We start from the raw sequence: 223,131 nt of genomic DNA on the forward strand, positions 1-223,131 counted from the left end.
GGCGACAAAGCCGTTGCCACCAGGTTTGTTCTCGACCAGCACGCCCTTGCCCCAGGCGCGCGAGAGTTTGTCGGCTACCAGTCGAGCCACGCCTTCAGGGCCGCTGCCCACCGGGAACGGCGTGATGATGCGCACGGGCCGGTTCGGAAAATCCTGGGCCAGCGCAAAACGGCTGAGGCTGCCCAGTGTGCTGGCGCCAACGGCGGCGGCGATGAGTTGGCGGCGTTGCACGCCGGCTTGAAGTTGGGTCATGTGGTCTCCTGCTGCCAGGCGTGGGCTGGCATCGAAAAAAAGGGTGCAGAGCCTGGCCCTGCACCCGTCAAGCCTGATGCTGAGTCAGGTCCCCGGAGGAAGCTCGGGTGCGGGCTTCAGAAGCGGTGCAGCACACCGAGTTGCAGGCCGTTGATGGTGCGGCCGTTGACATCGGTGCCGGCGAAGTTGGTGCCCAGAGCGGCCGAACCCGCCGGCCGGAAGCCCGCCGCGCTGCTGTTGCGCAGGGTTTCGTACGAGGCCGACAAGGTGGTGCGCTTGGACAGCGAGTAGTACGCACCCACGGCGCCGCCACTGGCGTTGTGTCCGGCACCGGATTGGTCGTTGATGCGGCCCCACAACGCCCCCACACGCAGTGCATCGGTCACGCGGTAGTCGGCCGAGAGCTGAAAGATGTCGTAGGTGCGGTTGACCGAGGTTGAGGTCCAGGTCACCACGCCGCCCGTGTTGCCTAGCACGCTGCCGGCATCGTTGCCGTTGGCGTTCGACGCGATGTTGTTCGAGCGCACATAGGCCGCATACACCTTACCCTTGCCATAGTCGTAGTTGGCATACAGATAGTGATAGAACACCGCCGCATCGATGACCGATTTCTGCGGCGCCTTGGCGCTCAGGCCGGCGTAGCCCACGCGCACCGGGCCGTTGAGGTAATCGGCGGCCAGTTGCACGATGGGGGTGCTGACCTGGGTGCCCGATGTGCTGGCCTGTTGCTGGGCGAAATGCGCCTCGACCTGCACTCCGGCCCAGCGCGGCGAGATGTAGGCCACATCGTTGTCAAAGCGGGCAGGCACGCCGAAGTTGTTGATGACCGAGCCCAGGGTGCGGGCGGTGAAGTCGGTGTAGTCGCCACGGGTGAAGGGCGCCGAGTTTTGCCGACCGATGCGCAACTCGCCAAGCCCTTCTTGTGACAAGCCGACCCAGCTCTGGCGGTCGAAGGCGCGACTGGCATCAGCCGTGGCGCCGGTGTTGGTGCTCAGGCCCAGCTCGAGTTGGAACCGGGCCTGCAGACCGGCACCCAGGTCTTCGTTGCCCCGGAAACCCAGTCGGCTGCGCAGGTCCTTGCCGTCTTGCAGGGCATTGACGTGCGCACCGCTGGAACTGCTCATGTGGTTGAAGTACTGGTCGATGCTGCCGTAGATGCTGACGCTGCTGCTTTGCGCCTGTGCGCCCGCGGCAGCCAGTGCCAGCGTGCCCAGCGCGAGGCCGCGGGTGACCTGCCGAAGGGAGGCCTGCTCGCCTGCAGGCCGGGATTGAGGGGCGGTGGTTTTATTCAAGTCTGTCTCCTGTTGAACCTTGTCGAATCCGGAAAAGCGGGTTGCCCACTTCTCTGGGGCCGGAGTTTGCGCAAGGTCAAGCAGACTGCAAAGATGCCGCCACGGGCATCGTGATCACGTGAGGTTATAGCGGGGGTCGGATAAGGGGGTGTCGCCTCGATTCACGTGGTGGGCCGCCCGGTGCAGGTGGGCGATGAAGTGGCGCAGCACGGGCGACGGCACCGAATCGCTGCGCAGGATGGCACCGACCTGGAGCTCGTAGCCCACCTCGGCCAGTTCGATGATGGACACGAACTGGGCCACGATGGGCAGGCGGGCAATCTGGATCGGCATCAGGGCCACGTAGTCGCCCGAGGCCACCAGCGACAGCAGCGCCAGGGTCGAGTTGACGATGGCACCGATCTTCGGCGCGGTCAGGCCGTGGTGCTCAAAGAACAGTTTGGCGTAGCCCGATTCGCTGTTGGAGCCGGTGTACACCCAGCGGGCCGTTTGCAGGTCGGCCAGTTCCTTGGCCTTGAGCCAGGGGCTGCCCTTGCGCACCGTGGCCACCATGGTGGTCTTGATCAGGGGTTCGACAAAGAACTCGCCCGTGGCCAGGTCATCGGGAATGCCACCGATGGTGATGTCGACCTCGCCCGAGCGCAGCTTGTGCAATTGGGCGACATACAGCTCTTCAGCCACGCGCAGGCGGATGTCGGGGAACTCCTGCACGAAGGTGCGCAGGGTTTCGGGAACCAGGAGCATCACCGCCAAAGGCACGGCACCCACGCGCAACTCGCCGATCAGGCGCCCGTCCATCTGGTTGATTTCGTCGACCGCCGAGCGCAATTCGCGTTGCGCCTTCACCGCGCGTTCGTACAAGACCTTGCCTTGGGCAGTCGGTGTGACCCCCCGCGAACTGCGGGTCAGCAGTGTGGTCGCGAGTTCGATCTCCAACTCGCGGATCATTTTGGTGAGCGCCGGCTGCGACACGCCAGCACGCCGGGCTGCGCTGCGCAGGCTGCCCTCTTCGATGGCTGCCACCAGGGCATTGAGCGTGACCAGTTTCATGCGATGTCTCCTGGGATGGGGTGTTGCGCTTTGATGCACATCACTTTATCAATCACCCCAGGTTATCGCCGACTGTGTTTTGTGATCACTTTCGGGCCTAAGTGCCTGTTCAGGATCGCGCACGACCCGTGGGAGATCGGAGACCGGCGCTGAAGCCCGGGCCGAATCAGGGCAAGGCAGCGGTGACCACCATCTCGATGCGCCAACCGGGGCCAGCCAATGCGGCCTGCACGGTGGCGCGCGGCGGGGCGTTGCCGGCAGGCACCCAGGCGTCCCAGACGGCGTTCATGCCGGCAAAGTCGTTCAGATCGGGCAAGAAGATCTGGGCCATCAGGATGCGGCTCTTGTCGGTGCCGGCGCGCTCCAGCAGGGCGTCCACCGCAGCCAGCACCTGGGCGGTCTGGCCCTGGATGTCGAGGCTGGCGTCTTCGGGTATCTGGCCGGCCAGGTACACGGTGCCATTGTGGATGGCCATATCGGACAGGCGAGCGCCGACGTCAAAACGTTGAATCATGAAAAACAATCCTTGCGATGCGGGTGTGTTGTGGGGGTGCGCCCCCAGGCGGCTCGGTCCCGTGCTGCACTGCGAGCCTGCCTGGCAGGACTGCCAAGCATACGGCGTGGTGATGGCGGGTTAGCGCAGAACGCAAGCGCTGCCGGTATCGGCGCGCGAAAAAGGCGCGAGACTTTGTGTCTTGCGCTGCCCGATGAGGCCATGGCGGTGGCCATCAACTGGCTTGGGTGACGGGGCCGCTGGCCTGCATCACACAGCGCGCAGCCGCCAGGTCCCACCCGGCCCAGCCGCAACTCTTGAAGAAGACCGGGCCACCCTGCTGCACTGCCCTGCCCGCCCAGGCTGGTCGATTCAGGATCAGATCGGCCAGTGTGGGCAGTTGAGTGACGTCGATGCCCGCCTGCAGCAGGTCGCCGGCTTCATGGTCGGCATCGCGGGTGTCGACCACCATGGTGCCAATGGCCGCCAGGTTCCGGCAGACATCGGCCCGCCATTCAACCATCCGGGGGGTGAACGCCCCGACCGCCGCTACAAAGGCATCCTGGCGCGGCATGGCGCTCAGCGCCACTTGCTGGGCCGGTGTGCAGCTGACCACCAAGGGGCAGTGGGCCAGGGCGGCATCTGCGTCCGGTGCGTGGTGGGCCCGCAGTCCCAGGGCTTGGGCGTGCACGATCAAGGCGTGTGCGCTGGCTTTGCTGCGCGAATTGACCCACACCTCGCGCACGCCCAGGCCGCTGTGAAAGGCTTCCAGATGGGCCCGCCCCTGAACCCCGGCACCCACGATCAGCAAGGGGCCCTGCAGGTTTGGAGCCAATTTCTGTGCGGCCAGCAGCGACACGGCCGCGGTGCGGCGGGCCGTAACGGTGGGCCCATCAAGCAAGGCCATGCGACGGCCATTGACACTGTCGAACACCACGATGTCCCCCTGGATGGCAGGCAGCCCACGTGCCGAGTTGTCGGCCACAAAGGTGATGAGCTTGGTGATGGCCAGTCGGGCATCGCAGGCCGGCATCACGAAAAGCGAGCCCCCTGAGGGCAGGGGCTGCACGATGCGGGCAGGAACCTGCACCGTGGGGTCCCGCAGCAAGGCCTCGATGGCCAAGGCCAGGGTGGGATAAGGCAGGGCCTGGGCGGTCGCGTCGGGGTTGAGCAGTAGGGCAGGCATGGCGCGTGGCGTGCTGTGGCGTGAAGGCCGTTGTTTTATCAAAAAAGCCAATTGGGTTCGGAGGCGGATCTCGAATCGCTGAAAGTGCTCGTGCTGGATACAACAAGAAACATAAATACTGGCTATGTGTCCTCTTTGTATCAAAACGTGAGGCATTATTTCGCCGATAAGCGGTGCTCAATCGATTTGACAGCCCGTGGGCTGCATGCATCCCCGATGTGCTGGACTGGAGCGCCTGGGGTATCAACAATGCCACAAGGAGCGCCATGTCCGTGTTCGATCATGATGTGCTGAAGGGCTCTGAATGCTGGCCTGATCTGGCGGATCCAGAGCCTTCGCTGCCGGCCGGGCTGGACCTGGTGCAAGGGGCTCAGGGCTTGGCCGGCTTGGGTTTGCTGGGCAGCCTGGCGGCCTGCGGCGGCGGCGGTGAAAGCGCCGACGCCACACTGGGATCGCGTGAGGGCGTGGCGCCCCTGGCCACGCAGGTTCTACCGACAATGGCCGAAGCCGCCCGGTTTCTGACCCAGGCCACTCCAGGCTATACCGCGGCAGACTTGTCGGCGGTGGCCAGCACCGGCTACAGCGCGTGGTTGAACAAGCAGTTTGCGCTACCGCGCAGCCAAAGCCACTGCGATTGGCTGAACGCACGTGGCTACAACGCCGCAAGCAATATCTTCAGTACGGCTGGGCTGGACAATACGATCTGGCGCAAGCTGATCAGTTCGGGGGATCCCTTGCGGCAGCGAATGGTGCTGGCCTTGTCCGAGATCTGTGTGGTGTCGGTGCTGGGGGTGAATGCCTCGTGGCGTCAGTACGCGGTGGGCCACTATCTGGACTTGCTGGAGGCCAATGCCTTTGGCAACTACCGCAAGTTGTTGCAGGACATTTCGCTGAGCCCCGCCATGGCTTACTACCTGACCTTTCGCGGCAGCGCCAAGGCCAACCCCAAGACTGGCAGCGAGCCCGACGAGAACTATGCCCGCGAGTTGATGCAACTGTTCACCATCGGCTTGGTGCAGCTCAATGCCGACGGTACGGTGAAAACACGCGCCAACGGAACGGCCCTCGAGACCTACACCCAGGCCGATGTCAGCGGTCTGGCCCGGGTGTTCACGGGTTGGAACGTGGATGTGGCGGGCCTGAGCAGCCCCTACCCCGCCGAATTTCAGCAGCGGCCCCTGGTGTCGGTGGCCTCGCAATACGAGACTGGCAGCAAGACCTTTCTGGGCAAGACCATTGCCGCGGGCACGCCTGCGATGGAGGCCCTGAATCAGGCGCTGGACACCTTGTTCCAGCACCCGAACCTGCCACCCTTCATCAGCCGACAACTGATCCAGCGCTTCGTCACCAGCAACCCCAGCCCGGCCTATGTGGCCCGCGTCAGCGCGGTGTTTGCCAACAACGGGGCCGGGGTGCGCGGCGACCTGCAGGCCGTGCTCAAGGCCATCTTGCTAGACACCGAGGCGCGCAGTGCCACCACGGCGGCCCTGCCTACCTATGGCAAGTTGCGGGAGCCTGTGATGCGTTTTCTGGCCTGGGCCCGGGCCTATCGGGCCAGTTCGGCCACGGACACCTGGGCGGTGGGGGATTTGTCCGATCCGGCCACCCGCCTGGGCCAGAGCCCGATGCGCTCGGGGTCGGTGTTCAATTTCTTTCGGCCCGGCTACGTGCCCCCTGGCACGGCACTGGCCAGTCAGGGTTTGGTGGGGCCTGAGTTTCAGATCGCCAACGAATCGTCTGTGGCGGGTTACGTCAACTACATGCAACGCATGGTGACTGGCAGCGGGGCGGGGGATCTGACCCCCGATTACAGCAGCCTGCTGCCACTGGCTGCCGATGCGGCCGCCCTGTTGGCCGAAATCAACCGGGTGCTGGCCGGCGGACAGCTGTCGGCGCAGACACTGAATCTGATCCAGGCGGCGGTCACCACCCTGCCCTCCAGCAACCAGCCGAACGCCCTCCGGCGTATCCAGGCCGCCCTGACCTTGGTCTTGGCGTCCCCCGAATTCATTGTGCAGAAATAAGGCAGGATGGCCATGAACCACTTCCCTCAGCTGGCGCCGGACAATGCATCCCGCCGGGCCTTTCTGCAGCGTGGCGCCGCCTTGTCGGTGGCAGCAGGTGCCACGCCATTTGCCATGAGCCTGGCCGCGATGGGCGAGGCCGCTGCCGCCACGGCGACCGATTACAAGGCACTGGTCTGCGTGTTTCTGTATGGCGGCAACGACTATGCCAACACGCTGGTCACCTACGACCCGACCAGCTACAACGCCATGCTGCAGTATCGGGCACCTCTGGCCATTGCCCGGGACAGTCTGACCCCCTTGGTGTTGAACCCGACCACTCCTTTGCCTGGTGGGCGCGAATATGCGCTGGCACCTGGCCTGGATCCACTGGTGCCCCTGTTCCACGCCGGGAAGATGTCGGTGCTGCTCAATGTGGGCAGCCTGATCCAGCCCACCAGCAAAGCCCAATATCAGGCGGGCTCGGTGCCTTTGCCGCCCAAGCTGTTTTCGCACAACGATCAGCAGTCTTTCTGGCAGTCGTCGTCACCCGAAGGGGCGGCCTCGGGTTGGGGTGGGCGCTTGGGCGACCTGTTTGCTTCGGGCAATGGCAATGCCACGTTCACCTGCATCGGCGTGGGGGGCAATGCGGTCTACCTTTCCGGCCACAGTGCGGTGCAGTACCAGGTGTCCAGCAGTGGTTCGGTGGCCGTGAACGGCGTGCAGTCGCCCTTGTTTGGGTCGGCCACCTGCTCACGCACGCTGCAGCAACTCATGACGGCGAACCGGGTTCACCTGTTTGAAAACGAATACGCCCGTGTGGCATCGCGCTCGATTGCGGCCAACAGCCAACTGAGCTCTGCTTTGGCGGGCGTCACCTTGAGCACCCCCTTTCCCACGGGCAACAGCCTGGCCGATCAGCTCAAGCTGGTGGCGCGCATGGTGGCGGCGCGCTCCAGCCTGGGCGCCAGGCGGCAGGTCTTTTTTGTCTCTCTTGGCGGATTTGACACTCACGATGGCCTGGTCACCCAGCACCCGGGCTTGATGAAGACCCTGGGCGACGCGCTCGGAGCGTTCCACCAGGCGACGGTGGAGCTGGGCGTTTCCCGGCAGGTGACGGCTTTCACGGCTTCAGATTTCGGCCGAACCTTGGTGGGCAACAACGATGGCAGCGACCATGGCTGGGGCAGCATGCATTGGGTGGTGGGCGATGCCGTGAACGGGCGCTCATTTGTGGGTACCCCGCCGGTGGTGGCCAATGGCGGGCCGGACGATGTTGGCCAGGGGCGTCTGCTGCCCGGCTTGTCGGTCGATCAATACGGCGCGACGCTGGCCACCTGGTTCGGTGTGTCGGCCACGGACCTGACCAGCGTGATGCCGAATCTCTCGAACTTCAGCACACCCAATCTCGGGTTCATGGGCGCTTGAACCCGCTTTGGCCGAACCTGCTCAAAGCCATTGGCCGGAGCCCGGTGCCGGCATGGGCACGGGCGCCTGCCACGACCAGTCGCCGCCGGCCAGCACCATGCTGAGCAAAAAACTCAGCACGCCGATGAACATGCTGGCAAAGAACGCCGTCCAGAAGCCTGAGAGCTGAAAACCCTTCACCAGCGCAGAGACCAGCATCAGCATCAAGGCGTTGAGCACCAGCACAAAGATGCCCAGAGTGAGCACCGTGAGCGGCAGGGTGAGCACGAACAGCATTGGCCGCACCACGGCATTGGCAAAGCCCAGCAGCAGCGCAGCCACGACCAGCGAACCGGTGTCGGCAAAGCGCAGGCCTTTGAACACATGGCTGGCTACCCAGAGCGAGAGCGAAGTGATGGCCCATTGGATGAAGAAACTGGGCAGCGAGTCGAGCATGGCAAGGTTCCGGGTCAGGACGAGTGACCATCATACGCAGGCCCGACCCTGCCACCGCCGACTTCAGCCTGCGCGTTGCTTCAGCGAACGCTGATCTGGGCGCGCACCTCGCCCCCCTTGTTGGCCGCAGTGTGAACGTTGGCATACCACTTGCCTGCCAGCAGGTCGGCGGCTTGCGCTGGGGTCAGGGTGGCGCTGCCTTCGATGGGGCTGGTGCTGCCGCTGAAGGGGATGACCACGCCTGCATTGCTGCCGGGGGCGGCCGGTCCATGGAAGTGAGCCGCTGTGGCGGGTCCACTGAGACCCGTGAAGCTGACCTTCCAGCTCAGCACCTGGGTGGTTTTGTCAAAGCGGGCCTCTACGGTGCCGGAGCCTGCGGTGTTGACCGGGGGCACCTCGCTGGCGCCGCTGAGGTTGCCCACCAATACCACGGTGTTGCTGTTGCCCATGGAGAGTGCGCTGCACCCTCCGAGGGCCAGGGTCAGTCCGACGGTCAAGGCGGCGCTTTTCAGCAGATGGCGAGTACGCATGGTGGGTCTCCTGTGGGGTCGGGCCGTTGGATCCACCAGAAGTGGGTGGGTCTGCAACAGCCCGTTGCAATCTAGCACGACTGCCCCTTGCCATGTGGCATGGGGTTTGCCGTCTTGTTGCCTCAGCGGTCCAGTGCCGGACGCTTGGGGTTGAATTGCCAGCCCGGGATCAGGTACTGCATGGCCACGGCGTCATCGCGTGAGCCCAGGCCGTGCTGCAGATACAGCTGATGGGCCTTCTCGACCTCGGCCATGTCCAGCTCGACGCCCAGGCCCGGCTTTTGTGGGACCTGCACCTTGCCGTCCACGATCTGCAAGGGGTCGCGGGTAAGGCGTTGGCCGTCCTGCCAGATCCAATGGGTGTCGATGGCGGTGACCTTGCCGGGGGCGGCGGCACCCACGTGGGTGAACATGGCCAGCGACACATCGAAGTGGTTGTTGGAGTGTGAACCCCAGGTCAAGCCCCAGTCGCGGCAGGTCTGGGCCACCCGCACGCTGCCCGCCATGGTCCAGAAGTGGGGGTCGGCCAGCGGGATGTCGACTGATTGAAGGGCCAGGGCGTGGCTCAGTTGGCGCCAATCGGTGGCGATCATGTTGGTGGCGGTCGGCAGGCCAGTGGCGCGGCGGAACTCGGCCATCACCTCGCGGCCCGAGAAGCCTTCCTCAGCACCGCAGGGGTCTTCGGCGTAGGCCACGACCCCTCGCATGTCGCGCATGAGGCGGATCGCATCTTTCAGCAGCCAGCCCCCGTTCGGGTCCAGGGTGACCCGTGCTTCGGGGAAGCGTTCGTGCAGGGCGCGCACGGCCTCCACCTCTTCATCGGCCCGCAGCACGCCACCCTTGAGCTTGAAGTCATTGAAGCCGTAGCGCTCGCGTGCGGCCTCGGCCAGTCGAACGATGGCTTCAGGGTTCAGGGCTTTTTCGTGACGCAGGCGCGACCAGGCATCGGGTGCGCCTGGCTCGCTCTGGTAGGGCAGATCGGTCTGGCGGCGGTCACCCACATAGAACAGATAGCCCAGCATCTCGACTTCCTGGCGTTGTTGGCCTTCGCCCAGCAGGGCCGCCACCGGCACACCCAGGTGTTGGCCCAGCAGGTCCAGCAACGCCGATTCGATGGCGGTGACGGCATGGATGGTGGTGCGCAGGTCGAAGGTCTGCAGGCCGCGGCCCCCGCTGTCTCGGTCGGCGAAGCGCTGCTGGACCTCCTGCAGCACGCGTTGCTGTGAGCCCAACGCCTGGCCCACGACCAGTTCGCGGGCGTCTGCCAGGGTTTGGCGGATTTTTTCGCCCCCAGGTACTTCGCCCACGCCGGTGCGGCCGGCGCTGTCGGTCAGGACCAGCAGGTTGCGGGTGAAGAATGGGCCGTGCGCGCCGCTCAGATTCAACAGCATGCTGTCGCGCCCTGCCACGGGGATGACGCGGAGTTCGGTGATGGTGGGGGTGGAGTGAAGGGTCATGTCGGAGCCTGTGCAAAAGGCAAAAAGGGCATCAATTTGCCTGATAAAGGTTTTGATAGAGCGTTGGTAGCGCTACCATTTGAATGAATGATAACGCTACCATTTGCGCTTGACAAGGGGCAGACAGGTGAAGGCGTTGCCCTCAGGTGCTGCCTCGTTCAATGATGTTGAAGCCAATGTCGACCACCGTGTGGGCGACATCGCGGCCTTCGGCCCGCTCGATGATGAAGCGGGCGGCCTGACGCCCCATGGCGGCACCGTCGATCTGTACGGTGCTGAGCGCGGGCTCGACATCGGCCGCGAAATCCAGGTCGCCAAAGCCCATCACAGCCAGTTGCGCTGGCACAGCCCGGCTTTGGGCCTGGGCTTCGGTCAGGACGCCCAGGGCCAGCAGATCGGAACTGCAGAACACGGCATCCACGGACGGCTGATCCTGAAGCAGTTGGCGCAAGGCCAGTCGACCGCTTTTGAGGGTGGTGGGCGCGGCCACCGTCACCACCGCAACGGAGGGTTGGCCACAGGCCCTGGCGGTTTGAACAAAGGCTTCTTGGCGCCGTTGTGAGCGGGGGTCATCGCCTGCCACCATGGCCCAACGCCGGAAGCCCTTGGCGTGAAAGAACCCGGCCACCGACCGCCCTACCCCCTCGTGCGAGAAGCCCACCAACATGTCAATGGGGTGGTCGCTCAGGTCCCAGGTCTCCACCACCGGGATGCCGGCGGCCTGCAGGCGCTGCCGCGCCTGGGGCGAGTGCAGTGTGCCGGTCAGCACCATGCCGTCCGGGCGGCGTCCAATCAGGGCTTCGAGCATCCGGTCTTCGCCTGTGCTGGGATCGGCATAGCCAGTTTGCCCGAGCATCAGTTGGTAACCCTGTTCGGCCAGTGCCAGGGTCAGTGACTGGATGGTTTGCAGAAACACGGGCCCGGCCATGGTGGGCACCAGTGCGGCCACCAGGCGACTGCGGGTGGAGGCCAGGCCGCCAGCGAGGCGATTGGGCACATAGCCCAGGGCCTGAACCGCTTCACCGACCCGCACGCGCACGTCGGGCGACACTTTGTCGGGCGAATTGAGGGCGCGCGATGCAGTGATGGGCGCCACGCCGGCCCGCAGGGCCACCTCATGCAAGGTGACGGCGCCACTGCCACGGCGGGGGCGCTTGGAGGGGCTGGGGGCGAAGCTCATCGCCCGGATTCTAGTCAGCCCTGATGGACAGGAGGGCCTTGGACGCCGAGCGCCTGGCCACTCGCTCAGAACGAGGTCCAGTCGTCCTCACTGCCGGCTTTGGGGGCCGCACTGGCGGTGGCCGAGGGCAAGGCGGCGCGCGGGCTGGCGGGGGCTGGTGATTTGCTGGCGCCGATGCTGGGGCGCGGTGCACTGCGCAACGCCGCAGAAGCTGGCGCGGCAGCGGCGCGGGGTGCCTGGGCCATTGGACGGGCGGCTGGGGCATGGCCCTGGCCCAGATTGAACACGGCCACCACCTCGGTCAGGCGCTGGGCCTGATCGCGCAATGAGGCCGCTGCGGCTGCACTTTCTTCCACCAGAGCGGCGTTTTGCTGGGTCATCTGGTCGAGTTGGCCGACGGCCGCATTCACTTGCGAGATGCCCGAGCGCTGCTCGTCGGACGACGCCGTGATTTCGCCGATCAGATCAGTGACACGGCGCACGCTGCTGACGATCTCGGCCATGGCAGAGCCCGCGTCGGCAACCTGCTGTGAGCCGGACTCGACGTTTTCGACCGAGGCGTTGATCAGCGTCTTGATCTCTTTGGCGGCTTCGGCGCTGCGGCCCGCGAGGCTGCGCACCTCACCTGCCACCACGGCAAAGCCCCGGCCTTGTTCCCCGGCGCGTGCGGCTTCCACCGCTGCATTCAAAGCCAGGATGTTGGTTTGGAACGCAATGCCATCGATCACACCGATGATGTCGCTGATCTTGCGTGAGCTGTCGGTGATCTGCTGCATGCTGCTCACCACCTGGGCAACCACCTCGCCACCCCGGGTGGCCGCGTGGGCTGCCGTGCCGGCCAACTGGTTGGCCTGGCGGGCCGTGTCGGCCGACTGGTTCACGGTGCTGGTCAGTTGCTCCATGCTGGCCGCCGTTTGTTGCAGGTTGCTGGCGGTCTGCTCGGTGCGTGAAGACAGGTCCTGGTTGCCGTTGGCAATCTCCACGGAGGCGACGGTCAGCGCGTCGACGCCGGTGCGTACCTCGCCCACCACCGAGCGCAACTGGGTGGACATGCCCGACATCGCATTGAGCAGCACGCCGAATTCGTCCTGGCGTTCGGTGCGGGTGTCGTGGGTGAGGTCGCCCTTGGCAATGCTCTGGGCCAGGTCCACGGCTTGAGCCAGCGGCTGCGCGATCGAGCGAACCAGTTGTGCGGCAATGACCAGCACACCGAAAGCAACGATCAGGCCGGTGACCGTGTTGGTGATGGCATTCTGACGGCGAGCGTCCTGGGCGTCCTGGACGGTGGCATCGCGGTTTTTCTCCAGCATCTGCACGAACTCACGTTGGTGTTGCAGATAGGCCGTGGTCAGGGGCACCAGTTCTTTTTCAGCGGCATCCCGGGCGCCTGCCAGGTCGCCTGCTTTCTTGAGTTCGTTGGCCTTGCCCAGGGCCGCCAGCACGGGCTTGCGCTCGTTGCTCAGGTTGTCGAGTGCCGCCTTTTCGTCGGATCGGGTGATGAGGTCCGCCATGGTCTTGAGCATCTTGGTGTTGCGTTCGACCAGGGTCTTGCCGTCATTGGTGAGGCGTTGCGAGCTTTGCTCATCCGTGGACAGCACGGCCGCCACCGTGATGGCCAGGGCGGCCGAGGTACCGTCGTTCCAGCGTGTGGCGGCTACCACCTTGACATCGGTGCTGACGACCTCTTCGAGGGCTGCGTTCAGGCTTGCATTGGATCGGTATTGTGACCAGCCTGACAGCACCATCATCAGCACGATGAGGACCGAGAACGTGACCCACAGACGCGTCTTGACACTGATGTTATTGATTTGCATGACTGTCTCCTTGGCCTGAGTGGCCCACTTTGGGATGATTGCGGGATGATATAGATGAAAAATATGATTTTACAATTTGTTTATATGTCACGGACGCCTCGCCGGCGATGGTCTGGGTCAAATGTTGCTGAGATCGCACAAGAAACGGGTTTTCAGTATCGCCATCAACAGGCCGCAGGCGCATAGCGCAACACCTGATTCTTCCCGGCTGTCTTGGCTTGATAGAGTGCCGCATCGGCCTGCTGAATCAGGCTTTCGCAATCGTCGTCAAGCGGCGTCGCGGTGCTGACACCCAGGCTGATGGTGCATCGGACATGGTGGGGTGACTCGGTGTTGCGGGCCGCAACCAACAGCTCGTGCGCCAGGGTCAACGCGGTATCGGCGACGGTGTTGCCCAGGACCAGGATGAATTCTTCGCCTCCCCAGCGCACGGCCAGGTCGCCTGGCCGGCGAGCACTGCGTGCGACCAGTCCTGCGATTTGTTTGAGGCATTCATCACCGGCGACGTGGCCATGTTGATCATTGACCTTTTTGAAATCATCGATATCCAGCAATATCAGACTGATGGGCGTTTTTTCGCGGCGGTTGCGTTGCCATTCAGAGGGCAGAAACTGCATCAAATGCCGTCGATTGGCCAGGCCCGTGAGTGGATCGAGCAGTGACAATTTCTCAACTTGTTGTTCTGCCAGCTTGCGTTGGGTGATATTGCTGTGGATGATGACAAAGAGCTCGCCTGAGCACCCCGTCAAGCCAACCACATTCATCAAAAACCAGCGTTTTTCGTCGGCGCTGTGGCATGGGTACTCATGCGAAAAGCCGGGCTGATGGCCGTCAATGACAGCAGCCAGTCCACGTTGGATCCTTTGGGCATCGGTTTCATGGCTCAGGGCGGCCTTGGCGCAGATGTCCAGGTAGTTGGCCTTCAGCCAGTCTTCCTGGGGAAGTCCATTGTTGGCGCCGAATCGAATCCAGGCCTCATTCACATAAACAATCTGCCCGTTTTTTTGAATGACGGCAATCTCTTGCTCGATTGAATCCAGGATGGCATAGGGAAAGCCTGAGCCCTTATCCCGACCTTCAAGTGGAAAACCTGGATCCATGAAAGGCGAATTATTGACGGACATCAAGAATAAATGGCTGAACTGAAGAGTGCGCGCGCAACTTGTTTGAGAATAATGCAAGAACAGCGCTTTGGCGATCGATATTGAGTGGACGAAGTCGCATGAACCACTGGCCTGCGTGATCAAAAACCCCGGCCTGCTTCTGTCAGCCCGTAAACTGTGCCCATGACCCCGCGATTCACACAAGCCATCACCCTTGCCGCCACGGCCCATGAAGGCCAGTTGCGCAAAGGCACTGCGATCCCGTACATCACTCACCCGGTGGCCGTGGCGGGCTTGGTGGCTCAGTACGGGGGGGATGAAGATCAGCAAATTGCTGCGTTGCTGCACGACGCGCTGGAGGATGGCGGGCAGCAATATGCGGCTCAGATCGGCGAGCGTTTTGGTCCACGGGTGCTGGCCATGGTGCAGGCGTGTACCGACGGCGTGCCCGATGCTCAGGGTCACAAGGCGCCTTGGACCGAGCGCAAACGCGCTTATCTGCTACACCTGAAGAACGCCAGCGACGATGCCTTGCTGGTGTCCGGTTGTGACAAGCTGAACAATGCCCGAGCCATCCTGGACGATTTGGTCACCATCGGTCCGTCGGTATTTGACCGTTTCAATGCCAAGCTCGATGGCGCTGTCTGGTACTACGAGGCCTTGTCCCACCTGTTCACCGAGCGCAAGGCGCCGATGGCCAAGGCTTTGGCCGATACCTTGCTGAAGATCAAGCGGCTGGTGCCCGGCCCATGAGCCGGTCGCGGCGCGCGCCTCAGGCCCGTGCCCAGACCAGCAGCAGGTTGTTGGCGGGCAGGGCGATGCGTTCACGCAGGCGCAGGCCGGCCTCCTCCGCCGCCGAGGCCACATCTTTGAGTTGACGCAAGCCCCAGGCCGGGTTTCGACTGCGCAGGTCGCTATCAAAGGCCAGGTTGCCCGGGGCGGTGGGTGTGTTCTCTTCCAGGTAGGGGCCGTAGGTGATCAAAACCCCCTGCTCCGCAAGATGGCGCGCGGCCCCTTGCATCAATGCGGCGGTGCAGGCCCACGGGGCGATGTGGATCATGTTGGCGCAGAAAACGGCGTCCACGCTGTCGGGCAAGGTTTCTGGCCAGGGCTTGCTCAGCACATCCAGTTGTACGGGGGGGCGAACTCTGTCCAGGCCTTCGCACCAGGCTCGGATGGAGTCGAGGGACCGGGCCTCGAAATCGGTCGGTTGCCACTCCCAGCCTGGCAAGCCCGTGCTGAAGGCCGCGGCGTGTTGCCCGGTGCCGCTGGCGATTTCCAGCATCAGACCCTGGGCTGGCAATGAGGCCTGCAACTGGGTCAGGATGGGGGCGGCATTGCGATCCGCGGCGGGGCTGTGCAATCGAGCGTCTGGAGCAAGCATCGCTTTAGGGTGTGGGTGGGTGGAACGGGTTGCCTAGAATACCCGCAGGCCCGAATGTGGCCCGACGGAGTGAACAGATGGATGACCGTACTTTGCCCCCAGCGATGCGTCTTTCGATGGCCCGACGGAGACGGTTCATGACGACGGCGTTGGTTGGTGCATTGGGGTATGCGTTGGCCGAAGGGGCTTCGGCTGGCCCGCTGCTGGACCGGCTTCGCGAGCGGCGCATGGCCGCCGGCCAGGCCCAGGCGCCAAGTGCTGTTTCAAACCAAAGCCCCCGTCTGGCCAACGTGTCGTACGGACCCGATCCGGCTCAGGTGTATGACGTCTATTTGCCCAGTGGCGGAGCCCGTACCCCGGGGGCGCCGGTCATTTTCATGGTGCATGGCGGCGCCTGGGCGGTGGGTGACAAAGCCATGAGCCGGGTGGTTGACGCCAAGGTGGCGCGCTGGGGGGCTCGGGGCTTTGTGCTGGTGTCGGTCAATTATCGGATGCTGCCCGATGTACCGCCCGATGGTCAGTTGCGCGACGTGGCATTGGCGCTGGCGCATGCCCAGGCGCAGGCGGGTGATTGGGGCGGCGATCCAGGGCAGTTCGTGCTCATGGGGCACTCGGCAGGCGCCCACCTGGTGGCCTTGCTGGCGAGCGCGAGGCCCACCCGCCCCGGTCTGGGCGGGCCACCCGTGCTGGGGACGGTGGCTCTCGACAGTGCCGCCATGGATGTGGAGCGCGTCATGACACATCCTCACCTGCGGCTGTACGACCGGCCGTTCGGCGCGGACCCAGGCTATTGGCGGGCCATGTCGCCCATGCATCAATTGCACCCAGGGGCCGCCCCGGTGTTGGCGGTCTGCTCGATGCGGCGTGAAGACGCCTGTGCGCAGGCCCAGGCGTTTGTGGCGCGTGCCTTGCAGTTGGGTGTTCGCGCCCAATGGCTGGGCCAAGACCTGAGCCATGGCGACATCAATGCCACATTGGGCCAGGACAACGAGTACACCCACGCGGTCGAAGCGTTCATGGCCACGCTGAGCCCCGGCATCGCGCAGCACCTGAGCCGCTGAGTTGCATCAGTGCTGGCTGCGGGGGGGGCGATGGGTCAGAGCTCGGTCGAATCACGGTCTGCGTGCACTTCGTGTACCAGAAGCAACTGGCAGGTGCCGGGCATCTGATTCAGATACAGCCGCACGTCATAGGCGCCGGCAGCCCAGGCCGTGGAGGCCTGAGCTGTCTGTGCATCGCCATTGGCTGCACCGGCGTGGCCCAGGCGCTGGTTGATTCTGACCACCAGGGTTTGATATTGGCTGGCCGCCTGGCAGCGGGCCGGATCCGCGCGCCAACGCTCTTCGATGTGCACCACGGCTTGGTTACGCGCAAAGAACAAGGTCTCCAATCGGCCCTGGTCCAGGGTGACGCTGGGCAAGGCCCACCAGGCTTTCAGACCCCGGGGCCCGGTCTGTGGGCGGCGCAGACGCTGGATCTCGGGGACTGCGGTGGGCAAGGCGGCTTCGCTCAGGCCGAGCCATTGCGCCATGGGGGCGATGGGCCATGCCCTGTCCTCGGCCTGGGCGGCGTGCCATGGCGCTGACGCGGCGCCAAGCAACAGCGTGAGTGTGGTCAGGACTTTGCCCAATGGAGTCCTGAATCGGTGGGGTGTTTGAGGCGAGGATACTTGCATCGGGATGGGAGTCTAGCGAATTGCGCCTTCGACAACATGAAGGCGCAGCGCATGATGCCCTCACGGTGTTGCCTGTTGGCCTGATGATTCCGTGCAAGGTCAGACCACGCACCCCACGTGCTTGGGACGCCTTCCAGGCACCATGAGGTTGGTTGTCTTGGCCCACTCGACCCACTGCGCGCGTGACCGCGGAATTGTTGCAATTTTGAAGACAGTCAAAACCGCAGATCTGGGTTTATCGCGTGATTTCAAGCCAGTAAAGTGCCCCATCGTGCCCAAGACAAGCGGGCCGGCCAACAAACGGAGGTATGGGTTTGGAAATTGGCATTTACACCTTTGGTGATCTGCCGGGCGGGCTCTCGGGATCTCAGGGGCAACTGGCTGCAAAACAACGACTTGACGAAGTGCTGGCCGCCGCTCGCCTGGCCGATGAGGCTGGGCTGCAGGTGTTCGGGGTGGGCGAGCACCACCGCAGCGACTACGCCATCTCGGCTCACGCGGTGGTGTTGGGTGCCGTGGCGAGTGTGACACGACAGATCCGGCTGACCAGCGCGGTCACCATCCTCAGTTCGGCTGACCCGGTGCGGGTGTTCGAGGAATTTGCCACGCTGGACTTGTTGTCGGGTGGGCGCGCGGAGTTGATGGCGGGGCGGGGGGCCTTTGTAGAGTCGTTTCCCTTGTTCGGTTGCGAGCTGAGCGACTACGACACCTTGTATGAAGAAAAACTGGCGTTGTTGTTGCAATTGCGGCGCCAGGCCCGGGTGAGCTGGCGCGGTCGGCATCGCCCGGCCCTGCACGATGCCGAGGTGGCGCCGCGCCCTCTGCAGCCTCTGCTGCCGGTGTGGGTGGCCGCGGGCGGGACTCCCGCCAGCGCTGTGCGGGCTGGCCAGGCGGGTCTGCCCTTGAACCTGGCCAACATCGGCGGGCAACCGGCGCAGTTCAAGCCCTTCATCGACCTGTACCGGGAGACCGGGCTGCGGGCCGGTCATGCCCTGGGCGACTTGAAGGTGGCTGTGTCGGGGCACCTGCATGTGCAGCGTGACGCCCAGCAGGCCCGCGACGAGTTTTATGGGCATTACAGCCACTACATGCGGCACAACCTGCCTCAACGCGATCATGGCTGGCAGGTGTCACGCTCAGCCTATGAACAACTGGCCAGCCCGCATGGCTCCTTGTTTGTCGGCAGCCCGCAGCAGATCGTGGACAAGATCCTGTATGAGCATGAGTTGTTCGGGCACCAGCGCTTTCTGGCCCAGATCGACATTGGCGGCCTGCCTTTTGCCAAAGTGGCCCGGTCGATTGAACTGCTGGCCACCGAAGTCATGCCGGCCGTGCGCAAGGCCTTGGCTGGCAACGTCACCCCTTGATTTCTGGAGAACCTGATGTCTGATGAAAACCCTGTTTCCAACGCAAATGCTGCGACACGCATGCCCACGTGGTTCATTCCGCATGGTGGTGGCCCTTGCTTCTTCATGGACTGGAACCCACCCGATGCCTGGGACAAGATGGCAGCCTTCCTGAAGGGGCAGTCGGCCACGTTGCCAGCGGCGCCAAAGGCCATCCTGTTGGTGTCCGCCCATTGGCTGGAGCCGCAGTTCGGTGTGACTTCGGCGGCTCAGCCCGAGTTGATTTATGACTACTACGGCTTCCCTACACACACTTACGAGTTGACATACCCGGCACCGGGCGACCCCGCCTTGGCCGACCGGGTGACCGAGTTGCTCGGCCAAGCGGGGGTGCCGGCTCAGGGCCACCCCGGCCGCGGCTTTGATCATGGCATGTTCATTCCGCTGATGCTGATGTTTCCGCAGGCCAGCATCCCGGTGGTGCAACTGTCACTGACCAGCGATCTGAATCCCGAGGCCCACCTGCGTGCCGGTCAGGCGCTGGCCCCGCTGCGGGATGAGGGTGTCTTGATTGTGGGCAGCGGCATGAGTTTTCACAACATGCGGGGCTATGGCGACCCGCGCTTTGGCCCGGTGTCGGACACGTTTGACGCCTGGTTGGGACAGGCCGTCGAGGCGGCACCCGCTCAGCGCCATCAGTCCCTGGCCGGTTGGGCCCAGGCCCCGGCGGCTCGCCTGTGCCATCCGCCACGGGCCGAGGAGCATTTGTTGCCCTTGATGGTGGTGGCTGGCGCGGCCGGGCAGGATCTGGGACGACGTGTGTTCTCCGATCGGGTGATGGAAACCACTTTGTCGGCGTTCAGCTTCGGCTGACGGCCGCCCTCCCCCTGGTCAGCAGGCTGCGCCGGTATCATCGCCGGATGCCCAAGACCGAGCAATCCGCCACTGCGCCAAACCTCACGCCACAGCCCGTCGACCTGGAGAAGACCACGCTGGTCTTGCGCCGCTTTCGGGTGGTCTTCAACGCGGTGCGCAGCCACTTTCAACAGGTCGAGAACCAGGCCGGTTTGGGTGGCGCCCAGATCTGGGCGTTGAGCGTGGTACGTGATCGCCCGGGCATCGGGGTATCAGGCCTGGCGGCTGCCATGGACATCCATCAATCCACCGCCAGCAATCTGGTTCGTGCGATGCTCAAGCGATCACTGATCCAGGCCGTGAAAGGCCTGACGGATCGGCGCAGCATCGAACTGTCCATTCTTCCGGCAGGCCTTGAAGTGCTGGGCCGGGTGTCAGGCCCTTTTGAAGGGGTGTTGCCCACGGCCTTGGCTCAATTGCCAGCCGAGACGGTGGACCGCCTTGAACAGGATCTGCGGGCCCTGATTGCGGTTCTGCATGCCGACGAGACGGCCGAACAGACGCCATTGGCCCATCTCTAATCTCTAGTTCGTGCAAACGCTGATTTCGTACCGGTGAACTCAGAGGGTGCCGGTCTCAGGTCGGTTTGCTTGAGGATCAAGGCAACTTTACATCGTGTTGAGATGTAAATGTATTTGTGCAAATGTTATGATTTTGAGTTGGATCTGTCGCTGCTATCCGGATCCAAGCTTTTGACGGAGTCATGCCATGAAATCTATTTCCTCCCTCGCTGCGCTGAGCGCGGTGGTGGTCCTGTTATCTGCCTGCAGCAGTGCGCCCAAGGCGACTGCTCCCGAGTCGTCCCCTGTGGCGACCCAGGCCCCTGCTCCGGCAGCCCCGGCGGCCCAAGCCCAGTCTGCGGTGGCCCAGGTGGTGGTGCCTGATTACCTGGACCCGAACAACCCCTTGTCCAAAGACCGCAGCGTGTACTTTGGCTATGACGATTTCAGTGTCGCCACCAAGTACCAGCCCGTGGTTGAACGCCATGGCAAGTATCTGGCTCAACATGCCAGCGTGCAGATTCGCGTCGAAGGCAATGCCGACGAACGCGGCAGCGCTGAATACAACCTGGCGCTGGGCCAAAAGCGTGCCGATGCCACTGTCCGTGCCTTGCGTGTGTACGGTGTGAAAGACAGCCAGCTGGAAGCTGTGAGCTGGGGCAAGGAAAAGCCCCGTGCCGAAGGCCACACCGAAGCGGCCTGGGCCGAGAACCGGCGCGTCGACCTGGGCTACCCAAGCCACTGAGCGTCACTCTTGGGTCGGGGTCCGTCCCGACAGGTACAGATCTTTACCGGCGGGACGGAACTTCTTAAGACGCGCTCCCTAGCATCGCCCTCCAATGATGGAGGTGTGCGATGCGAGTTGACAAAGACAGTTGGGGGTGGGCGTTGGGGCCCGTGATTGTGGCTGCGGCCCTGTCGGCCTGTGGGGGCGGCAGCAGTTCGAGTTCCAGCAGTTCTGATTCCAGTTCGAGCTCAGGTTCGGGATCCAGCGACAGCTCGGTCGCTGCGCCAAGTATCACGACACAACCCGTGTCCCAGACTGTCGCGGCCGGCAGTTCGACCAGTTTTTCGGTGGTGGCATCCGGTGACGGTACTCTGACCTACCAGTGGTACAAGGATTCCAACGCTGTATCAGGCGCGACATCGTCAGCCTATGCCTTGAGCAGCGTGAGCACCACCGATGCAGGCAGCTACTACGTGATCGTGAGCAACAGCGCGGGCTCTGCGACCAGCAACACGGCCACCCTGACGGTCAGCAGCAGCACAAGTACGGCTTGCGACAGCACCTACCTGAGCAATGTGATCAGCGCCATCTCTGCCTTTGAGACAGCATTGGGCAGCAGTTTGACGGCCTCGGCCAGCTATTCATCCTCCAGCTATACAAGTGCCCAGCTCAACGTCTACAAGACCAACTGGTCCAATCTGCCGCCCGGGGCGATCAGCTTCAGCCGTCCAGGTATCACCCTGTCCCAGTTGAGCTCGGCCAGCCAGATCGCCGCCTTCAATACCCTGGCCAAGACAGCGCTCAGCTCGGCCGGCTATGCCGACTTCCAAGGGGTGTTGGCTGCTGACGATTACCTGGGCTACACCAAGAACGCCAATGGCTATGGGGCTGAGCTTTACCACGTGGCGGTGGTCGGCACGCCATCCATCACAGGCAGTTGGACATTGATGTTCGGAGGTCACCACATGGCGTTCAACCTCAACTTCAACCAAGGCTGTGCTTACCCCACACCGCATCACATCGGGGTCGAGCCACGCACCTCTTTTGCGACCAACAGCCACACCAGCTACAACTTCTACAACTCAGGCTCCTACCAAGTACTGGCGGACAAGGCCAATGCCATGGGCGCGGTGTTCAGTAATTTGAGCAGCACCTTGTTGTCCAGCGCCTTCCTGACGGGGCAGACTTTCTCCGACGTCCTGATCGGCCCGGTCGAGGCCAACACGGGCAGTTACGCCAAGGTGACGGCCAAGCTGGATGCGGTGGCCGCCAGTAGCAACCGCGGTGTGCTGGTGTCCAGCCTTTCCAGTGCCCAGCAGGCTTATGTGACTGCTGCTATTCAGCAGTACCTCAACGATTACGACAGTGCCACTGCTGCGCGCATGCTCGCGGAATACGAAGCGGCCTACAGCAGCACTTATGTGGCCTGGGCGAATGCCTCCGGCAGCTATAGCAGCACGGGGCCCGACGTCAGCGCCAATGGCACCTACATGCGCATCGATGGCCCTCGCGTGTGGGTTGAGATCGCGGTGCAGAGCGGCGTGGTGATCACCAATCAAACCCATTACCACATGATGTTCCGCGACAAGTCTTATGACTACTACAACCGACTGGGCAGCTGAGCGTGAGCGGGAGGAGCTCGCGCCACCTGGTGCGCCTGGTCTGGGGGATGTGCCTGGGCCTGGGGTGGGTGCTTGGGGCCGCTCATGCCCATGACGTTCCACCCAGCACCTTGATGCTGGATTTGGGCCAGAACAGCATCCAGGTGGACATGGATGTTCCGCTGAGTGAACTGGTCGTCGCGCTGGGTCAACCGTTGCCGAATGAACCGGCGATGTGGTTGCAGACCCAGCATCTGGTTCTACAGAGGTATTTTGAAAACCACTGGGGGCTGCAAGCCGCAGATGGCAGGGCTTACGCCGTTCAACTGATGTCGATGCAGCTGAAAGCACACGACAATCCCCGCTGGCGCAGCCAATTGGGCTTGCAGATGCGATGGCAGGCCCACCCCCCGGAGGGCGTATCAACCGAGTCGTTCGCGCTGGAATACGCGGCTGTGATCGAGCATGTGTTGAACCACGAGGCACTCGTCTATGTGCGCCGGGATCTGCGCCACGGCCTGCTGGGCGAGCAGGCTGTGTTGATTGGCAGTGCAGGCTTTGGCAGCACGCACGTCCGTGTGGATGCCGAGCCCGGCAGTTGGTGGTCAGCAGGTAGCCTGCTGTTCATGCGGGGCATGCGCCACATTGCCGAGGGCACCGATCACCTGCTTTTTTTGTTGGCGCTGCTGTTGTGTGCGCCGCTGCAGGCCAGCCAAGGGCGTTGGGTGGCTGGCAAGCCGGTGCGCGCCACGGTTCGCAGTGTGGTGGGCATCATCAGCGGCTTCACCTTGGGTCATTCATTGAGCCTGGCCCTGGCCGCCACGGGATGGATTCGCATGCCGGCGGCCTGGGTCGAGTCGCTGGTGGCCGTGTCGATCCTGGTGTCCTGCAGCCAAGCTTGGCGCCCCTGGTTGGGCACTCACGCTCTGGGGTTGGCGGGTGTATTCGGTTTGGTGCACGGCTTCGCCTTCGCTGAGGCCTTGAGTGGCCTGGAGTTTGACGGTACGACCCTGGCCGTCTGCCTGCTGGGGTTCAACTTGGGTATCGAAGCCATGCAACTGGTGGTGATGGCGCTCACCCTGCCCCTGTTGTTGGCAGCCAGCGAAAGCCGCTTCGCCCAGGGACTGAGGTTGACATTGGCATCGGGCGCCGGCGCTTGTGCCCTGGCTTGGCTGTTGGAGCGAACGCTAGGCTGGAGCAATCCCTTGCAGGGCTTGTTGGTCCAACTGGCACCACCGCCGGCTTGGCTGGTCTGGGGCCTGGGATTGGCAAGCCTGGGCTGCGTCGGCGATCGACTGAGGGGCCTTCGGCGGACGGCTGTTCCGGATCAGCAACGCGCCATTCAGTCGAAGCCCGGGTAGGCGCCCGTGCCTTCGGGCCAGGGGGTCAGCACTTCGAACCCGGTTTCGGTCACCGCGACCATGTGCTCCCACTGAGCAGACAGGGAGCGGTCGCGGGTGATGACGGTCCAGCCATCGGCCAACTCGCGGGTTTCGCGTTTGCCAGCATTCAACATGGGCTCGATGGTGAAAATCATGCCGGGCTCCAGGCGCAGACCTTGACCGCGTTGGCCGTAGTGCAGCACCTGGGGCTCGTCGTGGTAGACCTGCCCGATACCGTGCCCGCAGTACTCGCGCACCACACTGAAACGTTCTCGGTGGGCCACGGTCTGGATGGCATGGCCCACGTCGCCCAGCGTGGCCCCGGGGCGCACCTGAAGGATGCCGGCTCGCATGGCCTCATAAGTGGTGTCGACCAGCCGGCGCGCCAAAGGGCTGGGCTTGCCCACGCAATACATGCGGCTGCAGTCGCCAAACCAGCCGTCCTTGATCACGGCAACGTCGATGTTGACGATGTCGCCGTCTTTGAGCACCTGCTGCTCTGATGGGATGCCATGGCAAACCACGTGGTTGATTGAGGCGCAGATCGTCTTGGGAAAACCGTGATACCCCACATTGGCGGGCACGGCGTTTTGCACGTTCACGATGTGGTCATGGCAGAGGCGGTCCAGGGTTTCGGTGCTGACACCGGCTTGCACGTGGGGCGTGATCACGTGCAGCAGATCGGCCGCCAGCGCGGCCGCGATGCGGGCCTGAGCCAATTCGGAGGCTGTGCGGAGAGGGACTTTGCGATTCATGGTGCCACCGTGCTGGGGGTTCTGCGGGTGAGTGCTTCAGGGCGCATCAGCAAGGTCAGCCCCTGCTCACCGGTCTGGGCGGCGCGAAGCAATGCTTGACAGATGTCGCCGTAGCGAAGGTCAGGGTGGAGTTCGGACAGCATGCCGATGCGGATCCAGTGCTCGGCCTGGGCATTGATGGAGCGACTGAGGGCGTCGCTGGCAATGCGCAACTCCTCATGAAGCGTATCTGAGATCTTGACCAGGCCCATGGAGCCACCTTATATGATTTATATACGGAGCGTATTTTATTTGTAATTTCAATACCCTGGCGATGCAGTGGGCATGGGGGCCTGTGCCTCGTCACCTTGAGCGATCTTGAAGACCTGTCTGGTATGTCGAAGATATCAATTTGCGGCTCATGTGTAATGTGCATCGATATAGAAAGAGGTTCTCACTGCACCGTTAGTTATCACTGATGAGCCCTTCAGCACACTGTGGCACGCCGATTGCGTCATTTTGTAGCATCCAAATTGATTCAGGATTTCCCCAATCGTTGGCACACCAGAGGTTGAGGGGGCATTTGATGGGGCTATATTCAGGTTTTGCCAAATTGCAAGTGCGGCAGACTCCGTAGATGCCATAAATGACACCTTTCAAACGCCTCCGACTCCTGTTGATCACAGGACTTGCGCTCAGCAATGTGTTGGTGGTGCTCATGTCAGGCTACGCCTTGCAGCAGACTTGGCAACAGACACAAATTCGGGTGGCCGTCCAGACGCAGAACGTGGCCAACGCGATCGATCAGAGCGTGTCGGACAGCATCGACAAGATCGATCTGGTGCTGCGCGGTTTCGTGGATGATGCCCAAGCCCAACTACAACGGGGCGGTCTGGATGAAGACGCGCTGCGAGCCAGCATGACCCGCTACGAGCAGCGCATGCCCGAAGTTGAGTACTTTCGCGTCACCGACCGGGACGGCTTCGTGGTGGTTGGCAACCAGGTCAACAAGCATGAGAAGGTCAGCGCGGCGGATCGCGATTACTTCAAGGTTTTGAGTCAACAGCCTGACATGGGTCTGTATGTGTCCAAGCCCTTGGCAGGCAAGATCATCAAGATCCCGATGATTGTGTTTGCCCGGGCCTTCAAAGACCCGGCGGGCCGCTTCGCTGGCCTGGCCTACGGCATCATCAGTGTGGAGCATTTCAGGCACCTGTTGTCCCGTTTCCAGATGGGGCCGCATGGCAGCGTGATCCTGCGCGATCAAGATTTGGGCTTGATCGCGCGGGCACCTGCCATTGCGGAAGACCCCGCAGGACAGATCGGCAATCAACAGGTCTCGCCGGAGTTGCGATCAGGCGTGGCTTCTGGCGTTCAGGCGGACACCATCCTCAACTCGGGAGGGGGCGATGGCGTTCAGCGCACCATCACTTTCCATCGCTTGGCCAAGGCACCGATGATCGTCATTGCCGGGCTCGCCACCCAGGATTACCTTGCATCATGGCATCGAGAGTTGTTCAAGGCAGCAGCTGTTGTGCTGAGTTTCCTGACGCTGTCCATTCTGTTTGCCTACTTCTTGCTGCGCATGATCCAGCGCGGCAAGGCCCTGGAGTTGGCGCACGAGGCCGCGCTCAACCGTCTGCTCAAGATCGCGAGTCGCTTGCCTGGCATGGTATTTGAGTTTCAGATGACCCCCGACGGGGCCTTCAGTTTTCCCTACGCGAGTGATGCCATCCGGGACATCTACCGCCAGGATCCGAGCGCCGTTCGTCACGACGCGAACGCTGTCTTCGAGGTGTTTCACCCTGATGATGTCGAGTCGATTCGCAGTTCATTCATGCGGTCTGCAGACGAACTCACGCTGTGGCAGCACGAATATCGCGTGCGTTACGCCGATGGCACTGAACGTTGGTTGCTTGGCAACGCCAAGCCTGAGCGAGGCTTGGACGGCACGGTCACCTGGCATGGCTTCATCACGGACATCACCAAGCGGAAACAGGTTGAATCGGCGTTGGTGGAGAGTGAGGCTTTGTTCAGGTTGATCTTCAATCACAACCTGGATGCGGCCTTGCTGACGAGACCCAACGGCACCATCGTGTCCGCGAACCTCGAAGCCCAGCGCATGTTTGGCTACAACGAAGAGGATTTCAGGCATTTGGGTCGGGAGGGCTTGGTGGACGCCAGTGACCCTCGGCTGCCTGCGGCCTTGGCCCAGCGTGCCAAGGAAGGCTGGTTCCGGGGTGAGTTGACCATGATTGCCAACGATGGTCGCCGGTTTCCGGCCGAATTGTCATCGTCGGTCTTTCGCAGCAGTGATGGCAGCGAAATGACCAGCCTGCTGATCCGAGACATCACCGAACTGAAGCGGCTTGAGCAACAACTGCGCATCGATGCCACGGTCTTTGAATCCCAAGAGGGCATGCTGGTCACCGACGCCCAGGGCACGATCCTGCGGGTCAACAAGGCGTTTTGCGCCATCACTGGCTACGGCGCCGATGAGGTGGTGGGGCAGACCAGCCACATGCTCAAGTCTGGCCGCCACGATGCGGCGTTCTACATTGACTTGTGGCGCAAGCTCAAAAAGCATGGCTACTGGGAGGGCGAGATCTGGAACCGCCGCAAGAACAACAGCATCTATCCCGAGTGGCTGACGATCACGGCGGTCAAGGGGCGCGATGACCAGGTGATGAACTACGTGGGCACCCTGACTGACATCACGGTGCGCAAGCAGGCTGAAGAGGAAATCAAGACCCTTGCCTTCTACGATCCGTTGACTCAGTTGCCGAATCGACGCCTGCTGCTGGATCGCCTGCACCACGCCATGGCTGCCAGCTCCAGGAGCGGCCAGTCATGCGCCCTGTTGTTCATCGACCTGGACAATTTCAAAACCCTCAACGACACCCGTGGGCACGACGTAGGGGACATGTTGCTGCAACAGGTGGCGCAGCGCCTGCGCACCTGTGTGCGCGAAGGCGACACGGTGTCGCGCATCGGTGGGGACGAATTCGTGGTCATTCTGGAAGGCCTGCCTGCCAACGCCCTGGACGCGGCCAGTCTGGCCGAGCAGGTGGGAGAAGAGATTCGCCGTGAGCTGGGTCGCCCGTACATGCTTGGAGGCCACAGTCACCACAGCAGCCCCAGCATCGGGGCGGCCATGTTCAGTGGACACCAGTTCTCCAGCGATGAACTGCTGAAACGGGGTGATCTGGCCATGTACGAAGCCAAAGCCGCCGGACGCAATACCCTGCGCTTTTTTGATCCGCAGATGCAGGCCCAGGTCAGTGAACGGGCCCGCCTGGAGGCAGAGTTGCGCCAGGGCTTGCGTGAACACCAGATGCTGCTGCACTACCAGCCCCAGGTCGATTTGCAGGGGCAGATCGTGGGTGTGGAGGCCCTGGTTCGCTGGCAGCATCCCAACCGTGGCCTGGTCTTTCCAGGGGCTTTCATCAGTCTGGCCGAGGAAACCCGGCTCATCCTTGAACTGGGCGAATGGGTGCTGGAAACTGCCTGCTGCCAATTGGCAGCCTGGGGCCCTCAACCCGAACGCTGTGAATTGAGCATTGCCGTCAACGTCAGTGCGCAGCAGTTTCACCAGCGGGACTTTGTGCAGCGTGTGCAAGGAAGCCTGGAGCGAACGGGCGCCGACCCGAGGCGACTGAAGCTGGAACTGACCGAGAGCCTGTTGGTGCAAGACCTGCCCGATGTGGTGCACAAGATGAGCCAGCTGCAGGCTTTGGGGATTCGTTTCTCGTTGGACGATTTCGGTACGGGTTACTCGTCGCTGGCTTACCTCAAGCAACTGCCACTGGACCAGTTGAAGATCGATCAGTCTTTTGTGCGGGACGTGCTGGTCGATGCAAACGCCGCCACCCTGGCGCGTGCCATCATGAGCCTGGCTGACAGCCTGGCGTTGCAGGTGATCGCTGAGGGCGTTGAAACGGTTGACCAACGTGATTTTCTGGAGCGCAGTGGTTGCCGCTATTTCCAGGGTTACTACTTCAGCCGCCCTCTTCCTCTGCCCGCATTGGAGGCCCTGCTGGGCGAACCTGCTCACCGCTCAGGCCCCCCCGCACGCTGAACTTAACCGCAGGGTGCGCTCAACGCCGGGGGCGCTCAGGCCTCGCTACCTGGTTTGCTCTGTGGCGGGTTCTGCGACAGCCAGACATCAAAGGCTTCCTTGGCATTGCGCCGCAGTGCCGGCTTGAAGGTCTCTTTGTCGCTCAGGTACAGGCAATGACGGATCACGGTGTAGGGGTTGAATTTGAGGCCGTCATTGCGCTCTTCAAAGTACTGTTTGTAGCGCTTCACGGTTCCGATCTGGTGGCGCACCATCGAATTGAATTCACTGCGGCTGATGGCGACCGACCAGGATTTGATGCTGTCAACAAATCCATCAACCTTGGCGGGTTCGAAGACAAAGTCCTTGAAGAAATGGTTCACGATCTTCAAGAAGGTGAAGGCATTGAGTTCGCTGGAGGCATGAGCATCGCGCGTGGCGATCCGACCGTCGGGTGGGGCATCCTGCAAGGCAAACTCATCGGGGGCCGACTGCAATCCTGCCTCGGTTTCATCGCGGATCTGTCGAAACTCCCGATCTGCCAATTCAAACAAGGCCGCCAACACATTGATGCGGCGTTTGAGCGGGCTGGGGATTGATTTCTTGTACTTGATCTGGTGGTCCAGCACGCTCCAGGAGTCCTGGATGATGGTGCGCACCTGCAGCTCGAACTGCGCGACAGGCAGCTCAAATCCAGCCTGCAGCCCGACATCCTCGGCTCGATAGGCCAGGTCAAGGTGCAGCCCCTTGTAGCCAAAGGAGTCATCAGTGCCTTCAACCTTGGCGATCTTGTCGGTGATCTCGATGACATTGAAGCAAGGCCTGATGAGCTCGGCCACCTTCCAGATTTCATCTTCATACAAGCAAACCACCCGCAGCCCGATCAGATCAGTCAGGTGATCGCGTATTGAATAGGGCTGATTGGCTTCTTCCAGCGCATAGCGGTATTTGCTGGTGAATTTGCGCAGGCACTCGTCCTGGTCTTTCACCCGGCCTTCCACCTTCACACCCGCGATGCCGTTGCCTCGACTCAACAACTCGCCAATCTGCTTTTGCAACCCCAGGCAAATGGTGCTGAGCCGTGAGGACTGGGCCGCATAGAACGCGGTGAAAAGCTGTTCTTCCTGTTCGAAGTGCAGGGACGCCATGGGGAATAACGGGTGAATTGAACGGGGTCGGGGTCGTCACGGGGAGCCGTCTGGCCAGCTGTCACGGCCTGCCGCAATGGCGCAAGCCTTGCAAAGGCCGGTTCCCCATTTTGGGGTACTTTACACGGGCTACAGCACTCGCAGTCTCAGAATGAGGCCCAGCCTGCGTCCCCTGTCGGGGCCGCGGCGGCAGTGCCTGGATCCGGCCGCGGATCGGGGCGGGTTGTGGCGCGCCGCTCAGGGCCCTGGTAGGGCTTGCTGGGGGGCAGTGGTGAACGGGTGGCCCTGGGCGTGGTCACGCTAACGGCGGGCCTGGACCCGCCTTGAGGCCCTTGGGCCAGCTTGAAGACCGCGACCGATTGCACCAGGCGTTCGGCCTGGGTGCGCAGGCTGATGGCGGCGGCGGCCGACTCTTCAACCAGCGCCGCGTTCTGTTGGGTGGCGTGGTCCATCTGCGCCACCGCCTCGCCGACCTGGCCCAGGCCCGCACTCTGCTCGGTACTGGCCGAACTGATTTCACCCATCAGCCGAGCCAGTTCCCGAATGGCGGCGACCACTTCGTCCATGGTATGGCCCGCTCGATCCACCAGGGCACTGCCCTGCTCCACCCGCTCGACGCTGGCGCTGATCAGGCTCTTGATTTCGCGAGCCGCCTCGGCGCTGCGGCTGGCCAGGCTTCGCACCTCGCCCGCCACCACGGCAAAGCCCCTGCCCTGCTCTCCGGCGCGGGCCGCCTCGACCGCCGCATTGAGTGCAAGGATGTTGGTCTGGAAGGCAATGCTGTCGATGACCGCGATGATGTCACTGATTTTTTGTGAGCTTTCGTTGATGCCCTTCATGGTCTGCACCACCTCGTGGACCACCACGCCCCCCCGCTCGGCCACTTGAGAGGCGGTCCTGGCTCGCTCATTGGCGTTGCGGGCCGTCTCGGCGTTTTGCTTCACGGTGGATCCCAGTTGCTCCATCGACGCCGCGGTCTGTTGCAGCGCAGAGGCCTGCTGTTCGGTTCTGGAGGACAGGTCGTTGTTGCCCTGGGCGATTTCGGCACTGGTGTTGGCCACGCCGTCGGCGTTGTGGCGTACGTCGCGCACAATCCCGGCCAGATGGGCTTGCATGTCAGCCAGCGAGCGCAGCAAAAGGCCCGATTCGTCCTTGGCGCTGCTTTCAATGGCCTGGGCCAGATCGCCTTTGGCGATGGCCTGAGCCACCTGCACCGCTCGCCCGACTGGCAGGGTGACCGAACGGGTGATGCGCCAGGCCAGCCACAAGCCCACAAGCACGGCGGCCAAGGCACTGCCGCCCAGCCAGTAAAGGCTGCGCTCAGCCAAGGCCAGGCTGTTTTGAGTTTCTACCTCGACCCGTTGGGTGACGGCCTGTTTGAGCTGGGTCAGCCGCTGCTCATAGGCCTTGAAAAGCGGTTGCAGACGCTGGTCAACCTGGTCGGCTACGTTCTGGCCGCCGTCTTGTTGCTTCTGGAGTTCTGCGCGGGTCACGCGGTAGGCCTCTCGGGCCTGCAGCGCGTGGGCGAAAGACGCCTGTTCGGGGCCAGGCAGCATCAAGGATCGGATCCGCTCAATGCGCTGGCTTTGCGCATTGACGACCGACGCCATGTCACGTCGGGTCTTGTCAAGGTACGCCGGGTTGTCTGCCTTGAAGCTGGCTTCTGTGCGCAACCAGTTCATCTGCAGGTCATTGAACCATTCCTGCACCAGGGCTTGACGCTCCATTTCGACGGTGGAAAGGGCTTGATTGGCTTGTCGCAGTGCCTGGATCCGGGTCATTCCAAGCACCGTGATCAACAAGGCCATCATCAGCAGCAGCCCGAAGGCAAAGGTCAGTCGAGCACCCAGTTTCCAATCGTTCCAGCGCATGCATACCCCCTGTACAAATCGATTTGTATCTGCGCTCAATGTAACTTCATTGCGCCTTATCAGGCGTTCTTTTTCCTGACCTGTCCGCGTACTGTTGTGCACCGGCATACGCTGTCAGCCATGATGGCCGCCCTTGCTCAAGGGCAGATGTAAAGGCCTTGACCGCCCGAATTCTTGGCCTCGTACATGGCCGCATCGGCCAGGGCCAGCAGTTGCGAGGGCTGCCTGCCATGCTTGGGATACAGCACCACGCCCATGCTGGTGCTGACCTGAACCACCTCACCCGAGGGCAGCTCGATCGGTTCACGCACACTGGCCAGTGCCCGCCGCAAAATCGGCTCGCATTCCGTGAGGTTCATGATGGGGGTGATCAACATCACAAACTCATCGCCCCCCAGGCGCGCCACCGTGTCGTTGGCCCTGACGGCGGACTGCAACCGACGTGCCACCTCCTTGAGCAGAAAATCACCCGCGCCGTGCCCATGGGTGTCATTCACCGGCTTGAAGCCATCCAGATCAAGGTAGCAGACCACCCCCATGCCACCCACTCGATCGTCGAGCGCAAAGGCCTGCCGCATGCGATCAGACAAAAGCAGGCGATTCGGCAACCCGGTCAGCGGGTCGTGAAAGGCGATGTGTTCGACCTGCTGCTGGTATTGCTTCATTTCCGAGATGTCCTGCATCAGCCACAGGGACACCCCGTCAGCCTCGGAAAGCTGAAGGCTGTTCATGTCGATCCAGATGGGGTCCCCATTCTTGCGAGCCAACTGGACCTGTTTGCGGAAATGGGCGCCGCTGCGGATCAGCGGGTAGGCCTCGCGCCCTATCTCCTCGTAAGAGGCATCGTCCAGGTACAGGCAACGGGCAGGCTGTTCCAGCAACTCGTCCGGGCCATAGCCAAAGATGCGTTCCAAGGCCTTGTTTTTCCAGATCAGTCGACGGTCCTTGAATTTGGCCAGGCCCACCAAGTCGTTGTCGAGCATGGCCTTCTGTTCATGGACCAATGCACGCATCTGGGTGCGGACACCATAGAGTTCGGTGATGTCGTGCATCACTGAGCGGCTCATCAAAAACCGTCCCTGGTCGTCCCGCAGGGCGGTGGACGAAACGCTGACCCGGCGTCTCACCCCGGTTGCGCTGATCAGGTCACACTCGATGGCGCGACTTTGCTCTTCATGCTTGAAGCGCTCATAGTGATGATTGAATTTGCTTCGGTCCTCTTCATTGAAGAAGTCCGTCGGCCCCAGGCGATGCAGCACCTCCTCAGCCGTGCAGGCCAGCCAGGACAAGGTCACCTGATTGAGTGCAATGAACCGGCCGTGTTCATCCAAGGAGCAATAGCCACATGGCGCATGGTCATATAAATCCTGCAGGCGCTCGGCCGTGGCGCTCAACTCCTGCTCCAGCAATTTCTGTGGCGTGACGTCGCGCCCGACCGTCAACACCTCAATCAACTGTCCCTGGCTGTCAAAGGTGGCCCGGTTGTTGAACTGCGCCCAACGGATCGTCCCCTGCCCATCCAGGATGCGGTTCTCGACCGTGACCACCGGATAATCAGGTTTCAGCTTGCTCAGTTCAGCGGTCACCAGCGGCAGATCTTCAGGGAGCACCATCGGAGCCCATGCAGTGTTCAGCACCGCGTCCGCGTCGACACCAAACAGCCTGCAAAAAGCCTGATTCACATAAGTCAGGCGATGGTCATGGCTGTAGCGGCAGATGAGTTCCGTCTGGTCTTCCAGGATGGACCGGTAGTGCTGTTCACTCAGGTACAGCTGCTCGGTACGCTCTGCAATCTTCTGCTCCAGCGTGGCATTGGCTTGCTGCAATTGACGGCGACGCTCAATCAAGGTGCGGGTCATGCTGCGCAAGGACAAGCTCAGGCGTTGCAGCTCGGCGCTAGGCGTATTCATTTCCAGGTTGACGTCTTCGTCACCCGCCTCGATCCGTTGAGCCGCCTCTGCCAGCACCTCGATCGGGTGGCTGAAACGGCGGGCCAGCACGTAAACAAGCCCCATCACCAACAACAGCAATGCAGCAGCCCCCAACAGCATCCGTTGGCGCGCCTCTTCGACCGGGGCGAGCGCAATGGCCAGGGGTTGGCGCAAGACCACCCGCCAGCCAAGGTCGGTTTCGGTGCGGCTGCGCACGCGCAGCGCGCTGGTCAGGTAGTTTTGGTCGGTACCGCCCCACTGGGTGACCGCATACGGTTGTTCGTCCACCAGCAACGAAAATGGTGCCAATGGTGCGCCAATGGCACTGTAGGGATGCAAGATTTCGCCGCGGCCATCCAGAATGAACACCTCGCTGCCATTCAATTGAGCGGCCCCACCTTGGGCGGAGCGGATCACCTCGTTGATCCAGCTCAGTGTCACGTGGGCGGCTATCACACCGCGCACCTGGCCATCACTGGCCCGCAGCGGCGCAGCAAAATCAAGAAAACGCAGAGGTTCGGAACTGTCCTGCGGCGGAAGCAGGCGCTCCAGCATGACGGCTTGATGGGCATCGCCTACGTAACGTCCCTGCTGACCGCCGCTGAACCAGGGACGTTGGCGCACATCGGCTCCGCGCACAAGTCCCGCTGTCGCTGCTTGTACCTGTCCTTGAGCATCCGCCACGCCGATCCACGAATAGTTCGGAAACGAGCGTCGGATTTCGTTCAGGTAAGGCTCAATCCAATCTGCACTCAAGGGACCGGTCTGGAAATTGGGCAGGCGCGAAAGCATCGCAATCTCTCGGTCACGCTCGTGTAGGCTTTCTGCCAGGGCGTTGGCGACGGCCTGTGATCGTTGATGAAGGGCTTCACCCTGGTCCTTGGTGATGCGTTCTGTCAGGTACTGGCCCATGTAGAACTCACCGAGGCCCACAACCACAAAGTAGAGCGCGCCAAAAATCAGGGACAGCTGCATCCAGAAGGACCCAAACCAAGAACGGGGGCCTGTCATCTCTGGATTGTTTGCTCCCGGCGGTTTTAGGTTGACCATTTGTAGATTTTCGCTTGATCTGCCTTGGTATGACAGGTTAGCACCCACCGCCTTGAAGTGGCAGGGATAAAACCACCTGGTTTTGCATTGGGAAGCGCATGAATCACGGAGGCATGCCACGGGATGCCATGGTTTGGGCGCTTGATTTTTGTACCTGCTGTAAAACCCATGCACATTACATTTAAGGCACCAAAGCCAACCCCATGCCTTGCACTGCCCGTGGCGCAAGGCACCCGGACAGCCCAGCAAACCGAACCCCATGCTCGCGTCTGCCTCGCCCTTTCACAGGGCCTCTGCCGATGCGCCTATTTCAGGTTCTCTGCAGACATCAACACCACTTTGTCGACCGCAAAGTTCACCCGGATGCTGCGGGTTGAGTCACCCCATTGGCAGGATCGAATCCCCAAGGTCTCATCACAATGGGCCGGGTCACCCACAATTTGCCGAACCTCGTCGTAGGTCTGCCCGACCTTGATGCGGTTGTAGTTCTCAAGGCTGACCTTGTTGCCACAGGCGCTCAGCAAGGCCACCCCCAACACCACACAGGCCCCCTTGGCAAATTTGAAACATTCAGACATCACATCTCCTAGTTGAACAGGCCTACAAGCCAGCGATCCAAAAGCAACTCGCCCCTCGACTCAGCGCTCGAAACCCATTGATCGCCTCATTTTGGCCCCCGGTCAGCGCATCAACGCCATACAGCGGGTCTCAATCCGCCAAATTGAACACATCAGCCCTCATTTTCTCTGCCCCTCCTCCAAACTCAGATATAGACCATCGGATACATCTTGGTATGCTTGTATCAATATCTAAAAGTAGCCGGTGTGCCCTGCCTGCAAAGGCAAACAACCGGAAATGGGAGTGTCATCGAAATGATTCGCGCGCGAGAGTTCGCTCTCAGTGATCGCCTGCTGGACTGGAGCGCCACCCTGCCGTGGTGGCTGGATTGCGTCGTGGCCGTTCTGTTGTTTGCCTTGCTCCAGACGCTGAGCCAGAACGCCCATCAACCCCTGCCTCACTCGACCTCCCATGAGGTCTTGACAGACATGGTGCTTTACGGCCGTTATGCCGTGCCTGCCGTGTTCCTGATCATGGCCGCCGCTTCGTTCTGGCGCCGAAACCAACGCCAACGTCTTTTGCAACAGGCCGCCGTCAACCCGGCGGCCGACGTGTTGAACCAACTCAATCGGCGGGACTTCGAACAACTGGTGGCCGAGGCATTTCGCCTTCAGGGCTACGAGGTCGATGACATGAACGGCCACGCGCCGGACGATGGCATGGATCTGGTGCTCTGGAAAGACGGCCAGAAATCCCTGGTCCAGTGCAAACCGTGGAAGTCGTACCGTGTGGGGGTTGAAGTGGTCCGAGAGTTGACCGGCATCATGCACGCGGTGGGGGCCGATTCGGCTTTTCTGGTGACCTCAGGCAACTTCACCCGTGCGGCCCGTCAATTCGCAGCGGGCCGCCCGGTCAGGCTTCTGGATGGACAGGCCCTGCGCCATTGGATTGCCCATGTGCGCTCAAACCCGGTCACCCAATCGAACAGCACCCAGCAGGCCGCGCCGGTCCGCTCGAAATCGGGCCTGCTTGCCGTGCGCCACGGAGAGGTTCAACCCCCGCTGGATGCCGCCGCGCTGCTGGCTCTGGCGCAAGCCCGTGAAGCCGTGATCCCCTCCTGCCCGCGCTGTGGCAAGGCCATGCAACGCCAGGCAGCACGCCTGGACACGTCAGACGAACAATCCTTCTGGGGCTGCACCGCTTTTCCCGCCTGCCGAGGCGTGAGGGACCTGCTCCAGAGCCCCACCCACTGACCCTAACGGCAGCAGATACCTCCCATTTGGCACGGTGGTGACAGGGGCGAGCCTCCGCCGATCTGCAAGCACCTTCGAGCCGCGACATACTTGGCGGGATGGAAAGGCCACCTGATGCCGATCCCCACCGCATTCAAGACGCGAGGACCGCTTGCAAGAACAACACGCCCCCAAACCCAAAGACCCTCTCGATTACCCCTTTGAGACGGTACCGCCGCGCGGCACCACGCTGGAGCTTGCCCCCGGCGTGCACTGGATCCGCATGCCACTGCCCTATGCACTGGATCACATCAACCTTTGGGCGCTCGACGACGACGCCGGATGGGCGATTGTCGACACCGGCACCCGCACCGACGAAAACGCCCAGGTCTGGCGCGAGCTCTTTGCCCATGCACCAGACCAGCGCGGCATCACCCGCATCTTTGTCACCCACATGCACCCCGACCACGTGGGCATGGCCGGCTGGCTGACACGCAAGTTCAACGCCCGCCTCTGGATGACCCGGCTCGAATACATGAGCTGCCGCGTGATGGTGTCCGACACCGGGCGAGAGGCCCCGCCCGAGGCCATCGAGTTCTTCCGCCAGGCTGGCTGGGGCGAGGCCGCCATCGAACGCTACCGCCTGCGCTTTGGCAACTTCGGCAAGCACATCCACGCGCTGCCCGAAAGCTTCAGGCGCCTGCGCGACGGCGAGACGCTGCGCATCGGTCAGCACGACTGGCGCATCATCGTCGGCACGGGCCACTCACCTGAACACGCCTGCCTGTATTGCGCCGACCTGAAGGTGTTGATTTCAGGCGACCAGGTGCTGCCGCGCATTTCCTCCAACGTCTCGGTCCACCCGACCGAACCCGACGCCGACCCCATGAGCGAATGGATGGCCTCGATCGAGAAACTGCGCCGCGAAGTGCCCGATGATGTGCTGGTGCTGCCCTCGCACAACGAGCCCTTTCGGGGCCTGCACTTGCGCCTGGACCGCCTTGCCGAAGGCCAGCACAAAGCGTTCAACCGCCTGCGTGAAGCCTTGGGCAGCGAGCCGCGCCGGGTGGTGGACGTGTTTGGTGCACTGTTCTCGCGCCCCATCGCCGAAACCGACAGCGGCCTGCTGGGCATGGCCACCGGTGAAACCCTGGCCTGCCTCAACTACCTGATCGGCCGTGGAGAAGCCACCCGCACCTTGCGCGATGGCGTCAACTGGTATGCACTGAAAACTGCCTCGGCGGCCTGATACGGACACGCCCGATCTGGCGTCAAAGTGCAGAGCCGGGCCTCGGCAGGCCCTGGCTGGCGGGGGCGATCAGTCCACCAAGCCCACGTAGACGTTTTGCACGTCATCGTTGGCATCAATGGCGGACAGGAAGGATTCCACCTCCTCCAGTTGCTCTGCGCTCAGGTCCGAGGCCTTCACCGGGTTTTTGGGCTTGTAACCCAGCTTGGCGCTCAGCACCGTGAAACCATGTGCAGGCAGGGCACGGCTCACCAGGTCCAGATCGGTTGGATCGGTCATGAACACGGTCACGCCATCCTCGTCAGCCGGCTCGAAATCCTGGGCGCCGGCTTCAATGGCAGCCAGTTCAGCATCTGCACCCGCCGCAGCGGGTTCGGCCTCGATCAGGCCCAGGTGGTTGAAATCCCAGGACACCGAGCCCGAGGTGCCCAATTGCCCTTTTCGGAACAACACGCGCATTTCCGGCGCGGTACGGTTCACGTTGTCGGTCAGGCACTCCACCATCACCGGAACGCGCTGCGGACCGTAACCCTCGTACATCACATGCTCGAAGCTGACGTTTTCACCCGTCAGACCAGCGCCCTTCTTGATGGCCCGCTCCAGCGTGTCCTTGGGCATGGACACCTTGCGTGCCTGCTCCACCACCAGGCGCAGGCGCGAATTGGCGGCCGGATCAGCACCGCCGCGAGCGGCCACCATGATTTCCTTGGCCAGCTTGCCGAACAGCTTGCCTTTGGCATCTGCAACCTGTGCCTTGCCTTTTGCTTTCCACTGCGCGCCCATGTCTGAAATTCCTTGTGTTGTCGGGCACACCGCGGTGCCCATTGGGGGTCAAGCCTGTGCTTTTTGCGGACTGCACACAAGCCCTGAAGGGGGAAGGTTATACACCGAGCCGGTCGGCAGACTTGGCTGAGCGGTCAGACTTGTCGCAAATTCCAGCCTCCTGCACGCGCCTTTTCAATCCGCGCACCAAAGCAATACGGCCTACAATTTTGTGGATACATGCTTTCCGAGGCGCCGCCACCGCAGCACTTGGAGCCCAGAACACCGCCGTCAAAACACCATGCTTCACCCTTTTTCTGGCCCCCGGCCCCAGTGCCAGAGCGTTTCCGGCTGGCTGCCCACGGCCTGGCTGGTCGCCGGTCTGCTGGCCAGCGGTGGCGCAACGGCCCAGACCGAGTTCAAGGACATCAAACCCGACGATGTCACCGTGGTGTTTGGGAACGAACAGATCGAAATCAGCCTGGACACCCAGGCCCCCGTTCCCGCCGCCCAAGCCTGGGCGGTGCTGACCGATTACGAGCACATGAGCCAGTTCCTGCCGGGGCTGGAGCTCAGCGAAGTGGCCAACCGCCAGGGCAACACCTTGCGCGTGCATCAGCGCGGCAGCACGCGCGCCGGCATCCTTCACTTTGATTACGAAAACGTGCGTGATGTCAGCCTCACGCCCCAACGCCTGATCACCACCCACGGTGTGTCCGGCGATGTGAAACGGCTCGACAGCAGCACCGAACTGAGGCCCCGCGAAGGGGGGGTGCAACTGCGCTACCACGTCGCTTTCGAGCCGACCCGGCCCCTGCCTTCGTTTCTCGGCAACTCGGCCCTGAAACGGCAAACCGCCGACAATTTCAACGCCTTCATCCGTGAGATGATCCGGCGCCAAGACAACGCATCGCGCCGCAGCGCATCAGGCCCCACCCCATCCAGCAACGCCAGCCCGCCCGACACCCGGGCCATGGCCCCTGAAGGCTCCCCAGGATCCGCACCATGAACAGCCCCATCCACAACGAACTGTTTCACCGCTTCACCGACCTGTTTGCTCAACTCGGCTTGGCTTCCGACCCCCATTCCATCGCGACCTTCATCGGTCACCATGCCCCGCTGGCCGACGACCTGGAACTGGCCGACGCCCCGTTCTGGACCCCCTCCCAGGCCACCTTCCTGCGTGAGCAGCGCTTGCAGGATGCCGACTGGGCTGAACTGGTCGACCAACTGAACCTGGCCCTGCGCTGACCGAACCGGCTCAGCCGGCCAAGGGGGCCGCGCCCGCGAGGCAAGGCAACAGCGAAAAGTCCAGCACCGAGCTGACCATCCCCTGCATGACCGGCACCAGGCTTCGCGCATCGCCCCGGCGCCACTGAAACGCATACTGCAGCGTCCCCAATTCGGGCTCAACCTCAAGGCGGCACAAGCCCAGCCCGTCAATCCAGCCCTCGGGCAGAAAACCCACTCCCACCCCCTCGCGCAACATGCCCGCCACAGCGGCCCAGCTGTTGCACTGGATGCGCTCCCGCGGCTCGGCCAGGCCTTGGGCCAGCAACCAGTCGTCCAGCAAGCGCGTGGTGCCGGCCTGGGGTGGCAACGTGATCAATGGGCAGCGCACAAGCAGGCCTGCCACCGAGGCCGCAGACGAAACGGCCAGATGAGGCGACGCCGCCCAGGCAAAGCGCGCTGCGCCCACCGATTGCGACACCAGGGCGCTGCGCGACGAGCGACCGGCGATCACCGCAAAATCCAACTCGCCCTCGGCCAGGCGCCGTTCCAGCACCCCGCCCACATCCACACAGGCCTCCAGGGTGAGGCCTGGGTGCAAACGCCTTGTCCCAGCCACCAGGGCGGGCAACCAGGTCAATGCCGACAGATCACCCACCCCAAAACGGCAGTGACCTGACAAGGCCCCGGTCTCTGCCAAGCTGCGTCCCAGGTCAGCCACGGCGTTGAGCACCCTCAACGCCGCCGGCAACAGGCGCCGCCCCGACTCGGTCAGCACCGCTTTGTGACCCGTTCGGTCAAACAGCGCCTGACCCAGCGCACCCTCCAGCTCGCTGATCCGTTTGGACAGAGACGACACCGACAGGTGAAGGCGCTCGGCGGCGGTGCTGAAGTTGCTGCAGGTGGCGGCCCACCAGAAAGCCTCCAGTTGCTTGACCGAGGGTGTGGCCATCTATTTTCCATTTAGAGAACATATTTCTTCTGAATATATCGCTTTCTTTCGCCTACATCGGCTTCTACAGTGCAGCTCATTCCTTTGCACAGAAGCCCTCATGCACGCCACGCCCACCCACCCCAACCCAGCCCAAGCGGCCAGCACGGCCTCATCGACCCCGGCTTCCAGGGTGTTGCGCCGCATGCTGTCCCTGCAGGATTTCGAGGCCGCCGCTCGCAGGCGCCTGCCTCGACCGATCTTTGGCTACATCGCTGGCGCTGCCGAGGACAACCGCTCTCTGCAGGACAACCGTACCGTGTTCGATGAGTACGCCTTCGTCACCCGGGTGCTGCGCGACGTGTCGCAGCGCAGCCAGGGCGTTGAACTGTGGGGTCGACGCTACCGCTCCCCGTTTGCCATCGCCCCCATGGGCATCAACGCCCTGTCCACCTACCGTGGCGACGTGGTGCTGGCCCAGGCGGCACAAGTCGAAGGCATTGCATCGATCATGAGCGGTACCTCGTTGATCCCGATGGAAACCGTGGCCCAGACCTGCCCTGGCACCTGGTTCCAGGCCTACCTGCCGGGAGATCAGGACCGGATCGATGCGCTGATCGACCGGGTCGAGCGTGCCGGCTTTGACACCCTGGTGATCACGGTCGACATCCCCATCTCGGCCAACCGCGAAAACAACATCCGCACCGGCTTTTCGACCCCGTTGCGCCCCAGCCTGCGCCTGGCCATCGATGGCGTGCTGCGTCCGGGCTGGGTGATCGGCACCTTCGCCCGCACGCTGCTGCGCCATGGCATGCCCCATTTCGAGAACTCGTTTGCCACCCGGGGTGCCCCCATCGTGTCCTCCACGGTGCTGCGAGATTTCTCGGCCCGCGATCACCTGAACTGGCAACACCTGCAGCGCATTCGTCAACGTTGGCGGGGCCGCCTGGTGGTCAAGGGGGTGCTCAGCGTGGCCGATGCCCTGGCGGCACAGCAGGCGGGTGCCGACGGTGTGATCCTGTCCAACCACGGCGGGCGCCAGTTGGACGGCGCGACCTCACCGATGCGGGTGCTCGGGGATGTGGTCCAGGCCCTGGGCCCCAACTACCCGGTGCTGATCGACGGCGGCTTTCGCCGCGGCTCGGATGTGCTCAAGGCCTTGGCGCTGGGTGCACGCATGGTGCTGGTGGGCCGGCCCTTCAACTATGCCGCCGCCGTGGCAGGCGAGGCAGGCGTGCGCCACGCGATCGGCCTGCTGCGCGATGAGGTGGATCGCAATCTGGCCATGCTGGGGTTGAACCAGCTGAGCGAACTCGGCCCGGACACCCTGATCCGCAAGCGCTGAACACGCCAACGACTGCCCCATTCAATCAACACGGAGACTGCACCATGCCCCTCGTTAACCCCCTCGATTGCGCGACTTCAAGAACCCTGACCCGGCGCACCGGTCTTCTGGCCGCCCTGCTGCTGGCCGCGCCTGCCATGGCTGCGGAGCCCTACCCCAGCAAGCCTGTGCGCCTGATCGTGCCCTTTGCGCCCGGTGGCACCACCGACCTGGTGGCGCGGGCCATTTCCCAGCGCACCGGCGAAGCACTGGGCCAGCCCCTGGTGATTGACAACAAGGGCGGCGGTGGCGGCTCGATTGGTGCCCATGAAGCCGCCCGTGCACTGCCCGACGGCTACACCCTGGGGGTGGGCACGGTGTCCACCACCGCCACCAACCCAGCCATCAATCCGCGCCTGCCCTACAACCCACTGACCGATTTCACGCCCATCAGCAACATCGCGGCCACCCCCAACGTGCTGGTGGTCAGCCCCAGCTTCAAGGCGCAAAGCTTTGCCAGCTTTGTGGACGAAGTCCGCAAGAACCCCAACCGCTACAGCTACGGCACCGCGGGCACCGGCTCGATCGGCCACCTGTTGATGGAACTGATGGCCAGCAAGACCGGCCTGACGCTGACCCACGTGCCCTACCGCGGATCGGGACCGGCCCTGAATGATGCGATTGCAGGGCAGATCCCCATCGTGTTCGACAACCTGCCTTCGGCGCTGCCTTTCATCAAAAGCGGCCGCCTGACCGCGCTGGCGGTGGCCGCCCCCAGGCGCCTGGCCCAGTTGCCCCAGGTGCCCACTTTTGCCGAACTCAAGCTGGAGGAGGTGAACCGCACGGCCTTCTATGGCCTGGTCGGCCCCAAGGGCCTGCCACCCGAGATCGTCAAACGGGTACACGCCGCCGTGCAAAAGGCGCTGTCGGCGCCTGAGGTGCGCCGACAGATCGAGGACACCGGTTCGCAGGTCATCGGCAATCGCCCTGAGGAGTTCGCCCAGGAGATCGCACTCGAAAACGCGGTCTACAAAAAGATTGCGGCCGAGCGCCACATCAGCGCCGATTGATCGCCCCCCATGCCCAAAGCCCAGGTTGCTGGGGCACCAGCGGCCACAGCTCGCTCAGTCACGCATGTGGGCGTATTCCACCAAACCAGCGTACTGCCGGCTTTCGCGGGCCATCAGCACCGACAGGTCTTCGTGCCCGTTGCCCAGCACATTGCCACCTTCCTCCAGCTTGCGGCGCACGCCCGGGTCTTGCAGCACCTCCTGCAGCGCCTGACTCAGGCGTTGGGTGATGGTGGGTGGCAGGTGGGCCGGGCCCATCAGGGCAAACCAGCCGCTGAGCTCGTAGCCCTTCAAGCCCGGCACCTCACCGATCGTGGGTACTTTGGGCAAGGCCGACAGACGCTGAGCGCCGGTGCAGCCCAGCGCCGTGATGCGCCCACTCTGCAAGAACGGCAGCGCCGCTGGCACCGACAGCATGGCCAGGTCCAGGTTGCCGCCCGCCAGATCGCTGGTCAATGAAGCCACGCCCCGGTAGGGGATGTGGGTCATGAAAATGCCCGCACGCTGCTTGAGCAACTCGCCAGCAAAATGCAAGGTCGAGCCCACACCCGAGCTGCCATAGCTGAGCTGCCCGGGTTTGCGCCGCGCCAGCTCGATCAGTTCAGGCAAGGTCTTGACCGCTGCACGGGGCCCCGCCACCAGCAACACCGGCGCCGTGGCGATCAGACCCAGCGGCGTCATGTCCTTCTGGGCGTCGTAGCGCTGGGCCGGGTTGACCAGGCGGGTGGCCACCAACTCATTGCTTGAGCCCACCAGCAAGGTGTACCCGTCAGCCGGGCTGCTGACCACGCGCTGGGCCGCGATGGCACCGGCCGCGCCGCCCTGGTTGTCGATCACGACCGGGGTTTTCAGGCGCTGGCCCAAGGCATCGCCCACCAGACGCCCCACATAGTCGACCGAGCCCCCGGGCGGGTAGCCGATCACGATCTTGATGGGTTTGTCTGGGTAGGCCGGCTGGGCCAGCGCCGACAGTCCGGGGGACAGCAGGCTGCCTGCCAGCAGGCCGCCCAGTGTGCGGCGATTCAGGGAGAACGGCGAATTCATGCTCATGGTGAGGGTTCCGATGCGGCGCAGACTCAGGCTGCCTTGGACAAAAAGCGTTCGGCCAGGCGCACCCAGTAGGTCGCGGCCAGCGGCAGGATGGCGTCGTTGAAGTCGTAGCCCGGGTTGTGCACCATGCAGCCCCCGCTGCCGTGCTGATCCCCCACGCCGTTGCCCACGATGAAATAGCTGCCGGGACATTGCTCCAGCATGAACGAAAAGTCTTCGCTGCCCGTGAGCGGCTGCACGTTCTCCATCACGCCCTGCGGGCCCAGCCAATCCAGCGCCACCTGGCGTGCAAATTCAGTGCTGGCCGGATCGTTCACCAAAGCCGGGTAGCGCCAGTGGTAGTCCACTTCGGCGACACAGCCCAGGGCCACGGCCTGGGCCTGAGCCAGTTCGGTGATGCGCTCGCGCAACTGTGCCCGCACCTCGGGCCGGTAGGCCCGCACCGACAGCTTGAGCGCCACCGATTCGGGGATCACATTCGGGGCATCGCCGGCATGGATGGCGCCCACGCTGACCACGGCCATGTCACGCGGGTCCACGTTGCGCGCCACCACGGTCTGCAGCGCCAGGATCAAGGTGGCAGCGGCCACCACCGGGTCACGCGACTGGTGCGGTGCCGAACCATGACCACCCTGCCCTTTCACGGTGATCAGTACCGTGTCAGACGAGGCCATGAACGACCCCGCCTTGAAGCCGAACTGGCCCACCGGAAAACCCGGCATGTTGTGCAGCGCAAAGATTGCATCGCAGGGGAACCGCTTGAACAATCCGTCTTCGATCATCCGGCGGCCGCCCCCCAGGCCCTCTTCGGCCGGTTGGAAGATCAGGTTCAGCGTGCCCTCAAACACCCCCTGTGTGGCCAGATGGCGGGCTGCGGCCAGCAGTGTGGCGGTATGGCCATCATGGCCGCAGGCGTGCATCTTGCCGGCGTGTCGGCTGGCGTAGGGCAGGCCCGTGTTCTCGGTGATTGGCAAGGCGTCCATGTCGGCCCGCAAGCCCAGCCGGCGTCCGCCGGCGCCCTTGCACAAGGTGCCCACCACCCCGGTGCCGCCCAGGCCACGGTGCACCTCATAACCCCACTCGCTCAGACGCTGGGCCACCAGGTCGCTGGTCGCCAGCTCCTCGAAAGCCAGCTCGGGATGGGCGTGCAGGTGATGGCGCAGCGCCACCATCTCGGATTCGATGGCGCGAATGCCGGGGGCCACAGGATCGGCCGCAGCCGACGCTGGAAGTGTTGGGACAGTGCTCATGGGGAATCTGATCGGGCCAAGGCCGGGATGGGAAAGACCGCAGTCTAGAAAGCCCCCCGGGCCCCCATAAGACAGGGACAACCTGCCCCGAAAGGTAGTTCCTGTCAGACGAACGCTCGGCCCAGGCACAATCCCTGCTGCCCAGGGCTGAAGGCTTTGCCATGAAACTGCACCAAATCCGCTACCTGATCGCCGTCGCCAGCCAAGGCAGCATCCGCGCCGCAGCGCGCTCTCTGAGCCTGACCCAAGCCACCCTCACCCAGGCCCTGCGCGAACTCGAAGAGGGCCAGCAGATGCCCTTGTTCGTGCGCCAGAGCTCAGGCCTGGCCCTGACCGAAGCCGGTGCGGCCCTGCTGCGCCACGCCCGCCTGATCGCCGATCAACTGGACCATGCCGAGGCCGAAATGGCCAGCCTGCGCCAAGCCGGGCGTGTGGAACGCCTGAGCGTTGGCGTCACCCCCTGGATCGCCCAGAGCATTCTGCCCAGCGTGGTGCAGGCCTTCACCCAAGACCAGCCCCAGGTGCGGCTGGAGCTGTTCGATGGTCTTTCAGCCGTGTCGCTGCCTCGCTTGCGCGAAGGCGCCTTGGACCTGCTGTTGGGCCGCCTGCCCGAACCCGGCGCGGCCCACGACCTGCATGTCACCCCCTTGTTCAGGTACGAAGTCACCGTGGGCGCCCGCGCCGGCCACCCACTGGCCCAGGCCCGCTCGATGCAAGCCCTGCGCGAGGCCCGCTGGCTGCTGAACTACGCACCTCAGGAGGAGGCCGCGATGTTCCATACTTTGTTCGAGCAGCATGGCCTGCCGATCCCCCATGGGCGCATCCACCTGGCCCAATCAGCCGCCCTGATGCTCAAGCTGGTGGCCAGCACCGACATGCTCACCCTGCTGCCCTGGCCCTTGATCGAATGCGAAGGCGCCCACGGCCTGCTGGTGCCGCTGAACCTGGACACCCGATTCGCCCCGCGCGAGATCGGCGTGCTGCGGCGCCGCCAGGCCCCGCTCAGCGCCCCGGCCGAGCGCTTTCTGCACCACCTGATGGACCAACTGCGCCAATGCCAGAGTTCGTCTGACGGCATGCTGCAGCGCGTGTTCCGATCGATTGATCTGCTCGACACGGGCCATCGCTCATCGTGAAGAGCAGCCCGGCCGGCCCCTTCAAAGGCTGCGCCGGTTCCACAAAATCGCCAGCGCCGCCAGCACCGCCGGGGCCGCCAGCGCCATGAAGATCCCGTCAAAGCCCCAGCCCTGGCTCAGCAACACACCGCCGATGGACGAACCCAGGATGCTGCCCAGGCGGCCCACGCCCAGCATCCAACTCACCCCCGTGGCGCGGGCGACCGTGGGATAGCAGCCCGGCGCGAAGCCGTTCAGGCCGGTTTGCGCACCACTGAGGCAAAAGCCCACGGCCATGACCAGCCACACGATGGATTCGGACATCAAGCCATTGAAGCCCATCACCACCAGGGCCACGGCGCCCAGCAGGTAGGCGCCCGCCATCACCCGGTTCGGGTTCATGCGGCCCATCAGCCAACCCACCAGCAGGGCGCCCACGGTACCGCCCAGTTGGAACATGGCGGTCACATTGGCGGCGCGGTCAATGCTCATGCCTGCGTCTTTCATCATGGTGGGCAGCCAGCTGGTGGTCAGGTAGATCACCAGCAGGCCCATGAAGTAGGTCACCCACAAGGTGGCTGTGCGCAGCCTGAAGCCACGTTCGAACAACACCGCCAGGGGCTGGCGCGCCGGCACCTCGGCCTCACCCGAGACATAGCTCGTCACGCCCGCCAGCGGGGCCCGGCAGACCCGGCTCAGCACCGCTGTGATGCGCTCGGCCGACATGTTGCGGGCCACCATGAAGCGGGCCGATTCGGGCAGGTACACATACAGCACCGGCAGCAGAAGCAAGGGCAAGGCGCCCCCCAGCAGCAGCACCGAACGCCAGCCGGCGTGCGGAATCAGGGCCGCGGCGGCAAAGCCGACCAGGGCCGAACCCAGGTTGAAGCCGGTGAACATGGCCGCCACCAGAAAGGCGCGACGCCGCTCGGGCACGTACTCGGACAACAAGGTGGTGGTGTTGGGCATGGCAGCGCCCAGGCCCAGGCCGGTCAGAAAGCGCAGCGCCGCCATCTGGGTCGTGTCGTGGGCCAAGGGCGTGAGCAGGGTACACAGGCCAAAGCCCAGCACCGAGCCCATCAGCACGCGGCGCCGCCCCCACCAGTCCGACGAGGAGCCGGCCAGCACGGCCCCCACGGCCAGCCCGATCGGAGCCGCCCCCATCACCATGCCGAAGGCCGGCCGCGAGATGCCCCACTCGGCCAGGATGGAGGGCGCGACAAAGCCCATGATGGCCACATCCATGCCGTCCACGGCCACGATGAAAAAGCACAGCAGGACCAACACCCACTGATTGGGGGAAAGCGCTCGTGCGTTGATGAACTCCCTGACGTTCAGGGTCGTTGTTGCATGGCTCATGAAGTCTCCGTGTTGTTGTTCCGGTCCGAATCGAAGGGGCTCAGGTGTTCCAGCTCAGGGTCTTGCTGTCCTGGCCCGCCACCGAGTACAGGGCCCCGGGGGCATTGCGGGTCTTCTGGAAATCCTCCAGCGACTCCCCCCGCATGGCGGCATAGATGTGCAGGTTGGACACCCCGATCACGGCGCCCAGCTTTTCGAGCATGAAAAAGATCACGCCGTAATGGATCAGGCCGCGCCAGTTGCGCTCGCGCACCAGATCCCGCTCCTCGGGCGTGAGGCCGGCCTGCTCGAAGGCCGCCTCGGGGTCGGCCATGAAGGCCTGGCGGTGCGCCGGCACGATCAGCGCGTGCAAAAAGCGGTTCAGCCGGTAGGCCTTGACGCTGCGGGCCAGGTCGAAGGGGTAGGTGCCGCTCAGGCCGCCGGCACCGGCCAACTCCTTGGCCATGTGGGCACGATGGCGCTCGATCTCGCCCGCCACCGGGCCCACCGAGGCCTGGTTCTCGTAGATGGCGGTGGCGATGCCGGTCATCGAAGGCAGGTAGTAGCTCTGATGCACCTTGCGCACATTGGCCGACAAAGCCCCGCGCATGATCAGCCACATGATGACCTCGGCTCCTTCCAGCCCGCCCAGGCTGGCGAACTCGGCCTGGGTCATGCCAGCCAGGCGCTCGGGGTCTTGCTCGATCAGGTCCAGAAAGCGCTGATCCCAGGCCGGGTTGTTGAAGCCGGCGCGTTCACCATGCACCTGGTGCGACAGGCCGCCCGTGGCCACCACCGCCACCTTCAGGTCTTCGGGGTAGCTCTCGATGGCCCGGCGCAGGGCCTGGCCCAGTTTGTAGCAACGGCGCGCCGAAGGCACCGGGAACTGCAGCACCCCCACCTGCAAGGGCACGATCTGCACCGGCCAGGCCGGCTCATGCGGGCACAGCATCGACAAGGGCGAAAAGCAGCCATGGTCAAGCGGCTTGTCCTGAAAAAACGACATGTCAAACTCATCGGCCACCAGTGACTGCCCCACGTGCCGGGCCAGGGCCGAATGCCCCCCCACTGGCGGCAGATCGCGCGCGCCGCCCCCCTCGTCAGCCACCTCGTAGCGCTCGCCCACCCCCAGGGCAAAGGCCGAGTAGTGGTCAAAGAAGAACGAGGTGACGTGGTCGTTGTAGATCACCAACAGCACGTCGGGCTGGCGCTCGGCGATCCACTGCTGTACCGGCTGGAAGGCTTCGAAGATCGGTGCCCACACCGGGTCGTGCTGCTTGTCGCGGTCAAAGGCAAAGCCGATGGTGGGGGTATGCGAGGTGGCGATGGCGCCGATGATCTGTGCCATGGTTTGCTTTCGGAATGCGGTCCTGGGGAAGGCCGCCCGCCAAGGCAGCCCGTGTTGAGCGCCGGATTCTCGACAAGCCGGCCCCAGCCGAAAAGATGTCGGGCATCAAGGCGCGATACCCGGCGGTTATCGGTCCGCTCGGCCCCCACCGTGCTCTTCACGGCCTTTGAGCCACCTGCTGCGCGGGCCTCATGCATTCAGCGACTATCCATGCGCCCAAATATTCGCCCCTTCCCGAAGCAGGCTTTTTATATTGAACGCTCACGCGGCTTGCCCGCCATACACCTCGCCCCCCATGACCCGCTTCACTGCTTCGCCTGATCGCTACACCCGAATCCCTTACCGCCGCACCGGCCACAGCGGACTTCAACTGCCGGCGCTCTCGCTGGGCCTGTGGCACAACTTTGGCGACACCACCCCATTGAGCACCCAGCGCGAACTGCTGCGCACCGCCTTTGACCTGGGTATCAACCACTTTGACCTCGCCAACAACTACGGGCCCCCCTATGGCAGCGCCGAAACCAACTTTGGCCGCTTGCTGCGTGAGGATTTCAAGCCCTACCGCGATGAGCTGATCATCTCCAGCAAAGCCGGTTGGGACATGTGGCCTGGACCCTACGGCCAAGGCGGCGGCAGCCGCAAGCATGTGCTGGCCAGCCTGGACCAGAGCCTGCAGCGCCTGGGCCTGGACTATGTGGACATCTTCTACTCGCACCGCTTTGACCAGCATACCCCGCTGGAAGAGACTGCCTCCGCCCTGGCGCAAGCCGTGCAACAGGGCAAGGCCCTCTATGTCGGGGTGTCCTCCTACTCGGCCACCAAGACGCGCGAAATCGCGGCCCTGCTGCAAAGCTGGAAGGTGCCGCTGCTGATCCACCAGCCGGCGTACAACCTGTTCAACCGCTGGATCGAAAAGGACCTGCTCGACGCCACCGACGAACTCGGTGCCGGTGTGATCGCCTTCACGCCCCTGGCGCAAGGTCTGCTCACCGACAAATACCTGGCCGGCCCACCGGCCGATGCCCGCATCAACCGCCCCGGCGGCCAGTCGCTCAAGCCAGCCCACCTCTCGGAAGCCAATCTGGCGCGCGCCCGCGCCTTGAATGAGATCGCCCGCCGCCGCGGCCAGAGCCTGGCCCAACTGGCGCTGACCTGGACGCTGCGCGACCCGCGGGTGACCTCGGCCCTGATCGGCGCCAGCACCGTCGCGCAACTGCGTGAAAACGTAGCCGCCCTGACCCAGCCCCCGCTGAGCCCGGTCGAACTGGCCGAGATTGACCAACACGCCGTCGAAGGGGGCATCAACCTGTGGGAAAAGCCCTCGACCGACTGGGTCTGAAGCCCCGCCCTGAAACCGCCAGCCCCCTTGGAACAAGACCATGCCCCAGACCGTCAACGCCCGTTCGGCCCCTCACCTGCTGCCGGAGGACGGGTCGAACCCAGGCCTCAACAGGGCCCGCTTCTGGCTCGACCTGACCCAGGCCCTGGGCATCGCCGTGCTGCTCGTCAGCGCCTTGTTCCTGATCATGGGCTTTCTGATCATGCCGGGCGTGCCCTGGGCGTGATCTCTGACTATCGATATGCAAGCTCCTTCGTTCACGTGACCCGGGCTTGATGCGACATTGCAAGCATGCAGACGCTGAGGTGAAGCCCCTGGCCCCCCAAAGGGCTTGACCACAGCAGCCCCGAATGGCTCGCGGGGGTGAGCTGTGTCCGGTCACAGACCGGACCTTCCTGATGGCCGCCAGAAGTCTCTTTCTGGCGGCCTCTTTTTTGCCCTGGCCCTGGACCGTGTGTCAGCCCGTCGCCTCGTCTCGCAAGACCTGCACTTCGACGCGATGCATCGGTATGCCAACCAGCCCGTGAACCGTCGATCCGTTGTCCGAGCGCAGGTGTAGCGCATCATGGATCCATTGCAGATGCACATGCTGCGCCTGCGAACCCTCGGCCACGGCCACCACCGTGCTGTAGTCCCCACTGAGCAGGTCTGGCATGTCAAATGAGAAGGTTACCCGGACACGGTCGCCCGCCCGCAAGGCATTGGATTCGGAGAACTGGCTGATGCGCGTGTTGTCGCCGAACAAAGCCTGACCGGTCCGGTCTTTGACCATGAAGCCGATCAAAGGGCTAACCACACGTCGCTCGAACGCCACCTCGATGTCGAGCAAAACCGTCTGCCTGGCGACCACGTGCTGGATGTCCCGGCCCTCGCTGTCACGCATGCTCACCCGGTTCACGCTGGCCCCACCCAGGCCGGCCCCCGCATCCTGCAGAGGCATGGGCAAAAAATGCACCCGGCAGGCCTGGCTCGCATCCGCGCTTGCGGGCGGTGCAGGCAGCACCACAAAGCGTCCGGCCTCTTCACCGATACCCCCCAACGTCGTGGCTTGGGGCGCTGTCAGCATCGCCTTGTGACTTGACAACAAGTCATCCAGATAGGCTTGGCAAACATCCTTCGTAGGGCCGTCCTGAATCAAGCGCCCTCCCTCCAACCAGAGCACGCGGTCGCAGAGGGCCTTGATGGCCTCCGTGTCGTGGCTCACCATCAACACGGTGCCGTGCTGCATGAAATTGCGCAGAAAGCGCATGCACTTCTGGGTGAAGAAAGCATCCCCCACCGCCAGCGCCTCATCCACGACAAGGATGTCGGCATCCACATGAGCAATGACCGAGAAAGCCAGCCGCACAGCCATGCCACTCGAGTAGGTCTTGACCGGCTGATCCAGAAAATCTCCGATGTCGGCGAAAGCAACGATTTCGTCGAAGCGGGTCAGCGTCTGCTCACGGCTGAGTCCGAGCACGCTCGCGTAGAGCAGCACGTTCTCTCGGCCTGAAAACTCGGGGTTGAAGCCCGAACCCAGCTCCAGCAGGGCGGCCACGCGCCCATGGATGTCAACGGCCCCGACCGATGGATGAAGGGTCCCGCACAGCAGTTGCAACAGCGTCGACTTGCCGGAGCCATTGCGACCAATGATGCCAACGGTTTCACCCCGACGCACGCAGAGGTTCAGCCCCTGCAAGGCGGTGAACGAGCGATGGCGGGGCGCCAGCGGCCGTCTGGACCAGGCATTCCATTGATCGATGCCAAACTGCCAGAGGCGATCCACGGGTCGCGCGTAGATTTGATACTGCTTGCCCAGGTCGACAGCCCGGATCACGATCGGCTCAGAGGACATCGGCGAATCCCTTGCGGGTCTTCTGGAAGAAGACAAAGCCAAGCCAGGCCACCACGGCGGCGATCAGCGCGTATAGCAGCAAACTGCCCCATTGCGGTGGCTGGGCCCAGATCAGGCAACGACGGGTCTGCTCGATCACCAAGGTCAAGGGATTGAGCTTCAGCCAAATCTGCAGAGACTCAGGGGCCGCTTCCATGGGGTAGAAGACCGGGGCCAGGAACATCAACCCGGCCGTGGCCAATGTCGTGATCGACGAGAGATCGCGCAAAAACACCCCGGCGGCGGCCAATAGCCAGGCCAGCCCCAGCAGCAGCAACATGAAGGGCGCGAGCACCAGAGGAAGCTGCAGCACATGCCATGACAATTCAACACCCAACAGCCACAGGGCCGCCAGCAGCACCCCCAGGTTCAGCAGACATTGGAACAGGCCCGCCAGCAAAGGCACCACGGGCAGCACCTCCAGCGGAAACATGACCTTCTTGACGTAACTGGTGTGCTCGGCAATCAGGCCTGGGGTGCGGGTGGTGATCTCTGCCATCCATCCATGAAGGCTGGTGCCTACGAAAAGCACGACGGCAAACAGCCCCTCGGTATCGGTCTGGCCGCCCCATCGGGCCTTGAAGATCCCCGAAAAGACCAGAGTGTAGACCGCCAGCATGAAAAGCGGTGTCAGCAGCGACCACAGCACGCCCAGCACCGAGGCTCGGTAGCGTTGGCTGATCTCGCGCAAACTGAGCTGTAGCACCAGGTGGCGATGGTGCCAGATCGTCTGGACGGCGGCCCATGGCGAGGTCGGTGGCGAAGCATGTGGATTCATGATGTAACAGCGGTGGCGCCGCCGTGCAGCGGTTCTGAAAACAGGTGCCCGGCCCAGCGTCGGCGCTCTGCTTGTGAGGTCAGCCCACGCCACGCCAGGACTTCCTCCGCATCAAAGCACAGAGGCCAATGGCCGGCCACGGGGCTGGGTTCGTAGTCCAGCGCGTCGAAGAGGGCTGTCCAGTGGGCGCCAAAGGCCTTGAACCACTCGGTCTGCCAGGCACTGCGCCATTCGTACCTCAGGCCGCGGCGGTTGAACTGGCGAGCGGCTGGATCATGGCGCAACAGTTGTTCCTCGACCTTCTGCAGGCGGTCGACCTCGGAGGCCGCCACCGCCCGGGCCAGCCCGGCCGGATCCGGATCCAGCCCCATCCAGCGACAGGCCTCGGCCAACTGAGCTTGTGGCTCGGATTTCCAGTCTTCGAAGCGCAGACGCTTGAAGCGGGTCGGATGGTGCTGGCACCAGGCCAACCAACTGCGCAGGTGCAGCCAGAGCAGGTCGATGTGGGAGACGGGCCCGCCGAAAAAGGGCATCTTCAAAAAAGCCTCGAAGGGCGTGTCGGGCTTGATCTGACGGTTGCGAATCTGTCGCTGCCACTCCGAATACAAGGCGTCCCGGGGGTCGCGCACGATGAACACCGTGCGCAACGTGAGGTCACACTGCCAGGGAAAGCCATGGCTGAATCGGGGCTGCAGCGACAGATCGAACACCTGCAGCCGGCCCGTCTGCAGGCTGGCCAGGGTCTGCTGCCACGGGCCATGCTCGGCCACATACCGATAGCGGCCATCGTCTTGCAAGGTCCACTCAGTGCGAGTGTCAAAGCCCCAGAGCTCCCACAGCGGCACACCCAACTCGATCAAGGCATTGGCCAGCCAAGCCGCGCCACAGGGGAACTGCGGCGAGACGATGTTCAGGTTGAAGGTTGAGCTGTCCATCAGAGCAGCCCCGATCTCTGCCTGCACAGCGCACGCCAAAGAGCCAGGGCCTGATCAAGGTGCAGAGTTCGGGAACCCTCCGCAAAATCCTGCCGCAGGACCAGTTCGGGCCGGATGGGGTACTCGGCCGCCACATCGATCCCCACCACGTGGGGCAAGGGCACACCGCCCGGTGGTCCATACAAGGCCGGCTTGCGCCTGCGCAGCAAATCGAGATCCGCCTGCAACAAGATCTCGGCATAGGGCACCGGGCCGGCGCGGGACCAGGCCTGCACGTCGTGCCGAAGGGAGATGGTGGCTACGATGACCGGAATGCCTTGAAGCGCCGCCCATCGCGCCATGCGGGCGATGCGCCAGGCCCGCTGCTGACGCAACCCGGGACGATGGGAAGCCTGCTCCTCAGGGGCCTCCAGCAGTTGACGCAGTTCATCACCGTCGAGCAACAAGGGGCGCTGTCCCTGCGCACGCAAGACGGTGGCCAGGGCCTGAGCCAGCGTCGACTTGCCGACCCCCGAAAGCCCGGTGATCCACAGAATCGGCGCCTGCGACAGGTCGGGCGTCTCAGATTCTGAAGTCATGGCTGAACCCAGGTTCCGACAACGCCGCCTCGACCACGGCCAGATCGTGAGCCGAATCGATCTCAACCCAGCCGCCAGCCACCGCCACACAGGCAATCTGCCGGCCTGCCTCGACCAGGTGCTGCAGCAGGCCGGTCATGTCGAGCCGATCCACCGCAGCGTCACCTTGATCGGCCGCCAGCCGACTCAGGCATGAAGCGATCCAATGCCAACCGCTCGGTGAGGTTCTCAACAGCCCCATGTACTGTCCCTGGATGTCATTCAATGATGTGGCGCGAAAGCCGATACGGGTGAGCACGCCTTCATGCGACTGAAGCACCTCCGCATCCGCAAGCGGGTCGGCAAAACGCCGCTGCCACAAGGACAGCCATTGCTGATCTACCGGAAGGCTCAGAGGGGCCGGGCCCGCCATCACGGCGCGGCGGATCGCTGCGGCGCTGTAAGCCCCATCCCCATAGACCACCAGCGTGGGGGCTCGTTCCAGCCAGTCTGCGGCCAGTTGAAGGCTGCGGACCATGTTCGACTCGTGCCATCGCGGGTTGAAGCGCAGATCGGGCGACCACCCAGCCAGACAGTTGGCTTGCCAACCGGTCACGATCAGCACCCGATCTATGCCGTTGGCGCGCAGCGAGCGCAGTGTCCAGCTCAGCAGTGGCTGCCCAGCCAGGGGCACCAGGCATTTGGGACGGAGCGCCGTCAGCTCATCCATGCGGCTGCCCCGGCCAGCCGCCAACACCACGGCCTGTCGGATCTCGGAGGCACTCATGTGCGAGCCGTCCAGAGCCGGCTGGTGTAAGGCACGGCCAGCACCTCGACCGAGCCCAGCAACTGCTCGATGCCAGCCAGGATGGCAGGCAACCTGGCGCCAGCCTGCCGCCGCAATGTCGCATGGGAATGCCAGGCCTCCATCCAGGCCTGCCTGCCAATCTCGACCACGAATCGTTGCTCGTCCGCACTGATGTCATGCCAACGCCCATGAGCCAACAGATCCGGCTCCGGTGAATGCCGGCGGCGACCCAGCTCATAGTCCGGCAGGTGCCGCCGGATCAGTTCCTCCACCGCCTGCTGCAGCGGGTCGTCCAGATTGCGGTGGTTCCAGATGGCCAGCCAATGCCCGCCCGGCTTGAGAACCCGCACGCATTCATCGAGCGCCAGCGGCGCCGGCAGCACATTGAAAGAAGACCCAAAGGCGACCAGCTCGCAGCTCTGGCTCTTGACGGGCAGTGCTTCGCCCCTCGCCGCCAGCCAGCGAGCCCGGCGATCCAAGCCTTTCGAGAAGGCAACCGCCCGCATGCGCTCATTGGGCTCAAGTGCCGTCAGATCCAGGCCTTGGTCACACAGCAAGGCGGTGAGTTTGCCCGTGCCGGCGCCAACCTCCAGGGCCGGCGTTCCGGCCTGACAGCCCAAGCGCGACAGCGTGCGCTGAACCAGTTCAGCCGAATAATCGGCCCGCTGGTCGTAGCTGGCGGCCAGGTCTGTGTAGTCCCACTCAAGGGCTGGATTCTGGATCATCGTTTCAAGGTCCTCGAGCGTCAGCAAACGTGAAAATCTGGGTCAGCCATGACCGGGTCAGGTCAGCCGCACCCTGCGGGCGTTCCGGGTGCCACATCAGGCCCAGCCAGGGCAGATCGCAATGGCGCATGGCCTCCACACTGCCATCCACGGCCAACGCCGTGGCCTGCCAGCCTTCTGCCACCTCGCGGATTCCCCAACGATGCCAGGAGTTCACGATCTGATCCGGCCAATGCGTCTGCAGCCGATGGGGTTGGCCGACATGGTCTTCGATCGGGATGAGCGTGCCTCCGGCCTCCCGGTGCAGCATCTGCATGCCACGACACACCCCCAAGACGGGCCATCGCTGCGTCCGGGCATGCTGCAGCAACTTCAACTCCAGCGCATCCCGGATGGCGGAACTGTCTACGTCCTCACCGCCGGTCAGGACCAGCGCATTGATGCCCCAGTCAGCCAACCAATGCAGGGCATGCATCGGATCGGAAAAATTTGGCAATGGTATGAACTGCGCCCACGAGGCGTTGGCACAAAACCAGTCGGACCACTCGGCATCCAGCGCATCGCGGGCGCTGCTCGTGGCACTGCCGGGCAGCCGTCGCTGGGTCACCGCAACCCGCCAACGTGTCGCCGGTGCCGACGTCAGTGGAGCCATAGCCCACCCCCCGCGGGATCGATGGTGGCCCGACGGGCCTTTTTTGCCTTTACCAGCACCTGCTCGCCACATCCAATGGCCGCAGCCAGCCCCCGCTCCGCACAGCGGATGGCCATGTGCGAATTCGCGCCACCCCAGACGGTGATCAAACCGGCGATCGGGTGGGTGAACAACCAATCGAAGCCTGGATCGGCCTGCTGCAGCAAGACAATCGCATTCTGCAGCTCGGTGGCGGGATGGTCTGGCCGGGGCTCAAGTACCAGGTGCCCCCTGACCGCCCGCCCGCCTATGAAGTTCGGCATGGTGCTGTAGCTGTCGACCACATGACGCTGTGCGGGATCCCACAGCACAGGGCGCACCATTTGCATGGCTTGACCCGCATGGAGCATTTGGGCCTCATGCGCCCAGTCACCCAACGATGACCCGTGCCCCTGGGGATCTGCCAATCCAGTCATCAACTGATCCAGTCTGAGCCACGAAGCAGTTTCACGGTCAAGGCCCATGCCCTGGAATTCAAGCGCAATCAACTCCAGAGCCATCGAAAGGTCAGCGCTGAAAACCTGCTTGGCCCACTCTCTGGCACTGGCGGTGGCCTGCACGAACTCAACCCAATCGCAGGCGGTCAGGGGCAGCTCAGCCTCTCGCAGCAGTCCCGTCAAAGAACGGGTCTCGGCTTGGCTCGGGAGGAAGGCGCCAGCCTCGACACCGGTGACAAATTCACCAACTAAGAGATTTGCAGAGACAGGAGCCTCCAGGATATCGAACAAGCCAGGACGCATAAGCGCATTCAGCCCCGCATGCCCCGGTGGCGAGAAGCTGGCAAAACGCTGGCGCGCCACTGCTTTCAGCCACAGTGCCCGGTCGGGCGCCAGCGCTTCACGTTGGACGGCAGAACGAAGCTGGGCTTCCCCAATGAATGCGAGGCGTGCAAGTACCGCAAATGAATGACTTCCCTGACGGCTGCGCTGCAATCGTTCGCGCCAGCCCATCGGCTCCTGCGGCGCCATCGACAGTTGACAGATGCGCAGCCAATGCTGCCTGAACGTGGAACCTGCGTCGGCGGACGTCAAGCGACGGGCCAATTGGCCCAGCCCCTCCTCCCATTGGCTCCAGCCTTTGACGCCAAGCACATCAGACCACTGCGCGGCCAGATCCGATCGACACTTCAGATCACGGATCGTTCTGTAGACCTCGAACTCCACCTTGTCGTGCAGTTCGGGGCGGGCTTGCAGCGTGGTGACGAAATGCTGGACCAAGCGAGCACGCAGTTCGCCAGGAAGGCCAGCAGGCAGCAGGGAGTTGGCACTGCGGCGCACATCCACCATCGGACGCCCCAGCCAAACATGCAGCAGCGAGAGCCCCCCTTTGGGTGCAGGTGCGTAGCCCAACTCTGTCCGCGCCTGCCACCAAACATCTTCGGAGATCAGGTATTGGAACAATGACAGCGCCAGCGGTCTTGGATGAGCCCCAAGCAATTCCGCCGGGTTCCAGTCGGCCATCAAAGACAGCACGGTCTGCGGACCAGCGACTTCAGGAGCAGGGTCCGGCTCGAAAAGGAACCCCAGTTCGGGGAAAACCACCTTGCGCGCCTGGCGCCGCCATTGAGACAGAACGATGGGGCGAACCTGGAGCAGATACGCGCTCGGATCTGCTCCAGCCCTGTCACCCGCCCCTAGGGCAAACTCGATCTCAAGGGGCTGCCCGTGATGGATCACTTCAACCTCGCGCAGCAAATCCAGCGCTTGTCGCACGCCGGCACTGAGCTGTTGACGAGCCTCAGGCAGGTCAACAACCTCGCGCTGAATGGCATGCAACCTGCCAGTGGAACGTCCCGCCGTCACCGAAGCGGTATCCCCATCGGATACTTCAATGCAGTACCAGGGCGCACCGTCATGAATTCGGTGGGTGGACGCTACACCGGCCATGGCGACCTTCTCGACCATGTGCTGAACCAGTACCTGGTCGTCCGGCACACCGGGCAACGAGAGGAACACATCTTCGATGGCGGCCTCCAGACGGTGCGCATCCACATTCAAGTGGCTCCTGAAACGCCCAGCCTGTGAAGAATCCACCTGATCTTCAGACGCCGCGTCACTGCGCACAGCCAGCAAGCTGCCGCCCAACTCATCATGGCATTGCTGCAGAAAATGCTGCCGTGACGATCGCCATTGCCTCAACGAAACCACCCGAAATGCGGGGATCTCCGCATGAGCAAGCCGGGCCTGAAGACGGCGCAAGCCAGCGGACTTGCCAAATGATCCCAGAGGGGAGTCGACGGTTTTCAACATGAAGGACTGGCGCCTTTCCCAGCGGGCTTCGGCTGTCTTTGCAACCGATCTCCCACCCAGCCGGGTGTATCGCACTCATTTTGTGAACGGGGTGGCCACTCCAAGTGCCCTGATTTCAGGATCTGACGATCTCCAAGGGCCATGTTATCACCAGACAAATTCCCCACTCCGGAAGCGAAGCAGCCCCAACAGGCGATCACCACCCAAGCGAAATAGTGCCGGCAAAACCCTGGCCGACATCCTTCCAGGATGTGTGCAAAATCGAGCGACGCAACACCGAGGAGACACCCCATGCAAGCCCGCCGAAGAACCGCCCTGAGCCTGCTGGCCCTGACCGCGGCCATGGCCACCGCTACCGTCCTGGCCCAAGACAGCAAGTACCCCAGCAAACCCGTGACCTTGGTGGTCCCCCAGGTGGCAGGGGGCGCCAACGATGCGATCGCGCGCATCGTGGCCCAGAAGCTGTCGGAGACGCTGGGCCAGCAGTTCATCGTCGACAACCGTCCCGGCGCGGGTGGCAACATCGGCACCGCCACCACCGCCCGGGCCAAGCCCGATGGCTACACCTTGCTGCTGACGGCCGACAGCGCCTATGTGATCAATCCGGCGCTTTACAAGTCCACCGGCTTCGACCCCCTGAAGGATTTCGAGCCTGTGGGCACCGTGGCCTCTTCGGGCTACGTGGTGGTGGCCAACCCTCATTTCGCGCCCAACAACATCGCCGAACTGATCACGGCCGCCAAGGCCGCGCCGGGCAAGATCAACATCGCCTCGGCCGGGAACGGCACGGTGAACCACTTGTTTGGCGAAATGCTGGGCAAGGCGGCTGGCATCGACATGACCCATGTGCCCTACAAGGGCGCCTCGGCCGCCGTGACCGACCTGGTGGGCGGCACGGTACAGGTCTCGGTGCAAAGCCTGCCCTCGTCCATCTCCTTCATCAAGGGCGGCAAGCTCAAGGTGCTGGGGGTGGTTAACGAAAAGCGCATCGCGGCCCTGCCCGACGTGCCGACCGTGGGCGAGACCGTGAAAAACCTGGGCTACACCCCCTGGTACGGGGTGTTTGCACCGGCTGGCACGCCCAAGGCCATCGTGGCCCAGTTGCAGATCGCCATTGGCCAGGTACTGGACGCGCCCGATGTGCGCGAAAAGCTGGCCGGTATCGGCTGCGAGCCCTTGAAGATCGGGCCCGAGCCACTTGCTGCCCTGATCCGCAAAGAGCTGCCGCGCTGGGCCAAGGTGGTCAAAGAGGCCGACGTCACCCTCGATTGAAGCTACAAGTTAACTGATTTCTCACAGAACTTTACCGCCGCATGGCCAGGGTGACCGCCTGCAGGGCCGGAAGTAGCTGAGGCCGACGATACACTCGATCAGCCCCTTTTCAGGGGCTTTTTTCTTTGCTGCCCGCACGTTGGCGGGCCCCGGCCATGTCTGTATCACTTCCAACAACCCATCGCCTGCGGGCTCAAATCTGCGCCTGCACAGCAGCCTGGGCGTTCACCCTTGCAGGTACTGCCGCAGCACAAATCTCCCAGCCCGCCCCCACGCCGACCTTCAGCGCCACGGCGCAGCCCGGCCAGTGGACGCTGAGCCTCTCGCCCTTCACTCAGCACTGGCACGACGATCCCGCCCACCGCCACGTTTACCTGGCCGGCCTGGAACGCACCGGGCCTGGGGGCAGCTTCACGGGCGTGAGCTTGTTCCGAAACTCCTTCGGCCAGCCCGCCGCGTACGCCTACCGGGGCTGGCAGTGGCACCCCTGGGCAGCACACCCCAACCTGTACACCAAGCTCAGCGTCGGCGTGATCTATGGCTACCTGCCCCCCTACAACGACAAGGTGCCGCTGAACTACCACGGCTTCTCGCCGGGCCTGATCCCGGCCCTGGGCTACCGCCTGGGCGACCAGGATGCGATCCAGATCAATCTGCTGGGCACTGCGGGCTTCATGCTGGCCTACAACCACACGCTGTGATGGCGGTGGGGGGCCCGCCCAACGCCCCCACGCCAAGGACCGCCCCGCCCAGCAAGCACTGTTTCTTTTGATTTCCGCCTGCAGGACGCTAGAAGATCAAATTGGGACGCCGAAAGGGCGAAAGCGGTAACAAAAGGTAGACAATTCAGCACCGCCGCACCGGCCTTGCTCCGTCTCCCTCACTTCAAGCCATGACCCGCCAACCCCTGCGCGCGCTGCGAGCTCTTGTCAAAGCCTGCCGCGCTCATTGGAGATCGGGCATGGAGCAGCACAGTGATCCGGCCACGCTGAAGGAGGTGCCGACCGATGCGCCCATCGGTTTCAAGGCCTGTATCACCGCATCAAACCTGAACGCATGAGCACCTCTCGCCCACCCTCCCCAGCTTGGCTAACCGAAACGCTTCGGACATGGCTGCAAGCAAACGCTGATGCAATTGATCTGGGCCAGGGTCCGACCGAGGAGCTGCTGCCTCGTCTGGGCCAGGCGGGCCTGCTGCGTATCGGCGTGCCCAGCGCCCTGGGGGGCGCCGATGCCACCATCGGCGACGCCATCGAGGCCATCGCCCAGGTGGCCGAACACTCGTTGACGGCGGCTTTTGTCCTCTGGGCCCAGCGCGCCTTCATCGATTACGTGGTGAACAGCGAGAGCCCGGCCCCGCGCGAGCGGTGGCTGCCCCAGTTGCTGACAGGCGAGTTGGCCGGCGCCACCGGTTTGTCGAATGCGATGAAGTTTCTGTCGCAGATCGAACAGCTGCAGGTCCAGGCCCGACCCGACCCCGAGCAGCCCGGTGACCTGCGCCTGGACGGCCGCCTGCCCTGGGTCACCAACCTGCAGCCCCAGGGCTATGTGGTGGCCGCCGCAGTGGACATGGGCGCGGGCCAAGCCCTGGCCGTGGTGGCCATCGAGAGCGAACGCTGTGGCCTCCACCGCTCGGCCGATCTCGATCTGCTGGCGCTGAACGGAAGCCGCACGGCTGAACTTCAACTGAAGGACCTGGCACTGCCAGCCAATCAGGTCCTGTCTCACCATGGACCTGACTTTTTGCGCCGGCTGCGCCCTCACTTCCTGGGCATGCAATGCGGGATGTCGATCGGGCTGGCCCGTGGGGCCCTGGCGGCCAGCCATGTCGCCTGTGACTCGCGCCCCAGCCTGCAAGCCCCCTGGCAGGCGCTGGAGCGCGATTTGAAGCAGGCCACTGCCGCGCTGCAGGCCGGTGTGGCCTCGGGCCAGTACGTCACCCAGGTGGCCCCCTTGTTCGAGCTGCGCATCGCCTTGGCCGGTCTGGTGCAGGCCGCTGTACAACTGGAGCTTCAGGCCACGGGTGGCCGCGCCTACCTGAAAGGCCAAGACAAGGGCTTTGCACGCCGCTGGCTCGAAGCCGCATTCGTACCCGTGGTCACGCCCAGCCTGACCCAGTTGCAGGCCGAGTTGGCGCGCCAACGCGCCCAGACCCCCCCCATTTCATCGGCGACCTCCTCCGGGGCGACAACATGACGACCGAGATGAGCCCCCCGCTCCAACCCAATGCCGACAGCCCTGAACCCGCTCTGTGCGCCCGGGGCCTGAGCCGCCGCTGGCCCGGCAGGGCCTTGCCGGTGTTCGGCCCGCTGGACCTGCAGATCGCCCCGCGGGAGATCGTCTGCCTGTTGGGCGGCAGCGGCTGCGGCAAATCCACCCTGTTGCGCGCCCTCGCAGGCCTGGAGCCCCCCCACGAAGGCTGTGTGGAATTCATGGGGCAGGCACTGACTCAACCGCACCCGAGGGCGGTGGTGGTGTTCCAGCAGCCCAGCCTGCTGCCCTGGCTGAATGTGCAGGCCAACGTGGGTTTCGGGCTGGATTTCAAGCACCAGCCCGCCAGCACCCGGTCCGAACGAGAGCGCCGCATCAGCGATGCGCTGGCCGCGGTCGGCCTGGCCGGCAAAGGTGGCCTGTACCCGAGCCAGCTGTCGGGCGGCATGGCCCAGCGCGTGGCCCTGGCTCGTGCCCTGGCGCGCGAGCCGGCCCTGCTGCTGGCTGATGAGCCCTTCTCGGCAGTCGACGCCATCACCCGCACCGAGTTGCAAGACCTGCTGGTCGAGGTGGTGCACCGCTGGCACAGCGCCGCCTTGCTGGTCACCCACGACATTGACGAAGCCCTGCTGGTGGCCGACCGCATCGTGCTGATGGGCGGCCACCCCGGCGAACCGGCCCGTCTGGTGCGGGAATGGACCGTGGGCCTGAGTCGCCCCCGCCTGCACCACCCGGCCGAACTGACCCGGCTGCGGCTTGACATCCTGGCCGCCCTGCAAGACCTGCGGGCCGCGCACTGACTGATGCGCCCAGTTCACCCCATTCAACACTGATTGACCATGAACCTCGACTCCCGCCCGAATTACCAGCACCTGTGTGCCACCTCCGACTGCGGCTGCGGCATGAGCCGGCGCGACCTGTTGCGCCTGGGCGCCCTGACCAGCGCCAGCGTGGTCGCCCCCTTGCTGGCCGCCGGCGACGCCCGGGCCCAGGCCTTCAAGGGCGACGACCAGCCCGTGCGCATCGGCTACCTGCCCATCACCGATGCCACCCCGCTGCTGGTGGCCCACCAGCGCCGCTTTTTCGAGGCCGAAGGCCTGCGCACGGAGGCGCCGCGGCTGTTCCGGTCGTGGCCCCAATTGGTCGAGGCCTTCATCGCGGGCCAGGTGAATGTGGTGCACCTGCTGTCGCCCACCACCTTGTGGGTGCGCTATGGCAGCAAGTTCCCGGCCCGCGTGGTGGCCTGGAACCACGTCAACGGCTCGGCCCTGACGGTGGCCAACGACATCCAGTCGGTAGCCCAGTTGGAGGGCAAGACGGTGGCCATCCCGTTCTGGTATTCGATCCACAACATCGTGCTGCAGCAACTGCTGCGCCAGCACGGGCTGACGGTCGTCAATCGCCCCCGCGGCGAGGCGCTAAAGCCCGGGCAGGTGAACCTGGCGGTGCTGTCTCCACCCGAGATGGTGTCGGCCTTGGCCGCGCGCTCCATCGCAGGATTCATCGTGGCCGAGCCCTACAACGCCGCCGCGGAGAGCCTCAAGGTCGGCCACGTGCTTCGCTTTGTGGGCGACATCTGGAAGAACCATGCCTGCTGCCTGGTGACCCTGGCCGAGCGTGACCTGGTCGAACGCCCCGAGTGGGCCCAGCGGGTGACCACGGGCCTGGTCAAGGCCCAGCTCTGGACCCGCAACAACCAGTTGGAGACCGCCAAACTGCTTTCCAACACCGGCGAGGGCAAGTACACGCCGCACACCCTGCCCGTGCTGTCCAAGGTACTGGCTGCCACCGACTACAGCGAGTACGAAAAGGCCGGCATCATCAAAAACAAAGGCTGGAACCAGCGCCGCATCGACTTCCAGCCCTACCCTTACCCCTCGTACACCGAGCAGTTGGTGCGCTCTCTTCGCGAGACCACCATGGAGGGCGACAACCGTTTCCTGCAAACACTGGACCCTGCCTTTGTGGCCCGCGACCTGGTGGACGACCGCTTTGTGCGCCAGGCCCTGCAAAGTGTGGGCGGCCTGCCCGCCTTCGGTCTGAGTGCCGATTTCACCCGACGCGAGGCGCTGAACCCATGACGACCTGGCTGGCGCGTTTGGGTTGGCCCCTGCTGGGCTTTGCCGGGGCGGGGCTGCTGTGGCAGCTCGGGGCCGGGCATCTGTCGGATGTCGAGGCCATCAACCAGGCCTTCTCGCCGCAGGCCGGGCTGAGCACGCTGTGGGCGCTGCTGGGTGAGGCCAGCTTCTGGGGCCACATCGGCACCAGCCTGCAGCGCATCGGCATGGCCCTGGCAGGTGCGTTGCTGATCGGGCTGCCGCTGGGCCTGCTGACGGGGCTGTCGCCACGCTTTGCACGCATCACAGGCACGTTGTTCCAGTTTCTGCGCATGGTGTCCCCGCTGTCCTGGATGCCGCTGGCCGTGATGGCGCTGGGCCTGGGCAATGGCGCGGTGGTGTTTTTGCTGGTCTTCGCCGGGGTCTGGCCCATCGTGCTGAACACGGCAGCCGGCGTGGCAGCCCTCGACCGGCATTGGTTGCAACTGGCCGCCAGCCTGTCGGCCACCCGCTGGGAGCTGATCAGCCGGGTGGTGCTGCCGGGCATTCTGGCCCATGTGCTCACGGGCTTTCGCCTGGCTCTGGGTGTGGCCTGGATCGTGTTGGTGCCGGCCGAGATGCTGGGGGTGTCTTCGGGTTTGGGCTACTTCATCCTCGATGCCCGTGATCGCCTGGCCTACCAGGAACTGACCGCCGCCATCGTGGTGATCGGTGCGCTGGGCTTTGCCCTGGACAGCCTGGCCCGCACCCTGATCGGGCGCTGGACCCACGCCGGCCCCGGGCAACGATGACCCCACCCAGGCGTGCTGTGCTTATGCGCACAGCGCGCTAGCAAGGGCGAAATGGGCGCATGCAAGAGGAGCCCAGGCGGCTAGGCTGGAGCCCACAAGCCAGCGTGGCCGGCCCCGGGCCACTGCCTGGTATCCCAACAGCCCAGACGCCCCTTGCCCATGATCGACACCCCGACCCGACGCCGCCTCTTGCAGGCCGGCTTGGCCTTGCCTGCCACCTTGTGCCTGACCCCACTGCAGGCGGCCGACGCCGACCGCCTGCGCATCGGCTACCAGAAGTCATCCACCCTGATGATCTACCTGAAGTCCAAGGGCGTGCTGGAGAAGGCACTGGCGCCCTGGAACGTGAACGTGCAATGGCACGAGTTCAACTCGGGCCTGCCCCTGCTGGAGGCCTTGAACGTGGGCGCCATCGACCTGAGCGCCGACGTGGCCGATGCGGTGCCCCCGTTCGCGCTGGCCGCTGGCGCGCAGCTGACCTACTACGCGATCGAAACCCCCTCGCCCCAGGCCCAGGCCATCGTGGTTCGCAAGGACTCGCCCGTGACCAGCGTGGCTCAGTTGAAGGGGCAGAAGGTGGCCTTTGCCAAAGGGGCCGGGGCGCATTACCTGCTGCTGGAGGCGCTGGCGCGCGATGGCCTGAGCATCCAGGACATCGAGCCGGCCTACCTCAGCCCGGCCGACGCCCGCGCCGCCTTCGAGACCGGCAAGGTGGCGGCCTGGGTGATCTGGGACCCCTTCCTGGCGGCCGTGCAACGCCAGTCGGGCGCCCGCATCCTGGTCGACGGCAGCAGGCTGTCGGCCTACCGGCGCTTCTACCTGGCGGCCACGCCCTACGCCCAACACCGCCCCGACGTACTGGGCCTGGTGTATGGCGAGCTGCAGCGCGCCGGCCACTGGATCAAGCACAACCCCAACCAGGCCGCCGAATGGCATGCCCCGGTGATCGGTCTGGACGCGGCCACCGTCGAGGTAGCCAACCAGCGCCGCAGCTACCAGGTGCAGCCACCCGACGCCGAAGCCCTGGCCGAACAGCAGCGCATTGCCGACGCCTTCAGCCAAGCCAACATCATTCCGCGCAAGGTGCGCATTGCCGACTCGCCGGTGTGGCGCCCGGGAGCCTGAGCACCGTGCTGCGCCGGCGGCTCAGGGCTACGACCAACGCAGGGTACAGCGGTCACCCACCGCCTGACGCTCTACCGTGATGGCGCTGAGCTGGGGCAGCACCGGGGCCAGTTGGCGGCCGATGAACAGGCACAGGTTCTCCAATGTGGCGGGGCCCAGATCGGGCACTTCGTCGAGGAAGTGGTGGTCAAGCTGCTCACGCAGGCGGGCGATTTCGGCCCGCACAAAGCCCAGATCCACCACCATGCCGGTGACAGGGTCGGGTGCACCGCTCACATGCACTTCGGCGTGGTAGGTGTGGCCATGGATTCGGCGGCTGCCTTCGGCCTCGATCTGGCGCTGCAAGGTGTGGGCGGCATCAAAGAAAAAGCGCTGTGACAGTTCGAACACCGCGCCCTGGCGCGGAAAAGGCTTGGCTGGGGCGAGGCTCATCGGATGTCCAGAACTTTGTGGGTTTGCACCGACAGGCGCCAGCGCGGCTGGGCCTGGCAGTAGGCGATGCAGGCGCGGGTGTTGGCGCGTTGGTTGGCGTTGTCCATGGGCTGCAGCAGAAAATGCTCGAAGTCCAGGGTCTGCAGTTCGACCGGATTCAGCCCGGCCTGTGGGTAGACCAGCTTGAGCTCGTGCCCCCTGCGTTGCACCAGAGGCGCTCCGGCCTTGGGGCTGACACAGATCCAGTCAATGCCGGGTGGGGCCGGCAGGCTGCCATTGGTTTCCACCGCCACTTCAAAGCCTTGTTCGTGCAAGGCCTCCGTCAGGGCCTGGTCCACCTGCAGCAGGGGCTCGCCGCCCGTCAACACCACGTATCGATGGCCCTGGCCCTGGGGCCATTGGGCGACGATCAAGGCGGCCAAAGCCTGAGCGTCTGCAAACCGGCCACCCAAGGTGCCATCGGTGCCCACAAAATCGGTATCGCAGAAGCGGCACACGGCCGTGGCACGGTCGGCTTCTCGCCCACTCCACAGATTGCAGCCGGCAAAGCGGCAAAACACCGCGGGGCGGCCCGCACGCAGGCCTTCACCTTGCAGGGTGTAAAAGATTTCCTTCACCGCGTAGCTCATGCCGCCTCCTGAGCGCACATGGGCGTGATCAAGATCTGACCAGGAAGAACGGCGGGGGATTGGGGGCAGAAAACGACAGGTAGCCGCACAGCGTGCAGCGACGAGGTTTTGAACATGGTGTTCCTCTACATGGCCCCGGGCGTGAACGACATGAACCTTGGCCGGGGCGGCAAGAGGCGGCATTTTAGCTGAAGGCTCAGCCGCTTCGCGGGCAAGCCTCAGTCAAGAGCGGGGCTCAGCGTGGGCTTGGCCACCATGCAAACAGGCGCCGCCACCAGGGCTGAGGCGCCGGCACCGGCGCGCGAGCCCGTTTGCGACTGGCCCGCCGCTGGTTGTGAGCCCTTGCGGAGGGTGGCTTCGCCATCTCCCACCCGCCCAGGGGCTGAGGCTCGACCGTCATCAGATCAGAGTCGTACTGATTGATTTCACTGGTCACAAAGTGCTCAGCGATGAAGGACTCTGCGCGACGATCGCCCCGGTGAAAGCTGTCGTCCAGACGACTGATCACATCGGCATCGTCCTCCTCCGACATCACCGAGTCCAGAAACTTGACTTCAAGACCTACTGATTTCATGACATTCCTACCCTTTTTTTAGTCGGCTCCAATGTCACCCCCTTGGGCGCTCATTCGAACCGCTTATCAAATAAGTGTCACAGCCAGAACCGTCAGTACGCAACTATCAAAATTGATGGTTATGGGTCTACAAGACCGCTCGCCGAACCCGGCGCGAGGCCATCGGTGTTCATGCCCAGGATCAAGCGAGGCGAGCCATGCTTCTGTTGTAGCGCTTCTGCACCAGACATCCACTATCGAAAGTGATAGTTGCGACCACCGCCAGTTTGGAAAGAATCGACTCGCTTGTTACAAAGCATTCGGTCAACGGCATCACGCTGCCAGCGGTTCCCACTTCAGTCACCAAGAATGTCCATGCAGGCGCTGAGTTTGACAAACCCTTTGAGCCGGTCTGAAAGGGTTGAATATGTTCGTCTTGATTGAGGGGCTGTTGGCGCTGGCCGTGGCGGGCCTGGTGTTGGTGATCGCCCTGCCCACACTGCACGCCCAAACTCCGCCCAGCCGCACCGAGATGTCTGCCCAGTACCTCCTGGCCCTCAGCCAAGTGCTGGAGCGTGGTTACCAACAGACCCAGCGTTACCCCAGCCAGGTGATGGCCGACTTTCCGGACCTGAGCACCGACAGGATCTCCGGCGTTGGCGTGCCGCCTGGACCGGCATTTCGTTTTTCGCTGCATTCCAGCCCCCAAGCCTACACCCTGACCGCAAGTGCCCAGAACGGCTTGCAATGCACGCTGACGCTCAATCAGGCGGGGGCTCGATCGATGAAAGGCGCCGATTGCGGCACCTTGCGTTGGTGACGGCCCTCTAAAAGGCCACTTGGCTCAAAACCCAACAAGACCCTTGCCTGATGACTGGATCATGAAGGCGAGCCCCAGCACACCCATATCACTTACGAAAAAATAATTCCATCCGATTTGAATGAGCCGTGGATTTTCAGCCAGATTTTCAATGAAAACCACGCAAATCAATCCATCCACGGGACAGTGCCAAAGCCACGGCATGGGCCTTGGAGGCAGCGTGCATTTTGGAAATGGCATTTTTGAGGTGAAATGCCACCGTCGCTTCGGACACCGTTAATATTTTCGCGGTGTCGGCGCCGGTTTTGCCAAGCGCCGCCCATTTCAGGCATTCAAGCTCACGGGGTGTCAACGTCTGATCTTTGACGTGCTCAAGCGCCGCCTTGAAAATGCGCATCAAGGAAATGCGATTGGCGGCCAGAATCAGGCGCGACGCATTCATCAAGCCACCTTCGGTTGACGCGGAACCGTCCTCTTGCGTCAGCGACAGGACCAGCCGATGCGGCAGACCGACTCCCGCAGGAAACTCCATGACCTGTCGCGTCTTGATGCGCACCCCTTCCGGGAGATCAAAGGTCTGAAAATCAGTGGAGGGCCCCTGTCGCGCGGCTTCCGACGGATCCGCCTGCGTCAATTCCTGCCGGGATGCCGCGCCGAAGATGAAGTCTTTGTCGGGCACGTTGACCACACTGGAACGGCCATCATCGATATTTGAAAACCACAAGCGACGGGCTTCACCAGAAACCGCCCAGTACTCAACCATCAGATCCAATCGATCCACATCGAGCATCTGGGCGATTTTCACCAACAGACCACGCACCGACTCCAAGTCAGTTGCTTTGGACAACTGAGAGATCGTGGCGATCAGATGATGTTCTGTGGGAGGCATGAGCAAATGAATGAAATGCCGCGTGGAAATCAGCAATGGGCGCAACAAGCGCCCATTTCCAATTTGCCACCAGTATCCCCGACAGGAAAATGACGTGGCAGTTCAGCGGTACGAGAAGATTTTGGGCACCAGCACAAGCGAGTGGGATTGGATTCCCTCCCGCTCGTCGTTTTGTGATTCTAGCCAGAAACCACGGCGGCCATTGAATGCCACCCTCATCAAGAAGGAAAAACCCGCATCATCCGCCCGTTGCCCTCCCGTCGCCCGCCTCAAACCACAGATTGACCAGTGCCGGACAGGCCGGCCACGCCGGTGTGCGGAACCTCAGGGGGGTGGGTGACGATGCTGTCCAGCGCCGGCAACGGTGGTTTGAGTGCCGCCAGGTCGGGCAGCGGTCGACGCAGCACAGGTGAGGCCGCGAAGGCCTGCTCCATGGCGCGCGCAGCCGAGAGCAGCTCCAGGTCGCCCCGGAAGCGCCCCACCACCTGCAGGCCGAACGGCATGCCCAATGGGTCGGTACCACAAGGCAGACTGATGGCCGGGTGGGTGGTGAGGGTGATCACATAGGTCAGCGCCAACCAGCGGTAGTAGTTGGCCTGGGCTTTGCCGTCGATGGTGTCGGCGTGCGGCAGCATCCAGGGAAACGGAGACACCGGCGTGGTGGGTGTGAGCAGCAGATCGTAGTCGGCATACACCGCCTGGAACCGGTTGAGGATGCGGGTCTGCTCGGCCTGCGCCCAGGCGCTGTCGAGCAGGCTCATGCGCATGCCGATCTCATAGTTGGCGCGTGGGTTGGGGCCCAGGCTGGCGGGGTCGCGCTCATAGGCGTCTCGGGTACCGGCCACAAAGGCCTCGGCGCGCAACACATCAAAACAGCGGTGCACATCGCCCAATTCAAGATTCACCTCGTCGCAGCGGGCAAACAGGTGTCGCATGGCCTCCATCTTGGCCAGGAAGGTGGCGCGGATGACCGGGTCCACATCGCAAGATCCCAAATCAGTGCTGTAGGCCACGCGCAAGCGGCCCAGATCGCCCATCGGAGGGCGCAGGAAACTCAGCGGATCCAGCGGGTAGCTCAGTGGGTCACCCGGGTGCATGCCGGCCGATGCGGCCATCTGCAGGCAGGCATCGTCCACGGTGCGCCCCATGGGGCCGACCACCGAGATTGGCGTCCAGCCCAGCAACTTGCGCACGCTGGGCACCACACCGGGCGAGGGGCGCAGGCCCACCACACCGCATTTGGCGGCCGGGATGCGCAGCGAGCCACCCGTATCAGAGCCGGTGCACACCGGCAGCATATCGGTCGCCAGCGCCGCCGCAGAGCCCCCGGAGGAGCCCCCCGCATTGAGGTTCGGGTTGAAGGGGTTGCCAGTGGCCCCCCACACCGGGTTGCGTGAATTGGCACCCGCCCCCATCTCAGGCACATTGGTCTTGCCGGTCACGATGGCGCCAGCGCGGCGCAGGCGGGCCACCAACTCGATGTCCTGGGCCGGGATGTTGTTACGGTAATTCGGCGAGCCGAACGTGCTCAGCAGCCCGGCGGTGGGCTCCAGGTCTTTCACCCCCAATGGCAGGCCGTGCAGCAAGCCCAGGGCTTCGCCACGCAGCACCGCCTGCTCTGCCGCTCGGGCCTCGACCCGGGCGCGGTCATAGCATTTGGCGGTGACCGCATTGATGCTGGGGTTGACGGTCTCGATGCGCTCGATGCAGGCTTCGAGCAATTCAACGGGTGAAATCTGGCCTTGTGCGATCAGCTCGCGCAGCTCAACGGCAGAGCGGGTGACCAGGTCGGAGGGAGTCGATGCAGTCATGGGCAGGGTCTGGGGTGATCGATCGTGAAGGGAGAGACAGGCCTCAATCGGGCTCAATAGGCCTCAATCGGCCTCAATCGGCCTGGATGTTGGCGCGCGCGGCGGTGGCGCGCATCAGTGGCAGTTCACTTTCGATCAGGGCCGAGGCTTCGGCCGCGGTGGAGAAACTGGGCTCCAGCCCCTGGTCGCTCAAGGCCTTGCGCACGCCCGGGTCGGCCAGGGTGTCGCCCAGGGCTTTTTGCAGCTTGGCCTTGACGGGTGCCGGGGCGCCGCGCGGCGTCAGCAGCATGACCCAGGATTCGAGTTTCACGTCGGGGTAGCCCAACTCGGCAAAGGTGGGCACATTCGGCAAGGCACTCAGGCGCTTGGGCGAGGCCACGGCCAGGGCCTTGATCTTGCCGGTCTTGAGCTGTGGCAAGGTGGCAGTGACGGTGTCGAAAGCCAGCGGCACCTGGCCGCCCAGCAGATCGGTCATGGCGGGGGCGCTGCCCTTGTAGGGAATGTGCGTGACCTTGAGGCCCATGGCGTAGAAGGCCATTTCAGCCACAAAGTGCGAGCTGGTGCCGGCGCCAAAGGAGGCATACGAATACTTGTCGGGCGCAGCCTTCACCGCGGCTTTCAGATCGGCCAGGTTCTGCACCGGCACCTGGGCATTGGCCAGCAAGACCAAGCCAGCACGGGTGATCATGCCGACGGGCTCGAAACTCTTGACGGAGTCATACGGCAGGTTCTTGCGCACCGCCGGGTTCAGCGTGAGCGTGGAACCCGGGCCCATGAACAAGGTGTAGCCATCCGGGGCCGCCTTGGCCACATAGGCCGCGCCAATGGCGGTGCCCGCCCCGGGCCGGTTGTCCACCACGATGGGGGCGCCCAGGCGCTCACCCAGCTTGGGTGCAATGGCGCGCGCTACCACGTCGGTACTGCCGCCCGGCGGGAACGGCACCACCAGCGTGATCGGGTGGGCGGGGTAGACCGCCTCGGCACCCGCCATGCCGGCGCACAGCGCCCATCCCGCCAGGCCCAGGATGTTCAGGGTGGCACGGCGACTCAAAGCAGAAGAAAAAGACAGCTTCATGGCAAAGGCTCCAGACGACTTGAAAGAGTGGGTTCAAGCCATGTTAGGCAGCCTAGAGCCCTCCAGCAACGGCAATCCAAACAAACCTGCGTTGCGAACAGCGCAATTCATGTGGTGCCGTGGCACCCACCCTAGCGCATGCGGTCGAGGTTGTACTCGGCATCGCGTACCCGGTCACGGGCACGGCGCAGGTTGCGGTCGTTGTCCGACAGGTCGTCGCGCAGCTTCTTGCGCGCTTCGTCATTGCCTGCGTTGCGCAGCTTGCTTTCAAGATCGATGCGCCGGTTGTCCAGGCTGCGCACCTGCTCCCTTGAGTCGCGCACCTCGCGCCCCACGTTGACCCGACGGCGAAACTCGCCATCGATGGCCGCGGGGCAAACCCCGTTGTAGTACTTACCGTCCAGCCCCAGCCGCACCGCATTGGGCATTTGGCAATAGCTGAGCAGCCCCTGATCGCGCCCGGCCACATAGGCCCGGGTGTCCACGACGACCTTGGCTTCGGCACAGTCCTTGGACAGATCGTTGAGCTTGGACAGCGGCGCACCCGCCATGCCGTCACGCAGGCCCACATCGCTCCAGCGGGCCACCTTGCACTCCTCGACACTCATGGTGGAACAACCGGCCAGCAGGCCCAGGCTGCCGATCGAGATCGCGAGCCAGAAAATCAACTTCCTCATGCGCATTGCCTCCAATGGTGATTTGTTCGGCCCAGTTGGCCCGAATGACGAATCGGTGTGTACACAGCCCCACGGGCCCCACCCCCGGTGGCCGATGATAGGAGATCAGATACATTGCGTTGCAATTTTGGAGTGCGCAGCATCCTGCTTAACATGTCGGGCTCGCCTGCCTGCGCCGCAAAGCGCCTTGTTTTCCGATGAACCGCCCCGCCATGAATCACCAAGCCTTGCAAGACACGTCCTTGCGCTATTTCCTGGAGGTGGTGCAGACCGGCTCGGTGACCGAAGCGGCAGCACGCCTGCAGGTGGCTCCCTCCGCTGTCAGCCGGCACATTGCCCGGCTGGAGGCCGAGCTGGATACCTTGCTGTTCGAGCGGCGCGCGCGCGGCATGGTGCCCAACGCCGCAGGCGAGTTGCTGGCCACCCACGCCCGCCGCGCCTGGCAAGACATTGAGCGGGTGGCCGACGAAATCCAGGCCTTGCGAGGCCTGAAAAGCGGCGTGGTGCGGGTGGCCTGCACCGAAGGCTTTGCGTCCGAATTCGTGCCGGGACTGATCGCAGATTTTCAGCGCCAGTACCAGGGCATCCGCTTCGGCCTGCAAGTCAGCCTGCAGGCCCAGGTGCCCGAAAAGGTTCGCCAGGGAGAGGTGGATATCGGCATCACCGTGAGCACAGTGTCCGAGCGCGGCATCAGCGTCGCGCTGCGGCATCCCTCCCCCATCATCGCGGTGCTGTACCCCGAACACCCACTGGCGGGCCGCAGGCAACTCACGCTGGCGCAACTGGTGGGCCATGCGGTCGCCCTGCCGGGGCCGGACTCCACCTTGCGTCAGCTGTTTGACATCAGCTGCAGCCGCCAGGGCCTGAACTTCGAGGCGGTGTTTGAATGCGATCGGCTCGATCCCTGCCTGTCCTTTGTGCGCTCGCGCGGCGGCATCACCTTGAACGGCGAACTGGCGCTGCGCGAGCGCCTGCGCCGCGGCGAGGTGGTGGGCATCCCGCTGCGCGACCGCGAAATGAACGAGCGCCATTTCGAAGTGCAGACCCTGGCGGGCCGCACCCTGCCGCGTGCCGCCAAGGCCTTTCTGGACCACCTTCTGGAGGCGCTGGGCCAGCAGGAATGAGGCTTGAGGCATGCCCGACGCCATGGCCCCTGCAAGCCCAGGCCGCACCACAGCGCCATACCGGTTGGCTGACCTCGGATGGGGCCGCGGAGACTTCGCACCAGCACCCGCAACGCGAGCCGGTGCAAACGCTCGGCAAGGCCACCTCTGACGGGCCACAATAGACCAGTCGGCCTGGGTGAGCCCAAGCCGCTCACCCAACGATCGCCATGAACCAACTCGACTCTCTGCGTGCCCTGCTGGCCGTCATCGACCTGGGCGGCTTTGCCGCCGCAGCGCGAGCGCTTGATACCTCGCCCGCCAAGGTCACGCGACTGATCCAGGACCTGGAGAAGACCCTCAACACCCGGCTGCTGCAGCGCACCACGCGGACCTCGTCACTGACCGAGGCCGGAGAACTCTACGCAGCCCGCATCCGCCCGGTGATCGATGCACTGGATGCCGCGAATGACGAGGTGAGCACCAGCGGCCGCCTGCCCAGCGGGGTGCTGAAGGTGCGCTCGTCTCTGGACTTTGCCGCGGCCCAGTTGATCCCGCGAGTCTCTCGCCTGCAGCGCCTGTACCCCAAACTCGAAGTTGAGATCAACACCAGCGATCGGTTGCTGGAGTCGCCCGACCTCGAGTCGGACCTGACTGTGCTGTTCTCACGCAACGGCCTGCCGGACGGTGATTTCGTGGCCCGCAAGCTGGGCACCACCACCGGTGTGATGTGCGCCTCGCCGCACTACCTGAAGACCCATCCGGCACCTGAACACCCCTCGGATCTGGTGCACCACGAGTGCTTGCTGCCCTCAGGCAAGGACCTGCCCCATTCCTTTCTGCTGGCTTCGTCCGAACCGGCCGCCCCCCAGCATTTCGAATTCCGCCCCGGGCCGGCCAAGTTCCACTCCAACAGCTCGGAAGCGCTCTACCACGCAGCCTTGCAGGGCCTGGGACTGGTCGGCATGCTGTCGGTTCATGCCCAGCCCTACATCCGCAGCGGGGCCTTGGTACGCGTGTTGCCGCAATGGATAGGAGACCGATGGCAGGTATGGGCCGGCTACGCCGGCCGGAAACACGTGCCCCGCAAGGTCCAGGCCTTGCTGGAGTTTCTGCAGACCGAGTTTGGTGACCCAGAACTGGACCCCTGGTTGCTTTGACGCATGCCGCGATCGGTGAGGCTTGAAATCCCGACGCACCAGCAAGGCCGGAGGCATTCCACGCCAGCAGCCTTCAGGGGGGCGCCAAACCGTGAACAGCCCTACTCACTGTTACATTCAAAATTGATAGTAACAATCATGTAAGCGTAAGATAAAAATCATTTTGTGAGGTCATCATGCGCCCATCCCTTTTGCTGCCTTTCATGTTGAGCGCCATGGCCTGGGCCTCGGCGGCTCAGGCCCAGGCCCCCGCCGACACGCAACAAGCCAAGAATCGTTACAAGCAAGACTTGCAAATCTGCGCCAGCGAAACCAGCGCCGACAGCCGCATGCAATGCAAGCGCGACGCCAAGACCGAATACGACCAGGCCCTGGCCACCCTCAAAGCCAGCCAGCCTGTCACGGCGCCCGAGCACGCGGGCCCGGCGGGCTGTGCCGATTGCGGCACGGTGAGTTCAGTCAGTCAGGTCGAGCGTGAGGGCGAAGGCAGCGCCTTGGGCCTGATCGCGGGCGGCGTGGCCGGTGCGGTGCTGGGCCATCAGGTGGGTGGCGGCTTTGGCAAAGACCTGGCCACCGTGGCGGGTGCTGCAGGGGGCGCCTATGCGGGCCGCGAAGTCGAGAAAAAGGTCAAGAGCCACAAGATCTGGGTGGTTGCCGTGCGATTCAACGGCAACAGCACCCAGCGTTATGAGTTCCAGAACGACCCGGGCTTCAAGGTGGGTGACGCCGTCAAAAAATCGAATAAATCGATTGTGCGGCCCTGACACCCGTCATTGACGATACGCGGGATGGGTGTCGCCATCATGCCCCCCCGGTCCAATTGATCTGCCCATGAAAACCACAGCACTTTTCGCAGGCTCATTGCTGGCCGCCTTGCCTTTGCTGGCAGCCGCTCAATCGCTGAAATGCGGCAACGACTTCACCCAGCTCGGCATGAGCAAGCTCGATGTGCTGCAGAAATGCGGCCAGCCCCTGGTCACCGACAGTTTCTGCAAGCCCACCGACCCGGCGCGCGCCCCGGCCCAGAGTGTGGCCGGCAGCTGCGAAAAGGTGGAAGAACTGCTCTACAACCCGGGCTATGGGCAGTTCATGACCGTGTTGCGCTTCGAGAGCGGCGCCCTCAAGGAAGTGCGCTACGGCGACCGGGCCCGCTAGCCCAGGCCAGGCTCGACCGCCCGACCTGGATCAACCCTCCACGTCGAACTTCACACCCTGGGCCAGCGGCAGCTCGCGCGAGTAGTTGATGGTGTTGGTGGCCCGGCGCATGTAGGCCTTCCAGCTGTCCGAGCCGGCTTCGCGGCCACCGCCGGTTTCTTTCTCGCCGCCAAAAGCGCCACCGATCTCGGCGCCGCTGGGGCCGATGTTGACGTTGGCGATGCCACAGTCCGAGCCCACGGCCGACATGAAGCGCTCGGCCTCGCGCAGGTCCAGCGTGAAGATCGACGACGACAGGCCCGCACCCACTGCGTTGTTCAGCGCAATCGCTTCGTCCAGATCGGTGTAGCGCTGCACGTACAGGATGGGGGCAAAGGTTTCATGCAGCATGGGGCCGCTTTGGGCCGGCATTTCCACCAGCGCGGGGCGGGCGTAACAGGCCGACTCGCCAGCCTCGGTCAACACCCGCTCGCCGCCGTGCACCACGGCGCCCAGTTCGCGAGCCTGCTGCAGCGCCTGCTGCATGGCGCCCAGTGCGGCCGCGTCGATCAACGGGCCGACCAGCACGCCGTCTTCACGCGGGTCGCCCACCCGCACGCTGGCATAGGCCTTGATCAGGCGCGGCACCAGGGCGTCGTACACCGAGTCGTGCACAAACAACCGGCGCAAGGTGGTGCAACGCTGGCCTGCGGTGCCCATGGCCGCAAAGGCGATGCCGCGCAGGGCCAGGTCCAGGTCGGCGCTGGGGGCCACGATGGCGGCGTTGTTGCCGCCCAGCTCCAGGATGGCGCGGGCAAATCGGGCCGCCAGCTTGGGGCCCACGGCGCGCCCCATCGCGGTAGATCCGGTGGCCGACACCAGGGCCACCCGGGGGTCGTCCACCAGGGCGGCACCCACATCACGTTCACCGAGCAGCAGGGGCAGCAGCCCTTCAGGGGCCGTGCCGAAGCGGCTCAGGGCGCGCTGAACAATGGCCTGGGTGGCCAGCGCCGTGAGCGGTGTTTTCTCGGAGGGCTTCCAGACCACCGAGTTGCCGCAGACCAGGGCCAGCGCGGCATTCCACGACCACACCGCCACCGGAAAATTGAAGGCCGAAATCACCCCGCACACGCCCAGCGGGTGCCAGGTTTCCATCATGCGATGGCCGGGGCGCTCGGTGGCGATGGTCAGGCCGTGCAATTGGCGCGACAAACCTACCGCGAAATCACAGATGTCGATCATCTCCTGCACTTCGCCCTCACCTTCGGACGGGCTCTTGCCCACCTCCAGGGTGACCAATTGGCCCAGCAGGGCCTTGTGGGTGCGCAGTTCTTCTCCAATCAGCCGCACCAGCTCGCCGCGGCGCGGGGCCGGGGTTTCGCGCCAGGCCAGAAATGCCTGCTGGGCCTGCCCGATCACAGCCGCCACCTCAGCCGCCTGCTGCAGCGGCAATTGGGCCATCACCTCGCCCGTGATCGGCGAGCGCACGATCAAACCGCCCGGCTGGCGGTATTGGGTGGGTGCCACGCCCAAGGCCCCCATCAAACGGTCCAGTTCCTGGGGGGCCGGAGGAAATCCGCTGGACAGCGGAGAGGAAGGGGAGGACAGGCTGATGGTGCTGCTCATGAACGTCTTTCGGGTGAGGCTCGGAAGGCCGCACTATCGCGCAAACCAACGCCCCTGCCTATCGACGTTTGCGAAAGACTTGATGTTCAAACAGAATCAAGTCTACTCAAACATCCCACAGATTAGCGTTTCATCATTCTCTGACAGCATCATGAGGCGATCCCTGCATCGGGCTCTGCGGGCTGTGTCCAGGGCTCGGCCAGGCTTTGTGAGGGGCGCCGCAACACCGGATCGAAAGGGTTGATGCGCGGGCCGATCTGGGCCGCCTCACGCTGCAGCAAGGCCACCACGGTGGGCAAGCGCTCGGGGTTGAGCCGGTCGGCGATCGTGCCCACGCTGAGGGCAGCCACGGCCCGGCCATCGGCCCCCAGCACCGGCACCGCCACCCCGGCCATGCCATCGAGCAGGCCGGTGTTGCGCCCGGCATAGCCGAGTTGGCGCACCCTTTCGACCTCGGTGCGCAGGTAGACCTCGTCATACACCCCGAACTCGCGAACCCGCGACAAATTGAAGCGGATCACCTCCTCGCGTTCGTCTTCGGGCAAAAACGCCAGGATGGCCAGCGCCCCCTGGCCCACCCCCAGGGCCACCCGCCCACCAATGTCGCCCGTGAACGAGCGGATCGGAAACGGCCCCTCGGCCCGGTCCAGGCACACCGCGTCAAAGCCGCTGCGCACCAGCAGGAAAAGTGTGTCGCCCAGGCTGGCGCAAAGGCGCAGCAGGGCCGGCCGGCACAGTGCGCGCAGCCCGCCCGTGTTGCCGGCCTGTGCGGCCAGGGCAAAGAAATCGACGCTCAGCCGGTACAGCTTGCTGCGGCCGTCCTGCTCCACCATGCCTTCGGCCACCAGGGCCTGCAGCAAGCGGTGCGTGGTGGCCTGGGTCAGGCCCACGGCCTGCGCCAAATGGGTGACCCGCGCACCTTCCGGGGGCACGCGGCTCAGCGCCCGGATCACCGCAAACACGCGTTGCACACCACCGGTGCCAGTTTCTGCTTCTGCCATCTTCACCTCGTTGGAATGGACCCGAGGCATTCAACCCCAGTTATTTCATTTAACGGAATATTTTATAAATATCTTCTGTTTAATGGAATATCCCATTGTTTCGGGCCCGGGTATTGCAATAGATTGAAAAAAGAACGAGCGACTTTCCAGCTTCCACTCTTCATCGACGCCGATGCCCCCGGGCATCTGCTGAAAGGCTTTCACGATGTCCTTTTTGCAACTGCACGACCTGTGCAAAAACTACGGCGCCACCCGGGCCGTGAGTGACCTGAACCTGCAGGTGGAGCAAGGCGAATTCGTTTCGCTGCTCGGCCCTTCGGGCTGCGGCAAGACCACCACCTTGCAGATGATTGCCGGCATCGAGGCGGTCAGCAGCGGCCGCATCGTGCTGGATGGCCAGGACATCACCCACACCAAGACCAGCAGCCGCGGCCTGGGCATCGTGTTCCAGACCTACGCCCTGTTTCCGCACATGACTGTGGCCGAGAACGTGGGCTTTGGCCTGGAGATGCGGCACTGCCCCAAGGCCGAACGCGATCAGCGCGTCGCCGAAGCCCTGGCCCTGGTGCGGCTGGACCAGCATGGCCAACGCTACCCGCGCCAGTTGTCGGGCGGGCAGCGCCAGCGCGTGGCGCTGGCACGTGCCCTGGTGATCCGCCCGCCGGTGCTGCTGCTCGACGAGCCCCTGTCCAATCTGGACGCCAAGCTGCGCGAAGAGATGCAGTTCGAGCTGCGCCGCATCCAGCGCCAGGTGGGCACCACCACGGTGATGGTCACCCACGACCAGTCAGAGGCCCTGTCCGTGAGCGACCGGGTGGTGGTGATGGAGGCTGGGCGCATCACCCAGGTCGACCACCCCGAGGCGGTGTACGAGCACCCGGGCAACCGCTTCATTGCCACCTTTGTGGGCAAGGCCAATCTGATCCCGGCCCAGGTGGTGGCCGGCGAGCACGGGCCTGAGATCAGCCTGGGGCCCTTGCGCCTGGCGCTGCCCGGCCTGCACCATGCCCCGGGCAGCCGCGTGTTGGTCGGCCTGCGCCCCGAGAAACTGCGCCTGTGCGCCCCCGGCCAGGGCCGGCTGGGCGCCAAGGTGCTGGAGCGCTTCTTTCTGGGCAGCCAGTGGATGTACCGACTGAACAGCGCCCTGGGGGAATTGCTGCTGCTGGCGCCCAACGATGGTGGCAGCCCCCTGGCCGTGGGCGCTGACGCAGGCATCGACTGGCCACTGCATGTGACCCGCGTGCTGGAAGCCTCGGGCGCCGCCGCCGCGCTGACAGCCACTGAGGCCATGGCATGAAAAAGCCCGTCCCCTGGCTGCTCAGCGGGCCCGCACTGTGTCTGTTCGCCACGCTGCTGGTCACGCCGCTGTTGCTGACCGCCGTGCTCTCGTTCAACGGCTTTGACTACGCCACCGGCGTGAAAGAGGGTGAGTACACCCTGGCCCATTACGCCCACCTGTTCAGCGACAGCTATTACCTGGGCATTTTCTGGCGCACCTTCTGGATGGCGGGGCTGACCACCCTGATCTGCATGGCCGTGGGCGCGCCCCAGGCCTATGTGCTGAGCCGCATGGGCAGCCCCTGGCGCTCGATCCTGTTGCTGGTGGTGCTGGCGCCGCTGCTGGTGTCGGTGGTGGTGCGGGCCTTTGGCTGGTCGATGCTGCTGGGCCCTGAAGGCCTGGTCAACCAAGCCTTGATGGCCCTGGGCCTGGGCCGCGTCAAGCTGCTGTACACCGAGGCGGCCGTGGTGATCGCCCTGGTGCATGTGATGCTGCCCTTCATGGTGATCCCGGTCTGGACCTCGCTGCAAAAGCTCGACCCCAGCGTGGAGCATGCCGCCGCCTCGTTGCAGGCCAGTCCCTTCACCATCGTGCGCCGCATCGTGCTGCCCCAGGTGATGCCCGGCATCCTGTCGGGCAGTCTGATCGTGTTCGGCCTGTCGGCCAGCTCGTTTGCCATCCCGGGCCTGCTGGGCGGGCGCCGGCTGAAGATGGTGGCCACCATCGTCTACGACGAATACCTGCACGAACTGAACTGGCCCCAGGGCGCGGCGGTGGCCCTGACCCTGCTCGTGGCCAACCTGATCGTGATGCTGAGCTACAACCGACTGGTTGAGCGCCGTTACCAGAAAGCCTTGGGGTGAATCCGCCATGAGTACCACTGCAAACCTCAATGCCTCCGGGCGCATCCCGGGCAAAAATGGCCCCCTGGCCCTGCTGTTCAACGCCCTGGTGGTCAGCTTCATGCTGGCCCCGCTGCTGATCGTCTGTGTGGTCGCCTTCACGCCCGAGAACACCCTGACCCTGCCGCGCCACGGCCTGTCGCTGCGTTGGTTCAAGGCCGTGTTCGAGCACCCCGACTTTGTGGCCTCGTTCTGGAACAGCCTGTGGCTGGCCCTGGGCTCGGCCACGCTGTCCACCGTGCTGGCCGTGCCCGCTGGCCTGGCGCTCACGCGCTACACCTTTCGAGGGCGGGAGCTGATCAACGCGCTGTTCCTGTCGCCGCTGATCATTCCGCACCTGGTGCTGGGCGTGGCCCTGCTGCGCCTGTCCAGCCTGGTGGGTGCCGCGGGCAGCTTCGGCTTTCTGCTGCTCGCGCATGCCCTGGTGGTGACGCCCTATGTGTTGCGCCTGGTGCTGGCCTCGCTGGTGGGCTTTGACCGCAGCATCGAGCAGGCCGCGCTGTCGCTGGGGGCCTCGCCCTGGCGCAGTTTTGTGCGCATCACCCTGCCCATGATCCTGCCCGGGGTGAGCGGTGGCTGGCTGCTGGCCTTCATCAACAGTTTTGATGAGGTCACGTTGTCGATCTTTGTCACCTCGCCGTCCACCGTCACGCTGCCGGTGCGCATGTACATGTACGCCACCGAATCCATCGACCCCCTGATGGCGGCCGTGTCGGCCCTGATGGTCGGGCTGACCGCCGTCGCCATGCTGGTGCTGGACCGCCTCTATGGCCTCGACAAAGTGCTGGTCGGAGGTCACCGATGAACCCCCATGCCCTGAAGAAGACCGGCCCCGGCCTGTTGCACCGTGTGGCCGAAACCGGCCGCACCCCGCTGACCGTGCAGGTGGATGGCCAGCCCGTGCAGGCCCTGGCCGGCGACACCGTGCTGACCGCCATCCTGCAGCACCAGGCCTCCTTGCGCCACAACGAGTTCAGCGGCCAGCCGCGAGCCGGTTTCTGCCAGATGGGTGCCTGCCAGGACTGCTGGGTGCGCACGCCAGAAGGCCGGCGCCTGCGCGCCTGCACCACCCTGGTCAGCCCTGGCCTGAGCGTGCTGACCCATGCCGAGGAGAGCCCGCTGTGAACGCCCCTCGCCTTCAACCCGACCCCAAGGCCCCCGTGGTGATCGTGGGCGCCGGCCCCGCCGGCATCCGCGCCGCCCAGACCCTGGTCGCCCACGGCCTGCGGCCCATCCTGATCGATGAAGCCGCGCGTGGCGGCGGCCAGATCTACCGCCAGCCCCCGGCAGGGTTCTCTCGCCCGCCCGAAGCCCTGTATGGCTTCGAGGCCGGCCGCGCCCGCGCCGTGCATGCGGCCTGGCAAGCGCTGCTGCCCCGGGTGGACTACCGCCCCGAACAATTGGTGTGGAACGCTGGCCCGGGCTGGCTCGACGTGCTGCAAGGCGAGCGCAGCCAGCGCCTGGCCTGGTCGCACCTGGTGGTGGCCACCGGCGCCACCGACCGCGTACTGCCCCTGCCAGGCTGGACGCTGCCCGGCGTCTACACCCTGGGCGGGGCCCAGGTGGCCTTGAAATACCAGGGCTGCAGCATCGGGCAGCGCGTGCTGCTGACCGGTACCGGCCCCCTGCTCTACCTGGTGGCCTACCAGATCGCCAAGGCCGGCCGCGCCCACGGTGTGCAGGTGGCCGGGGTGCTCGACACGGCCGGTTGGGCCGGCAAGATCGCCGCGCTGCCCGCCTTGCTGAACCAGCCCGCCACCCTGGCCAAGGGGCAGTACTTTCTGGCCTGGCTGCTGGCCCACGGGGTGCCGGTGCACTGGGGCGTGCAGCCCTTGCAGGTACTGGGCAGCGAGCGCGTCGAAGGCCTGCGCTGGCAGGATCGCCAGGGCCGCGAGCACAGTACCGCAGCCGACGGTCTGGCCCTCGGCCATGCCCTGCGCTCGGAGACCCAACTGGCCGATCTGCTGGACTGCCGCTTTGAATTCAATGCCCTGAACCGGGCCCACCTGCCGGTGCGCGACGCCGCCGGGCGCAGCAGCGTGGCGGGCGTGTACCTGGCCGGCGATGGTGCCGGCATCCAGGGCGCTGATGCGGCCGAATGGGCCGGCGAACGCGCCGCCCTGGCCCTGTTGGAAGACCGCCAGGGCTTGGCCCCGGGCCCGCGCAGCCGCGCGCTCGACGCCAAGCTGGCCGGCATCGCACGTTTTCGCCAGGGGCTGGAGACCGCCTTCCCCTTCCCCACCGATTGGGCGGCGCACGCCCCCGATGAGCTGGTGGTATGCCGATGCGAAAACATCACGGCAGGCGAACTGCGCCAGCAGGTCAAAGACACCGGCGCCCCCGAGTTGAACCGCCTCAAGGCGCTCAGCCGCGTCGGCATGGGCCGTTGCCAGGGCCGCATGTGTGGCGCGGCCGCCGCCGAGATCCTGGCCCACGCCAGCGGCCAGCCCATCGAACAGGTGGGCCGGCTGCGCGCCCAGGCCCCCATCAAACCCCTGCCCCTGATGGCCCAGGCCAGCCAGCTTGGGCCAGACCCTGCCCCGGAGACCGACTGATGCAGACCCTTGATTGCGATGTGCTGGTGGTGGGGGGCGGCATTGTGGGCAGCTCGGCGGCGCTGGCGCTGGCCCGCATGGGCAGCCAGGTGGTGCTGATCGAACGCGATCTGTGTGGCTCGCGCTCCAGCGGTGTCAACTTTGGCGGTGTGCGGCGGCAGGGCCGGCCCATGAATCAATTGCCCTTGGCCCAGCGGGCCCACGGCATCTGGGGTCGCCTGCCCGATCTGATCGGCACCGACGGCGAATACCAGCGCAGCGGCCACCTCAAACTGGCCCGCAGCGAGGCCGATCTGGCCGCGCTGGAACGCTATCGCGAGCAAAGCGCCGCATTTGACCTGGGCCTGCAGGTGTTGGGCCGCTCCGAGGTGCACCGCCGCTGGCCCTGGCTGGGCGAGGTGGCGGTGGGCGGCTCGCTGTGCCCCGAAGACGGGCAAGCCAACCCGCGCCTGGTGTCGCCGGCTTTTGCCCGGGCGGCCGAGCGCGCCGGTGCCCGCGTGCTGGAGCGCACCCCACTGATCGCACTGGCCCACGATGGCCAACGCTTTGTGGCCGAGGCCGGCCCCGACGGGCAGGCCCACTGGCGTCTGCGCGCGCCCCAGTTGATCAACTGCGCCGGCGCCTGGGCAGGCCAGTTGGCGGCCCAGTTCGGCGAGCCTGTGCCCCTGGTTTCGGGCCACCCAGCCATGGCTGTGACCGAGCCCCTGCCCTTTTTTGCCCCGGTCAGCCTGGGCGTGGAGGGCGGCGGCATCTATGGCCGCCAGGTACAGCGCGGCAACTTTGTGTTGGGCGGCGGCTCGGGCCTGGCCCTGGACGGCCAGCGCGCCCGCAGCAGCAGTGAGGCCCTGCTCAAGCTGACCCAGCAGGCCATCGAACTGCTGCCCGCACTGCGCGGCGCCCACATCATCCGTACCTGGAGCGGCACCGAAGGCTACCTGCCCGACCGCCAGCCCGTCTTGGGCCCCAGCCACCAGCGCAGCGGCCTGTGGCATGGCTTCGGCTTTGCCGGCGCCGGTTTCCAGATCGGCCCGGCGGCCGGCGAGGTGCTGGCCGAGCTGGTGCACCAAGGCCACAGCAGCACCCCGCTCGAGGGCTTTGACATCGCCCGTTTCCAGCCCGCCACGGCGGCCCTGGCCTGATCACCCCTGCCTTTTCATTCACCCCGACCTTCCCCCAACCAGCCAACAAGGACCACAGCATGAAAACCACCCCCTCTGTGCAAGCAAGCCGTTTCAGCCGCCTGGCCTGGGCGAGCGCCGCCCTGTGCGCCACCACCTTGGGCAGCCACGCCATGGCCGACACCAAAACCCTGTACATCGGCATGAACGGGGGCCAGATGGAGAAGGCCTACACCCAGTACGTGTTCCCGGCCTTCGAGAAGGCCTATGGGGCCAAGGTGGTGGTGGTGCCGGGCACCTCGTCCGACATCCTGGCCAAGGCCCAGGCCAACAAGGACAAGCCCCAGATGCATGTGATGTTTCTGGACGACGGCATCATGGCGCGCGCCATCAACATGGGCCTGTGCGAGAAACAGCGTGACACCCCGGTGCTGAAAGACATCTACCCCGCCGCCCGCCTGAAGAACGACATGGCCACCGGCGTGAGCCTGGGCATGACCGGCCTAGCCTACAACAAGAAGATGTTCACCGAAAAGGGCTGGGCTGCGCCCACGTCCTGGATGGACCTGGCCGACCCCAAGTTCAAGGGCAAGGTGGTGTTCCAGTCGATGCCATCCTCCACCTTCGGGCTGCACGGCTTCTTGATGTTCAACCGCATCCAGGGCGGCACCGACAAAAACGTCGAACCCGGCTTCAAAGCCTGGGCCAACACCATCGGCCCCAATGTGCTCGAGTACATCCCCAGCTCGGCCAAGATCTCTGAAATGGTGCAGACCGGCGAGGCCGCCCTGTTCCCCCTCACCCCCACCGCCGTCGCCGGGCTCAAGGCCAAGGGCATTCCGGTGGAATACGCCCAGCCCAAAGAGGGCTCCGTGGTGCTGATGGTGGCCCAGTGCGTGATCGCCAAGAACAGCGAGCCCGAACTGGCCCAGAAGCTGACCGAGTTCCTGCTGTCGCCCCTGGCCCAGGCCAATGTGCTGCAGTTTGGCGACCAGATCCCCACCAACCCCAAGGCGCCCGTGGTGGGCAATGGGGTTGAACAGGTCAAGCTGATCAACGGCTACATGAAAAACGCCATCACCGTGGACTGGGACGCCATCAACGAACAGCGCCCGGGCTGGAACAGCCGGTGGAACAAGACGATCGAGCGTTGATACAGCTGGGTAGCTGGAGCCATGGCGGGGCTCCAGCGACCCAAGGACTTACAAGGCCTCGGGCCATGAGCGCGAATCACGCCAAGAGACGATGCCCCATGGGTGCCGGCCTCCGTGGCCACTGGAGATGACGCCTTGCAGAAACGCTGAACACCTTCGGTCGCGAGGGGGCGAGGCTTCAAACCTGTGGGCCGGCCCATCGGTTGATCCCAGAGGGGACATGGATCAAACGGGCATCATCGTCAACACGCCTAGACCCATTGGAGCCGTTCAAGAATGCGTGCCTGGCCGACCCGTACGCTACCCACTTCCCCAATGATCGCCTCTGACAGGCGTTGGCAAGCCACGCCGTGCGCTGGCCAAATAAAAGATGGCCGACTTGATTTCGTAGTCTGTCACAGACGCGTACCCCGGCCCCCGCCGGCTGCTTGCAGCTCATCCGCGTATCAACGTGGAGTTGGCGTTGCCGCTGTTCCTCATCACACTGACGGGCCAGTACATGCCCGGCATGCTCGTGCTGCGCAACGACGGCTTCAAGACCAACGCCAACCCTGTCGTGGCAACGCCAGGCCTGGGATCGCCGTTGATGGCGCCGTTTGGCTCGCATGCCTTCAACATTGCCGCCATCACGGCGGCGATTGCGACAGGCCGTGAGGCGCATGTGGCGCTGCTTGCCAGCGCGCTGGCCTGCGCCCCCGGCAAACGGGCAAACGGGCAAACGGCAACGGCAACGGCAACGGCATGCAAAGGTGCTGCTTCAAAGGCCCGACGGGGTGTTCGCTCGAACACGGCGTTGACTGTGGTGAGGGGCAAACCCCAATCGCAATGCGGGTCCTTGTGGTGGCTTTATTTGCCTGTTCGCGGTGAGGTGCAGTGGCTGATCCACCAATGCACAGTCAGATGTGGCGATCGAGGGGGCCCAGTTGGCCGACGCCGATTAATTCCGTTCTTTGGTGACCGATGATTTGAATACGTCAACACCGCTGAAGTACTTTTCCGCCATTTGTTCCTCTGATGAACTTAATTTGCTCAAATTAGAACATTTTTCAGGGGCAATAATTTTTTCCACCCTAAAAGTTGCCAACAATGTTTTATTTTGGTAAAAACTCACTCGGATCACATTTGTGATGAGCCACACCACAAATCACCAACCGAACTTACCGTCCAGACAAACGTCGATTTTCACTGTCTTTCCGAGTACCTGCCAGACTCTTAAAAAGAATAGTGTTGAACGGCATTGAACCATTAAATTCTGAACACACGCCAATCTTTGATTGGCTGAGGTGAATGGGGAATTGCATGTCAATCGCCATCAAAAACACCCCTGAATCAAAACCATCAGCAATGGTTATTTTTTATTAGCTCTTGGATGCACATAAATCATGAAGAAAACTTTTAATCGTGCTCTGTTTGCGGGCTTTTTCACCTTGATAAGTGCCTCAGCATTTGCCACCACAGCGCTCACGGGGTTCAGCAGCACCAGCAGCGCTGCCAGCGGTGTAGGTGACGTGACGATCACATTCACAACGACAGACGCCAATTTTGGCGGGGCTCCAAACGGTGGTTGGTATGTTTCGCTGCAATTGCCTGCGGGGATGACCACAGGCAGTACCTACGCAACCGAAGCAGACTGTGCTGTGAATGCGGTCAATTTTTCACCCGTCCCCCCCGTCACGCCACGATGCGCATTGAGCGCGGGAGGTGCTTTGTACGTCGCCAACACCAACCCCGGCACCTCCCATGTCATGGGTGCAGGAACGTACACCATCACGATTCACAATGTGACCAACCCCAGCACACCCGGGACCTATTCTTTGCAATCACTGTCCGACTACGATGCAAACACAGGTGCGGTGATTTCAAACGCCACGGCGCTGAGTAATTTCAATGTCGTCATCGCTGCTGCAGCTTCCTCCATCCCGACACTCTCCGAATATGGCATGGCGGTTCTCTCCTGTCTGATGGCCCTCCTCTTTTTCAAACGGAAAAATCTGGCGCCTCGATCAAACCCAAACAAATCCTCGATTGCCTGAACCTGAAAATCATCTTGATCTGAAGACGGGCTGTCATTTTCTTTCTGCCCGTCGACGGGCAGTCTGAGCGGTGGGGTTGCAGGCCATTGAGATGTGTCGCACCCTCAACGGTGCTCGGACATCTACAGCCCCTCACGCTGAGTTACACCCAGATGTGCATCCGTCAAAATGGCGAGATAGCCTGCCGCCTTGGCTTGATCATCGGGCCCTCACCGCGGCAAAAGCGCGTGCGTGGCATCACCTCAAGTCCATTTTTCGCAAGAAGCCCGGACGTGGCTTCAAGCCCCCCAGGGCAAACGGGAGCCGCTCCACGACGACAGAACGACGTCTTCGGCTCACGGTTTGCACCCAGCAGAATTTCTCCGGGCACCAGCCCCAAGATGTTGTGTGACCGGATCTGGGCACCCTGCCAGGCCTGAGTTAAGCTCGCCAGCCCCGCCTCACCCGCCCAGACCTCACCATGTCCACGCCCCCTGCCCCTCCAGCCCAGCGCCACAACCCCTTGCATGGGCTGACCCTGGAGGCCATCGTCACCGCGCTGGTCGATTTTTACGGCTGGGACGAGTTGGCCCACCTGGTGCCCATCCGCTGCTTTGCGCTCAACCCCAGCGTCAAGTCGAGCCTGACCTTTTTGCGCAAGACGCCCTGGGCGCGTGAAAAGGTCGAAAGCCTTTACCTGTTCATGCTGCGTGAGCAGCGCCGCGCCGGTCAAGCTGGCGACTGAGGCGCTGCGGCACCCCCTCAATCAGGCCTTGGGGCCGTGGTCCAGATAGGCCGACACACGCTCGCCCCAGCGCTCTTCCGGAAAGTAATCCCACACGGCATGGTGCTGGGTGGCCCAGTTGTCCCAGAACAGCAGGGTGCCGGGTTCCCACTTCACACGCACCTGGAAGGCCAGGTTGCGCTCGATGTGGCGGTACAGTTGCTGTAACACAGACTGGCTCTCGTGGCGGCTGAGCTGCACGATGTGTGAGGTGAAGGCCTCGTTCACGTACAGGAACTTCTGCCCGGTGAAGGGATGGCGCGCCACCACTGGGTGCTCGGTGGCCGGAAAGGCCTTGCCGGGCTCGGGTTGGCTGCCGTAGCCGGCCGTCCAGGCGGTCGAGCCATCGTGCACCGCGGTCAAGCCGTCAAGAAAGGCCTTGTAGGGCGCCGACAGCGACTCATAGGCCAGCACCAGGTTGGCAAAGGCCGTGTCGCCGCCCCCCGACTCGGGCAGGCGCGTGACATGCAAAAAAGAACCCCAGATGGGGTTGGCATCGCACGACACATCGTGGTGCCAGGCGTCGCCGGCGGTGAAGCGCGACTGCGGCCCGGTGTGCCAGGCCAGCACCTCGGGGTCGTCGGTGCCGCCGGCCACGGCGCGACTCTTGGCCAACAAATGGCGGTGCAACGTGCCAAAGCGGCGTGCAAAGCGCTTGTGCGACGCCAAATCCAAGGTCTGCCCGCGGAAGGCCAGCACCAGGTTCTCGCCGATCGCGCGGCGGATCTCGGCCAACTGCTCGTCAGGCAGGTCGCGTGACAGGTCCACACCCTGGATCTCGGCACCGATCGTGGGTGCCAGGCGCGTCAGCTTGAAGGTCTTGTAGGGTGCGCGGGGCAATGCATGCCAGGCTTCGATGGCCTGCTTGTCGTTGAAGTCTTGGTAGAAGCTCATGGTGTTTGCTCGGTCTGGAAATGGTTCAACAGGGATGGATCACCGGAGCACAGCGGGCCTTTGCAGGCGCTGCCTACCCCCGGTTCGAGCCGAATCTAGCGCCGCGCCTGCATCGAACTTCGACCCATTTCAGATAAGAAAAAGTGATTCCGGCCAGATCTTGAAAGCTTGAGAAATCGCAAAAGACGCGCTGCGTCCGAGCACCCGAGCCTTGTCGCTGATCAAGGGCCCATTCCCTGCTCTATGGCTGGGCTGTGCCCAGATCCATGCGCCCCCGCGCCGCGCCCATGCTTTCGGCATCGCCTCTGGCCCGTTGTAACGGGTCATTGCACCTGTCTGCGCGGCGGGCCCGGTGAGTTCACCTACACTCGCCGACAAACCCTGCGCCGGAGCAGGGCGGCTGACAGCCATCCCAAGGCCGCTGAGCTCGCCTTCCCCCTGCCAAACCCGTCACCATGCACGCCCTCATCCCGAGTTCATTTTTTGCCCTGATCGATGCCGACCTGGCTCAGGTCGGCACGCTGATCCAGCAACGTCTCAACACCGATGTGGCCTTGATTGCCTATGCGGCACAGCACATCGCCCAATCACCCGAACAGCGCGTACGCCCTGCCCTGGCGCTGGTCTGTGCCCAGGCCTTGGGAGACCGAGGGGCAAGCCAGCAGGTGCTGGCGGCAGCCGTCGAACTGATCCACGCCGCACTGGCCCTGCACCATGAGGTAGACCTGCCCGCCGAAGAGGCCCCTGCCGGCCTGGGCAATGCACCGAGCGTGCTGCTGGGCGATCTGCTCTACACCGGGGCCTTCCGGGCCATTGTGGAGTTGGGCGACATGCGTGTACTGCGCGTGCTGGCAGATGCCACCAACCAGGTGGCCGAGGGCTCGGTGATGTACCAGCAGACCTACCAGACCCCGGATCCCCCAGCTCAGTCGGATGACGCCGGTGACCGGCACCAGCGCATCACCCAGGCCCGGACGGCCTCGCTGTTCGAGGCCGGGGCACGCTGCGCCGCCATTCTGGCCGGTGCTCCGCCCGAGGTTGAAGCCGCCCTGGCTGCCTATGGCCAAAGCTGGGGCCTGGTGTGGCAACTGAACCGCGAAAGCCGGCCTGATCTGGCGCCCCCGGGCCGCCCGGCCCGACTGACCCAAGCCGCCCTGGCCGCCGCCCTGGCGCGGGCGCAGGCGGCACTGAACCAGGCCAAACAAGGGCTCAGCCTGCTGCCCGAATCGCCCTGCCAGCAGGCACTGCTGGCCGACAGCGCGCTGGCTTGAACGGCAGGCCAAGGGCCTCCCACGCTGCGCCCTGGGTCACGTCATTGCCCTCCGGCGGGTTTTGAGTGACAAACATATAATTGGCATCCCAATCATTTTGTGAGATGCCCGGCCTGCGCGAACCGGCCTGCCCAAGGTGGCGCGGGGCCCATCGCGCTGCCATGGCAGCACTTCATGCCTTCATCCGACAAGCCGGCACGTGCCGTGTTCGGTGCCTTGGTGTCTTCCACGGCACGCCAATGGCGCCGGGCCATCAATCGCCAATTGCAACCCCTCGGCCTGACCGAAGCCACCTGGCTCCCGCTGTGGCATGTGGCGCGTGCCAGCCAGCCCATGCGCCAAAAGGACCTGGCTGCCCTGCTCTCACTGGACACCTCGTCCGTGGTGCGCCTGCTGGACGAGCTACAAGCCACCGGCCTGATCGAGCGCCGCGAGGGCGAAGACCGACGTGCCAAGATCCTGCACGTGACACCGGCAGGCCAGGCCATCGTCGCTCAGGTCGGGCGCCAGACCGAACAAGTGCGCGCCACCCTGCTGGCCGGCATTGACGACAGCGCCCTGAACACGGCCGTGCAGGTGCTGGAGCAGGTGTTGAGCACCCTGGCCGCGCTCGATGGGGGCGAGGCCGCTGAAACCGCCGAGGATGCCTGACGTGCACCGCCCCCTGCCCCCCTTGTGGCTGCTGGTGCTGATCACGTTCAGCGGCACGGTGGCCATGCACATCTTCGTGCCCGCCCTGCCCCAGGCGGCCCTCAGCCTGAACGCCGAACCAGGCCCCATTCAGCTGACGATCAGCCTGTACATCCTGGGCCTGGCCGTGGGCCAGCCCATCTACGGGCCCCTGTCCGACAGTTACGGGCGCCGACCGGTGCTGATGGTGGGTCTGGCCCTGTTCACGCTGGGGGGGCTGCTGTCGCTTTGGGCCCCGGATGTCCGCCTGCTGGCGGCCGCACGCTTTGTGCAGGCCCTGGGCGGCTGCGCTGGTCTGGTGCTGGGCCGGGCGATCGTGCGCGACAGCTCAGGCATGACGCAATCGGTGCGGCGCCTGGCCATGATCAACCTCATCACCATGATCGGCCCCGGCCTGGCCCCGCTGCTGGGCCAGACGGTGAGCGACTGGCTGGGCTGGCGCTTCATCTTTGTGCTGCTGATCGGGCTGGGCCTGCTCAACCTGTTGCTGACCTGGCGCATCCTGCCCGAGACCGGCGAGCCCAGCGGGCAATTCCGTCCAGCCAAGCTGCAGCGCGACTACGGGCGGCTGCTCAGTTCACGCCCCTACATGGCCCTGGCCATCGGCGGCGGCTGTGCCACCACTTCGATTTATGCGTTTCTGGCCTCGGCGCCCTTCATCTTTGTGCAAGAGATGCACCGGCCACCGCACGAAGTGGCTCTGTACCTGGGCCTGCTGGTGGCCGGGCTCTCACTGGGCAACGCCCTGGCCAGCAGGCTGATCGGCCGCGTGAGTGTGGAGCACCTGATGTTGCGCGCCAATGCGCTCAGCCTGGCCAGCGCCGTGCTGCTGTTGGCCGTGCTGCTGGCCGGCCTTTTGCAATGGTGGCTGGTGCTGGCCCTGCTGCTGATGTTCAACGTAGGCGCCGGCATGACCAGCCCTGCGGCGCTGACCCGCACTCTGAGCGTGCACCCTGACCTGGTGGGCTCGGCCGCCGGGCTGTACGGCGCCATTCAGATGATGGTGGGTGCCTTGTGCACCGCAGCCGTGGGGTTGGGGCACGACCCCGCCCTGGCCATGGCCACGGTGCTGATCGTGGCCAGCATCGTCAGCCAGCTGGGTTTTCGGGATGCGCTGGGCCGGCCGCAGCGCTGACCCTGCGCCGGCAAGGGCCGCAGGCCTGCGCGAAAATGGCACCATGCCCAGCCCACAGCCCCCCAGCAACGATCCCATGCCCACCCCGCCCGTGCAGCCTGAACTCGAGGCTTGCTGCGGCAATGGCTGTGACCCCTGCATTTTTGACCTGCACGATCTGGCCATGGACGATTACCGTCAGGCTCTGCGGGCCTGGCAGGCGCGCCAGCCACAGCCCCCACAGGCCTGAAACCGGACGCGCCCTGGGCACGCACTTGTGGCAGATTTGCAGCACGTGCAAGCCCCCGTGTTCGCCTGAAGGAAAGCAAACCGGGAAAATCACACGCTGATCTGCATTTTGGTTACATTAAGTAACAGCAGTTCAGACCCGTCCTCCGACGAAGACGAGGCCTGAACGCGCCAAATACGAAGTCTGACTGATCCATGCCGATTTTGCGCGATGTTGCCGACGACCTGACGGTGAGACGAGTCGAAATCCTGGTCTCTCAATCCCGTTTGGGTACCTTGGCAGCGTTGTGCCTGTGCGGCCTGTTTGGCTTCACCCTGGTGGAGCAGGTGGGCTGGGCTGCCTACGGCAGCTGGTATGCGGTGGTGGCCGGTGGTTACCTGTTGCGGCAGTGGTATTACCACATGCACCTGCGCCGGCAGGGCCCCACACCAGACACGCTGAACACCATGGCAGCCATCAACACGGTCACGGGTACCCTGGCGGTGTCTTGCCTGCCCTTGTTCTCGGGCTCCCTGAGCATTGTCGACCTGGCCTTGCTGTCGGCCCTGGTGGTGGGTTGGGCGGCCGTCTCGGTCACGGTGTTGTCGGCCAGGCCGCGCATCTATGGTGTTTTTCTGATCCTGAGCCTGGGTTCCGTGCTGTATGCGTGGCAGGGGCATGTTCAGCTCCACGCCTTGCTGACCCTGGCGGCCAGCCTGTTCTTCGGCGGTGTCTTGCTGCTCAACGTGTGCCGGATGATGGAGCGCCAGCAGCGGTCTGAGTTCGAGCACCAGAAAGCCATCACAGACAGCCTGACTCAGTTGCCCAACCGCGAAGGCATCCGTGCCGATGGCGATGCCAACCTGCGCCAGGGCAATGACCAATTGGTCCTGGTGCTGGACCTGGACCGCTTCAAGGCCATCAACGACGCGCTGGGCTATGAATTTGGCGATGCCGTGTTGATCGAGGCAGCCCGGCGTCTGCACAGCATCCCCGGGGTCAAGGTGGGGCGGCTGCATGCCTCCCAGTTCTGCCTGCTGACCTCCAGCAATGCCGAGACCAGTTCACTGATCGAGCAGGTTCACGCCCGGTTTGCCGACCCCCTGAACGTGCTCGGCGAGCCGGTGGACATCAGCTTCACCGTGGGCGTGGCGGTGGCGCCCAGGCACGGGCAGAGCATGCAGCACCTGATCCGGGCCGCGGCCATTGCCACCCATGCAGCGCAACGGGTCAACGCCGACTGGCTGACGTTTTCGGACAGCATGGAGTTGAGCTCCCGCGCCGACCTGAGCCTGCTGTCCAAGCTCAAGGACGCGGTGACCCAGAACCAGCTCGAAATGCACCTGCAACCCAAGGTGCGCATCGCCGACGGCAGCATCGAGTCGGCAGAGGCCCTGATCCGCTGGCGGCACCCTGAACGCGGGCTGGTGCCGCCCAGCGAGTTCATTCCCTTTGCCGAACAGACAGGCAGCATCCGCATGCTGACCGAGTGGATGCTCAAGAAGGCCCTGCTGGTCTGCGCACAGCAGCGCGCCTCGGGGCGGCCGATCCAGATCTCGGTCAACATCAGTGCCAGCGACCTGCGCGATGACCGCCTTGGCCGCCAGGCCCAGGAACTGGCGGCCCGCCTGAATGCCAACCCGCAGGACATCCGCTTTGAAGTGACGGAAAGCAGCGTGATGGACGACCCGGACACCGCGCTCAAGCACCTGCATGCCTTGCGCCAGGCAGGTTTCAGCCTGTCCATCGATGACTTTGGCACCGGCTACTCGTCACTGGCCTACCTGCAGAAGATGCCGGTTCAGGAACTCAAGGTGGACCGATCCTTCGTCAAGGGCGTGCAGGTGGGCAGCTCGGCCGAGGTGCTGCTCGACTCGATCTGCACGCTGGCCCACCGCATGGGCCTGAGCATCGTGGCCGAGGGGGTGGAAACCGCCGAAGAGTGGGCCATCGTGAAACGCCTGGGCTGCGAGTACGTGCAAGGCTGGTATGTCACCAAGGCCATGCCTGTGGAAGCGTTCTGGGACTGGCGGCAACTGAACGAGCCGGTGATTCCGCCCGGGCTCTGAGCCCCACCGCAGCCAGCCCCCATCAAACCGATTGCGGCCTTCAGATTCAGGAGCGAACTTGCCCATGACCCCTGTGCGCTACGTCTGCCTGTCGGATCTCCACCTCGGGGCCCCGGACAGCACCCTCACGCAGCTCAATGCTGCCGGCGAATTCGATGCCGGGCACCCCAGCCCCACGCTGCTGCATTTCGCTTCGTCGCTGAGGCGCACCCTGCGCCACCTGGCCCAGGCGGGCCAAAGCCCAACACCGCCCACCCTGGTCCTGCTGGGCGACATCCTGGACCTGGGCATCTCGCCGATGGGCCAGGTGACGCGCGTGTTCGCCCAGTTCGTCGAGGCCTTGTTCCCCCTGGGCCAGGCGCCCGTGCTGTCCCCCACGGTGCTGTTGGTGCCCGGCAACCACGATCACCACCTGTGGCGCATGGCCCAGGACACCCTGTTTGTCGACGCCCTGCGCCAAGGCCAGACCCACGACGACCTGATCGACCACTCCGAGTACCGCGACCGGCCACCGGGTTCCGAGATTCCCTGCGACATGCTGACCGCCATCCTGCGCCGGCACCTGCCCGACGAGCCCCTGGCCCGAGTGCACATCGCCTACCCCAACCTCTGCCTGATCACGCCCGACCGAAAGCGCGGCGTGGTGCTGCACCACGGCCACTACATCGACCCGACCTACCGGCTGATGAGCACCATCAACGGCCTGATGTCCGGCCAGTCGATGGGCGAGTTGAGCGCCGAGACACTGGAGCAGGAAAACGGCGCCTGGGTCGATTTTCTGTGGTCCGACCTGGGCAGCGCCGGCGATACCGGGCGCGAAGCCTTCTCGCTGTACCAGATCATGAACAACGCCGGGGCCTCGCACGCCTATGCCGACCAGTTCCGCGAGCGGTTGCTGGACCAGGTGGCCACCCAACTCGGCTTCAGCGGCAGCATGCCGCTGTACCAGGGCATCACGCTGCGCCAGTTGGTCGGGGCCCTGATCGAACTCACCCTGACCCGCAACGCCCAGGGCCAGCGCAACAACTTTCTCGACCTATTGCCCCCCGACGACCTGAAGAACCTGCGCGCCTTCATCAGCGGGCCGGCGCTTCATGACCTGCAAGCGGCCCTGCGCTCCAACCCGGCCGCGGTCCAGGCATTGCCCGACTTTGATCTGTCATTCGTCTACGGCCACACCCACAAGCCGTTTCAGCAAGAAGTGGTGATCGAGGGCCTGAACCAGCCGGTGGCCGTCTACAACACCGGCGGCTGGGTGCTGGACCAACCCACCATGACCTTCACCCAGGGGGCCTCGGCAGTGTTCATCAACGAGGCCATGGACGTGGCCGCGCTGCGCCTGTTCAACGACCCCGTGGCCGATCACATGGCGCCCGTGCGGGCCGAAGGCCTGCAGAACTTTCGCGACCGGCACAACCCCTTGCTGAGCGCCTTGCAGGCCGCGGTGGCCGCCACCGAGGCCGACTGGGCGGTCTTCTCAAGCTGCGCGCGCGACAAGCTCGAAGCCCTGGCCGCGGCGGCGCTGAACGCCCGCTCCATGGCCCACCCCTACCAGAAAGGAGCCCGGTCATGATGCGCAGAATCGCCCAGGACATGGGTCAGTGTCTGGGCCAGGGCCAGACACTGCTCCGGCCGTCGTACGAGGTTGTGGTGGTCGGCTCGGGCTATGGTGCCGGCGTGGCCGCCTCACGGCTGGCACGCGCTGGCCGCAAGGTCGCCTTGCTGGAGCGTGGGCTGGAACACCTGCCCGGCGAGTTTCCAGCCTCGCTCAACCAGGCCCGGGAGGCCATGCGGGTGGACACCGCCGGCCAGACCCTCGGCTCGCCCACCGGGCTCTACCAGCTGCACGTGCATGCCGACATGCTGGCCATGGTGGGCAACGGCCTGGGCGGCACTTCCCTGATCAATGCCAACGTGTCACTCGAGGCCGACCCCGAGTTGCTGCGCAGTGCGGCCTGGCCGCAGCCCTTCCGGGATGACCCGCAACTGCTGGCCCCCTACCTGGCGCGGGCCCGCGCCACGCTGGAACCTCGCACCTACCCGCTCAACCGCCCCACGCCGGCCAAGCTGGCGGCGCTGCGGCAGTCGGCCAGCCACCTGGACAAGCCTTTCCAGCGGGTGCCGATCAATGTCACGTTCGAAGATCGGGTCAACCCCTTTGGCGTGACCCAGCCCGCCTGCAACGATTGCGGCGACTGCACCAGCGGCTGCAACGTGGGGGCCAAGAACACGGTGCAGATGAATTACCTGCCCGACGCCGAACGCCACGGCGCCAGCCTGTTCACCGGTGTGAGCGTGAGCCATGTCAGCCGCGAGGGCTCCCGGTGGCGCGTGCACTACCGCGCCACCGCCCAGCCGGAGAGCCCGCTGTCCAGCGTGCTGGCCGACGTGGTGGTGCTGGGGGCCGGCAGCCTGGGCTCGACCGAGATCCTGCTGCGCTCGCGCGAACAGGGCCTGCCCCTGTCGGGCCGGTTGGGGGCCTCCTTTTCAGGCAACGGCGATGTGCTGGGCCTGGCCTATGACGCGGGCTGGTCGCCCCAGGCCGCCGAGGCGGCGCAGGCCAATGCCCTGGCAGACGGCCAGCCGAGCACCGACGAGGACACCCCGCCTGAACCTGCCGTGGCCGATGTGCCCGGCCTCCACGGCGTGGGCCTGGGCCTGCGCAAGCCGGTCGAAGGCGCGCTGCCCGGCCCCTGCATCACCGGCGTGATCGACCTGCGCCAGGAGCCCGATCCCAAAGACCGGCTGGTCATCGAAGAAGGTGTAATCCCCGGCGCCCTGGCCCTGGCGCTGGCGCCAGCACTGTTCTTTGCCTCGGCCCAACTCAATACTGGGTTTGAGTACGGGGCGGAGGATGGCAAACGCAAGCTGCTCGATGCCAAGGCCATCGGCGATGCCGTCCAGCAAGACCCCGGCCAACTCGCCGACATGGCCTACCGCGGCGCGGTGGACCGTACTCAGACCTTTCTGGTGATGAGCCTGGACGATGCCCAAGGCCAGCTGCAGCTCAGCAACGACCGGCTTCGCATCGACTGGCCCCATGCCGGGCGCTCGGCCGTGATCGAGCGCGACAACCAGTGGCTGCGCCGCGCCAGCGAAGGCATTCAGGGCCAATTCATCGCCAACCCCTTGTGGACCGAGGGCATGGGCCAGAAGCTGGTCACGGTGCACCCCCTGGGCGGCTGTGCCATGGGCGACGACGCAGCCCACGGCGTGGTCAACCACCAATGCCAGGTCTTTGCCGGGCCGCACGGTGACGCCGTGCACGAGGGGCTGTATGTGTGCGATGGCGCGGTGATCCCGGCCGCCGTGGGCGTCAACCCCCTGCTGACCATCACTGCCGTGGCCGAACGCGCCTGCCAACGTCTGGCCGATCAGCGGGGCTGGACCATCCAGTGGGGAGAGCCCCCAGCCGCCTCTGCTCCAGCCAGCCCGACGGCCAGCCACACGGCAGCGACGCCCGACAGCCTCTGGGGGCGCCTGAAAGCCGCCTGGGAAGAAGAGCTTCAAGCCGCCGAGCACGCGCTGCAGCAAGCCGGCCAGAGCCTGATCCACGAGCTGATCCAGCCGCTGGAAGACGGAGTGCTGGACTGGGCCAAGGCCGAAGGCGCGGCCGTGTTGAAAACCGCGATCGCGCGCTATCCGCAACTGCTGAGCCCCGCCTTCTCGTTCTCCGAACGCATGGCCGGATGGGTCAGCACCGAAGCCCTGACACAAAGCGCCCCGGGGGGCCAGCGTCACGACTTCGAAAATGCCCACGCCTGGGGGCGCCGCCGCGGACAGGCCCTCAGCCTGGATCTGCGGGTGCACACACAGGACTTGCATCGGCTCAACAGCCACCCAGATCACCCCGCCGACCTCGACGGCCTGGTGCATTGCGCCGCCCTCGACCCGGAGCCCATGGCGATCCGCCAGGGGCGCTTTGAACTGCTTCGCACCGATGCACAGCAGGTGGAGACCTGGCTCATGGTGTACGACATGACGCTGGAGCGCACGCAAGGACGCGGCCCACTCCACCTGCGCGGCCACAAGCGACTGCACCAGAGCGCCACCTCATCGAGCTGGCAAGACCTGACCACGCTGTATGTGGAGGTGCATGACCAGCAGGGTGGCCCCCTGTTGGCCCAGGGCATCGCCACGCTGGCGCTGGACGACCTGCTCAAACAGCTCACCACCTTGAAACTGGAGGCCGTCACGCCCCTGGCTCGACAGATGCAGGCCCACCAGCCGGGGCTGCTGGACACCATCCACCTGCTCTACCTGGAGCAGTTCGCGGGCTTCTTCGGCATGACCGTGTTCCAGGCCTATGGGGGCCTGCTGGCCTGCCTCAACGACTTTCCAGGCAAGGCCCTGCCTCAATGGGCCGGCCGGCCCCTCAAGGCACCGGCCCCGGTGACCCACAGCGTGCCGCTGGACGACGGCTTTTCGATCCGGCTCACCCGTTACCCCGGCCGCAAGGGCCCGGTGATCCTGGCGCCGGGCTTCTCGATCCGGGCCTCCTCATTTGCCACCGACACGGTGGACGAGAACCTGGTCGAGGCCCTGTGCCGTGACGGATTTGACGTGTGGCTGCTCGACTACCGGGGCAGCATCGACTCGGGCAGCCCGCTCAAGCCCTACACCATCAGTGACATCGCCCGCCATGACTGGCCTGCCGCCGTGCGCCATGTACTGGCCCAGACAGGGCAGCCCGACCTGCAGGTGATCGCGCACTGCGTGGGCTCGATGACCTTGCTGATGGCCTTGCTGCAGGGCATGCCCGGGGTTCGGTCGGTGATCGCCTCGCAGCTCACGCTGCACCCGATCACCAACTGGCTCAACGACCTGAAAAGCGAGCTCGGCGTGTCGCGTCTGCTGCAGCAAATGCCCGAGTTCAACGGCCATGTGGACTTCGTGCCGGGGGACAGCGACTTTGATCGGCAGCTGGACGCCGTGCTCTGGGGCGTGCCCGTGCCCGAAGGCGAGGCCTGCAAGAACCCGGTGTGCCGCCGTCTGTTTGCCATCATGGGCCCTTCGTACCGGCACGATCAGCTCAACCACGCCACCCACACCGCCATGGCCCGCATGGTAGGGCCGGTGTCGCTGCGGCCCTTTGACCAACTGAGCCTGATCATGCAAAAAGGCCACGTCGTGGACCCGCTGGGCCACGAGCGCGACCTGAGCCCCGAGCGGGCCCGCCACCTGGCCCTGCCCATCCACTTCATCGCAGGGGCGCGCAACCAGTTGTTCCTGCCAGAGACCAGCCTGCGCACCCTGGCCTGGCTGAGGCAGCACAACGACCCAGGCCTTTACAGCCGCCAGCTCTTCAAGGATTACGCCCACATGGACCTGTTCATCGGCAAGAACGCCGCCACCGAGGTTTACCCGCAACTGATCGAGGTGCTGAACCGGCACGCCTGACACCCGCTGAGAACATGTACGCCGGCCACTTCGCCATCGGCCTGGCCCTGCAAAGCCAAGCCCCGCGCCAGCCCGCCTGGCCCATTGTGCTGGGCGTGGGCCTGCTGGACCTGATCAACGGCCTGTTCATCGTGCTGGGTTGGGATCGGGTCAGCCCCAACCCGGGCGCTGGCCCTTACCTGTACTTTGACCTGCGCTTCATCGACTGGGACCATTCGCTGCTGGCCGCCGGGCTCTGGTCCGCGGGCTGGGGCTTGCTGTGTTGGCGCCAAAGCCGGGCCCTGGCCGCCTGGGGCCTGCTGGCAGCGCTGTCGCACCTGGTGGCCGACTGGCCCGTGCACAACCACGACCTGGCCTGGTACCCGTTCTCAGCCCAGCACGTGGGGGCATCGCTTTGGGCACGCCTGGGCACCGGGGCCTGGTGGCTTGAGGGCGCACTGGTGCTGGGCCTGCTGGGGCTGGCCTGGCAACAAGCCCGCCGGCGCGGCGCCGACTGGCGCTGGCCCTGTGCCGTGGTGGCCGCACTGTGGCTGGGCTTGAACCCCTGGCTGTCCCCGATGCGATGGATGACCGCGTGGCCTGAGCCCTGGGCGCACATCGGCCATGGCACGCTGGTGGCGCTGGGCTTTCTGCTGCCCGGCCTGCTGATGATCCGCTTGCTGGCCCGCGCCCCTGGGCGGCCCGGCCAGCACCTGGAAAAATTCACTTGATTTGCATTTAATGACACTTTAGCCATGCTTCAATCGAGCGCTTTGGCTTTGTAGTTTCCGTGCATTTCATGTCTCCGATGGCGCCTTGGCTGCGCCGCTTTGTCGCTTGCGCCGCCGTCAGTACCGCGTTCCTTGCCCCTCATAGCCCCGCCTGGAGCGCCATTCCGGGTCAGGCCCTGCCCACTCGCTTTGCCGAGTGTCCCCAGTTTTTTGCCGGTGGCCACCCGCCACAGGTTCCTGCTGCCCCAGGCTTGAGAGAGCTTTGTTACGAGGCGTTTGCCGTTCTGCACAGCGGCGAATCCCGCACCCCGGTGTTTGTGGCCGAGCGCCTGAACCGCAAGCGCATCGAAGATGCCGATGAAAAGCGGGCCGACAAGTTTTTTGCCGATGCCCGCCTGCCACGCAGCGAGCGTGCGGAACTGGAAGACTACAAAGGCTCGGGCTATTCGCGCGGGCACATGGCCCCGGCGGGTGACATGCCCACGCCCAGCGCCATGGCACAGAGTTTTTCTCTGGCCAACATGGTGCCGCAGAACAGCCAGAACAACAGCGGCCCCTGGGCCAAGATCGAGAAAGACACCCGCCGCTACGCCTTGCGTGCCCAAGGCGATGTGTTCGTGATCACCGGCCCCGTGTTCGAACGTGGCAGTGAACGCATCGGCCCACATGGCGTGCGGGTCCCCACCTACCTGTACAAGCTGGTGTATGACGCCCATACCGGCAAGGCCTGGGCCCATTGGCAGCGCAACCAGGCAGGCGAACGCGTTTCGGCCCCCATCAGCTACGCCGAACTGGTGCGCCGCACCGGCATTGAGTTTCTGGGTTCGCCCCAGTAAAAAACAGGCAGCAAAGCACGCCCAGCGTCGTGCAACCGCTCGCCCTGCCCCAAATGACCTGCGCCGATCATGGCGCCGTCGCATCCAACCGCCCTTGCATGGCGCACTGAAAGTCGGGCTGCAGCACTCATTGCAGGTCTTCGAGCTGCACCCTGGCCCCGCCGATGGCGCAGGTCGGAGACGGGCTGGGCTGGCGGGGCACCTTCGACAGCGGCTTGCCCCCGGCCCCGCCACGCGCCGACTGCCACGGCAAATCCGCTCGGCAGACAAAATCGCCGCTCAGCGAGGTGTTCAGAATCAAGGCTTGGTCGTCCTTGAAAATCGTTCACGCATGACCGCTGAACACCCAGATTGACTCATCAATATTCACATGCCTGCCTTCACAGGCACAGGCCCCTTTCCAGCCGAATTTCACAAAACCTCATGGAAGAATTCAAATGAGCCCCCACGGACATGATTCAAACAATAGGTGATTGACATTCTGAATCAGGCGGTTTAATCAGGCTCGCCAACCCCAAAAACCGGTTCTGGTGCAGACAGTCAAACGTCTTTGTTCGTCTCAGAAAATTCTCTTCGATGGCCACACCGGTGGTGGCCCTTGTTCATTTTTATTTCATGAAGCCAGGTGCAGCACAACGCACTGCGCAGCCCAACTTCTGGAGCCTGAATTGAAAAACAAGCCTGTGAAGCATTTGTTGGTGATGACCTTTGTTCTTGTCACTTCAGTCGGTCATGTGAACGCTGGCGTCATGATGTCACCTCAAGCCAGCACGCGGACCCATGAACAAAACTACAGAGACATGGTGCTGGCAAACTGCATAGCAACCGCCTACACCAACGAAAATAATGCGGCAATGGATGCCGGGAGCACTGTCAGCGCATTGAAAGACTGGACCTCGTACGATTTGGGGAAAAGCCCAACCGCAGTCAGTTCTCTTATCAAGTCTTATTTGGCACGGGATTATCAAACCCCCCTGGCGGAATCAGAACTCAAGGGTGTCCGATTCGACCTGCTGAAATGCCTGGATCTGTACCACAGCAAAGAATTGGAATCACTGGTCAAGCGGGTGGTGATTGACCCATGGCGCAGCGATCGTCAAGCGGATCCAACGCAGCCAAAGGTCCGATGAGCGATGAAACGCGTCAAAAAACACCGTGCCGGACCTTGTCAGGCGCCCGAAGCTGACAACGACGTCCGCCAGCTCAAAGCGCAGCGCCACCGGCCACCAGGCGCTCGCGCAAGGCCTGCCGCACCTGCGGCCACTCGTCATCGATGATGCTGAAGCGCACCGAGTTGCGCTTGCGCCCGTCGGGCATGATGCGCTCGTGCCGCACGATGCCCTCCTGCACCGCGCCCAGCCGCAGGATGGCGGCGCGCGAGCGCTGGTTGATCTCGTCGGTGGTCAGTTGCACACGCACGCATTGCATCACCTCGAAGGCGTGGCGCAGCAGCAGGTACTTGGCCTCGGTGTTGGCGAAGCTGCGCTGCCAGCGTGCCGCCAGCCAGGTGGCGCCGATCTCCAGCTTGCGGTGGCGTCGGTGAATCTTCCAGAAGCGCGTGGTGCCGATCAGCTCGCCGGTGTCGACCAACTCAGTGGCAAACGGCATCACGGTGCCGGCCTCGCGTCCGGCCAGGGCCTCGCCCAGGTAGGTGTGCACTGTGCTGGCTGAAGGCACCACGGTGAAGGGCAATTGCCACAGCTCGCCATCGGCCGCGGCCTTCAGCAGTGCTGGGGCATCGTCAGCCTGCAAAGGCCGCAGGCGGATGCGTGGCCCCTGCAGGGTGGCCAGCAGGTCGAAGGGGTCGGGCGCCCGCAGCGGCGCTGCCGGACCTGTTGAAGTCGAAGTCGGCGTGGGGTTCATGGCCGCTGATTCTGCCCTGTCTGCCTTTGGAGCCGAGCCCCCGACGCCTGGCCCGCTAAGATGGGCGCCCTTCCGGGCCATGCCCCGGCCCCGTCTTTCCCTGGCCACGGCCAACCCCCATCCCATGCAAGCCCTGCTCGACACCATCGCCACCCTGGACATGCCCTCAGACGCCCAACGCCTGTTCCATGGCCGGGGTGGCCGCTACCCAGGCTGCGAGCAATGGACGCTGGATGCCTACCCGCCGGTGTGGGTGGTGACCAGCTTTCTGCCGGTGTCAGAGGATGAGCTGGACGCCTTGCAGGCCGCGTTGCAGGCGCGTTGGGAGCAGATTGCCCCTGGCCAAGCGCTGAACTGGGTGTTTCAGCAACGCCTGGAGGGCCGGGCCGAGACCCGATTGATGGCGGGCAGCGTGCCCGAACCGCATGTAGTGACCGAGAGCGGCGCGCAGTACCGGGTGCATGTGCTCAAGGGCCAAAACCACGGGCTGTTTCTGGACATGGCTGAAGGTCGGCGCTGGGTACGCGAACACCTGCTGGCCCACCCGCACCCCAATGGCTTGCGTGCGCCCAAGGTGTTGAACCTGTTTGCCTACACCTGCGCGTTTTCGGTGGTGGCCCTGCAGGCAGGCGCGCGCCAGGTGGTGAACGTGGACATGAGTGCCGGGGCGATCGCCATCGGCCAGCAAAACCACCGCCTCAACGGGCTGGACACCGGGGCCAGTTTTTTGGCCCACGACATCTTCAGCACCTGGGGCAAGATCAACCGGGCGGGGCCGTATGACCTGATCATCGTCGACCCGCCCACCCACCAGAAGGGCAGCTTCGTGGCCACCAAGGATTACGCCCGCTTGATGCGCCGCTTGCCCGATCTGCTGGCCCCCGAGGGCCGAGCCCTGCTGTGCCTGAACTCACCTACCCTGGGCTTGAGTTTTCTGCAGGACCCGATGCGCGAACTGGCACCCAGCCTGGTCTTTGAACAGCGGGTGCCGAACCCGGCCGTGTTTGCCGACTGCAATGAAGACCGCTCGCTGAAAGTGCTGGTGTACCGGGTCGCGGCGGCAGGAGCCCCTGAAGATGCCCCGGTCTCTACCGCGCCCGCAGCCGTCACGCAGCCGGGGTAAAGGCGCACCGAAAGTGGGTCGGAACGCGTCGAGCCCCTTGGAAAATGGAAAACCCCAGGCCAAACGAACTCAGGTGGTGCTAAATTGCAGACAAGGTCGTCGAAATTAGCGACTGCCGGTCTATCCAAAGCCCCTCATCCAGAGCTTCCATGCCGCATTCCCCGGAACTGCACACCGACACTCTGGACGCCCTGCCCACCCCCGCCGTGGTGGCGGTGTCAGGCCAGATTGTTCATGCCAACCCTGCCTGCCTGGCCTTGCTGGAGGCCGAACAGGCCGATCAGGTGCTGGGGCGTACCTACAGCGACTTCACCCACCCAGTGGATCGGGTACGGGCAAGGCGCCGCGTCCAGGCCTTGAGCCAGGGCCAACCCCTGGGCCAGCGCAACCTCAGCACCCACTACCGCATGCAAACCTGCTGCGGCAACACCCGCATGGTGTTGCTGGCCAGCGCCAAGGTGCTGTGGCAGGGCCAACCGGCACTGCTGGTCAGCGGCATCGACATGACCCACCTGGACCGTCTGCAGCACGAGATGCAGGAGAGCGAACGCAACTACCGGCGGTTGTTCGAGAAAATGCAAGACGTGTACTACCGCACCGATGCCCTGGGGGTGGTACAGCACGTGGGCCCGGGGGTGCGCCGCGTGCTGGGCTATGAACCGCATGAGATCGAAGGCCGCACCGCCGAGTCCTACTACCCCCAGAGCAAGGACCGGGACGCCTTCAAGGTCGCCATCCAGGCCCATGGCGAGGTGTCGGATTTTCCGGGCCAGATGGTGCGCCGTGATGGGCAGGTGATCGACATTTCGATCAGCAGCCACGCCCTTTACGACCAGCACGGGGCCTTTGCCGGCGTCGAGGGCATCTACCGCGACGTGACCCAACGCAAGAACCTGGAGCGCGAACTGCACCGGCTGGCCAGCACCGACATGCTGACCGGCCTGAGCAACCGCCGGGTGCTGCTGGAAGCCGCCGAATCGCTGTTCCTGGCCAGCGCCAGGCAGGACGGCCCAGGCGCCCCCCTGCCACCCGCTTTGCTGATCCTCGATCTGGATCACTTCAAGGCCATCAATGACCGGCATGGCCACCTGGAGGGCGACCGTGCACTGATCGAATTTGCCGCGGTGGTGCGCGCCGAATTGCGCAGCAGCGATGTCGTCGGACGCATGGGCGGCGAAGAATTTGCCGTGTTGCTGCCCGACACCCGGGGCGCCGAAGCCGAGGCCATCGCCCAACGCATTCTTCAGCAATTGCGCCGCCGGCAGCTCTGGAGCGACGGCGACCCGTCGCGGCGCGGCATGACCGCCAGCATCGGCGTGGCCACCCGCCTGCCCAGCGACCGCCACCTGCGCGACTGGCTGGACCGTGCCGACAAGGCGCTGTACCAGGCCAAGCACCAGGGGCGCGACCGGGTGGTGAGGGCCGCCTGAGGCGCAGGGGCTCGCCATCGGCAGGCCAGTGGGGCCGAAAAGGCCGGCACGCGCCCTCGTGCCCTCAAAAACTTGTTTTTTTGCTGGCCTGCATCCAAAAAGGAAGGGCTTGCGTATCAGCGTGGGAGCCTGGTGCTGCCTGCAGGCCAAAGACTCGGCTTGACAACATAAAGCTTGACCGGATGGTCCTATTTCAGGCACCTGGGCAAGCACCCTCGTGTGCCTTGGCAGCACACGGGTCAGAGAAAACGCGCCATGAAGACCCTGGGCGGGGGAAGCTTTAGCTGCAATGGAATTTCCTGAAAACGATCCTGAAGAGGACGATTCGGTGCTGGAGGTGCTGGACGAGGCGGTGAACCCCACGCGGGCACCGCAGGCAGACCCTGCCCGCACCGATGAGGCCCATGAATCAAACCTGATGGCCGCGCTGGTGACGCGGGTCATGCAGCAGGACGAAGCGGCCTTGGCCGAGCTTTACAAGCGCCTGGTGAGCCGCGTCTACTCCACTGCGCTTCACCTGACGCGCAACCCGGCCTTGGCCGAGGAGGTGACAGAAACCGCTTTCTGGCAGGTCTGGCGCCAGGCGCCGCGCTTCGACCCCGCGCGCGGCACTGTGACGGCCTGGGTGCTCAACATCACCCGATCACGCGCCCTGGATGCCCTGCGCGCCCTGCGCAGAACAGCCGGTCATGAAGGACATCAGGACCTGCAGGACGAGTCTCGCGCCCTGGCCAGCGACGCCCGGGACGATCCCCTGGACCTGCTGGAGCTGGCCCAGGACGGCACGCGCCTGCATGAAGCCTTGCTACAACTCGACCCCATGCGACGCCAGTTGATCGCGCTCGCGTATTTCCGTGACATGACCCAGGAGCAGATCGCGGCCCATGTCCAGATGCCCCTGGGCACGGTCAAATCCCACATGAGGCGCACCCTGTCCATCCTGAGAGTGGCGCTGGACCCAACACCAAAACGGAGGCCCCTGCGATGAAGCCGCGCGACAATCCAGCCTCTGAGAACCATCGCATCAACAGAACCATGCCCTCCAAGCCCTTGCCATGGCCCGGTGAGTTCGCCGCCCAACTGCGCGAACAGCCCCCCCCTCCAGCGTTGAGGGAGGCCATCGCGGCGCGCCTGAGCGCCCGAGCCCTGGCCAGTGCCCAGGCACACAAGGCATTCAAGGTGACGCGGCGCGAAGAGGGTCGCTGGCAGGCGCGGGGCCCGGGCGCCAAAGCACGCACCCTCTACGAAAACACCCAGTTCTGCGTTGAGTTCGTGCAATTGGCCAGCGGCGCCGAGATGCCCTGGAACGACCATGACCACGGGCAGGAAATACTGCTGCTGCAAGGCGAGCTGCTGTGGCAAGGCACGCCCATGCCCCCCATGGCCTACGGTGTGCGAGGCCTGTCCGTCACGCCGGTCGTGGCCGGACCGGACGGCGCCCACGCCTATGTGCGCCGATTGCGGGTTGATCCCACAGCGCTGGCTCATGCCGAATCGCGCTGGTGGCAGCAAGCCATGGGCCAACGCGTCAACGATGCCCTGGCGGGCGCCTGGACGGGCCATGCCCAAGGCATGCAGGTGCGCCCCCTGGCACAGAGTGGGGACGTGGCGTCGATGCTGATCCGCCTGGCCCCCGGCGGCGTGGCCCCCAATCACGACCACCCCATTCCCGAAGACTGCATGATGATCGAAGGCGAGCTGTTCCTGGGCGACATCCTGCTGCGCGCCCTGGACTACCAACTGGCCCCCACCGAGGCACCCCATTGCAGCATCAGCAGTGACACGGGCGCCCTCTTCTTTGTGCACGGCACCCTGTCGGCCTGAAGCCCTCCAGCTCAGCCAGCGGGCTCAAGGGCGCGGCAGGCGCAACACAGGGTCCAGCGCGCCATGGAAGAAGAACAGGGCCCCAACATCGCTGAGCTCACCAAAATGACCGCCGCCGGCCGGAGCCAGTTGGTAGTCACCCGCACGCAACAGGATGTCCCCAAGGAACATCTCGCCCTCCAGCACCAGGCAGTCCTCATCCAACGCATGCTGATGGTCCTGGACGCCGGCACCCGGTTCAAAGCGAACCAGCATCGAGACCACCTGGGCATCCCCGCTGAGCAGGCAGACCGTCACCCCTGGGCCGCTGCTGATCCAGGCGCTCAAGCCGGGCTCCACCTGAGTCTGGGGCGCCAGCGCCCGCTGCCACCAACGGGCTTCCAGGGCCGGCAATTGCCCGACCGGCACACGCAAATGCCGCACATAGGCCAGCGTGTCCCCCTGGGCCAGCAAGGGCATGGCAGCCATGGAGGGCACGGCTGGCGCTGCCCCAGGCCACTGGCGGACCCGGTAGCTGTAATCGGTGCCAGCGCCGCTGCCCGATGCGCTGGCCCAGCCACCTTGCAGCAGCAAGACCTCCTGCGCCAGAACCCCGTCTGGCCATGCCAAGGCCTGGCCATGCCGCAGGCGCAACAACTCAACACGAAAAAGCCTGTCTTCGCGAAGCAGACTGACCCCGCTCGCCAGGTCACCGGCGTGCCAGGCCGTGGCACCGCGGCGCACGGTCAAGTAATCGCTGTGGGCGGCCACGCTGCGCTGCACCCGCCCCATCAGGCGTTGCATGACCCGCTCGTACCGGATCGAAGACAGGCTCAGCCCATCGGCCCTCGCAGCCACGAACGGCCCATCGTCCATCGGTGCAGGATCTTTGTCTTTTTGGCTCATTGGGAAGCGCTCAGAGGATGCACCAACAGGGGCTTGGCGACGGGGTCCAGCGCAGCGCTGGCCCCCGGGGTTGTTCGCTCAGACAGCAGACGCCGCGTGCCCGAACGCGAAGGAAGGTGGAACGCCGCCACCCGCAGGGACAAATGCTCGGCCAGCGACTGCAACCGCCCCGCCGCGGTGGCCGTCCCCATCGATTGAGCCGAACCCTGCGCCGTGGCCGCGGTCAGTTGCTGCAACCTGGCATCCACATCGGCGGTGGCCTGGGCCTGGGTGGACGACTGGATCGTCAGGGCCTGCAAGGTCTCCAGCATGCGCTGGGCATTGGCGGCCAGGGCGTTCATCTTGAGGGCCGTCTGCTCGCCGATGGCCACGCTCTGGGCCACCCGGGCCAGATTGCCTGAGAGCAATCGCTGGATGTTGTGCGCCGCCGCCGCAGATTGCACCGCCAGTTCCCGCACCTCACCCGCCACCACGGCAAAGCCCCGGCCGCTGGTCCCGGCCCGCGCGGCCTCGACGGCCGCATTGAGGGCCAACAAGTTGGTGCGGAACGCAATGTCGTTGATGAGGTCAGTGATGTCGCGCATGGTGCCGGAGGACACCCTCAGCTCGGCCATCACAGCCAACCACTGCTGCACCGAATCGAGCCCGGCCCGGGCGGCTTGGGCGTTCTCGCGGGTCAGCTCAGCGGCCTGCGCCAACCCGCGCCCTGCCTGCTGCACCGACACGCTGAGCGCGTGCGTGGATTCAGAGGCCTCGCCGATCTGCTGGTCTGCCTTCTCATTCAGGGCTCGCAGGGCTTGCGCATCACCGCTCAGTTGCACCGTGGCCCCCAGCACCTCTGCGCTGGCACCCCGGACCTCGCACACGATCGTCGCGATCGCCTGCTGCATCTGCCCCAGCTGCTTGACCAGATCGGCCACCTCGTCGCGGCCCCAGGCCTGGGGCGCCTGCGTGAGGTCGCCATCAGCCAGCCGTTGCATCTGCGCAGCCAGCAAGCCCATGCCCCCGGCACTGACCCGGCTGAATGAAACAAACAGGTAGGCCGCCAAGGCCAGGCTCAAGCCCAGCAACCACAAGACGGCGTCGCGCCGCATCGCCAGCGACAGCTCGCGCGCCGCCAGCGTGGCCTCCAGGGCATCCAGGCCCTTGACCAACAGGCGCTGTTGCCCCTGGTCCAGCGCCTGAGCCACCCGCTCAAACGCCGCTGCATCGCCCGACAAGGCCGGCCCCAGGAACTGGCGGCGTGCCATTCCGCGCAGTTCTGCAGCGGCAGGCCAGGCTGGCGCATCCGGCAGGGCGAGGGCCCCATCCTCCTGGGCCTGGGTGAAGGCATTGAGAAGAGCCTGGTCCAGGTACTCGATGACAGGCAATTGATCCGCCACGATGCGTTGTTGTGGCGCCTGGAGTTGCCCCGTGCGCAACACCCAGCCACCGAGCGTGCGCACTTGCTGGGCCTTTTCCTGCAATGGGGGCAACACCTGCAGCGTGCCACGCACCAGACTCTGACCCGCCAGGCTGGGATCCTGCGCCAGACGGGAGGCATCCAGCGCCCCTTGCAACAGCAGCAGCCCATCCGCCGCCACCTGGGACAGTCGCTCAAACGCATCCATCGGGTCGGCTTGCTCGGGCGCGGGGGCGCGCCGGTCTGCAGCCTCCTCAGCCTGCACCACGGTAGGCCCTGCACCAGGCAAGGTGGTCGGCAATTCCGCCAGCAAGGGCGACAGTACCGCGGGCAAGGCCTGCCCTGCCAGCGCGGCTCGGGCATCGGCATAACGGCGAGGGGCCTGTTGCGCAGCCCCCTGGCGCGAGGGGTCGGGCAGCAGAATGCCCAGGCGCAGATCCTGCACGGCCTGGACCAGCGTCAGCGTGAGGCGCGCCTGATCGAGCCCAAGCCGCTCGGACCGGACATGCCCCAGGCCCTGAACCACCGCGCTGAGATAGGCCACCGCCAACACGCCCAGTGGCAGCAAAAAGGCCAGGCTGATCAAGACCGCCCGGGCACGGAAACGCAGGCGCCGAAAGGCCCGCACGCCAGGGGCCCAGAGGCCATGGTGCGCAAAGAAGCCGGTGCTGCCTGGCCCAGAGTTCATGGTGCCACCACGATGCGCATCTTCATGTTGGGGTGAATGCCGCAGATGACATCGACCACCCCGGCCTGCTCGAAGGAGACGCTGCGCTGAGCCCCCTTGGGCAGGGTGCCCAGGTCAAAGCTCTTGGCCTCCGACGACGACAACACGCTGTGGCTGAAAGCGTCTTCGTTGCTGAAGCGCACACTGTCGCCCACGCGGATCTTGAGTTCGGTCGGTGCAAAAGCCCGGCCACGCTGCACGGCCAGGTGCTCCTCGGCGTGGGCGGCACCCAGGCCAGACAGGATCAGGGCGGCAAAGAAGACAGATTTCATGTGAGGGCTCCGGAGATCAGAAAACAGGGTTGAACTGATCTGCCTACGCCCCACACCCCCACGCGGATGCACCAAGCCGGGGACGCTGGTGGGGTCTTTGCAGGCCGTCTGCCTGCGAGCCCGCCAGCGACACGCCAGGACGCCCGACCCGGGCTTGTCGCGATAGCCCTTGGAGGGATGCCGTGATGGTGATGGCGCCACCGTGCAGCAAAAAAGCCCCCAAGGCAGAACCGCCTTGGGGGCAACGGGGGCTGTGCCCATCCTCGGAGATACGGCTGGCGGTGGTGGGCCCGCCAGGGATGGGACACGGTCTGGCGAAACCGCGCCCCGGACAAGGAGACGACTCAGGGCGAGCGGGTGGCGCCGGTTCGTGCACTCACCGCTTCCGAGCCCAGGTACTCGATGATCAGGCGCCGGTCCTCGGCCGATCGCACGCTGTAGTTCATGCGCTGACCGGGGATCAAGGCCTCTGGGTTGCTCAGCCACTGGTCCAGGGTTTTGGCGGACCACACCACGCTGCTGGCGCGCAGCGCCGGCGAGTACCCGAAGTCGGGCACCTGGCCGGCCTGCCGGCCGATCAGGTTGCGGTGCAGGGGCCCCACCCGGTTGGCATCGACAGCGTGGCAGCCACCGCAACGGGCCTCGTACAACGTGCGCCCCTGGATCAGCTCATTGGCCGGCACGGGCCCGGCATGGCTGGCCGCACACACGCCCAGCAAGGCCCAGGCGGCGCCGGCATGCAGCCGCCTGAGCCGGTTCAGGGCCGGGCTCATTGGGTGATGATGTCCCGGTGCATGGGGGCGAGCCGCGCCAGCATCTGGTTCTGCGCCGAGAAGGGGATGGCACGCGCATCCATGGCCTTTTGCAGGTCTTCGACCAGGGCATTGAAGTTGCCCTTGCTCACGCCCATGTCTGCATGAACCGCAGCCATGTCGGCCCCTTGGTACTGGCAGGGGCCCCCGGCCACCTGGCACAGCTGCTCGGTGAGCTGGTGCTTGAGGTGGTCGAGGTTGGTGTTCTTGAACTTGTCGGCAATGCGCGGGTCGGCCGCCAGCCGATTGACAAAATCGTCCATCAACTGGGTCAGCCCGGCTTTCTCGCCAAAGGCCTTGTACAGGGCGGCCGGGTCGCTGGCCATCGAGGTGCCGGCGGCGGCGGGGGTGGAGGCCATTGTCTGGGCCATCAGGGGCGCGGCAACGGCGATGCACAAGGCAGCGGCCGTCAGGGCGATGCATTTTTTCATGGTGATACTCACAGGGATTGGGTTGGCTGGGGTTCAGGCAGGCAGCAAAGCCCGCCTCAGAACGCGATCTGGGTGGACAGGAACAGGCCGCTTTGACGGCGGTTGGCGGTCACGCCCGGGACCACCTGCCCCAGATCGACATAGGCCGCCGTGATCGAGACGTTCTTGCTCGGGGCCCAGGCCACGAACAGGTCTTTCCAGTTGTCCTGGTGCAGGGCGTTGCCCAGGCCTGCGGCCCGTCCCAGCGCCTCCAGGTTGTTGGGCATGAAGCGGTACTCAGCCCCCACCACCACGTTCTTGCTCAGCAGGTAGGCCGCCGAGAACTCGGGCTGCAGGCTGCGGCTGTCACGACCGGGCGCCGCCGAGCCAAAGCCCAGCAGGCCGCCCTGGTTGGCATTGGTGTAACGCAGCGTGGCATTGAGCAAGATGCCTTGCGCCAGGAACAGCTTGGTGGCCGAGGCATACAGGTCGGTGCCGGTGGTCTTGGCATGCAGAAAATCGAGCACCGGGCGGATGGTGCCGGCATTGGTGCTTTTGTATTCCATGCCCACGGCGATCTGCGGCATCAGCGAATCGCTGTCGAGCACCGCATCGCCTGCCACCCGCACCTTGGCGCCCACAACGGTCATCTTGATGTGCTGGCCGTTGGCCACACTGAAGCCCAGGCCGTTGAGGGCCACCGCCGGGGAGGCATTGAAGTCCTGCTCGCCCACCGAAAGCTCCAGGCGCTCGTGAAAACCGAGGGCGGCGCCATAGCTGGTCAGCCCGTAGTCCTGGGTTTTCAGGCGACTGACACTGACCGTACCCCCCACCTCACCCGCGGTGGCATTGCTGCCAATCACGGCCCAGGGTGTGATGCCGCCGCCTGCCGGCCCTTCGACCGTCGACACCCCGCCGGTCAACAACAGCTTGCCGGTATCGGCCCAGGCCTGCCCGGTGCCCAGCGCGCTCACAGCGAGCAGGGTCAGGGAACAGATCAATCCACTTTGCTTTTTCATCGATGCGATCTCCATCCAGGTTGAACACGGCGCATGCCCCATGCGCCCTTGCCCACCTAGTACGGACCGCATCGCGGATTGGATTCAAACCCCAACAAAAAAAACGGCCAGCGGATCCGATCAGATCAGCTTGCGCACCAAAGGCCCCTTGAAGAGGATCGGGCCTTGCGGGCCGCCGGCTTCAGGCACGCCGCCAGCCACCTCCAGGCTGAGTGCCAGCAAAGCAGCCCCCTGCACCTGGGTGGCGGCCGCGGTCAGCACCTTGCCTGCGTCACCCGTACCCAGCACGCCCAGCGAGCGCGGTGCCCCCTGCGCCGGCACGGCCCAGAGTTGCAGTGAGCGCCCGACCGGCACCGGCTGGCCCGCCAGATCCTGCAGGCGCAGCTGCAGCGTGCCCTGCGAGCGCTCACCGGGCCACGAGGCCAGCCAGGCAGGCTGGTTGTCCGCATCCAGCAACAGGGCCAGGGTCTCTTGGGCCTGGCCTGCCGTGCCCGCCGGTGCCCGGGCCTGGGTGGAGGCGTCGGTGAGCGCTTGCCAAGGTTGCCACCAGGCCAGCAAGGCCAGCGACAGCGCCGCTGCGCTGGCGCCTTGCCAAACCCAAAGCTGGCGCCACCAAGGCAGTTGAGGCCCATCACGCCGCGGCCCCGCCGTGGCCTGGCTGCGCGCCGCCACCAGGCGGCTGGCCTCACGCTCCAGGTGCAGGGCGATCTCGATGCGTTTCCAGACGACGTCTGGCGCCGCCGCCGGGGGCTGCAACTCAGTGAGGCCCGCCAGGCGCTCCTGCCAGTCACGGATCGCCTGGCGCACGGGCGCCTGTTTGCGGGCCAGGGCCTCAAAGCGGCGCCGGGCCGCGGCGGGCATGGTGCCCAGGCCGTAGTCGGCAGCCAGGCGCTGCAACAGGATCTTGTTCTGGACAAGGTTCATGCCAGGCCCCTTTCAGTGGTCGGTGCGGCCCGCATCAATTGAAGGCCCCCATGCACAGCCGCAACTGCTCCAGGCCGCGGCGGATCCAGCTCTTGATGGTGCCCAGCGGCAACTTGAGTTGCTCGGCCAGATCACCGTGGCTGAGCTCGCGCAGATAGGCCAGGCTCAAGACCTCACGCTGCGGGCCCTTGAGCTGCGCCAGGCAACGGTGCAGCGCCTGTGCCTGTTGGCTGGCATCGGCACACTGCACCGGATCGGGTGAGTCGCCCTCCAGCGTGTCCTCGGCCAGTTCATCGAGCGGGTCGGTCAGTGGCACGCGCTCGCTGGTTCGGCGACGCAGAAGATCCAAGGCCCTGCTGCGCACGATCAACCCCATCCAGGCCAGCGGCGGGCTGAGGCTGGCCCGGTAATCGACGGCCGATCGCCAGATGTTGAGGTAGCTCTCCTGCAGCACATCCTCAGCCAGTTCGCCAGCCCGCACGATGCGCAGGGCCAGGCCATAGAAGCGGCCTGAGGTCAGGTCGTACAGCTGCTTGAGCGCCGCCTCATCGCCCTGGGCCACACGGCCGAGCAGGTCGGTGAGCAAGGCTTGGTGGTTGTCGTCTGGGATCGTCATGTCGTGGGTTGGGATCAAGGCCGGTACGGCCATCTGTGCCGGCCTGGCTCAGGCATCTTAGCGAAGGGTGGCCAGGTAGGCGATCAGGTCTTGCCGGGCCTTCGGATCGGCCACCTGCTCATCCATGGCCTGCCCCGGCACCAGGGCTTCGGGGTCGCGCAGCCAGGCGTCCAGGGTTTGGCGGGTCCACACCAGGCCGCTGGCGCGCAAGGCGGGCGAGTATTCAAAGCCGGGCACCGTACCGGCACGCCGGCCCAGCACCCCGCGGTGCAGCGGGCCGGCGTCATTGGCATCGACCGTGTGGCAAGCCGCACAGCGCTCCTGGTACAGGGCCTGCCCCCGCAGGGCCGAGCCCGCCAGCGGCCCGCTGGGCGATTCGCCAGCCCGCGGGCCCGCAGCGCTGTCGGCCCTGGCGGTGGCCAGGCCCAAGGCCAAACTGACGCACCCGGCCCCACACGCGAGCACCAGCGCGCACCGCGTGACGGCACCCAGCTTGTTCAGGGACTGCAGCCGCATGCCCTCAGGCGCCGAAACTCAGCGCCTGCGTTGGCAAGGCCTTGCCCAGCGCCTGCACCAGCACGGTGTAGTGCATGGTTTCGTCGGCGGCCAGGCGCGCCGCCACCTTGGCCAGATCGCGGTTGCCCAGCGAGGGCAGCACGCCCAGGTAGGCATTGGTGGCGCCCAGCTCCAGGCGGGCGGCCAGTTCCAGCACGTCGGCCTGGGTCTTCAATGTGTTGGCCTTGAGGGCCATGGCGTAGTCGTCCATCTTCTTTTCAGCCACCGGGCTGCCACCCAGCTTCTGGATGGTGGCCGCCAGGGCATCGCGGTGGGCCTTGTGGTGGCTCTGGAACAGCACGGCCACATCGAGCACCGGCTTTTGCAACAGGCCGCTGCCGGCACCCAGCTGGTAGGCGTTGATGGCCTCGTGCTCCAGGCCCAGGGCCACGTTGAGGATCTGCACGTCCTTCGAGGTATCGCCCATGGCGCCTTGGGCCAGGGCTTCGCGGCCGCCCAGCAGGGCCACGGCCACAGCGGACAAGGTGGCGCCCGTGCCCAGGAATTGACGGCGCGCAGTGGTTTGACGGATGAGGTTCATGGGGGTGTCCTGTTGAAATGAGTTGGCTGAGGCAACAGACATCGTTGGCCTCTGCTCTGGGTACGCAGGCCCTGAAGCCAGTGGATGCATGTCCCGGATCCGCGCTCGGGTATTGCACGATCTGCCTGGGCCGCGCACCGACGCCATTGGCAGCGCCATCAGCGACGTTTGGCCACCACGCTGAGTTGCCGCGAGAGCATCAAGGGCTGGGCGCCAAGCACCACGGAGGCCGGCGCCAGTTCGGCCACCTCGTCGGCCTGCCAGAGCTTCACCACCGCCGGCCCGGCCGGCAGGTCATCGAGCACGGCCACGCCATCCGCCCCAGTCACCGCCACCCAAGGGGTTTCGGCCACCACCACGTAGCCGCGCATGGACGAGTGCAGAAAGCACCCAAGCAAGGTCACACCGGGCTTGTCAAACACCACCTCGCTGCTGGCCACAGGCTTGTTGTCCACCCAGCCCGCCAGGCGAAACTGAAAGCCCACCGCATCGAGCATCTGGGCGAGGCCCCCCAGCGTGCCCCGCACGTGGTGGTCCCAGCGGTCCTGGTTGGTGAACACCACCCGGGTTCCGGGCTGAACCACCGTGACACGGGGCACAAACTTCATCTTGCTCTGGTGGATCGTGACCTGGCCCGGCGCCGCCACACGGGGCACCGCGCCCGCTGCGGTCTGCACCTCGACCACCGCATCGGGCACCGGCTGGCCGTCGCGATCGGTCACTTTGAATTGCAAGGAGGCGGCGCAGACCAAGGCGGGCAGTGCGGCCGCCGACAGGGCGACCAGAGAAAAGCGGAGCAGTTTCATGGGGCAAGGCTTCAGGTTTCAAAGGCGTTCGATCCGGCTCGGCCGCAGGCCGAGACAGGGCTTGTCAGACGCCTGTACGCAGCGGGATGCAGCTTGGATGCAGCCGGCTGTGAAAAAAAGCCAAAAAATTTCAAAGCCCAGGCGACAGCGACACGATCTCGACCCCGCCCTGCATCAGCGGTCGCACCAGGATCTGGTAGCCATCGGCATCAAAGCCCGCGGCCTGCCGGGTGAAGCGGGCCACCTCGGCCGCCGTGGCGGCACTGCCCAGGTAGCACCAGTTGTTCACCCCATGCACCTGGGTGAAATCCCCGCTGCGCTCAACCAGGCCCACCGGCCCCGGATAGGGCCAGCAGACCACCTGGACCTGGCGCAGCGCGTCCAGCAGGCGGGCATCGTGCGCCTCGGCCGGTTCGTCACCCCGGCACACGCCGGCGCACTGCTTGAGCGCGGCCCTGAAGCAAGCCCGGCCTGGCGGCAACTTCTCCAAGCCCAGGTGGGCATAGCACAGTCGGTGCTCATCGGCCACCTGCCGCAGGCGCTCGATGGCGGCATGCCGGCTGCCAAACAAGCCGAACAGATCCCGGGCCTGAGCAAAGTCCACGTCTTTGGAATACACCAGCTGCAACTGGCCGCCCTGCCACTGCCAGGCGCACAACTGCCGGTTGCGCCGCAGCTTCTGGTTGAGCAGCGGGTGCAGCGTCTTGATCATCTGCGCCTCCAGCAACTGGGCCCCGATGTCGCCCGCCGTGCAGATGTGGCTGATGCGCCGGGTCTGGCGCAGCAAGCGGTCCTCGTCGGGGTTGCGCAGGTGCGAGAGCACGCGCTGGCGCAAGTTGACGCTCTTGCCGATGTACAGCGGCATGGCCGGGTCATCGCCATGGAACACATACACCCCGGGCGCGGCGGGCAGGTCGGCGATGCCGGCCTTCAGGTGGGCGGGGTAGACGAACTCGGTCGTGGGGGCGAAGTCGGCACGGCGGCGGCGAGGGAGTTGCATGGCGCGTCAGCACTGAATCAGGACACAGCTCAACCCGGAAACCACGCACTGGGCTTGGCCACGCCGGGCACCGAGGGTGGCCGGCGGCTGCCGGCCAGCGCGTAAGAGAGCTGATTGGCGGCCTGGATGATGGTCTGGGCCAGTTCCAGCAGGCGGGCTTCGCTGAGGCGTGAGGTGGGCCCCGAGATGCAGACCGAACCCAGCAGCTTCCAGTGCATGCCGAACACCGGTGCCGACACGCTGGACACCTCGGGCTCGCGCTCGCCCAGGGACAGGTGATAGCCGCGCTGGCGGATCGATTCATAGGGCTCGCCCGGCTCGCCCGAGAACGCCAGGATGACACGCCCGGGGGCCCCCAGATCCAGCGGCAGGCCCAGGCCCACGCGCACGTGGTGGCGGATGGTGCGCGGCCCATCGACACGGGCCAGGCAGGTGCGCAGGTTGCCTTCGCGCACATAGAACGAGGCGCTCTCGCCCGTCTGCACGGTCAGCTCGCGCAGCACGGGCTCGACCAGGTCGTGCACATCGAAGGTGGCCTGGTAGCAGGCGCCCAGCCAACCCGCCGCACGCCCCAGGCGCCACGCGCCGTCTTCGCGTTGCACCAGGTAGTGGTCGGCCGCCAGGGTGCGGGCCAGCCGCAGGGCCGTGGTCTTGTGCATGCCGGTGCGCCGGCTCAGTTCGGCCAGGCTGAGGTAGGCCTCGTCCATGCCGAAGGCCTCCAGCAGGCGCAGGGCACGGGTCACGGCCACCACGCCGCCAGGGGCGGCTGCACTCTCTTCAGGGGCTGCTTCAGGGCCCGCTTCCGGGGCTTCTGGCGGGGTTGAATCCGGTTTTGATGAGTTTCGCATGGTGGCACATGGTTCACTGGATGGAACGCCATTGTACTTGTTGAAACGCTCTTCTACAGTCCGATCCCAACAAGAGGGCGGTGCCAACACCAGCCCCCGCTGCCCAAAGTCCACTCTGGAGACAACATGAACGTGAACCTGCAAGGCCTGCATCTGGCCACCCGCCGCCCCTGGCTGGGCGCCGCCCTGTTGGGCGCCGCGATCCTGGTGACCGCCCCGGCCCATGCCGCCGAGGCCTACCCCAGCAAACCGATCCGGTTGGTGGTACCGTTTCCGGCCGGCGGCGGCACCGACATCATTGCCCGAGCCATCGGCCAGCAACTGACCGAAAGCCGCCACTGGACCGTGGTGGTCGACAACAAGCCCGGCGCCGGCGGCAACCTGGGCGTAGACGCGGCGGCCAAGGCCGCACCCGACGGCTACACCCTGGTGCTGGGCCAGACCAGCAACCTGGCCATCAACCCGGCGCTCTACGCCAAGCTGCCCTACGACCCGGTCAAGGACCTGAAGCCGGTGGCCCTGGCCGCCACAGCCCCCTTGGTCATCGTGGTGCCCAACCAGTCCAAGTACAAAAGCCTGGCCGAAGTGCTGGCGGCCGCCCGCCAGACCCCGGGGGCCCTGGTGTTCGGCACGCCGGGCAATGGCACGGTGGCGCACCTGGCCATGGAGCAACTGCAGAAAACCGCCCGGGTGCGCCTGCAGCACGTGCCCTACAAGGGCTCGGCCCAAGCCCTGACCGATCTGATGGGCGGGCAGATGGACCTGTACGTGTCGTCCATCCCCACCGCCATCAGCCACCTCAAGGGCGGGCGCATGAGAGCGCTCGCCGTGACCTCGGACAAGCGTTCGCCCCAACTGCCCCAGGTGCCCACCGTGGCCGAATCCGGCGTCAAGGGCTTCGAGGCCAACACCTGGTTCGGCTTCATGGCCCCGGCAGCCACCCCCGCGCCTGTGCTGAACACCCTGAACAGCGCCATCAACGACGCCCTGCAATCGCCCACGGTGCGCAACCGGCTGATGGGCGAAGGCGGCGAAGTGCTCAGCGGCAGCCAGGCCGATTTCGCGGCCTTGCTCAAGGCCGATCTGGTCCGCTGGGGCCGCATCGTGCAAGAGGCCGACGCGCGCATCGACTGAGCCCGCCCCCATTCCGTTTCTGTTTACCCCCCCCCCCCCGACAACACCGCCAAGGAACCACCATGAGCACCCCCGACATCGTCAAAGACTTTCCCCGCGTCAGCCCCGAGGACGTGGCCCAGGCCAGCCAGTACCAGCCGGCCATCTTCTCGGACATCGCGGGCCGCCGCGGCGCCCTGCATGGCCGCATCCAGGCCCTGCGCCCGCGCATGAAGGTGGCCGGGCCGGCCTTCACCGTGGAAGTGCGCCCCGGTGACAACCTGATGATCCACGCCGCCCTGTCGCTGGCCAAGCCCGGCGATGTGCTGGTGGTGGATGGCAAGGGCGACCAGACCTCAGCCCTGATGGGCACCATCATGATGACCGCCGCCCGCCAGCTGGGCCTGGCCGGCGTGATCCTGGACGGCGCGGTGCGCGACAGCCTGGAGATCGACGAGATGGACTACCCGGTGTTCTCGGTGGGCACCAACCCCAACGGCCCCACCAAGAACAACGGGGGCCGCATCGGCCACCCGATCTCCTGCGGCGGCGTGACCGTGTGCCCCGGCGACCTGGTCATTGGCGATGCAGACGGCGTGGTGGTGGTCGAGCGCGAACAACTGCCAGCCCTGCTGCCGCTGGCCGCCCACAAGGTGCAGGCCGAGGCCAAGCGCATCGCCGCCATCAAGACCGGCGACACCGCCGCCAAGTGGCTGACCAGCGCCCTGGTGACCGCCGGCGTGCTCAAGGAAGGCGAGGTGCTGTGATGAGCCGCCCCGTCATCCTCATCACCGCCGCCGATCTCGCCCCGGCCGCCCTGGCCCTGTTGACCGACTTCGACATTGTCTACGCCGGCAAGACCCCGCAACTGTCTGACATCGAGGCACTGGCGCGCCAGCACAACCCGGTGGGCATCATCGTGCGCTACAGCGGGGTGAACGCCGCCGTCATGGACGCGGCCCCGGCCCTCCAAGTGATCTCCAAGCATGGCAGCGGCACCGACACCATCGACAAGGCTGCCGCGGCCGAACGCGGCATTGCCGTGACCGCCGCCGTGGGCGCCAATGCCGCCGCCGTGGCCGAACAGGCCCTGACCCTGATGCTGGCCGGCGCCAAATCGGTGGTCACCCTGAACCAGCGCATGCACGCTGGCCACTGGGACAAGGCCACGCACAAGAGCCTGGAGCTGGGTGGCCGTACCGTCGGCCTGGTGGGCCTGGGGGCCATCGGGCGCCGCTTTGCCCGCATGTGCCAGGCGATGGACATGCGTGTCATCGGCTTCGACCCCTTCGCTCGCGACCTGCCTGACGACATCACCCCGGTCACCCTGGACACCCTGTGGGCCGAGTCGGATGTGATCTCTCTGCACTGCCCTCTGACACCCGAGAACCGCCACCTGCTCAATGCCGACACCCTGGCACGCTGCAAGCGCGGCGTGCTGGTGGTGAACACGGCCCGCGGCGGCCTGATCGACGAGCCGGCTCTGCTGGCCGCTGTGCAGTCGGGCCAGGTGGCCTCGGCCGGGCTGGACAGCTTTGCCGTCGAGCCGATGACGGCGCCCCACCCCTTCCACGGCCAGCCTGGCTTCACGCTGAGCCCGCACATCGGCGGGGTGACCAGCGACGCCTACATCAACATGGGGGTGGCCGCCGCCCGCAACACCTTGGCCGTGCTGCAGGCCAGCACTCAGGCCGCCTGAGCCCGGAGGCCCGCCATGAACCCAAGCCCCCGCCGATGGAAGCAGGCCCCGCCGGACAGCAGCTGGGGCGAGTTCGGCCCCGACGACCAGCGCGGCCGCATGAACCTGGTGGACGCGCGCAAGGTCTTGCAAGGGGTGGCCGAGGTGAAGGTAGGCCGCACCTTCTGCCTGTCGCTGCCGCTGGACGTGCCCGGCGGCCAGCGCATGAACCCGCGCCGCATGCCGCCACGCCGCTACAGCGTGCTGCGCGATGGCCAAAGCCAAGGGCAGCAGGGCTTTTGCTGGTCTTACCAGGGTGAAGACCCCGACCTGACCGACGTGGTGAATGATGACGTGCTGCTGATGAGCCTGCAGTACAGCACCCAGTGGGACAGCCTGGCCCATGTGGGCAGCCGCTTCGATGCCGATGGCGACGGCGTGGCCGAGGCCGTGTTCTACAACGGCTTTCGCGCCGGCACCGACATCCGCCCAGGTGTTGAAGACCCGCAGGCCGTGGCCGACTGGGCGCGCTACCCGGCGCCCGAGGCCGCCGCGCTGGGCATCGAACGCCTGGCCGAACACGGCGTGCAGGGCCGGGGTGTGATGATCGACCTCGCGCACCACCTGGGTCGCGAACGCCGCGCTGTGGGCTACGACCCCCTGATGCGCCTGCTGGAGGCCGACCGCATCGAGATCGACGCCGGCGACATGGTGTGCCTGCACACCGGCTTTGCCGACACCCTGCTGGCCATGAACCGCCAGCCCGATCTGGACCGCCTGCACGCCAGCGGCAGCGGGCTGGACGGGCACGACAAGCGCCTGCTGAACTGGATCACCGACAGCCGCCTGGCTTGCCTGCTGGCCGACAACCCGGCGGTGGAGCTGGTGGTGCCCAAGCTGACCAGCCCCAGCCCGCTGCGCCAGCCCCGGCTGCCACTGCACGAGCACTGCTTGTTCAAGCACGGCATCCACCTGGGGGAGCTGTGGTACTTCACCGAGCTGGCCACCTGGCTGCGCCAGCACGGGCGGCAGCACTTTCTGCTGACGGCCCCGCCGCTGCGCCTGCCGGGGGCGGTGGGCTCGCCAGCCACCCCGATCGCGACGGTGTAGCGCTGTGCGGACCCCGGTGTAAACCCGCTGCCCCCCGCGGCCCCGATTCAAAACAATGAGACAAGAGCCATGCCCATCGATCACCACCGCCGCGCCCTGCTGGGCGCCGGCCTCGCCAGCCTGATCCCGGCCGCGCCTGCGCACGCGGCCAACAGCGACTGGCCCACACGCCCCATCCGCCTGATCGTGCCCTACCCGGCCGGCGGCGCGGCCGACCAGACCGCACGCGGCCTGTCCACGGTGCTGGGCGAACGCCTCAAGACACCCATCGTCATCGACAACCGACCTGGCGCCGGGGGCTCGATCGGTGCCGCCGCCGTGGCCCAGGCGCCGGCCGACGGCTACACCCTGCTGCTCGACGCCACCGGCTTCACGGTCAACCCGCATCTGATGCCCAGCCTGCCGTTTGACCCTGTGAAAGACCTGGCGCCGGTCTCACTGCTGATGCAGGTGCCCATGTTGTTGGTGGTGCCCACCCAGGCGCCCTGGCGCAATCTGAACGAGCTGATTCAGGCCGCCCGAGCCAAGCCGGGCAGCCTGTCGTTTGCCTCGGCCGGCAATGGCAGTGCCCAGCACCTCGCTGGCGAGCTGTTCAAGCAGCGCCAGCAGCTGTTCATCACCCACATCCCCTACCGGGGCGGTGCCCCGGCCCTGAACGATCTGATGGCGGGCCAGGTGGACATGATGTTCTCGGCCATGTCCGCCAGCGGGCCCCTGGTCAAGGGCGGCAAGCTGCGCGCCCTGGCCGTGACCGCCGGTACCCGCGTGCCCAGCCTGCCGGCCCTGCCCACGGTGGCCGAATCCGGCAGCCCCGGCTTTGTAGCCCAGGAATGGAATGGCCTGTGGGTACCCGCCAAAACCCCACCCGACATCCTGGCCCGCCTGGAGACCGAAGTGCGCGCCGCCATGGCCAGCCCCGAACTGCAACAACGCCTCGCCGCCCAGGGGGCGCAGGCCGTGGGCAGCAGCCACGCTGATTTCAACCGCTTTCTGCAAGCCGAATCGCGGCAATGGGCCCAGGTGATCCGCACCGCGGGCATCACCCTGAACTGAGCTCCCCCTTCCGATTTCAAAAGAGACACACCATGCAAGAACACTTTGAACGGCCCTCCCCGATCGCCCGTCGCAGCGCGCTGGCTCTCGGCGCCGCCTTGCTGGCCGGCACCGCCTGCCAGGCCTGGGCCCAAACCCCCTGGCCCGCCAAGCCCGTGAAGATCGTGGTGCCCTACGGCCCAGGCGGCGCCGTGGACGTGGTCACGCGCAAAATCGCCCAGAAGCTCACCGAGCAGACCGGCCAGAGCTTCTACATCGAGAACAAGGCCGGCGGCACCGGCACCATCGGCGCCACCCAGGTGGCCAAGGCCGAGGGCGACGGCTACACCCTGATGGCCAACGACACCACCTTCTCGCTGCTGCCCCACATCTTCAAGAAGCTGCCCTTCGATCCGGCGCAGGACCTGCAGCCCGTCAGTGCCTTTGTGTTTGCGCCCATGGCCCTGGCCGTCAACGCCGGTTCGCGCTTCCACAGCCTGCAAGAGCTGTTGGCAGTGGCCCGCAAAGAGCCCAACCAGATCACCTATGGCACCGGTGGCCCCGGCACCACGCCCCACTTTGCCAGCGAGGCCCTGGGCATTGCCGCGGGCGTCAATTTCATGCACGTGCCCTTCAAGGGCGCGGGCGAAGCCACCCAGGCGGTGCTGTCCAACACCGTGGACTTCCAGATCGCCTCACCAGCCGGGGTAATGGGCAATGTCAAGGGGGGCAAGATGCGCGTGCTGGCTGTGAGCGGTGACAAGCGCCTGCCCGCCCTGCCCGACGCCCCCACGTTTGCCGAGGCCGGCGTCCGCTGGAGCGGCGTGGTCAACTGGACCGGCCTGTGGGCCCCCAAGGGCACCCCGGCCCCGGTGTTGCAAAAGCTGCAGGCCGAAATCGCCCGGGCCATGGCCAGCGCCGACCTGCAGGCCTTTGCCGCCAACATGGGCGCCGAACCGCGCCAGATCGGGAGTGCCGACATGGCCAGGATGCTGAAGGAAAGCACCGATTCGTGGGGCAAGGTGGTGGCCAACACCGCTTTTGAAAAGCAATGAAGGCCCTGTGCACCGCCACCGTGCTGGGCATCGGCCTGCTGGCCGCCGCCTCGGCCCAGGCCCAGAGCCCCGCCCCCTGGCCCACCCAGCCGGTCAGGCTGCTGGTCGGCTTCACCGCCGGCGGGCCCACCGACATCGTGGCACGAGCCCTGGCCGACCCCCTGGGCAAGGCCCTGGGCCAGCCCGTGATCGTGGACAACCGGCCCGGCGCCAACACCATCATCGCCGCCCAGGCCGTGGCCCAGGCCAAGGACGGCCATACCCTGCTGATGGCGGCGACCAACCACACCATGATCAGCGCGCTGTACAGCCGCCAGATCCAGTTCGACCCGGTGAAATCCTTCAAAGCCGTGTGCCGCATCGGGGCCTCGCCCACCGTGCTGGTGGTGGGCCCTCAAGCCGGTCTGAGCCGACTGGCCGATTTTCTGGCCAAGGCCAGAAGCCAGCCCGGCGCGATCACCTACGCCTCGCCCGGCCTGGGCAGTTCGGTTCACTTTGCCGGCGAAGACTTTGCCCAGCGGGCAGGCGTGAAGCTCACTCACGTGCCCTACAAGGGCGCAGCACCGGCCATCGCCGATGTGATGGCGGGCCAGGTGATGGCCTCCTTCGCCTCGCTGGGTTCGGTGCTGCCCTCGATCAAGTCGGGCAAGCTGCTGGCCCTGGCGGTGGCCGCCCCCCAACGCGTGGGCGCCCTGCCCCAGGTGCCCACCTTCGAGGAGTCCGGCATCAGGGGCTATCGGGCCGACGCCTGGTACGGCGTGCTGGCCCCGGCCCAGACCCCCGAGCCGGTACTGCACAAGCTGCAGACCGAGGTCAGCCGCTTTGCCACCTCGAGCGCCGGGGCCGACCGGCTGCAGCAGTTGGGCATGGACCCGATGCTGGCCTGCGGCGATGAGTTCGACCGCCAGATCGCCGCCGAGACCAACCACTGGAGCCAGTTGGCCCGCCAGCTGAAGATCAACGATGACTGAGCCCACCGCCACCATGACCTCCACTACACCGGCCCCAACCTCCCGCCGCCAATGGCTGACCCTGGGCGCCGGGGCCCTGCTGAGTGCCTGCGCTCAGACAGCGGCCCGCCCGGGCGCGCCCCGGCCCGAGGCCCTGAGCGTGCCGCATTCGGCGGGTCAGGGCACCCCGAACTTCGAGGTGCCGGCCGGGGCTTGCGACTGCCACCACCACATCTACGACCGACGCTACCCGGCCCACCCCAGCGCCACCTTGCTGCCGGCCGACGCCAGCCTGGCCGATTACCGCCTGCTGCAGCGCCGCCTGGGCCTGCAGCGCCATGTGATCGTGCAGCCTTCGACCTACGGCACCGACAACCGCCTGTTGCTCGACACCTTGCGCGCCGCCGGCCCCCAGGCCCGCGGCGTGGCCGTGCTGGGCACCGAGGCCAGCGAGGCCGAGCTGCAGACCCTGCACGAGGCCGGCGTGCGCGGTGTGCGCTTCAACCTGAGCTTTCTGGTCGGCGTCAGTGCCGACATGATGGTGCCCTTGTCAAAGCGCCTGGCCGAACGGGGCTGGCACCTGCAGGTCAACGGCACGGCCGCGCTGCTGCAGGCGCACGAGACGGCCCTGAGCCAACTGGCCTGCCCGCTGGTGATCGACCACATGGGCCAGTTGCCCCAGCCGGCCGGCCTGCAGCACCCGGCCTGGCGGCTGTACCAGCGCTGGCTGGACGGCGGGCGCACCTGGTTCAAGCTGTCGGGGGCCTACATCACGGCCCAGCGTGCCGATCTGAGCGATGTCGGCACCGTGGCCCAGGCCCTGCTGCGCCAAGCCCCCGAGCGCCTGGTCTGGGGCAGCGACTGGCCCCACCCGACCAAGAAGGCCGACGCCAAACCCGACGATGCGGCCTCCTTCAACCTGATCGCACAATGGGCCCCGGATGCCGCCCAGCGCCATCGCATCCTCGTCGACAACCCCGCCGTGCTGTACGGCTTTGCCAGCCTCTGAGGACACCCAGACATGTTTTTGCTGAACCCGCCCACGGTCCGCACCCTCGACACCTTCAGCGCCCTGCCGGGCAAGTACCGGCAGGCAAGGCGCACTGTCTGGGGCGATGCCAACCAGGGCGGCCGCGCTGCCGACTCGTTTCTGGAAGGCCCGGTGTTCGATGCCCAGGGCAACCTGTATGTCACCGACATCCCCTTCGGTCGGGTGTTCCGCATCGACCCGAAAGGCGAATGGGAGCTGGTGGCCCAGTGGGACGGCGAGCCCAACGGCATGAAGTTCATGAGCCCGACCGAGCTGCTGATCACCGACTACCTGAACGGCCTGATGGTGCTGGACGTGACCCGGGGCAGCCTGCGCCCGCTGCTGGCGCGGCGCAACACCGAAAGCTTCAAGGGCGTGAACGACCTGTGCTTTGACCGGCTGGGCAATCTGTACTTCACCGACCAGGGCCAGACCGGCCTGCACGACCCGACGGGCCGGGTCTACCGACTCTCGCCCGAAGGCCGGCTGGACCTGCTGCTGAACAACGTGCCCAGCCCGAATGGCATCGTGCTGTCACCCGACGAGCGCTTTCTGTTCGTGGCCGCCACCCGCGGCAACTGCGTGTGGCGCATGCCGCTGCTGGCCGATGGCTCGGTGGCCAAGGCCGGGCAGTTCTTTACCTCCTACGGGCCCAGCGGCCCCGACGGCCTGGCCATGGACGAGGCCGGCCGCCTGATCGTGGCCAACCCGGGCCTGGCCTATGTGTGGGTGCTCAATGGCCGCGCCGAGCCGGTCGAGGTGCTGCGCGGCCCCGCCGGCCACTCGCTGACCAACGTGGCTTTTGGCGGGGCAGACCGGTGCACGCTGTTCGTCACCGACTCGACCGCGGGCGAGATCCTGTGGGCGCCGATGAGCGAGCCCGGGCTGGCACTTTTGACCCAGCCCCTGCCGTCCCGGAGCTGATCAGGGCAGACGACGGATCAGTTCGCGCACGCCGGCCTCCACGCTGTCGATCAGTGGCAGGTCGAACCCAGCTTGCAGACGGGCCGCCATGCCCGCCAGCCCGGCCCCCCCGACGATGAGGGTCTGCGGCGCCCCATCGGCCATGGCCTCGCGGCAGGCCTGCGCCAACACCCGCAAGGCGCCCTCCGGGTCGGCGGCCATCTCGGCACCGCTGGGTGCCACCGTCCACACCCCGGCCAGTTGCGGTGCAAAGCCCAGTTGCAGTGCCAGGCGCTGCAGCATCGGACCCCAGCGCTCGCCACCGGTGACCACGGCAAACCGCCCCAGGCGGCCTGCCTCGGTGAAGGCCGCCTCGGCCAGGCCGGTGACGGGCACGGGCGAACACTCCCGCAGGGCCCACAGGCCGGGGTCGCCAAAACACCCGATCAGCACAGCTTCAGGCGGTGCCATGGCGCGCGCCTGCTCGGCGTCCCAGGCATCGAGCACCGCGTGGCCGGCCACCTGGTAGCTGACCTCGTCTGCGATGTAGGGGGCGCCGAATCGCGCCGTCACGGTTTGCGCCGCCAGGGCGGGCGCCCGGGCCGCCAAGGCCTGGCTGATGTGCTGTTGCAGCAGCGCACTCACCGACTCGGAGGTGTTGGGATTGATGACCAGAAGGCGTTTCATGAGCGTTTCATGAGCGCTTCAGCTCGCACCGCCCAGCAGGGCAAGCAGGTCAGGCGGCGCCGCCACATCGGGCCCAAAATGCAGCTGCGACTCCAGTCGGGCCAAATGGTCGCGCATGCGGCGGGCCGCTTCGGCCGGGTCACGCAAGCGGATGGCGTCAATCAGCGCCCGGTGCTCTCGGCAACCGCAGGCGGTGGCCTCTTCACGCTCGCGGGCATGGGCCGCGCTGTAGGTCATGAGGATCAGCGAGGTGCGCGACACCAGCTCGCGCAGGATGCGGCCCAGGGTCTGGTGGCCCGAGCCTTCGGCAATGCGCAGGTGAAAGTCGCCCGACAACCGGATGGCGCGGCGCATGTCACCCTGGGCCCGGGCGGCCTCCTCCTGCTCGATGCTGTCGCGCAGTTGCTGCACCTCGCCCATGCTGGCACGCTGGATGAACAGCTCCACCAGCATGGGTTCGATCAGGCGGCGGGCGCCAAACACCTCGCGGGCCTCCTGCTCGGTGGGTTGGGCGATGGTGGCGCCGCGGTTGGGGGTGAGGGTGACGATCTGCTCGTTGGCCAGGCGCACCAGCACCGGCCGGATGCGGGTGCGCGACACCCCGAAGGCCGTGGCCAGCTTGTCTTCGACCAGCTTGGTGCCGGGCGGCAGGTGGTGGTCCAGCACCGCCGAGACGATGCGCTCGTACATCTCGCTGTCACTCAGGGGGGGCACAGGGGTTTCGGCGGTCAAAGTCATCGAGCTTCCTTGCGGCGGCGCCGCTTCATACCGGCGGCCGCGGTCACGGCCAGTCCCATCACCGCGAATGACACCACCGTGGTCACCGTGCCCAGCGCATAGATGGCCGGGGTGGTGACGGTGGCGGTCAGGCCCTGCAGCTCCAGCGGCAGCGTGTTCACGTCGCCGATGGCCTGCGAGGTGCGGGCGATCTCGTCCCAGCTCAAGGTGAAACCGAACATGCCCACGCCCACCACCGAGGGGCCGATCAGGGGCAGCACCACATGGCGGAAGGTCTGCCAGGGCGTGGCCCCCAGATCGCGGGCCGCCTCTTCATAGGCCGGGTTGAAACGGTTGAACACCGCGAACATGATCAGCAGCCCGAAGGGCAGCGTCCAGGTCAGGTGAGCACCGAGCGCCGAGGTCATCAGCCCGAGTGAACTGCCGTAGCCTTCGAGCAGCGAATCTGCCCCGCCCCAGGCCAGCAAAGCCTTGAGCCCGTCGTCGAGCAGGCGAAACTGCAGCCCGATGCCCAGCGACACCACGATGGAGGGCATGATCAGGCTGGCCACCGTCACGAAGAACAGCACCTGCCCGCCACGCAGCCGCTTGCGAAAAGCCAGCCCCGCCAGCACCGACAGGACCACGGTCAGCAGCATCACCATGGCCCCCAGGCCGAGCGAGCGCAAAAAGGCGGCACCGATGTCCACCGTGCCCAGGCCCTGGGCCAGTTGGGCAAACCAGTGCAGCGACACCCCGCGCAACGGAAAGGTCAGCCCGCCCTCGGGCCCCTGGAAGCTCAGCACCACGATGGTGAGCATGGGGCCGTACAGAAAGGCCACGAACAAGGCAAAGACCAGGGCCAGCGGCCAGAAGCCGGGGGCGCGTCGACGGGTCATGGAACTGGACATGCTCACCTCCTCACAACTCACGGCGGATGTCGACCCACCGGGTCAGGCCCCAGATGATCATCAACACCACCGCCAGCAAAATCACGGCATTGGCCGCCGCCAGCGGAAACTGCAGGTACGAGGTCTGCACCTGGATGATCTTGCCCACCGAGGCGATTTGCTGCCCGCCCATCACGCCGATGGTGACGAAATCGCCCATGACGATGGTGATCACGAAGATTGAGCCAATCAGCACCCCGGTGCGCGACAGCGGCACGATCACATGCCACAGCGTCTGCCAGGCCGAGGCCCCTGCATCGCTGGCAGCCTCCAGCAGGCTGCGGTCGATGCGCATCATGCTGTTGAAGATGGGCACGATCATGAACAGGGTGTACAGGTGCACAAAGGCCAGCACCACCGAGAAATCCGAATACAGCAGGCCATCGATGGGCGTCTGGATCAGGCCCAGGCCCTGCAGGGTCTGGTTGACCAGGCCGTTGCGGCCCAACAGGGGCACCCAGGAGATCATGCGGATCACGTTCGAGGTCCAGAACGGCACGGTACACAGCACGAACAGACCGGTCTGCAGGCCCGCCGACGGCACGTGGAAGGCCAGAAAGTAAGCCACCGCAAAACCCAGCACCAAGGTGATGCCCCACACCAGAGCGCAAAACTTGAGCGTGGACAGGTAGGTGCTCAGGGTCACGCACAGATCGCCTTGCTCGGTGCGCTGGCTGCAGCCCTCGAAGATGGCGGCATAGTTGTGCCAGGTGAACCCAGGGATCAGCTCGTACTCGTTGAAGTGCCAGAAGCTGACCATCAGCACCAGCAACAGGGGCAGTACGAAGAACAGTGCGAACACCGCACTGAAAGGGGCCGCCTGCCACCAGGCAGGCAGCCCGCGCGCCGCGGCGCCGGCCGGCGCCTGGGTGGGGGCAGCGACCGTGCTCATGGGGTCAGGCCGCGACAAACTCGTTCCACTTGCGCACCATGTACTCGTTCTCGTCCATGACCGCGTTCCAGCAGGCGATGCCGCCCATGCGCTGCTCGTAGCTGCCGCCATCGCGCACGCTGCCGGCCTTGGCAATCACCTCGCCGTGGGGGTTCTTGATGTCCTGGGTGGCAGCCTTGCCCTCCATCCAGTAGGCCCATTCGTAGGCCTCCATCTTGGCCTTGGCGGTGTCGAGCACGGCGCTGTAGTAGCCCTGGCGGTTCAGGTAGGCACCGGCCCAGCCGTCGAGGAACCAGTTGATGAACTCGTAGGCCGCATCCAGCTTGGCCCCCGACAGCGTGGCCGGCAGGCCAAAGCCCGAGGCCCAGGCACGGTAGCCCTCCTTGAGCGGCTGGAACACGCAGTCGATGCCCTTGCCGCGCACGGCGGTCACGGCGGGCGACCACATCGACTGGATCACCACCTCACCCGAGGCCATCAGGTTGACCGACTCGTTGAAGTCTTTCCAGAGGGCGCGGAACTGCCCCGCCTTCTTGGCCTCGATCAGGGTCTTGATCGTGAGGTCGATCTCGGCCTTGCTCATGTTGCCCTTGTCGGCGTACTTGTGGATGCCCTTGGCCTCGACCACCATGGCGGCGTCCATGATGCCGATCGAGGGGATGTTCAGGATCGCGGCCTTGCCCTTGAACTCGGGGTTCAGCAGTTCGGCCCAAGAGCTGATCGGGCGCTTGATCAGGTCGGGGCGGATGCCCAGGGTGTCGGCGTTGTAGGTGGTGGGGATCAGCGACATCCACTCGGTGGGGGCCTTGGCAAAGGCTTTGCTCTTCTCGCCCTCCAGGAAGATCACCTTCTTGGGCGCCGTGCCCTGCTCACCCACCAGCTTGCCGGCCACGGTGCCGCTGGTGAACAGCGAAGTGATCTTGTCAGCGTTCTTCACGCGCTTGGTGCTGATGCCCTTGAGGTTGCCGGTCGGCACGATCTTCTTGAGCGAGAAGTACTCGGTGTCGATCAGGTCGAAGCTGTTGGGCGCAGTCACGGCGCGCTTGGTCACGTCATCGGTGGTCACCGCCACGTACTGCAGGGTGATGCCGGTGTCGGCCTTGAACTTCTCGGCAATGGCCTTGTCCTGGTTGACCGCCGTGCCCAGGTAGCGCAGCACGGGTTTCTCCTGCGCATGCACGGCCGGGAACACGCCCGCGGCCAGGATGCCCGCCGTGCCCTTGAGCAAAGCGCGGCGCTGCACAGCGGTCTGGGACACATCGGTCGTGAAAGAGGACTGGGAATCAGACATGGTCAAAGCTCCAGAAGTGAAAGGAAGTTGAAGAGAAGGACGTCACGCGGGGAAAGACAAGAAATCGCTTGGGACACATCACGCTGCCAGGGCGTGGGCCTGCTGGGGCTGCCACCACAGGCTCACCGCCTGGCCCAGTTGCACCGGCTGCTCGGCAAAGCGGGCCTCGGGCACCATCACGGTGACGCCCGTGGGGCCTTGCTGGTCGATGGCCTCGACGCCCAGCAGCACATGGCTGCCCTGGTACTCGACATCGGTCACCGTGCCGCCCAGGCTGGGGCAGGCCTCGGCCGGGGTGCCCAGCTGCAAGTGGTCGTTGCGCACGGCGGTCAGGCCCTGCGGCAGGCGCAGCACGTTGTGCCCGCCCATGAAACGGGCCACAAACTCGTTGACCGGGCGGTTGTAGATCTGGTGTGGCGAGCCCACCTGCTCGATCACGCCGTGATTCATCACCACCATGGTGTCGGCCAGGGCCATGGCCTCTTCCTGCGAGTGGGTGACATGGACGAAGGTCAGGCCCAGCTCCTGCTGCCAGCGCCGCAGCTCGGCCCGCATCTGGATGCGCAAGAACGGATCAAGCGCCGACAGCGGCTCGTCCAGCAGCAAGACCTTGGGGTGATTCATCAGCGCCCGCGCCAGCGCCACGCGCTGTTGCTGGCCACCCGACAGCTCGGCCGGCAAGCGCTGCGCCAGGTGGCCCATGGCCACCCGCTCCAGCAGGGCCTGGGCCTGCTGCCGGCGCTCGGCCTGGGGCACGCCCTTCATCTTCAGGCTGAAGGCCACGTTGTCGAGCGCCGTCAGGTGCGGAAACAGCGCAAAACTCTGAAACATCATGGCCGTGCCCCGGGCCGCGGCTGGCAGGTCGGTGATGTTGCGCGAGCCCATCAGGATGTCGCCGCTGCTGACCGACTCATGCCCCGCAATCATGCGCAAGGTGGTGCTCTTGCCACAGCCCGAAGGGCCCAGCAGGCAGCAGTAGCTGCCCTCGGCAATGCGCAGATCGATGGCGTTCACCGCCACACTGCCCCCCTCGTAGCGCTTGCTCAGTGCAATCAGTTCAATGCCGGCAGCCCGCGAGGCCAACGGGCCGGAAGAGGTCTTTGATGCGTCCATGCCCAAGACTGAGCACAGTCCGTGCCAACTTTGTACACAATATTTTTTATAGATTGCACACAATTTTCACCAGGAGGGTGCACAGGGTTCGGACCGGAGAGCCAGCTTGCGCTGCAGGATGGTGCTGGGTGCACTTGAAAAAGGCACAGGAACAGTGAGGGGGGCATTGTGGCCGACCGTACAGCGTGGCTGTCGCCGCGGTGGCGAACAAGTTAGCGCGAACGATCTGGGCGGTGCTGGCGGGTGGGCAGGCCTGGCGCCCCGAAGCGTGGCAGGCCGCGCACTGATGACCATAAGGACGGAGAAAGCGAGCCAAAAAGTTTGAAGGAGAGCAAGCGACCACGCGTGTGATGGGACAGACGGTCGGACCGGTACGGGGACACTCCGATAGGGAACAAGAGCAAAGAGCTCGGTTTGCAGATGGGAACCTCGTCAGCGAAAACCATCAGGGCCAACAGGCTTGCCAGCTTGCACAACAGGCCGGATATAAGACTGCAGCCCTGCCTCCTGAATCGTCACACACACGAGCTCGTGCAATCCGGGAGGCGCCCATATAAGACTGTCCCTAGCAGGGAGGCCCGCATTTTTTAGTGAAACTGCGCTGCCGCTTGTTTTCGAGCACGCAGCTCCAACATCGCTTCGCCGTAGGCCTTCTGCAAATCACCAAACTGGCGTTAGTACTGCTCTTTGATCGCCAGCGACTTACTACGCAGGGGGTTCTCAATGTCGCGCTTGCCTTCATCGACCCACTGTTCAACCTAAGATGGATTGAGACCGTAGGCCAGGCTGGACTCGAAGATCCTGGTCCGCCATGATTGATGCCGAGGATCAGGGCCGTCTTTCTCTTTGCCGTCAACGCTTGATGTCGTCTTCCATCAGTGTGCTCATCTGTGTTTCGCTTCAACGATAACACCTGAGCAGGAAATCACTGGTTCAGAAGCCATCAACTATTCTGGCGCGCTGGCAGAGGCCTCAGCAAGCTATGAGCAAGACATGTGATATCAAATAGCATCTATTTTTTATCCGTAGCATCTTGATGCCTGTACAGTAGCATGATTACGATCAATCTGATCGCCACGTTCTGGAATCCACATGAAGAGCATCAGACTTGTAAACATCCGCAGCCTCGTTGATTGCCACGAAGTTCGAATTGCCCCTATCACAGTCCTTGTTGGCCAAAACAGCTCGGGAAAGAGTACTTTTGCACGCTTTTTTCCATTGCTTCGTCAATCATCTGAAGTGCTTGCCAGAGAGCCGTTACTTTGGTTTGGTCGCTTTGTTGACTTTGGAAGCGCAGAAGAAGCCACGTCGAGAATTGGCAGCAGCGGAGGCCCTGGGTTTGATGTCACCTTTGATGTTGACAAAGGATCCCTGATCAACCGGCGCCGGAGATACTTTGAACTTCGAACACCGCAAGGGGTTGACGTAATTCCCGTCACAGCCACTGTTCGCTATCAGGGCTCTCAAGGAGAGAAGCGACAATTGGAGTTCGGACTTTCATTCATGAACGTTCGGATCAACGTTCACATCAGCGATGTGTCAGTTGTTAGGCTAATAATCAACGGTCGAGACTTCACAGACATCGTTCAAGGGAAGCTCTATGCACCAAACTGGTCAGCCTGCTTCCCGAATCTAATTTTTCGAGACGATACCGCTAAAACGGACCCATTCACTAAGCTCATTGCTAACTACGTTCGAGCACACACCCACGGGAAATCTCAGGAAGATAGAGTCGCATTATTGACGCGCAGTATCACCTACTCATCGCTTGAGAATTTGTTAGAGCAAGTAAAGAATCCCGGAGCAGCTGACTCCATATGGGGACGTACTACGGCAGTTTGGCATGAACGCACACCCGACTTCATGAAACTCAGGGATTGGATCGTCGGCTCACGTCTGCTAGAGCTTTTTCAGGTTGCCGGCGAAGTCTTTGGTAGCCATTGCGCAAGAGTCCGCTACATTACGCCAATTCGTGCATCGGCTGAGCGCTACTATCGCAGACAGGGTCTCGCATTGGGGGAGATTGATCCACAGGGTCAAAACGTTGCAATGTTTCTTCACAATCTGTCATCAATGGAGAAGCAAAGATTTACTACTTGGATGGGAAAGCACTTTGGCTATGCCGTTGACACGGTGGCATCCTCCGGTCACATCTCGATGGTCATTCGCGATGCAGCTGATGCACCGGGCTCAACCCCAATCAACCTTGCAGACACTGGGTTTGGTTTCTCACAGATCATCCCGATCCTCATTCAGATCTGGACTGCAATGACTCAACGGAGCGCTTCACGCCTGTTGGCGGCTCCTCCAATAATTTTTTCGATCGAGCAACCAGAACTGCATCTTCATCCGCGCTTGCAGGCAGTCCTCGCTGACCTATTCATTCAAGTGGTGAAAGCTGCACGATCGAATGGCGTTGAAGTACGCCTAGTGATTGAAACTCATAGTGAGCAAATTATTAATCGCCTGGGCCGTCGCGTGAGTGAGCATAGAACTCGACGCGATGATGCTACTGGACGTGAAGACACTATCAAATATGAAGATGCTGTCGAGCGCGAAGATTCTATCGGGCGTGACGATGTAGCTGTGGTCCTATTCGACAAGCCGTCGTTTGCAATCCCAACGGATGTGCAAGTCACAGGCTATGACGACGAAGGGTTTATTACTAACTGGCCGTACGGATTTTTCGAGGCAAACGTCTGATGCTAGTCATATTGGATGAGTCTTTAGCGACTGAACTTGAAAAAAATTCCGGAAACTCAAATACCGTTCTTTCAGCAATAAATATTTGTGCTCAATCTATTATTGAGGGTACTCATATACTCTTGGCAGATAGAGAAGTATATCAGCGTCTAAAAAAATTTCACCCTCAACTTGGGGCTCGGACCGCCGCAGTATTGACACGCGCGGAGAATCGCCTACCCCAGCTTGGAGAGATACGTGATTTTGTTGAACGTGCATTGCGAGTGGTAGTCAAGCCAGGAACCGGATTGCCCCATAGAATTCAAAATGGAAAACGTACTGAGTTAGTGATTCAAGCAAGCCTTATCGACCAGTACAGTTCCCTGCTTGCTGCGCCGGCACTGATTGTAGAGAACCTCAATGATGGGTTGTGCTTCATGAAGATTGCTGAGTCCGTCGTCAACTCAGATATTATTTCTGAAGTCTCCTGGCTAAAAGTCGTGCGCTTAAGATGCAAAATCGAACAAGGAGGAGGTAACACAATTGGAAGTCTCTATGCCTATATCAAAAGCACAGGCGAACAGATTGGCCTTGCAATTGCAGACAGTGACGTCCGCTATCCCGGCGGAAGTCTTGGTGCGACAGCAACGGCGCTTAAAACAGCCGCAAACGCTCTCCCAAATTCTGCATTGCTAGAGCATCACATATTAGGCGTTCGAACAATTGAAAACTGCATTCCTCGAGCTGCGATACGTTCGATAACCGAAGAGCTAGATCCAATTCAGGTCTATCGCTTCGATCGTCAAGCCGCCGTCCTTGCCACGTCACCATTCTGGACCTTATTACCAATGAAAACTGGCGTAAAGTGCTTCGAAGTTGATCAAAAAAATGCTGAATCGACGTTCTGGACAGCACTGCTCGGTGGCAACATATGCCGAAATGAATCACACTGCAAAGATAAAAAAAGCTGCACTAAATATAAGCTACCTCCTGTTTCAGATAAAATCCTTGCGCGGTCGGTCGATAAATCCAGAAAATTACCCATTACTACGCAATGCGCAGATGGAATGTCAGATCTTTGGAAAGGGCTAATTGTGCTCTTGTACTCATACTTCTGTGGTGGCGAACGCAGCACAGTACTTTGAGGTTTTAGAATATAAAATTTCCTCATATTAATCATGCCGGCATACAATATCGATCAGAGCCATCAATCCAAAGGTTAAGGGCCATGCACACCCTTAATCCCTCCTCAAGTCCAAGAGTATATATGGACATCTCACAGACAAAATTGCCCGAATGTATTCGCATCCAGCTTGAAAGTCAGGCCACGCCCCCAGATTAGGCCTTCACAAGCATCGATCGACTCCATACCACTTATAATTTGCTGGCTGGCCTTCATAGCGATATTCAGGCAAAAAAATCCTGCTGCAAAACAATATAATTGTTACATTAAAATTAAAATTTAGAACCATGAAAATCAAGAAAATTAAAATAAAAAATTATCGGAGTATAAAATCAGAAATCTCCATAGACTTTAATGGTGAGTTGGCAATAATTGGACCCAACAACTCTGGAAAAACAAATTTCCTCAAAGCAATAAATATGTTTTTCGATGGGATGAAAGGAAGTCCGTACTCAATCTCAAGCGATCTTCCATTTGGCCTATCCGGAGAACAGACAAGCATAGTCATATCATTTCAAACAACCCCCGAAAAAGATGCAGACTTCATTTCAAAATACAAAGAAGTAATTGAACTTCTGGAGGAAGAGAAGGAAATTGAAGCAGGTTTAATAAATTTATACCTTAGCTTCCCCTCTACAGGAAGAGCAAATTACCGCTTTTTTACCAACGACAAAGTTCAAAGCGATAAGCGGGAAGAATACAGAAAGTTGCATGAAGAGCTTATTGCCTATTTTTTAAATCGATTTGTATGTAATTACATTCCTTCGGAAAAAAGCTCGGCATCATTATTTAATGAATTCTTGCTCCCCCATCTGAAGCGACACATTGGGGACTTACTTCAAGAACAGCAGCGCAGTGTAGATGAGGCCCTACTTGTCGTTTCAAAAAAAATTTCCAAAAACATGCATGAAGCAGGCCTTTTGGAGATGAATTGTATGTTCGGGTTACCTGACAATCTATTCTCAAGCGCTCTTTCTAAATTCGATTTTTTCATTGACGATGGTGAAAGGACACCTTTTCATCAAAAAGGAAGTGGCGTACAAGCAGCGACAATTCTAGCCTGCCTCGAATGGATCACCCTAAAAGAGAACAATGAAGGAAAAGATGTAGTTTGGCTTATCGAAGAGCCCGAATCCTATCTACACCCCGGATTGGCAGGTGCCTGCAGAAATATCATTGAAAATCTATCAAAATCAAGCGACGTATTTACAACTACCCACGCAATGGGTTTCATTCCAAACAATCACGAAAAGGTCTTGCAATCATCCATTGGCGACAGGCAGGAAACATCACTCCAAAGCTTAAAGGGTTATTCCGAGGCAACTCAATCCATAAGAAATGCACTAGGCATTCGATTTAGCGATTATTACAACCTTACGGAATATAATATATTTGTTGAAGGGAAGACCGACAAGGCATTAATCCAACACGTTCTTAGCATCGTCAAACCAAAAGGCAAGGTAAATCAATTTAAGGCTTTAAGACAAGCCTCCATCATGGACTTCTCTGGAGTAAGCAGCCTTAAAGATTTTTTAAAATCTACATATAGCTTCATGGCTAAGGAGCGCTCAATCGTTGCTGTCTTCGATGGGGATGATGCTGGCGTTCGCGCGACAGGAGATCTTGGTCACTATTTTTCCAATAAAGAAGTCTCATTCAATTCAAATCAAGAATATATAATACTTCCAAACCGTTTACCAATAGAGTCACTGTTTCCAATCCAGTGGCTCGAAGAGCTTTCCAAAGAGCAACCAAAGTGGTTGACCATCGTGCACGATGCTTCCAGTAAAGTTATCAGCCTGAACATGCCCGGACACCAAAAATCAAACATATGTGACTGGCTAGTTAATCGATCGACAAAGGCAACGAATTCAGCCAATGGGATTTATGATTGGGCTAAAGACTTCATCAATATCTTCAATCTACTGGATGATATGCTGATCAAAAAACATGATAAAATTCGAAAATTCGCCCATTGAAATTATTAATAGCCTGTACGAATACAGCATTTAAAAGAACGTCTTCTCGCGATTATTTGATGGAAATTCATTTATTTAGTAATAGCGAAACCATTGGCCGCGGCGATCGCCGCAATGTAGCCATCGGCCGGCGGTACGTGTCAAGAAAGTTGTCGCCCAATTCATGCGCGCCGAGGCGCTTTATCCAGTGCTGATGTCGGCGTTTCGATGGGCTCCGAATCCCGCTCCGGGTTGAGCTTGACCACCGCGATGTGATCCCAGTTTCGGGTGTGTCTGGCCCACCTGACCGGATGGCATTGGCGGGCCTGCCGGTACAACTCATCGCGGCGTTTCAATATCTCCACGTCCTGCCCACTGTGTCGCTGCGCTGGTGTCATGTATCGAATCCCGCTGTGGCGGTGTTCCAAGTTGTACCAATGCACGAAGTTCGCAGCCCAGGCCCTTGCGTTATTCAGGTCCGCAAACCCGCTCTTGGGGTATTCAGGGCGGTATTTGGCCGTTCTGAACAGCGCCTCGACAGTAAGCAACCGGCCAAGTCATCTATCCAGAGCCCTCGCCATAGGGTATTCATGTCCACACCCCCTAGTTTCTTCTGTTTTAAGGATGCGACAACTATTCTGACGCGGGGGGCAGTGGGCGCAGCGACTACGCGAGCGCTGTGGTTGGCAGAAGGCCGTTGTAGCACTCGCCAACAAGAACGCGCGGATTCTGTGGGCCATCATGACTGGCAACAAACGCTATGACGCCCACCACGTCAGCGTCCCTCCTGCACTAGCAATGCCATTGGCAGCGTAGCCAGGCTGGACAGCGCCGTAAGCGAAGTAGGTTATTTCCTTGTCAGACGTGAAATCGAAGATGCATTGAACAGGTCAGACCGGCAGCAGGCAAGCTCGAATTGTTGTCAGTGAGCACCATGTGCATCACGCGAGGCGAATGGAGCCCTGCTGAGCGGTTCGTATCTGGGGCCGCACTTTGTGCAACAAGCCCGACTGTAGATGTGCAGTCTGTTCCTTGTTTCAAGCAATTCGATCGACGCGTCTTGCAACTGGAGCAAGGCTCAAGAAATTCATGTTGAACAACGTGGGAAGTCCCTGTAGACAACAAGTCTGACGCGGGGGGCACCTTTGATTGCCCCCATGAGAATGTCCATTTAGAAGTGAAATGGGCATCTTCGGGACCTCGGAAATGGGGGGCAAGATGGGAGGACTGGCCGCTTACGCTGTAGCGGCCGCGGCGCCGGCCGGGCGAAGGGAGATTGATTGCTGAGGAGTCCATGTGCACACCAAGGGGAGTGATTGGTGGGTTGGATCCTCAGGCGGCGGCGCAGGGTTGAGTAGATGACTTGCCAGGACGCTTACGGATGGTCTCCACTGCAGACTGCAGACTGCAGACTGCAGACTGCAGGCGTCGGCTCGGCGTCTTGCGCGCGCAACGCCCGTACGGTGAGATCAGCGTCACAAGTACTGAGCATGACACCACCCGATTCCTTCAACTTAGAAGGATTTCTTTGCAGGCCGTCTTGGACAGCGGGTCAAGGCCGAACGCGATGTGATTCATAGCCGCTATCTTGTGCAATGTTTAAGTTCGTCCAAGTGGTTGGATCGGGTTTTGCAGACTATCCTTTGATTATTATTAATGGCAAAAGAAAATTCACAACAACCAGAAAATATTACCAATAAAAACATCACCCAAAAAACAATTTTAAATTTTAAACTTTTGCATTAGCGAATGCGATTGAATATAAGCTCTAAATTTCTCACAAGCGCCCAAACCAAACCGACCCACATCATAAAATACAAATCCCATCAAAAAGTCAGCACCATCTCTCTCGACAGACGACCTCCCTTTATTAAAAAGTATGTAATGAACCATCTTTAAAAGATTAAAATCTTGGATGGAGATATCATTGCATTCTCTATTTTTAAAATTTTCATCACAATAAATATTCATCTCCTCATCCGAAATATTCCCCCTCAAATAATCAGACACCTTACCAACATAAAAATCAACAATACTCAACGCCCTAGTCGAAAAGTCATTTTCTCTAACACTATTCGGCTCAAGCACCTCTTCCACAATATAGTCCCGAAGGACTCCCATCATTTCAAAATACGACATCTTTGCGATATCAAAGCTGCTCACAAACAAATCATACTGAATTCTGCAAGATATATTTTGCGATTGAAAGTCTTCTGAATTTTTCATAATTAAATACAATTAAAATCAAATTTCGCAATCGTCACCAATTTCCAATTGTTTCTTCACGTGAGCACATGATGAGCAGGCGGTCATGGGTTTCATTTTCCTATCATTGCGCCAGACCGTCATAGTTGCACCGGCGGTCATATTTTTAAGGCCAGCCAAAGATGTAATACCATTCTTATTTGCTGCCTTGCTCAACATGTCAGCCTCGGCACAATCCCCATGATAATCACTTCTCGCTGATTTAGGGACATTATCGTATGCCTGCTTAACAGCAGAGTTGGTTACTCCAGTACCTCCCTCCATTTTACTAAGGCCAGTCTCGATGCCATCTGGAATATTCAAACCAACAATCTTCCCCGCAGCTCCGGTCAGACCAAATGGATCCATCCATAAATTTGGACTCGGGCTGTATTGATAAATATTAAAACCACCCTCCAACCCAATCGGATCCTGAGAAACAAACCTCCCAACCATCGGATCGTAGTACCGAAACCGGTTGTAGTGCAGCCCCGTCTCCTCATCAAACTGCTGCCCCTGAAACCGAAACGGTTGCTCCAAGGGCGGCGTCGGGCCTCTGCCCTGGGCCTGGGCCTGGGCCTGGGCCTGGGCCTGGGCCTGGGCCAGGGACCAGCCCGTGGCCAAGTCATCCGTCCCTGTCCTCAAGCCCTGCCAGACTTTGGCCTCTCCCCACACCTTGTAATCCGCCGCCCAGGCCACACGCCCCTGGACGTCGGTGAGTTCCAGCGGCGCGCCGATCTGGTCGCACTGGTACCAGAAGGTCTGCCCGTGCTGCACGGTTGCCAGGGGCACAAAGCTGTTGGGCTCGTGGATGAACAGCGCGGTGGGTTGGCTGGCGCGCTGGCTTTGCAGCAGCAGGTGGCCGTCCCACAGGTAGTGGGTGCTGCCAAAGGCGTCTGTCTTGCTAATGCGTCGGCCCAGGGCATCGTAGCGGTAGTGGGTGGTTTGGGTGACACCGTGGCGGCTGACCTGGGCACGACTCAGTTGGTGGGCGGCGTCCCAGCTCAGTTGGGTGTCGCTGTGTTGCTCCAGGCTTGGGTGGGCCTGGGTGCGGCGGATCAGGTTGCCGTGGGGGTCGTACTCAAAACTCAGGTCTTGGTAGGTGCGCAGTCGGTTGTCGGGCAGGGTCTGGATGGCCCCATCGGGCGAGCCGGGGCTGAGGATGTTGCTGGCGGGATCGAACACAAAGCGCTCAGGCGCAAACGCGGTGTTGGTGGCCGTGGGCAGGGCCGCCAGGATGCGGCCGGTGGGGTCGTACTCAAAGTGCTGGCCGCCGCGCCGGCTGTCTTGGCGTTGCTGCAACTGGCCTGCGGCATCGTAGGTGTAGCGTCGCTCCAGGACCGGGCGCGCCGCGTGCGGGCCCAGACTGGCATGGTGGCGTGTGAGGCGGCCCAGGGGGTCGTGATCGTAGCGGCTGCTCAGGGCGCCCTGGCTGCGTTGCACCTCGCGGTGCAGGGCGTCGCGCTCCAGATCGGTGATGACTTCAAAGCGGGCGGGCTGGCCGGGCTCTGAGGCGGGGGTTTCAAGGTTGATCTGGTGCAGGTGGCCCGAGCCGTAGTACAGCCGGTTCAGGGCTCGGCCATCGGGCAGTTCGGTGCGCACGCGGTTGCCCAGGGGGTCGTAGCGGTGGCTGAGGCGGCGCTTCAGGGGTTGAGGCTGGAGGCCGTACAGGACCTGGGTTTCGCTGAGCAACTGGCCCAGGGGGTCGTAGGCCAGGGTGATCTGGGCGGCGGCATTGCTGGCACCGATGAGGCGGCCCAGGGGGTCGTATCGGAAGCGGCTGCTGGCAGAGGCGAACGGAGCGTCGGTGTGCTGGGGCGGCGCTGGGCCGGGCTTTTCGGGGCCGGGCTCTTCATGGTCGGGCTCGCCCTCGTGGCGCTTGGCGGTGAGTCTGCCCAGGGCGTCGCGTTCGAAGTGGGTGACCTTGCCAGGGCCGAGCTCGGTGCCGCCCGTTTCGATCAGGTGGCTGAGCTCGCCTGCGGCGTTGTAGACGTAGCGCTGATGGCGCCCATCAAAGCCGATTTCGTCGGTGACACGGTCAAGCAGGTCGTAGCGAAACTGGTGGTGGGCACCGTTCTCGTTTTGCAAGGCCTGCAGGCGCGACGCGCGGTCATAGAGGTAGTGCAGGGTGTGGCCCAAGGCGTCGGTGCGCCTGAGCAGTTGGCCCCTGCGGTTGTAGGCATAGTGGGTTTGCGCGCCCAACGGGTTGGTGTAGCCGAGCAGTTGTCCGGCGGCCCCATAGCGGTAGTGGTGCACGCCCCCATCAGGGTCGATGGCCTGGGTGAGCCGGTTGAGCACGTCGTAGGCATAGCGGGTGCTTTGGCCCAGGCTGTCACGGCGCTCTACCAGGCGGCCCAGTTCATCGTGCCGAAAATCGGTGCTCTGCCCGGAGCAGTCGACAAACTGCGTCAGTTGACCGCGCGCGCCCCACTGCAAGGTTTGGCGCCCCCCTCGGGCATCGGTGATCTGCACGGGCAGGCCCCGTTCGTTGTAGGCGTAGCGGGTACTTTGCTGCAGGGGATCGACCTGCTCGATCAAGTGGCCCCGTTCATCGTAGCGACGCAGCCATTGACCGCCGGCGGCATCGGTCAGGCGCTCGGGCAGGTCCAGCGCGTTGTAGTCGATGCGGGTGGTGTGGCCCGCCGCATCGATGAGACGGACCAGGTTGCCGCGGGCGTCGTGCTGGTAGCTGGTGCTGCGGCCCAAGGCATCTTGCACGCTGCGCGGGTTGCCATTGGCGTCGGTGGGGGTCAGCGTGCGGTGGCCGGCGGCATCGGTGCTGGCGATGATGTCTTCTCGGGCATCGTATTCATAGACGGTGGCCCGGCCCAGGACATCGGTGACGGTAGTGCGCCTGAGCAGGGGCTGGTAGTTGAATCGGTCATCCAGGCTGCCGTCCTGGGCCCAGGATCGCAGCACCTTGCCACCGGGGTGGTAGTGGTCGTAGCTGGCTTCAAAAGTGCCGCCTTCGAGCGTGGTGTAGCCGGTCAGCACCTGGTTTTGCCAGCGGTAACGGCGGCTGTGGCCCGCGGCGTCGATGGCCTCCACCAGTTGGCGGTCTTGGTAGCGGTAGCGCACCAGAAGCTGGGGCTTGTCGCCTGGGCGGGCCTGAAGACTGACCTCTTGCAAGTGGGCATCGGCCGTCCAGCTCAAATGCAGCACCGCGCCTTGCGTGTCGCGCAGTTGGTAAGGCCTGTGGACTGCGGCAAGGTCTTGGGGGGCTGCACGGTAGAACAGTTCAAACCCCTGACCATCGCGGTTCACCATGCCCCGCAGGGGCAAGCGCCATTGCGTCGCATGGCGACGGACAAAATGAAAGGCCAGGCCGCTCTTGTGGTTCACCACCCAGGTCTGGGCATCGGACCGTTGCAGGGTGAACTGCTCATACGCGTCCCAATGGGTGTGGCCCACCTCCAGCCAGGGCAAGGCCACGGTGCGCGCTCGTTCGTCCAGGTATTGCAAGCCTTGCGCGCCGATCAGCAGTTCGACCGACATCGGCAGCACCCAGCCCTGCCCAAACCAGCCATCACGGGACAGGCCGGAACGGTAATACCGTTGCCAGACGATGGGCACCGTGTGGCTGAGTTCAAAATCCAGCTCGGTGAGTGTCTTCTCGCCGGTCGCGATGATGACGGGGCCGCCCGTGGCGCAGGCGCAATGGCTTTTGCGCCCCCCGCCCACCTTGCGCACCACCACCTCTTTGACCGAGTTACCCAGGGCACTGACCTTGGGGGCCAGTTTGGCGCCGGCCCTGCCCATGGCGCTCAACAGCAGGGCGGTGCCGGCGCCAGCCATCCATTGCTCCAGTTGGGCTGTGGCCTCGGCCAACTGGGCGGGGGTCATGGGTTCGCTCCAGGCGGCCACCAGGTCCGTGAGCTCCGCCAGCCTGGGCCCCAGGTTTTGGGCCAGCGTCAACAGACGATCACCGCCCAGCACGGCAGTGCCCACCCAACCCACGCCAGGCACGGCACTGAGTGCCAACAGCCCCAGGGTGACGGCCAGGTTGAGCAGGCTCTCTGGCGAGGCCAGCTGCGCCATCACCGCCTGGGCTTGGGCAGCGCCGGCTCGGGCCAAGCCCTCGGCACTGACACCGGCAATGACCTTTTGGCCGTTCTCGATGGCCACTCTTGCCGACGAGGGCAGCAGCGACCAGACGGTGGCCGTGCCGGTCTTCACGCCGTGCATCACCGCGTGGTGGCCTTCGATGTGGAGCTGCTTGTCGTGTTCGAGGAAATGATTGCCATGGTGCTGAACCTGGGTGAACAGGCTGCGCATCACGACGAAATCGTGCTGGCCGTTGTCGAGGATGCTGTGCTGGTGGGCCAGGGCCGTGCCGTTGTGGGTGACGGTGGCGGCCGGGTTGGCGATCACGCTGCTGTCATTGCGGTGGGTGGCCAGGCCTGGCTCGCCCTTGGGCTTGAGGTGCACCGGGTCCATGCTTTGATGGACGGTGCCGATCTGGCTTTGCGAGATCAGCAGCAGCTGGTGGGTGGCGAGCTCAGCCATGGTGTGTTGTGCCTGTCTTGCGCCGCGCCGCACGCCTGGGCGAGCGCTCCATCACCACCGCCGCGGTGCTTTTGTCCATGCCCAGGCTCCAGGTCAGGGCGGCGTTCACCCGCTCGATGTGGCGGGCCTCTTTTTCGGCCATCAGGGCCCACATCAGGGGCAAGGCCGCAGTACCGGTCTGCCCCAGTGGGTCGGCAATGCGCAGAACATGAGGGGCCTGGGTGCAAGCGGCCAGGGCGCGCTGCTGCAGCCGCAGCTCATCCATCACACGCCAGCCCGAGCCATCCGAGTCGCTGGCCAGATGGCTCAAGTGCTCGGCCTTCAGGCCGGCCATCGACAGCGCTTGCTCGACCGCCTGGTTGAGGGCCTGGCCATCGCCTTGAAGGGTGCTGGGCCAGCGTGGAACAGGGTTGTTCTGCAAACCAGGCCGGTGCAGCGCAAACCAGCCAGCGGGCAGGTGTTGAACGCTGGGGCAGGGGCGCAGAAGCAAGCCAACAGCGGCTTCGCCAGCCACAAAGCCCTGGGTGCCCTGGGTACCCGGGCTTGAGCCGCGGCTCAGAATCAGGCCCTCACGTGCGGCCTTGCCCAGCACCGAGGGCTCTGCCCATGAGTCGGCGCTGGCGATGACGATGTATTGCAGCAGTGGATCGGCATCCAGCGCGTCATAGGCCATTTGCAGGGCATGGGCCACACCACTGCTGCCATGCAGCACATAGCGCCCCTGTCTGCGGCCGAGGGTGGTCCAGATCGGGTGCGCGGCCAGGGTCTGCTCAGCGGCTCGCAAGAGCTGTTGTGCCATACCGGTATCGGCCCAGTGGGGCAGCACCAGCAGGTACAGGAGGTGGCTGCGCCATTCTGGCGGCCTGGCGGGCAACGGCAGGCGCTCCAGCGCCTCGGCCAGCGCGGACTGCAACAGCGGTTGCAGCCGCTGGGCGCCGTGCTCCTGGCCGGTGCGCAATGCATGACGGCAGGGGGCGCAGGTCAAGGGATCGACACTGAACTCGGGCCGGTGCTGGAACCGAAAGCCGCTCACGCCCCCTAGCAGGGAAGAGAGGGTCTGCGCGGTCGAATGGCCGAGCGCGGTCACCATGCCCCAGCTCTGCAACGCCAAAAGGGGGCGGGTCTTGGAAGACACGGTCATCATGCTGCTCGGTTCATGCTGGAAGAGGTGCTGGCCCGGGTGACGCCCAGCTCCAAAAGACTCACACCACCAGGCCCCTCGCCCTGCGGAACCACTGCACGCCAAGTGAGGCTGTACCGCGACTGGGTGGGCTCCAGCAGCAAGGTGTCGGGCACCAGATGGACGGGTGGAGGGCGATGGCCGTTGTGCCATTGCGCCTGCAGGTACAAGCCCAGATCGGGCCAAGTGAATTCATCGCGACCCCGACTGGACAGGTTTTGCAGACGGACCCGCGTACCGGGTACGGGGACCTGCCCCAGTTGCAGCTCGGGCGCAGCCAGGTTGTGAAAGCGCTGGTTGAAGTCAAGGGGTGGCCGTGGTGCCCGCGAACGCCGCCAAACCTCATCGCAATGACCTGCATGGCGTTGCCGGTGGGTTGCATCACTGGGCCATTGGTTCCAGCCGACGGGTGGGGTCCGATCCCGGGGGGTTCTGATCGGGGCCCTGGGGTCTTCGAGCCAGGGCAAAAGCCTCAGACGGGCCTGCAATGCTGGCGCGGCTTTGGAGGGCAAGGCTGTTTGCGGCCCCCGCTCGGGGTTGAGCTGACCACCAAGCGAGAATGCTGCATGCATGGGGACGGTGCGCACCTCGCCCAAAGGCTCGATGCGCCAGCCCAGCAAGGAAGCAGGGCACCAACGGCGTGGGGCATGAGCATCAATGAACCATTGTTGATCGCCAATCGAGAGACCTGCCTCAAACTGGCGGCAGGCCCGGCCATCAGGGGCATGGCAATGTCCGGCCACCAGCACATCCAGTGCGGGTTTCGGGAGCACGTAGTCGGCGCCGACCCAATCCACCCAGTCGTCCGCCTTGTGTGCGGCAGCGAGCACCTGCTGTTGCAAGGGTTCACGCACCAGATCGCCAAGGCGCATGCGTTGAGCCAGCCGATGCAAGGGCGCCGCCTGGGCGGGTGAGGCCAGGCCCAGGCCCCGAAACAACCAACTGCCTTTGATAACCACCAAATGCACCGCTTGCCCCTGTGCATCGAGCGTTTCGACGGTGTCTGCCAGAAATGGCGTGTAGTTGAGCAGCTCCATGGTGGGGTCGCTCTCAGTGGGGCGCGGTGGATGCGCCGCCAGCGTTGAACTCGGTGACGAGCTCGGCCAGCATGGCCGCGTCATCCTGGTGCCTGGCCACGTCGCTCGCATCGACAGCAAACGGTTGCTGGGTGGCATGGGCGCGTTCAAAGTAAAGCCATTGCCGCAGGGGCTGAGACAGCTCGGGCAGAATGGCCGGAAAGGCCGCCGGTTGACTCGGAGAGCCCTGCGGCCTGCCTTCGCGCAGGCGCAGCTCGGCAGCCCGGCCCGGATCGCTGACCCAGGCCGCCAGCGTCCAGGGCGCTGTGTCGGCACCGTTTTGAAGCGGCACAAAGGCCCGTCGGAGCGCTTGCAGCATGAGCTCGCGCAGGGCCTGCTGCTTGGGCTCGGCCAGGTTGGGCTTTTGGCGCAACGCCGGGGGCACCTGGCCCAGCGTCAGCCACAGAAGATCCGTCTGAAGCTCGGTGACCGGACCGGCCTGCGCGGTGATGCCTTTGCAGGCGCACATCAGGCCTGTCAGATGACCGCCCAGGGCCAACACACGCCACCCGATGGGCTCAGGCACGCGGCCAGCGCCCGCCTTGGCCTGCTCACCGGCGGCCGGGTCAATCCCCCAAGCCAAGGCCGTCTCGACAGCACGCTGGGGCTGATCCAGCGCATGCAGTGCCCAAGCCAGATCTTGCAGGGGTGCATGGGGGGATTGCAGCAGCCCTTGGCCCAATCGGTAGAGCCTGCGTCGGCCCGACATGCCCACCAGTTGCAGTGCCTGTACCTGAAGTGGGGCCGAGCCATGGGTCAAAGCATGGCGCACAAAGGCCTCGCTGCCGTCGTTGAAGATGCCCAGACGCAGCAATGCGAGATGCACTGAGGCGGCCAAGGGGTTGGCCTGCTGAGCCTGGAGCAATGCGGCCCGACGCTCGTGCAGCGTGCGTCGACCGATCAGCTCGACAAACAAGGGAAAGCAGTTCGACGGTTGCCGCTGCATGAAAGGCACGATGTGATCGTTGCGCTCTTGCAGCAAGCTTGACGGGACCGGAAAGAACAACAGAGCGTCTCGTACCTCGTCAGGGTGGGCGACCAGCTCAGCGTCGAACCACTGTGGCAGTTCGGCGTGGCGACACTGGATGGCGAGCGCACAGCGCAAAAAGACCCAGGCCGGCAGCCCCCGTGCGCCTTGGACACGGGCTTCGTCGATGCGCGCCTGCAGCAGACGGTCAGCGCCTGGCTGATCCAGGCTCAGGGCCACGATGCACTGTTCAAGCTGGGTGTCCATGACCCTCAGCGCGTTCAAGGTGGCCCCTTGATCGGCCATCAGGCGACGGCGGCGCTGCCGCGCCCGCATGGCTTTGTCCATGATCTGCTCCAGCAGTCCGGGCTGCGGCGGCAGGCGAAACCGTGACAACGGTGCAGGCAGGGGGTGGACTGCATTCATGGCGGGCCCGTCAGTTGATTTCGACCGAAGCACCTTCGATGCGGTGCGTGCCCAAGGCAGCGCTCAGAATGCGATCGGCCTGGCAACTGAGTTCGCCGTTCAAGTTCAGGTGAATCGAAGCCTCTCCGCAGCGCAACGAGACGGCATCAAGGCCGTTCAGCTCAAGACGGGTGGCCGAGATCTTCAGGGTGTTGCTGGCAGCCTGGTAATCCAGGAGGGGCGCTCGCGAGCCCTTGTCCAGTGGGTAAGCAGCCACAATCAAGGCAGAGACGGGAAAGCCATCGGGTGGGCATTGCAGCACCACCTGCTGCCCCGGCGCCACCCCGGGGACATGGGTGGCCAAAAGAGCGCTCAATGGCCCTGAAGCGGTTTGGACCTGCCAAAGCAGACCATCGCACCCGATGACCTCACCCAGGTGGCTTTGAAACGTCGCTGCGGGGCGGGCCGCAGGGCGGATTGTCTGTGCCGATGGGCGCATGGCCAACGTCCTCCAAAATCACATTCCATGAACCCGATGGATTCTGAATGCCGATTTGAAATTTGATGGACCGCTGCAGGTAAGAGAAAGTCTCAGTTGTGGCGAGCAGATTGAAGGGGCGCCAAACTTGCGCCGTTAAACCCCGCCCTGCCACCGCCAGGCATCGATGCACATGTCAGCCAGGCCCAGCTCCGCCTGCCAACCGAGGTGCTGACGCGCGGCCGTCACATCAGCCATCCAGCAGGCCGCATCGCCCTCACGCCGCGGTGCCCACTGGTGAGGCACGGGGTGGCCGGTGTGCTGCTCAAAGGCTTGCAGCAGTTGCAGCACCGAGAGGCCCTGGCCACGGCCCAGGTTGAGGATGCGGTGACGTTCCTGCGTGGGCGGCCCCTGTTGCAGCACCTGCCGCACGGCGGCCAGGTGGCCCAGGGCCAGGTCCATCACGTGGATGTAGTCGCGCACCCCGGTGCCATCGGGCGTGGGGTAGTCGTTGCCGAAGATGCTCAAGGGTGGGCGCTGGCCGGCGGCGGCCTGGGCCATCACCGTGAGCAGGTTCAGCGTCTGGCCGCGAGGCGCCTCGCCCAGCTGGCCGCTGGGGTGCGCCCCGACCGGGTTGAAGCAGCGCAGGCTGAGCATGCGCCAGTCAGGGTGGCTGGCGGCCACGTCGTGCAGGATCTGCTCGACCATGACCTTGCTGCGGGCCTCGGGGTTCAACGGGGCCAGGGGAGCGGTCTCGGCCAGTTGCTGCGCTGCGGGATTGCCGTAGACCGTGGATGACGAAGAGAACACCAGCCGCCGCACCCCGGCGCGCTCCATGGCCCGGATCAGCGTGACCGTGCCGCCCACGTTGTTGTCATGGTAGAGCGCGGGCTGGGCCAAGCCCTCGCCCACGGCCTTGAGGCTGGCGCCATGCACCACGGCCTGGATGGGGTAGCGCGCCAACAAGGTGTCGAGCAGGGCCGCATCGCGCACATCGCCCTGAACAAACAAGGGGACCTGGCCCGTGATGCGGGCCAGGCCCTGCAGGGTGGACTCCGGGCTGTTGGCCAGGTTGTCGAGCAGCACACAGGGCAGCCCGGCCTGGGCCAGGGCCACCGCGGTGTGGCTGCAGATGAAGCCGGTGCCGCCGGTCAGAAGAATCATGGTGGTGAGAGCTGGGACGCAAGAGGCCCTATTGTGGCGAACGCCAGCCCCATTCAAGCCATGCCCGGGCGCTATCGCTGATAGCGGAAGGTGCCCATGGCCCGCGCGACCAGGCGCTGCGCGCGGTCACGCAGCTCGGCCTCGCAAAAGCACACCGAGCGCCCACCGCCTGTGACCCGGCCGTGGGCCTGCAACGGCGCCTCGGGGGCGGCGCTGAACACCAGGCTCAGGTCGGTGATCGCCAGCAGGCGGGCCCCATCGTCGAGGCGGCTGCGGGCCGCCTGCCGAAGGGCCTGATGCAGTAAAAGGCATTGCGCCAACTCGGCGTCGGCCTGCAGGTCTGCCTGGTTGGCTGCCTCTGCGCCCATCAGCGCGGGCCTCGCGCCGTGGCTTCGGCAGCGGCCGAGAAATCGCGCGGGCCGCTCAAGGACAGCCCCCCGTCCACCGGGATGATGGCCCCGGTGATGAAGCTGCCCCAGTCGCTGGCCAGCCATTGGGCCATGCGGGCGATGTCGCTCACCTGGCCCAGGCGACGCAGGGGCACGCGCTGGGCCATCTGGGTCAGGGTGTCGGCGGTGGGGGCCAGGCGCTTGAGACCCTCAGTGTCGGCAATCGGCCCCGGCACGATGGAATTGACGCGGATGCCCTGCGGCCCCCACTCCATGGCCAGCACCTGGGTCAGCATGTCGACCCCCGCCTTGGCGGCGCAGACATGGGCCTGGTAGGGCGTGGGCGTGAACGCCTGGCTGGCCGAGATCTGGATCACGCAGGCCCCGGGCTGGCGCAAGTGTTCGTGGGCCAGGCGGGCGACGTGAAAGCTGCCCATCAGGTCGATGTCGACCACAGTCTTGAAGGCATTGGGCGACATGTCGAGCACCCGCGCCAGAAAGTTGCCCGCAGCGCCCGACACCAGCACATCGATGGGGCCAAAACGCCCGGCCGCCGCGGCCAGGGCGGCCGCCACCGCCTCGGGCTGGCGCACGTCGGCAGCCTGGCCAAAGGCCTCGGCACCGGTGGCCTGCAAGGCCGCCACGGCGCTGCCGACCTTGTCGGCCGAGCGGCTGATCAGGCTGATGCGGGCACCGGACTCGGCAAAGGCCTGGGCAATGCCGAAGTTGATGCCGGACGAACCGCCGGCCACAAACACGTGGCGGCCTTGAAAATCGAAGGGGTTGTTGCTCATGGGGATCAATCCAGTTTGAAGCCGATCTCGGCCAGCATCTTCTGATCGCGCTCGTACTGGGCGCGGGCGTAATCGGTGTATTCCTGCGGGCTGCTCAGTTGCGCCAGCATGTCGAAGGCGTCCAGCTGCTTCAGGTAGGCCGGGTCGCTGGCGGCCTTGCGGAAGGCAACGTGCAGCCGCTGCAGCACCTCGGGCGGCAGGCGCTTGGGTGCCACCAGGCCCACCGGTGAATCGATCGAGACCGGGTAGCCCAGCTCTTTGAGGGTGGGCACGTCGGGGTAGCTTTTGTGGCGCTGATCCAGAAACACGGCCAGCAGCCGGGCCCGACCGCCTTGCACCTGGGGGCCAAAACCGGGGTCGGCGTACACATCCAGATGGCGCCCGATCAAGGCCTGAAAGGCTTCGGCCCCGCCCTTGAACGACACCATGTTGAACGAGGTGCCCGCACCGCGGGCCATGCGCTCGGCGGTGATGCGGTTGATGCTGATGGCGCCCACATTGCCCCAACTGATCGCGCCCGGCCGGGCCTTGGCGTCGGCCATCAGGTCGTCGAAGGTTTTCCAGGGCGCATCGCGCGCCACGCACACCCCGGTGACCAGGCCGAGAAAGCCCCCGATGTAGGTGAAATCCTTGATCGGATCCCAGTTCACTCGTTGCACCAACGGGGCGCGGATGACCGAGTTGTGCATGACGGCGATCGTGTAGCCATCGCCTTCGGCGATGCGCGCCAAATTGGCCGTGCCCGCCACGCCGCCCGCGCCGGGCTGGTGCATCAGCACCACCGGCTGGCCCAGCTCACGCGAGGCGGCTTCGGCCAGCGAGCGGAACACCGGGTCGAACGAGCCCCCAGGCGGAAAAGGCAGCACCAGTTGGACGGGCTTGCTCGGAAAGCGCTCGCTGGCCCGCCCCGGCGTCGCCGTGCCCGCCAAGCCGAGCGCCGACAGGCCCGCCAGCAGGTTCACCACCCAATGGCGCCGATTGGGCCGCTGAAAATTGAGGTTCATAGATGTCTCCTGATCTTTTGGGGGTCGAACGGAAAACGGCTCAGCGCGACGGCGCCAACTGCCACCAACACCCCGCCGTGCACCGCACCGATGACATTGCCCAGTTCTGCGCGGGCGTCGATGCTCAGCCGGGCCCGCCCGCCCTCCGAAAACTCGCGCCGCATCAGCAGCCAGGCCATGAAGGGCACCTGGCTGAAGACCTGCCGCGGGTCGGTGCCGGCCACCGCCTGGAGCCCGCTCATGCCGCCAGCTGCTGGCGCAGCACGGTCTTCAGCACCTTGCCGGCCGCCGACAAGGGCAGCGCCGGCACATGGCTCAGGCCGCGCGGGCATTTGTAGCCCGCCAGGCGCTCATGGCACCACTCGCGCAAAGCGGGCAGCGGCAGTTGCTCGACACCCGCCCCCTCGACCAGCACCAGCACGGCATGCACCACCTCGCCCCAATGCGGGTCGGGTCGCCCAATGACGGCCGCCTGCGACACCAGCGGGTGGGTGCGCAGCACGCTCTCCACCTCGGCGCAGTAGATGTTCTCGCCCCCGGAAATGATCATGTCTTTGAGGCGGTCCACGATGAACAGGTAGCCCTGCGCATCCATGCGCCCGGCGTCACCCGTGTGCAGCCAACCGTCGCGCAAGGCCTCTGCACTGGTCTCGGGCAGACGCCAGTAGCCGCGGGTGACCATGGGGCCACGCACAACGATCTGCCCCACTTGGCCCGCCGGCAGCTCGCGCCCGCCTTCATCCACGATCTGGATCTCGGCCCCCAGCCCGGCCCGGCCCACCGAATTCAAACGCCCCTGGGCCAGGGCCGCCGGGTTGCGGTGGTTGTCGGGCAGGTTGATGCAGACCGCACCCGCGGTCTCGGTCAGCCCGTAGGCCTGAAAGAACTCAGCATGGGGCCAGGCCTGCAAAGCCCGCTCCAGCAGATCGGGCGGCATGGGGGCGGCGCCAAAGGCAATCCGGTTGAGGCTGCGCACCCGCTCGGGCGCAAAGCCTGGGTCATCGAGCAGCGATTGCAGCATGGTGGGCACCACGATCACATCGCTGATGCCATGGCGCTCAACGGCCTCCAGCACCGCGCCTGGCTTGAAATGCGCCAGGGTCACGCAGGTTCCCCCCACCAGGGTCTGGCCCACCAGGCGCCCCAGCCCGGCCACATGGAACAGCGGTGCCACCAGCAGCGAGACCGACTCGGGGGCGTTGTTCAGCTCAGCGCCCCGGGTCATCGAGGCCGTCCAGAAATTGGCGTGGCTGAGCATCACACCCTTGGATCGGCCCGTGGTGCCCCCGGTGTAAAGAATGGCGGCCAGGGTGTCGCCGCCCGCGCGCACGTCGTGCAGCGCCTGCACGTGTTGGGCCTCATGGGCCAGTTGCTCAAAATCGATCATGGGCAGGGCCAGATCACGCACCCCACCCGCCAAGGCCTCGTCCACCACCAACAGGCTGGCGCCGCTGTCACTGACGGCATAGGCCAGCTCGGGCGCAGTCCAGCGCACGTTCAGGGGGCAGGCCACGGCGCCCAGCCACCAGCAAGCGAACAGCGCCCGCACCAAGCGGTCGTGGTTGGGGGCGAGCAAGGCCACGCGGTCGCCGGGCCCCACGCCACGGGCCTGCAGCGCCGCCGCATGCCGGGCAATGTCGCCCAGCAACTCAGCAAAGGAATGGTCTCGAACATCGCCGTCGCCGACATGGCGCAAAGCGGGCTTGTCGGGGTGTCGCTGCAGTGAACGGTGCAGGCCTTGGGTCAGGTACACGGGGGTCGCTACTCAGGTGAAAGGTCGATCGGAGGGTTCGAGCGCCAAGCGTAGGGCGCCCGGCCCGCCCCCGCCAATGGCTGGATTGACCAATGCACTTGGCGAAAAACGACACGCCCCCCATTTGCTCCTGCGGCTCGTGCGGCCCCTGCAACCCTTGACCCGAGACTGGCGCAGCTAGCGCCCCTGGAGACGCCTCAGCCCGACACCCAGCGCAGCACCACCGGGATCAGCGTGGCGCCAAGAATGCCGTGCAGGCCCATGCCCAGGCTGGCGTAGGTGCCGGCGGCCGGGTGCACGCTGAAGGCCCGTGAGGTACCGATGCCATGGGCGGCCACGCCCAGTGCAAAACCGCGCTGCCACCACGCCGTGACACGGCAGGCATTGAGCACATAGCGCCCAAGCACCGCGCCCAGGATGCCGGTGCTGACCGCAAACACCGCCGTCAAGGTGGGCGAGGCCCCGATGCGCTCGGCCATGCCCATCGCAATCGGGGCGGTGACCGATTTGGCGAACATGGCGCGCACCAGGGTGGCATCGGCATGGAACAGGGTGAGCACGCCTACCGCGACCACGATCGAACACACTCCGCCAGCGGCCAGCGCCAGCAGCAGCACCCCGAAGCGCCCACGCAAGGACGCCCAGCTTTTGTAGATCGGGATCGCCAGCGACACCGTGGCCGTGCCCAGCAGAAAGTGAACAAACTGGGCCCCCTCGAAGTAGCGTGCGTAGGGCATGTCGGCCAGGTACAGGCCCAGGGCCACCACCAGCAGGGCCAGCAGCACCGGATTGGCCAAGGGGTTGCGCCGGCTGCGCTCGTAGCAGAACAACCCCAAGGCATAGGCCCCCAGGGTGAGCAGCAGCGCAAACAGCGGGCTGCCCGCCAGGTACACCCAGATTTCGTGGATGGGGGGCAGATCAGGGCGCATGCTCGTCCTCCGGGCTGGGGCGGGCCGCCCACTTGAGGACCAGCGCCGTCACCGCGATGGTGGCCGACACACTCAAGACCAGGGCCAGGCCCAGGGCCAGCGCGTTGGCCCCCAGCAAGGGCAGGTACATGATCACGCCCACCGAGGCCGGGATGAACAGCAGGCCCAGGTGTTGCAGGATGCCGCTGCCCACCAGGTCGATGCTGGCAGGCACCGTGCCGCGCACCCCCAGGTACGCCAGCAGCAGCACCAGGCCCAGCACCGGCCCGGGAATGAAGGGCAGTGCAAAGCGACTGCACAACTCGCCCAAGGCCTGAAAGGCCAGCAATTGCAGAAAACCATGGATCACGGGGGCTCCTTGTCGGATGGGCTGACAACGCCTTTATAACGCCGCAACCCCGTGGGCCGGCACCCGCACCCCGAGGCTGGTCAAACCCCGACCCGGTGCTTGCGGCCAGGCCCCCTGCCCTGTGCTCAATCCTCCGCCACGGCCACCATCACTGAATAGGCCTTGAACACCGCGGTGGCGGCCTGGCCCACCTCCAGGGCCAGGGCGTCCACCGCGTCGTTGGTGACGCTGGCGGTCAGGTGCATGCCACCGGGCAGGGTCACCACCACCAGCGAGGACACGGCGCCGCGCTCTACCCGCGACAGGGTGCCAGCAAACTGATTGCGGGCCGACAGAGCGTAGCCGCCAAAGTCGGTCACCAGCACCAGGGCCGACGACTTGATCATCACGATAGCGGCCTTGCCCAGCGCCAGCTTGAGGCGCTCGGCCGCCTTGCTGGTCAGGGTGGCCACCACCTCATGGCCGCCAGCGATCTGCACACAGACCTGGGTGGTGACGGGGCCGCTCTCAATGGCCGTGATGCTGCCGGCGAACTGGTTGCGTGCGGTGGTCTTCATGGAAACGCTCCTTAAAAGCCCGGCGAGTGCCGGTTGCTGGGTGAGCCAGGCCTCTTGCTGGCGCAAGAAGGCGGCTTGTTGGGTTTGCAGATGGCGCCAGGCGGCCAGCAGGCCCAGCGAGGCCGGTGTGAGCCGGGTGCCGCCACCGCCGCGCCCGCCCACCACGCGCTCCACCAGGGGTTCGTGCGCCAGCTTGGCCGCACTCTCCAGAATCAGCCAGGCGCCTTTGTAGGTGTAGCCCGCGGCGCGGGCCGCGCGGTTGATCGAGCCGGTGGCGTGCAGGGCCTCAAGCAACTCGAAAAAGCGCCCGTCAAGGCGCCCAGCCAGCCTCAGGTCGCCACTGAGCAGGGTCGAGTCAGCCATGCGCTCTTTCGGTTGCCGCGCAGGCCCAGGGCGCCAGGTGTGGCAAGCAAGCAAGGGCAGCAAGGGTCAGGGGCATGGGGTGGCAGGCAAGGCCCGCGAGGGCGCATTGCAAAATCGGCTGGTGTGGCAAAGCAATCACTGGGCCAGGCCTTGTTGTCGCATTTCCGACATGAACAGGCCCAACGCCGCGCGTGCCTGGGCAGGCTCATGCGCGGCGGGCTTGAGCAGCAACAGATGCGGGCCCAGCAAGGCCTGCAGGCGCTGAACCTGGGCCAGGCAATGGGCCGGGTCACCGATCACGGCATTGGCCAGGATCACCTCGTCAGGCGCATCGGGCTCGAACATGGGCGGGCGCTTGCCCGGCGCAAACTGCACGCCCATCTCCAGCGGATAGGCGCGCACCCCGGCCAGGCCGTGCGCCAGGGCCTGGCCATGGTCGGGCTCACAATGAAAGAAGCGCGCGATCGCAAAACGCAAGCCTCCCTGCCGGGCCCGCTGTGCCTGCACCACCTGGGCCACCTGCGCCAGATCGGACGAAGGCGTGGCCATCAGGCCGTCGCCGTTCGCGGCGGCCAGCGCACACGAGTCGGGGCTGAGGCTGGCCAGCCACACTGGCACCGTGCGCTGCAGCGGTTTGGGCTCGAGCCGCAGGTTGGTGACCTGGTAGAAGCGGCCCGCAAAATCAACGCCCCCATCGCTGTCGCCATCGCCCTGAACCGGGGCCCACAAGCGCCGGATCAGCGCCAGCGCCTCATGCAGATGGGCCCGTGCCTCATCGGCCGAGGCCAGGCCCACCTGGCGGTACTGCTCCGGAAACGGCCCCCCTCGCCCCACGCCGAACTCGATGCGGCCCTGGCTCAGCAAATCCAGCGTGGCCACCTGCTCGGCGATGCGCACCGGGTCGTTCAGGGGCAACAGGGCCGCCCCGGTGCCCAGGCGAATCCGCGTGGTCAGCGCCGCGACGTGGCCCAACAACACCGTGAGAGCGCTGCCAATCGCAAATCCGTTGTGGTGGTGCTCGGCCAGCCACACCGATTCGTAGCCCTGAGCCTCGGCCGCCACGGCCGTGCGCACCAGCTCGAGCAAGGCGCCGGCCGGGTCGTGGTGCGGGTCTTCCACGTTGAGGAACACGCCCAGGCGGGTGAGCCCCGGCGCGGGCGACAAAGACGACATTTGCGACAAAGACGACACAGGCGGGCTTTCTGACAAAGGCCTCGGCACAGCGGGCCCCTGCAGGGCGCGGCGCGAAGAGGAATCAAGACCAGGGTTGAAGGGCGCAGCGCAAGAACCGCGCCGCTCAGCCCCCCCGAGGCGAGGCGTTGAGAAACCAGCTGCGCACCGTGTCGTAGGGGTAGCGGCTGAGGCCTGCGTACCGGGCCTGGGGCGCCAGCAAGTGCACCGACAGGGGCTCGGCCCAATTCCAATAGTCGGCCTGCAGGGCGGGCGCCAGGCCCGCATCGTCCATGGCGTGCCAAAGCTGCACCAGCCACAGCTCGCGGCCCGGTGGGTCCAGCAACAAGGGCAGGCCATAGCCGGCTTGCAGCCGACTGTGGCGCTGGCTGTAATACAGCGGCCCGCCGCAAGACTCGACCACAAAATCGGCCACACGCTGCGCCACGCAATCAAAACAGGGCCCAGCCTGGGCAAACAGCGGGGTGCTGCGCAGGCGCGCCATGTGCAAGGCCACCAGCCTGCGCAGCCCCTCTTCGTTGCACAAGGCCAACAGCCGGTGCGGCGGCTGGGGCAGTTGCGGCAGGCGTTGGTGCAACGAACCGGCCGGCTGGACCGGCTCGCCCTGCCAGCTACCACCACCGCCACCGCCGGCAGTGCCTCCCGCCCCCCGTGGCCAGACCAGGGTCTGGTAGCAGGCCCGTGAGCACGGGATGTAGCGCGCGCTGGGCCCCTCGGCAGCCCTGCCGGGGGCGGCTGGCAGACCGATGCGTTGATGTTGCGTGGGGCCGGGTCGAGGTGCAGTGGTGTTCATGGCGTGTCGGCTTTGTCAGGGTTGGCACAGGGCTTGTCGTGTTTATGTAGCGAACTACATAGGTCGACAGAGCATTGCAAGCTGCGTGCCCGGCTCCAGCGACTGGGGTGCCAACACAGCCTCACGGCGCAACCCCGTGGCCGTCGCCGTGACCTCGATAGGGAGGGCCTGATAGCATGGCCAAAACCTATCAGGAGTGACCTTGAAATGGGCAACCGTTCCAGGCCTGCAGGGCGTGCGGACAGGTGTGGAGCCAGGTTTCAGCGGAGCAACTCAAGAGGCTTTTGGAGCGGAGTGGGAAGTGCCGTGCTGAGTGATCGGAATGGGCTCGCACTTGGGCGGATTGCCTCCCGAAAACCTTGGCGGGGGGGCGGAATCCGGCCAGAAACGAGACTTCGTAATCAGCCGATAAATCTCGGAAGCAGTTATCAATGCCTAGATTTGTTGGCCTGATGACGACACAACGACCGATTTCAGCAAGATCGAGCGGCGGCAGATCAGCCCAGAGCGGGATCTCTGTGTCACTGAATTCAACGCCGGCCAGATGCCGTCAAATCTGAAACGGCGCCAATGCTCGCTTCCCGTTGCCCCCCTCATGCCGTTGACGCGGCAGTAAACACATTGAAACCTTGACGAGAAGCGAGGTCCAATGGCGTATCCACAAAGAGGCCTTTTGCAGCGGTGTCAGCACCGGCATTCAAAGGCGCCTCCAGCGACACCAAGCGATCTTCCGGCTCAGAAGCCAGGTGGAGGGCGGTCTTGATCACAGAAACACCCCAGTCAAATCGACCCAAGCACCCCTGCCCTACTCCGGCCCAAAACAAAGCCCTTGATCCGCACACACCGCACAGCTGGGTGCCCGGCAGATGAACAGCTCGTGGCGCAGGCAGAGCTGCTTGTAGAAGAACTTCTTCCACTTCATGTTCTGGTGGTTGAGCGAGGCCAGGGTGGGGAACCAGGTGGCAATCAAGGCCGAGAGTTCGGCCCGTGAGGGCAATGCCAGGTCTTGCCACAGGTGGTTGTTGCCCAGGCAGGCGCAGGCGATGGCGTGGGCCACGGCCTCGCGTTCGGCCGGGGTGCCGGCGGGCAGGGCCATGTGCTCGCGCAGCAGGTCCAGCAGGTCGTCGACCTCGTCCTGCCGGGGCTCCGGTCGGTGGGCCTGTGCCAAGACGGCCCAATCCAGACCCAGATGCCGGTCGGCGCCCGGGAACCAGCGCTGGAGTGCCAGCCGGGTGGGCTCTGCGCCCAGGCCGCTGAGGGGCAGCCAGGCCAGGCCATGGGCCTGCCAGGCCTGTTCCAGCACGCCGGCCAGGGCCAGGGCGGCGGGCTCCAGCGGGTCGGTATCGGCGAACGACAGCAATAAGGTGCGGTAGGTGTCCATGGGCAGACCCGCCGGGTTCACGCCGGGGCGGCGGCGTGGGTGTAGCACTTCTTGGGGCAGATCTTGGCGCAGGCGGTGCAGCCGATGCACAGCTCCTGATGGGCGATGGTCATGACCTTTTTCTCGTACTCATCGTCTTCGTCGTCGTCATCGCCGGCCAGGTGGATGCGTTCGCCGTCTTCGTCCAGGCCCACCAGCTCCAGCACGCCGCGCGGGCAAACGCGAAAGCAGCGCCCGCAGCCGATGCACTTGGCTTCGTCGAGGCTGGCCACGAAGGTCGGGGTCCATTGCGCGCCGCTGGGCAGCGTGACCTGAAAGTGTTCGCTCATGGTGGGCTCCGGGCAGGGTCAGGAGGTGGCCTGGGCCGCCTCGCGGCGGGCGTCCATCAGGTCGGCGTGGGCGCGGTGGCAGCGCTGGGCCACGTCCAAGATGCGTTCCCAGCCGGTGGGCAGGTCTTCGGACAGATCGTGCAGATCCATCTTGGCCTGGGTGGCCTGGGCGTTGAGCTTCTTGATGCGCGCTTTGAGCTCGTCGGCGCGGGGGTCGGGCGTGGTCATGGTCAAAACGTCTGAAGGGGGGGTTGCGGCGTCAGGCCCCGTACTGGGCCACGGCCGGGTAGGTGCGGATCATGGTGATGGCCTCATCGAGAAACTTGCCGCCGGCCTCGGCCAGCTTGGCCAGCGACGGAAAGCCGAAGCGATGCACATCGCGCAGTTGTTTGTTGACCACCACCAGGCGGCCGGCCAGCAGCACCATGCGGCCAAAGCCCTCGTGGCTCATCTTCATCATGGGCGACACCATCTGGCCGGTCTCGCGTTCGATGGCCACGGCGATCGCGTTGTAGAAGATGTCGAGCCGCCACAGGATTTCGGGGTCGGGGTCGCCCAGGATGGGCAGGGCCCGGCGCTCTTCGGGGGTGAGGATGTAGGGGCGCAGCAGTTGAAGGTCGGTCTTGCCGTCCCAGGCGCCATGGGTGTCCTGGGCGCGCAGCTGCTTGATCAGTTGCTGCACAAAGGGCTGGGCCAGAAAGGCCGTGTCGTCGGCCCCGACGGGCAGTTCAGCGGGCGCAGCAGCGTCAAGGGCGGGGGGGGTGGTAAGAGTGGCTTCAGCCATGTTGGACCTCGTCGAGTTCGTCATCAAAATCGTGGGCGCGAGGCTGATCTTTGGTCATGGCCTTGCGCAGCCAGGGGGGCGGTGTGCCCTTGAGCACGCCTTGCAGCTTGAGCAGGATCTCGTCGATCACCTCGGGCTGGGGCACCTTGATCGGGTGGATCTTCAGGGCCACCACCCGCGCCGCGCCCGAACCACCGATGGCGGCCACGTACAGGATGGCGCAGTCTTTGATGGCTTCAAGCTTGGGGGCCAGCTTGTCTTCGTCACCGTCTTCCTCAAGCTTGCCGTCGAAGTCGAAGGCCTCGACAAAGCGCGAGCCCTCGGGCGTCACGTCGTAGCAGAGAATGCTTTTGGCCCAGCCGAAGTGGGCGTCCACGCGGACCTTGTCCTGGGTGGCGAAGGCGACTTTCATGGGGAACTCCTGTTCTTCAGAGAGGGGCATTGAATGGGGCTCAGAAGCTGCAAGCCTGGGCCGGTGGTGCCGCCTGATGCGCTTCAAGCGCCATCGAGGCAGGGGAAACGGGGCTGGCCGAGGGGCGGCTGGCCGCGCGCTGGGCCTCGGGGCTCAGGGGCCAGTCGCCCGCGTGGTGGTGCGGCAGGTGCTCGATCATGAGGTTGGCGATCTCGAAGATCAGGTTCATGGTGCCGCGGTAGCCCACCATGCGCCGGTGCGAGTTGCCCACCCGATCGAACATCGGAAAGCCCACGCGCCACAGCGGCTTGCCCAGGTGCTCGGCCGCCTGGCGCCCGTGCGAATGGGTGATCAGCACATCGCAATCGACGGCCATGCGCTCCAGGTCTTCCAGGTCGCCCAGCAGCACTTCGGCGGCCGGCAACAGGGCGTGGGCAGGCGATGCGGTGGTGCTGATGCACACGCTCAGCTCGGCGCCCATCTCGTGCAGCAAGGCGCCCACGGCCAGCAGCAGGTCAGGCTCGGCCGCCAGGGCCACCTTGATGCCACCGGTGTAGAAATGCCCGTCGAGCATGGCGTCAAGCAACTGGCTGCGCTGGCGGCGCAGCCGGGCCGGCACGGGCTGGCCCGACACCTGCGACAGGCGCAGCAGCAGGCGGTCGTTGGGCTCCAGCCCGGTCAGGCGCTCGAACACCTCAAAAGGCGTGCCGGCGATGGCCTGCAGGGCCTGGGCCGCCTGCCGGGTTTGCTCGCCCACCCCCAAGGTGAAGGCCGAGGCCCCTGTGGCGCGAATGTCCTCCAAGCTGGTGCCGCCCAGGGTGGTGCCGCGCCAGTCGGGGGCGATGTGGCCGTCCAGCGAGCCCGACAGATCGGGCAGCACCACCGGCTGCAGACCAAAGGCCTCGATGATCTCGCGCAGCTCGTCGATGTCGCCGGGTGAGAGGTGGCTGCCAGGCAACAGCGTCACCTGCCGGGGCCGCACCGGCAAGGGCTTGACCAGTTGCTGCACCAGGCCGGTCAGGGCGAGGCGGTAGCCGTCTTCAAAGGCGCCCACGTAGTCGGGGGTGGAGACGTAGACGATCTCGGTGTCGGCCAGTTCGGGATGGCGCTGGCGGGCGGTGACCAGAAAGCCCTCCACATCGTCGCCCTTGGTCTCGGTCAGGCCGGTGGAGCAGATGGCGATCAGCCGCGGTGCGGCGCGCTTGCGGATGTTGAGCAAGGCCGTGACCAGGTTGTCGTAGCCCCCCATGATGGTGGTCACCTCGTTCATGGCCGTGGTCTGCAGTGGAATGGCCTCTTTGAAGTGGCGCACCAGCAGCACCAGGCCGAACGAGGTGCAGCCCTGCGAGCCATGCATCACCGGCATGCAGTCGGCCAGGCCCAGAAAGGCCAGGCTGGCCCCCAGGGGCTGGCTCATCTTGAGCGGGTTGACGGTGCAGGCTTTCTTCGACTCGACGACCTTGGCCATGGTGGGGCTCTCCGGCTGGGTGGATGGGGTGGGCTGGCGGGCAGAAAAGCAGACAGGCGTGGCAGGGCTCAAACCGGAATCTCTTCGGCGCTGAGGCCCAGAGACTGGGCCGCCACGTCGCTCAGGTACTGGTGCGCTGCCATGGGCATGGGCATGGGCATGGGTTCGGGTGTGGGGCTGGGCAAGGTTGCCGCGCTTGCGGGGGTCGCATCCGGGCCGGCAGCGCTGGCCGGCACCGCGCCCAGGGTTGCGCCGTCGTCACCCCAAGGTGCCGGGATGCGCACCTGCTGCCACACCGGGTTGAACAGGGCCCGGTCGATCTCGTGCACCAGTTCCACCATGCCCTCGTAGCCGCCATAGGGGTGGTGGCGCTCCTGGTTGATGTCGAGCCAGGGCATGCGCGCCTTCAGGGCGACAAACTGCGAGCGCCCGCCCGACAGCATGATGTCGGCCCGCGCCTCGCGCAGCATCTTGTACATCTCGCGCGGGGTCATGTCGTCGATCATGTGGGCGTCGTCGCCCATGATCTCCTTGATCTTTTCCTTGTCTTCGCGGGTGCTCTTCTTGACGCTGGTGCCCACGATCTCAAGCCCTGCTTCTTGCAGGGCCGACACCACCGACCAGGACTTGACGCCGCCGGTGATCAGCAGCACCCGCTTGCCGCTCAGGCGGGCCTTGTAGCTGGCAATGCGCTTCCAGGCCCGGGCCTCTTCCACCTCGATCAGGCGCTCGGTGCGCTCCAGCAGCTCGGCATCGGCGCCCTGGCGCACCAGCAGCGTGGCGATCTGGCGCAGGGTGTCGCTCATGTCGCTGATGCCGTAGAACGAGCCCTCGAAGTACGGAATGCCGTAGCGCTGCTCCATGCGGGTGGCCACATTGATCATCGACTTGGAGCACACCATCATGTTGACCTTGGCGCGGTGTGCGCTGGCGATCTCGTTGTAGCGGCCATCGCCCGAGATGCACGACAGCACCCGGATGCCCAAGGCCTCCAGCAGTGGCCGGGTCTGCCACAGCTCGCCCACCAGGTTGTATTCACCGATGATGTTGATGTCCAGCGGGGTGGTGTACTCGGGCTCCCGGGTGCCGATCACGTAGTCGAGCAAGGCCTCGGCACCCAGCTTGTTGCCCAGGTTCTTGGGGCCGGCAAAGCCCGGCGCGTTGACCGGGATCACCGGTTTGCCAAACTTGGCGCTGGCGCGCTGGCACACGGCCTCGATGTCGTCGCCGATCAGGGCCGTCACACAGGTCTGGTACACAAACACCGCCGGCGGGTCGAACTTCTCGATGATCTCGCGCACACTGCGGAACAGGCGTTTTTCGCCGCCATAGATCACATCGAGCTCATGGATGTCGGTGGTGAAACCGGTGCGGTAGATCTGCGAGCCCGACGAGGCCGAATGCCGGTTGTCCCACGAGTTGCCCTCGCAGGCGATCGGGCCATGCACCAGGTGGGCCACGTCGGCAATCGGCTGCAACGCGATCTTGGCGCCATCAAACGCACAGCCACCGGCGGCGGCACCGGGCGACAGCTGCTTGGTGCATCCTTTCTTGCGCTCTTTCTCAGTCTTGCCCTGGTTCTTGTCGCAACCGGGCTCTTCGAACACTTCGGCAATTTTCGCTTTGAGCGAGACGGACATGGGGCACTCCTGACAGCGGTGGGGTGGGTAAGCCCTCTTTGCAGTTTTGGTGCCAGCGACAAAGCGCACAAAACGGCATTGCCCACCCCCCCGGTACAACGCCCGGTCGCACCTGGCCCACTGCGGCGTGAAGCGTTTGACGCAATTGAAGGGTTTGCGACACAGCGCCCTACCGCCCACCACCACCGCCCTAGAATGGCCGCCTGCAGCAGGCCCGCCCTGCCCTGCCCGCCACCAGGGCCCTGCCCACCCAACCCTCCGACTCAACCAAACCAGACCTCAGCCGTTCATGCCTGCCACCGAACTCACCGTGACCCCCGCCGGCCAAGTGGCCGGCAAACACCTGCTGATCCCCAGCGGCCCCGAGGGCACCTTTTACCCCCACATCCAGGACTGGGTCACCGCCCAGCGCAAGGCCGGCAAAGTAGTGCGCGACGTGAGCTCCGAGGTGCTGGTCAAAGGCATCAAGCAGTGGGCCGCCTACGAGCACAAGGCCGGCGGCAAGATGGTGCGGACGGTGTTCAAGATCACTTGAGGGGGCTCTGGGGCGATTTGTTCGCCCCACTTCACCTCAAAGCGCCGCAGCACGCCTGCCATCAAGGCAGCCGGCAAGGCATGGCCAGCTTTCGTTTAGGATGAAATCAAGACAAACGACCCTGTCAACTGGGGGCCGAAGACCCCAACGGAGGACCTTGATCATGGCAAAGACCCACCTGAAACGTTGCCTGGCCATCGCATGCATGGCGGCCTCACTGGGGCCCTCTGTGTCGCCGGCCTTTCAGGTTCTGCCTCGCATCAGCGACGTTGACCGAAAGCTCTCCAGCCTGGGCAGCAACCAGATCATCGACGGTCTGGGGCAATGGTTGGTTGGCAACGCGCTTCCTTTGATCAAAAGCCCGGTGCATGAAGCCATCACCCTCAACGCCCTTGACTGCACGGTTCAGCCAGGCGCTGAAAAAGACTGCCTGACCACCGAAGCGGTCCGGGCCCACCAGGTGCTTTTGTACGGCGTACGCTGGCCCGACGATCCACCGTTCGCGCTGAACCGCGCGTCGCCGCCGCGCATTGCAGACTGTGACCCCAGTGTCACGCTGCGCTCAACTGCCCAGCCCAAGTGCTGGAAGGGCCTGTTTTCCGATGCCGACAAGACCGCCAAGCAGCGCATGGCCAGCCGGCCCGGCGAACCTGCTTTCGGCCCAGGCGACTACTTGTTGTACCGATCCCATTTTGGTGACCTGCAGTTCTTCCATTCAATGGCCGCGCACGACGGAGAGACTGCCGCCGAGACCCAGCAACGCATGCGCATGTGGGCACAGTTCCTCTGGGGGGTGGCGACCCAGACAATTCCAACCGATCAATTCATCCGAACCCTCGGCATGGCCCCGCTGGCGCTCTATTTTCCTGGCGACATGACGGCCACCAATCTGATGGCAACCGGCATCGTCGAGGTCCGCAAAGACCTCGACCAAGTGGCTCTGGGTGTTCTGCTGCACATGCTCCAGGACAGCTTTTCACAGGCCCACGCCGGACGGGCCCCTGAGAGCGGGGCCGCATGCGAAGGGATGGCGCGGTTTGCACAGCCCGGCAAGATCCGCCAGTTCTACAGTTACGCGGGACAGGTGGGCAGCCTGCACGACCACGAGGACACCTTCAAGGCGCTGGGCCTGCAAACCCTGCAGGTCAGCCCCAGCGTCGTCGATGCCAGCCGAGCCTTGCTGACCTTGTGGAAAGAAAAGGCAGCTTGGCACGAGGCAGAGAAATACTTCGATTGCGCCTTTGCGCTGGAAGCACCCGATGCTCCCGCGGGACCCGGCCCCTTCACGAATTGAGGCCACGTTGCTGGCCTGTGTGAGGTCCTGAAGACCCATGACGGCCACGCGGTCAAGGCTCGACAGAAGTTCAGCGCTGCGAAACGTTGGGCCTGCTTCTGTCTTTCACTTGTCCATCACCCCTCCACCGGCAAAGGCAGACCTGCCTTCTGCAGATCCACCCAGCGCTGCAACTCCAGCACGTGGGCGCTTTCTTCGTCGACAAACTCGCGCGCCAGGGTGCGGATTTCGGGGTCGGTGGTGCCGTCAAGCACCTGCTGGTAGAAGTCACGGCCCGAGGTTTCGGCTTGCAGGGCCACCTGCAGCGCCTGCTCCGGGCCCAGTTGGGGGTCGGCGGCCCAGATGGCGGCGGCCTCGGGGCTTTCGAGGTCGGGCCAGCTGAAATCCTCGGCTTTCAGCGCGGGCAACTGGCGGTAGGCGGCGCGGGCACGGGCGTCTTGCAGGTGCAGCAGCGAGTAGTCGGCCAGGCGCCTGAACAGGCGGGCCACCGCGCGGTTGCCCGCGCTCTGCATGGCGTCGGCCAGTTCGCCAAAGCGGCGGGCGGCCTCGCTCTCCAGCTGGATGGAATGGGCCAGAAAGGTTTCGATGTCGTAGTGCATGGCGATGGTCTGCGTTGGCGGTGATGGTCAGCGATGGTCAGCGATGGTCAGCGATGGTCAGCGATGGGCATGTGGGCGCATCAGCGCCACGGTGGGGGCGGCGATGGCCCGGACGCCTGCCTGAAGGGCACTTGCAACAGGATCTGCCGCAGGCGTGCCAGTTGTGCCTGCCGCCAGGTCAGGTCATGCCTCGGGTCGGCCTGCGCGCCGGGCACCGACACGGCAAGCAGCGCGGCCTGCATGCGCTGCCACCAGCGGGCCTGCACGAAGCCGGGGCGCCCAACAGTGGCCTCGTACTCCAGCTGGCAGAGGTGCAACAAGGTGCCCAGCGTCTGCGGCTGATCCGGGCAACCCAGCTCCAGCAGCAGTTGCAGCACCGCCTCGGGATCGCCATCGGCCAGATGCAGCAGACGATCGCGGTGCCGCATCAATTGGCGGCACAGCACCAGCCTCGCTTCGGGCAGTTGACAGCGTTCGCTCAGGGCGGCCAGCACGGCCAGGGCCGTCTCACCGGGACGGGTCGGCCGCAGCCGGTCCACCGCCCGATCGAGGCACCGGTCGCCTTCCGGCGGCATCCCGCCGATGCGGTGCAACAGCCCGGCCAGGCGGTGCTCCAGTGGGGCACCGCTGGCGGCCAACCGGTCCAGCACCCGCAGTTGGACCTCGGCCGCATGCGGGGCGACCAAGGACGGCGTTGCATCGGACGCAGCCCCCACCGGCAGGGCTTGGGCATAGAGCTGGTCGAGTTCGGGCAAGAAGCGCTTCAGGCCGCCGCAGGCGCGCAGCGCCTCGAAGAAGCCCCTTGGGTACGGCGCCATCAAGGCCCGGCAAAGGCTCTGGCCGCGCTGCTCAGGGCGCAGGCGCTCGATGCGGTCCATCTGTACCAGGCAGCTCATCCAGGCCAGGTCCTGCGCGTCCAGGCCGGCGGCCTGGCTCTGCGCGGCCGCCAGCGAAAGGCGGATCAAGTCTTGGCCGGTGCCGCTCATGGTGTGCTCACAGCTTCATGTCGAACCACACCGGATGACGCTGCCGCAGCTGGTGCAGCATGTCCAGCGTGGCAGGCACCAGGGCCTTCAGGGCGTACCAGACGGCCTCGCGGCGCGCGCTGCCCGGCTGCTCCAGCAGGGTCTGCAACACGCCCCAGCCGTGCCAGTCCAGTTGCGGCAGGTTCAACTGCAGGGCCTCGGGCAGGTGCGACAGGGTCTGGGCCATGATCAGCAGCTGCTGCTCCACCTCGGCCAGGGTGTTGGGGCTGGCAAACAGTTCATCCTCATCCTGCAACTCGCGCAGCAGCAGGGCCAGGGTGCGGCCACCCGACTGCAGGATGGCCAGTTGCATCAGCGCCAGCACGGCCTGCCCCTATTGGTTGTCGGCCAGCACTTCGAGTGCCACCAACTGCTGATACAGGGCGCGCCGGGCGTGCCAGTGCGCAGGCCCCACCAGGGCTGGGTCGGCGCCCTCGAAGGCGTGCAGGGCCTGCTCGTCGCTCCAGTAGACCGTGGTGCGGCCCGGGCGGGCGGCCAGTGCGGCCTCCAACGCCTGGCGCAGGCTCACGGGTTCAGCTTGCAGCATGCCGCGCCCCAGCAGGTGGTCGGCTCGGTACAGCGGGGCGTCATAGCCATGGTGCTGCCCCAGCGCGCACAGGGCCGGAAAGCGCGCCTCGGCCTCAGGGCCGGGGGGCAGATCGGCCAGCAGCTCCAGCCATTCGCGGGCGCTCTGCCGGTCGTAGATCTCCCAGGGCTGCAGGGCATCGGTGGCGGCCACCTTGCGGGCCAGGTCGGCCTCATCGTAGGCAAACCAGGCACGGGGTTCAATGCGAGGTTCGGTGCGAGGTTCAGACCGGGCCTGCACGGGGGTACCCGCCGGGGCCGATGCGGCGGCCAGCGATCCGGTCGACGCGTCGGCGGGGCGTTCCAGGATGTAGATCATGACGGGCTTCACTCCACCCCATCGGCCTCAGCCTTGGCCCACAGGGCCCGCCGGATGCGCTGGTTGATGCCCGAAGGGCTGGCGTCAAACTGGCGCTGCGCCTGCGTCATGGCGCCCTGGGCCGTGGCGGCTTCGCTGAGCGTGAGTGGCAGGCGACCGGCCACATAGGCCGCATCGGGCATGACGCGGGCAATGGCCTGGCGGTTGGGGTGCTCACTCAAGGGCACCAGCACGGTGGTCTCGGGCACACCGTCCAGACACAGCTGCCCGTCGATGACCTCGACGCGGCGCCCGTCCAGGGTGGTCTTCACATGGGTGATGGGGGCATTCATGGCGATGACTCCTCTGCGCGAAGGGACAACGGTCCGGGCTCGGGCAGTGGGCACAGGCCCTGCCCAGCCGGTGCGAGACGGGCCACCTGGCACAAGGTGGCCCGCCGTGCACATCAGCGGATGATGTCGAACGAGTAGTCGGTCTTGGAGGCCACGTTGGTGTTGGCGTCCAGGGTTTCGAAGAACTCGTCGAGCAGGGTCACCAGCACGCGCAGGCCGCCGTCATAGCCCCAGGTGGGGTAGCGGTGGTAGTGGTGGCGGTCAAAGATCGGGAACACCATGCGGACCAGCGGGGTGCCGGTGTCGCGCTCCAGGTACTTGCCGTAGGTGTTGCCGATCAGAAAATCCACCGGCTCCGTGAACAGCAGCGAGCGCAGGTGCCACAGGTCGCGCTTGGGGTAGGCCTTGCAGCCGGCACCGTAGGGCGAGGCGTCGAACAAGGCCTGCACCCGCCTGGCCCATTCTTCGTTGCCGTTGGTGGCCACCACATGGGCCGGCTCGGCGCCCAGCTCCAACAGAAACTGGGTGTAGCCCAGCATCTGGTCAGGGTCGCCGTACAGGGCGTAGCGTTTGCCGTGCAAGTGGGCCTGGCTGTCGGCCATGGCATCGACCAACTGGCCGCGCTCCAGCTCCAGCTCGGCCGGCACCGGCTTGCCCGTGAGGCGCGAGATGGCCAGCAGGAAGGCATCGGTGCCGGCCACGCCCACCGGGGCGTTCAGCACCACCACTTCCTGGCCGTGTTCCTTGATGAACTTGCTGGTCTTCTCGCTGCAGAACTCCTGGAACACGATGGTGGCCTTGGCGTGCAGGGCACGCTCCACCTCTTCCTTGGTGGTGCCGCCTTCGTACATCCGGAACTCACCATCGGTGGGGGTGTTCCAGTTGCCCGAGGGGTCGCACAGCACGTTCACCTGCACGCCGAACAGGCTGAAGATGCGGCGGATCTCTTTCATGTTGCCGACCACAAAGCCGTCAAAGCCACCGATGAAGTTGATGCTCTCATCGGGCACGCGGGTCAGTGGCGCGGTGGTGCCGGCCTTGCCGTCCCAGAAGTGCTTGAGGATGCCCAGCAAGGCATTGTCGTAGCCGGTGATGTGGCTGCCCACAAAGGCCGGTGTGTGGGCAAAAGGCACGTCGTAGGCCTCGGGGACGCTGCCCTTTTGTTTGCTGTTCTTGATGAAGGCGTCCAGGTCATCGCCGATCACTTCGGCCATGCAGGTGGTGGACACCGCAATCATCTCGGGCTTGTACAGGTTGTAGGCGTTGGCCAGGCCGTCGATCATGTTGTTCAGGCCCCCGAAGACGGCGGCGTCTTCGGTCATCGACGAGCTCACGCACGAGGTGGGCTCCTTGAAGTGGCGCGAGAAGTGCGATCGGTAGTAGGCCACGCAGCCCTGGCTGCCGTGCACAAAGCTCAAGGTCTTGTGAAAGCCGTTGGCCACGTACACGGCGCCCAGCGGCTGGCAGGCCTTGGCCGGGTTCACGGTCAGTGAGTCGCGGGCAAAGTTTTTTTGCTTGTAGTCTTCGGTCTTGGTCCACTCGATGACCTGTTTGACGGTGTCGTCGGAGTGGTTGAACTCGAAGTTCTCTTTCTTGGTTCGGAAGATTTCCTGGTACTCGGGCTCACGGAACAGCAATTCGTGGTCGAGGATCTTGTCGGCGGATTGGGGCATGACGGGCTCCGGTAAACGAGAGAGGGTTCAGGGGGCCCCGGGCGCGGGGCACCCGGGGCGCTGGCGAAAGCTGGCGGTGGCTGATGGGATCAGGCGGCCTTTTTCCAGGGCGCCTGGGTCAGGCCCCAGATCGGGCTGGAGATGGCCATGTCCATGTCGCGCGCAAAAATCGCGAAGCCGTCATAGCCGTGGTATGGGCCCGAGTAGTCCCAGCTGTGCATCTGCCGGAAGGGCACGCCCATTTTCTGGAACACGTACTTTTCCTTGATGCCCGAGCCAACCAGGTCGGGCTTGACCTGCTCGACGAACTTCTCGAACTCGTAGCCTGTCACGTCGTCATAGATCAGCGTGCCGTCTTTGACGTAGTGAGTGGTGCGCTGGTAGTCGTCGTTGTGGCCGAACTCGTAGCCCGTGCCCACCACTTCCATGCCCAGGTCCTCGTAGGCGCCGATCACGTGGCGCGGGCGCAGGCCGCCCACGAACAGCATGACCTTCTTGCCTTCCAGGCGGGGCTTGTACTTGGCGATCACCGCGTCCATCAACGGGCGGTAGCGGGCGATCAGTTTTTCGGCATTGGCCTTGATGGTGTCGTCGAAGTGGCTGGCGATCTCGCGCAGGCTCTTCTCGATCATCGAAGGGCCGAAGAAGTTGTACTCCACCCATGGGATACCGTACTTTTCTTCCATGTGCCGGCTGATGTAGTTCATCGAACGGTAGCAGTGCAGCACGTTGAGCTTGGCCTTGGGGGTGTTCTCCAGCTCGGCGATGGTGCCGTCGCCCGACCATTGCGCGATCACGCGAAGGCCCATCTCTTCGAGCAGGATGCGGCTGGCCCAGGCGTCGCCACCGATGTTGTAGTCGCCGATGATGGCCACGTCGTAAGGGGTGGAGACGAAATCGGGGCGCTTGTTGGGGTCGACCTTGTCGAACACCCAGTCCCGGATCGCGTCGTTGGCCAGGTGGTGGCCCAGCGACTGGCTCACGCCGCGAAAGCCTTCGCAACGCACGGGCACGATGGTGTGACCTTCGTACTGCTTGGCCTTCTTCTTGGAGACGGCTTCGATGTCGTCGCCGATCAGGCCGATCGGGCACTCGGACTGGATCGAGATGCCTTTGTTGAGCGGGAACAGTTCCTGGATCTCGTCAATGATCTTGTCGAGCTTCTTGTCACCGCCGAAGACGATGTCTTTTTCCTGGAAGTCCGAGGTGAACTGCATCGTCACAAAGGTGTCGATGCCGGTGGTGCCGATATAGTAGTTGCGACGAGCAGCCCACGAGTACTGGCCGCAGCCCACCGGGCCGTGGCTGATGTGGACCATGTCCTTGATGGGGCCCCACACCACGCCCTTGGAGCCCGCGTAGGCACAACCCCGGATCGTCATGACGCCGGGCAAGGATTTGATGTTGGACTTGACCCCGCAATCGGGCTTGCCGTCCTCGAAGGTGCCCAGGTGCTTGGCGCGCCGCTTGGCCATCTTTTCAGGGTAGGCCTTCAGCACTTCATCGATCAGGGCCTTGTTCGCGGCCTTGCGTTCTTCAACGGTGGCGGTCATGGAGAGCTCCGGTTAGATAGTTGTCAGTGAGAGTCGGGCGCGGGGGCAGGCCCTCGTGTGGTGGGGCCCTGCGCCCCGCGCCCGGGGGCCCTTCAGGCGGCCACGGCCGACTTGCCGACTTGCGACTCGTCGATCTGCTTCATGATCCCGTGCTCCATCAGCAGGTCTTCCAGCTGGTCCATGGTGATGGGGGTGGGGATGGTGCCGTTGCCGGCGTTGTTGTGCACCTTGGTGGCCAGCTGGCGGTACTCTTCGGCCTGCTTGGAGTCCGGGGCGTACTCGATCACGGTCATGCGGCGCAGCTCGGCGTGCTGCACGATGTTGTCGCGCGGCACGAAGTGGATCAGGCGCGAGCCCAGCATCTTGGCCAGCGATTCGGCCAGCTCCAGTTCCTTGTCCGTCTGGCGCTCGTTGCACACCAGGCCACCCAGGCGCACGCCGCCCGAATTGGCGTACTTCAAGATGCCCTTGGAGATGTTGTTGGCCGCGTACATGGCCATCATCTCGCCCGACATGACGATGTAGATCTCTTGCGCCTTGTTTTCGCGGATGGGCATGGCGAAGCCGCCGCACACCACGTCGCCCAGCACGTCGTAAGAGACGTAGTCGACACCGTCGTAGGCGCCGTTTTCTTCAAGGAAGTTGATCGAGGTGATCACGCCGCGGCCGGCGCAGCCCACTCCGGGCTCCGGGCCGCCGGATTCGACGCAACGGATGTCCTTGTAGCCGATCTTCATCACGTCCTCAAGCTCCAGGTCCTCCACCGAGCCGGCTTCGGCGGCCAGCGACAGGATGGTGTCCTGGGCCTTGGCGTGCAGGATCAGGCGGGTCGAGTCGGCCTTGGGATCGCAGCCGACGATGAGGATCTTCTGACCGAGTTCGGTCAGCGCGGCCAGCGTGTTCTGGGAGGTGGTGGATTTGCCGATGCCGCCTTTGCCGTAGAAGGCGATTTGCCGAAGTTTAGCCATTGCAGTACTCCATTCAGGAAGGGTTGAGAACCAAGGTAGCGAACTCGCGACCATGTCAGCCTGGCGTGCCTGTTGGTCTTCTTCTATCGGGTCACGTTGGGCCGGACTTGTGTCCGCGCACTGGTTCTTTGCACCTTCTGTGCCATGCCGAAATCACCGTGTTTCGGCCCGATCAGCGCGCTGTTTGCGACAAAACGACGCCAACATGTCGGCTTGCGACAGCCTTGGCGGGCGCTTTGTCCGGCCGGCTGCAGCGCTTTGTTCCGTTTGCGACAAACCGGTCCCGGCCAGCCCCGCCCCGCGGATGCGGGCGCCCCGCAGGGGCTGTTTTGTCGCGTTTGGTGGCCGCCTGCGTGCGCGCCTGGCCTGGTACGGTCATTGCAGAAAGAGGGGCATGAGCACGCAGCCCCAACCCACGGCCCCCACCGACCTGATGACGGCATCGGTGCCCGTGGCCGCGCCCGTGTCACCCCAGGTGTCGCACTATGAGCAACTGGGTGGCCTGACCCGGGTACAGGCCCTGGTCGAGGCCTTCTATGCGCAGATGGACCAGCGCCCCGAGGCGCAGGCGATTCGCGTCATGCACCCTGCTGACCTGGGCCCGGTGAAGGCCGTGCTGGTGAGCTATCTGTGTGAATGGCTGGGTGGCCCGCGTGACTACAGCGCGCAGCGCGGCCACCCCCGCCTGCGCATGCGCCACCAGCCCTTTGCCATTGGCGACGCCGAGCGCGATGCCTGGCTGCATTGCATGCAGGCCGCCCTGTTCGCCATCGAGGTGCCCCCAGGCCTGCGCCACGCGCTGATGCAGGCCTTTTCAAAGACCGCCGACCACCTGCGCAACCGCGCGGCCGGCCCCCCTGTTTCCTCCACCCTTCCAAGGACTGACCATGACTGAAACCCTGGTGCGCAAACCCATTGAAGACACGGCCCTGGGCCCGCTCGATGCCGATGGCCGACTGCTGAACCCCGTGCTCAAGGCGCCCACGGCCAAGCCCGGTCGGGTCGGCTTCCGGGGCGAGCTGGCGCTGCGCTTTGCCGCCAAGCTGGCCGACGAGGCCCGCCCCCCCGAACTGACCTGCGACCAGGTGATGGCCGTCGCCCAGGTGGGGGAGGCCCACCTGCCTTTCTTCGCCGGCTACCTGCTGAGCTTCGAGCACCTGAAAGACGTGGCCGAGGTGCTGGGCGACAGCCTGAGCGCCGGCGGCAAGTACTTTTTGTTCTGCAACAACATCGACCTGTCGAAAAAGTACCAGGTGCCCTACCGCGGCGCGCTGTTCTATGTGCTGCCCATCGACGAGTCGACCGTCTACAACGAACTGCTCGACCTGCTGTACCTGGAGAAGAGCGAGCTCAAGAAGAAAGACACGGCCGGCAAGCTCGATGCCGTGGCCGATGCGGCGCTCAAGTACGACGTGACCTTTGACACCATCACCTACGCCGAAGGCCTGAGCCTGATGGGGCCGGTGCGCAACCCCAACGAAAACCGCCCGGTCTGAGCGACGGCGCCATGCGCGGCCCCCGCCTCTTCCGCCGGCTCACGCTGGCCGAGCTGGAGCGCTGGTGCGCCAGCCGGCCCCACGCCCTGGTGCTGGATGCACGCGACCCGGGCAGCCATCAGCGCGATGGCTGGGCCGGCTCGGTGCGCCTGGGCCCGCACAACCAGGACGCGCTGCTGCTGCAGACCGATCGCAAGCGCCCCATCCTGATCTACTGCCATCACGGCCACGCCAGCCAGACCTGGGCCCAGATGTTTGCCGACTTCGGCTATGTGGACGTGTGTGACCTGGTGGGCGGCCACGCGGCCTGGGCGCAAGCCCACCCCCTGCCCCCGGAGGAGCCCGCATGAGCCACATCGTCTTCTACGAAAAGCCCGGCTGCGGTGGCAACGCCCGGCAGAAGGCCGCACTGCGCGCTGCGGGCCATACCCTGGAGGTGCGCGACCTGCTGCGCACCGCCTGGACCCCCGACACCTTGCTGCCCTTTCTGCACGGCCAGCCCGTGCCCGACTGGTTCAACCGCGCGGCGCCCCGCATCCGCCAGGGCCTGCTCGACCCCGACACCCTGAACGGCGACGAGGCCCTGGCCTGCCTGCTGGCAGAACCCCTGCTGATACGCCGCCCATTGATGCAGTGCGGCACCCAGCATCACCTGGGCTTTGTGACCGAGGCCGTGCACGCCTGGGTGGGCCTGGGCCCCAGTCTCGCCACGCTGTCTGGCCCCACCGGGCTGGAGGGCTGTGCCCATGCCCATGCGCCTTCTCACACCGATTCGCCCCCACCACCGGGCCTAGAGCCTGGCCGCTGCGCCAGCCCGCCGCCGCTCGCCGCCTGATGCCCCCACCACGCAAGGACCCCTGCCATGCCTCTTTATGACTACCACTGCCCGGCCTGCGGCCACCGCTTTGAAGCCCTGGTGCGTGCCGGCAGCGCCCCCACCTGCCCCCAATGTGGCAGCAGCAGCCTGGAGCGCCAGATCAGCGCCCCGGTGCCACCAGGCCAGAGCAAGGCCATCATCGCCTCGGCACGCCGCCAGGCCGCTCGCGAAGGTCATCTGAGCAACTTCTCGAAGGCCGAGCGCGGCAAGCTGGGCTGAGGTAAGTGTTTGAGACATTGAACGCTCCCTGATTCCGAGGCAGGCCATGCCTGCCGTCGCCCGACGTTGGGTTCCGCCTTCCTTCAAGCCCCGTTCAACAGCGATGGTTCAAGCATCACTCAGCAAAACTTGGTAACGGATAGAGGCCCGGTCAGCTGCAAGAATGGCGCTTGCCAAATCAGGCCTGATACGGCTTCCTCTACTCCACAGAAACGGGCGGCCCAGCCAGACCAGCTCTTCAGAGCCAGGTAGGGATGAGGTCATGACCCAGTTGACCACCTGGCTGGGCCTGCTCCCGGTTCCTCTCACCGAAAGTGCGCCGCCGGTGCTGGTGAAGAGGGATGGTGTGCCGTACTCAGAGAGATTGAGCCGTCAAGGGGTACATCAGGCCATGAAACCAAAAGTACGCAGAAGGAGGCAGCATGCGAACAACAACGGATCCCCACACGAGCGACCCCGAATTTGCTGACGACTACGTGGTGCACCAACCCAGCCAATATTCGGTCACGAGAGGCGTTACCTCAACGGGCGAGGTCCTGTACCTCCTGACCTTCATCGACTCGATGCTTGTGCCTGTGATCTCAGGAGAGCGCCACAGTGCGAGAGAACAGAAGCTGATCCGAACGACTGTTCAGATGTCGAAGAGTTTTTTTGAACACATGGTGAAGACTGTGGAATCCCTGGAACCCAGGGCAGCCACAGCCGTGCCAGCGGGTACCGCGAAGGGCCAGCCCCATGCCGGCAACGGTTGAGGTGACCTTCGACCCCAGCTTTCAGCGGTTTTTGCAGATGGCTACGTCCCATTCGCAGATCAAGCCCACTGAAAAAATTCAGTTTGACTCTGCGTTTGGTGTGGGCCCCGAAGGATCCGTTCATCTGGTCTATTCGTCGGCGACCAGCTTGCCCCCCCATGTCCGGCAACTTGAGCAGGGCTTTGACGAAACAGCGATAGATTTCACTGAAATCCGCATGCCACTGGGTGAAGTACAAAAGCAAGCTGGCCCCTATACTGGTGAGACCATGACATCCCATTCTCGCGAAGAGATTGCCCTTCAGTTCCAAAACGCTCGGCTGCAGGTCGATAAAGACTTGCTGGCTGCCAAGCAGGCGGAAGCCGAATTCCGTGCCGAGATCAAAGTCATGATCGCCCACCAGGGTGAAACCTTTCAGACACTGCGTTCAGACATCAACAAGGCAGTGGGTGAAGCAGGCCTGAATGTGGGGCGCCTGCGCACTGAGATGCACAAAGAGTCATCCGTCAATCTACGCTGGATTGTGTCGACAATGATCGCCATTGGCTTGGCAACAGCTGGCGCCGTCTCATGGGTTGTGAAATCCAGCATCGACGGTCGGTCTGCCACCACCACCGCAGCCTTGGTTTCAGAATCCGTTGGGCAGGGATCGGCCCAAACGGAAAAGGCCGCTCAAGCCCCCTCGCGTCCGACCCAGTAATTGCCCAGCCAACTGTGCCTGTGGTTCTCTTGCAGAGGCTGAGGAAGATTTGGGGACCCAGGCATGGCCCGTCAAAACAAGCACAGGTTCGCGGGTCCCCCTCTGAGTCACCCTCCCACCGAGCGTTGCCCTCACAGCCCGATGCGAAACCACCGCGGCTGTTGTTGGCGGTAAAAGCGCAGCCACAGCAAGGTGGCGGGCACCAGCGACTCGACAGCGAACCACAGCGCCTCGTCCAATTCGGGGCCGGCGGGAGCGCGCAGGCGCGGGGCCAGGGCGGCCCAGCCGGCCCAATCCAACTCGGGCATGACGGCCTGCACCGCGGCATCCAGCTGAGTGGCGGACACGGCCAGTGTGAGCAGGTGCCTGAGCACTTCGGCCCGCGTCAGACGCGAACCCAGCAGTTCATCGCGGGCCAGGCCTTCACACAGCACCAGCACGCCATGGGCAGCCTGCTCGACCAGGCCCAGCAAGGCCCCGGTGGCCCAGGGCGAAGGGCCCGAGAGATCGATCTCGCGCCGGGTGGACGAAGGCTGCGAGGTGGGGCCCGGCTGGGCCGGGCCGGGGGTGCTCACCAGCCGCCTCAGACGAAGCTGAGCAGCTCGACGGTGGCAGGCTCCGTGCCCAGCACCACCTGGCAGGCCAGGCGCGACTTGGAGCTGACGCCCACCAGGGCGTCGAGCTTCTCGTTTTCGAGCTTCTGGATCTTGGACAGGCCCTTGCGCCCCTCCTGGATGAACACATGGCAGGCGCCACATTTGGCCTGCCCATCGCATTTGCTGGCGATCACCTCGCCAACGGCAAGCAGGGCCTGCAGCAGGGTGCTGCCGGCAGTGGCTTCGTAGGTTTTGCCCGAGGGCAGGACGGTCAGTGCGGTCATGGTGGTAGTCAGCTCAAGGCTGGTTCTGGTTGAGGAAATGGGTGACGGGGCAACCGGGGTCGAGGCGCTCAGGCGGTGGCGGTGTCCTGCAGGGCCACCACCAGGCCGGCGGCAAAGCTGGCCAGCGGCTGGGCGATGCGGGTGATGCCCTGCTCCTGCAGAAAGCGCGCCTCCATGCGCGTGGGTTCGTCGGGCAGCACGGCCCAGTGCTGGGCGCTGGAGCGCTTCATGATCTGGCGCGCGAAGCTGCGCGTGAGCTGGTCGTCGAAGCGGCAGCCCAGAAACAGAAAATGCCGCCCGCTGCGCCAGGCCTGCACAGCCGCCGGGATGGGGGTCTGGATGTCGATCTCGGTCAGCACCTCGACATAGTCGCTGTCAGACACCAGGTAGTTGCCAGCCGGCGCATGGGCCCCGATGGGCTTGTAGAGAATGGGCTGCGCGCCGCCCGGGGCCTGGGGCAGGAATTCGCCGTTGGCGGCATAGGCACCGGTCCAGTGGCCGAAATGCTCCGATTGCGACAGGCCCTGCAGCTGCAGCCAGCCGCCCTCAGGCCGCACCTGGGCCAGTGCGGTGGCCAGGGTGTCGTCGTACCAGGCGTCCACCAGCAGGCCCGCATGGCTGCGGGCCAGGGCCAGGTGCAGGGCCGAGGGCTTGGTGGGCGCGGCAAAGGCCTGATTCATCAGGTGCACCACCGATTTGCGGTGCTTGAAGTTTTCGATGAACTGCGCCGCCTGAGTCAGCCGCTTGCGGATCTTGTGCGGCACGCTGACCTGCGAGGTCATCAGCTCGGCCAGGGCCAGCGGCGTGGCCGGCACCGGGGCCTCGGGGCACAGGGCCAGCATGCCCGGGCCGAGATAGGGCACGATCAGGCCTTTGTCAAATTGCTCGGCCAGGGTGGCCATCAAAGGTGTGTTCATGGGCGGCTTTCACAGGTAGATGGCGGCCCCGGCACCGACATTGGTGGCGGTGTCCTTGAGGGTCTTGACGATGTACTGGATGTGCTGCGGCCCCAGGCCGCCATGCAGCGGCAGGGCCAGGGCGCGGTCGCCGATGCGCTCGGTGTCGGGCAGCAAACCGCGCTTGCGGCCGATGGTGTCGCCGGCGTTCATATAGAAGAACTGCTGGTGCAAAGGGTGGCTGTAGGCGGCACTTTCGATGCCGCAGGCCCGCAGGTCGTCGATCATCTGGGTGCGGGCGCTGGCGGTGAAGCGCTTGCCCAGGTGCACCACATAGAGCATCCAGTGCACCTCGTCCACGTCCTCTCCCAGGTAAGGGGGCTTGATGCCTTCAAAGCTTTGCATCTGCTCGTGGTACCAGGCCTCGACCTGCTTGCGTTGCTGCAGGCGCTCGTCCAGCGAGGCCAGTTGGGCCAGGCCCAGGGCGGCGCTCAGTTCGCTGAGGCCGGCCTGCAGGGGCACACGCGAGCCCACCGACACCGAATGCCGGTCGCTCAGGCGGCGCTGGCGCAGGTAGCGCAGCTCGTGGGCCAGTGACTCGTCGTCGGTCACCACCATGCCGCCCTCGCCCGTGCACAGGGCCAACGGGGACGAGAAGTCGAACACCGCCAGATCGCCAAAGCTGCCCACGGTCTGGCCGCCGTAACGCGAGCCCAGCGCCTCGGTGCTGTCTTCGATCAGTGCCAGGCCGTGGGCCTGGGCCAGGGCCCGCAGCGGCCCCCAGGCGGCCGGGTGGCCGTTCGTGTTGCCGGCCAGCAGGGCCCGGGTGCGCGGGCCGATGCGCAGGGCGGCCTTGTCGGCGCTCAGGCAGCCACTCCAGTAGTCGATGTCGGCGAACACCGGGGTGGCACCGCACAGCGTGATGGACTGGGCCACCTGGTGCCAGGTGTGGGCCGCGCACACCACCTCATCGCCGGGCCCGATGCCCAGGGCGCGCAGGGCCATCCAGGTGCCCAGGGTGCCGCTGGCCACGCCCACGGCATGGGCGCGGCCTACCCAGCCGGCAAAGGCCTGCTCAAAGGCCTCCAGCATGGGGCCGTCGCTCCAGCGGCCCGAATCGAGCACGGCCTGGATCAGCGCGCTCTCCTGCGGGCCAGCCTCGGGCTCGAACAGGGCGATGGTGTCGGTCTGCATGCTCAGCCCTCGGTCAGGATCAGCGCCGAGGCCTGGGCCGGCTCCTGCGTGACCTGCCAGCAATGGCCGTCGCTGGCGGCCAGGTAGACGCGGCGTGCGCCCAGGATCAGGGTGGGGGCTTCGTCGCGCATGTCGAAGGCGTCCACCACCAGGGCTCGGATCTCGGGGTGGTGGGCGCGCCACAGCGCGGCGGCATCACGCAGGCTGGAGGCGGCACCCACCAGCTGGCTGGCTTCGTGCAGGTGTTCGGGCATCAGACTCATGGGGGGCTCCTGGGGTGGCAGGGATCAGGACGGATTCGGCGGGTGATCGGCTGAAGATCACTCGGCGACCGCGATGCGACGGGCCTCGACCGTGATGGGCAACGGCGTGTCGGGCGCCATGGCCGGCAAGTCAAGCTGCCAGCCATTGCCCAGGGTGACCAGCCCCCCCCACATGCCGGGCTCGACCATCGAGACGATGGGCTCCTCCAGGTCCTTCTTGGGCACGTAGGCACTGAGCTGGCCTTTGCTGTCTTTTCGGATCATGACTTTCATGGGGAGCCTCTCGTTGGGTTCGGGGTTGGAAAAAAGGGGGCTCAGTCGTGAGCTTCAGTGACAGGCCTGGGCTTCGTGCAGCAGCGGCGCCAGCAGGGGCGGCAGGCCTTGCAGCACGGCGCTCACATCGTCGGCCGTGCTGTCACGGCCCAGCGACAGGCGCACCGCCGCCAGCGCGTGCTCTCGGGGCACGCCCATGGCCGACAACACATGCGAAGGCTGGCTGCCGCCTGAGGAGCAGGCCGCGCCCGATGAGGCCGCCACACCGAGACGCGCCAGGCGCTGCAGCACCGTGTCGGCCGCCAGTTGGCCCACACGCCAATAGCTGGTGCCCGGCAGCCGGGCCTGGCCCTGGCCCCACACCTGCAGCGCGGGCAAGGCCTGGGCCAGGCCCTGCTCCAGTGCATCGCGCAGGGCGGCCTGGCGCCGGGCTTCTGCGTTCACCGCACCCGCGTCGCCCAATGTGCTCAGGGCCGTGGCCAGGCCGACGATGGCGGGCAGGTTCTCAGTCCCCCCGCGGCGACCGCGCTCCTGGCTGCCCGGCACGGGCGAATGAAAGGCCAGGCCCTGGCGCAGCAGCAGGCCACCCACGCCCTTGGGGCCATGGAACTTGTGGGCCGAGAAGCTGACCGCGTCGGCCGCGCAGTCGTCAAACCGGAAGGGCAGCTTGCCCAGCCACTGCGTGGCGTCGGTGTGCAGCAGCGCACCGGCCTGGCGCGTCAGCGCGACCACCTCGGCCAGCGGCATCAGCACGCCGGTCTCGTTGTTGGCGGCCATGAGCGACACCAGGGCGACCTCGGGGTTGATCAGCTCGGCAGCGGCCCGCAGGTCGAGCGCCCCGTCGGGCCGCACCGGCAGCCAGCCCACCGACACCCCCTGCGCCACCAGGCTGCGGGCCAGGGCCAAGTGGGCGCTGTGCTCCACCTGGCTGAACAGCACGCGCCGGCGCCCCAGCGGCGCCCCGGCCAGCAGGCCGCGCACGGCCAGTTGGTTGGACTCGGTCGCACCACTGGTGAACACCAACTCGGCCGGCTTGCAGCCCAGGGCCTGGGCCGACTGCTGGCGCGCCTGGGCCAGGCAGCGGCGGGCCTCCTGCCCTGGCGCGTGTTGCGACGAGGCATTGGCCCAGTGCTGCGCCATGGCCTGCGCCATGGCCTGCAGCACGGCGTGGCTGGGCGCGGTGGTGGCGTTGTGGTCGAGGTAGATCATGGGGGATTCAGACGGGGGTGGCAGGACCGTTCAAGGCCAGAAGACCCGCTGCGGGTCCTGGCACAGCAGCGCCAGCAGGGGTTGCAGCGCCTCGTCTTCGGCCTGTGCAGCCCAGCAGCCGGCTGCGTGGTCGCGGGCAAACAGGGTCCAGCCCCGGCTCCCGCGCGAGGTGCCGGGCTGCAGCAAGGCGATGTCGATCACGCCGCCGCTGCGGTCGATGTTGCGCGAGCAGCAGGGGCTTTCGATGCGCACCCCCTCGCCTTCGCGCAGCACCCGCGGCTTCACGTAGCGGTAGCGGCTGCGCTCGCCCAGCACGCGCTGCACCTGCCGGATCAGCAGGTCCATCACGCGGCTGTCTGCCGAGGTGCCGGGCTGGGCAGCCACGCCCGAGGGCATCTCACGCCGGCGCGCCTGAAGGGCGCGCAGCATCTGGCGCGTCTGCCGCAACGGCCGCAGGGGGCGCACCTGGGCGCCGCCCACGCAACGCCCGTTCATGCCTGCACCTCGTCGGTCTCGGGCAGCAGGCCAGCCGGGGCCGGGGCCAGCTCGACCTCCAGGCAGCCAACCACGGCTTGGGCAAACTGCACCAGGTAGACAGGCTCGTTGAGCTCGACGGCATGGCCGATGTTGACCACCTCGCCCACGCTGCCGCGTGGCGCCAGCAGGGCATCGGGGGCGCACTCGGGGTGGCTGCCATCGTTGACCAGGTCGTCCAGCGCGATCACGCGCTGGCCCCAGGCATACACGGCGGTGCGGGCTTCGATCGGCAGTTGGGGGGCGGTCATGGCAGGTCCTCCTTGGGGGCGGGTGGCAAGCCCAGGTGGTTCAGCGCCTGAGCCTTGTCGCCCAGTTGCTGCAACACCTCGTCGGGCAGGTGGTCCAGGGTGCACAGTTCCTTGGCCCGCATGCCGACCCGATGGCCCGAGTCGACAAAATCGACGGCATAGATGTAGAACTGCTGCAAAAAGGTGTTGATCTGGGTGACGTAGCCGATCTCGCCGCGCTGCACCAGCACGGCGCCGATGTCCAGGCCGTTGTAAGTGCCGTCGTTGCGCACCACCGAACGCGCCACCACCCGCTCGCCAAAGCCGAAGCGCGGGGGCGAGGCGATCTCGATCAGGTCATCGTCACGATTGATGTCAGCCATGGGCATTGCTCCGATGCTTGGAGGGGACAGGCTGGGGGACCGAGGCCAGGGGCAGGCGCTGGCGGGCAGCCGCACGCACCTCGGGGTCGTCGTCTTGCAGCAAGGGGCCCAAGGCGGCGGGGACGGCACGCTGGGCCACCTCCCAGCGCACGCGCCAGTCGGGGTCACCCAGCAACGTGGGCAGCAAGGCGGCGGGCAGGCGCTGGGCCACAGCGCGCCGCACCTCGCCTTCGGGGTCGTCGGCCAGGGCCAGCAGCGCAGGCATCTCGAGCCGCTGCGCCACGCGCAGGCGCACCGCCCTGTCAGGGTCGCTTGCCAGGGTGCTCAGCAGGGGCAGGGGCAGGCGGGCCGCTACGCATTCGCGCACGCCATAGTCGGGATCGCACACCAGCGGGCCCAGCCGCGCCGGGTCGAGTCGCTGGGCCACACGCAGGCGCACCTCGCGGTGCGGGTCCTGTGCCAGCAGGGGCAGGTGGGCCAGCAACTGAGCGATCGGCAGCCTTTGCACCACCTGCATGCGCACGGTTTCGTCGGGGTCGCGCAGCAAGGCCGGCAGGCGGAACACGCTGGCATGGCGCACGGCGATCGCGCGCACCTCGAAATACGGGTGCTGCAACTGGGCATCGGCCAGCCCGGGGTGCCAGCTCAGAAAGCGGCTGATGCGCCGGGCGTAGGCATCGTGCAGGCAGGCGTGGCCGGGCTGGCAGCCCTGGCCCGGAGGCCGCTGCAGCAGAGCGTGCTGCGCGCAGGTGCTGCAGTCCAGTGCAGCACCCGACCAGTGCCGTGCAGGAATGTCGGATTCGGCAGCATCGCGGGCGTGGACATCCGGGCGTGTGCTCATGACCGGGGCCTCCAGCCGCGTACGGGATCACCTTCCTGCCACAGCGGGGTGTCGGGGTCTTCGCCGGCCTCGTGGCGCTCCAGCACCTGCAACAGCAGCGAGCCGCCGACACGGTCTTGCGGGTCCAGCCGGCGCAGCTCGCCCAGCATCAGCCAGGCCTGGGGCCAGTCACCCAGGCGCAGGTTGAGGTAGGCCAGGCCCTTGAGCGTGAACAGGTAGAAACGCACCGCAGCGTCGTGGCGGGTGGCCTCGTCGCTGGGTGGCTCGTCACCGAAATCAGGGCCCAGCGCGTAGCGGGCCAGGGCCAGCGCGTCTTCGCCGGCGGCACGGGCCAGCGCCAGCTCATGCGCATAGAAATGGAAGCGGTACACGGCAATCACCGGCACCGGGTGACGCGGCGCCAGGCACCGGGCCTGTTGCAGACAGCGCAGGGCCGCCTCGGGTTGCTCGCGCAACTGGCCCGCCTGTTCGATCAGGGCCAAGGCCTCGGGCCCCAGGCCGGCGCCCACCACGCTGTCGGCAAAGGCCGCCAGCGCCTGTTCGTCGAAAGCCAGGGGGGCGAAGCTCATGGCGCGGGCCCTGCGTCAGGACAGCAGGCTGGCCGGGCGGCCGCGGCTGATCGAGCCGATCTCGATGCGCGCCACGCCGGGGGGCGCAGCCTCGGCGCTGCTGCTGCAGGCACAGGCCGACTGCTTGGGGTTGACGAAGGTGAGGCCGGACTTGGTCGGGGTGTCGGCAAAGTCCATGGTCACGCCATCGAGCAGCAGGCGGCTTTCGGCCGGCAGGAAGATCTTGAGACCCTGGTGTTCCAGGGTCTGCTCGCCTTCACGCGGGGCGGGCTCGGCGCTGAACTCGGCGTTGTAGCCCGAGCAGCCGCCTTCGCTGACCAACAGCCGAAAGCCAGCGCCCTCGGGCAGGCCCGAGAAGCGGACGATGCGCCGCATGAATTTGTCGGCGGCGGCAGTGATTTGAAGGTTGGGCAGCATGTCAGGCCTTCACGATGCAGCCGTCGACGGGGCACACCGCCACGCACTGGGGCGAGTCAAACTGCCCTTCGCATTCGGTGCACTTCTTGGGGTCGATGACATAGGTGCCGCCTTTTTCGCGGATCGCGACGTTGGGGCATTCAGGCTCGCAGGCCGAGCAGCCGGTGCAGGTGGAACCGATGATCTTCAAAGCCATGATGGCGCTCCTTTGCTGGGGTGAAAGTGGGGTTGAAAAAGAGGGTGCCAGGGTGATGCCAGGGCAAGGCTCGCTGGCTTCAGGCCGCCTGCTGCGCGCCGGTGAAGGCCCCTTGGCGGATCTGCGCATCGCCGCGGTGCTGGTGCAACAGGGCGCCGCTGGCCACGCGGCTGCGGTAGTCGTTGAACCACTCGAGCACGGCCTTCTCGATGAACTCGCCCGCGTAGGCGTCCACCGGCTCGATGCCGGCCACCGACAGCTCATCGCGCGGGCAGGCGCCGATCTTGGACACCAGCACGGCATGGCAGTCGTTGATGGCACGCACCACCGAGGGCAACTGCTCGTCGTCGCCATAGCCGCCCTGGCAGTACAGGTCCACCCGGCGGTGGCCCACAAACAGGGTCTGCTGGGCCGAGACCTCGTAGATCTGGAACTCGGTGACGTGGCCAAAATGCTCGTTCACCCGGCCCCCACCCTGGGTGGCCACCGCCACCAGCAGCTTCAGGTCGTCCACCGGCAACGCGCTGGCGCCGGCCAGGGCCATCTGCTTGGCCTGGTGCTGGGCCTGGCGCTCGATCTCGACCTGCTCCTGATAGCTGCGGCGACGGTCCAGGTCGTACACCACCTCCATCTGGTCGATCTTGTCCTGGGTGAACTCTTCGCTGCGGTCTTCGCCCAGCAGGCCCACCGCATCGGCGCGGCATTGGCGGCAGTGGCGCATCAGGTTGGCACCGCCGGCACAGGCGTCCTGCACGGCCTTGAGCTCTTGCGCGGTGGGGCCGCGCTGACCGGTCAGGCCAAACACCGTGCCGTGCTCGGCCTCGGAGATCAGGGGCATGATGTTGTGCAGAAAGGCGCCGCGCTTCTTGACCTCGCGGTTCACCTCGATCAGGTGCTCGTCGTTCACCCCGGGGATCAGCACCGAGTTGATCTTGGTGAGCACGCCACGTGCAGTCAGCATCTCCAACCCCAGCATCTGGCGTTCGTGCAGGATGCGGGCAGCCTCGATGCCGGTGATGCGGCGGTGGTCCCAGAAGATCCAGGGGTAGATCTTGGCCCCCACCTCGGGGTCGACCATGTTGATGGTGATGGTGACGTGGTCGATGTTGTAGCGGCAGATCTCATCGACCAGGTCCGGCAGCGCCAGGCCGTTGGTGGACAGGCACAGCTTGATGTCGGGGGCCTGCTCCTGCAGCATGCGGAAAGTGTCGAAGGTCTTCTTGGGGTTGGCCAGCGAGTCGCCCGGGCCGGCAATGCCCAGCACGGTCATCTGCGGGATTTCGCTGGCCACGGTGACCACCTTCTTCACGGCCTGCTCGGGCGTGAGCTTCTGGCTGACCACGCCGGGGCGCGACTCGTTGCTGCAGTCGTACTTGCGATTGCAGTAATTGCACTGGATGTTGCAGGCTGGGGCCACCGCCACGTGCATGCGGGCGTAGTGGTGATGCGCCTCTTCGGAGTAGCAGGGGTGGTTCTTGACCTTCTCCCAGATCTCGGGCGGCATGTCGTCGGGGCCGCCGGACGAGCCGCAGCTGGCCTTGCCCTCGCCGCCTTCGGTGCTGCAGCCCCCCGAGGGGGCTGGGATGTCCAGGGGGTCGCCCAGGCGCTTGATCTGTCCAATGCCCACAAAGGCGACGGCGGGTGGGGTGCTGCTGGCGGGGGAAGCGGATTGCATGGAGATCCTTCCTGGCCACCCGGAGTGGCGGCCTCAGGCTTCTTTAGCCAAATCCATGCCACCCAAAAACTTCTTTTAAATCAACAGCTTGTCATCTTTGTAGGGTGTCGGTGTCACGACAGCCCGGACAGGAGAGCGGTGCGCTTGTCAGGCTTGCGACAAAGCGCACACAGGGCCGACAAGGGCGCTACAAAGCCAGAACAAGGAGCCAGGGCCGCCCCGTTCAGAACTTGCGCACTTCAATGCCATGCTTGCGCAAGGCATAGCCCATCTGCCGCGGCGAGATCTTGAGCAGCCGCGCCGCCTTGGCCTGCACCCAGCCGCAGCGCTCCATGGCCCAGATCAGGCGTTCGCGCTCGCCCTCGGGCTTGCCGTCGGCGTTAGCCGGGGCGGGCAGGCCGGCCGCCAGGCTGGGCAGCGCATCGTCTTCGGCGTCCAGCGCATCGTCTTCGGCGGGATCGGGATCGGCGTGGCCGGCGGCATCGGGCATGGCATCCACCGCTGCGGACGGCAACGACGGAGGGGCTGGCAGCGCCGCGCCCGCCTCGGCAGCTTGGCCAGCACGCCCCTGCGGCACCTCATGGATCGGAATCACCCCGTGGCGGCCGGGGCGCACGGCGTCTTCGCGATCGATGTGGTGAAGCACCTGGGTCAGGCAGCGGTTTTCGCGGCACGGAAAGGCCAGGTCAGTGATCACGCCATTGCCGGCCATGGTGGCGGTGCGCTCCACGCAGTTCTCCAGCTCGCGCACATTGCCGGGCCAGTAGCAGCTCGACAGCACGCGCACGGCCGACACATCAAAGCGGGACTGGCGCCCGTTCTCGCGGTTGAAGCGGTCCAGAAAGTGCTGGGCCATGGCCGGGATGTCGCCACGCCGCTCACGCAAAGGCGGCAGCTGGATGCTGATGACGTTGATGCGGTAGTACAGGTCGGCGCGGAACTCGCCGGCCTGCACCATGCGCTCCAGGTTGCGGTTGGTGGCCAGGATCAGGCGCACATCCACCTTCACCTGCGAGGCCCCCCCCACACGCTCGAACACGCGCTCTTGCAGCACACGCAGCAGCTTGGCCTGGAACGAGGCCGAGATGTCCCCGATCTCGTCCAGAAACAAGGTGCCGCCGTGGGCCATCTCGAAGCGCCCCTTGCGCTGGCCCTGGGCGCCCGTGAAGGCGCCCTTCTCATGGCCGAACAGCTCGCTCTCCAGCAGCGACTCGGTCAGGGCGGCGCAGTTGACGCAGACAAAAGCCTCGTTGCGCCGTGGCGACAGGTTGTGGATGGCGCGCGCAATCACCTCCTTGCCGGTGCCGCTCTCGCCACGCAGCAACACGGTGGTGCGGGCGGCGGCCACCTGTTCGACCTGGGCGAACACGGCCAGCATGGGCGGCGAGGAGCCCACCACCTGGTCGCTGAGTTGCACGGGCTTCAAGGCCTTGTGCATGCGCCGCGCCTCGTTTTGCAGCGAATCGTGGGCGGCGCTCACACTGCGATGCAGCAGAAAAGCCTGACCCATCATGGTGGCCACCATCTTGAGCAGGTGCAGGTCTTCGGAAAACACGCGACGCGCCCCGGGGTTGAGGCAGTCGACCGACACCACGCCGATGGTGCGCCGGTCGGCTCGGATGGGCATGACCAGCATGGCCACGCAGCTCTCCAGCGACTGATCGGCGCCGCCGGTGCGGTTCAGGAACAGGGGCTCGTTGCGGATGTCGGGCACCACCGCCGGCACGCCACTGGCATACACCCGCCCCACGATGCCTTCGCCCGACTGAAAATGCAGGCGCTGTTGCTCTTCGCGGGTGAGCCCCACCGAGCACAGGCCCCGCAGGCGGCCCTCGGGTTCGCCCAGCAGCACAAAGGCGCGGCGCCACGAGCAGGCGTGCAGCAGGTAGTTGAGGGCTTCCCGAAAAGTCTTGGCGATGTCGAGCGAGGTCGACAGCGTCTTGCTGACCTCGTAGATCGCGTGCAGCTCTCGCCGGGCTTCAGATTCGTGTGTGCTCACCATAGGGCCTCGTTCTCGTGCGCCATCGCGGGGTTTGCGCTGCCTGCGTCCTTGTGGGACAGCGGCAGCCACCATTTCAGACACCACCTGCACCAGCTTTGGGTGGCGCCCGGGCTTGCAGCGCCACCCGCATGCAGCGATGCAAAAAATATACCTATCGCGAGACTGACACCTGTGTAAAGACCCGGTTGCGCCAGCACTGTCCATGGGGCATGGCGTGCCACGACATTCGTGCGCCCGCAACCACCGCAGCCGCCCGCCCCGTTCAATTGCGACAAACCCGACAAGCCCTGTGGCTGACCAGGGAAGGCGCGCCCACAAATACAACAAAGAGGCAACAAAGAAACGACAAACCACGTCGCAAAAGCACGCTTGCCGACACGAAATCGCGTGGCACCGAAGTTGCAAAACAGGCCTGCCAACCCACTCACACAGCAGGAGCTCCACATGACCGATCCGCGTGCAGACAAAGCCCCGCCCGGCCAAGGCCAGCCGGTCTACCTCGACTACGCCGCCACCACACCCGTGGACCGCAGGGTGCTGAACAGGATGCTGCCTTACCTGACGAATCTGTTCGGCAACCCGGCCAGCCGCTCGCATGCCTACGGCTGGGCCGCCGAAGAGGCGGTGGAGCTGGCCCGTGAGCAGGTCTGCTCGCTGATCAATGCCGATCCGCGCGAGATCGTCTGGACCTCGGGCGCCACCGAATCCAACAACCTGGCCCTCAAGGGCGCCGCACATTTCCACAAGGGACGCGGGCGCCACCTGGTGACACTGGCCACCGAGCACAAGGCCGTGCTCGACAGCCTGCGCGACCTGGAGCGCGAGGGTTATGAAGTGACGGTGCTACCGGTGCTGGACAGCGGGCTGGTCGACCCCGCCGTGTTCGAGGCCGCGCTGCGCCCCGACACGGTGTTGGCCTCGGTGATGTTCGTGAACAACGAGACCGGCGTGATCCAGGACGTGGCCACGCTGGGCGCCATGTGCCGCGCCCGCGGCGTGATCTTCCATGTGGACGCGGCGCAGGCCGCCGGCAAGGTGCCCATCGACCTGGAACAGGTGCCCATCGACCTGATGTCGCTGTCGGCCCACAAGATCTACGGCCCCAAGGGCATTGGCGCCTTGTATGTGCGCCGCAAGCCCCGCATCCGCATCGATGCGCAGATGCATGGCGGCGGCCACGAACGCGGCATGCGTTCAGGCACGCTGCCCACGCACCAGATCGTGGGCATGGGCGAGGCCTTCTGGCTGGCCCGCGAGACCATGGCGGCCGACAACACCCGCATCGAGGCCCTGCGCGAGCGCCTGTGGGCCGGCCTGTCAAAGATGGACTCGGTGGTGCTCAACGGCCACCCGCAACAGCGCGCCCCCCAGTACCTGAACGTGAGCTTCAACTACGTGGAGGGCGAATCGCTGCTGATGGGGGTGAAGAACCTGGCCGTGTCCTCGGGCTCGGCCTGCACCTCGGCCAGCCTGGAGCCCAGTTACGTGCTGCGTGCCATGGGCCGCAGCGACGAGCTGGCCCACAGCTCGGTGCGCTTCTCGCTGGGGCGTTTCACCACCGAGGCCGAGATCGACTTTGCCATCGCCCAGGTCAGCGAAGTGGTCGAGCGCCTGCGCGCCATGAGCCCGCTGTGGGACATGGTGCAGGCCGGCGTCGACCTGTCCAGCATCCAGTGGGCGGCGCACTGAGCCGGTGTCCGGCTGCTGGCGCCCTTCTTCATCCCCCCAACCCGACACGGAGTACCCCATGGCTTACAGCGACAAGGTGATCGACCACTATGAAAACCCCCGCAACGTGGGGGCCTTCAGCGCCGAGGACGAGGGCGTTGGCACCGGCATGGTCGGGGCCCCGGCCTGCGGCGACGTGATGCGGCTGCAGATCCGCGTGAACGCAGCCGGCGTGATCGAAGACGCGCGCTTCAAGACCTATGGCTGCGGCTCGGCGATTGCGTCGAGCTCGCTGGTCACTGAATGGGTGCGCGGGCGCACCCTGGACGAAGCCCTCAACATCAAGAACGCCGAGATCGCCGAAGAGCTGGCCCTGCCGCCCGTGAAGATCCACTGCTCCATCCTGGCCGAAGACGCCATCAAGGCCGCAGTGGCCGACTACCGAGCGCGCCACGCCGGCCAGGCCGCCGTGGTGAGCGAGCAGCCGGTGTGCCGCTCCAGCGCCAGCCAGGGCTGAACGATCCCCCTCCCCCCAACCCAGACCCGCCCCCCCCCAACCACCGACCAAGGAATACCGCCATGGCCCACGCCAGCCCCACCCCTGTAGAGGCCGCCCCGCCCGGCCTGATGCCCTCGCTGCTCGAATTCACCCACCAGGCCGCCGCCAAGGTGGCCGAACTGATCGAGGAAGAAGGCAACCCCGACCTGAAGCTGCGCCTGTATGTGACGGGTGGCGGCTGCTCGGGCTTCCAATATGGCTTTGCCTTTGACGACCAACTGGCCGAAGACGACACCACCATCGTCACCGAAGGCGTGGCCCTGGTGGTCGACGCCATGAGCCAGCAGTACCTGATGGGCGCACGCGTCGATTACGAAGAGGGCCTGGAAGGCTCGCGCTTCGTGATCCACAACCCCAATGCGCAGACCACCTGCGGCTGCGGCAGTTCGTTCTCGGTCTGAAGGAGAAGCCCCCATGATCAGCCTGACCCCGGCGGCCGCCCGCCACATCCAGAAATCGCTTTACAAGCGCGGCTCGGGACTGGGCCTGCGCCTGGCCGTGAAAACCAGCGGCTGCTCGGGCTATGCCTATGCCCTGGAGTTCGTCGACCAGGCCAACCCCGAGGACACCTGCTTCGAGGCCCATGGCGTGAGCGTGATCGTTGACCCCCGCAGCCTGGGCATGCTGGACGGCACCGAGCTGGACTTTGTGCGCGAAGGCCTGAACGAGGGCTTCAAGTTCAACAACCCGAACGCGCGCGCCAACTGCGGCTGCGGCGAAAGCTTCGCCGTCTGAACCGGGAGCCCCAGCGCCATGGCCCTGTTGCAAATCACCGAACCCGGCCAGAGCGCCGCGCCCCATCAGCACGTGCTGGCCGCCGGCATCGACCTGGGCACCACCAACTCGCTGATTGCGACCGTGCAAAGCGCCCTGCCCCGCGCCCTGGCCGATGCCCAGGGCCGCTACCTGTTGCCCTCGGTGGTGCGCTACCAGGCCGAGGCCGCGCCCTGCGTGGGGTACGAGGCCCAGGCCCAGCAGGCCAGCGACCCGCGCAACACGGTGGTGTCGGTCAAGCGCTTCATGGGCCGGGGCCTGGCCGACGTGCGCGAAGCGGCCGACCTGCCCTATGAATTTCTGGACCGCCCCGGCATGGTGAGCCTGGCCACCGCCGCGGGCGAGCGCTCGCCGGTGCAGGTGTCGGCCGACATCCTGGGCGCGCTGCGCGAGCGGGCCGAAGCCACGCTGGGCGGGCCGCTGTCGGGCGTGGTGATCACGGTGCCGGCGTATTTTGACGACGCCCAGCGCCAGGCCACCAAGGATGCAGCGCGCCTGGCCGGCCTGAACGTGCTGCGCCTGCTCAACGAACCCACGGCGGCCGCCATTGCCTACGGCCTGGACCAGCGCGCCGAGGGCACTTTCGCCATCTACGACCTGGGCGGCGGCACCTTCGACATCTCGGTGCTGCGCCTGAGCCAGGGCGTGTTCGAGGTGCTGGCCACGGGAGGCGATTCGGCCCTGGGCGGTGACGACTTCGACGCCGTGATCGCCCGGTGGTTCTGCGCCCAGCACGCGCTGGAGGCCCCCGCCCGCCTGCCCCCTGGGGTTCAGCGTGGCCTGCTGGCTGCGGCCCGGGCCGCCAAGGAGGCCCTGAGCGACGCGCCTGAGGTGCTCATGCGCCTGGCCCTGGAGGGCGCCCCGCCCTTGCAGGCCGAGCTGACGCGGACCGCCTTTGCCACGCTGGGCCAGGCGCTGATCGAGCGCACCCTGCAGGCCTCGCGCCGCGCCCTGCGCGACGCCGGCCTGAAGGCCGACGAACTGGACGGCGTGGTGCTGGTGGGCGGCTCCACGCGCATGCCGCTGGCCCGTGAGGCAGCGCAGGCCTTTTTTGGCCGGGCACCGCTGGCCGACATCGACCCCGACCAGGTGGTGGCCCTGGGGGCGGCCATGCAGGCCGATGTGCTGGCCGGCAATGGCCGCCAGGACCCCTGGCTGCTGCTGGACGTGTGCCCGCTGTCGCTGGGGCTGGAGACCATGGGTGGCCTGGTGGAGAAGATCATTCCGCGCAACTCGACCTTGCCGGTGGCGCGGGCCCAGGAGTTCACCACTTTCAAGGACGGCCAGACCGCCATGGCCCTGCACGTGGTGCAGGGTGAACGCGACAGCGTGGCCGAATGCCGCAGCCTGGCGCGCTTTGAGCTGCGCGGCATCCCGCCGGCCGTGGCCGGGGCGGCGCGCATCCAGGTGACGTTCCAGATCGATGCCGATGGCCTGCTGTCAGTGAGCGCACGCGAGCAGACCAGCGGGGTGCAGGCCCATGTCGAGGTCAAGCCCTCGTACGGACTGCAAGACAGCCAGATCGCGGCCATGCTGCAAGACGCGGTGGGCGCGGCCCGCGCCGACATGCAGCTGCGCGCCCTGCGCGAGGCCCAGGTGGACGCCCGGCGCCTGCTGGACGCCACCGAGGGCGCGCTGGCCCAAGACCACGCCCTGCTGAACGCGGCCGAGCTGGCCCGTGTGCGCCAGGCCCTGTACCAGTTGGCCGAGCAGTTGGAGACCGAGGCCCCGCTGGAGCGCCTGCGCGAGGCCAGCGAGGCCTTGTCGCAAGAGACCGCCGAGTTTGCGGCCCGGCGCATGAACGCGTCGATCCAGCGCGCCCTGTCGGGCCAGCTGATCGACAGCCTGAGCTGAGGGTGGCCCGCCATGCCCCAGATCACGCTGCTGCCCCACCCCGAGCTGTGCCCCGAAGGCCGCACGCTGGACATGCGCCGCGGCGCCATGCTGTGTCGCGGCCTGCTGGAGGCCGGCATTGCCATCGAGCACGCCTGCGAGATGGTGGCGGCCTGCGCCACCTGCCACGTGCATGTGCGCAGCGGTGCCGGCTCGCTGAGCCCGCCCGACGATGAGGAAAACGACCAGCTCGACAACGCCTGGGGGCTGGACGCGCAGTCGCGCCTGGCCTGTTGCGTGAAAGTGCGCGACGCCGACCTGGTGATCGAGCTGCCACGCCACACCCGCAACCACGCCCGCGAGGCCTGAGAGCCTGAGCCTGAGAGAGCGAGAGAGCCTGAACAGGCTCTGAACCCGCAGGGCTTGGGCCGCCCCCGCACCGCTCCCATCCCCCACCCCATCTCCCCCTGTTCACAAGGGCCGGCCATGCCGGCCCTTGCTGCTTTGGCAGGGCCGCTTTTCCGGGCTGTCGCGGCCCTGCCGCGCCACGTGTTGCAAACAGCACATTCCCGACATCGCAGGCCGCAGGGGGTGGGGTTTGCAGGCCGACAACAGGGGCTGCAGCGGCCCATCCGTGTCGGGTTTGCAGGCTGTGGCCCATGGCACGCGCTTTGCGAAGAAGGGGCAGGAAGGACCCCATCCATGACCTCCTCGCTAGTGATCAACGACACCACCCTGCGCGACGGCGAACAGACTGCCGGCGTGGCGTTCACCGATGCCGAGAAATGCGCGATTGCCAGCGCCCTGGCCGAAGCCGGCGTGCCCGAGATGGAGATCGGCATCCCGGCCATGGGCCAGGAAGAACTGGCCAGCATCGAATCCATCGTGGCCCTGGGCCTGCCGGTTCGCCTGATGGTGTGGGGCCGCATGACGCGGGGCGATCTGCACCAGGCGTTGCGCACGGGGGCCGACATCATCCACCTGTCGATCCCGGTGTCGGATATCCACTTGGAACACAAGCTGCGCCAATCGCGTGAGGCGGTGCTGCGCCAGATGACCGAGGTGCTGGAGTTGGCCGTGGCCAGCGGCCGGCACATCTCGGTGGGGGCTGAGGACGCCTCGCGCGCCGACCCCGATTTTCTGGACCTGGTGGCCCGCCGCGCCCAGGCCTGCGGGGCGCGCCGCATCCGCTTTGCCGACACGCTGGGCGTGCTGGACCCGTTTGCCACCCACGAGGCCATTGCCCGCCTGCGCGCCGCGGTGGACCTGGAGATCGAAGTCCACGCCCATGACGACCTGGGCCTGGCCACCGCCAACACCCTGGCCGGCCTGCGGGCCGGGGCCAGCCACGCCAACACCACCGTCAACGGCCTGGGCGAGCGCGCCGGCAACGCCGCCCTCGAAGAGGTGGTGATGGGCCTGCGCCACCTGCACCAGGGGCAGACCGGCATCGACACGCGCGCGCTGCTGGGCATTTCACGCCTGGTGGAGCGGGCCTCGGGGCGCAGCGTGGCCTTCAACAAAAGCATTGTGGGCGAAGCGGTGTTCACCCATGAGTCGGGCATCCACATCGATGGCCTGCTGAAGAACGCCAGCACCTACGAGAGCTTTGACCCCGCCGAGCTGGGCCGCCAGCGCCGCACGGTGCTGGGCAAGCACTCGGGTGCCCATGCAGTGCGCCAGGCCTACAGCGCCCTGGGGGTGGAGGTGGAGGATGGCCCGCTGGCCAGCCACCTGCTGGCCCGCGTGCGCGAGCACGCGGTGCGCGTGAAGCGCGAGCCCAATGCCGCCGACCTGGTGCGCTTTCTCAGCGAGGGCCCGGCGCTGACCGACCTGAAGGCGATGGCAGCATGAACACCCGCCTCATCCCGCCGCTGCCCGAGCCGGCCCCGACCACGGCAACGCCCGGGCAACCCGGCTGGTGGGCCAGCCTGCGCGCCGACGTGGACTGCGTGCTGGCACGCGACCCCGCCGCACGCAACCGGCTGGAGGTGTGGACGATCTACCCCGGCGTGCATGCCGTGGCCTGGCACCGGGTGGCGCACGCCCTGTGGCAGCGGGGCTGGCGCTACCTGCCGCGCTGGATGGCCTTTGTGGCCCGGGCCCTGACGCAGGTGGACATCCACCCCGGGGCGCACATTGGTCAGCGCTTTTTCATCGACCACGGCGCCGGGGTGGTGATCGGCGAGACCGCCGACATCGGCGACGACGTGACCCTGTACCACGGTGTGACCCTGGGCGGCACCACCTGGCGTGCCGGCAAGCGCCACCCCACGCTGGGCCACCGGGTGGTGGTCGGGGCCGGTGCCAAGATCCTGGGCGCCATCGAGGTGGGCGACGACGCCCGCATCGCCGCCAACTCGGTGGTGATCGAGCCGGTGCCTGCGGGTGCCACCGTGGTCGGCATCCCCGGCCGGGTGGTGGCGCGCCGGCGTGATGCGCCGCACGGCTTCGACCTCAACCACCACCTGATCCCCGACCCGCTGGGCAAGGCCGTGTCCTGCCTGCTGGACCGGGTGGCGCGGCTGGAGGCTGCCAGCGCCCCAACGGGCCCTGCCCAGGCCCTGCGCCCCGACATTGAATGCGCCCAGTGCGACGGCGCGCAACTGCCCCACACCCGGCCCTCCGGGGCCGATCCCCGATCCTGTCCCACCGAGGAGTGAACCCATGGAAGACCTGCTCATGCAACTCAAGTCGCTGTCCTCGGCAGAGGACTTTCTTGAATTTTTCGGCGTGCCCTTTGACCAGAAGGTGGTCAACGTGAGCCGCCTGCACATCCTGAAGCGCTTTTTTCAGTACATCCGCCAGCAGTCCGCCGCGCCCACCAGCGACGAAGTGAAGCTGTTCACGGTGTACCGGGACCTGCTCACGCAGGCCTATGCCGACTTCGTGAACTCGACGCCGGCGCAGGAGAAGGTGTTCAAGGTGTTTCAGGACACCCAGGGCACGCAGCATGTCCCGCTGGACCGGCTGCGCGCATCCATGACCCCGCGCACCGCCGCATAAGCCCAAGGAGAGGCAAGCCATGCACATCGTCGTCTGTATCAAGCAGGTTCCGGACTCGGCGCAGATCCGGGTCCACCCGGTGACCAACACCATCATGCGCCAGGGGGTGCCGGCCATCGTCAACCCCTACGACCTGTTCTCGCTCGAGGAGGCGCTGCGCCTCAAGGACAAGCTGGGCGGCAAGGTGACCATGCTCTGCATGGGCCCGCCGCAGGCCGAAGATGCGCTGCGCAAGTGCATCGGCTTCGGGGCCGATGACGCGGTGCTGGTGACCGACCGGGCCTTTGCCGGTGCCGACACCCTGGCCACCTCGTACGCCCTGGCGGCCGGCGTGCGCCAACTGGCCCGCGAGCAGGCGGTGGACATCGTATTCACCGGCAAGCAGACCATCGACGGCGACACCGCCCAGGTGGGGCCGGGCATTGCCAAGCGCCTGGGCCTGCAGCTGCTGACCTATGTGTCGCGCATCATCGAAACCGACCTGGTGAACCGCACCATCACGGTGGAGCGGCGCGCCGAAGGCGGGGTGCAGGTGCTGAAAACCGCCCTGCCCTGCCTGATCACGATGCTCGAAAACACCAACGAGATGCGCTTTGCCAACCTGCCCGCCATGATCCACGCCGCGGCCTACCCGGTGCGCAAATGGAACAAGGAGCAGGCCGGCATCGAAGACCCGGCCAAGATCGGCCTGAAGGGCTCGCCCACGGTGGTGAGCAAGGTGTTCGGCCCCACGCCGCGCAGCGAGAAGGCCGACATGCTGGCGCTGGAGACTTCGAGCCTGCGCGACGTGTCGCTGAACCTGATCCAGAAGATTTTCACCCGCCACCCCACGCTCGAATCCGATCTGCTGATGAAGGAGCTGACATGAGCACGCCCACACCTTCCGCCACGCCCGCCCCGGCCACCGCTGGGGCACGCCCCGCCGGCCGGGGCCGCAACCTGGAACTGCCCGAGCACCTGAAGGCCTACAAGGGCGTGTGGGTGTTCATCGAACACGACCGGGGCCATGTGCACAGCGTGTCCTGGGAACTGCTGGGCGAGGCGCGCAAGCTGGCCGACACCCTGGGCAGCAGCGTGGGCGCGGTGATCCTGGGCGGCAACGACGAAGCCCTGGAAAAGTTCGCTGCCGAGGCCTTCACCATGGGCGCCGACAAAGCCTATGTGATGCATGACCCGGTGCTCAAGGGCTACCGCAACGAGCCCTTCACCAAAGGCCTGACCGACCTGGTCAACAAGCACCAGCCCGAGATCCTGCTGCTGGGCGCCACCTCGATGGGGCGCGATCTGGCAGGCTCGGTGGCCACCACCTTGCTGACCGGGCTGACCGCCGACTGCACCGAGCTGAAGATCGACCCCGTCTCGCGTGCCCTGGCCGCCACCCGGCCGACTTTCGGTGGCTCGCTGCTGTGCACCATCATGACCCTGGCCTACCGGCCGCAGATGGCCACGGTGCGGCCCCGCGTGATGGCCATGCCGGCAATCGACGCCACGCGCAGCGGCGAGATCACACAGGAGAGCCTGGGCATGGTGGAGACCCAGATCGTGACCAAGCTGCTGGACTTCATTGCCGACGCCAACAGCCAGCAGATCAACCTGCCCTATGCCGACGTGATCGTGAGCGGGGGCAAGGGGCTGAAGAACCCCGACAACTTCAAGCTGGTGTTCGAGCTGGCCCGGGTGCTGGGCGGCGAGGTGGGCGCCACCCGCCCCTGCGTGCAGGCGGGCTGGGTGGAGGCCGAGCGCCAGGTGGGCCAGACCGGCAAGACGGTGCGGCCCAAGCTGTACATCGCGGCAGGCATCTCGGGCGCCATCCAGCACCGGGTGGGCATGGAAGCCTCGGACGTGATCGTGGCCATCAACACCGACCCGAATGCGCCGATCTTCGAATTTGCGCACTACGGCATCGTGGGCAACGCCATGCAGGTGCTGCCGGCACTGACGCAGGCCTTTGCCGGCCATTTCGCCAACCACCGGCGCCAGGCTGCCTGAGCGGCGCCACTCACACCAAGGGCAGATCATGAAAAAACCCTCTCAATTCGACGCCATCGTGGTGGGTGCGGGCCCCTCGGGCAACGCCTGCGCCTACACCCTGGCCAAGGCCGGCCTGAAGGTGCTGCAGATCGAGCGCGGTGAATACCCGGGCAGCAAGAACGTGCAGGGTGCGATCCTGTACGCCAAGGCGCTGGAGGAGATCATTCCGGATTTCCGCGATGACGCGCCGCTGGAGCGCCACATCATCGAGCAGCGCATGTGGATGCTGGACGAAAGCTCTTTTGTCGGCACCCACATCCGCAGCGAGGACTACAACAAGCCGCCGTACAACCGCTACACCATCATCCGGGCGCAGTTCGACAAGTGGTTCAGCTCCAAGGTGCGCGAGGCCGGCGCCCTGCTGATCTGCGAGACCACGGTGAACCACCTGATCATGGACGGCGACCAGGTGGTGGGCGTGCAGTGCGACCGCGAACAGGGCGATGTGTATGCCGACGTGGTGATCCTGGCCGACGGCGTGAATTCGACGCTGGCACGCAAGGCGGGCTTCCACGGCGAGATCAAGTCGAGCAACGTGGCCCTGGCCGTGAAAGAGATCCTGTTCATGCCCGAAGAGACGATACGCCAGCGCTTCAACGTAGGCGAGGAGTCGGGGGTGGTGATCGAGATGGTGGGGCGCATCACCGACGGCATGATGGGCACCGGCTTTCTGTACACCAACAAGGAGTCCATCACCATTGGCGTGGGCTGCATGCTGAGCGACTTCACCGGCAACCCGAACCGCACCAGCCCCTATGTGCTGCTGGAGCAGATGAAGCGCCACCCCTCGATTGCGCCGCTGATCGAAGGCGGCGAGATGAAGGAGTACTGCGCCCACCTGATCCCGGAAGGCGGCTTTCACGCCATCCCCAAGGTGTACGGCCACGGCTGGATGATCGTGGGCGACTCGGGCGGCTTTGTGAACGCGGCCCACCGGGAGGGCTCGAACCTGGCCATGACCACGGGGCGCCTCGCCGCCGAGACGGTGATCCAGGCCAAGGCCGCCGGCCAGGGCTTCCGCGAAAGCGCCTTGAAGGGCTACAAGGCGGCGCTCGACGAGAGCTTTGTCATGAAAGACCTGCACAAGTACCGTGACATGCCCGCCGTGTTGCACCAGAACCCGCAGTTCTTCACCACCTACCCCGATCTGCTGGCCCGTGCCGCCCGCACCATGATCACGGTGGATGGCGTGGACAAGAAAACCAAGGAGCGCGAGATCCTCTCCAGCTTCCGCAAGACCCGTTCGCTGACCGGCCTGGTGGGCGACGCATTCAAGATCTGGAGGGCCTTTCGATGAACCCCAACACCCACCCCACCCCGGGCCACATCACGGTGAACGTGGAAGAAAAGCTCTTCCAGAACCGCTACAAGGTGGACGCCGGGCGACCCCACATCCGCATCAAGGATGCCGACATCTGCACCCATGCCTGCGCCAGCAAAAGCTGCACCTTTGTGTGCCCGGCCTCCTGCTACAAGACCGAGGGCAATGGCACCGTGACCCTGATCACCGACGGCTGCCTGGAGTGCGGCAGCTGCCGCATCCTGTGCAGCGAGTTCTCCAACGTCGACTGGGAGTACCCGCGCGGCGGGCACGGCATTCTGTTCAAGTTTGGCTGAGGGCCGCGCCCTGCAGCAGCCAGGCGATGGCCTGGCGGTGCTGAGGGACACCACCAGCCGCCGCAGCAAGGCCCTGGCCGCGCAGACAATCCAGCGCCAGCGCATGCAGGCATTCGCCCAGCACCTGCGGCTGGCAGCCCGCCCGCAGCAGGCCGCGGGCCTCGGCCAGCGCACAGACCTCCACCAGCCGCGCCGAGGCGTCGGCCACCTGGCGCTGCAGCGGCTCCACCAGATCAAGGGGCAGCCCGGCCGCGCTGGCACCGCCGTGCTGCAGGGACAACACCAGGGCCAGCAGGCTGCGCTGGCGGAGGTCGGCCAGGCAACAGTCGATGCGCTGCACCAGGGTTTCGCGCAGCAGGGCCAGGGGGTTGTGGTACTGCAGGTAGGGATGCAGGTCAGGGCCGAGGTCGAGCGGCCACCGAAACCCCTGGAACACCTCGCGCACCAGGCTGGCCCGGTCGGTGAAGTGCCAGTAGACGGCCCCCCGCGTCACGTGGGCCTGTTGGGCCACGTGCTGAAAGCTTGCGCCGCCGACACCATGCTGGACAAAGGCCTGCAGGGCCCCGGCCAGGATGGCTTCGCGGGTGCGCAACGCACCGGCGCGGCTGCGTTTCATGGCGCCCGGCTGCTGTCGGTGGCCGGCAGGGTGGCCACAGGTTGGCCCGTGTTCTCGACCCAGCCGCCCCCGAGCGCCTTGTAGAAAGTGATCAGGTTCGACTGCTGCGACAGGCGCAGCCCGATCAGGTTCTGCTGCGCCGCATAGAGGGTGCGCTGCGAGTCGAGCTCATTGAGGTAGCTGTCCACCCCGCGCTTGAAGCGGGCCTGCGAAAGGCGGTAGGCGTCGTCGGCCGCCTCCACCAGCGAGGTCTGGGCCGACAGTTGCCGCTCGATGCCCGTGCGCAGCGCCAGCGCATCAGAGACCTCCTTGAAGGCGCTCTGGATGGCTTTTTCGTACTGGGCCAGGTAGACATCGCGGTCGGTCTTGGCAATGCTCAGGTTGGCCTCGTTGGCGCCGGCATTGAAGATCGGCAACGAGACCTGGGGCGCGAAGGTCCAGGCCCCCGAGCCCCCCTTGAACAGGCCCGACAGGCTCGCGCTGGAGCTGCCCGCACTGGCCGTGAGGCTGATGCGCGGGTAGAAGGCGGCCCGCGCGGCACCGATGTTGGCATTGGCGGCGCGCAGGTTGCGCTCGGCCTGCAGGATGTCGGGGCGCCGCTGCAGCAGATCGGACGACAGCCCGGGCGGCACCTGGGCCAGTGGGTTGGCGGCCACGGCCACGCTGTCGGGCAGGCCTGTGGGCAGCAGGCGATCAGGCAGCTCGGCCCCCACCAGCAGGGTCAGGGCATGGCGGTCCTGGGCCACCTGGGTGAGGTACTTTTCGACATCCACCCGCGCCGATTCGACGCTGGTCTGTGACTGGCGCAGGGTCAGTGCCGAGCTGACGCCCAGCTCGAAGCTGCGCTGGTTGAGCCGGTAGGTGGCGGTCTGGCTGAACAAGGTGTCTTGCGCCAGCTTCAGGCGCTCCTGGTCGCTGGCCAGGGTGAGGTAGGCGGTGGCCACCTCGGCCACCAGGCTGATCTGGGTGCTGCGCCTGGCCTCGGCCGTGGCCATGAAGGATTCGAGCGCCTGGGTGCTGAGGCTGCGCACCCGGCCGAACAGGTCCAGCTCATAGGCGCTGAAGCCCAGCGAAGCACTGTAGCTCTGGCCTGTGACCGTGCGACCGGTGGCCGACAGATCAGCCGGGGTGCGGCTGGCGGACTCGCCCAGGCTGGCGTTGACCGAGGGCAGCAGCGCGGCGCGCTGCACGCCGTACTGTGCGCGTGCCTTTTCGATGTTCAGCACGGCCACCCGCAGGTCGCGGTTGTTGGCCAGGGCCAGATCGATGAGCTCGCGCAGCGAGGGGTCGGTGCAGACATCGCGCCAACCGATGTCGGCCACTGGCTGCACGGCCGTGCCGGGGTCGCCCGCAAAATGATCGGGTACCGGGGCCTGGGGTCGTTCATAGGCCGGCATGAGGCTGCACCCCGACAGAATGAGCGCCAGGGCTAAGGGTGCCAGAACAGACCGGGGCGACAGACCGGCAAGTGACAGGGGGGAACGGGACGGGTTCATGGTGTTGTCCTCAAAGGGGTGTCAGGGGTGGCTACCCGCCGGGCTGGCGGGGGGCAGGGCGTGCGGTGCGGCCGCCGCCCGCCGGCGCCCGAAAAAGCCCACGACCACGACATAGAACAGGGGCACGAAGAAGATCGCCAGCGCGGTGCCCGACAACATGCCGCCAATCACCGCCCCGCCCAAGGCATGCTGGGCACCGGCCCCCGCACCACTGCCCAGCACCATGGGCAGCACGCCCAGCACAAAGGCCAGCGAGGTCATCAGGATGGGGCGCAGCCGCAGGCGGGCGGCCTCCAGGGCGGCCTCGACCAGGCTCCTGCCGGCGGCATGCTGCTCCTTGGCAAATTCGACGATCAGGATGGCGTTCTTGGAGGCCAGGCCGATGGTGGTCAGCAGGCCCACCTGGAAGTACACATCGTTCATGTGCCAGTTCAGGATGGCGTTGAGCAAGGCGCCAAAGACACCCAACGGCACGACCAGGATCACCGAGAAGGGGATGGCCCAGCTCTCGTACAGCGCGGCCAGGGCCAGGAACACGATCAGGATCGACAAGGTGTACAGGATGGTGGTCTGGCCGCTGGAGGCCTTTTCCTGCCGCGACAGCCCGGTCCATTCGAAACCGATGCCCGCCGGCAGCTTGGCCACGGCGGCCTCGACGATGTCCATCGCCTGCCCGCTGGAGGCCGAGCCAGGCATGGCCATGCCCAGAACCTCCATCGAGGGTACGCCGTTGTAGCGCTCCAGCCGCGGCGAGCCCGAGGCCCAGCTGGCCTTCGAAAAGGCGCTGAAGGGCACCATGTTGCCGTCGGTGTTGCGCACGTACCAGCGGTCGATGTCGCCGGGCAGCATGCGGTAGGGGGCGTCGCCCTGCAGCATCACCTTCTTGACCCGACCCTTGTCGATGAAGTCATTGACGTAGCTGCTGCCCAGGGCGGTGGAGATGGTGTTGTTGATGTCGGTCATGGCCACCCCCAGGGTGCCGGCCTTGTGGGCATCGACCTGCAGGCGGTATTGCGGCGTGTCTTCCAGGCCGTTGGGGCGCACGGCCACCAGGCGCTTGTCGGCCGACAGCTCGCCCAGCAACTGGTTGCGTGCCTGGGTCAGGGCCTCATGGCCCAGGTTGGCCTCGTCCTTGAGCATCAGGTCGAAGCCCGTGGCATTGCCGAGTTCGGACACGGCCGGGGGCGCAAAGGCGAAGATGCGGGCATCGCGCAGGGTGGCAAAGTAGGCACCGGCCTTGGCCGCCACGTCGGTCACGCTCAAGCCGGGGCCGGTGCGCTCGTCCCAGGGCTTGAGCTTGACAAAGGCAAAGCCCATGTTCTGGCCGCTGCCGGCAAAGCTGAAGCCTGAAACCGAGAAGATGCCGGCCACGGCCTGCTTCTGGTCTTCCATGAAGTGGTGCTCGACCTGGCGCAGCACGTCGTCGGTGCGCGACTGGGCTGCACCGGGTGGCAGCTGCACGATGGCGAACAGCGTGCCCTGGTCTTCGTCGGGCAGGAAGCCCACCGGCAGCTTGCTGAAACCGAGCACCACCAGGGCCAGCACGACGGCATAGCCCAGCATGTAGCGCTTGCGCTGGCCCAGCATGCGCCGCACCACGCCCTGGTAGCCGCGGTTGCCACGGTCAAACGTGCGGTTGAACCAGCCAAAGAAGCCGGTGTCGGCCAGCACATGCCCCGCCGCCATGGGCTTGAGCAAGGTGGCGCACAGCGCAGGGGTGAGCACCATGGCCACCAGCACCGACAAGGTCATGGCCGAGACGATGGTGATGGAGAACTGGCGGTAGATCACCCCCGTGGAGCCGCTGAAAAAGGCCATCGGCACGAACACCGCCGCCAGCACCAGGGCCACGCCCACCAGGGCGCCCGAGATCTGCCCCATGGACTTGCGCGTGGCTTCAAGTGGCGACAGGCCCTCTTCGCTCATCACGCGCTCGACGTTCTCGACCACCACGATCGCATCGTCCACCAGCAGGCCGATGGCCAGCACCATGGCGAACATGGTCAGGGTATTGATGGTGAAGCCGCAGGCGGCCAGCACGCCGAAGGTGCCCAGCAGCACCACCGGCACGGCAATGGTGGGGATCAGGGTGGCACGGAAGTTCTGCAGGAACAGGTACATCACCAGGAACACCAGCACCACGGCCTCGATCAGGGTGCGCACAACCTCTTCGATCGAGATGCGCACGAAGGGCGTGGTGTCGTAGGGCTTTTGCACCTTCATGCCCGGCGGAAAGAACTTCTCAAGCTGGGCCACGCGGGCATCGATGGCGCGCACGGTGTCCAGGGCATTGGCGCCGGTGGCCAGCTTGATGGCCAGGCCGGCCGCCGGCTTGCCGTTGTAACGCCCGACGGTGGTGTAAGACTCGCTGCCCAATTCGATGCGGGCCACGTCACGCAGGCGGATCTGCGAGCCGTCGGTGCGCGTGCGCAGCAGGATGTCCTTGAACTCTTCGGCCGTGCGCAAGCGGGTCTGGGCCGTGATGGTGGCATTGATCTGCTGCTCGCCCACCGCGGGCAGGCCGCCCAGCTGGCCTGCGGACACCTGGGCGTTCTGCGCCTGGATGGCGCTCTTGACATCCAGTGGCGTGAGGTTGAAGTTGATCAGCTTGTCGGGGTTGAGCCACACGCGCATGGCGTATTGCGAACCGAACAAGGTGGTGTCGCCCACGCCCTCGACCCGGCTCAGGGCCTCTTGCACGTTGGCGGCCACGTAGTCGGACAGGTCAGCGCCGTCCATGCTGCCGTCTTCAGACGTGAAAGCCAGCACGTTGAGGAAGTTGGTGGCCGACTTGGTGACAGTGATGCCCTGCTGCTGAACCTCTTGCGGCAGCAGTGGCGTGGCCAGGGTGAGCTTGTTCTGCACCTGGACCTGGGCCGTGTCGGGGTTGGTGCCGTTCTCGAAGGTGAGCGTGATGGTGACCTGGCCCGATGACTCGCTGGTCGAGGCCATGTAGCTCAGCCGGTCCAGCCCCTTCATCTTCTGCTCGATGATCTGGGTGACGGTGTCTTCCAGCGTCTTGGCCGAGGCACCGGGGTAGTTGGCCGAGATGGCGATGGCCGGTGGCGCAATGCTGGGGTATTGCGCAATCGGCAGGGTGTAGATGGAGATCGCGCCAGCGAGCATGACCACAATGGCCAGCACCCAGGCGAAGATCGGTCGATCGATGAAGAAACGTGCCATGACAGGATTCCGATCGATCAGTGGGCCGACGCCGTGGTGTCAGCGGCCGGGGTGGCGGGTGTTGCAGCCGCAGGGACAGCGGCAGGCTTGGGCTTCGGGCTCCAGGGCGCCGTCTTCACCTCAATGCCAGGGGCCGCACGCTGCAGGCCGTCGACCACCAGTTGCTCGCCCTCGCTCAGGCCACGGCGCACCAGCCACTGGTCGCCGATGGCGCGGTCGGTCTCGAGCGCACGGCGCTCCAGCTTGTTGTCCTTGCCCACCACATAGGCCAGCGGCTTGCCAGCGCCGTCGCGGGTGACCGCCTGCTGCGGGATCAGCAGGCCCGACTCCTTCACGCCCTCTTGCAGCACCGCCCGCACGTACATGCCCGGCAGCAGATCGGCCTTGGGGTTGGGGAACACGGCGCGCAAGGTGATCGAGCCCGTGCTCTGGTCCACCGTCACATCCGAGAACTCAAGCCGGCCCTCCAGGGGGTAGGCGCTGCCGTCTTCCAGCAGCAGGCGCACCTTGGCGGCGGTAGCACCCGCCTTCTTGAAGTCGCCCCGGGCCAAGGCCTGCTTGAGCTGCAGCAGCGAGGCGTTGGACTGCGTCAGGTCGACATAGATCGGGTCGAGTTGCTGGATGGTGGCCATGGCCGTGGCCTGGCTGGCCGTGACCAGCGCGCCGGGCGTGACCGTGGACTTGCCGATGCGGCCCGAAATGGGCGCATCCACCCGGGCATAGGCCAGGTTGATGCGGCTGCTTTCCACATTGGCCTTGGCGGCCGCCACATCCGACTGCGCCTGGCCCAGGGCCGCGGCGGCGTCGTCATTGTCTTGCTTGCTGACCGCATTGATGCCCACCAGCTCCTGGTAGCGCTCGGCCTTCAGCCGGCTGGATTGCAGGGTGGCCTCGGCTTTGGCCAGGGCCGCCACGCTGCTGTCGTAGGCCGCCTTGTAGGTGGCGGGGTTGATCTCATACAGCGTCTGCCCGGCCTTGACGTCGCTGCCTTCGCGGAAGGCGCGCGTCTTGATGATGCCGTTGACCTGCGGCCGCACATCGGCGATCAGGTAAGGCACGGTGCGGCCTGGCAGCTCGGTACTCAAAGCCACGGCTTGCGCCGTCACGGGGAGCACACCCATGACAGGCGTGCCTTCGGCCGGTGGTGGGCCGCCGGGCGGCTTGCCACATGCGCTCAGCAGGCAGGACAAGGCCAGCACGGTGCTGGTCGAACGCAGGGTCAGAAGAAGGCGCGACGATGAGGGCATGGGTGGGGCTCCATTCAATATAACCAGACTGTACGGTATGTTTAAAAAGGTGGCGCCATGTTAGATTGAGGCCCGAAAGCAGTCAAGCAAAACTGAACACCCTGGTTCAGTAAAAGGATTTAAAGAATGAGAGTCAAAACCGAAGCCAAGCGTGAGGCCATCCTCGATGCGGCTTCCAAGGTGTTTCTGGAGGCGGGTTTTGAAGGCGCATCGATGGCCGAGATCGCCAAGATGGCCGGCGGCTCGAAAGCCACGCTGTACAGCTACTTCAAGTCGAAGGAAGACTTGTTTGTGGACGTGATACACCGCGCCGCCCACCAGCAGCTCGATCCCCTGGTCGAGGCCTTGAACCAGGACAACGACAACCTGCCCAAGGCGATGCAGACCTTCGGCGAGCAACTGCTGGCCTTCATGTGCTCGGCCCCCACCATCCAGTCGCGTCGGGTGGTGATCGCTGAATCCGGCCGCACCGACATCGGTCGGCGCTTTCACGAGCAAGGCCCCAAGCAGGGCATGCAAAAGGTGGCCGACTTTCTGACTCGGCAGATGGACCTGGGCAAGCTGAAGAAATCAGACCCCCTGCTGGCCGCCCTTCAGCTGGCGGCCTTGCTCGAATGCGAAACCGTGTTCCCCCTGCTGCTGGGCATCGAAACCGAGATGCCCCCCGCCCGCATCAAGCAGGCGGTCAAGCGGGCCCTGCAAACCTTCTTTGCCGCGCACGGCACCCAGCCCTGCCCGACAGAGTCGTAAACAGGCCCGCTGCGGAAGTGCGCATGGCGATCCAAGCCGCCAGACAGGTCGGTTCGATCCAATAGCCCTTACGGGCTCAGCGCCCCACGGCCTTGGCTTGAACCGGCGAAGGCGTGACCTTGTCGCCCTGGTCAGCCTCGTCCACCTCTTTGGCCTCTTTGGCATCGAGGCCAAAGCTCATCCAGTCGTCGCCAAACAACTCGGCCGGGTGCTGCGTGCGCTCCGAGCCATTGCCACACATCAGCGAATCGGCTGCGCAATAGCGGTCGCAACCCCAGCAGAGGCGCTCGGGGTGCTGCGGCGAAATCGGAAACTTCTTGGCCACGGGCGGGTCCTGTCGATCGGCGCCAATAAGAAGCACAAACAATGCATCTTTTATGACGGAGTTTAGACAGAGGGGCCGGGTGCGCTCAAGCGAATCCATGCTTTTCCTTGATCTGCGACAGGTTCGAGGTACGACCTAGCGTGAGGCAGGGGCAGAGTCACATGGGCCGGTACGGCGCAAGCACCACCTTGCCCATCGCGACAGGTCACGCAATGGACCGCCACAGGCTGTTGTTTGGTTTAGCCTATACGGGCTGAAACGGGTAAAGCGACCGCAAGCGTGACCTCGACGACGACTGCCGACAGTATCCCAATGCCGACATGGCCCTGCAATAGCTCCGCGAGGCCCAACAGTGCCAATGCCATGCACGCCAAGGCCAAGGCATCAGCGACGGATGTTCGCAATGGCGAAGGTGGGGCACGTCTCATGGCGTAAGTGAGCAACGCAAATCCGAGGAAGAGAGCTGCTGACCTGTGTCCCACGACAATGACAGACTGGGTAGCCTCCACCTGCCACAGCCCAAGCAGTATCTCCGGGGCACACGACCAGAGGGCTGCAAGGGCGAGACAAATCGAGAACGCAAACCAGGAAACGGTTGAGAATCGAGGCAAGGGAATGCTCCTAGGTGATTGATGATGTCCAACAATCTATGCGGCTCCGCACACGACGTCTTGAATGAATCAGACACCCTCCGGACCCGACAGCCTTCGTTCGCGCCCATGACCAACCAGCCAAGGCGCCCGATGCACGAAATTCAAGATACCGACGGCTCGCACGCAGCGCTCTACCTGCCCGACCCGGAACTGTCGAACGTCGTTCGGGCCTTCATATCAAGAAGCGTTGCAACGCACCCAGATTCCACGTCCTTGGACAATTGGAACTATTTCCCGCCGGTTCCAGCCTGTGTGTTCGTCTGGATTCTCGAAGGCCATGACTCTCGGCTGGATGACATCGACTCACCCAGCGACAGTGGCGCCGAGCGTCTCCCGGTTGTGTTCTCAGGGCCGCATGTCCGCCCGTCATTCAGCACGAATTGCGGAGGCACAAGATTCTTCACGATGCTCATGTATCCAGATGCCGTGCGGTCTGTCAGCGGACTGCCGATCGAGCACCACATTGGCCGCTACACCCACCTACAGGACATCTTCGACTCGGACTGGTGCCGCATGGCCAGAGAGGTGCATCACGCGACCGATGACATCCGGCGGATTCAGCTGATCGAATCATTTTTGCGCCGGCGCTGCGAGACCTTGGCGCCGAAGCAGCTGCCGAAAGGCGCCCGCTGGGACCGCATTGACGCATGGTCAAGCTACATCGAACGGAAGGCCAATGATTCGATACTGAGTTCACGCCAGTCAGACCGTCGAATCAGGGCGTGGACCGGAATGACCTCCCGCGAATTGCGCGCCATCGGACGCATTGAGCGAGTGCTGATCGCAGCGCAATCACTGGGAAGCTCGAATCTGAACTGGTCCGCGATCGCTACCGATTGCGGCTTTTCTGACCAGGCGCACTTGTGTCGCGAGTTTCGCAGGCATCTAGATATGCGCCCCACCGAGCTTCCCAGCAACCGTCGCCAAGGTAGCGGCTGGGTTTTGCGCCTTTGGAACTAACCATCGCTCAATGTCGCACGCTCTATTGTTTTGGACAACGCCTCAAGTCCAAAGGGCGCGGTGACGTCTGCTGCGAACCCGATATCAGGAGCGCTCTCCGAATGTGTTGAATTCAGCGATCGTTGGTTGCAGAACTGCCGCTAACGGTCTGCCCACCCCAGCGCCCTCCCCCAGCCTTTGAATCACCCCGCCTGCTCCACCCCGGCAAAACCCGCCTCCGGGTAACGGGCGCCGGCCACGGCGGCGGGGTCGAACAGGCGGTCGAGCCAGGCCATGTCGTCGACTGACAGGCGGACATCGGCGCTGGAGGCGTTGCTCTCCAGATAGGGGATGCGGCGCGTGCCGGGGATGGGGATCACATGCGGGGCCTTGTGCAGCAGCCAGGCCAGCGCAAGCTGGGCGTTGCTGAGGCCACGGGCCTGGGCAAATTCGGCCAGCGCGCTCACCAGTTGCCGGTTGTGGGCTTCGGCTTCGCCGGCAAAGCGGGGGTTGTGCTTGCGAAAATCGTTGTCGGCCAACTGTGCAGTGTCCACCGTGGCCGTCAAAAACGCCCGCCCCAGGGGGCTGTAGGCCACAAACGCGGTGCCCAGCTCGGCACAGGTCTCCAGCACGCCGGTTTCGGGTTCGCGACTCCACAGAGAGTATTCGCTCTGCAGCGCGGCCACCGGGTGCACGGCGTGAGCCCGGCGCAGCGTCTGGGCCGACACCTCGGACAGGCCGATGGCGCCCACCTTGCCGGCGGCCACCAGATCGGCCATGGCGCCCACCACCTCTTCGATGGGCACGGCCGGGTCGCGGCGGTGGCAGTAATACAGGTCGATGCGTTCCAGCCCCAGCTGGCGCAACGAGGCTTCGCAGGCGGCGCGGATGTAGGCGGGTGAGTTGTCGATGCGGCGCTCGTACTGGCCCGCTTGCCGGACGATGCCGAACTTGGTGGCCACCACCACCTGGCGGCGGCGTGCGGCGCCACCCTGCTGGATGAATCGCCCCAGCAAGGCTTCGTTGTGGCCCAGGCCATAGGTGTCGGCGGAGTCGAACAGGGTGATGCCCAGCGCCAGCGCACGGGCCAGCGTGTGCAGCGACTGCTCATCGTCGCTGGGCCCATAGAACTCGCTCATGCCCATGCAGCCCAGGCCCAGGGCCGAAACCAAGGGGCCGTTGGCCCCCAATTGACGTTGTTGCATTCCTCTGCTCCAGTCTTTGAAGGTGGCACCGGGCCACCTGGGTTGATCCATGGCCGCTAGCGTAGGCCGCCAAGACCCATGCAACAATACGCACAATCAAGCATGAGCTGTTGAGCGATATTCAGCAATCAAATCCTTCAAGATGCCCCCTGCGCCCAAACCCGCCAGCCTGAACGACCTGCAGGCCTTTGCCGCGGTGGCCAGAACGCGCAATTTTCGGCAGGCTGCCGCCGAACTGGGCGTTTCGCCCTCGGCGCTGAGCCACACCCTGCGCGGGCTGGAGACTCGCCTGGGGGTGCGCCTTCTGAACCGCACCACGCGCAGTGTGGCCCCCACCGAAGCGGGCCAACAGTTGCTGACCCGTCTGGCCCCGGCGCTGGATCAGATCACTGACGCGCTGACCGCCCTCGACGATCTGCGGGCCTCACCCACCGGTACCTTGCGCATCAATGCCCCGCGGGCCGCCTGCGACTGGGTTCTGGCGCCGATGATCCCGCTGTTTCTGGCCCGGCACCCCGGCATGCGCGTCGAGCTGGTGGGCGATGACCATCGGGTCGACATCGTGGCCCAGGGCTTTGACGCGGGGGTGCGCTTTGGCGAAAGCCTGCAGCAGGACATGGTGGCAGTTCGCCTGGGGCCGCCGCAACGCTTCGTCGTGGTGGCCTCACCCTGGCACCTGGCCCGGCATGGGCGGCCGGCGCATCCGCGCGAGCTGATGGATCACCCCTGCGTTCGGCTGCGTTTTCCGAATGGGGTCTTTTACCGCTGGGAGTTCACCCAGGGTGAAGAACACATCGAGGTGGCGGTCGACGGCCCCGTGGCCCTGGGCGACATGCGCCTGATGGTGCAGGCGGCAGAGCAGGGCCTGGGGCTGGCCTTTGTCTATCAACAGTACGCCCAGCAGGCGCTGGATGCGGGCCGCCTGATCAGCGTGCTGGACGACTGGCGCCCCGCCGAACCCGGTTTTTTTCTGTATTACCCCAGCCAGCGGCTGGTGCCTGCGGGGCTGCGCGCCTTCATTGACCTGGTGCGCGAGCCAGGCGTGCAGCACGTGCAATTTGAGCCATCCCCAGCTGCCTCACCCAACCTGGGCTAAGCCATGGCTCGGCGCTCAAGCCCTGATTGAGGCATAGGCATTGCGCCCCGCCGCCTTGGCCGCATACAGCTGGGTGTCGGCCAGCGTCAGCAGTTCTTTGCCGTCGTCTGCCGTGGTGCCATCGCTGCAGGCCACGCCGACACTCACGGTGACCTGCAGGGCCATCTTGTCCAGGGCCAGCGGGGTCTTGAACTGCTCGACGATCTTGGCGGCCACGCGGTCCGCCTCCAGTGGGCTGGCAAGCTCCTCCAGCAGGATCACGAACTCGTCGCCCGCCAGACGCACGACCCGATCGGTCTCGCGCACCGCCTGCTTCAGCCGCCGGGCGATTTTTTTCAGAACGTCATCGCCGACGGCATGGCCATGGGTGTCGTTGATGGTCTTGAACTTGTCGGCATCCAGAAACAGCAGGCCGATGTGCTTGCCAGAGCGTCTGGCGCGGGCAATGGCCTCGGGCAGGACCTGGTTGAGCCGAAGGCGATTGTCCAGCCCGGTCAAAGCGTCCTGGTACAGCAACTGCGACAACTCTGCCTCGGTGCGTTTGAAGTCGGTGATGTCGAAGCTGAGCAGGTAAACACCCTGCACCACACTGTCGCTGCTCCAGTCTGGGATGTAGATGTTTTGCAGGGTGCGCAGGCCGCTGGTGGTCTCGCTGGTGTCAAGAAACTCAACGCGCTCTCCGTCCAGGGCCCGCTCCACATAGGCCAGCCGTTGTTCACGCAAGGCCGGGCTCCAGTGGGCCGCCAGGGTCTGGCCCACGGGCGGTGGCGCGTCCGGGCCATACCAGTGCTGGTAAGTGTCGTTGACGAAGTTGATGACCTGCCGGCGGTCCACACAGGCAATCAGTGCGGGCACGTTGTTGGTGATGGCCAGCAGTTGGCGTTCGCTGCGCTCGAGCGCGGCACGCTGCGCTTGCAACAGTTGCTCGCGGTCGCGGGCCTGGGTGACATCACGCAAGGTGATGGCCAGGCCATCACCCACCGGCACGATCTGCTGCACCACCCGTCGCACCTGGCCCTGCGCGCCGAGCCAGGTGAACTCGTCTTCGATGGCCACGCGCGTGCTCAGGGCCTCTGCGTACAACGGGTGCAGGTGGGGGCCCAACGACGGCGGGACCAACTGATCCAGCGTTTCGCCGACCGGATCCACGGTCTGTGGGCCCATCCATTGCCGGGCGCGGGGGTTGGCCAGATTGCAGCGAAAGCCGCGCAAGCTGCCGTCGGCCCCCCTGATCGCAGCCAGCATCATGAAAGGATCCAACTGCGCCTGAGCCGCGGCCTGAAACCTTTCTTCGGCCAGGCTGGCCCGCCGCCGCGACTGCTCAAGCCGGACCACCAACAGGGTCAGGCCGGCCGTGACCAGGCAGATGAGCACCGTGGCCACGCTCAAAAACTCGATCAAGCGCTGGCGCCTGATCTGAAAATGGGCAAAGACCTCATCGGAAGCCAATCCGGTATAGACCACCAGCTGGTATTGGGGCAGAACCCGGTAAGAGAGGTAGCGCGACACCCCGTCGATATGGCTCTGCGCCAAAAATTGGCCCTGGGGCGATTTTTCGACCTGCCCTGTCAGCGTGGACTGAACGCCATGGTCACCAAACTGCAGCGCATCGCCGCTGCGCCGGGCCCGCAGCACCTGGTCAAGCCCCGTCACACTGACCAGCCCACGCCGGCCAAATTGGGCCGCGTTGTAGAAATCCACCAGAAACTCGGGATTGACGGTGGCCACCACCACACCGGCAAACGTGCCATCGGCATGAAAGCGCGCCCGGCTGAGGTGCACCACCCAGCTGCGGCTGACCCGGCCGATGGCCGGTTGGCCCACGTACAGGCCCTGGACTCGCTTCTCTTTGTGAACCTGAAAATACAGTCGATCGGCGGCCGAGCCTGCAGCCGTCAACTTGCCCTTGCTCAAGGCCGCGGCCACCACCTCGCCCTGCTCATCGGTCACGTACAGGCTGCCCAGGCTGGGCTGGTGTTGCAAGGCCTGCTGAAGCAAGGTGGTCAGCGATTCATCCGACTTCGTCAACGGGGCGTTGGCGGCCACAAACCCGGCCAACTGATCGATCTGCTGCAACGCCCGCAGGATGTAAGACTCATAGGCCTGCGTAGAGGCCTCCGAGCGCCGGTAGGCCTCCGCCTCGGTCCGCTGCTGGTCCTGTTGCAGATAGGTCCACCCGAGAAGCCACATGGTGGCCATGATCAGGGCCCCAAATGCCGGCTGCCCCCATCGCAACAAGCCCAGAACGGTGGGCCTGGGCATCGCGGCAAAAATTGATATGTGCATGAAAAATCAGAAACGCTCTGCCGTTTTCGGCTGCTTTCCGATTTTCTGAAGCACTTTCCAGGCAAGCCCTCGGCCTGCATCGGCCATCCAGGGCAAGGCAGCCCCTCACGCCTGCAGCCGGGCCACCACCTCCAACAGATCCGATTCAGGTCCGAAGGCCCCCGAGCGGCTGTGGCAGACCACCCCGTCCCATCGCCCCCCCACCAAGCGCGCACAGCCCCAGCCCGAGCGAGCCAGCGGCATGGCGGATTGCAGACCCCGGGCCCCGAGGGCCTGGCACAGCGCCAGCAGGGTGTCGCCGCCCACCACCACCAGGGTGTGCGGCCGGGGCGCCTGAAGCGCGATGTCGGCCGCCTGGCGGGCCAGCAACTGGGCCGCCTGCTCGGCGATCAAGGGCCCTGGCGCGCACAAATCAAGCAGCAAAGCGGGTTCAGAGCCTGCGCCGCGCCAATCGAGGGCCTCAACCCCCGCATGGCAGTGCGGCCCCCAGTGGGATTGACGCAAGGACCGCCACTGGGCACGCGACACGGCATGGTGGCTGGCGCTGACCATCAACAGCGGCCCGGTTTCACCCGCCGTGTTCGCGATGTTGGGCTGATTGGTCAAGACCTGCGGTGCCGGCGCCTGACGCGCCAGGGCCTGCGCCAGACCTGCGCTGCCGCACCACAGCCAGGCTGGGCCGTCGCGGGCCAGTTGCATGGCCAGCGCCGCCACCGGGTCCAGCGCGGCATCGCTGCTCACATCGGGAATCCAGGCCTGCCAGGGGGCTTGAGGCCCCGGCGGCTGTGGGCCGGTGTGCACCACCCAACCACGGGCGCGCAAGCCATCGGCCAGATTGGCGGCCACCGCGGTATCGGGTTGGCCAGCGCGCACCCACCAGGGCTGCCCGCCCAGGGTGACCCGGCCTTGGGAGGGGAAGGCCGGGGCCATGACCAGGCCTCGAAAGCCCCCCTGTCGGGCCAGCCAATCGACCTCGTCCAGGGTGTTGCCGCGCAGCAGGCTGTCCACCTTCTTGAACGCAATGTCCGCACCCTGCAGCCAGGGGACGCAGGGCGCGAGCAGCGCCTGCATCTGCGCCAGGCCCACATCGCGGGTCGCGGTGGCCACGACATCCAGACCGGGAGCTGCGGCCGAAGCGGGCTGACCCAGGTGCACCGGCACCCCGGCACCAAAGGCGGCCGCGCAGTCCAGCGCGCCGGTCAGGTCATCGGCCAGGATGCGCAGCCGGTTCATGCCTGCACCAGGCTGAGCTGCAGCGGCAAGGCACGCAGGCGCTCTTCGTCCGCAGGCGGCAGGCCGGTATCGGTGATGAGCTGATCAACCTCTTGCAGGCGGGCAAACTGCATGAAAGCGCGCGGCCGGAACTTGGACGAATCCACCAGCAGCACGCGGCGGTGCGCCGCCCGCATCAAGGCCTGCTTGGCGGCGGCCACCTCGGCCGAGGTTTCTGAGACCAGGTCTTGCGTGACAGCATGGGCCCCCATCAGCAAGAGATCAGCCTGGAAGGCGCTGGCCTGATGCACCAGGGCCTGACCGATGACCGTGGGGCTGTTGGGCCGCAAGGTGCCCCCCAGCACATGAACCTGGATGTGCGGCGATTGGCCCAGCACCTGGGCAATGGCCAGGTCGTTGGTCACCGCAGTCAGGGGAATGGCGCGCTTGACGGCGGCACGGGCTGCCTCCAGCACGGTGGTGCCGCTGTCAAAGATGACGCTTTGCAAAGGCAGCAGTTGCTGTGCCGCCAGTTGGCCGATGGCCGCCTTCTCGCGCGGCGACAGCTCGGCAGCGGCCGCCGTCTCGGGCTCGAAGGTGCCATAGCTGGCCACATGCTGGCGCAACACAGCACCGCCATGGGTGCGGTCCACCACGCCCTCAGCGGCCAGGGTGTCCAGGTCGCGCCGCAGCGTGGACAGCGATACGCCCAGGGCCTGCTCCAGCTGGGTGATGGTGACGGCGCCGTGCCGCTGCAGAAAGTCAATGATGTGCTGGCGCCGCTGCACGGGCATCAGGGGCGAAGGCGCCGACTCGGTGTTCATGGTGGATTTTGGAAGGTATGACAAGAAATGCCTGCGAATGATGATTGATCGTGACTGATTTCTTCATCAGGGTAAACGACAGTGATTCTTTTTGACGTTTTGTGGCGTAATTTGAAGCATTCAAGGGCCCAAGAGCGCCTGAATTGGCCTTATTTTGCTTTAATAACACCAGAGACAAATCATGATCTACCAAAAAGCTTCACGCCGTTCTCTTCTGGCAGCCAGTGCTGGGGCCTGGATGGTGTCGGCCATGGCAGGCGCTGCCTGGGCGCAGGCCCCGTTCCCCAGCAAAACGCTCACGTTCGTGGTGCCCTACCCGGCAGGGGGCGCCAATGACATGCTGGGTCGCCTGATCGGGCAGAAGATGGCCGACGCCCTGGGTGGCACCGCCATCATCGACAACCGCCCCGGCGCCGCCGCCTTGCTGGGCGCCGGCGTGGTGGCGCGGGCACCGGCCGACGGCCACACCCTGCTGGTGGGCGGCCTGGCCACCCACGCGGCCAGCCCCAATCTGCTCAAGGCCGACTACGACCCGCTGAAGGATTTCGAGCCCGTGGGCCTGATCGGCAGCGCGCCCATCATCGCCATCACCTACCTGGATTCGCCGTTCAAGACCCTCAAGGACGTGGCCGACGCCGCCCAGAAAGACCCCACTGCGGTGATGTATGGCTCGTCGGGCAATGGGTCACCCCTGCACCTGGCGGGCGAGATGTTCATCGACCAGGCCAAGGTCAAGATGACGCACGTGCCTTACAAGGGGGGCAATGCCCACATCCTGGACCTGATCGGCGGCCGGGTGCCGGTGATTTTCGACACGGCCACCAACTGCATGCCCCTGCTCAAGGCCGGCAAGGTGCGGGCCCTGGCCGTGGGGGCCAGCGCGCGCCTGCCGGATCTGCCCCAGGTGCCCACTTTTGCCGAGTCGGGCTACCCGCAATTCGATTTCTCGGCCTGGTACGCGATTTTTGTACCTGCCAAGACCCCCAAACCCGTGGTGTCCAAGCTCTCGACCGCCCTGGCCACCGCCCTCAAGAACCCCGACGTGGTGAGCCGCCTCAACAGCGTGGGCATCACCGTCTCCACGGGCGACAGCGCCGCATTGGCCCGCTTCCTGCCCGGCGAATACGAACGCATCGGCCGCCTGATCAAGGCCGCCAACATCAAACCGGATTGATCCCCCATCTACCCTCGAAGGACTGACACCATGACTGCACCGATACGACTCGCTTTCACGATGGGCGACCCGGCGGGCATCGGCCCCGAGATCACGGCCAAGGCCACGCGCCAGATGGCAGAACTGGTCCGCAACGGCCTGGCCGAATTCATTGTGTTGGGCAGTGCCAAGGCCTTGCACGAAGCCGAGCTGCGCATGGGCCTGGCGCCTGATGACCACGGCCGGCCTTTTTACCGCATGGTCGACGTCGGCCCGGTGAACACGCCCGTGGTCACAGGCCAGATCAGCGCGGTGGGCGGCGAATGGGCCTACCGGGCGGTGGCCAAGGCCGTGGAGCTGGTGCAGGCTGGCGAGGCCGATGCCATCGTCACCGGCCCCTTGTCCAAAGAGGCCTTGCACCTGGCCGGCCACCTGTTCGAGGGCCACACCGAGATGCTGGCCCACCTGACCGGCCAACGCGACGCGGTGATGATGCTGGCCCACGGCGACATGCACGTCACCCACGTGACCACCCATTGCGCCCTGGCCGATGTGCCCAAGCGCATCACACCGCAGCGCCTGCGCCGGGTGTTTGACGTAACCCACCAGGCCCTGCGCACGCTGGGCATCGCCAACCCGCGCATTGCCGTGGCCGGCCTGAACCCCCACTGTGGTGAGGGCGGCATCCTGGGCAAGGAAGATGACGAGATCGTGGCCCCCGTGGTGCGCGACTATGCCGACCGGGGCTTCTCGGGCCCCTGGCCCGGCGACACCGTGTTCATCAAGCTGCGGGCCCGCCAGTTCGACGCCGTGGTGGCCATGTTCCATGACCAGGGCCACATCCCGGTCAAGCTGATGGGCTTTCAGGTGGACCCGGCCACCGGCGCCTGGCAGGCCATCAGCGGGGTCAACATCACCCTGGGCCTGCCGATCCTGCGCACCTCGGTGGACCATGGCACCGCCTTTGACATTGCGGGCAAAGGGGTGGCCAGTGCAGACAGCCTGGTCGAAGCGGCCGAATACGCCTTCAAACTCATCAAAGGCCAACGCGCAGTGAAGGCCGCTGCCGAGGTGACACCATGACCCCGGGTCAACTGAGCCCCCACCCAAGCGACCCGCAACGCCTGGTGGCCGACATCCCGTCGGCCCGGGTGCAGGCCCATGCCGCCAACCTGATGGCGCTGCCCGACGGCACGCTGGCCTGTGTGTGGTTCGGCGGCTCGATGGAAGGCCGCTCGGACATCAGCGTGTTCATGTCGCGCCTGGCACCGGGCAGCACGCAATGGAGCACGCCCGTGCAACTGTCGGACGACCCGGAGCGCTCCGAGCAGAACCCCATCCTGTTCCCGCTGCCGGACGGCACTTTGTGGCTGCTGCACACCGCCCAGCAGGCCGGCAACCAGGACACGGCCCTGGTGCGCCGCCGCATCTCGCATGACAACGGCCTGAACTGGGGCCCCACCGAGACCCTGGCCGCCGCGCCGGCCGGCACCTTTGTGCGCCAACCCATTCAGGTGCAGGCGGATGGCAGCTGGTTGTTGCCCACCTTCCGCTGCCGCCCCTTGCCAGGCCAGGCCTGGGATGGCAGCCTGGACGACAGCGCCGTGTTGCGCTCCACCGATCAAGGCCAGAGCTGGCAGGCGATCGAGGTGCCCGACAGCCTGGGTTGCGTGCACATGAGCATCGTGCCGGCCTCTGGCGGCGCCCCGCGTCTGCTGGCCTTCTTCCGCAGCCGCTGGGCCGACCACGTGTACCGCGCCACCAGCGAGGACGGCGGCCTGAGCTGGAGCGCGCCGCAGCCCACGGCGCTGCCGAACAACAACTCGTCCATTCAGGCTCTGCGCCTGGCCGATGGCCGCCTGGCCATGATCTTCAATGCCAGCAGCGCCCTGGATGCGACGGCCCGGCGTGAATCGCTGTACGACGAACTGGACGAACACCAACCGCCTGCTGCCAGCCCAAGCCCAAGCGCCGCCGAGCCCCCTGCGCGGCGCGCCTTCTGGGGCGCCCCCCGCGCCCCGCTGACGCTGGCCCTGTCGGAGGACGACGGCCTGAGCTGGCCCTGGCAGCGCCCCCTCGAAGAAGGGGACGGCCACTGCCTGAGCAACAACTCGGAGCAGCGCCTGAACCGCGAGTACTCCTACCCCTCGCTGCACCAGACGGCCGATGGTGCGCTGCACCTGGCCTACACGGTGTTCCGCCAGCACATCCGCCATGCCCGGGTGATGCCGGACTGGGTGAAGCAAACGACCTGAAGGACAAGACACCATGAGTTCCACCCCCTACGCCCTGCTCAACCCGGGCCGCGTCATTGCCGGCCCCGGCAGCATCGAACAACTGACCGAATTGGCGCAAGGCTTTTTTCAGGCCCGCCGCGTGCTGATCATCAGCGACAAGGGCGTGGCCGCCGCCGGCCTGGTGGATGCCCCGCGCCAGCAGCTCGAAGCGGCCGGCCTCGCCGTGACCCTGATCGCCAGCACACCGCCTGAACCCGACGTGGCCGATGTGCAGGCCATTGAGGCCACGGCCCGCGCCGCCGGCCCCTTTGACCTGGTGGTGGGCATCGGCGGCGGCAGCGCCATGGATGTGGCCAAGATCATCGCTGTGTTGCTGGCCCACCCACTGGACCTGCGCGAGCTGCTGAGCAAGAAGGCCGACATCGGCGCCCGCGGCCTGCCTACCGTGATGGTGCCCACCACCTCAGGCACCGGCTCGGAGGCCACGCCCAACTCCATCATCCTGGTGCCTGAAGACGAGTTGAAGGTCGGCATCGTCAGCGCCCGCCTGATGCCCGATGCGGTGATCCTGGACGCCCGCCTGACGCTGACCCTGCCGCCCGCCGTCACGGCCTCGACCGGCATGGACGCCCTGACCCACGCCATCGAGTGTTACTGCTCGAAAAAGGCCAACCCCTTCAGCGACCTGTATGCCCTGGAGGCCATCCGGCTGATCGCCCGCAGCATCCGCCGCGCCGTGCACCAGGGCAAGGACCTGGACGCGCGCGCCGACCTGCTGCTGGGGGCCTACTGGGGCGGGGTGTGCATCGCCACCTCCAGCACCACCGCGGTCCACGCCCTGGCCTACCCGCTGGGCGGCAAATACCGCATGCCGCATGGCCTGTCAAACGCCATCCTGCTGCCTTCGATCATGGCCTTCAACCAACTCGGCAGCGAGACGCGCTTTGCCGCCATGGCCCGGGCCATGGCCCTGCCGGTCGAAGGCCTGAGCGACAGCAACGCCGCCAGTGCCTTTGTGCAGGCCCTGCGCGAGCTGAACCACGACCTGGGCGTACCCGACTCGCTGCGCAGCCTGAACATCCAGCCGGCCGAACTGGACGGCCTGGTCGATGGCGCCGCCAAGGTCACCCGCCTGCTGGACAACAACCCGCGCCCCCTGAGCCGTGACGACATGCGGGCCCTTTACGCCGCCCTGATCTGAAAACCAACAAGCCCATCCCGCCCCGCACCACCCTCACCCCCAACACCGCCATGAACCCCAGCTCTCTGCCCACCAACACCTTCAAACAGGCCCTGCAACAGAACCGCCGCCAGGTTGGCCTGTGGATCACTTTTGCCCACCATCCGATTGCCGAGGTGCTGGCCGACTCGGGTTTCGACTGGCTGCTGTTCGACATGGAACACAGCCCCACCGACCTGGTGGATGTGGGCCAGCAATTGCTGGCCGTGCGCGGCCGGCCCGTGGCCCCCATCGTGCGGGTGCCCATTCTGGACATGGGCTGGATCAAGCGGGCGCTGGATGCCGGTGCCCCGAACCTGATGATTCCCAACATCCGCAATGCGGCCGAGGCCCGCGAAGCCGTGTCGTACACCCGCTTTGCGCCCGAGGGACTGCGCGGCGTGGCCGGCAGCACCCGGGCCGGCAACTACACCCGCTACAAGGATTACATGGCACGCGCCAACGACGAAATTGGCCTGGTGCTGCAGATCGAGTCGCGCGAGGCGCTGGATGACCTGGACGCCATCTGCCGCGTGCCGGGGGTGGATGCGGTGTTCATTGGCCCCTCGGACCTCGCGGCCAGCCTGGGGCATCGCGGTCAGGCCAGTCACCCCGACGTGCAAGCCGCCATTGCCCAGGCCTTTCAGACTGCGCGTGCCGCCGGCAAGGCCGCCGGCGTGCTGGCCGCCGATGGCAGGGCCGAGCACTACTTCGAAGGCGGCGCCACGATGGTGGGCGTGGGCACCGATCTGCACCTGCTGATCGCCGGGGCTGATGCCGTGGCAGCCCGGTTCCGCAACACCTGAAGACCTGA

The 223,131-nt window shown here is 65.0% G+C and carries 219 protein-coding genes and 5 pseudogenes (1 of these 224 cut by a window edge); 99 read left to right on the forward strand and 125 right to left on the reverse strand.

From position 1 onward, the window contains the following. The 5 genes from AC3WUT_RS03575 to AC3WUT_RS03595 all read right to left on the reverse strand — a co-directional run. On the reverse strand, positions 1-252 hold the 5' portion of the coding sequence (locus AC3WUT_RS03575) for a Bug family tripartite tricarboxylate transporter substrate binding protein (protein WP_492345705.1). It extends 750 nt beyond the left edge of the window; 252 of the gene's 1,002 nt are visible here — the first part of the coding sequence; it begins with the start codon at positions 250-252; its stop codon lies off the left edge, out of view. Positions 253-368: 116 nt separating this feature from the next. Next, positions 369-1,544, reverse strand: a complete 1,176-nt coding sequence (locus tag AC3WUT_RS03580; RefSeq protein WP_492345706.1) for a porin — start codon at positions 1,542-1,544, stop codon at positions 369-371. Between the two features lie 114 nt (positions 1,545-1,658). After that, positions 1,659-2,594, reverse strand: a complete 936-nt coding sequence (locus AC3WUT_RS03585; RefSeq protein WP_492345707.1) for a LysR family transcriptional regulator — start codon at positions 2,592-2,594, stop codon at positions 1,659-1,661. A gap of 166 nt (positions 2,595-2,760) precedes the next feature. After that, on the reverse strand, positions 2,761-3,108 hold the full coding sequence (locus tag AC3WUT_RS03590) for a RidA family protein (protein WP_492345708.1): 348 nt from the start codon (positions 3,106-3,108) through the stop codon (positions 2,761-2,763). Between the two features lie 214 nt (positions 3,109-3,322). Next, positions 3,323-4,273 (reverse strand): delta(1)-pyrroline-2-carboxylate reductase family protein, encoded by a 951-nt coding sequence (locus AC3WUT_RS03595; RefSeq protein ID WP_492345709.1) that lies wholly within the window; start codon positions 4,271-4,273, stop codon positions 3,323-3,325. Positions 4,274-4,539: 266 nt separating this feature from the next. Here AC3WUT_RS03595 and AC3WUT_RS03600 point away from each other — a divergent pair, with 266 nt between their 5' ends. Further along, the gene (locus AC3WUT_RS03600) at positions 4,540-6,297 is read left to right on the forward strand and encodes a DUF1800 domain-containing protein (RefSeq protein WP_492345710.1); all 1,758 of its coding nucleotides are present in this window, start codon (positions 4,540-4,542) and stop codon (positions 6,295-6,297) included. Between the two features lie 12 nt (positions 6,298-6,309). Further along, entirely contained in the window at positions 6,310-7,704 is a 1,395-nt protein-coding gene (locus AC3WUT_RS03605) for a DUF1501 domain-containing protein (protein ID WP_492345711.1), read from the forward strand. 21 nt (positions 7,705-7,725) lie between these two features. On the opposite strand, the gene AC3WUT_RS03610 is transcribed toward AC3WUT_RS03605, so the two are convergent. The 6 genes from AC3WUT_RS03610 to AC3WUT_RS03635 all read right to left on the reverse strand — a co-directional run bounded on the left by AC3WUT_RS03610 (position 7,726) and on the right by AC3WUT_RS03635 (position 14,367). Beyond that, positions 7,726-8,139: a phage holin family protein gene (locus tag AC3WUT_RS03610; RefSeq protein ID WP_492345712.1), complete on the reverse strand. Its 414-nt coding sequence runs from the start codon at positions 8,137-8,139 to the stop codon at positions 7,726-7,728. An 80-nt stretch (positions 8,140-8,219) separates the two neighbouring features. Beyond that, positions 8,220-8,669, reverse strand: coding sequence for a CHRD domain-containing protein (locus AC3WUT_RS03615; RefSeq protein ID WP_492345713.1), 450 nt, complete (start codon positions 8,667-8,669; stop codon positions 8,220-8,222). Between the two features lie 122 nt (positions 8,670-8,791). Then, a complete protein-coding gene (gene gudD / locus AC3WUT_RS03620; RefSeq protein ID WP_492345714.1) occupies positions 8,792-10,126 on the reverse strand; it encodes a glucarate dehydratase in 1,335 nt (444 codons plus the stop codon). A gap of 142 nt (positions 10,127-10,268) precedes the next feature. Next, on the reverse strand, positions 10,269-11,306 hold the full coding sequence (locus tag AC3WUT_RS03625) for a LacI family DNA-binding transcriptional regulator (protein ID WP_492345715.1): 1,038 nt from the start codon (positions 11,304-11,306) through the stop codon (positions 10,269-10,271). Positions 11,307-11,371: 65 nt separating this feature from the next. Continuing rightward, positions 11,372-13,120, reverse strand: coding sequence for a methyl-accepting chemotaxis protein (locus AC3WUT_RS03630; RefSeq protein WP_492345716.1), 1,749 nt, complete (start codon positions 13,118-13,120; stop codon positions 11,372-11,374). A gap of 164 nt (positions 13,121-13,284) precedes the next feature. Next, positions 13,285-14,367: a GGDEF domain-containing protein gene (locus AC3WUT_RS03635; protein WP_492345717.1), complete on the reverse strand. Its 1,083-nt coding sequence runs from the start codon at positions 14,365-14,367 to the stop codon at positions 13,285-13,287. Positions 14,368-14,406: 39 nt separating this feature from the next. Between AC3WUT_RS03635 and AC3WUT_RS03640 the strand changes: the two genes are divergently transcribed. After that, positions 14,407-14,976: an HD domain-containing protein gene (locus AC3WUT_RS03640; protein ID WP_492345718.1), complete on the forward strand. Its 570-nt coding sequence runs from the start codon at positions 14,407-14,409 to the stop codon at positions 14,974-14,976. A 19-nt stretch (positions 14,977-14,995) separates the two neighbouring features. On the opposite strand, the gene AC3WUT_RS03645 is transcribed toward AC3WUT_RS03640, so the two are convergent. Next, positions 14,996-15,607, reverse strand: a complete 612-nt coding sequence (locus tag AC3WUT_RS03645) for a DUF938 domain-containing protein (protein WP_492345719.1) — start codon at positions 15,605-15,607, stop codon at positions 14,996-14,998. Between the two features lie 137 nt (positions 15,608-15,744). Between AC3WUT_RS03645 and AC3WUT_RS03650 the strand changes: the two genes are divergently transcribed. After that, on the forward strand, positions 15,745-16,668 hold the full coding sequence (locus AC3WUT_RS03650; RefSeq protein WP_492345720.1) for an alpha/beta hydrolase: 924 nt from the start codon (positions 15,745-15,747) through the stop codon (positions 16,666-16,668). A gap of 35 nt (positions 16,669-16,703) precedes the next feature. Here the strand turns inward: AC3WUT_RS03650 and AC3WUT_RS03655 are convergent, their stop codons facing one another. Continuing rightward, entirely contained in the window at positions 16,704-17,237 is a 534-nt protein-coding gene (locus AC3WUT_RS03655; protein ID WP_492345721.1) for a hypothetical protein, read from the reverse strand. 359 nt (positions 17,238-17,596) lie between these two features. Here AC3WUT_RS03655 and AC3WUT_RS03660 point away from each other — a divergent pair, with 359 nt between their 5' ends. The 6 genes from AC3WUT_RS03660 to AC3WUT_RS03685 all read left to right on the forward strand — a co-directional run bounded on the left by AC3WUT_RS03660 (position 17,597) and on the right by AC3WUT_RS03685 (position 23,732). Continuing rightward, on the forward strand, positions 17,597-18,649 hold the full coding sequence (locus AC3WUT_RS03660; protein ID WP_492345722.1) for an LLM class flavin-dependent oxidoreductase: 1,053 nt from the start codon (positions 17,597-17,599) through the stop codon (positions 18,647-18,649). A gap of 60 nt (positions 18,650-18,709) precedes the next feature. Continuing rightward, entirely contained in the window at positions 18,710-19,501 is a 792-nt protein-coding gene (locus AC3WUT_RS03665) for a DODA-type extradiol aromatic ring-opening family dioxygenase (RefSeq protein ID WP_492345723.1), read from the forward strand. Positions 19,502-19,548: 47 nt separating this feature from the next. Beyond that, complete coding sequence (locus AC3WUT_RS03670) at positions 19,549-20,064, forward strand: MarR family winged helix-turn-helix transcriptional regulator (RefSeq protein WP_492345724.1); 516 nt, start codon at positions 19,549-19,551, stop codon at positions 20,062-20,064. A gap of 187 nt (positions 20,065-20,251) precedes the next feature. Continuing rightward, positions 20,252-20,788: a peptidoglycan-associated lipoprotein Pal gene (gene pal, locus AC3WUT_RS03675; protein WP_492345725.1), complete on the forward strand. Its 537-nt coding sequence runs from the start codon at positions 20,252-20,254 to the stop codon at positions 20,786-20,788. 110 nt (positions 20,789-20,898) lie between these two features. Beyond that, a complete protein-coding gene (locus AC3WUT_RS03680; RefSeq protein ID WP_492345726.1) occupies positions 20,899-22,392 on the forward strand; it encodes a DUF3500 domain-containing protein in 1,494 nt (497 codons plus the stop codon). A 2-nt stretch (positions 22,393-22,394) separates the two neighbouring features. Next, the gene (locus AC3WUT_RS03685; protein WP_492345727.1) at positions 22,395-23,732 is read left to right on the forward strand and encodes a HupE/UreJ family protein; all 1,338 of its coding nucleotides are present in this window, start codon (positions 22,395-22,397) and stop codon (positions 23,730-23,732) included. On the opposite strand, the gene map is transcribed toward AC3WUT_RS03685, so the two are convergent. Both map and AC3WUT_RS03695 read right to left on the reverse strand, forming a co-directional pair. Continuing rightward, positions 23,714-24,508, reverse strand: coding sequence for a type I methionyl aminopeptidase (map, locus tag AC3WUT_RS03690; protein ID WP_492345728.1), 795 nt, complete (start codon positions 24,506-24,508; stop codon positions 23,714-23,716). The two genes, AC3WUT_RS03685 and map, sit on opposite strands and share 19 nt — an antisense overlap. Continuing rightward, positions 24,505-24,759 carry a ParD-like family protein gene (locus tag AC3WUT_RS03695; RefSeq protein ID WP_492345729.1) on the reverse strand — a complete coding sequence of 85 codons (255 nt, stop codon included), beginning with the start codon at positions 24,757-24,759 and terminating at the stop codon, positions 24,505-24,507. The genes map and AC3WUT_RS03695 overlap by 4 nt, the downstream gene beginning before the upstream one ends. Positions 24,760-25,133: 374 nt before the next feature. Between AC3WUT_RS03695 and AC3WUT_RS03700 the strand changes: the two genes are divergently transcribed. Further along, entirely contained in the window at positions 25,134-28,565 is a 3,432-nt protein-coding gene (locus AC3WUT_RS03700; RefSeq protein ID WP_492345730.1) for a bifunctional diguanylate cyclase/phosphodiesterase, read from the forward strand. A 35-nt stretch (positions 28,566-28,600) separates the two neighbouring features. Here AC3WUT_RS03700 and AC3WUT_RS03705 read toward each other — a convergent pair whose 3' ends face one another. The 4 genes from AC3WUT_RS03705 to AC3WUT_RS03720 form a co-directional block, all read right to left on the reverse strand. Then, positions 28,601-29,692, reverse strand: coding sequence for a GTP pyrophosphokinase (locus AC3WUT_RS03705; protein ID WP_492345731.1), 1,092 nt, complete (start codon positions 29,690-29,692; stop codon positions 28,601-28,603). Positions 29,693-29,838: 146 nt separating this feature from the next. Next, the gene (locus AC3WUT_RS03710) at positions 29,839-31,563 is read right to left on the reverse strand and encodes a methyl-accepting chemotaxis protein (RefSeq protein ID WP_492345732.1); all 1,725 of its coding nucleotides are present in this window, start codon (positions 31,561-31,563) and stop codon (positions 29,839-29,841) included. A gap of 137 nt (positions 31,564-31,700) precedes the next feature. Then, the gene (locus AC3WUT_RS03715) at positions 31,701-34,805 is read right to left on the reverse strand and encodes a diguanylate cyclase domain-containing protein (protein WP_492345733.1); all 3,105 of its coding nucleotides are present in this window, start codon (positions 34,803-34,805) and stop codon (positions 31,701-31,703) included. 44 nt (positions 34,806-34,849) lie between these two features. Continuing rightward, complete coding sequence (locus AC3WUT_RS03720; RefSeq protein WP_492345734.1) at positions 34,850-35,122, reverse strand: hypothetical protein; 273 nt, start codon at positions 35,120-35,122, stop codon at positions 34,850-34,852. A gap of 294 nt (positions 35,123-35,416) precedes the next feature. On the opposite strand from AC3WUT_RS03720, the gene AC3WUT_RS03725 reads away from it, so the two are divergent. Then, positions 35,417-36,355 carry a restriction endonuclease gene (locus AC3WUT_RS03725; RefSeq protein ID WP_492345735.1) on the forward strand — a complete coding sequence of 313 codons (939 nt, stop codon included), beginning with the start codon at positions 35,417-35,419 and terminating at the stop codon, positions 36,353-36,355. Between the two features lie 151 nt (positions 36,356-36,506). Beyond that, entirely contained in the window at positions 36,507-37,583 is a 1,077-nt protein-coding gene (locus AC3WUT_RS03730) for an MBL fold metallo-hydrolase (protein ID WP_492345736.1), read from the forward strand. Between the two features lie 69 nt (positions 37,584-37,652). Here the strand turns inward: AC3WUT_RS03730 and AC3WUT_RS03735 are convergent, their stop codons facing one another. Further along, positions 37,653-38,366: a YebC/PmpR family DNA-binding transcriptional regulator gene (locus AC3WUT_RS03735; protein ID WP_492345737.1), complete on the reverse strand. Its 714-nt coding sequence runs from the start codon at positions 38,364-38,366 to the stop codon at positions 37,653-37,655. Positions 38,367-38,646: 280 nt separating this feature from the next. Here AC3WUT_RS03735 and AC3WUT_RS03740 point away from each other — a divergent pair, with 280 nt between their 5' ends. Then, a complete protein-coding gene (locus tag AC3WUT_RS03740; RefSeq protein WP_492345738.1) occupies positions 38,647-39,354 on the forward strand; it encodes an SRPBCC family protein in 708 nt (235 codons plus the stop codon). Next, the gene (locus tag AC3WUT_RS03745) at positions 39,351-39,596 is read left to right on the forward strand and encodes a DUF2789 domain-containing protein (RefSeq protein WP_492345739.1); all 246 of its coding nucleotides are present in this window, start codon (positions 39,351-39,353) and stop codon (positions 39,594-39,596) included. Before AC3WUT_RS03740 ends, AC3WUT_RS03745 begins: the two co-directional genes overlap by 4 nt. 10 nt (positions 39,597-39,606) lie before the next feature. On the opposite strand, the gene AC3WUT_RS03750 is transcribed toward AC3WUT_RS03745, so the two are convergent. After that, the gene (locus AC3WUT_RS03750; protein WP_492345740.1) at positions 39,607-40,527 is read right to left on the reverse strand and encodes a LysR family transcriptional regulator; all 921 of its coding nucleotides are present in this window, start codon (positions 40,525-40,527) and stop codon (positions 39,607-39,609) included. Positions 40,528-40,711: 184 nt separating this feature from the next. Between AC3WUT_RS03750 and AC3WUT_RS03755 the strand changes: the two genes are divergently transcribed. Both AC3WUT_RS03755 and AC3WUT_RS03760 read left to right on the forward strand, forming a co-directional pair. Next, entirely contained in the window at positions 40,712-41,851 is a 1,140-nt protein-coding gene (locus tag AC3WUT_RS03755; RefSeq protein ID WP_492346157.1) for an alpha-hydroxy acid oxidase, read from the forward strand. A 44-nt stretch (positions 41,852-41,895) separates the two neighbouring features. Continuing rightward, positions 41,896-42,900, forward strand: a complete 1,005-nt coding sequence (locus AC3WUT_RS03760; RefSeq protein WP_492345741.1) for a tripartite tricarboxylate transporter substrate binding protein BugE — start codon at positions 41,896-41,898, stop codon at positions 42,898-42,900. Between the two features lie 54 nt (positions 42,901-42,954). On the opposite strand, the gene AC3WUT_RS03765 is transcribed toward AC3WUT_RS03760, so the two are convergent. Together AC3WUT_RS03765 and AC3WUT_RS03770 are read right to left on the reverse strand one after the other, a co-directional pair. Further along, a complete protein-coding gene (locus AC3WUT_RS03765) occupies positions 42,955-43,950 on the reverse strand; it encodes a tripartite tricarboxylate transporter substrate-binding protein (protein WP_492345742.1) in 996 nt (331 codons plus the stop codon). 26 nt (positions 43,951-43,976) lie between these two features. Further along, the gene (locus tag AC3WUT_RS03770; protein ID WP_492345743.1) at positions 43,977-45,200 is read right to left on the reverse strand and encodes a M20 aminoacylase family protein; all 1,224 of its coding nucleotides are present in this window, start codon (positions 45,198-45,200) and stop codon (positions 43,977-43,979) included. A 161-nt stretch (positions 45,201-45,361) separates the two neighbouring features. Between AC3WUT_RS03770 and AC3WUT_RS03775 the strand changes: the two genes are divergently transcribed. Continuing rightward, positions 45,362-46,336 (forward strand): LysR family transcriptional regulator, encoded by a 975-nt coding sequence (locus tag AC3WUT_RS03775; RefSeq protein ID WP_492345744.1) that lies wholly within the window; start codon positions 45,362-45,364, stop codon positions 46,334-46,336. 21 nt (positions 46,337-46,357) lie between these two features. Here AC3WUT_RS03775 and AC3WUT_RS03780 read toward each other — a convergent pair whose 3' ends face one another. Both AC3WUT_RS03780 and AC3WUT_RS03785 read right to left on the reverse strand, forming a co-directional pair. Beyond that, on the reverse strand, positions 46,358-47,674 hold the full coding sequence (locus AC3WUT_RS03780; RefSeq protein WP_492345745.1) for an MFS transporter: 1,317 nt from the start codon (positions 47,672-47,674) through the stop codon (positions 46,358-46,360). 40 nt (positions 47,675-47,714) lie between these two features. Next, a complete protein-coding gene (locus AC3WUT_RS03785; protein WP_492345746.1) occupies positions 47,715-49,001 on the reverse strand; it encodes a gallate dioxygenase in 1,287 nt (428 codons plus the stop codon). A 295-nt stretch (positions 49,002-49,296) separates the two neighbouring features. Between AC3WUT_RS03785 and mgrA the strand changes: the two genes are divergently transcribed. Beyond that, on the forward strand, positions 49,297-50,340 hold the full coding sequence (gene mgrA, locus AC3WUT_RS03790) for an L-glyceraldehyde 3-phosphate reductase (RefSeq protein WP_492345747.1): 1,044 nt from the start codon (positions 49,297-49,299) through the stop codon (positions 50,338-50,340). A 40-nt stretch (positions 50,341-50,380) separates the two neighbouring features. Then, the gene (locus tag AC3WUT_RS03795; RefSeq protein WP_492345748.1) at positions 50,381-50,566 is read left to right on the forward strand and encodes a hypothetical protein; all 186 of its coding nucleotides are present in this window, start codon (positions 50,381-50,383) and stop codon (positions 50,564-50,566) included. A 231-nt stretch (positions 50,567-50,797) separates the two neighbouring features. Here the strand turns inward: AC3WUT_RS03795 and AC3WUT_RS03800 are convergent, their stop codons facing one another. From AC3WUT_RS03800 to AC3WUT_RS03835, 8 genes are read right to left on the reverse strand one after another with little or no spacing between them, the layout of a single operon-like run. Beyond that, the gene (locus AC3WUT_RS03800) at positions 50,798-52,177 is read right to left on the reverse strand and encodes an ABC transporter ATP-binding protein (protein WP_492345749.1); all 1,380 of its coding nucleotides are present in this window, start codon (positions 52,175-52,177) and stop codon (positions 50,798-50,800) included. Next, a complete protein-coding gene (locus AC3WUT_RS03805; RefSeq protein ID WP_492345750.1) occupies positions 52,167-52,994 on the reverse strand; it encodes an ABC transporter permease in 828 nt (275 codons plus the stop codon). The genes AC3WUT_RS03800 and AC3WUT_RS03805 overlap by 11 nt, the downstream gene beginning before the upstream one ends. Continuing rightward, positions 52,991-53,929: a sulfotransferase domain-containing protein gene (locus AC3WUT_RS03810; protein WP_492345751.1), complete on the reverse strand. Its 939-nt coding sequence runs from the start codon at positions 53,927-53,929 to the stop codon at positions 52,991-52,993. Before AC3WUT_RS03810 ends, AC3WUT_RS03805 begins: the two co-directional genes overlap by 4 nt. Then, the gene (locus AC3WUT_RS03815) at positions 53,929-54,507 is read right to left on the reverse strand and encodes an adenylyl-sulfate kinase (RefSeq protein ID WP_492345752.1); all 579 of its coding nucleotides are present in this window, start codon (positions 54,505-54,507) and stop codon (positions 53,929-53,931) included. Before AC3WUT_RS03815 ends, AC3WUT_RS03810 begins: the two co-directional genes overlap by 1 nt. After that, a complete protein-coding gene (locus AC3WUT_RS03820) occupies positions 54,491-55,273 on the reverse strand; it encodes a phosphocholine cytidylyltransferase family protein (protein ID WP_492345753.1) in 783 nt (260 codons plus the stop codon). The genes AC3WUT_RS03815 and AC3WUT_RS03820 overlap by 17 nt, the downstream gene beginning before the upstream one ends. Further along, the gene (locus AC3WUT_RS03825; RefSeq protein ID WP_492345754.1) at positions 55,270-56,019 is read right to left on the reverse strand and encodes a class I SAM-dependent methyltransferase; all 750 of its coding nucleotides are present in this window, start codon (positions 56,017-56,019) and stop codon (positions 55,270-55,272) included. Before AC3WUT_RS03825 ends, AC3WUT_RS03820 begins: the two co-directional genes overlap by 4 nt. Positions 56,020-56,023: 4 nt before the next feature. Beyond that, entirely contained in the window at positions 56,024-56,626 is a 603-nt protein-coding gene (locus AC3WUT_RS03830; RefSeq protein WP_492345755.1) for a gamma-glutamyl-gamma-aminobutyrate hydrolase family protein, read from the reverse strand. A 32-nt stretch (positions 56,627-56,658) separates the two neighbouring features. After that, on the reverse strand, positions 56,659-58,959 hold the full coding sequence (locus AC3WUT_RS03835) for a PEP-utilizing enzyme (protein WP_492345756.1): 2,301 nt from the start codon (positions 58,957-58,959) through the stop codon (positions 56,659-56,661). Positions 58,960-59,250: 291 nt separating this feature from the next. On the opposite strand from AC3WUT_RS03835, the gene AC3WUT_RS03840 reads away from it, so the two are divergent. From AC3WUT_RS03840 to AC3WUT_RS03870, 7 genes are all read left to right on the forward strand, one after another. Beyond that, the gene (locus AC3WUT_RS03840; protein WP_492345757.1) at positions 59,251-60,231 is read left to right on the forward strand and encodes a Bug family tripartite tricarboxylate transporter substrate binding protein; all 981 of its coding nucleotides are present in this window, start codon (positions 59,251-59,253) and stop codon (positions 60,229-60,231) included. 155 nt (positions 60,232-60,386) lie between these two features. Further along, positions 60,387-60,932 carry an ABC transporter ATP-binding protein gene (locus tag AC3WUT_RS03845; protein ID WP_492345758.1) on the forward strand — a complete coding sequence of 182 codons (546 nt, stop codon included), beginning with the start codon at positions 60,387-60,389 and terminating at the stop codon, positions 60,930-60,932. Positions 60,933-61,287: 355 nt separating this feature from the next. Beyond that, positions 61,288-62,427 carry an acyl-CoA dehydrogenase family protein gene (locus tag AC3WUT_RS03850; RefSeq protein WP_492345759.1) on the forward strand — a complete coding sequence of 380 codons (1,140 nt, stop codon included), beginning with the start codon at positions 61,288-61,290 and terminating at the stop codon, positions 62,425-62,427. An 8-nt stretch (positions 62,428-62,435) separates the two neighbouring features. Next, positions 62,436-63,242 (forward strand): ABC transporter ATP-binding protein, encoded by an 807-nt coding sequence (locus AC3WUT_RS03855; RefSeq protein WP_492345760.1) that lies wholly within the window; start codon positions 62,436-62,438, stop codon positions 63,240-63,242. Positions 63,243-63,281: 39 nt separating this feature from the next. After that, the gene (locus AC3WUT_RS03860; RefSeq protein WP_492345761.1) at positions 63,282-64,523 is read left to right on the forward strand and encodes an ABC transporter substrate-binding protein; all 1,242 of its coding nucleotides are present in this window, start codon (positions 63,282-63,284) and stop codon (positions 64,521-64,523) included. Continuing rightward, the gene (locus AC3WUT_RS03865; RefSeq protein WP_492345762.1) at positions 64,520-65,290 is read left to right on the forward strand and encodes an ABC transporter permease; all 771 of its coding nucleotides are present in this window, start codon (positions 64,520-64,522) and stop codon (positions 65,288-65,290) included. The genes AC3WUT_RS03860 and AC3WUT_RS03865 overlap by 4 nt, the downstream gene beginning before the upstream one ends. 159 nt (positions 65,291-65,449) lie before the next feature. Beyond that, a complete protein-coding gene (locus tag AC3WUT_RS03870; RefSeq protein WP_492345763.1) occupies positions 65,450-66,415 on the forward strand; it encodes an aliphatic sulfonate ABC transporter substrate-binding protein in 966 nt (321 codons plus the stop codon). A 27-nt stretch (positions 66,416-66,442) separates the two neighbouring features. Here AC3WUT_RS03870 and AC3WUT_RS03875 read toward each other — a convergent pair whose 3' ends face one another. From AC3WUT_RS03875 to AC3WUT_RS03885, 3 genes are all read right to left on the reverse strand, one after another. After that, positions 66,443-66,847, reverse strand: coding sequence for a 6-pyruvoyl trahydropterin synthase family protein (locus AC3WUT_RS03875; RefSeq protein ID WP_492345764.1), 405 nt, complete (start codon positions 66,845-66,847; stop codon positions 66,443-66,445). Next, a complete protein-coding gene (gene queE / locus AC3WUT_RS03880) occupies positions 66,844-67,476 on the reverse strand; it encodes a 7-carboxy-7-deazaguanine synthase (protein ID WP_492345765.1) in 633 nt (210 codons plus the stop codon). Before queE ends, AC3WUT_RS03875 begins: the two co-directional genes overlap by 4 nt. A gap of 235 nt (positions 67,477-67,711) precedes the next feature. Continuing rightward, positions 67,712-68,050 (reverse strand): hypothetical protein, encoded by a 339-nt coding sequence (locus tag AC3WUT_RS03885; RefSeq protein WP_492345766.1) that lies wholly within the window; start codon positions 68,048-68,050, stop codon positions 67,712-67,714. A 406-nt stretch (positions 68,051-68,456) separates the two neighbouring features. Here AC3WUT_RS03885 and AC3WUT_RS03890 point away from each other — a divergent pair, with 406 nt between their 5' ends. Further along, complete coding sequence (locus AC3WUT_RS03890; protein WP_492345767.1) at positions 68,457-68,849, forward strand: type IV pilin protein; 393 nt, start codon at positions 68,457-68,459, stop codon at positions 68,847-68,849. Positions 68,850-68,997: 148 nt separating this feature from the next. Here the strand turns inward: AC3WUT_RS03890 and AC3WUT_RS03895 are convergent, their stop codons facing one another. The 4 genes from AC3WUT_RS03895 to AC3WUT_RS03910 all read right to left on the reverse strand — a co-directional run bounded on the left by AC3WUT_RS03895 (position 68,998) and on the right by AC3WUT_RS03910 (position 73,301). Continuing rightward, entirely contained in the window at positions 68,998-69,786 is a 789-nt protein-coding gene (locus AC3WUT_RS03895; protein WP_492345768.1) for a response regulator transcription factor, read from the reverse strand. 221 nt (positions 69,787-70,007) lie between these two features. Next, positions 70,008-71,549, reverse strand: a complete 1,542-nt coding sequence (locus AC3WUT_RS03900) for an amidase (RefSeq protein ID WP_492345769.1) — start codon at positions 71,547-71,549, stop codon at positions 70,008-70,010. 73 nt (positions 71,550-71,622) lie between these two features. Then, positions 71,623-72,624 (reverse strand): Bug family tripartite tricarboxylate transporter substrate binding protein, encoded by a 1,002-nt coding sequence (locus tag AC3WUT_RS03905; protein ID WP_492345770.1) that lies wholly within the window; start codon positions 72,622-72,624, stop codon positions 71,623-71,625. 131 nt (positions 72,625-72,755) lie between these two features. Beyond that, a complete protein-coding gene (locus AC3WUT_RS03910; RefSeq protein WP_492345771.1) occupies positions 72,756-73,301 on the reverse strand; it encodes a DUF2799 domain-containing protein in 546 nt (181 codons plus the stop codon). Positions 73,302-73,513: 212 nt separating this feature from the next. Here AC3WUT_RS03910 and AC3WUT_RS03915 point away from each other — a divergent pair, with 212 nt between their 5' ends. The 4 genes from AC3WUT_RS03915 (at position 73,514) to AC3WUT_RS03930 (ending at position 76,719) form a co-directional block, all read left to right on the forward strand. Further along, positions 73,514-74,425, forward strand: a complete 912-nt coding sequence (locus tag AC3WUT_RS03915; protein WP_492345772.1) for a LysR family transcriptional regulator — start codon at positions 73,514-73,516, stop codon at positions 74,423-74,425. Between the two features lie 209 nt (positions 74,426-74,634). Next, on the forward strand, positions 74,635-75,564 hold the full coding sequence (locus tag AC3WUT_RS03920) for a LysR family transcriptional regulator (protein ID WP_492345773.1): 930 nt from the start codon (positions 74,635-74,637) through the stop codon (positions 75,562-75,564). Positions 75,565-75,740: 176 nt separating this feature from the next. Continuing rightward, positions 75,741-76,328 carry an outer membrane lipoprotein gene (locus AC3WUT_RS03925; protein WP_492345774.1) on the forward strand — a complete coding sequence of 196 codons (588 nt, stop codon included), beginning with the start codon at positions 75,741-75,743 and terminating at the stop codon, positions 76,326-76,328. 67 nt (positions 76,329-76,395) lie between these two features. Beyond that, entirely contained in the window at positions 76,396-76,719 is a 324-nt protein-coding gene (locus AC3WUT_RS03930) for a DUF2845 domain-containing protein (RefSeq protein ID WP_492345775.1), read from the forward strand. A gap of 30 nt (positions 76,720-76,749) precedes the next feature. On the opposite strand, the gene amaB is transcribed toward AC3WUT_RS03930, so the two are convergent. Both amaB and AC3WUT_RS03940 read right to left on the reverse strand, forming a co-directional pair. Then, entirely contained in the window at positions 76,750-78,240 is a 1,491-nt protein-coding gene (gene amaB / locus AC3WUT_RS03935; protein ID WP_492346158.1) for an L-piperidine-6-carboxylate dehydrogenase, read from the reverse strand. A 233-nt stretch (positions 78,241-78,473) separates the two neighbouring features. Beyond that, complete coding sequence (locus AC3WUT_RS03940; protein ID WP_492345776.1) at positions 78,474-79,325, reverse strand: IclR family transcriptional regulator; 852 nt, start codon at positions 79,323-79,325, stop codon at positions 78,474-78,476. 205 nt (positions 79,326-79,530) lie between these two features. On the opposite strand from AC3WUT_RS03940, the gene AC3WUT_RS03945 reads away from it, so the two are divergent. From AC3WUT_RS03945 to AC3WUT_RS03990, 10 genes and pseudogenes are all read left to right on the forward strand, one after another. Further along, complete coding sequence (locus tag AC3WUT_RS03945; protein WP_492345777.1) at positions 79,531-80,622, forward strand: ABC transporter ATP-binding protein; 1,092 nt, start codon at positions 79,531-79,533, stop codon at positions 80,620-80,622. After that, positions 80,619-81,467: an ABC transporter permease gene (locus AC3WUT_RS03950; protein ID WP_492345778.1), complete on the forward strand. Its 849-nt coding sequence runs from the start codon at positions 80,619-80,621 to the stop codon at positions 81,465-81,467. The genes AC3WUT_RS03945 and AC3WUT_RS03950 overlap by 4 nt, the downstream gene beginning before the upstream one ends. 7 nt (positions 81,468-81,474) lie before the next feature. After that, positions 81,475-82,311, forward strand: coding sequence for an ABC transporter permease (locus AC3WUT_RS03955; protein WP_492345779.1), 837 nt, complete (start codon positions 81,475-81,477; stop codon positions 82,309-82,311). Further along, entirely contained in the window at positions 82,308-82,631 is a 324-nt protein-coding gene (locus AC3WUT_RS03960; protein ID WP_492345780.1) for a (2Fe-2S)-binding protein, read from the forward strand. Before AC3WUT_RS03955 ends, AC3WUT_RS03960 begins: the two co-directional genes overlap by 4 nt. Beyond that, positions 82,628-84,061 (forward strand): FAD/NAD(P)-dependent oxidoreductase, encoded by a 1,434-nt coding sequence (locus tag AC3WUT_RS03965; RefSeq protein ID WP_492345781.1) that lies wholly within the window; start codon positions 82,628-82,630, stop codon positions 84,059-84,061. Before AC3WUT_RS03960 ends, AC3WUT_RS03965 begins: the two co-directional genes overlap by 4 nt. Further along, the gene (locus AC3WUT_RS03970; protein ID WP_492345782.1) at positions 84,061-85,200 is read left to right on the forward strand and encodes an NAD(P)/FAD-dependent oxidoreductase; all 1,140 of its coding nucleotides are present in this window, start codon (positions 84,061-84,063) and stop codon (positions 85,198-85,200) included. Before AC3WUT_RS03965 ends, AC3WUT_RS03970 begins: the two co-directional genes overlap by 1 nt. Before the next feature lie 59 nt (positions 85,201-85,259). After that, positions 85,260-86,333 (forward strand): ABC transporter substrate-binding protein, encoded by a 1,074-nt coding sequence (locus AC3WUT_RS03975; protein WP_492345783.1) that lies wholly within the window; start codon positions 85,260-85,262, stop codon positions 86,331-86,333. A 451-nt stretch (positions 86,334-86,784) separates the two neighbouring features. Then, positions 86,785-86,994 (forward strand): annotated as a pseudogene (locus tag AC3WUT_RS03980) (benzoate/H(+) symporter BenE family transporter); the annotation flags it as partial. A 721-nt stretch (positions 86,995-87,715) separates the two neighbouring features. Beyond that, positions 87,716-88,366: an IPTL-CTERM sorting domain-containing protein gene (locus tag AC3WUT_RS03985; protein ID WP_492345784.1), complete on the forward strand. Its 651-nt coding sequence runs from the start codon at positions 87,716-87,718 to the stop codon at positions 88,364-88,366. Between the two features lie 460 nt (positions 88,367-88,826). Beyond that, a complete protein-coding gene (locus tag AC3WUT_RS03990; protein ID WP_492345785.1) occupies positions 88,827-89,090 on the forward strand; it encodes a VF530 family protein in 264 nt (87 codons plus the stop codon). Positions 89,091-89,111: 21 nt separating this feature from the next. On the opposite strand, the gene AC3WUT_RS03995 is transcribed toward AC3WUT_RS03990, so the two are convergent. After that, complete coding sequence (locus AC3WUT_RS03995) at positions 89,112-90,023, reverse strand: TauD/TfdA dioxygenase family protein (protein ID WP_492345786.1); 912 nt, start codon at positions 90,021-90,023, stop codon at positions 89,112-89,114. A gap of 455 nt (positions 90,024-90,478) precedes the next feature. On the opposite strand from AC3WUT_RS03995, the gene AC3WUT_RS04000 reads away from it, so the two are divergent. The 9 genes from AC3WUT_RS04000 (at position 90,479) to AC3WUT_RS04040 (ending at position 102,342) form a co-directional block, all read left to right on the forward strand. Continuing rightward, positions 90,479-91,294, forward strand: coding sequence for a polyprenyl synthetase family protein (locus AC3WUT_RS04000; protein WP_492345787.1), 816 nt, complete (start codon positions 90,479-90,481; stop codon positions 91,292-91,294). A 174-nt stretch (positions 91,295-91,468) separates the two neighbouring features. After that, positions 91,469-91,945, forward strand: a complete 477-nt coding sequence (locus tag AC3WUT_RS04005) for a MarR family winged helix-turn-helix transcriptional regulator (RefSeq protein WP_492345788.1) — start codon at positions 91,469-91,471, stop codon at positions 91,943-91,945. After that, on the forward strand, positions 91,938-93,119 hold the full coding sequence (locus AC3WUT_RS04010; protein WP_492345789.1) for a multidrug effflux MFS transporter: 1,182 nt from the start codon (positions 91,938-91,940) through the stop codon (positions 93,117-93,119). Before AC3WUT_RS04005 ends, AC3WUT_RS04010 begins: the two co-directional genes overlap by 8 nt. 43 nt (positions 93,120-93,162) lie before the next feature. After that, on the forward strand, positions 93,163-93,348 hold the full coding sequence (locus tag AC3WUT_RS04015) for an oxidoreductase-like domain-containing protein (protein WP_492345790.1): 186 nt from the start codon (positions 93,163-93,165) through the stop codon (positions 93,346-93,348). Positions 93,349-93,542: 194 nt separating this feature from the next. Beyond that, the gene (locus tag AC3WUT_RS04020) at positions 93,543-95,396 is read left to right on the forward strand and encodes a putative bifunctional diguanylate cyclase/phosphodiesterase (RefSeq protein WP_492345791.1); all 1,854 of its coding nucleotides are present in this window, start codon (positions 93,543-93,545) and stop codon (positions 95,394-95,396) included. A gap of 64 nt (positions 95,397-95,460) precedes the next feature. Then, positions 95,461-96,969: a metallophosphoesterase gene (locus AC3WUT_RS04025; RefSeq protein WP_492345792.1), complete on the forward strand. Its 1,509-nt coding sequence runs from the start codon at positions 95,461-95,463 to the stop codon at positions 96,967-96,969. After that, positions 96,966-100,796, forward strand: coding sequence for an alpha/beta fold hydrolase (locus tag AC3WUT_RS04030; protein WP_492345793.1), 3,831 nt, complete (start codon positions 96,966-96,968; stop codon positions 100,794-100,796). Before AC3WUT_RS04025 ends, AC3WUT_RS04030 begins: the two co-directional genes overlap by 4 nt. Before the next feature lie 14 nt (positions 100,797-100,810). Further along, entirely contained in the window at positions 100,811-101,506 is a 696-nt protein-coding gene (locus AC3WUT_RS04035) for a hypothetical protein (protein WP_492345794.1), read from the forward strand. 77 nt (positions 101,507-101,583) lie between these two features. Further along, a complete protein-coding gene (locus AC3WUT_RS04040) occupies positions 101,584-102,342 on the forward strand; it encodes a DNA/RNA non-specific endonuclease (protein ID WP_492346159.1) in 759 nt (252 codons plus the stop codon). Positions 102,343-102,469: 127 nt separating this feature from the next. Here the strand turns inward: AC3WUT_RS04040 and AC3WUT_RS04045 are convergent, their stop codons facing one another. After that, complete coding sequence (locus tag AC3WUT_RS04045) at positions 102,470-102,643, reverse strand: hypothetical protein (RefSeq protein WP_492345795.1); 174 nt, start codon at positions 102,641-102,643, stop codon at positions 102,470-102,472. Between the two features lie 367 nt (positions 102,644-103,010). Between AC3WUT_RS04045 and AC3WUT_RS04050 the strand changes: the two genes are divergently transcribed. Then, positions 103,011-103,472 (forward strand): type VI secretion system amidase immunity protein Tai4, encoded by a 462-nt coding sequence (locus AC3WUT_RS04050; protein ID WP_492345796.1) that lies wholly within the window; start codon positions 103,011-103,013, stop codon positions 103,470-103,472. Between the two features lie 73 nt (positions 103,473-103,545). Here AC3WUT_RS04050 and AC3WUT_RS04055 read toward each other — a convergent pair whose 3' ends face one another. Next, a complete protein-coding gene (locus AC3WUT_RS04055; RefSeq protein WP_492345797.1) occupies positions 103,546-104,205 on the reverse strand; it encodes a GNAT family N-acetyltransferase in 660 nt (219 codons plus the stop codon). Between the two features lie 124 nt (positions 104,206-104,329). On the opposite strand from AC3WUT_RS04055, the gene AC3WUT_RS04060 reads away from it, so the two are divergent. The 4 genes from AC3WUT_RS04060 to AC3WUT_RS04075 all read left to right on the forward strand — a co-directional run bounded on the left by AC3WUT_RS04060 (position 104,330) and on the right by AC3WUT_RS04075 (position 108,582). After that, positions 104,330-105,328 (forward strand): class I SAM-dependent methyltransferase, encoded by a 999-nt coding sequence (locus AC3WUT_RS04060; RefSeq protein ID WP_492346160.1) that lies wholly within the window; start codon positions 104,330-104,332, stop codon positions 105,326-105,328. 149 nt (positions 105,329-105,477) lie between these two features. Continuing rightward, complete coding sequence (locus AC3WUT_RS04065; protein WP_492345798.1) at positions 105,478-106,758, forward strand: diguanylate cyclase; 1,281 nt, start codon at positions 105,478-105,480, stop codon at positions 106,756-106,758. Between the two features lie 289 nt (positions 106,759-107,047). After that, positions 107,048-107,746 (forward strand): RNA polymerase sigma factor, encoded by a 699-nt coding sequence (locus AC3WUT_RS04070; RefSeq protein ID WP_492345799.1) that lies wholly within the window; start codon positions 107,048-107,050, stop codon positions 107,744-107,746. Between the two features lie 47 nt (positions 107,747-107,793). Continuing rightward, positions 107,794-108,582 (forward strand): cupin domain-containing protein, encoded by a 789-nt coding sequence (locus AC3WUT_RS04075; RefSeq protein WP_492345800.1) that lies wholly within the window; start codon positions 107,794-107,796, stop codon positions 108,580-108,582. 24 nt (positions 108,583-108,606) lie between these two features. On the opposite strand, the gene AC3WUT_RS04080 is transcribed toward AC3WUT_RS04075, so the two are convergent. The 13 genes from AC3WUT_RS04080 to AC3WUT_RS04140 form a co-directional block, all read right to left on the reverse strand. Beyond that, positions 108,607-109,467 (reverse strand): cupin domain-containing protein, encoded by an 861-nt coding sequence (locus AC3WUT_RS04080; RefSeq protein ID WP_492345801.1) that lies wholly within the window; start codon positions 109,465-109,467, stop codon positions 108,607-108,609. Beyond that, positions 109,464-111,557 (reverse strand): methyl-accepting chemotaxis protein, encoded by a 2,094-nt coding sequence (locus AC3WUT_RS04085; protein ID WP_492345802.1) that lies wholly within the window; start codon positions 111,555-111,557, stop codon positions 109,464-109,466. Before AC3WUT_RS04085 ends, AC3WUT_RS04080 begins: the two co-directional genes overlap by 4 nt. Further along, positions 111,554-111,868, reverse strand: coding sequence for a cupredoxin domain-containing protein (locus AC3WUT_RS04090; RefSeq protein ID WP_492345803.1), 315 nt, complete (start codon positions 111,866-111,868; stop codon positions 111,554-111,556). The genes AC3WUT_RS04085 and AC3WUT_RS04090 overlap by 4 nt, the downstream gene beginning before the upstream one ends. 344 nt (positions 111,869-112,212) lie before the next feature. Continuing rightward, complete coding sequence (locus AC3WUT_RS04095) at positions 112,213-112,641, reverse strand: c-type cytochrome (RefSeq protein ID WP_492345804.1); 429 nt, start codon at positions 112,639-112,641, stop codon at positions 112,213-112,215. After that, the gene (locus AC3WUT_RS04100) at positions 112,638-113,111 is read right to left on the reverse strand and encodes a group I truncated hemoglobin (protein WP_492345805.1); all 474 of its coding nucleotides are present in this window, start codon (positions 113,109-113,111) and stop codon (positions 112,638-112,640) included. The genes AC3WUT_RS04095 and AC3WUT_RS04100 overlap by 4 nt, the downstream gene beginning before the upstream one ends. Positions 113,112-113,167: 56 nt before the next feature. Further along, a complete protein-coding gene (locus AC3WUT_RS04105; protein ID WP_492345806.1) occupies positions 113,168-114,109 on the reverse strand; it encodes a DUF3034 family protein in 942 nt (313 codons plus the stop codon). Positions 114,110-114,229: 120 nt separating this feature from the next. Next, positions 114,230-115,033: an anti-sigma factor gene (locus AC3WUT_RS04110; protein ID WP_492345807.1), complete on the reverse strand. Its 804-nt coding sequence runs from the start codon at positions 115,031-115,033 to the stop codon at positions 114,230-114,232. Positions 115,034-115,067: 34 nt separating this feature from the next. After that, positions 115,068-115,649: an RNA polymerase sigma factor gene (locus tag AC3WUT_RS04115; protein ID WP_492345808.1), complete on the reverse strand. Its 582-nt coding sequence runs from the start codon at positions 115,647-115,649 to the stop codon at positions 115,068-115,070. A 57-nt stretch (positions 115,650-115,706) separates the two neighbouring features. Then, positions 115,707-116,165, reverse strand: coding sequence for a c-type cytochrome (locus AC3WUT_RS04120; protein WP_492345809.1), 459 nt, complete (start codon positions 116,163-116,165; stop codon positions 115,707-115,709). Between the two features lie 4 nt (positions 116,166-116,169). Continuing rightward, positions 116,170-116,745: a ferritin-like domain-containing protein gene (locus AC3WUT_RS04125; protein ID WP_492345810.1), complete on the reverse strand. Its 576-nt coding sequence runs from the start codon at positions 116,743-116,745 to the stop codon at positions 116,170-116,172. 158 nt (positions 116,746-116,903) lie between these two features. Then, positions 116,904-117,551, reverse strand: coding sequence for a cupredoxin domain-containing protein (locus AC3WUT_RS04130; RefSeq protein ID WP_492345811.1), 648 nt, complete (start codon positions 117,549-117,551; stop codon positions 116,904-116,906). A 130-nt stretch (positions 117,552-117,681) separates the two neighbouring features. Further along, positions 117,682-118,551, reverse strand: coding sequence for an excinuclease Cho (gene cho, locus AC3WUT_RS04135; RefSeq protein ID WP_492345812.1), 870 nt, complete (start codon positions 118,549-118,551; stop codon positions 117,682-117,684). 29 nt (positions 118,552-118,580) lie between these two features. Next, a complete protein-coding gene (locus tag AC3WUT_RS04140; protein WP_492345813.1) occupies positions 118,581-119,399 on the reverse strand; it encodes an IclR family transcriptional regulator in 819 nt (272 codons plus the stop codon). A gap of 126 nt (positions 119,400-119,525) precedes the next feature. Between AC3WUT_RS04140 and AC3WUT_RS04145 the strand changes: the two genes are divergently transcribed. The 9 genes from AC3WUT_RS04145 to AC3WUT_RS04185 all read left to right on the forward strand — a co-directional run bounded on the left by AC3WUT_RS04145 (position 119,526) and on the right by AC3WUT_RS04185 (position 128,291). Continuing rightward, positions 119,526-120,533 carry a Bug family tripartite tricarboxylate transporter substrate binding protein gene (locus AC3WUT_RS04145; RefSeq protein ID WP_492345814.1) on the forward strand — a complete coding sequence of 336 codons (1,008 nt, stop codon included), beginning with the start codon at positions 119,526-119,528 and terminating at the stop codon, positions 120,531-120,533. A 62-nt stretch (positions 120,534-120,595) separates the two neighbouring features. Further along, positions 120,596-121,279, forward strand: a complete 684-nt coding sequence (locus AC3WUT_RS04150) for an RraA family protein (protein WP_492345815.1) — start codon at positions 120,596-120,598, stop codon at positions 121,277-121,279. Next, the gene (locus tag AC3WUT_RS04155; RefSeq protein ID WP_492345816.1) at positions 121,279-122,211 is read left to right on the forward strand and encodes a hydroxyacid dehydrogenase; all 933 of its coding nucleotides are present in this window, start codon (positions 121,279-121,281) and stop codon (positions 122,209-122,211) included. Before AC3WUT_RS04150 ends, AC3WUT_RS04155 begins: the two co-directional genes overlap by 1 nt. Positions 122,212-122,226: 15 nt before the next feature. Beyond that, complete coding sequence (locus AC3WUT_RS04160; protein WP_492345817.1) at positions 122,227-123,300, forward strand: cyclase family protein; 1,074 nt, start codon at positions 122,227-122,229, stop codon at positions 123,298-123,300. A 69-nt stretch (positions 123,301-123,369) separates the two neighbouring features. Then, positions 123,370-124,353 (forward strand): Bug family tripartite tricarboxylate transporter substrate binding protein, encoded by a 984-nt coding sequence (locus tag AC3WUT_RS04165; protein ID WP_492345818.1) that lies wholly within the window; start codon positions 123,370-123,372, stop codon positions 124,351-124,353. 32 nt (positions 124,354-124,385) lie between these two features. Continuing rightward, positions 124,386-125,387, forward strand: a complete 1,002-nt coding sequence (locus AC3WUT_RS04170) for a Bug family tripartite tricarboxylate transporter substrate binding protein (protein WP_492345819.1) — start codon at positions 124,386-124,388, stop codon at positions 125,385-125,387. Continuing rightward, entirely contained in the window at positions 125,384-126,358 is a 975-nt protein-coding gene (locus AC3WUT_RS04175) for a tripartite tricarboxylate transporter substrate-binding protein (RefSeq protein ID WP_492345820.1), read from the forward strand. Before AC3WUT_RS04170 ends, AC3WUT_RS04175 begins: the two co-directional genes overlap by 4 nt. After that, the gene (locus AC3WUT_RS04180; RefSeq protein ID WP_492345821.1) at positions 126,351-127,346 is read left to right on the forward strand and encodes an amidohydrolase family protein; all 996 of its coding nucleotides are present in this window, start codon (positions 126,351-126,353) and stop codon (positions 127,344-127,346) included. The genes AC3WUT_RS04175 and AC3WUT_RS04180 overlap by 8 nt, the downstream gene beginning before the upstream one ends. A 12-nt stretch (positions 127,347-127,358) precedes the next feature. After that, positions 127,359-128,291, forward strand: a complete 933-nt coding sequence (locus AC3WUT_RS04185) for an SMP-30/gluconolactonase/LRE family protein (RefSeq protein ID WP_492345822.1) — start codon at positions 127,359-127,361, stop codon at positions 128,289-128,291. On the opposite strand, the gene AC3WUT_RS04190 is transcribed toward AC3WUT_RS04185, so the two are convergent. From AC3WUT_RS04190 to AC3WUT_RS04215, 6 genes are all read right to left on the reverse strand, one after another. Further along, positions 128,292-128,957 (reverse strand): aspartate/glutamate racemase family protein, encoded by a 666-nt coding sequence (locus AC3WUT_RS04190; RefSeq protein ID WP_492345823.1) that lies wholly within the window; start codon positions 128,955-128,957, stop codon positions 128,292-128,294. 18 nt (positions 128,958-128,975) lie between these two features. Beyond that, positions 128,976-129,695 (reverse strand): GntR family transcriptional regulator, encoded by a 720-nt coding sequence (locus AC3WUT_RS04195; RefSeq protein ID WP_492345824.1) that lies wholly within the window; start codon positions 129,693-129,695, stop codon positions 128,976-128,978. After that, positions 129,692-130,585 carry an ABC transporter permease gene (locus AC3WUT_RS04200; protein ID WP_492345825.1) on the reverse strand — a complete coding sequence of 298 codons (894 nt, stop codon included), beginning with the start codon at positions 130,583-130,585 and terminating at the stop codon, positions 129,692-129,694. The genes AC3WUT_RS04195 and AC3WUT_RS04200 overlap by 4 nt, the downstream gene beginning before the upstream one ends. Positions 130,586-130,595: 10 nt before the next feature. Beyond that, on the reverse strand, positions 130,596-131,516 hold the full coding sequence (locus AC3WUT_RS04205) for an ABC transporter permease (RefSeq protein WP_492345826.1): 921 nt from the start codon (positions 131,514-131,516) through the stop codon (positions 130,596-130,598). A 4-nt stretch (positions 131,517-131,520) separates the two neighbouring features. Next, positions 131,521-132,807 (reverse strand): ABC transporter substrate-binding protein, encoded by a 1,287-nt coding sequence (locus AC3WUT_RS04210; RefSeq protein ID WP_492345827.1) that lies wholly within the window; start codon positions 132,805-132,807, stop codon positions 131,521-131,523. Positions 132,808-132,885: 78 nt separating this feature from the next. Beyond that, positions 132,886-133,920 carry an ABC transporter ATP-binding protein gene (locus AC3WUT_RS04215; protein ID WP_492345828.1) on the reverse strand — a complete coding sequence of 345 codons (1,035 nt, stop codon included), beginning with the start codon at positions 133,918-133,920 and terminating at the stop codon, positions 132,886-132,888. A gap of 173 nt (positions 133,921-134,093) precedes the next feature. On the opposite strand from AC3WUT_RS04215, the pseudogene AC3WUT_RS04220 reads away from it, so the two are divergent. Next, positions 134,094-134,207: pseudogene (locus tag AC3WUT_RS04220) on the forward strand (IS110 family transposase); the annotation flags it as partial. A 300-nt stretch (positions 134,208-134,507) separates the two neighbouring features. On the opposite strand, the pseudogene AC3WUT_RS04225 reads toward AC3WUT_RS04220, so the two are convergent. Beyond that, a pseudogene (locus AC3WUT_RS04225) lies at positions 134,508-134,808 on the reverse strand (DUF1153 domain-containing protein). A gap of 204 nt (positions 134,809-135,012) precedes the next feature. On the opposite strand from AC3WUT_RS04225, the gene AC3WUT_RS04230 reads away from it, so the two are divergent. The 3 genes from AC3WUT_RS04230 to AC3WUT_RS04240 all read left to right on the forward strand — a co-directional run bounded on the left by AC3WUT_RS04230 (position 135,013) and on the right by AC3WUT_RS04240 (position 139,764). Then, on the forward strand, positions 135,013-136,623 hold the full coding sequence (locus AC3WUT_RS04230; protein WP_492345829.1) for an AAA family ATPase: 1,611 nt from the start codon (positions 135,013-135,015) through the stop codon (positions 136,621-136,623). Continuing rightward, entirely contained in the window at positions 136,623-137,747 is a 1,125-nt protein-coding gene (locus tag AC3WUT_RS04235) for a hypothetical protein (RefSeq protein ID WP_492345830.1), read from the forward strand. The genes AC3WUT_RS04230 and AC3WUT_RS04235 overlap by 1 nt, the downstream gene beginning before the upstream one ends. Before the next feature lie 325 nt (positions 137,748-138,072). Next, on the forward strand, positions 138,073-139,764 hold the full coding sequence (locus AC3WUT_RS04240) for an ATP-dependent nuclease (RefSeq protein WP_492345831.1): 1,692 nt from the start codon (positions 138,073-138,075) through the stop codon (positions 139,762-139,764). 161 nt (positions 139,765-139,925) lie between these two features. Here the strand turns inward: AC3WUT_RS04240 and AC3WUT_RS04245 are convergent. Next, positions 139,926-140,282: pseudogene (locus tag AC3WUT_RS04245) on the reverse strand (integrase core domain-containing protein); the annotation flags it as partial. A 112-nt stretch (positions 140,283-140,394) separates the two neighbouring features. Here AC3WUT_RS04245 and AC3WUT_RS04250 point away from each other — a divergent pair. Beyond that, positions 140,395-140,559, forward strand: a pseudogene (locus AC3WUT_RS04250) (IS110 family transposase); the annotation flags it as partial. A 106-nt stretch (positions 140,560-140,665) separates the two neighbouring features. On the opposite strand, the gene AC3WUT_RS04255 reads toward AC3WUT_RS04250, so the two are convergent. The 26 genes from AC3WUT_RS04255 to nifE form a co-directional block, all read right to left on the reverse strand. Then, positions 140,666-140,818 (reverse strand): hypothetical protein, encoded by a 153-nt coding sequence (locus AC3WUT_RS04255; RefSeq protein WP_492345832.1) that lies wholly within the window; start codon positions 140,816-140,818, stop codon positions 140,666-140,668. 647 nt (positions 140,819-141,465) lie between these two features. Next, positions 141,466-141,906, reverse strand: a complete 441-nt coding sequence (locus tag AC3WUT_RS04260; RefSeq protein ID WP_492345833.1) for a hypothetical protein — start codon at positions 141,904-141,906, stop codon at positions 141,466-141,468. Between the two features lie 81 nt (positions 141,907-141,987). Further along, positions 141,988-146,493: an RHS repeat-associated core domain-containing protein gene (locus tag AC3WUT_RS04265; protein ID WP_492345834.1), complete on the reverse strand. Its 4,506-nt coding sequence runs from the start codon at positions 146,491-146,493 to the stop codon at positions 141,988-141,990. Continuing rightward, on the reverse strand, positions 146,486-147,637 hold the full coding sequence (locus tag AC3WUT_RS04270; RefSeq protein WP_492345835.1) for a hypothetical protein: 1,152 nt from the start codon (positions 147,635-147,637) through the stop codon (positions 146,486-146,488). Before AC3WUT_RS04270 ends, AC3WUT_RS04265 begins: the two co-directional genes overlap by 8 nt. Beyond that, positions 147,634-148,710, reverse strand: a complete 1,077-nt coding sequence (locus tag AC3WUT_RS04275) for a DUF2169 domain-containing protein (RefSeq protein ID WP_492345836.1) — start codon at positions 148,708-148,710, stop codon at positions 147,634-147,636. The genes AC3WUT_RS04270 and AC3WUT_RS04275 overlap by 4 nt, the downstream gene beginning before the upstream one ends. Before the next feature lie 13 nt (positions 148,711-148,723). Then, positions 148,724-150,142: a hypothetical protein gene (locus AC3WUT_RS04280; protein ID WP_492345837.1), complete on the reverse strand. Its 1,419-nt coding sequence runs from the start codon at positions 150,140-150,142 to the stop codon at positions 148,724-148,726. A 10-nt stretch (positions 150,143-150,152) separates the two neighbouring features. After that, complete coding sequence (locus AC3WUT_RS04285; RefSeq protein ID WP_492345838.1) at positions 150,153-150,485, reverse strand: hypothetical protein; 333 nt, start codon at positions 150,483-150,485, stop codon at positions 150,153-150,155. Between the two features lie 270 nt (positions 150,486-150,755). Continuing rightward, a complete protein-coding gene (gene galE / locus AC3WUT_RS04290) occupies positions 150,756-151,763 on the reverse strand; it encodes a UDP-glucose 4-epimerase GalE (RefSeq protein ID WP_492345839.1) in 1,008 nt (335 codons plus the stop codon). 71 nt (positions 151,764-151,834) lie between these two features. Beyond that, on the reverse strand, positions 151,835-152,131 hold the full coding sequence (locus AC3WUT_RS04295; protein ID WP_492345840.1) for a PaaI family thioesterase: 297 nt from the start codon (positions 152,129-152,131) through the stop codon (positions 151,835-151,837). Then, a complete protein-coding gene (locus tag AC3WUT_RS04300; protein ID WP_492345841.1) occupies positions 152,131-152,946 on the reverse strand; it encodes an SDR family oxidoreductase in 816 nt (271 codons plus the stop codon). Before AC3WUT_RS04300 ends, AC3WUT_RS04295 begins: the two co-directional genes overlap by 1 nt. A 5-nt stretch (positions 152,947-152,951) precedes the next feature. Further along, complete coding sequence (locus AC3WUT_RS04305; protein WP_492345842.1) at positions 152,952-153,950, reverse strand: tripartite tricarboxylate transporter substrate binding protein; 999 nt, start codon at positions 153,948-153,950, stop codon at positions 152,952-152,954. Continuing rightward, positions 153,947-154,192 (reverse strand): hypothetical protein, encoded by a 246-nt coding sequence (locus AC3WUT_RS04310; RefSeq protein WP_492345843.1) that lies wholly within the window; start codon positions 154,190-154,192, stop codon positions 153,947-153,949. The genes AC3WUT_RS04305 and AC3WUT_RS04310 overlap by 4 nt, the downstream gene beginning before the upstream one ends. Continuing rightward, positions 154,189-155,703, reverse strand: coding sequence for a class I adenylate-forming enzyme family protein (locus AC3WUT_RS04315; RefSeq protein ID WP_492345844.1), 1,515 nt, complete (start codon positions 155,701-155,703; stop codon positions 154,189-154,191). Before AC3WUT_RS04315 ends, AC3WUT_RS04310 begins: the two co-directional genes overlap by 4 nt. Before the next feature lie 197 nt (positions 155,704-155,900). Continuing rightward, positions 155,901-156,632 carry an LrgB family protein gene (locus AC3WUT_RS04320; RefSeq protein WP_492345845.1) on the reverse strand — a complete coding sequence of 244 codons (732 nt, stop codon included), beginning with the start codon at positions 156,630-156,632 and terminating at the stop codon, positions 155,901-155,903. Beyond that, positions 156,622-156,981: a CidA/LrgA family protein gene (locus AC3WUT_RS04325; RefSeq protein ID WP_492345846.1), complete on the reverse strand. Its 360-nt coding sequence runs from the start codon at positions 156,979-156,981 to the stop codon at positions 156,622-156,624. Before AC3WUT_RS04325 ends, AC3WUT_RS04320 begins: the two co-directional genes overlap by 11 nt. A 125-nt stretch (positions 156,982-157,106) precedes the next feature. Continuing rightward, the gene (locus AC3WUT_RS04330; RefSeq protein WP_492345847.1) at positions 157,107-157,901 is read right to left on the reverse strand and encodes a TOBE domain-containing protein; all 795 of its coding nucleotides are present in this window, start codon (positions 157,899-157,901) and stop codon (positions 157,107-157,109) included. 135 nt (positions 157,902-158,036) lie between these two features. Beyond that, entirely contained in the window at positions 158,037-159,074 is a 1,038-nt protein-coding gene (locus AC3WUT_RS04335) for an LLM class flavin-dependent oxidoreductase (RefSeq protein ID WP_492345848.1), read from the reverse strand. Between the two features lie 124 nt (positions 159,075-159,198). After that, positions 159,199-159,885, reverse strand: a complete 687-nt coding sequence (locus tag AC3WUT_RS04340) for a globin family protein (protein ID WP_492345849.1) — start codon at positions 159,883-159,885, stop codon at positions 159,199-159,201. Between the two features lie 593 nt (positions 159,886-160,478). Further along, on the reverse strand, positions 160,479-160,652 hold the full coding sequence (locus AC3WUT_RS04345) for a hypothetical protein (RefSeq protein ID WP_492345850.1): 174 nt from the start codon (positions 160,650-160,652) through the stop codon (positions 160,479-160,481). A gap of 38 nt (positions 160,653-160,690) precedes the next feature. Then, entirely contained in the window at positions 160,691-161,266 is a 576-nt protein-coding gene (locus AC3WUT_RS04350; protein ID WP_492345851.1) for a nitrogen fixation protein NifQ, read from the reverse strand. Between the two features lie 17 nt (positions 161,267-161,283). Then, positions 161,284-161,595: a ferredoxin III, nif-specific gene (gene fdxB / locus AC3WUT_RS04355; RefSeq protein WP_492345852.1), complete on the reverse strand. Its 312-nt coding sequence runs from the start codon at positions 161,593-161,595 to the stop codon at positions 161,284-161,286. A gap of 18 nt (positions 161,596-161,613) precedes the next feature. Then, the gene (locus tag AC3WUT_RS04360; RefSeq protein ID WP_492345853.1) at positions 161,614-161,823 is read right to left on the reverse strand and encodes a CCE_0567 family metalloprotein; all 210 of its coding nucleotides are present in this window, start codon (positions 161,821-161,823) and stop codon (positions 161,614-161,616) included. A gap of 31 nt (positions 161,824-161,854) precedes the next feature. Then, complete coding sequence (locus tag AC3WUT_RS04365; protein ID WP_492345854.1) at positions 161,855-162,379, reverse strand: NifX-associated nitrogen fixation protein; 525 nt, start codon at positions 162,377-162,379, stop codon at positions 161,855-161,857. Further along, positions 162,372-162,791: a nitrogen fixation protein NifX gene (gene nifX, locus AC3WUT_RS04370; RefSeq protein WP_492345855.1), complete on the reverse strand. Its 420-nt coding sequence runs from the start codon at positions 162,789-162,791 to the stop codon at positions 162,372-162,374. The genes AC3WUT_RS04365 and nifX overlap by 8 nt, the downstream gene beginning before the upstream one ends. 40 nt (positions 162,792-162,831) lie before the next feature. Next, positions 162,832-164,259: a nitrogenase iron-molybdenum cofactor biosynthesis protein NifN gene (gene nifN / locus AC3WUT_RS04375; RefSeq protein WP_492345856.1), complete on the reverse strand. Its 1,428-nt coding sequence runs from the start codon at positions 164,257-164,259 to the stop codon at positions 162,832-162,834. A gap of 68 nt (positions 164,260-164,327) precedes the next feature. Continuing rightward, positions 164,328-165,899: a nitrogenase iron-molybdenum cofactor biosynthesis protein NifE gene (gene nifE / locus AC3WUT_RS04380; protein WP_492345857.1), complete on the reverse strand. Its 1,572-nt coding sequence runs from the start codon at positions 165,897-165,899 to the stop codon at positions 164,328-164,330. 289 nt (positions 165,900-166,188) lie between these two features. Between nifE and AC3WUT_RS04385 the strand changes: the two genes are divergently transcribed. Together AC3WUT_RS04385 and AC3WUT_RS04390 are read left to right on the forward strand one after the other, a co-directional pair. Next, positions 166,189-166,434 (forward strand): hypothetical protein, encoded by a 246-nt coding sequence (locus AC3WUT_RS04385; protein WP_492345858.1) that lies wholly within the window; start codon positions 166,189-166,191, stop codon positions 166,432-166,434. A gap of 163 nt (positions 166,435-166,597) precedes the next feature. Then, entirely contained in the window at positions 166,598-167,728 is a 1,131-nt protein-coding gene (locus AC3WUT_RS04390; RefSeq protein WP_492345859.1) for a hypothetical protein, read from the forward strand. A 116-nt stretch (positions 167,729-167,844) separates the two neighbouring features. Here the strand turns inward: AC3WUT_RS04390 and AC3WUT_RS04395 are convergent, their stop codons facing one another. The 8 genes from AC3WUT_RS04395 to nifH all read right to left on the reverse strand — a co-directional run bounded on the left by AC3WUT_RS04395 (position 167,845) and on the right by nifH (position 174,782). Further along, positions 167,845-168,327, reverse strand: coding sequence for a ferritin-like domain-containing protein (locus AC3WUT_RS04395; protein ID WP_492345860.1), 483 nt, complete (start codon positions 168,325-168,327; stop codon positions 167,845-167,847). An 80-nt stretch (positions 168,328-168,407) separates the two neighbouring features. Beyond that, positions 168,408-169,313 carry a hypothetical protein gene (locus AC3WUT_RS04400; protein ID WP_492345861.1) on the reverse strand — a complete coding sequence of 302 codons (906 nt, stop codon included), beginning with the start codon at positions 169,311-169,313 and terminating at the stop codon, positions 168,408-168,410. Between the two features lie 7 nt (positions 169,314-169,320). Continuing rightward, positions 169,321-169,677, reverse strand: a complete 357-nt coding sequence (locus AC3WUT_RS04405) for a hypothetical protein (RefSeq protein ID WP_492345862.1) — start codon at positions 169,675-169,677, stop codon at positions 169,321-169,323. 9 nt (positions 169,678-169,686) lie between these two features. After that, the gene (locus tag AC3WUT_RS04410; RefSeq protein WP_492345863.1) at positions 169,687-170,256 is read right to left on the reverse strand and encodes a hypothetical protein; all 570 of its coding nucleotides are present in this window, start codon (positions 170,254-170,256) and stop codon (positions 169,687-169,689) included. A gap of 8 nt (positions 170,257-170,264) precedes the next feature. Beyond that, entirely contained in the window at positions 170,265-170,588 is a 324-nt protein-coding gene (locus AC3WUT_RS04415) for a hypothetical protein (RefSeq protein WP_492345864.1), read from the reverse strand. 113 nt (positions 170,589-170,701) lie between these two features. Further along, a complete protein-coding gene (gene nifK / locus AC3WUT_RS04420; protein WP_492345865.1) occupies positions 170,702-172,261 on the reverse strand; it encodes a nitrogenase molybdenum-iron protein subunit beta in 1,560 nt (519 codons plus the stop codon). Positions 172,262-172,350: 89 nt separating this feature from the next. Beyond that, positions 172,351-173,814 (reverse strand): nitrogenase molybdenum-iron protein alpha chain, encoded by a 1,464-nt coding sequence (nifD, locus tag AC3WUT_RS04425; protein ID WP_019572772.1) that lies wholly within the window; start codon positions 173,812-173,814, stop codon positions 172,351-172,353. Positions 173,815-173,906: 92 nt separating this feature from the next. Continuing rightward, positions 173,907-174,782, reverse strand: a complete 876-nt coding sequence (gene nifH / locus AC3WUT_RS04430; RefSeq protein ID WP_492345866.1) for a nitrogenase iron protein — start codon at positions 174,780-174,782, stop codon at positions 173,907-173,909. Between the two features lie 394 nt (positions 174,783-175,176). Between nifH and AC3WUT_RS04435 the strand changes: the two genes are divergently transcribed. The 6 genes from AC3WUT_RS04435 to AC3WUT_RS04460 all read left to right on the forward strand — a co-directional run bounded on the left by AC3WUT_RS04435 (position 175,177) and on the right by AC3WUT_RS04460 (position 178,826). Continuing rightward, the gene (locus AC3WUT_RS04435) at positions 175,177-175,677 is read left to right on the forward strand and encodes a group II truncated hemoglobin (RefSeq protein WP_492345867.1); all 501 of its coding nucleotides are present in this window, start codon (positions 175,177-175,179) and stop codon (positions 175,675-175,677) included. Beyond that, a complete protein-coding gene (locus tag AC3WUT_RS04440) occupies positions 175,670-176,278 on the forward strand; it encodes a hypothetical protein (RefSeq protein WP_019572769.1) in 609 nt (202 codons plus the stop codon). Before AC3WUT_RS04435 ends, AC3WUT_RS04440 begins: the two co-directional genes overlap by 8 nt. Positions 176,279-176,289: 11 nt before the next feature. After that, the gene (locus AC3WUT_RS04445) at positions 176,290-176,628 is read left to right on the forward strand and encodes a thiosulfate sulfurtransferase GlpE (protein WP_019572768.1); all 339 of its coding nucleotides are present in this window, start codon (positions 176,290-176,292) and stop codon (positions 176,626-176,628) included. After that, positions 176,625-177,113, forward strand: coding sequence for an ArsC/Spx/MgsR family protein (locus tag AC3WUT_RS04450; RefSeq protein WP_492345868.1), 489 nt, complete (start codon positions 176,625-176,627; stop codon positions 177,111-177,113). Before AC3WUT_RS04445 ends, AC3WUT_RS04450 begins: the two co-directional genes overlap by 4 nt. Positions 177,114-177,140: 27 nt before the next feature. Then, on the forward strand, positions 177,141-177,374 hold the full coding sequence (locus AC3WUT_RS04455; RefSeq protein ID WP_492345869.1) for an FmdB family zinc ribbon protein: 234 nt from the start codon (positions 177,141-177,143) through the stop codon (positions 177,372-177,374). Positions 177,375-178,109: 735 nt separating this feature from the next. After that, entirely contained in the window at positions 178,110-178,826 is a 717-nt protein-coding gene (locus tag AC3WUT_RS04460) for a hypothetical protein (RefSeq protein WP_492345870.1), read from the forward strand. 131 nt (positions 178,827-178,957) lie between these two features. Here AC3WUT_RS04460 and AC3WUT_RS04465 read toward each other — a convergent pair whose 3' ends face one another. The 16 genes from AC3WUT_RS04465 to nifA all read right to left on the reverse strand — a co-directional run bounded on the left by AC3WUT_RS04465 (position 178,958) and on the right by nifA (position 190,388). Then, positions 178,958-179,401: a hypothetical protein gene (locus tag AC3WUT_RS04465; RefSeq protein ID WP_492345871.1), complete on the reverse strand. Its 444-nt coding sequence runs from the start codon at positions 179,399-179,401 to the stop codon at positions 178,958-178,960. 8 nt (positions 179,402-179,409) lie between these two features. Beyond that, the gene (locus AC3WUT_RS04470; RefSeq protein ID WP_019572762.1) at positions 179,410-179,706 is read right to left on the reverse strand and encodes a 2Fe-2S iron-sulfur cluster-binding protein; all 297 of its coding nucleotides are present in this window, start codon (positions 179,704-179,706) and stop codon (positions 179,410-179,412) included. Positions 179,707-179,774: 68 nt separating this feature from the next. Further along, positions 179,775-180,623: an SIR2 family NAD-dependent protein deacylase gene (locus AC3WUT_RS04475; RefSeq protein WP_492345872.1), complete on the reverse strand. Its 849-nt coding sequence runs from the start codon at positions 180,621-180,623 to the stop codon at positions 179,775-179,777. Between the two features lie 9 nt (positions 180,624-180,632). Then, on the reverse strand, positions 180,633-181,796 hold the full coding sequence (locus AC3WUT_RS04480) for a DegT/DnrJ/EryC1/StrS family aminotransferase (protein ID WP_492345873.1): 1,164 nt from the start codon (positions 181,794-181,796) through the stop codon (positions 180,633-180,635). Positions 181,797-181,798: 2 nt separating this feature from the next. After that, positions 181,799-182,059 (reverse strand): hypothetical protein, encoded by a 261-nt coding sequence (locus AC3WUT_RS04485; RefSeq protein ID WP_492345874.1) that lies wholly within the window; start codon positions 182,057-182,059, stop codon positions 181,799-181,801. A 57-nt stretch (positions 182,060-182,116) separates the two neighbouring features. Beyond that, positions 182,117-182,332, reverse strand: coding sequence for a putative nitrogen fixation protein NifT (nifT, locus tag AC3WUT_RS04490; RefSeq protein ID WP_492345875.1), 216 nt, complete (start codon positions 182,330-182,332; stop codon positions 182,117-182,119). A 54-nt stretch (positions 182,333-182,386) separates the two neighbouring features. Further along, positions 182,387-183,541, reverse strand: a complete 1,155-nt coding sequence (locus tag AC3WUT_RS04495) for a cysteine desulfurase family protein (protein ID WP_492345876.1) — start codon at positions 183,539-183,541, stop codon at positions 182,387-182,389. Positions 183,542-183,571: 30 nt separating this feature from the next. Then, positions 183,572-184,036, reverse strand: coding sequence for a DUF3024 domain-containing protein (locus tag AC3WUT_RS04500; RefSeq protein WP_492345877.1), 465 nt, complete (start codon positions 184,034-184,036; stop codon positions 183,572-183,574). Then, complete coding sequence (locus AC3WUT_RS04505; protein ID WP_492345878.1) at positions 184,033-184,326, reverse strand: nitrogen fixation protein NifZ; 294 nt, start codon at positions 184,324-184,326, stop codon at positions 184,033-184,035. The genes AC3WUT_RS04500 and AC3WUT_RS04505 overlap by 4 nt, the downstream gene beginning before the upstream one ends. After that, positions 184,323-184,688, reverse strand: coding sequence for a nitrogen fixation protein NifZ (locus AC3WUT_RS04510; protein WP_019572754.1), 366 nt, complete (start codon positions 184,686-184,688; stop codon positions 184,323-184,325). Before AC3WUT_RS04510 ends, AC3WUT_RS04505 begins: the two co-directional genes overlap by 4 nt. Beyond that, positions 184,681-185,529 carry a 4Fe4S-binding leucine-rich repeat protein gene (locus AC3WUT_RS04515; protein ID WP_492345879.1) on the reverse strand — a complete coding sequence of 283 codons (849 nt, stop codon included), beginning with the start codon at positions 185,527-185,529 and terminating at the stop codon, positions 184,681-184,683. The genes AC3WUT_RS04510 and AC3WUT_RS04515 overlap by 8 nt, the downstream gene beginning before the upstream one ends. After that, positions 185,526-186,098: a hypothetical protein gene (locus tag AC3WUT_RS04520; protein ID WP_492345880.1), complete on the reverse strand. Its 573-nt coding sequence runs from the start codon at positions 186,096-186,098 to the stop codon at positions 185,526-185,528. Before AC3WUT_RS04520 ends, AC3WUT_RS04515 begins: the two co-directional genes overlap by 4 nt. A 15-nt stretch (positions 186,099-186,113) precedes the next feature. After that, complete coding sequence (locus tag AC3WUT_RS04525; RefSeq protein WP_492345881.1) at positions 186,114-186,515, reverse strand: HesB/IscA family protein; 402 nt, start codon at positions 186,513-186,515, stop codon at positions 186,114-186,116. Between the two features lies 1 nt (position 186,516). Continuing rightward, complete coding sequence (locus AC3WUT_RS04530; RefSeq protein ID WP_019572750.1) at positions 186,517-186,711, reverse strand: 4Fe-4S binding protein; 195 nt, start codon at positions 186,709-186,711, stop codon at positions 186,517-186,519. A 79-nt stretch (positions 186,712-186,790) separates the two neighbouring features. Beyond that, positions 186,791-188,386: a nitrogenase cofactor biosynthesis protein NifB gene (nifB, locus tag AC3WUT_RS04535; RefSeq protein WP_492345882.1), complete on the reverse strand. Its 1,596-nt coding sequence runs from the start codon at positions 188,384-188,386 to the stop codon at positions 186,791-186,793. A 223-nt stretch (positions 188,387-188,609) separates the two neighbouring features. Then, positions 188,610-190,388, reverse strand: a complete 1,779-nt coding sequence (nifA, locus tag AC3WUT_RS04540; protein ID WP_492345883.1) for a nif-specific transcriptional activator NifA — start codon at positions 190,386-190,388, stop codon at positions 188,610-188,612. Positions 190,389-190,832: 444 nt separating this feature from the next. Here nifA and AC3WUT_RS04545 point away from each other — a divergent pair, with 444 nt between their 5' ends. The 13 genes from AC3WUT_RS04545 (at position 190,833) to AC3WUT_RS04605 (ending at position 201,876) form a co-directional block, all read left to right on the forward strand. Beyond that, on the forward strand, positions 190,833-192,077 hold the full coding sequence (locus tag AC3WUT_RS04545) for an IscS subfamily cysteine desulfurase (RefSeq protein ID WP_492345884.1): 1,245 nt from the start codon (positions 190,833-190,835) through the stop codon (positions 192,075-192,077). A 58-nt stretch (positions 192,078-192,135) separates the two neighbouring features. Continuing rightward, positions 192,136-192,573 carry a Fe-S cluster assembly scaffold IscU gene (gene iscU, locus AC3WUT_RS04550; RefSeq protein ID WP_492345885.1) on the forward strand — a complete coding sequence of 146 codons (438 nt, stop codon included), beginning with the start codon at positions 192,136-192,138 and terminating at the stop codon, positions 192,571-192,573. Between the two features lie 62 nt (positions 192,574-192,635). Then, positions 192,636-193,016 (forward strand): iron-sulfur cluster insertion protein ErpA, encoded by a 381-nt coding sequence (gene erpA / locus AC3WUT_RS04555; protein WP_492345886.1) that lies wholly within the window; start codon positions 192,636-192,638, stop codon positions 193,014-193,016. A 13-nt stretch (positions 193,017-193,029) separates the two neighbouring features. After that, complete coding sequence (iscA, locus tag AC3WUT_RS04560) at positions 193,030-193,350, forward strand: iron-sulfur cluster assembly protein IscA (protein ID WP_019572744.1); 321 nt, start codon at positions 193,030-193,032, stop codon at positions 193,348-193,350. 18 nt (positions 193,351-193,368) lie between these two features. After that, a complete protein-coding gene (gene hscA / locus AC3WUT_RS04565) occupies positions 193,369-195,243 on the forward strand; it encodes a Fe-S protein assembly chaperone HscA (RefSeq protein WP_492345887.1) in 1,875 nt (624 codons plus the stop codon). A gap of 12 nt (positions 195,244-195,255) precedes the next feature. Beyond that, a complete protein-coding gene (fdx, locus tag AC3WUT_RS04570; RefSeq protein WP_492345888.1) occupies positions 195,256-195,591 on the forward strand; it encodes an ISC system 2Fe-2S type ferredoxin in 336 nt (111 codons plus the stop codon). Between the two features lie 333 nt (positions 195,592-195,924). Continuing rightward, on the forward strand, positions 195,925-197,076 hold the full coding sequence (gene nifV, locus AC3WUT_RS04575) for a homocitrate synthase (protein WP_492345889.1): 1,152 nt from the start codon (positions 195,925-195,927) through the stop codon (positions 197,074-197,076). Further along, a complete protein-coding gene (cysE, locus tag AC3WUT_RS04580) occupies positions 197,073-197,885 on the forward strand; it encodes a serine O-acetyltransferase (protein WP_492345890.1) in 813 nt (270 codons plus the stop codon). The genes nifV and cysE overlap by 4 nt, the downstream gene beginning before the upstream one ends. Positions 197,886-197,889: 4 nt before the next feature. After that, positions 197,890-198,228, forward strand: a complete 339-nt coding sequence (gene nifW, locus AC3WUT_RS04585) for a nitrogenase stabilizing/protective protein NifW (RefSeq protein WP_492345891.1) — start codon at positions 197,890-197,892, stop codon at positions 198,226-198,228. A gap of 19 nt (positions 198,229-198,247) precedes the next feature. Next, a complete protein-coding gene (locus tag AC3WUT_RS04590) occupies positions 198,248-199,096 on the forward strand; it encodes an electron transfer flavoprotein subunit beta/FixA family protein (RefSeq protein WP_492345892.1) in 849 nt (282 codons plus the stop codon). Then, on the forward strand, positions 199,093-200,217 hold the full coding sequence (locus tag AC3WUT_RS04595) for an electron transfer flavoprotein subunit alpha/FixB family protein (RefSeq protein WP_492345893.1): 1,125 nt from the start codon (positions 199,093-199,095) through the stop codon (positions 200,215-200,217). The genes AC3WUT_RS04590 and AC3WUT_RS04595 overlap by 4 nt, the downstream gene beginning before the upstream one ends. Before the next feature lie 28 nt (positions 200,218-200,245). Then, positions 200,246-201,556: an FAD-dependent monooxygenase gene (locus tag AC3WUT_RS04600; RefSeq protein ID WP_027475035.1), complete on the forward strand. Its 1,311-nt coding sequence runs from the start codon at positions 200,246-200,248 to the stop codon at positions 201,554-201,556. Further along, positions 201,553-201,876, forward strand: a complete 324-nt coding sequence (locus AC3WUT_RS04605; RefSeq protein ID WP_492345894.1) for a ferredoxin family protein — start codon at positions 201,553-201,555, stop codon at positions 201,874-201,876. The genes AC3WUT_RS04600 and AC3WUT_RS04605 overlap by 4 nt, the downstream gene beginning before the upstream one ends. On the opposite strand, the gene AC3WUT_RS04610 is transcribed toward AC3WUT_RS04605, so the two are convergent. The 4 genes from AC3WUT_RS04610 to AC3WUT_RS04625 are packed head-to-tail and all read right to left on the reverse strand — an operon-like array spanning position 201,863 to position 208,418. After that, positions 201,863-202,492 (reverse strand): TetR family transcriptional regulator, encoded by a 630-nt coding sequence (locus AC3WUT_RS04610; protein ID WP_492345895.1) that lies wholly within the window; start codon positions 202,490-202,492, stop codon positions 201,863-201,865. The genes AC3WUT_RS04605 and AC3WUT_RS04610 overlap by 14 nt on opposite strands. Continuing rightward, a complete protein-coding gene (adeC, locus tag AC3WUT_RS04615) occupies positions 202,489-203,988 on the reverse strand; it encodes an AdeC/AdeK/OprM family multidrug efflux complex outer membrane factor (RefSeq protein ID WP_492345896.1) in 1,500 nt (499 codons plus the stop codon). Before adeC ends, AC3WUT_RS04610 begins: the two co-directional genes overlap by 4 nt. Before the next feature lie 21 nt (positions 203,989-204,009). Then, complete coding sequence (locus AC3WUT_RS04620) at positions 204,010-207,171, reverse strand: efflux RND transporter permease subunit (protein WP_492345897.1); 3,162 nt, start codon at positions 207,169-207,171, stop codon at positions 204,010-204,012. A gap of 17 nt (positions 207,172-207,188) precedes the next feature. Then, positions 207,189-208,418, reverse strand: a complete 1,230-nt coding sequence (locus AC3WUT_RS04625; RefSeq protein ID WP_492345898.1) for an efflux RND transporter periplasmic adaptor subunit — start codon at positions 208,416-208,418, stop codon at positions 207,189-207,191. Positions 208,419-208,544: 126 nt separating this feature from the next. Between AC3WUT_RS04625 and AC3WUT_RS04630 the strand changes: the two genes are divergently transcribed. After that, complete coding sequence (locus AC3WUT_RS04630; protein ID WP_492345899.1) at positions 208,545-209,168, forward strand: TetR/AcrR family transcriptional regulator; 624 nt, start codon at positions 208,545-208,547, stop codon at positions 209,166-209,168. A gap of 76 nt (positions 209,169-209,244) precedes the next feature. Here AC3WUT_RS04630 and AC3WUT_RS04635 read toward each other — a convergent pair whose 3' ends face one another. After that, positions 209,245-209,493: a DUF3079 domain-containing protein gene (locus tag AC3WUT_RS04635; RefSeq protein WP_492345900.1), complete on the reverse strand. Its 249-nt coding sequence runs from the start codon at positions 209,491-209,493 to the stop codon at positions 209,245-209,247. A 719-nt stretch (positions 209,494-210,212) separates the two neighbouring features. On the opposite strand from AC3WUT_RS04635, the gene AC3WUT_RS04640 reads away from it, so the two are divergent. Continuing rightward, positions 210,213-211,106, forward strand: coding sequence for a helix-turn-helix domain-containing protein (locus AC3WUT_RS04640; protein WP_492345901.1), 894 nt, complete (start codon positions 210,213-210,215; stop codon positions 211,104-211,106). 182 nt (positions 211,107-211,288) lie between these two features. Here AC3WUT_RS04640 and AC3WUT_RS04645 read toward each other — a convergent pair whose 3' ends face one another. After that, a complete protein-coding gene (locus AC3WUT_RS04645) occupies positions 211,289-212,290 on the reverse strand; it encodes an aldo/keto reductase (protein WP_492345902.1) in 1,002 nt (333 codons plus the stop codon). Between the two features lie 142 nt (positions 212,291-212,432). Between AC3WUT_RS04645 and AC3WUT_RS04650 the strand changes: the two genes are divergently transcribed. Further along, on the forward strand, positions 212,433-213,386 hold the full coding sequence (locus AC3WUT_RS04650) for a LysR family transcriptional regulator (RefSeq protein WP_492345903.1): 954 nt from the start codon (positions 212,433-212,435) through the stop codon (positions 213,384-213,386). A gap of 15 nt (positions 213,387-213,401) precedes the next feature. Here the strand turns inward: AC3WUT_RS04650 and AC3WUT_RS04655 are convergent, their stop codons facing one another. The 3 genes from AC3WUT_RS04655 to AC3WUT_RS04665 form a co-directional block, all read right to left on the reverse strand. Further along, entirely contained in the window at positions 213,402-215,672 is a 2,271-nt protein-coding gene (locus AC3WUT_RS04655; RefSeq protein WP_492345904.1) for a bifunctional diguanylate cyclase/phosphodiesterase, read from the reverse strand. Positions 215,673-215,777: 105 nt separating this feature from the next. Beyond that, positions 215,778-216,905, reverse strand: coding sequence for a four-carbon acid sugar kinase family protein (locus AC3WUT_RS04660; protein WP_492345905.1), 1,128 nt, complete (start codon positions 216,903-216,905; stop codon positions 215,778-215,780). Continuing rightward, entirely contained in the window at positions 216,902-217,708 is an 807-nt protein-coding gene (locus AC3WUT_RS04665; protein WP_492345906.1) for a DeoR/GlpR family DNA-binding transcription regulator, read from the reverse strand. Before AC3WUT_RS04665 ends, AC3WUT_RS04660 begins: the two co-directional genes overlap by 4 nt. 181 nt (positions 217,709-217,889) lie before the next feature. Here AC3WUT_RS04665 and AC3WUT_RS04670 point away from each other — a divergent pair, with 181 nt between their 5' ends. Genes AC3WUT_RS04670 through AC3WUT_RS04690 form a run of 5 tightly spaced genes read left to right on the forward strand, consistent with a single transcriptional unit; the run spans position 217,890 to position 223,123 of the window. Next, the gene (locus AC3WUT_RS04670; RefSeq protein ID WP_492345907.1) at positions 217,890-218,882 is read left to right on the forward strand and encodes a Bug family tripartite tricarboxylate transporter substrate binding protein; all 993 of its coding nucleotides are present in this window, start codon (positions 217,890-217,892) and stop codon (positions 218,880-218,882) included. Positions 218,883-218,912: 30 nt separating this feature from the next. Continuing rightward, positions 218,913-219,944, forward strand: coding sequence for a 4-hydroxythreonine-4-phosphate dehydrogenase PdxA (gene pdxA / locus AC3WUT_RS04675; protein WP_492345908.1), 1,032 nt, complete (start codon positions 218,913-218,915; stop codon positions 219,942-219,944). Then, a complete protein-coding gene (locus AC3WUT_RS04680; RefSeq protein WP_492345909.1) occupies positions 219,941-221,116 on the forward strand; it encodes a sialidase family protein in 1,176 nt (391 codons plus the stop codon). The genes pdxA and AC3WUT_RS04680 overlap by 4 nt, the downstream gene beginning before the upstream one ends. Before the next feature lie 13 nt (positions 221,117-221,129). Further along, positions 221,130-222,299 (forward strand): iron-containing alcohol dehydrogenase, encoded by a 1,170-nt coding sequence (locus AC3WUT_RS04685; RefSeq protein ID WP_492345910.1) that lies wholly within the window; start codon positions 221,130-221,132, stop codon positions 222,297-222,299. Positions 222,300-222,349: 50 nt separating this feature from the next. Next, complete coding sequence (locus AC3WUT_RS04690) at positions 222,350-223,123, forward strand: HpcH/HpaI aldolase family protein (RefSeq protein WP_492345911.1); 774 nt, start codon at positions 222,350-222,352, stop codon at positions 223,121-223,123. Positions 223,124-223,131: the final 8 nt, after the last annotated feature.

The sequence above is a fragment of the Curvibacter sp. EU05-FHT14A10 genome (assembly GCF_058791075.1).

Bases quoted from the DNA above. Each gene is read 5' to 3' on its own strand.
- AC3WUT_RS03585 (WP_492345707.1), bottom strand. From the start codon at position 2,594: ATGAAACTGGTCACGCTCAATGCCCTGGTGGCAGCCATCGAAGAGGGC.
- AC3WUT_RS03590 (WP_492345708.1), bottom strand. From the start codon at position 3,108: ATGATTCAACGTTTTGACGTCGGCGCTCGCCTGTCCGATATGGCCATC.
- AC3WUT_RS03595 (WP_492345709.1), bottom strand. From the start codon at position 4,273: ATGCCTGCCCTACTGCTCAACCCCGACGCGACCGCCCAGGCCCTGCCT.
- AC3WUT_RS03600 (WP_492345710.1), top strand. From the start codon at position 4,540: ATGTCCGTGTTCGATCATGATGTGCTGAAGGGCTCTGAATGCTGGCCT.
- AC3WUT_RS03605 (WP_492345711.1), top strand. From the start codon at position 6,310: ATGAACCACTTCCCTCAGCTGGCGCCGGACAATGCATCCCGCCGGGCC.
- AC3WUT_RS03610 (WP_492345712.1), bottom strand. From the start codon at position 8,139: ATGCTCGACTCGCTGCCCAGTTTCTTCATCCAATGGGCCATCACTTCG.
- AC3WUT_RS03615 (WP_492345713.1), bottom strand. From the start codon at position 8,669: ATGCGTACTCGCCATCTGCTGAAAAGCGCCGCCTTGACCGTCGGACTG.
- gudD (WP_492345714.1), bottom strand. From the start codon at position 10,126: ATGACCCTTCACTCCACCCCCACCATCACCGAACTCCGCGTCATCCCC.
- AC3WUT_RS03625 (WP_492345715.1), bottom strand. From the start codon at position 11,306: ATGAGCTTCGCCCCCAGCCCCTCCAAGCGCCCCCGCCGTGGCAGTGGC.
- AC3WUT_RS03630 (WP_492345716.1), bottom strand. From the start codon at position 13,120: ATGCAAATCAATAACATCAGTGTCAAGACGCGTCTGTGGGTCACGTTC.
- AC3WUT_RS03640 (WP_492345718.1), top strand. From the start codon at position 14,407: ATGACCCCGCGATTCACACAAGCCATCACCCTTGCCGCCACGGCCCAT.
- AC3WUT_RS03645 (WP_492345719.1), bottom strand. From the start codon at position 15,607: ATGCTTGCTCCAGACGCTCGATTGCACAGCCCCGCCGCGGATCGCAAT.
- AC3WUT_RS03650 (WP_492345720.1), top strand. From the start codon at position 15,745: ATGACGACGGCGTTGGTTGGTGCATTGGGGTATGCGTTGGCCGAAGGG.
- AC3WUT_RS03665 (WP_492345723.1), top strand. From the start codon at position 18,710: ATGCCCACGTGGTTCATTCCGCATGGTGGTGGCCCTTGCTTCTTCATG.
- AC3WUT_RS03670 (WP_492345724.1), top strand. From the start codon at position 19,549: ATGCCCAAGACCGAGCAATCCGCCACTGCGCCAAACCTCACGCCACAG.
- pal (WP_492345725.1), top strand. From the start codon at position 20,252: ATGAAATCTATTTCCTCCCTCGCTGCGCTGAGCGCGGTGGTGGTCCTG.
- AC3WUT_RS03680 (WP_492345726.1), top strand. From the start codon at position 20,899: ATGCGAGTTGACAAAGACAGTTGGGGGTGGGCGTTGGGGCCCGTGATT.
- map (WP_492345728.1), bottom strand. From the start codon at position 24,508: ATGAATCGCAAAGTCCCTCTCCGCACAGCCTCCGAATTGGCTCAGGCC.
- AC3WUT_RS03695 (WP_492345729.1), bottom strand. From the start codon at position 24,759: ATGGGCCTGGTCAAGATCTCAGATACGCTTCATGAGGAGTTGCGCATT.
- AC3WUT_RS03700 (WP_492345730.1), top strand. From the start codon at position 25,134: ATGACACCTTTCAAACGCCTCCGACTCCTGTTGATCACAGGACTTGCG.
- AC3WUT_RS03705 (WP_492345731.1), bottom strand. From the start codon at position 29,692: ATGGCGTCCCTGCACTTCGAACAGGAAGAACAGCTTTTCACCGCGTTC.
- AC3WUT_RS03710 (WP_492345732.1), bottom strand. From the start codon at position 31,563: ATGCGCTGGAACGATTGGAAACTGGGTGCTCGACTGACCTTTGCCTTC.
- AC3WUT_RS03715 (WP_492345733.1), bottom strand. From the start codon at position 34,805: ATGGGGTTCGGTTTGCTGGGCTGTCCGGGTGCCTTGCGCCACGGGCAG.
- AC3WUT_RS03720 (WP_492345734.1), bottom strand. From the start codon at position 35,122: ATGTCTGAATGTTTCAAATTTGCCAAGGGGGCCTGTGTGGTGTTGGGG.
- AC3WUT_RS03725 (WP_492345735.1), top strand. From the start codon at position 35,417: ATGATTCGCGCGCGAGAGTTCGCTCTCAGTGATCGCCTGCTGGACTGG.
- AC3WUT_RS03735 (WP_492345737.1), bottom strand. From the start codon at position 38,366: ATGGGCGCGCAGTGGAAAGCAAAAGGCAAGGCACAGGTTGCAGATGCC.
- AC3WUT_RS03740 (WP_492345738.1), top strand. From the start codon at position 38,647: ATGCTTCACCCTTTTTCTGGCCCCCGGCCCCAGTGCCAGAGCGTTTCC.
- AC3WUT_RS03745 (WP_492345739.1), top strand. From the start codon at position 39,351: ATGAACAGCCCCATCCACAACGAACTGTTTCACCGCTTCACCGACCTG.
- AC3WUT_RS03750 (WP_492345740.1), bottom strand. From the start codon at position 40,527: ATGGCCACACCCTCGGTCAAGCAACTGGAGGCTTTCTGGTGGGCCGCC.
- AC3WUT_RS03755 (WP_492346157.1), top strand. From the start codon at position 40,712: ATGCTGTCCCTGCAGGATTTCGAGGCCGCCGCTCGCAGGCGCCTGCCT.
- AC3WUT_RS03760 (WP_492345741.1), top strand. From the start codon at position 41,896: ATGCCCCTCGTTAACCCCCTCGATTGCGCGACTTCAAGAACCCTGACC.
- AC3WUT_RS03765 (WP_492345742.1), bottom strand. From the start codon at position 43,950: ATGAGCATGAATTCGCCGTTCTCCCTGAATCGCCGCACACTGGGCGGC.
- AC3WUT_RS03770 (WP_492345743.1), bottom strand. From the start codon at position 45,200: ATGAGCACTGTCCCAACACTTCCAGCGTCGGCTGCGGCCGATCCTGTG.
- AC3WUT_RS03775 (WP_492345744.1), top strand. From the start codon at position 45,362: ATGAAACTGCACCAAATCCGCTACCTGATCGCCGTCGCCAGCCAAGGC.
- AC3WUT_RS03780 (WP_492345745.1), bottom strand. From the start codon at position 47,674: ATGAGCCATGCAACAACGACCCTGAACGTCAGGGAGTTCATCAACGCA.
- AC3WUT_RS03785 (WP_492345746.1), bottom strand. From the start codon at position 49,001: ATGGCACAGATCATCGGCGCCATCGCCACCTCGCATACCCCCACCATC.
- mgrA (WP_492345747.1), top strand. From the start codon at position 49,297: ATGACCCGCTTCACTGCTTCGCCTGATCGCTACACCCGAATCCCTTAC.
- AC3WUT_RS03795 (WP_492345748.1), top strand. From the start codon at position 50,381: ATGCCCCAGACCGTCAACGCCCGTTCGGCCCCTCACCTGCTGCCGGAG.
- AC3WUT_RS03800 (WP_492345749.1), bottom strand. From the start codon at position 52,177: ATGTCCTCTGAGCCGATCGTGATCCGGGCTGTCGACCTGGGCAAGCAG.
- AC3WUT_RS03805 (WP_492345750.1), bottom strand. From the start codon at position 52,994: ATGAATCCACATGCTTCGCCACCGACCTCGCCATGGGCCGCCGTCCAG.
- AC3WUT_RS03810 (WP_492345751.1), bottom strand. From the start codon at position 53,929: ATGGACAGCTCAACCTTCAACCTGAACATCGTCTCGCCGCAGTTCCCC.
- AC3WUT_RS03815 (WP_492345752.1), bottom strand. From the start codon at position 54,507: ATGACTTCAGAATCTGAGACGCCCGACCTGTCGCAGGCGCCGATTCTG.
- AC3WUT_RS03820 (WP_492345753.1), bottom strand. From the start codon at position 55,273: ATGAGTGCCTCCGAGATCCGACAGGCCGTGGTGTTGGCGGCTGGCCGG.
- AC3WUT_RS03825 (WP_492345754.1), bottom strand. From the start codon at position 56,019: ATGATCCAGAATCCAGCCCTTGAGTGGGACTACACAGACCTGGCCGCC.
- AC3WUT_RS03835 (WP_492345756.1), bottom strand. From the start codon at position 58,959: ATGTTGAAAACCGTCGACTCCCCTCTGGGATCATTTGGCAAGTCCGCT.
- AC3WUT_RS03840 (WP_492345757.1), top strand. From the start codon at position 59,251: ATGCAAGCCCGCCGAAGAACCGCCCTGAGCCTGCTGGCCCTGACCGCG.
- AC3WUT_RS03845 (WP_492345758.1), top strand. From the start codon at position 60,387: ATGTCTGTATCACTTCCAACAACCCATCGCCTGCGGGCTCAAATCTGC.
- AC3WUT_RS03850 (WP_492345759.1), top strand. From the start codon at position 61,288: ATGAGCACCTCTCGCCCACCCTCCCCAGCTTGGCTAACCGAAACGCTT.
- AC3WUT_RS03855 (WP_492345760.1), top strand. From the start codon at position 62,436: ATGAGCCCCCCGCTCCAACCCAATGCCGACAGCCCTGAACCCGCTCTG.
- AC3WUT_RS03860 (WP_492345761.1), top strand. From the start codon at position 63,282: ATGAACCTCGACTCCCGCCCGAATTACCAGCACCTGTGTGCCACCTCC.
- AC3WUT_RS03865 (WP_492345762.1), top strand. From the start codon at position 64,520: ATGACGACCTGGCTGGCGCGTTTGGGTTGGCCCCTGCTGGGCTTTGCC.
- AC3WUT_RS03870 (WP_492345763.1), top strand. From the start codon at position 65,450: ATGATCGACACCCCGACCCGACGCCGCCTCTTGCAGGCCGGCTTGGCC.
- AC3WUT_RS03875 (WP_492345764.1), bottom strand. From the start codon at position 66,847: ATGAGCCTCGCCCCAGCCAAGCCTTTTCCGCGCCAGGGCGCGGTGTTC.
- queE (WP_492345765.1), bottom strand. From the start codon at position 67,476: ATGAGCTACGCGGTGAAGGAAATCTTTTACACCCTGCAAGGTGAAGGC.
- AC3WUT_RS03885 (WP_492345766.1), bottom strand. From the start codon at position 68,050: ATGAAATCAGTAGGTCTTGAAGTCAAGTTTCTGGACTCGGTGATGTCG.
- AC3WUT_RS03890 (WP_492345767.1), top strand. From the start codon at position 68,457: ATGTTCGTCTTGATTGAGGGGCTGTTGGCGCTGGCCGTGGCGGGCCTG.
- AC3WUT_RS03900 (WP_492345769.1), bottom strand. From the start codon at position 71,549: ATGACTGCATCGACTCCCTCCGACCTGGTCACCCGCTCTGCCGTTGAG.
- AC3WUT_RS03905 (WP_492345770.1), bottom strand. From the start codon at position 72,624: ATGAAGCTGTCTTTTTCTTCTGCTTTGAGTCGCCGTGCCACCCTGAAC.
- AC3WUT_RS03910 (WP_492345771.1), bottom strand. From the start codon at position 73,301: ATGAGGAAGTTGATTTTCTGGCTCGCGATCTCGATCGGCAGCCTGGGC.
- AC3WUT_RS03915 (WP_492345772.1), top strand. From the start codon at position 73,514: ATGAATCACCAAGCCTTGCAAGACACGTCCTTGCGCTATTTCCTGGAG.
- AC3WUT_RS03920 (WP_492345773.1), top strand. From the start codon at position 74,635: ATGAACCAACTCGACTCTCTGCGTGCCCTGCTGGCCGTCATCGACCTG.
- AC3WUT_RS03925 (WP_492345774.1), top strand. From the start codon at position 75,741: ATGCGCCCATCCCTTTTGCTGCCTTTCATGTTGAGCGCCATGGCCTGG.
- AC3WUT_RS03930 (WP_492345775.1), top strand. From the start codon at position 76,396: ATGAAAACCACAGCACTTTTCGCAGGCTCATTGCTGGCCGCCTTGCCT.
- amaB (WP_492346158.1), bottom strand. From the start codon at position 78,240: ATGGGGGCCTTGGGCGTGGCACCCACCCAATACCGCCAGCCGGGCGGT.
- AC3WUT_RS03940 (WP_492345776.1), bottom strand. From the start codon at position 79,325: ATGGCAGAAGCAGAAACTGGCACCGGTGGTGTGCAACGCGTGTTTGCG.
- AC3WUT_RS03945 (WP_492345777.1), top strand. From the start codon at position 79,531: ATGTCCTTTTTGCAACTGCACGACCTGTGCAAAAACTACGGCGCCACC.
- AC3WUT_RS03950 (WP_492345778.1), top strand. From the start codon at position 80,619: ATGAAAAAGCCCGTCCCCTGGCTGCTCAGCGGGCCCGCACTGTGTCTG.
- AC3WUT_RS03955 (WP_492345779.1), top strand. From the start codon at position 81,475: ATGAGTACCACTGCAAACCTCAATGCCTCCGGGCGCATCCCGGGCAAA.
- AC3WUT_RS03960 (WP_492345780.1), top strand. From the start codon at position 82,308: ATGAACCCCCATGCCCTGAAGAAGACCGGCCCCGGCCTGTTGCACCGT.
- AC3WUT_RS03970 (WP_492345782.1), top strand. From the start codon at position 84,061: ATGCAGACCCTTGATTGCGATGTGCTGGTGGTGGGGGGCGGCATTGTG.
- AC3WUT_RS03975 (WP_492345783.1), top strand. From the start codon at position 85,260: ATGAAAACCACCCCCTCTGTGCAAGCAAGCCGTTTCAGCCGCCTGGCC.
- AC3WUT_RS03985 (WP_492345784.1), top strand. From the start codon at position 87,716: ATGAAGAAAACTTTTAATCGTGCTCTGTTTGCGGGCTTTTTCACCTTG.
- AC3WUT_RS03990 (WP_492345785.1), top strand. From the start codon at position 88,827: ATGTCCACGCCCCCTGCCCCTCCAGCCCAGCGCCACAACCCCTTGCAT.
- AC3WUT_RS03995 (WP_492345786.1), bottom strand. From the start codon at position 90,023: ATGAGCTTCTACCAAGACTTCAACGACAAGCAGGCCATCGAAGCCTGG.
- AC3WUT_RS04000 (WP_492345787.1), top strand. From the start codon at position 90,479: ATGCACGCCCTCATCCCGAGTTCATTTTTTGCCCTGATCGATGCCGAC.
- AC3WUT_RS04005 (WP_492345788.1), top strand. From the start codon at position 91,469: ATGCCTTCATCCGACAAGCCGGCACGTGCCGTGTTCGGTGCCTTGGTG.
- AC3WUT_RS04010 (WP_492345789.1), top strand. From the start codon at position 91,938: ATGCCTGACGTGCACCGCCCCCTGCCCCCCTTGTGGCTGCTGGTGCTG.
- AC3WUT_RS04015 (WP_492345790.1), top strand. From the start codon at position 93,163: ATGCCCAGCCCACAGCCCCCCAGCAACGATCCCATGCCCACCCCGCCC.
- AC3WUT_RS04020 (WP_492345791.1), top strand. From the start codon at position 93,543: ATGCCGATTTTGCGCGATGTTGCCGACGACCTGACGGTGAGACGAGTC.
- AC3WUT_RS04025 (WP_492345792.1), top strand. From the start codon at position 95,461: ATGACCCCTGTGCGCTACGTCTGCCTGTCGGATCTCCACCTCGGGGCC.
- AC3WUT_RS04030 (WP_492345793.1), top strand. From the start codon at position 96,966: ATGATGCGCAGAATCGCCCAGGACATGGGTCAGTGTCTGGGCCAGGGC.
- AC3WUT_RS04035 (WP_492345794.1), top strand. From the start codon at position 100,811: ATGTACGCCGGCCACTTCGCCATCGGCCTGGCCCTGCAAAGCCAAGCC.
- AC3WUT_RS04040 (WP_492346159.1), top strand. From the start codon at position 101,584: ATGGCGCCTTGGCTGCGCCGCTTTGTCGCTTGCGCCGCCGTCAGTACC.
- AC3WUT_RS04055 (WP_492345797.1), bottom strand. From the start codon at position 104,205: ATGAACCCCACGCCGACTTCGACTTCAACAGGTCCGGCAGCGCCGCTG.
- AC3WUT_RS04060 (WP_492346160.1), top strand. From the start codon at position 104,330: ATGCAAGCCCTGCTCGACACCATCGCCACCCTGGACATGCCCTCAGAC.
- AC3WUT_RS04065 (WP_492345798.1), top strand. From the start codon at position 105,478: ATGCCGCATTCCCCGGAACTGCACACCGACACTCTGGACGCCCTGCCC.
- AC3WUT_RS04070 (WP_492345799.1), top strand. From the start codon at position 107,048: ATGGAATTTCCTGAAAACGATCCTGAAGAGGACGATTCGGTGCTGGAG.
- AC3WUT_RS04075 (WP_492345800.1), top strand. From the start codon at position 107,794: ATGCCCTCCAAGCCCTTGCCATGGCCCGGTGAGTTCGCCGCCCAACTG.
- AC3WUT_RS04080 (WP_492345801.1), bottom strand. From the start codon at position 109,467: ATGAGCCAAAAAGACAAAGATCCTGCACCGATGGACGATGGGCCGTTC.
- AC3WUT_RS04085 (WP_492345802.1), bottom strand. From the start codon at position 111,557: ATGAACTCTGGGCCAGGCAGCACCGGCTTCTTTGCGCACCATGGCCTC.
- AC3WUT_RS04090 (WP_492345803.1), bottom strand. From the start codon at position 111,868: ATGAAATCTGTCTTCTTTGCCGCCCTGATCCTGTCTGGCCTGGGTGCC.
- AC3WUT_RS04095 (WP_492345804.1), bottom strand. From the start codon at position 112,641: ATGAGCCCGGCCCTGAACCGGCTCAGGCGGCTGCATGCCGGCGCCGCC.
- AC3WUT_RS04100 (WP_492345805.1), bottom strand. From the start codon at position 113,111: ATGAAAAAATGCATCGCCCTGACGGCCGCTGCCTTGTGCATCGCCGTT.
- AC3WUT_RS04105 (WP_492345806.1), bottom strand. From the start codon at position 114,109: ATGAAAAAGCAAAGTGGATTGATCTGTTCCCTGACCCTGCTCGCTGTG.
- AC3WUT_RS04110 (WP_492345807.1), bottom strand. From the start codon at position 115,033: ATGAACCTTGTCCAGAACAAGATCCTGTTGCAGCGCCTGGCTGCCGAC.
- AC3WUT_RS04115 (WP_492345808.1), bottom strand. From the start codon at position 115,649: ATGACGATCCCAGACGACAACCACCAAGCCTTGCTCACCGACCTGCTC.
- AC3WUT_RS04120 (WP_492345809.1), bottom strand. From the start codon at position 116,165: ATGCGGCTGCAGTCCCTGAACAAGCTGGGTGCCGTCACGCGGTGCGCG.
- AC3WUT_RS04125 (WP_492345810.1), bottom strand. From the start codon at position 116,745: ATGAACCTCATCCGTCAAACCACTGCGCGCCGTCAATTCCTGGGCACG.
- AC3WUT_RS04130 (WP_492345811.1), bottom strand. From the start codon at position 117,551: ATGAAACTGCTCCGCTTTTCTCTGGTCGCCCTGTCGGCGGCCGCACTG.
- cho (WP_492345812.1), bottom strand. From the start codon at position 118,551: ATGCAACTCCCTCGCCGCCGCCGTGCCGACTTCGCCCCCACGACCGAG.
- AC3WUT_RS04140 (WP_492345813.1), bottom strand. From the start codon at position 119,399: ATGCGAAACTCATCAAAACCGGATTCAACCCCGCCAGAAGCCCCGGAA.
- AC3WUT_RS04145 (WP_492345814.1), top strand. From the start codon at position 119,526: ATGAACGTGAACCTGCAAGGCCTGCATCTGGCCACCCGCCGCCCCTGG.
- AC3WUT_RS04150 (WP_492345815.1), top strand. From the start codon at position 120,596: ATGAGCACCCCCGACATCGTCAAAGACTTTCCCCGCGTCAGCCCCGAG.
- AC3WUT_RS04155 (WP_492345816.1), top strand. From the start codon at position 121,279: ATGAGCCGCCCCGTCATCCTCATCACCGCCGCCGATCTCGCCCCGGCC.
- AC3WUT_RS04160 (WP_492345817.1), top strand. From the start codon at position 122,227: ATGAACCCAAGCCCCCGCCGATGGAAGCAGGCCCCGCCGGACAGCAGC.
- AC3WUT_RS04165 (WP_492345818.1), top strand. From the start codon at position 123,370: ATGCCCATCGATCACCACCGCCGCGCCCTGCTGGGCGCCGGCCTCGCC.
- AC3WUT_RS04170 (WP_492345819.1), top strand. From the start codon at position 124,386: ATGCAAGAACACTTTGAACGGCCCTCCCCGATCGCCCGTCGCAGCGCG.
- AC3WUT_RS04175 (WP_492345820.1), top strand. From the start codon at position 125,384: ATGAAGGCCCTGTGCACCGCCACCGTGCTGGGCATCGGCCTGCTGGCC.
- AC3WUT_RS04180 (WP_492345821.1), top strand. From the start codon at position 126,351: ATGACTGAGCCCACCGCCACCATGACCTCCACTACACCGGCCCCAACC.
- AC3WUT_RS04185 (WP_492345822.1), top strand. From the start codon at position 127,359: ATGTTTTTGCTGAACCCGCCCACGGTCCGCACCCTCGACACCTTCAGC.
- AC3WUT_RS04190 (WP_492345823.1), bottom strand. From the start codon at position 128,957: ATGAAACGCCTTCTGGTCATCAATCCCAACACCTCCGAGTCGGTGAGT.
- AC3WUT_RS04195 (WP_492345824.1), bottom strand. From the start codon at position 129,695: ATGACTTTGACCGCCGAAACCCCTGTGCCCCCCCTGAGTGACAGCGAG.
- AC3WUT_RS04200 (WP_492345825.1), bottom strand. From the start codon at position 130,585: ATGTCCAGTTCCATGACCCGTCGACGCGCCCCCGGCTTCTGGCCGCTG.
- AC3WUT_RS04205 (WP_492345826.1), bottom strand. From the start codon at position 131,516: ATGAGCACGGTCGCTGCCCCCACCCAGGCGCCGGCCGGCGCCGCGGCG.
- AC3WUT_RS04210 (WP_492345827.1), bottom strand. From the start codon at position 132,807: ATGTCTGATTCCCAGTCCTCTTTCACGACCGATGTGTCCCAGACCGCT.
- AC3WUT_RS04215 (WP_492345828.1), bottom strand. From the start codon at position 133,920: ATGGACGCATCAAAGACCTCTTCCGGCCCGTTGGCCTCGCGGGCTGCC.
- AC3WUT_RS04230 (WP_492345829.1), top strand. From the start codon at position 135,013: ATGAAGAGCATCAGACTTGTAAACATCCGCAGCCTCGTTGATTGCCAC.
- AC3WUT_RS04235 (WP_492345830.1), top strand. From the start codon at position 136,623: ATGCTAGTCATATTGGATGAGTCTTTAGCGACTGAACTTGAAAAAAAT.
- AC3WUT_RS04240 (WP_492345831.1), top strand. From the start codon at position 138,073: ATGAAAATCAAGAAAATTAAAATAAAAAATTATCGGAGTATAAAATCA.
- AC3WUT_RS04265 (WP_492345834.1), bottom strand. From the start codon at position 146,493: ATGGCTGAGCTCGCCACCCACCAGCTGCTGCTGATCTCGCAAAGCCAG.
- AC3WUT_RS04270 (WP_492345835.1), bottom strand. From the start codon at position 147,637: ATGATGACCGTGTCTTCCAAGACCCGCCCCCTTTTGGCGTTGCAGAGC.
- AC3WUT_RS04275 (WP_492345836.1), bottom strand. From the start codon at position 148,710: ATGGAGCTGCTCAACTACACGCCATTTCTGGCAGACACCGTCGAAACG.
- AC3WUT_RS04280 (WP_492345837.1), bottom strand. From the start codon at position 150,142: ATGAATGCAGTCCACCCCCTGCCTGCACCGTTGTCACGGTTTCGCCTG.
- galE (WP_492345839.1), bottom strand. From the start codon at position 151,763: ATGATTCTTCTGACCGGCGGCACCGGCTTCATCTGCAGCCACACCGCG.
- AC3WUT_RS04295 (WP_492345840.1), bottom strand. From the start codon at position 152,131: ATGGGCGCAGAGGCAGCCAACCAGGCAGACCTGCAGGCCGACGCCGAG.
- AC3WUT_RS04300 (WP_492345841.1), bottom strand. From the start codon at position 152,946: ATGAGCAACAACCCCTTCGATTTTCAAGGCCGCCACGTGTTTGTGGCC.
- AC3WUT_RS04305 (WP_492345842.1), bottom strand. From the start codon at position 153,950: ATGAACCTCAATTTTCAGCGGCCCAATCGGCGCCATTGGGTGGTGAAC.
- AC3WUT_RS04310 (WP_492345843.1), bottom strand. From the start codon at position 154,192: ATGAGCGGGCTCCAGGCGGTGGCCGGCACCGACCCGCGGCAGGTCTTC.
- AC3WUT_RS04320 (WP_492345845.1), bottom strand. From the start codon at position 156,632: ATGCGCCCTGATCTGCCCCCCATCCACGAAATCTGGGTGTACCTGGCG.
- AC3WUT_RS04330 (WP_492345847.1), bottom strand. From the start codon at position 157,901: ATGGCTGACTCGACCCTGCTCAGTGGCGACCTGAGGCTGGCTGGGCGC.
- AC3WUT_RS04335 (WP_492345848.1), bottom strand. From the start codon at position 159,074: ATGTCGTCTTTGTCGCCCGCGCCGGGGCTCACCCGCCTGGGCGTGTTC.
- AC3WUT_RS04340 (WP_492345849.1), bottom strand. From the start codon at position 159,885: ATGAACACCACTGCACCTCGACCCGGCCCCACGCAACATCAACGCATC.
- AC3WUT_RS04350 (WP_492345851.1), bottom strand. From the start codon at position 161,266: ATGGACACCTACCGCACCTTATTGCTGTCGTTCGCCGATACCGACCCG.
- fdxB (WP_492345852.1), bottom strand. From the start codon at position 161,595: ATGAGCGAACACTTTCAGGTCACGCTGCCCAGCGGCGCGCAATGGACC.
- AC3WUT_RS04360 (WP_492345853.1), bottom strand. From the start codon at position 161,823: ATGACCACGCCCGACCCCCGCGCCGACGAGCTCAAAGCGCGCATCAAG.
- AC3WUT_RS04365 (WP_492345854.1), bottom strand. From the start codon at position 162,379: ATGGCTGAAGCCACTCTTACCACCCCCCCCGCCCTTGACGCTGCTGCG.
- nifX (WP_492345855.1), bottom strand. From the start codon at position 162,791: ATGAAAGTCGCCTTCGCCACCCAGGACAAGGTCCGCGTGGACGCCCAC.
- nifN (WP_492345856.1), bottom strand. From the start codon at position 164,259: ATGGCCAAGGTCGTCGAGTCGAAGAAAGCCTGCACCGTCAACCCGCTC.
- nifE (WP_492345857.1), bottom strand. From the start codon at position 165,899: ATGTCCGTCTCGCTCAAAGCGAAAATTGCCGAAGTGTTCGAAGAGCCC.
- AC3WUT_RS04385 (WP_492345858.1), top strand. From the start codon at position 166,189: ATGCCTGCCACCGAACTCACCGTGACCCCCGCCGGCCAAGTGGCCGGC.
- AC3WUT_RS04390 (WP_492345859.1), top strand. From the start codon at position 166,598: ATGGCAAAGACCCACCTGAAACGTTGCCTGGCCATCGCATGCATGGCG.
- AC3WUT_RS04395 (WP_492345860.1), bottom strand. From the start codon at position 168,327: ATGCACTACGACATCGAAACCTTTCTGGCCCATTCCATCCAGCTGGAG.
- AC3WUT_RS04400 (WP_492345861.1), bottom strand. From the start codon at position 169,313: ATGAGCGGCACCGGCCAAGACTTGATCCGCCTTTCGCTGGCGGCCGCG.
- AC3WUT_RS04410 (WP_492345863.1), bottom strand. From the start codon at position 170,256: ATGATCTACATCCTGGAACGCCCCGCCGACGCGTCGACCGGATCGCTG.
- AC3WUT_RS04415 (WP_492345864.1), bottom strand. From the start codon at position 170,588: ATGAATGCCCCCATCACCCATGTGAAGACCACCCTGGACGGGCGCCGC.
- nifK (WP_492345865.1), bottom strand. From the start codon at position 172,261: ATGCCCCAATCCGCCGACAAGATCCTCGACCACGAATTGCTGTTCCGT.
- nifD (WP_019572772.1), bottom strand. From the start codon at position 173,814: ATGACCGCCACCGTTGAAGAACGCAAGGCCGCGAACAAGGCCCTGATC.
- nifH (WP_492345866.1), bottom strand. From the start codon at position 174,782: ATGGCTAAACTTCGGCAAATCGCCTTCTACGGCAAAGGCGGCATCGGC.
- AC3WUT_RS04435 (WP_492345867.1), top strand. From the start codon at position 175,177: ATGAGCACGCAGCCCCAACCCACGGCCCCCACCGACCTGATGACGGCA.
- AC3WUT_RS04440 (WP_019572769.1), top strand. From the start codon at position 175,670: ATGACTGAAACCCTGGTGCGCAAACCCATTGAAGACACGGCCCTGGGC.
- AC3WUT_RS04445 (WP_019572768.1), top strand. From the start codon at position 176,290: ATGCGCGGCCCCCGCCTCTTCCGCCGGCTCACGCTGGCCGAGCTGGAG.
- AC3WUT_RS04450 (WP_492345868.1), top strand. From the start codon at position 176,625: ATGAGCCACATCGTCTTCTACGAAAAGCCCGGCTGCGGTGGCAACGCC.
- AC3WUT_RS04455 (WP_492345869.1), top strand. From the start codon at position 177,141: ATGCCTCTTTATGACTACCACTGCCCGGCCTGCGGCCACCGCTTTGAA.
- AC3WUT_RS04460 (WP_492345870.1), top strand. From the start codon at position 178,110: ATGCCGGCAACGGTTGAGGTGACCTTCGACCCCAGCTTTCAGCGGTTT.
- AC3WUT_RS04470 (WP_019572762.1), bottom strand. From the start codon at position 179,706: ATGACCGCACTGACCGTCCTGCCCTCGGGCAAAACCTACGAAGCCACT.
- AC3WUT_RS04475 (WP_492345872.1), bottom strand. From the start codon at position 180,623: ATGAACACACCTTTGATGGCCACCCTGGCCGAGCAATTTGACAAAGGC.
- AC3WUT_RS04480 (WP_492345873.1), bottom strand. From the start codon at position 181,796: ATGCAGACCGACACCATCGCCCTGTTCGAGCCCGAGGCTGGCCCGCAG.
- AC3WUT_RS04485 (WP_492345874.1), bottom strand. From the start codon at position 182,059: ATGAGTCTGATGCCCGAACACCTGCACGAAGCCAGCCAGCTGGTGGGT.
- nifT (WP_492345875.1), bottom strand. From the start codon at position 182,332: ATGAAAGTCATGATCCGAAAAGACAGCAAAGGCCAGCTCAGTGCCTAC.
- AC3WUT_RS04495 (WP_492345876.1), bottom strand. From the start codon at position 183,541: ATGATCTACCTCGACCACAACGCCACCACCGCGCCCAGCCACGCCGTG.
- AC3WUT_RS04500 (WP_492345877.1), bottom strand. From the start codon at position 184,036: ATGAACGGGCGTTGCGTGGGCGGCGCCCAGGTGCGCCCCCTGCGGCCG.
- AC3WUT_RS04505 (WP_492345878.1), bottom strand. From the start codon at position 184,326: ATGACCGCCCCCCAACTGCCGATCGAAGCCCGCACCGCCGTGTATGCC.
- AC3WUT_RS04510 (WP_019572754.1), bottom strand. From the start codon at position 184,688: ATGGCTGACATCAATCGTGACGATGACCTGATCGAGATCGCCTCGCCC.
- AC3WUT_RS04515 (WP_492345879.1), bottom strand. From the start codon at position 185,529: ATGAGCACACGCCCGGATGTCCACGCCCGCGATGCTGCCGAATCCGAC.
- AC3WUT_RS04520 (WP_492345880.1), bottom strand. From the start codon at position 186,098: ATGAGCTTCGCCCCCCTGGCTTTCGACGAACAGGCGCTGGCGGCCTTT.
- AC3WUT_RS04525 (WP_492345881.1), bottom strand. From the start codon at position 186,515: ATGCTGCCCAACCTTCAAATCACTGCCGCCGCCGACAAATTCATGCGG.
- AC3WUT_RS04530 (WP_019572750.1), bottom strand. From the start codon at position 186,711: ATGGCTTTGAAGATCATCGGTTCCACCTGCACCGGCTGCTCGGCCTGC.
- nifB (WP_492345882.1), bottom strand. From the start codon at position 188,386: ATGCAATCCGCTTCCCCCGCCAGCAGCACCCCACCCGCCGTCGCCTTT.
- nifA (WP_492345883.1), bottom strand. From the start codon at position 190,388: ATGGTGAGCACACACGAATCTGAAGCCCGGCGAGAGCTGCACGCGATC.
- AC3WUT_RS04545 (WP_492345884.1), top strand. From the start codon at position 190,833: ATGACCGATCCGCGTGCAGACAAAGCCCCGCCCGGCCAAGGCCAGCCG.
- iscU (WP_492345885.1), top strand. From the start codon at position 192,136: ATGGCTTACAGCGACAAGGTGATCGACCACTATGAAAACCCCCGCAAC.
- erpA (WP_492345886.1), top strand. From the start codon at position 192,636: ATGGCCCACGCCAGCCCCACCCCTGTAGAGGCCGCCCCGCCCGGCCTG.
- iscA (WP_019572744.1), top strand. From the start codon at position 193,030: ATGATCAGCCTGACCCCGGCGGCCGCCCGCCACATCCAGAAATCGCTT.
- hscA (WP_492345887.1), top strand. From the start codon at position 193,369: ATGGCCCTGTTGCAAATCACCGAACCCGGCCAGAGCGCCGCGCCCCAT.
- fdx (WP_492345888.1), top strand. From the start codon at position 195,256: ATGCCCCAGATCACGCTGCTGCCCCACCCCGAGCTGTGCCCCGAAGGC.
- nifV (WP_492345889.1), top strand. From the start codon at position 195,925: ATGACCTCCTCGCTAGTGATCAACGACACCACCCTGCGCGACGGCGAA.
- cysE (WP_492345890.1), top strand. From the start codon at position 197,073: ATGAACACCCGCCTCATCCCGCCGCTGCCCGAGCCGGCCCCGACCACG.
- nifW (WP_492345891.1), top strand. From the start codon at position 197,890: ATGGAAGACCTGCTCATGCAACTCAAGTCGCTGTCCTCGGCAGAGGAC.
- AC3WUT_RS04590 (WP_492345892.1), top strand. From the start codon at position 198,248: ATGCACATCGTCGTCTGTATCAAGCAGGTTCCGGACTCGGCGCAGATC.
- AC3WUT_RS04595 (WP_492345893.1), top strand. From the start codon at position 199,093: ATGAGCACGCCCACACCTTCCGCCACGCCCGCCCCGGCCACCGCTGGG.
- AC3WUT_RS04600 (WP_027475035.1), top strand. From the start codon at position 200,246: ATGAAAAAACCCTCTCAATTCGACGCCATCGTGGTGGGTGCGGGCCCC.
- AC3WUT_RS04605 (WP_492345894.1), top strand. From the start codon at position 201,553: ATGAACCCCAACACCCACCCCACCCCGGGCCACATCACGGTGAACGTG.
- AC3WUT_RS04610 (WP_492345895.1), bottom strand. From the start codon at position 202,492: ATGAAACGCAGCCGCGCCGGTGCGTTGCGCACCCGCGAAGCCATCCTG.
- adeC (WP_492345896.1), bottom strand. From the start codon at position 203,988: ATGAACCCGTCCCGTTCCCCCCTGTCACTTGCCGGTCTGTCGCCCCGG.
- AC3WUT_RS04620 (WP_492345897.1), bottom strand. From the start codon at position 207,171: ATGGCACGTTTCTTCATCGATCGACCGATCTTCGCCTGGGTGCTGGCC.
- AC3WUT_RS04625 (WP_492345898.1), bottom strand. From the start codon at position 208,418: ATGCCCTCATCGTCGCGCCTTCTTCTGACCCTGCGTTCGACCAGCACC.
- AC3WUT_RS04630 (WP_492345899.1), top strand. From the start codon at position 208,545: ATGAGAGTCAAAACCGAAGCCAAGCGTGAGGCCATCCTCGATGCGGCT.
- AC3WUT_RS04640 (WP_492345901.1), top strand. From the start codon at position 210,213: ATGACCAACCAGCCAAGGCGCCCGATGCACGAAATTCAAGATACCGAC.
- AC3WUT_RS04645 (WP_492345902.1), bottom strand. From the start codon at position 212,290: ATGCAACAACGTCAATTGGGGGCCAACGGCCCCTTGGTTTCGGCCCTG.
- AC3WUT_RS04650 (WP_492345903.1), top strand. From the start codon at position 212,433: ATGCCCCCTGCGCCCAAACCCGCCAGCCTGAACGACCTGCAGGCCTTT.
- AC3WUT_RS04655 (WP_492345904.1), bottom strand. From the start codon at position 215,672: ATGCACATATCAATTTTTGCCGCGATGCCCAGGCCCACCGTTCTGGGC.
- AC3WUT_RS04660 (WP_492345905.1), bottom strand. From the start codon at position 216,905: ATGAACCGGCTGCGCATCCTGGCCGATGACCTGACCGGCGCGCTGGAC.
- AC3WUT_RS04665 (WP_492345906.1), bottom strand. From the start codon at position 217,708: ATGAACACCGAGTCGGCGCCTTCGCCCCTGATGCCCGTGCAGCGGCGC.
- AC3WUT_RS04670 (WP_492345907.1), top strand. From the start codon at position 217,890: ATGATCTACCAAAAAGCTTCACGCCGTTCTCTTCTGGCAGCCAGTGCT.
- pdxA (WP_492345908.1), top strand. From the start codon at position 218,913: ATGACTGCACCGATACGACTCGCTTTCACGATGGGCGACCCGGCGGGC.
- AC3WUT_RS04680 (WP_492345909.1), top strand. From the start codon at position 219,941: ATGACCCCGGGTCAACTGAGCCCCCACCCAAGCGACCCGCAACGCCTG.
- AC3WUT_RS04685 (WP_492345910.1), top strand. From the start codon at position 221,130: ATGAGTTCCACCCCCTACGCCCTGCTCAACCCGGGCCGCGTCATTGCC.
- AC3WUT_RS04690 (WP_492345911.1), top strand. From the start codon at position 222,350: ATGAACCCCAGCTCTCTGCCCACCAACACCTTCAAACAGGCCCTGCAA.